Raw genomic sequence first — 230,126 nt, forward strand, 5'->3', positions numbered from 1 at the left:
TAGCGTGTTCCAGAGGAACGGCCTACAATGCCGATACCATATTGCCATGTTCCATCCGTGGTGATCGGGCCGGTGGAATAAAGACCGCTCTGAACCCTTCCATCGGTCCCGACTTCAAGCCTTGCCTCGTTCGACGGCACGCTCGATGGCTTGCGGCTGACCTGATTGACGAGCCCGCCGGGGCTCACCTGGCCATAAAGAAGTGCTGCCGGCCCCTTCAGGACGTCGATGCGCTCAAGGAGAAACGGATCAATGGAGGGTGTTGCAAAGGCCTGACCGCGTTGAAGTTTCAAGCCATCCAGATAATTCACATAGTTGGTCGCCGTTCCAAATGCGCCGAAGCCCCGCAGAAATACGGAATCGTATCGCGAATTGGAGTCTCTGTCCGACAACACACCCGCTGTGTAGCGCAGCGCCTCACCGACCGTTTGCGGGTTCTGGTCGTCGATCTGCTTGCGCGTTATGACCGTAACGGATTGCGGCGTTTCGGCTACAGGTGTTGCGGTCTTGGTTGCCGACCGAGTAGTCTTGCCGGTGATAGTCGGGGATGTTTCGGCCGCGCTACTATTGCCCTTTATGACAATTGTATCCAATTGTGTGGCCTGCTCTTGAGCAAAGGAATGGGTCGCAGCCAGAAAGGTTGTGGCCGTCAGAATGGTTCTAATTGAATGACCTTGCTTCACGAATTCGCCCCCATGGTCGAAGCTTGGGAAATCTGCTAGAGTGAATAAATCAAACGGGACCGTCCTGTCCAGTTAATATGAAAACGTTGGTCAACTTTTATGTTGGCAAACCTGTTCGGCGTCTTCAAACAGGCCGGGCACGGGCAAGTGCGGAGGAAATCTGGTGTCGGAAAGAACAAATGGCGTAGCGCGGGTCGGTCGTCCCTTGAAGGCGGAACAGAACGCCGCAGCCGAACGCATAATCGCTGCTGCGACTACGCTCTTTGCCACGCGCGGCTATGCCGGCACCTCAATGGAGCAGGTCGCTTCGCAGTGCGGGGCAGGCAAGGATACTGTCTATCGCCGCTTTCCCTCAAAAGTTGCCCTGTTTGAAGCCGTGGTAGAACACGCACACGCCCGAGCGGTGGCGCGGTTGAGAGACTTACCGATGCCACAGGGCAACGCTCTTGAGCGTCTGCGTGCCCTGATGCTCGAAATGCTGCATATCAACATGGAGCCGGACCTCATTGCATTGAAGCGCATCAGCTTCAGTGAAGCTGTCGTGTTCGAAAAGAATAGGCCGATCCCGCCGCAGCCCGATCCGATCATGAGCCGGCTCGTCGATGCCGTACAGACAGCGCAGGATGCGGGCATGGTTGCGACCGGGGATGTGAGCCTGATCGCCAACCATCTCATCCACTGTCTTGTCGCAATGCCAACCTCATCCGCGATGATGGGCAGCGCCGAATTTGATACGAGGCAGTCGGTCGATCTGCATTTCAACAGGACCTGGAACTGGCTCTACAGAGGAATATCGGCCGACAGCTAACGGCAGGGGAGACCATTTTTGTGAAGGATTCTGTAGTTTGAAATCAAGCGCGCTGTCGCAACCGAAGCTTGCAACCAGTGGTGCCTATGCCACTTTGTGATGTCACGAACCAGCTGCGAATGACTTGGAGGTTCCGAGCTGCCTCGTCTAGAATTGTCGATAAATGAACGCTGTCCCAGTTTGTACATTGGAACGGGTCATTTGGTCCCAGCCCCAAATCAGTCGTGCGGTGAGGCCAAGATCTTGGTTAGCATATGAATCTCTTACTGAGGGAATTTCGTATTAACGGGTCGAAGGTTCATATCCCTTCAAGGCGCGAAACGAAGAGGTCGGCTCGGACGGAGACTGTCATCACTATCCGAGCCGAATTTCTCATTCGATTTTACGCAGCTTCCCAAACTTGGTTGAGGATTTTGGCAGCCAGGGCCGCCTTGTCTTGCGGCAAGAAGCGACCGTAGTGCTGCTGCACGACATCTGGCGTATCTTGAATGGCATAGCTTGCCTGATCGTAGGATCCGGTCTGTTTCAGAATATGCGTCGCAAGAATGTCCCGCAGGTTATGCGGTCCATGCGGCAGCAGGCCCTTGATCGCACCCCGCCCGGTATAGGGATTATAGATGCCGTAACGTTGGATGACAGTCCGCCAAGCCTCGTAAAATGTGGTCGAATTGTAAGCAGCATTAATGCTGGTCGTTTTCACCGTCTTGACGAATAGCGTTTGGGGATCTTTCGCACCGCCGAGCAGAACTCCACGATGCCTGTCGATATACGCGTCGAGGTATTTGTAGAGATCAAGAAGGTCGGGCAAAATCAACCGGAATGGCTTTTGTCCGAAGAAGGAGAAGCCCGAGTTTTTGAAGGCGACCGATGGGATGAGAACCTCCCACCCATTGTCGCGGTCGCTCCAGCGCAACTCTCCGCATTTCATGTCTTCTAGTCGGCGTTCTGAGGTCGGATAATGTCCGCGTGGGCAGACGCGCAATTGGCGAAGGTTCTTTTGCCGCAGCCCAAGGTGCAGGCCAAGCCGAAGCAGCAGGAATGATCTGACGGCTTCGGCCGCCGGCCGGGGATATCTGTTCTCATCCGGCATGCGTTCAAGAATCTCATCGGTTATCTTGCGATATTCCGCCAATGGACTCTCTGCCTCCAGGACGCACATGATCGGCTCGAATGGATCGCGATGGACGCGCATGGCACGCTGAATTTCCTTCGACCGGTTGGCCGCGTGCCGATGAAATGCGTCGCACGCACCATGCCAGTTACGGGCCGCGAATTCAATTTCTTCCCGCTCAATCAAGCCTGTAATCGCTCTGACGTTTTGAAGTAGCTCCGGGTGCTGCCGTATCCAGCCGACGTCCGCGCGAGTAAGAGCCTGGGCGACCATCAGCATGTCTTCTTCCCATTTTGTATAGAAACCGCGCCGCTGTTCCCGCCACTGCAGATACCAGTCCCAAACACCGGGGAAGACGAGAAGGCCAAAGCTCAACTGGCTAAGCGGTACGCCGAAACCTCTTACTGCGCCATTCGGTGAGGAAGCTAGTGCGCCGAACATCAACCCGAGGTGCTCGATCTTCTGAAAGGCCGTTTCCTCCCCCCAGACGCCATTCCGTTGAAAGCCAATGGCAGTCAGGGTCGAGGTTTTGATCACGCTGTCGGCTCCGATAGGGCCTGAGCTGCTGCCGCGCCTTCATCACGCCTGTGGCGATCGGATGCGTATGTTCAGGCGCGATGGTACAGAAATGCACCCATCGCTCCCTGCCATTGAGACCAGCATCCCGGCAGGCGCTGAGGAAGCCTTCGATCCGTCGCCGCACGGACCCGGTTCTACTTGGGCGGCGAGACGATCAGCGCGTCGACGCGTTTTGCCACCAAGGTTCGGTTCGACGCCTTGGCAGATTCGGCCCAAGACACCGCTTTCTCGCGCGTAATGTGTCGGACATAGGCGGAAGCCGTATGAAGCTGTGCCTGCGCGGATTTTCCGATGGAGCTATGTGCGAACTATAGATCACCACGTCGGTCCCCCAGAAGCAGGTCTGCAAGGTAAACCCATAAAGTACGCGCTAACGACGAGATCCCGGCCGCCAACTACTGCATGGCAGCCCATACTGCTTAGGAGATCGTCATAGGCGGATAGGCGCGCGACATCTGCCCGCCTTAGGGTAACGGTATGCTGCTTCAAGTCTTTCGGTCACTTCTCTCCCTCAGATCGAAGCCCAATTCCTTAAACGTGTCGAAAATAACTGGCCCTTGTTTCGAGGGGATATGGCGGGCGCCTTGCCTGATGGCTGCGCGCCACCCATCGCCACGCCCAACTGCTTCCTCGATCGCAGCCCTTAACCCATCACCACGGCCGGTCTCAAGAAGCGCTTCAAACAGGATCATTGCCTGACGCAAATCCTTGTCGCGCTTGAGCGTGCTCATCGTTTCTGTCGGCCGGCGACCTGCGACAATGATCTTGTGAACTGCAAAGCGAGCGGGATCGGGCACGATAACCGACACACCGCTTCTGTGGAGCAGCACTGTCCTCACGGGCTCATAGATAAGGAAATCCAGAAACCTCAGGGGATCGGCGGAGGCGCCACCCAATGCCGGCATGTCCGCCGGCTTATCCAGATATTCGTCGGACCCGCGGTTGCCCGTTAGGAACTCAACCTTGTACCCGGTGTTGTTCCGGAAAGAGGTCGAGCGGGGAAAGCCGGAACGATGAGGCAGCGCCCGGAATGTCGGATCGATAGACTGCAGAATGTCTATGATGGGGGGAAGGCTGTCCCGCACCTCTGCGGAGATCGCAAAGTCTTGAGCGATATCCGCATCACCTGTAAGAACGGAAGCCGACGGTAGCCGGATCCCCAGATGAGCCGAATACGTCTGGAAGGCGACCGTGCCGACAAGGCAGGCCCGCAATCTGAAAAGTCCTGCGTCGGCCAATGCTTCAACGACGTTACCCGTGAATGTTTCGGGTGCGATCAGGCCTGCTTCGCGGACTAAGGTGGACACCAATTTCCGGCGCGCCTTAACGTCATCCTTGATGAACTGGAAGTTCTCCACGCGTCGGTTAATTTCGGGGTCCTCGGCGGGGCCGACATATCGTCGATTCTTTCCTCCATCATCCCCAGGCGTGTCGAAGTACCAGTACTTGCGGTCCTTGACCGTGACCGGTACAAACCGTCCTTGGACCGGAAACTCAGCTGTGAAAGTGGCGTCGAGCAATCGCTGCCCGAGTTCGGCAACCATGGTGCGGAAGATCAAATCTATTTGTTTCATCGTCTGGCCCGTTATACCATTTTTGTTAAAATGGTATAATTGCCCATCGAAAGCAAGGGGATTGTCAGGAGGAGCCCTGACTCCTCCCATCCGCAAGGTTTTTCTATACGCAGGTAGGCGTGGATAATCGGGTATGAGGCGGTGCTGAACTTGGCTCAGCAAGCAGCATGTCGAGCCCCCGTCTCACGGGCCTGAGTTCCAAAGAGTGCGGTTTCGGCATTGAAGCTGGAAGAGGAGCGAAGCGAAGCCCGCCTTCTGTAGGGCTTTGTGTGTTACCTCGCCTCAGCTAGGCGTTGCGTCTGGTAAATTGGGTAGTTTGTTGCTTTTCCGCTTGCATAGATTCGCAACAATGACGACGATGTTGCTGTCCATAACAACTGCCGTTGTTGCTTACCCTTAGCCAAGATTGTGATGTCACCTAAGCTGCAAATATGACACTTCATTTCCCTGAACTTGCCGAGATCCGATCCCTTGAAGAGGCGCTCCACCGTCCAGAGGTAAGAGGATCGCGAGATGCTCTGGAGGGATTGCTCGCAGTCGGCTTTGTCGAATTCGCAGCCTCAGGCACGGCATACAATCGAGACACGATTATCGATTTGCTACTCCAAGAAGATGGCGGCGGCAATGATGGTCTCACGACCGCCAACTATGCCCTGACAACGATTTCCGATGACGCAGTGCTGTTGACTTACGATAGTGAGCGTACTCAGCCCGATGGGACAAAGCGGCACGTTCTGCGAAGCTCGATCTGGAAGCGCAATGAACATCGGTGGCAGATGCTTTTCCATCAAGGCACGATTAAACGGAGGTAATTTCCGGGTTAAAATCGAGATATTGGTCGCGCAGCAACCTCGCTGGCACTGCCTCGATTATTTCGTTGGTGACGTCGTTGTCACCGAGTTTCATAATTCAGACTATGCAGTATGTTATAACGTTACATAGCGCGGCTATGCTACGGTTAGTCGACCCCTCACTCCGCCCTAAGACCGCGGTCCGTTCCTTCACGCTCCTGCATCCCCAAACCTTTACTTTTCGGACTGCGTCCAATATATCTTCTCTACAAGGAGAATGATTATGGGTACTGCTCATCGAGAATACACGCCGGCAGAAGCGGCCGCAGTCAGTGGGATTGCCGTAAAGACGGTGCATAACGCCATCGACAAGCGCATCATCTCGACAGCGCAGTCGAGAACCGGCGGGCGCGCGCTTACCGATGACGATCTCCTGCATCTGAAGCTGTGGTACGGCGTTGGCTCGATCCTTTCAGCCGAGCGCAGAAAGCGTCTCTTCGACGCGATCGCGAACAATCCCGCCGCTGAGACGGTGCGGGCCGACGACTACCTTATCGTCGATGTGGCCCGCGCACGCGAGCAGCTTGCTGCTCGAGCGGACGCGCTGAGGGAGGCGGAGGCGGTCATTCACAGCGTCAAGGGTGTCGCCGGTGGAGAAGCGGTCTTCAAAGGCACCCGCGTCTCTGCCCGTGCGATCGCCAGCATGAGGGCGCAGGGCGCCACCGTGGAGGAATTGCTCGAAGGCTACCCCTCTCTGACCGCGCGCATGATCGAGTTCGCGGAAATCTGGACCGCTGCGCATCCTGCGCGTGGCCGTCCTAAAACGCTTTCCCAACAGGGCCTGCGCGTGAAATCGTCGAAAAGGGTTCCGCTGAAATCGGGTTCAGAGCCTTCACCGGCAGGCTCGCGTTCGTGAAATTCCTCATTGATGAATGCCTTCACACCTCGCTCGTGGCGGTGGCTCAGAATCGCGGCCACGAGTGTTCTCACGTCAGCTGGCTAGGATTGAGCGGAGAAACCGACTGGGATCTCATGCCGCGCATTGTCGATGGCAACTTCACCTTCGTCACGAACAATGCCCGCGACTTCCGGAAGCTCTATGCCAGGGAAGAGCTGCATGCCGGTCTCGTCATCATCGTTACGCAGGTTCTTCCGGCACGCCAGCGCGAGATGTTCGAGGCCGTGCTTGACGAGCTTGTGAATCTGGATGAACTCCTCAACTAAGTCATCGAGATTTCAGTCGACGAGGAGGCGCTGGAAATCACGCGTTATGTGCTTCCGGAGATCGAATAGCCACGGCGTTTCCTCTACGCGCGCCGGCGCTGGGTGTGCCGGTCGCCGTGTTGATCACTGCCTCACCCCCTTAATGGGTCAATCCCGTTATTGCGGTTTGGCTACCGGTTTGCAGATGAGCGGCCGAAGCTCCTGCACGATCACACCCGCCTTCGGCGACAACATCGTGCCAATCCAGTTGTCGGAAAACCAGTTCGCCGACATCCCGAAGAACCGCAACGGGCCAACCGCCCGGTTCCGGGGCCATCCGTTCGACCGGGCATGCTGGCGGCACGGCATCGAGCATCGGCTGACCAAACCCAAGCATCCCTGGACAAATGGCCAGGTCGAGCGGATGAACCGGACGATCAAGGAGGCAACCGTCAAACGTTATCACTACGACAGCCACGACCAGCTCCGCAGACATATCGGTGATTTCGTCTCGGCATACAATTTCGCCCGCCGGCTCAAGACCCTTAGAGGCCTCACGCCGTATGAATACATCTGCAGCATCTGGACAAAAGAGCCCAAAAAATTCAGGATCGATCCAATCCATCAAATGCCGGGACTAAACACCTAGACCTCTGGACGAACCCTACGCCTTGGAGTTTGTCGGGATGACAACCATCCCAGTCACAATCGATGAGCTCGCGAGGACAAGAGACCGGCTTATCGCGGATAAACGACCCCAGGCGAATGTTTGCCAGCAGCTTTTCGACCTCTCGATCGGTGAGGCGTGCCCCGTCGATACGGGTCGAGGAACCGACGCTTTCGATCGTGGCGACACGCCGGAGGCCGGAGGCCGGACAGCCGCTCAGGCGCAATCCGGCCGATCGCACGCCAAGCATCCTTGAAATTGTCGACTTCGGCGATCAGCGACAGGATTTCAGGCGTGATCCGGACGGTCGCCGTATTTAGAAATTCCATTTGCGCATCCATTCCCATCCAATTTCTGAGGCGCTGTCATGGCACTATTTATCCATCCATTTCCATCCAATTTTCACGCGAGAGTTCGTCAGACCTGTCAGTCGTGACCTGAATTACTGGCCATTCCTCAATTGAGCGGATCCAGACTTTGCAGCGAGACGAAAAACGATGTACGAGGACGACAGCTGTAAGCAACTCGAGACGCCCCTCCTATGTCATTGGCAAGGCACTGGCGACCGAGGACGAGGATTTCTAAGTCTCTGACGTCTCTAGCAGTTAGGATGAGTTCGACGCGGAACAACCGCGGGGCCGTAGGTTTGACTCCGCTCAAGACCTGCCGCACGGCAACCAATAGTTTGACAAACTTTGCCATTGGCGGATATCGTTACGCATCAAGGAGACTCAAATGGCGACGATGAACGTATCCCTTCCCGACCCCATGAAAGATTGGGTTGAAGCCCAAACTAAGACCGGTCGGTATTCGAATGCGAGCGATTACGTCAGAGACTTGATCCGCAGAGATCAGGCCCGTACCGACAAGATCGCCGAGATGCAGCGGTTTGTCGATGACGGAATTAGAAGCGGTGTTGGGAGCCGTTCAGCGGACGATCTGTTTACTGCAGCCACTACACGAGCCGAGATCAGCCGCGGACGCGCTTGATGCCATTCATCCTATCGGTCCAAGCGGAAGAGGATGTAATTTCAATTGCGGAAGAAGGCATTCGTATCTTCGGAGCATTGGTTGCTAAACGATATCATGATGAGCTCTTCGATTTGCTCGAGCTAATTGCCAGCAATCCACGAATGGCGCGTGAGCGCCATGAAATTTCTCCGCCTGTTAGGATCCATCCCTTCAAGGCACACCTTGTAGTTTATCGCATCAAAGAGGACGGAAGCGTCTTTGTGATCCGTATCAGGCATAGCCACGAGGATTGGGCAACAGATTCGCTCTAGTCAATTGTTTTGTCGAGTTCATGACTTGCTGGTCATAAGTTAGAACCTCATCAAGAGCATTGGATTAAAGCTCAGCATTGTGATCAGCGTAAACACAAATTGTCTTGCTCATCATTCTTGACCATCCTCTCGGCACGTTTCAGCTAAATCAGTTCGGGTAATTAATTAGCGAGAGGCGGTGCCTGCTTACCTCTCGCCTGCCTCGTGCCACCGAGTTCGGACGTCAATTTTCAATCAGCCGCCAAATGAATTTCAAATGGTCAAACATTGACTTTCAATTAGTCAATACGGCGCCATTTCATGGCGGGGACCTCCTCCCTGGCCTTCCGACCTCATCGGAAAGCTGAAAACGCCCTTTGCGGGCACCTGACGCGGAAAAACTTCCCGGCGGCCCTGCTCTCCTTAATCGACGGCGACAAGGTCGGCATGAAGCCGGCCAGCAAACGCGACATCGCTTTCGTCTTCCAGATGTTTGCGCTCTACCCGCATATGAACGTGCGCAAGAACATCTCCTATCCCCTGATCAGTCAAGGCATGACGCGTGAGGAGGTGAGCAAGCGTATGGCCGAGGTCGCTCGTATCCGTCGGATCGAGCACATTATCGACAAGCCTGTCGGCGGCTTGTCCGGTGGCGACCGGCAGCGTGTGGCGCTTGGCCGTGCGATCGTGCGCCAGCCGAAGGCCTTCTTCATGGACGAACCGCTGGGTGAGCTCGACGTCGAGTTCCGTGAGCACATGGCCGAGGAACTGCGCGCACTGCACGATCGCATGGGCGCCACCACCGTCTATGTCACGCACGACCAGCTCGGGGCCATGCAGATGGGCGACAAGATCGTCGTGATGCATCATGGCGTCGTGGAGCAGTTCGGCAAGCCTCAACAGATCTACGACTGGCCGGCGACGAAATTCGTCGTGCAGTTCATTGGCTCGTCATCGATGAATTTTCTCGACTTTGAGGGCATGATCGGCATTGGCGGCGATGGCGTGGATCTCGCCGGCGTGCGGCTGGCGGTGCCGTCCGTGCGGGAAGGGCGCGCCGGCCGCCTGACGCTGGGCGTCCGCCCGGAGCATGTGAAGTTCCGTGACGATGCCGCCTACCGCGGGCGCGTCACAGCTGTCGAATATCTTGGCACGACGCAGATTTTGACACTTTCGACTGGGCATGGCGACCTGAAGGCGCGCATCTCCTCCGGCTATAAGGTGCGGGAAGAAGAGCTGGTCGGGCTCGATTTTGATGCGCGCACGCTGACGCTTTTCGATGCGGATAACGGTAAGGCGCTAGTCTCCGAGGCCAATGAGGGAGTGCTGGGCAATGGCTGAGGTCATTCTCGAAAACGTGACGAAGCAGTTCGGCGGCACGGTGGCGCTAGACAATTTCTCGCTGCGGGTGCCGGATGGCTCCTTCGTCGTGCTGCTCGGCCCGATGGGCGCGGGCAAGACGACGACGCTGCGCATGGTCTCCGGCCTCGATGCGCCCGATAGTGCTGAGATCTACATCGGCGGTCGGACTATGTCGGGCATTTCGCCGGCAGAGCGCAATGTCGCGATGGTCTTCCAGCAACATTCGCTTTATCCCCATCCGACGGTTCGCCAGAATCTCGAGTTTCCCTTAAAGTCGCCGCTCCTGAAGACGCCGCAGGCGGCGATCGACAGGAAGGTGAAGGAGGTTGCCGAGGTCTTGCAGATCGCTCACAAGCTGGACAACAAGGCGACTGCGCTTTCCGGGGGCGAGATGCAGCGCGTCTCCATCGGCCGTGCACTGGTGCGCAATCCGCTTGTCTTCTTGATGGACGAACCGCTGAGTTCGCTCGACGCCAAACTGCGGGCGGACCTGCGCATCGAACTGAAGCGCATCCAGGCAAAATCAGGCGCGACGCTCATTTATGTCACCCACGACCAGATCGAGGCGATGACCATGGCGACCCATGTTGGCGTGCTGCACAAGGGGCGGCCGGTGCAATTCGGCTCGCAGCGCGAGATCTATGAGCAGCCCGTCAGCGTCTATGCCGCCACGCGCCTCGGCCAGCCCCGCATCAATGTGCTACCGGCCGAACTCTTTGCCCGTGCTCCGGCGGACGCAAGGGACATCGGTCTTCGGCCTGAACATATCGTGCAGGGTGAAGGGGAGGAGGCGCTGGTCAAGCGGGTCGAGCATCTCGGCGACCAGACCCGTCTGCACCTTTCCTTCAAGAGGCACGATCTCATCACCGTTACAGACGCCCACACGCCGCTCCGGGGCGGCGAGACCATCCGAATCCGACCATCGCAGCCGCTCAATTTCGACGCGGCAGGCATGCGTCTAGCTTAAGGAGATTTCCATGGCACAATTCATCAACAAGCGCGAAGACGTCGTTACAGAGGCGATCGATGGCGTGCTGGCCCTTTCGGGCGGTGCACTTACCCGCCTCGACGGCTATCCACATATCCGCGTCGTCAAGCGGAGTGACTGGGACAAGTCGAAGGTCGCGATCGTCTCGGGCGGCGGCTCCGGCCACGAGCCAGCCCATGTCGGCTTTGTCGGCAAGGGCATGCTGACGGCGGCCGTCTGCGGCGATGTCTTTGTCTCGCCCAGCGTCGACGCCGTGCTGGCCGGTATTCTCGCCGTGACGGGATCGGCCGGGTGCCTGCTTATCGTCAAGAACTATACCGGTGACAGGCTCAATTTCGGCCTCGCCGCCGAGAGGGCGCGTGCCTACGGCCTGAACGTCTCGATGGTCATCGTCGGCGACGACATCGCGCTTCCCGACCTGCCACAGGCCCGCGGTGTCGCCGGCACGCTTTTCGTGCATAAGATCGCCGGCGCGCTCGCCGAGCAGGGCGCCGATCTCGACACGGTCACGGCTGCCGCAAAGCGCGTCATTGCCGGCACGCGTTCCATCGGCATGTCGCTGGACACTTGCCGCGTGCCCGGCTCGCTGAAGGAGGCTCGTATTCCGGACGGCAAGGCCGAACTCGGTCTCGGCATTCATGGTGAGGCAGGCGTCGAGCAGATCGATTTTGCCGGCGCACGCGCCTCGGTCGCGACCATGGTCGAGCGGTTGGCCGCCGTCATGGGCGACGGGCCGCATGTCGCGTTGATCAACAATCTCGGCGGTACGTCGGTCTTGGAAATGTCCGTGCTTGCGCATGACCTTTTCGGCTCCTCCGTCGGCTCAAGGATACACCATGTCATCGGCCCCGCGCCGTTGATGACCTCGCTCGACATGCAGGGGTTCTCCATCTCGATCTTTCCGGCCGACGCCGCCGAGCTGAGGCTGCTGAAAGCCGCCGTACCGATCCCCGCCTGGCCGGGTGTTTCGGACGTCCGGCCGATTGTCGTCGCCGCCCTGCCGGACGGCCTGACGCCCATCATGCCGATGCCCTCCAGCCATGCGGCGACGCGCGCCTTTCTCGTCGATTGCTGCGACGTGCTGGTTGCCGCAGAGCAGGACCTCAATGCGCTCGACGCCAAGTCCGGTGACGGGGATACCGGCTCGACGCTTGCGGGCGCGGCTCGCGCGCTGATCAACGCCATCGATCGCTTGCCGCTGTCGGACCATACGCGGCTCCTGCGCGCCATCGGCCAGGAACTCAGCCAGACGATGGGCGGCTCCTCCGGGGTGCTGCTCGCTATCTTCTTCGCCGCCGCTGGCGACGGCGCGTCGAGCGGCCTGCCGATGCGCGAGGCGCTGCGCGCCGGTCTTGCCCGTATGCAGGAAATTGGCGGCGCCCAGATCGGCGACCGCACGATGGTCGATGCGCTGGCCCCCGCGCTCGATGCGCTCGGTCAGGGGATCGCTGCCGCGGCAGCCGCCGCGCGGGAAGGCGCGAACGTCACCGCGAGCCTCACCCGCGCAAAGGTCGGCCGCGCCGCCTATATCAATGCCAAGCAGCTCGAAGGCCATGTCGACCCCGGCGCGGAGGCGGTGGCGCGGCTTTTCGAGCATCTGGCGACCTGATTGCGCATCCGGTCGAAAGGTTTACTCGTGCCGCGTTACAGACGATCGAATGCGTTCAAGGATTGACCAAGCTGGCAAATTGCTTGGCAGTACCCGCGCGGATCTCATGTTGGAGGCGTCTGAACGCTGAGCTGAGGAAGTGCTGCTCGATCGTACGATTTAACGGAGAGTTCCGAAGACTATGCCGAGTAAGGCCGAGGTTTTGGTCGCGCGCTGGTCCTCGATATGGTGGGCCTGCGCTTGCTCAATGGCGCGGAAATACGTGCATCCGTGGCGTGCTTGCGCTAGCAATTTCAGATAATGCACGGGCCTTATATGAGGCTGCTGGCTTCCAGTCTCCCATGCAGGCCCGATGACTTTGATGATTCGACTGGGAGACCTCGATAGCGCGCTTGAGGCCTAGTATGGAACCAGTTATTCCGAACAGGATATTTCAGAATCCCCTAAAATGACGGATGGCTTTGAAACATCTGAGACACATGGACGTAGCGTAGGTTCGGCTCGTTTCAGGAGCGAGGCTATGACCGCTTCACGCCCCGAAAGCGGTCATTAGCGTGGGTGATGCCATACTACAACGCATCAGGTTGTGACCTGAGTGTCGCTCCAGTCGAGGGATCGGCCATCTGCCGAGCGGACCGAAAGTCGCTCGACTGGGTCGCCTCTTTCTCGATCTACGAGTAAGGAGTGAGTTTCGCCGAGACCGAACAGGAACTCTTCACCCCACTGGCGGAGCGCGACAATAACCGGGAACAGGCCTTGCCCTTTCGCGGTCAGGACATACTCGCGGTAGGCAGTCCCATCCGACGCCGGTGCTGTTTCGAAAATCCCTCGTGTCACGAGGTCGCGCAATCGAGTTGCCAATACGCCCCTGCTAATGCCTAAGCCTTGCTGGAACTCGCCAAAGCGGCGTTTGCCATCAAAAGCATCGCGGATGATTAGAAGCGACCACCAGTCGCCGATGGCATCCAGAGAACGCGCCACCGGGCAACCGGAATCCCAAAGGCTTACACGTTTAACCATCTATCTCTATCCCCACCTCACAATCTGGTTCTATCTTAGAACTGGAAATGCTTTGCGCCAAGTGCTGTCAGAATGGAGATGAGAAGAGCGCGAGGGGTTGCAGGATGGACGAGAAAACGACGAGTGGTCACACAGGAACGCAGACGCATGGATTGTCGAGAGCGCAGACGCTGGTGCTTGCAGCCGCCGCAGGTGTGAGCGTGGCAAATATCTATTACGCCCAGCCCTTGCTCGACCTGATCGCGGACGACCTTGAAATTTCACCGGCCGTTATCGGTCTCATCGTGATGCTGACGCAGGTCGGGTACGGACTGGGTCTGATCTTCATCGTGCCGATTGGCGATCTCTACGACCGACGCAAGCTCATAATCGTTCAAGGATTGCTGTTGACGACGGCTCTCGTGATGGTCGCGACAGCGTGTGGGAAGACGGTGCTCCTGGCTGGCATGGCCTCGGTTGGGCTGCTGGCGGTGCTCGTTCAGGTGCTGGTTGCTCAGGGGGCGGCCGTGGCCACGCCGGCTCAGCGCGGTAAGGTGGTCGGTACGGTTACCAGCGGTATCGTGGTGGGCATCCTATTAGCCCGAACCTTCGCAGGGACGGTTGCCGATCTCGGCGGCTGGCGGGCGGTGTATCTAACGTCAGCGCTTGTGACGCTCGCCATGGCCGTCATTCTGATGTCGGTGTTGCCGCGTCAATCCTTGGAACGGAATTCAGAAACATATCTCAATTCTGTCCTGTATATCCCAGGCATGTTTTGCGGGAGCCGGCCTTGCTGTTTAGAGGCGTTCTGGCTCTTCTAATCTTCGCATCCTTCAGCACCTTCTGGACAGCGCTTGTTCTGCCGCTATATATGCCGCCGTTTTCCTATTCCCATACCCAGATAGGCCTGTTCGGGCTGGTCGGACTGGCGGGAGCAATTGGTGCAACATTTGCAGGACGACTGGCAGATCGGGGATACAGTACGTGGACAACCGGAACGTCTCTGGCCGTCCTGCTCGCGTCCTGGGGCTTGATCGCTTTACTCCCATTCTCCATGCTTTCGCTATTGATCGGGGTGTTCCTGCTGGACTTGGCGGTCCAGGCTGTCCATGTCAGCAATCTGAGCGTCGTGGTGGCACTGAACCCCCAAAAAAGCGGCAGCCTGATTGGTGGATACATGGTCTTTTATTCGGTCGGCAGCGCTATCGGGGCGATAGCCACTACGGCAACCTACGCGCGGTGGGGTTGGGCGGGGGTTTCTGTCCTGGGAGCAGCATTCAGTGGGATTGCGGTTGCCGTGTGGATCGCAGGTCTTTTGTCTGCCCGTCTCAGTCGGCCAGTCATTATTGTCGAATGTTCTCGCGAATGACAGCTTCGGGGCGAGAGGCGTCTTCCGCTTACCGCCAACTGCGGACGTTGCCGCCTACCCTCCCAAGGTAAGCGCGCCGAGATGCCGGCGGACCCATCTCGCCTCTTCCGAAGCGGTGCGGCTGAAGTGCCGTTTAAAGTCGCGACTGAACTGAGCGGGGCTGACATAGCCAACCGAGAGAGCGACTTCCCCAATCGCCATGTCCTGCCGCGCAATCATCAATCTGGCCTCGTGAAGCCGCATGGCCTTGACGTATTGCATCGGGCTGCTGCCGATCAAAGCTTTGAAATGGGCGTGATAGGACGGAACGCTCATCCCCGCCTCGCTTGCTAGCATTGCGACGGAGACGTCTGAACGGAAAGTCTCGCGCAGCCGGACAAGGCTTCGCACGATTTTGCCCGATGCACCTCTCTGCCGCAGCGCCGATATCATCGCCGCACCCTGAGGGCCGACGAGAACCCGATAGTGTAGTTCGCGTAAGATGCCCTTGCCCAGCACCGCAGTCTCGACTGAATTGTTCAGGGCTTTCAAGAGGCGCAGCAACGAATCCAGGATGTCGGGTTCCATCTTGCTGGATACAAGACTTTTCGCCGGTGCCGCGGACATGCCGGAGGACCGCTTTTCGATTTCCGAGGCAATCTCGGCGGCTAGCTGCATGTCGAATTCCACATAAATCGCCAGCAGCGGCCGATCCGCGCTGGCGACAGACTCCATGCGGAACGGAACGGGCACCGAGACCGCGAGATAGTGCTCTTCGTCATAGAGATACACGTCGCCTTCCAGCACGGCCTGCTTTCGTCCCTGCAACACGAAGACGGCTCCGGGCTTGTAGAGCGCAGGGACGTCATGAAGCATCGTCTCCGTTCTTAGAATGCGTAGGCCTGGAAGCTCGGTCGGATTGTAACCCTCATCTGGGGCGAGCAGTCCGGCCAACTCCAGTAGCCGCTCACGCACAGCCTGCCGACTGTCCAGGTTCATAGGATTTGGCAATGAAGTCATAGGAAGTGTTCTCATCAAATCCAAGTCAGAAGAGTATCAGTCAAGGACGACAATCAAGCAAGAAGTGGAGGTAGTTATGTCTAGGAAGATCTTTTTCATTACGGGTGCCAATTCGGGCTTCGGTCTTGCCATCGCCACGGCAGCCAGCGAACAGGGCCACATGGTCGTCGGCACCATCCGCTCCGAAGCATCGCGGGCAAGTCTTGCAAAAAGCTTGCCTGCCGTCTGTCCCGTTCTATGTGATGTCACCGAGTTTGACCGCATACCCGACGTCGTCGAACAGGCTGAGGCAGATCATGGGCCGGTGGACGTCCTAATCAACAACGCCGGCTACGGCCATGAGGGTATTCTCGAAGAGTCGTCGCTCGAAGAGATGCGGCGCCAGTTCGAAGTAAACGTATTCGGTGCGGTTGCTGTGGCGAAGGCCTTCCTGCCGCGTTTCCGCGAAAGGCGTCGAGGTTTCATCGTGAACGTCACCTCAATGGGCGGCATGATCACCATGCCCGGCATTGGTTACTACTGCGGCAGTAAGTTTGCCCTCCAGGGCATTTCCGAGGTCATGCGCGCCGAAATGGCACCATTCGGGGTTCGCGTTGCCACGCTCTGCCCAGGCTCTTTTCGAACTGACTGGGCCGGACGTTCGATGATCCGGACGCAAAGATCTATTGCGGATTACGACGCGTTGTTTAATCCGATCAGAGAGGGACGTCAGGCAAAGAGCGGTAAGCAGCTCGGCGATCCTGCGAAACTTGCAGAGGCAGTCCTAGGTCTGATCGCGTCCGACAATCCACCTCCGCAACTCTTGCTCGGTAGCGACGCGCTCAACCTCGTCATGAACAGGATTGAGCGCCTGCAGCAGGAGATCGAAACCTGGAAAGCCGTCACTGTCTCCACTGACGGCTAACAGAAGCCGACGACTGCAGCGGACCGCGCCACCATCTGTGCGGCGCAGGGGAACGATGTAAAGGGTAAGGTTGTCATCGCCGTATCGGATAACTCGGTCATCTAGCATATCGGCGACAGTCGAGCGCCGCGTAGCAACGGAAGCTTAATTGCCCATCTTGTAGAGCTTATCGTCTGATGGAGGGCTCATTATGCCGACGCACTGTGATGGCTGCCGCGATGGTGCCGCTTTCGACCTTCCTTTCTCCATGGCGTTTCAGCCAATCGTCAATATCAGGACGGGTGGCGTTTTTGCTCACGAGGCCTTGGTGCGTGGTCCGAATGGCGAGGGGGCTGGTTCAGTTCTCAGCCAGATCAAGGAAAGCAATCGGTATGCTTTTGACCAGCAATGTCGGGTCAAGGCGATCGAGCTGGCATCGGATCTTTACGATCCGGCCGATGACGTAAAGCTCTCGATCAATTTCATGCCGAACGCAGTCTATGAGCCGCGGGCTTGTATTCGGCTCACTCTTGCGACCGCTGTGCAGACGGGCTTTCCTCTCGACCGCATCATCTTCGAATTCACCGAGAACGAGCAACTAGATACCAAGCATGTCCTCCATATCCTTCGTACATACAGAGATATGGGGTTCAAAACGGCGATCGATGATTTCGGGGCAGGTCATTCTGGTCTCGGCCTCCTCACCCATTTTCAGCCTGACATCGTGAAATTGGATATGGACCTGATCCGAGGGATCGACGTTGATCCTGTGAGACGCAAAATTGTGAAACACACGCTTCATATGCTTGAGGACCTGGCAATTGTCCCGCTGTGCGAAGGGGTCGAAACGGCCGACGAGTTGGCAACGCTAAACGATCTCGGAGTCTTTCTCATTCAGGGCTATGTGCTGGCAAAACCGAGCTTTGAATCTCTCGCATCTCTAGCACCGTTTAGCGTGGACCCATAGGCCGCTCCGCAGCTTGGGTCCTTGGTTGCCGCTCGCAACGATTTCGTAGTCCCCGACTTGTTGATTTGCGCTGAGAGCTGATGGAGTGGATGCCATGTCGGACACACTAGTTGTGCTGATCGTTGGCCCTCGACAATCCGGAAGGACGACGCTGGCGAAGAAGATCGCCAACGAAGTGCCCCCCCCCACATTTCCGGCTTCATCTGATCCTTGGAACTGGCTAACTCCCAGTTTATTCCGAACTGACGGGCGTGCCGGAATATCTGGGAAAGCGACTGGCACGGCTCATTACATTGCAGCCACCGCGGCACCAAACGGCGTCGCGATCGCAACCCGCGGCAAAAGCCATGTATTCGGAAATTACAACAACCCATGCTTGGTGGATATGCCCCCTTACAGCGATGCTCCTACGCAGAAAAATAGTACTTATGACACATAAACAGATCAAACTCTCATTAATGATCTGTATCCATATCTTTTGTATTGACCGGTCTTGAATGTTTCAGATAGGTTGGCGTCGTCCACGCACAATCGCTGATAGGTAGGATGGCGCAATCTCAGTCAGAAGCCCTGCAGGAAATCGGACAGTTGCTGAAGGCTACGCGAAAAGGCCGGCAACTGACGCAGGAGCAGGTTGCCGACATGGCGGGAATATCGCGTCCGCGTTATCGCGAGATAGAAGCCGGAAGCAGTGCTGCGCGCACGACGACCCTGATCAACATCGGCCGCGCGCTCGGGCTTGAGCTAATGCTTATACCCCAAACCATGGTTCCGGCTGTCGACGCACTGCTGCGGCCGTATGACGATATCGATGATGTTCCGGCATTCATGGCTCATCCCGACGGGGATGAGAATGCCTGAAGCTTCCTATGACCTGAAATCCATTTCATCGCTCGACGTGCTGCTGAACGATGTGAGGGTCGGCACGGTTATCCGGACGCCTGGGGACTTTAACGCCTTCAGCTTCGAGGAGAGCTATCGCGCGACGGGCGGCTTTCCGGTGCTGAGCCTGTCTTTTCGTGCAGCTATGGGAGCCCTTCGCAAGGACCCCAAACCCGTTGCCAGAGCGTTGCCGGCATTCTTCGCCAATCTGCTCCCCGAAGACAAGCTGCGCGAGGCGATGGAAAAACACCACGCAGGGAGCGTTCGCGCGGGAAACGATTTCGATCTGCTCGTCGCATTGGGCTCGGATCTGCCAGGCGCCGTCCGCGTTGTGCCGAGCGATGGGACGGTTACCCCCCTCGACAACCCACCTACGTCCAAACCGAAAGCCCGATTTTCGCTGGCCGGCGTCCAGATGAAGCTTTCAGTCATCAAGAACACGGGCAAGGGTGGTGGACTGACCTTGCCGCTCGGCGACGACCAAGGATCCTACATAGCGAAGTTTCCATCGACCTCGTTTCGCGACGTTTCGGAAAACGAGTATGCCAATCTTGCGTTGGCGGAAGCTATAGGCATGGAAGTGCCGGAGCGGGAGCTTGTCGAGCAATCGGAGTTTGAGGGCATACCGAAGGAGTTCGAGACTCTGTCCGATGGAAAAGTCTTGCTCGTCAAACGTTTCGATCGTGGCGCAAACGGAGAGCGGATCCATATCGAGGACTTCGCGCAGGTGTTTGGTGTCTATCCGTCCCGCAAATACGAGGGAGCCGCCTATCATGACATCGCTGCGGCGCTGAACGTTGCCGTTTCGTCCGACGCTGCGCTCGAGTTCGTCCGCCGGCTGGCTCTCGCTGCAATTACCGGCAATGGCGACATGCATCTGAAAAACTGGTCGCTGATCTATCGCGGAGCGGGCGACAAACCGGCGTTCTCGCCTGTCTACGACGTGCTTTCGACAGTACCTTACATCCCTTCGGACGCCATGGCGCTGTCGCTTGCCGGCGAGCGCCCCTTCAAAGCGTTGAACGCACAACGATGGAAAGCCTTCGCCAATCGTGCGCGCTTGCCGGAACCGGCCGTACTCAAGGCGGTGACCGACACGGTTGAGCGCGTGAACGAAGTTTGGTGGTCGTTGCCGGAACGAACAGTCGTTCCCGCCAGAGTTCTCGAGCGCATCGACACGCATGTGCGGCTGATGACCACGATCCTTGGCACCTGTGCCGATTGAGGCCATCCGTCGAAGCGGTGACGAAACCCCGTCCTGGCCGCGCGCCAGTTCTTTCCCGTTGCGGAAAGGACCAAGCTCAGCTTCAAAGTAGGCAGAAGCGCAATTGCACTGTCTTTCACCCTCTGGGAGACGAACAATTCACACCAGAGAATCACGGCGCCTCTCCCCTCGTTGGAAATTCTGACGTCTTCAGCGGTGCCAAAGGGTCGAAGAAGCGCCATACGTGAACCGTGGATCTGGCGCGGGAACTCCAGCCTGCCCTACCGGAACTCCCCTGTAGCGTAGCAATGTTACGATTGCCTAACCCAGGAGCCGGCGCGCCAATCTGGGCTGTTCACTTCTTCTTTAACGCGTTGGTCGACCTGTTCTAGCCGTTGGCTGTCGGACGATTGAAATGTGATGTTCACCGCGCCCAACGCAATGTCCGCGACAGGATTTACCCTTGCGGTAACGATGGTTTTCGGTCGCCGATGGGGGCGGGACGACCACCCCGCTTATTTTAAACTTGGCTTGCATTGTTTCCTGCGACGAGTATGTCCCCGTTCGGGAACGGTCGCAGTGGTCGTCATTTCCAGTCGTTTCCCCTAAGGGCGTTTTGTGGAATCCTGCTCCTTAATTCCCCGTGCTTCCTCAGTCATGTAGCACCGGCTGTCAGGCAAATGTTCGAGGTTGGCTTGACGAACTTGCTTGCCATTAACGGCCCTTTTTTGCCTCATCATTTTCGATACCTTCCGCGAAACCTCCTCGAGCGTCGCCATAACCCGGTTTAACTGCGAGAGCGTGCTCGTCAGCTTAGGATCATACCGCACGACGACATATTCGGTCGCTGAAGAGAGCGTTTGCAAATGTGCAAGGGTACGGTTCCGAAGTACTAGCCCTGTGCTGACTGCTATTCTCGCCCGCTCACCCAAGTCATGTCGAAAGGTGCCAATTGGTTGTTCCTCAATACCTTTTGCCCGAAGAACGGCATCGAGATAGAGCTCTATGGCATGAAGAGCCAAAAGCCGTTGTGGAAGTTGAGTGGGATCAGGTGGCGCACCTTCGAGTTTGAAGGCGGCGGCGCGATATTGTGACGCCAGACTCAGTAAATCCTGCACTTTTACAGTGTTCGTGCCCTTCATTTTGGCAAATCCCCCATCAGAGCGAAACCTTGGAGTTTAATCCAATCGACTCGTCTGTCGGTCGCAAAAAATGCTCTTGGTTTTCGCGTCCAGCGATACGGATAAGGTCCTTCAGGATGGTGCGTAACTGTGGCCAAGGGGCGTCTTGAAGCTTAAGGCCAGGATCGTGCGTAACGATCAGGCAATGCAGCTTCGCGGCAACTTCCACCGCCGATGAGACTGGTGCAATCAACATCACCCGCCCCGTGACCAAAGATTGTTCTGCGAGCTCTTCTTCTAGAGCGGCGATTTCACAATAGGCAGTGCACTTATCAGCCCGTTTCCGTGTTTTCTGACGTTCGCCCAGATCGACCCCTTTAGGAGCGGTATACAAGTGCGCGACGCGCTCGGGAGCGGCCAGCGATCGATCGGCGGCGCCGTCATTAACACTTTTCGGCTGAGCACTCGGTGAATTGCCCGATGATTGCATCATGTCGGAAGCAAGCCGTTTTTTTCGAAGAGCGTATCGGACGCGGCTTTGGTAATATGTGTACCAGACGGGCCATAGTTCCCTAACCGGCGTCGGACCGCTTTCCCTTCTTCCGCCAATTCTCGAAACGCCCGTGCTCAACACTTGCGCGGCGATCCGCAGAAGGTTGCGACGATCGATATGGTATGGAAGATTTTTGCCGCAGCTTTCGTCGGCACCTTTTTTTCTAAGCTTAATTGCCGGCAAAGTTCTGCTATTCTCAGAATCAGCCATGATCCAAGCTCCTGTAAGCTAGATTGTGGTTAGGCTGGTCCCGCGTGGTACGAACACGTGGGGCTAGCCGATTGCAAATCAGGAGGGTACCGGTGCCAAGCCAAATGAGCAAGCAAAATCACAACAGTGTTGTGAAATGAATGGTGTCCAATGCAAACTTGCTCGTGTCGCCTTGGGATGGGGTGTGCGCGACCTAGCTGCCGCGGCAAACGTATCGACGCAGACGATAAGCCGCCTGGAAAGAGGTGAACTGCTGAGGGACGCCACATTGGACGCGATAACGCAGGTGTTTGAGGTCGCTGGCATAACATTCATAGATGATAGTAGCGACGGCTTCGGCATAATTGTTAGGAAGCCGCAACCGACGTTGGCGGATCGCTAGGTAATCGAATCCCGTATCCGCAATTGGCATTGGCCATCTCGGGCGCCCGCTGTTCGAGCGCACAGCTAACCGTATCAATCTGACCGCTAAGGGCCGCGATTTCCTGCGAACGGTCCAGGTGGCGTCGGCGCGATCGAGAGCAAGGCGGAGACGCTCGCCGCAAGGCAACGCATCGAGCGTGTCACGCTACTCGCAAGTCAGCTAATGGCGATGAGCTGGTTGCCGCGCGTGCTGGCGGCATTCGAGACGGCCAACGCTACGATCCGCGTTGACCTCGTGATGGCGGGCACGCAGCGCAAGACGGATCCAGACCTGACGATCCGCTTCGGCGAGGAGCCGCATCTTGTGCGCCACCCCACGTGGCTTATGGATATGTCACATGTCGTCATGTGCCGGCGAGAGGATCTTACGCGCATCGACAGCCTGGACGACTTGTTGTCTTTTCGTCTCTAGACGTGTCGTCCCACGCCGTCGGATGGAGGGCGCTTCTCAACCATAATTTCGGCCATCAACCGGAACGGCAGCTAAAAATCGAAACGGTCGACACGACGCCGTTATCATTGATGATGGTGAGTCAGGGCCTTGGTCTGGCGATCGGCCATCTTCCTGTATGCGATCCAATGGCTAAATCCCTTGGGCTCGTTGTTTGCCCTTTCGTTCCCAAAACGCCCGGTCCTGGGAATTATTTTCTCGAGCTGTCCCATGACCGCCCACAACAGGCCTCTGTCGGCCGGTTGGTGCAAGCACTTCAGGACGCGGCGCATTTATCGATGCGCACGACCTAGGCTGCAGTCCTAGACCGCAATTATCTCTTCTGCCATGCTGGTAATCGCGTGTGGCGCCTAAGCGTAGAGTTAAGCTGGTATTCGTCTGTCTATCTGAAAACTAACGGAGCTTTCCGGCCGTCCAATTTCGCCTCCGTCACCAGATGATAAGTGGTCAGATCGCATAAGTCTGTCGCGCGCTACTCGTAGAAACAGGCGTGAACAGCGGTAAGGGCGGAAACTGCTTGGGTCTCATGCGCCACTCACGCCCGGTCGTGACGGTATAGACCAACGCGTTTACGATCTCGCTGAGACTGGTGCTGCCAACCTGCCCAGCCGCCTCCGTCCAGACAGAGAAGGGCGAGACCAAACCCATTCGCCAGTTCGTCAGGTTGCGTGTATGCCGCATTGCTCGTCAGGAATATTGGCGATGAGCGAAATCAGTCCAACTCATCGTCGCCCATTCGTCCTAGCAAACTAGCAACTGAGTGATCTGGTTCTACCCATTTTCGATGACGCTCTTCGTGAAACTGTCACTATAGGGTGTGACTCTCGGGTGCCATCCTCCACTCCGTTGACACCCATTTATTTCTGATCGCGCTGAAGTAATGCGAGTGCAGAACCCAGACATATAAAAGCACAGCCAGCGGCAAGGCCCGCGGTTAATGAGCTGTAGGAGTCAATAATGCGGCCGATGACCAGCGGGCCGAGTGTCTGGCCCGTGCCGAACGCCACGGTGAAGGTGCCGATGGCGGCGGTTGTGTTGGAGATTCCCACATTGCGCCGAATAAAATCCGTCGTTGCCGCAACGACGGCGAAGAAGACCGCGCCAAACACCACGGCCGAGGCAATTGCTGCCGGAAACGATGCGGAAATGAGGGGGATTATTGCCCCTGCGGCGCTAATGCCGACGAGGATGGCGAAGGCACGCGCATGGCGCAGGCGCGCAAACAGCCGCGACCACAGCCATGGGGCGGTCATGGAGGAGAGGCCGATGCTCACCCAGAACGCGCTGATGTGCCAGGGCGGCTGGCCGCTTGAAGTTAGGAATGCGACAATGAAGGTCATGTAGGCGATGGAGCCCGCTCCGAAAGCGATGTAACCTCCAAGGATCCATTTGTGTCTGAACGGCCGGTAGACCGTTCTTGCTGAGGAGCGTTCCGCCCGGGTCCAATCCGGCGGTGTCGCAGTATAGCCGGCGACCGCAAACAGCGCGCCGAGAACACCAAGCAGCACCCAGACATCCCGCCAGCTCGAGGGGCCAAAATGTTCGAGCCATTGTGGAACGACAAGGCCGGTGAGGGCAACGCCGAAGCCGGCCCCTGCATAAAAGACGCCTATCAGAACGCCACTCTTGCCGGGATACTCGGCTGCGGCCTCGGCCGCTATCACGCCGCCTGCTACGAAGATCCATGCGCCTGAAACGCCAGAAAGCAGACGAAACAGGCTCAGCGCCTCGAAGCCTTGGACGACGCCGAGCGTAAGTACGGTGAGGACCGTGAAGACCGCACCGAGATTGTATGTTCTGGCTGTGCCGAGACGCCGAGCCACGAGAGCCGCCGTCAGGGCGCCAAGGATATAGCCGACGGCGTTGATGGTGTTGAGCCAGCCCGCCTGCGCATAGGATATGCCGAGGTCCATCTTCATAGGTGGAAGCAGCAGGCCATAGGCAAAGCGTGCTATCCCGAGCCCGAGAGCAGGACCGAGAGCGAGAAGGCTGATCTTGGCGAAGGGGTTCATCAGCGGCGGCCGTCCGCCAGCCTGACGGCTGCTGGCGAGCGGCGAAGGGCCATCATCGCCCATGCGCCGATGAAAGGACCGGGCGCGAGGATAACGAAGGACCATTGCCAGCTGCCGAGCCACGCGGCGATATACGGCATCAGCCAGATGACGAAGACGGTAAGCGCGAAGCCGAGCCCCATCTGCAGCGACAGCGCCGTGCCGACGAAATCGCGGTCAGCCAGTTCCGTCACGGCTGCGGAAAACAGCGGGGAATCTCCGACGATCGCGATACCCCAGATGATGGAAATCAGGACGATCAGCCAGATTGGCCCTGAAAAGGCAAAGCCGATGAGCAAAGCGCAGAGGCCGGATACGATCATCAGGGCCGCGGTCGTGGCGGTGCGCCCGAACCGGTCGGACAGGAGGCCACCGGCCACGCAGCCAATGAGGCCGGCGGCAATGGCGACGAAGGTGATCAGCGAAGCCACATTCGGCGGGAGTACGCCGTCGGCGGCGGTGCGAACGAAGATAAGAAGCCACGCCCACATCGCATAGAGTTCCCACATGTGACCAAAATAGCCAACATTGACCAGGAAGAGATTGCGGTCGCGTAAAACCTTGCCGATCTGCCGGGGATTGAAGACGGCCTTGCCGAACGGATATGGTCCTTCTCGCGCAAACAGCAGAAAGGCGAGGCCGGCAATCAGCGATGCGGTGCTCGATAGCCCGATAACCAGCCGCCAGTCGATATGCTCGGCGATGGTGCGGAAAAGGTGCGGCATCGACGAGCCGAGTGTCAGCGCGCCGACCACGGCGCCGAGCGCAAGCCCCCGATTGCGCACGAACCATGTGGAAACGAGCTTCATTGCCGGGGGGTAGACGGCGGCAAGCGTCATGCCGGTCGCAAAGCGGCAGGCGACGGCACCCAGCGGCCCTGGCTCTAGAAGCAAGAGTACATTCGTGCCCGCCGCCAGGAAGGAGGCGGCCGCCATCAGGCGGTTGAGACGCACGATGTCGGGAAGGTTGACGAGGCTAGCCAGCAATGCTCCGGTCACAAAACCGATCTGCACGCCGTTTGTCAGCCAAGCGACGACGCTATCCGAAAGCTGCCAGGCGGTCTTGAGCTCCGGCGTTACAGCGGTGGCGGAAAACCATGTCGTCATGGACAAGACGACAGAGATGCACAAAAGAATGAGGACCGGCCAGGGATTGGCATCCGCTGGCCGCTTGACGGCAGATAGGTCGCCGCTTTCGGTGCTTGGCACGGATCAGGCCCTTGCCAGCGCAACCGTGTAGACGGTCGCGGTGCCGCTGAGGCAGACTTCGCCAGCTTCGTTGCGAACGCTGGTGAGAATCTTACAGATGGGCTTGTCGTCGCGGACGTCAGTGATCTCTACACGCGCCGTGATCAACTCGTCCACGCCGACGGCTTTCACGAATTTCCATTCCACGCTGAGGAAGACGGTGCCTGGACCGGGCAGGTCTTCGGCCACCACGGCGTTGAGCATACCGGACGTGACGCCGCCTTGCACGATGAGTTTCCCGAAGATGGAGGCTTCCGCAAGGGCACGGTCGTAATGCAAGGGGTTACGGTCCCCGGTCATTTCGGAGAAAGACTCGATGTCCTTCATCGTCGTGCGGCGTGACCGCTCGGCCGCGTCGCCGACCTTTGGCTTACCCTTGATGATGCCGGCCCAGCCGTCCTGTTTCACGTCGCTCATATCATGCCCTTTCCTTGCGATTGCGTCTGGCGGAAGGCGGGCAGGGTGCGCCCGCCAATCCGCGTGGGGATCATTTCGACTGCGCTGCCGATCACGAGCTCTTCTTGGTTGTCTCGCAAGATGAAACTCAGCATCGTCGGCCCTTCTTCGAGTTCGATCAGGCCGACCGCGTAGGGTGCGACCGGTATCCAGCCAGGGTGGCCTGGCTTTTGGACGATCGTGAAGGATTTGAGGTGGCCTCGCCCAGACCCGTCTTTCCAGACGAGGCGCTGGCTCCAGCAATGCGGGCAGATTGGCCGTGGATAGAAGATCGCGCTCTCGCAGTCCTCGCAGTGCTGGATGGAAAGCCGGCCTTCCTCCGCGGCCGCCCAGAAGGGCGCCGTCAGTGCGGTGATGGTTGGGCCGGGGGTTTTCAGAAGATCAAGGTCCATCAGTCCACTCCAAGTACGAGTGCCGTCGCTTCGCTTACGGTGGCACCATTGCCCGTCACGAGTGCGAGTTGCGGATTGGCGATCTGTCGGCCGGTGGCGGAGCCGCGCAACTGCCGCACCGCCTCCACGATATGCGTCATGCCGCCCGCAAGGTCCGGTTGGCCGAAGCCGATCTGCCCGCCGTGGGTATTGAGCGGCGTGTCGCCGGCGAATGAGAGGTCGCGCCCCCTCAGCCAGTGACCGAATTCGCCGGGACCGCAAAGCCCGGCATCCTCGATCGTCAGCGCGACCATGATTGTGTAGCAGTCATAGAGAGACAGCAGGCTCATATCGCGCGCGGACGTACCAGATTGCGCAAATGCACTTGCCATAGCCTGCCTCAGCGGACCGGTCGTCAGGTCTGACGCTTGGGAGGCCGCGCGGTGGGTGATCTTCTCGCCCGCGCCCAGCAGATGGACCATCAGCTGGCCACGTTCGCGCGCCCGCTTTGCCGAGGTGACGATGACCGCCTCGGCGCCCGCGACGGGCATAACGATCTCGAACAGATGCAGCGGGGAGGCGACGATTGGCGAGGCCAGGACATCGGCCACGCTGGCCGGCTTTCCATGGAAGATGGCGTCCGGGTTCGACTGCGCGTTTTGACGGGCCCAGTGTGCGATCGTCGCGAAATCCTCGGCTGTCGTACCGAAGCGAGCCATATGCGCCTGCATGAAAAAAGCATAGGAAATGTTGGCGCCGGACGCGCCAAAGGGCACGTCGAATTCGCGGATCGGATTGCGGTTCGGCGAACGCGGCGGATTGTCGTCGCGCGCATTGCCGAGAACGCAGAGCACGGTCTCGCACATGCCGGCCTGAATGGCGGCGGCTGCGCGCCAGACCATGCCGGCGCCGGATGCGCCGCCGAGATCCACGACATTGCCCATAGTCGGCTTCAGACCGAGATATTCGGCGATCGTCGCCGGCACATGCTGCGGCGTCTCACCGACCTGCGGGCCGACCAGCAGGCCGTCGATCTCGTAAGGCTCGATACAGGCATCCGCCACGGCCGCGGCGGAAACCTTCGCCAGCATTTCCAGAGTTGTGACGCCTTCGGTTCTGCGCTGCGGCTTGAGTTCGCCGATGCCGATGATCGCACCCTTCGATCGCGTCGCGCTCATGCCGCGGCACTCCTGTCGAGGTCACGGTACTCGTCAAGGCATTCTGGATTGGCAAGCGATCCCATGTTCTTGACCACGCCGCCCTCCAGAACGGTGCGGGCGGCGCCTTCGACGCGCTTTCCATTGAGCGTGTAGGGTATGGCACTCACAGCATGGATGCGGTGGGGAACATGGCGCGGCGAGGCCATGTCGCGGATTTTCTGCCGGACCTCCTTGGCAAAGCTATCGGAGAGGCCCGCCTCGTCCTTCAACTTTACGCAGAGCACGATTTCCTCGTCGCCGGGCACGGCTGCGCCGAAGACAAGGCAGTCCTCGATTTGCGGAAAGAGTTCACAGGCTGCGTAGATTTCGGCTGTGCCGATGCGCACGCCGCCGGGCTTCAGTGTCGTGTCGGAACGGCCATAGATGACCGCCGAGCCATACGGCGTCATCTCGGCGACGTCGCCGTGCGTCCAGATTTCCCGGCGCTGCGAGAAATAGGTGTCGTGATAACGCTGCATGCCACGTTCACCCCAAAAGGTGAGCGGCATGGAAGGGAAGGCCTCCGTGCAGACAAGATCCCCCTGCCGGCCAAGGATCGGTGCGTTGCGATCGTCCATGACATTGACGGCAAGGCCGAGCCCCTTGACGGTAAGATGGCCACGGCGCACCGGGTGAGTCGGCGAGCCCAGCATGAAACAACCGATGATTTCCGTGCCGCCCGAGATCGAGGCGAAGACCATGTCCTGCTTGATATGGTCATAGACCCAGTCGAACTGATGCGGTGAGACCGGCGCGCCTGCCGAGAGGACCGACTTCAATGCCGATAAGTCGTGATGCCGTCCCGGTGCGTATCCCTCGTCCGCGAGGGTGGCGAGATATTTCGGGCTCGTGCCGAAGTGGGTGACGCCGGTGCGCTCAGCCGCCTTCCACAGCGGCGTTACATCTAGCCCCGCCGGTGTCTTCAGGATTGGAGCGCCGTCGTAGAGTAGGATTGCCGCGTCACAAGCCAGCGCCGAGATCAGCCAGTGATACATCATCCAGGCCGTGTTGGTGTACCAGCTAACGACATCGCCGGCGCGCACGTCGCCATGCAGCGCATGCTCCTTCAGGTGCTGGACTAGCACGCCGCCCGTGGAATGAACGATGGCCTTTGGCGCGCCCGTTGTTCCGGAGGTGTAGAGGACATAGACCGGATGACAAAACGGCACGCGCTCAAAGACCAGCGGCGCCTCGTGTCCGAAGGCCGGATATTCGTGACGGGTGAAGAGCTCGCCGCCAGTCGCCGCAGGAAGGCTGCCGTTGGTCACCACGACATGCTCGACGCTTTCCATGCCCTTGGCAATGTCGACAATGCGCTGGGCGATATCGTGATCCTTGCCGCCGTAACGATAGCACGCGGCCGCAAAGAGAACCTTCGGCCTGATCTGGCCGAGGCGATCGAGAATAGCCGTGACGCCGAAATCCGGAGAGCAGGACGACCATGTCGCACCGACAGTGGCCGTTGCCAGCAGGGCGACAAGCGCTTCGGTGCGGTTCGGCAGGATGCCGGCCACGCAATCGTCTCGGCTGACGCCCGCACGACGCAGGCCGTCCGCCGTGCGGGCGACCATGGTGCGCAATTCACCACGCGTGACGGTTCGCCGAGCGCCCGTTTCGTCGGCTTCGTGAATGGCGATGGCGTCGTCGTCGCCCCGCAGCAGGTTCTCCGCTAGGTTGACCCGGGCGTCGGGGAAGAAGACGGCACCCGTCATCGGGTTCTCCGCGCCGTCGATGAAAGCTCGCTCTCCTGCCTCTCCGATCACGCCGGTGAAATCCCAGACCGCCCGCCAGAACGCCCCCTTGTCGGCAATCGACCAGCGGTGAAGCGTGTCATAGTCACGGGCATCGAAACCGTTTTCGCGCGCAAATCTCGCGAGATTGCTTGTCTCGAAAGACGCCTTATCGGGCTGCCAGACGATATCGGATTGCATTTTTTTCTCCTCCAGGATCAGCAGCTTTCTTGTTGCGTAAGTACCGACCGATCGGTACAATGCGAGTTGAGAGTTGCGCTGTCAATGCGAAATCGTGTCATGTATCGACGTCGGAATGCGCATCGCATCCGGTGCCTGCATTCACCTGGAGGACCCAATGGACGAGATTCTGAGCACGCCGCGACCGGACGAACTTTCCGAAAGCAAGCGGATGATCATGGAAGTTGCTGCGAAGCTTTTTGCAGACAAAGGCTATGGAAGCGTGGGCATTAGCGAGGTCGGCGATGCCGCCGGCTTCGGCAAGGGCGCGCTCTACTACCACATCAAGTCCAAGGAAGAGCTGCTCTTCGACATCATGACCGTCTACATGGTGGAATTGATCAATGCGGCGCGCACCATTGAGATCAGCGGCGCAAGCGTACCGGAGCGCATCCGCGCGCTGAGCCACAGCTTCATGGAGATCATGTTCGCGAGCCGGCCGGAAATGACGGTCTGTTTCCGCGAAGTGCACGCGCTCAACGATGTCAAGCGTAAGGGCGTGCTGGGCCTACATGCCGATTACCAGGATATCTGGATGCGCGTCTTTCAGGATGGTGCTCGTCAGGGTGTGCTGCGCGCCTTGTCGAAGATCGAGGTCAAGGCGATCCTGGGCATGTATTTCTACAGCTTCCTTTGGATCAAGGGCGATGGCGCGATGACGATCGATGCCATTGCCGAGGATTTCACCGGCATTACGCTGCGGGCAGCGGGCAAGGGGTAGATCATGGAACAGGATATCGTCATCACTGGCGCACGGCGCACCCCCATTGGCAAGCTGAACGGTGGCCTGGCTTCGCAATCGGCCGCCGCGCTCGGCGCGTCTGTCATGGCAGCGCTGCTTGAGGATGCGGGGCTTGAGGGTGGCGATATCGACGAAATCATCATGGGACAGGTACTGACCGGCGGCGCCGGGCAGAACCCGGCACGACAGGCTGCACGCGCTGCCGGTATTCCCGTCAACGTGCCAGCAATGACGGTCAACAAAGTCTGCGGTGCAGGCCAGAAATCCATTCATCTGGCGGCCCAAGCCATCCGTTGCGGCGATGCGCAGATCGTGATTGCAGGCGGCCAGGACAGTATGAGCCAGGCGCCGCATCTTCTTTATGGAACGCGCGACGGTGTGCGCATGGGCAATACGCTCGTCAAGGATTCCATGATTGTCGATGGTCTCTGGGATGCTTTTCACGATGTCCATATGGGCGTAACGGCGGAACATCTGGCAAATCGCTTTCAGGTGCGCCGAGACGAGCAGGATCGCTTTGCCTTTGCATCGCAGGAAAAGGCATCCTCCGCGGTCGAAGCCGGACGGTTTGCTGCTGAAATCGTGCCTGTTACTTACGGCACGCGCCGTGGCGACGTCACGATCTCCGCTGACGAGCATCCCAATCCCGCAACGGATCTGGAAAAACTGGGTCGTTTGCGGCCAGTGTTCGATCCAGCTGGCACGGTGACCGCTGGCAATTCGTCCGGTTTGAACGACGGGGCGTCGGCGGTGCTCGTCATGTCGGGGAAACAGGCTGCGGCGCTCGGGCTGGAGCCGCTTGCGCGCATTGCATCCTACGCCTCCGCGGGCGTCGAGCCGATGGATATGGGGCTCGGCCCGGTCGCGGCATCGCGCGCGGCGCTAGCAAAGGCCGGTTGGAGTGCGGACGATCTGGACCTTATGGAGGTCAACGAGGCGTTTGCCGCGCAGGCCATTGCGGTCAATCGCGAAATGGGCTGGGACCTGAACCGTATAAATGTCAACGGCGGTGCGATAGCACTCGGTCATCCACTCGCAGGCTCAGGCTGCCGTATCGTAGTGACATTGCTGCACGAAATGAACAAACGGAACGCCCGGCGCGGACTTGCATCCCTGTGCATCGGCGGCGGTCTCGGTGTGGCGATCTGCCTGGAACGGTGATAGCTCAGACATTCTGACGGGCTGCGGCCAACAGCTTCTCTGAGCGGTTGGTTCCATTTGTGCGCCCGCAAGCTTTCATGGACCGAATGAGCCTGCGCAAACCCTGATTTTGCTGAATTTTTTTGCGCTTTATCCTTGACTCATCTGAAGACCGACATCAGATTGTACCGAACGGTCGGTACTAAGTTTGATCGTTGTCGTCATCATCCCGACATGCAGCAGCCAAGAAACCGGGGAGGAAGCACCTGTGTCTACGGGTGTGGCCGGATCGCGGCGTCATGCGGGGCAAATTCTGTGGGAGGAGGACCTATGACTTACAGTGCAACAGCGGCCGCGCCGGCCAAAGGACTGTCCAAGGAGCATTGCAAGGTTGCGGCCGCGAGCTTCATCGGGACCGCAATCGAGTGGTACGACTATTATCTCTATGGAACATGCGCGGCGCTCGTCTTTCCTTATGTTTTCTTTCCCTCCTATGATCCCTATGTCGGCACGCTCGTAGCGTTCGCCACTTATGCGGTCGGATTCGTGGCGCGCCCGATCGGTGGTGTCGTTGCCGGTCATTACGGCGACAGGGTCGGACGCAAGGCCATGCTCATGCTGAGCCTTCTGATCATGGGCGTCAGCACGGTTCTGATCGGCTTGATCCCTAGCTATGACCAGATCGGCATTTGGGCTGCGGTCATCCTGTGCTTCCTGCGCATCGCACAAGGCTTTGCCGTTGGCGGGGAATGGGGTGCTGCGGTGGTCATGGCCGTCGAACATGCGCCGCCTGGAAAGCGGGGTCTCTACGGCAGCTTCCCGCAACTCGGCGTTCCGGCGGGCCTGCTTTTGTCAACCGTCGCTGTTGCCATAGCGTCCGGCTCGATGGACAACGAGGCCTTCCTCTCCTGGGGGTGGCGCGTGCCGTTCCTGTTGAGTGCCGCGCTCATCATAGTCGGCGTCTATATTCGCTCGAGTGTCAGTGAATCGCCGGCCTTCGAGGCGGTGAAGCAGAGCAACCAACAGGCCGAACGGCCGGTGGTCGAAGTACTGCGCGGCCAGTGGCGGATCCTGCTGCTGACGATCGGTATGAAGTTCCTGCAGAATGCAGTCTTCTATCTCTACAGCGTATTCATGCTGTCCTACATCGTGAATTCTCTCGGCTTCGATCGCCAGGTGGGGCTGAATGCCGTCGTAATCTCGTCGATTGTCGGGTTCGCCACCCTGCCGCTGTGGTCCTGGTTGACGGACAAGGTTGGTCGCAAGCCGGTCTATCTCTTCGGTTGCATCGCCTCGACGCTGTTCATCGTACCCTTCTTCTCGATGGCGCAGAGCGGGTCAATCTTTATGCTGACAGTGGCAATCGTCATCGGCCTCAACGTGCTGCACGACTCGCTGTACGGTCCGCAGGCGGTTTACTTCTCTGAGCTGTACGGCACGAAGGTCCGTCTCAGTGGCGCATCGATCGGCTATCAGATTGGTGCCGTCCTGTCCGGCGGCCTCGCGCCGCTCATTGCGACGGCGCTTCTTGCGGCCTTCGGTGGCGAGCCGACCGGCGTGATCATCTATGTCTTTATATTAGGGGTCGTCAGTACGGGCTGCACCATCCTTGCCCGGGAAACCTACAAGGACAAATGGGAAGGCGATCAAGCGCACGATTGACCGCGATCATTTTGTGCGAAGGGCCGCGGCGACGCGGCCCTTCCTCTTTCTGGCGACCTGGTCAGGCTGGTTGCAACTTGACGAATGGGACAAAGCGCAGGAATGTGAAATTCTAGATGTAATCAGAAATGTACCTGCATGGAAAACTTAAAGCCCCGTATGCGTGGACGCCCGCGCTATGACGATGTCGACAACAGTGCTACCGACGCCTTTCAGTCCATCGCCCTCAATACCTTGGACCGTGGCGAGACCGCTCCGCTCTGGGTACAGCTGAAAAACCGTATTCAGGACGCGATCGCTTCCGAGACGCTTCGGCCTAATTCTCGCATGCCCTCCGAGACCGCGCTATGCGAGATCTTCGACGTGTCGAAGCCCGTCGTGCGGGCCGCGCTCGGGGCGCTAGCTGCCGAAGGCCACGTCATCAAGATGCCGCGAAAGGGCATGTTCGTCGCCCGGCCACGCCAGGACGTAGACTTCATGACGTCCAATCTCAGCGTCTTTGGCGACCTCACGGCCAAGGGACACGTGGTCACAACAAAGACATTCGAATTTTATCGTGACAAGGCGAACGAGAACGAGCAGAAGGTTTTCGGCATTCCGCCTGAGGGAGATGTGGTGCGTATCGTCCGCGTCTATTATTGCGACGGGCGACCCATCACGCATACCCATATCTCTCTACCGGCGCATAAGGTGCCGGGCATGGAAAAACTCGATATCGACAACCGTTCGATCTTTCAAACTATTCGGGAAAGATATGGACTGACCGTTCAGCGCGCGGAACGGTGGTTTACCGCCGAAATGCCAGATATTGTTACCTGTCAGCGTATGGACGTTCCCACTGATGCGCCGCTTATCGCCATAGAATCAATCGCTTATGACTACGATGGCGGTGTATTGGAATATTACCGGGCTTTCTACAATTCGGCCGTGGCACGCATTCATCTCCGAATTGAGTCCTGATCCGTAGACCGTTCGGTACAAAATTTCTCATTTCTGGTGATAACCAGATTGACACGCACCACGGCGCGACCTATCCTGCTTTCAACGGCGTGAGGAGCGCCTGCGAGAAAAATCACATCGCTGATCAGTGTCATGACGCGGGAACGGTGCGTTCCTGCGACCGCCTGACCCGTGACCGTGGACATGCGGGAGGATGCAATGGATTACCGAAACCAGCTCGATTTTTCGGGCCAAGTGGTTGCCATCACGGGCGGAGCCAGCGGCATAGGTCTCGAAACCGCGAAGGCTTTTGCCTCATGCGGGGCGGGCATTGCGCTGTTGGATCTCGGTGACGATGCCCTTTCGGCAGCTGCAGAGGCGCTTGCGGTCTTTGGCGTCCAGATTTCCACCCATGTGGTGAATGTGACGGACCCCGCTGCCGTCGATGCCGCCGCCGACGCGGTGGTTGCCGCGCATGGCAAGGTCACCGTTCTCATCAACAGTGCTGGCATCGCTCGGCTTCATTCTGCACTCGACGTGACCGACGAAGAGTGGCGCCTCGTCATGGATGTCAATGTTAACGGCACCTTCTGGGCGTCGCGGGCATTCGGTCGGCACATGGTTGCGCAGCGTCAGGGCAGCATCGTCAATCTCGGCTCGATGTCAGGCCAAATCATCAATCGACCGCAGTCGGCGTCGTCGTACATGGCAAGCAAGGGTGCCGTGCACATGCTGACAAAGGCGCTGGCGGTCGAGTGGGTCGACAGCGGCGTGCGTGTCAACGCGGTCGCACCCGGTTATGTCGGCACGGAGATGACCCTCAAGATGCGCGAGCGGCCCGAGCTGTTCGACGTCTGGATGGACATGACGCCGATGAAGCGTTGCGGCGAACCGTCCGAAATCGCGTCGACGATCCTTTTTCTCGCCTCTCCCGCTGCCAGCTACGTGACCGGATCCATCCTGTCGGTGGACGGCGGCTACACCGCATTGTGAGCATATCCATGGACCAGACGACCTTTAGTGCAGCAGAGTTTGAAAAGCGGCAGTCTATCATCGAGGCGTGCCTCGAGATGAACCGGCTCGGAATTAATCAGGGTACCTCCGGCAATATCAGCGTCCGCCACGAGGACTATATCCTGATCACGCCGACCAGCACGCCCTATGAGAAGCTTACGGCGGAAACGATCGTGAGGCTGGAGATGGATGGCACCGCGAGGGGGCCGCTTCAGGCCTCCAGCGAGTGGCGTTTCCACCGAGATATCATGGCTGCACGGCCGGACGTCAATGCGGTCGTGCACGCCCATCCGCCCTATTCCACGACTGTCGCGATCATGGGACTCGATATCCCGGCCATCCACTACATGATCGCCGTTGCCGGCGGCGACGACATTCGTTGCGCGCCCTATGCGACCTTCGGCAGCCAGGAGCTTTCCGAACATGCGGTCGAGGCGCTCAAGGGACGTAAGGCCTGCCTTCTTGCCCATCACGGCATCATCGCCGTCGGAAACACGCTTTCTAAGGCACTCTGGTTGTCCCTCGAGGTGGAAACGCTTGCGCGCCAGTTTCACGGCGCCCTGCAGCTCGGGACGCCGCCCTTGCTGTCCAAGGAGGAGATCGCGCACGTGCTGGAGAAAATGGGAAGCTACGGACACAAGGACTGATTTCGGCGCCTAGAGCGCCTCACATTGCCCTCAGGGCAGAAGGCCGGTCACCGGCGAAACTCGGACAACACTCGGGAGGAGAAACGTCCATGTCACTCAGAAAGAACAAGAGCCGCCGCAACTTTTTCAAGGCGACAGCCGCCATGCTGACGGTCGCGGTCGGTTCGGTTGTTTGGAGCAATGCATCCCAGGCGCAGGACTCCGGCTCGGAAAAGCTTTCGCTTGCCGGCAAGCGTATAGGCATCTCGGCGGTCGGTACAGACCACCACTGGGACCTCATGGCCTATCAGGGCATCATCGATGAAGTGAAGGCACTGGGCGGCGAACCGATCGCGCTCGATGCAAAGCGCAACGACCAGACCCATGTTTCACAGCTCCAGACGCTGATCGCGCAAAAGCCCGATGCCATTATCGAAATGCTCGGTAACCTGGATGTTCTCAATCCGTGGCTGAAGCGCATCCGCGATGCGGATATCCCACTCTTCACTGTCGATACCGCGACGCCGCATTCGCTCAACAACAGCACGTCGAACAACTATTCGCTCGCTTCCGAAGTGGCGTTGCAGATGGTTGCCGACATGGGCGGCAAGGGCAACGTGCTCGTCTTCAACGGCTTCTATGGCGTACCGGTCTGCAAAATCCGGTATGACCAGCTGAAATATGTTCTCCAAAGCTATCCGGAAGTGAAGATCATCGAGCCGGAACTGCGCGATGTCATTCCAAACACGGTACAGAGCGCTTACTCCAACGTCACGGATATGCTGACCAAGTATCCGAACGACGGCGATATTTCCGCGGTCTGGGCATGCTGGGACATTCCGCAGATCGGTGCGACGCAGGCGATCGAGGCTGCGGGCCGCAAGGGCATTAAGACCTACGCGATTGATGGCAGCCCCGAAGTCGTCGAAATGGTTGCCAACGCCGATTCCGCGGCAGGTGCCGTCGGCGCGCAGCAGCCTTACGAGATCGGCCGTTCGGCCGCCCGCAACGCAGCGCGTTATCTCGCAGGCGAGCATGTTCCGCCCTTCACCTTCGTGCCGGCAGTCCTGATTACCAAGGACAACGCCAAGGACACGGCCGGTCCTTTCCTCCCCAAGAAGGAAGGCACGGCTAACTGAGCCGCGCTCTCGCCGTGCCGCCGACCGCGGCGACACGGCAATCTCTTGAAATTCGCGGGAGGACACCATGGAATCTCAGGAAAACCTCGCCATCGACATGCGCGGCATATCCAAGAGCTTCGGCGTCGTGAAGGCGCTCATTGAGGCCGATCTTCAGGTCTCGCGCGGCTCGATACATGGGCTGGTCGGACAGAATGGCGCGGGCAAGTCGACCATCATCAAGGTTCTGGCCGGCATTCTGAAGCCGGACGCGGGTACGATCCGTATCAATGGCGAGACGGTATCGAAGCTCACGCCGGCAAGCGTCGAGCGACTGGGTGTGCATTTTATTCATCAGGATCGCCTGTTGGTGCCCACCGCCACGATCGCCGAGGCGATCTTTCTTAACCACGAACCGAAGATCGGTCCATTCGTCAACCATCGGGAAATGGCCCGGCGCGCATCTGCGCTGCTCAAGCAGTATTTTGACCTCGATCTTCCACCGGGCATGCTGGTGCAGGATCTGACGACGGCCCAGCAGAAGATTGTCCAGATCACGCGGGCGCTTGCGCAGAAGGCATCGGTTCTCGTGCTCGACGAACCGACCGCCGCCCTCGTGAAAAAGGAAGTGGACAGCCTGTTTCGCGTGCTGCGTCGTCTCAAGGACGACGGCATCGCCGTCATCTTCATCTCGCACTACATGAAGGAGATCGAGGATCTGTGCGACGCCGTGACGGTAATGCGCAACGGCACGGATGTCGGTGTCGTCGATCCGCGCTCGACCGCAATCGATGACATCGTCGCCATGATGATCAACCGGGATGTCGGCGAGATGTTTCCGCGCCAGCGCAGCACAGTCGGCGCGCCGGTTCTGCAGGTCTCGGGTCTCGGCATGGCGCCCTATTTCAGCGATGTTTCCTTCGATGTGAAGGCGCGCGAGGTCGTCGGCCTGACGGGTCTTCTCGGCTCCGGGGTCAAGGAACTCATTCAGTGTCTGTTCGGTCTCGATCGCCCTGACCGGGGCTCCGTTACGATCGATGGAACGGCGGCAAACTTCCCTTCCCCCGTTTCGGCTGTATCCAACGAAGTGGCGCTCGTCCCGGAAGACCGGCGCGCGCACGGCGTGGCCGTCGGCCTGTCGGTCCGCGAAAACATCTCGCTGGCCAGCCTCTCGCGCTACAGCAAGGGCGGCTTCGTCTCGCGTTCTGCTGAGAACGCGTCGATCGATGGTCTCATCAAGGAGCTTTCGATCAAGACGCCGCACCGCGACGCTCTGGTCAAGACATTGTCGGGCGGCAACCAGCAAAAGGTGGCGCTCGCGAAATGGCTGAGCTGCCAATCGAAGGTTTACATTCTCGACGAGCCGACGGTGGCTGTGGATGTGGGCGCCAAGGTGGAGATCTATACGCTTCTGAACCGGCTGGCCGCCGAAGGCGCCGCGATCCTCTTCATGTCGTCCGATCTTCTGGAGCTAGCGGGCTTTTGCGACCGTGTTTTGGTCATCTATCGCGGTGAGCTCGTCAACGAATATGCGGCCGGTGAACTCGACAGCGACGTGCTGCTTTCCGCAGCCTCCGGCGCAAGAACCACGGCGCGGAGGGCATCGGCATGACCATGACCCAAACAAGCGGAGAAATGGTGATGAGCGGAGTGGAAAGCCCGGCTGCAGCTGGCGTAGCGCGGCGTAAGGCGCTCGGCACAATGCTCGTGCGGCTGGGCGCGATAGGTACCTTCGCTGTCATTCTCATCTATTTTGCGCTTATGGCTCCGGGCTTCCTCAATTTCTACAATATCCTCAACGTCGTCGAGCAGTCCGCCGTGCTGGGTGTGCTTGCCTTTGGCATGTCAGTCGTCGTGATCGGTGGAGGAAGCGACGTTCAGACTGGCGGCATCGACCTGTCGCTAGCGGCCAACACCGGCTTTTGCGCAGCCGTTCTCGCGGTCTCCACGGCAGCTGGTTTCTCCCTGCCGGTGACGCTCGCGATGACGGTCGGAACCGGCATTCTTGTCGGGTTTCTGAACGCTGTGGCTGTCGTGTGGCTGAACATTCTGCCGTTGCTCGCGACCCTTGCTGTCATGAACATCGTTGCCGGCGCCGAACTGATCCTGACGCAGAACACCGTCGTGTCAATGGCGTCCGATTTCACCATGAACATCGCGGTCGGCTCCTTCCTCGGGGTTTCGACACTCGCCTGGTGCCTTATTCTTTTCACGCTTTTGATGGTGGCGCTGCTGCATTTCACAGGTACCGGGCTCAGGCTTTATGCCGTCGGCGGGCATCCCGAGGCGGCGCGCGCGGCGGGCATCAATGTCGGCGGCTACGTTGGCGGCACCTATCTCTTCGCCGGTGCTTGCGCCGGGCTCGGCAGTATCCTCCTCGTCTCGCGCCTCAGTGCCAGCACGCCAGGCACGGGTGAACTCCTTCTTTCGATCATCGCGGCCGCGCTGCTTGGAACGGTTTTTTCCCGCCGCTTCGTCCCCACGGCCGGCGGCACCATCCTCAGCACTCTGTTCATCGGCTTCCTCGCGAACGGCTTTCAACTGCTCAACGTGTCCAGCTACTGGGTGACCGGTGTGCAGGGAACGCTGATCCTGCTGGTCGTTGCCGCCACGTCCTTTGCAAAACCCTCGGAGCGTTGATCATGAGCACCCAGGCAAAATCACGAGCCGAAAATCTGTTCACCGCGGAGAAGGTCTCTCGCTACGCCGTCGTCCTGGCCTTTATCGGTCTTCTGGTGGCGTTCTCACTGGTAAGCCCAACCTTCTTCACCGGTGCCAATCTCTACAATGTCCTCCTGAACAACGTCGTGATGCTGGCGATCGTCGCGCTTGGCATGACCATCGTCATTACGGCCGGTGGCATCGACCTGTCCGTCGGCGTTTCAGTGGACATGGCGAGCATGGTGTTCATCATGCTGCTTGCTGCTGGCTATGGGGCCGTGTTCGGCGTCGCGGTCGGACTATGTGCAGCAGCCGCTGTCGGTGTTCTAAACGCCATTCTCATCACGCGGCTGAAGATCAGTCCATTCCTCGCCACGCTTGGTGTGCTCTTCATCGGACAGAGCGTCCAGCAGATTGCGACGGGTGGCGGGCAACCGATCTATCTGGTCACGGGCGATTTCGCTTCGGTGTTCAACGCCATCGTGCGCACGCGCATCCTTGGTCTTCCCATGCCGCTCATCGTGCTCGCCGTCGGCGTTGGCGCCGTTTATGCAGCCTTGCATCACTCCGTGTTCGGACGCTATGTCCGAACTTTCGGCGCGCAGCCTGGCGTGGCCTGGTACTCGGGCATCCGAGTTCTGTTCAACATGTCAATGGTCTATGTCGCCTGCGCAATCCTGTGCGGCGTTGCCGGTATCCTGCTGTCCTCGACGGTCCGCTCCTATGTGCCACTTTCCGGCAATGCGTTCCTGCTCGATGCGATTGGCGCCACCTTTATCGGTACCACGATCAGTGCTGAACGGCGACCATCCGTGATCGGTACGCTGCTCGGCGTGGCACTGCTTGCCATCGTCAAGAACGGCCTGCTTCTGGTGGGCTGGAACTTCTACTGGCAGCAGGTCGGCGTTGGCGTGCTCGTCTTCCTTATCCTCGCGCTCAGCTTCGGCCTGCGCGGCCGCAGCCACTGACATTTCGGAGACTTTGACCATGGCACGTTTTGATGTGAGTTCGATCGGCTTCTACGTTCTGGATATTCTGGGACGTCCGGTCACCCGGATACCGGAGGGTGGCCGTGCGGACTATATCGAGGAAATCCGCATGACCGTGGCGGGCACTGCCGGCGCCACAGCCGTCGATTGCGCCATACTCGGCCTCTCGACTCAGGCCGTCACCACCGTCGGCGACGATGAGATGGGGGATTTTCTGCATGCCAAGATGGTCAAGTTCGGGGTTGATTGCAGGCTCGTAAAGCGCGACGGAACCACCCAGACCTCGGCAACCATTTTGCCGGTGCGGCCGAATGGCGAACGCCCGGCCCTCCATGTGCCGGGAAGTGCGGCCGTCTTCACGGTTGCTGATGCGGATATCGATGCTGCGCTCGACGCCCGCGTCGTACATGTCGGAGGCACCGGACTTCTGAAGGCATTCGACGGCGAGCCGACGGTGAATCTGTTGAAAAAGGCAAAGGCGCTCGGCCGCATCACCACCTTCGATCTTATCCAGGCCAACCCCGAGACATTCGCGCTTGTCGAGCCGTGCTTGCCTTATATCGATTACTTCGTGCCGAGCATCGAGGAGGCCGGCGAAATGGCGGGCACGCACGACGCCCGCGAAGTCGCCCGTTTCTACAAGGCGCGCGGCGTGAAGAACGCCGTCCTGACCATGGGCGCCGACGGCGTCTACGTGTCGCCGCAAACGGGTGATGACTTCGCCCTTCCGGCCTTCGATATTCCGGTTTCCGACACGACCGGCTGCGGCGACAGTTTCACCGCCGGCATCATCGTCGGCATCATCAAGGGCTGGGAGCTTCGCGATGCAGCGCGTTTTGCATCCGCCGTTGCGGCAAAGGTCGCCATGGGGCTCGGCTCGGACGGCAGGCTCGTCTCGTTCGACGATACTTTCGAGGCCATGAACAGCCTACCCCCGCGTCGCAAGAACGCCGCTTGACCCTTATCTTTCAGGAGTGAATACCATGCAGATCAAGCCAACGGGTAGCGTTGCCGTCGTGACCGGAGCAAGCAGAGGGATTGGCCGCGCCATCGCCGTCGGCCTCGCCGAATTCGGCTACGACGTCGCCATCCTCGATCTTGGCGCACAGCGAAAGGCACTCGACGAGACAGGGGCGGAAATCCGCGCTGCCGGCAGAAAGGCCTTCATTTATGAACTCGACGTGACCTCCAAGCCGGAAATCGAAACGACGGTCGCGGCGATCCTTTCGGAGGCCGGTGGCATTGATGTGCTGGTCAACAATGCCGGCATCCTCAAACCGTCGACGCTGGAAGACCTCAGCGAGAAGGACTGGGATGCGCATTTCGACGTCAATGCTAAGGGCGTTCTTCTGATGTGCCAGGCTGTGTTGCCCCACATGCGCTCCAAGAAAAGCGGCCGCATCATTAACATCGCTTCGATAGCCGGCCGCCAGGGCGTCGCGACCCAGGGACACTACGCCGCGACGAAGTCCACCGTCATCACCTTGACGCGTGTCCTCGCGCAGGAAGTCGGCATGGACGGCATTACCGTCAACGCCATTTGCCCGGGCATCATCCTGACCGAGATGGGTAAGAACAATCTCGGAAGCGATGAAGCCGTCCGCCATTGGGAGACCGTCGCCTCGCTTAAGCGCCTGGGCTATCCGGAGGACATTATCGGCCCGGTGCGTTTCTTCGCCTCGAACCAGTCTGACTTCGTGACCGGTCAGTCGCTGAATGTCTGCGGCGGCATCTACTTCCACTGACAAAGCGGCCCGCGGCATCACCGCGCCCTCTCGCAAATTCCATCGAGGATTGTCATGCACGCGAATATTCTGAAGTTCTTGATCGACGGTGCCTGGGTAGATCCGGCCGGGACCGGCCGTCATACCCTGATCAACCCCGCCACCGAGGAGCCGATCTGCGAGATCGCAATGGGCGATGCGGTGGATGTCGATCGTGCCGTCGCGGCTGCTAAGGCAGCATTTCCATCCTATTCGATGACGAAGCCCGCTGAGCGCCGGCGCCTGCTGCAACGTCTTCTCGAACTGTATAACGAGAACTACGATGAGATTGCTGCCATGATGACCGAGGAAATGGGCACGACAGCCAGCTTCTCGCGGGCCGCCCAGGCGTGGGTTGGACGCGCCCATCTCGAAACCATCATCGACGTTTTGGGCACCTACCAGTTCGAGGAGCTGAGAGGCGATGTTCTGATCTCGCGCGAAGCTGTCGGCGTCTGCGGTTTGATCACGCCCTGGAACTGGCCGATGAACCAGCTCGTCGTGAAGGTCGTGCCGGCGCTGGCCGCAGGGTGTACCATGGTCGTGAAGCCCAGCGAGTATTCGCCGCTCAGCTCTATCCGTTTCAGTGAACTGGTGAACGAGGCGGGCTTCCCGCCGGGTGTTTACAACTATATCAACGGCGAGGGCCATGTCGTGGGCGAGGCTATGTCGCGCCATCCTGATATTGACATGATGTCCATTACCGGCTCGACCCGAGCTGGCGTCGCCGTCGCAAAAGCCTCCGCCGACACGATTAAACGTGTGCATCAGGAACTTGGCGGTAAGTCGTCCAATATCATCCTGCCGGATGCCGATTTTGAGGAGGCCGTCGCTCGCGGCGTACACGGCTGCTACACGAATTGCGGTCAGGCCTGTAAGGCACCCACCCGTATGCTTGTCCCCCATGAAAGGATGGACGAAGCCGCCGATATCGCCGCTCGCACGGCCGACATGATCCGCGTCGGCATGCCCACCGATCCCGCCTCCGAACAGGGCCCTGTGGTCAACCGTCAGCAATATGAGCGTATTCAGCGGCTTATCGAAAGCGGTATCACCGAAGGCGCCCGCCTTGTCGCGGGTGGTCCCGGCCGTCCGCAGGGCCTTAACCGCGGCTACTATGTGCGCCCGACCGTCTTTGCCCATGTGACGCCCGATATGACGATCGCGCGCGAGGAGATTTTCGGCCCCGTCCTGTCGATCCTTGGCTATTCGGACGAGAGCGATGCCGTGCGCATTGCCAACGACACGATCTATGGTCTCGCCGGCTACATCCAGACCAAGGACAGTGCCGCGGCGCAGCGGATTGCAAGGCAGCTGCGAGTTGGCATGGTCTATATCAACGAGGCCGACTGGGACGCCGCATCGCCATTCGGCGGCTTCAAGCAGTCCGGCAATGGCCGCGAACACGGCGAGTACGGTCTTGCAGATTTTCTTGAGATCAAGGCCATCGGAGGATATGATGCGCTTGCCAAAGCATCCTAGCGGCGCGGTCGAACCGGACTCTTCGATAATGCCAGCTTCTTCTGAGCGCTAACGCAAACGTGCGCAGTATGATGATCGGTAGAAAAGCTGAAGACATGATCGAGCATGGCGTGGTCAAGATTTTGGTCACAAGAATCCATGCAGCCCAGACATTCGCACATGAAGGATGTGTGAGCAGTCTCCTTTGCTGAGCTCGAGAAGCTGATAGTCCGTGGACTGCACCATACCCGCCGTTGCAGGTGGATTAATAAACTTGTCGACCAGCGGAGCCACAGCCAGCTACAAACCTATTGTTCGAACGAAGTTGATTAAACGAATTTTGCGCCTCACTCGGCGAGTAAAGTCGTAAAGGCGCTTCCATGCGGTTGAATCAACGGCAGGCAACACCTGAGAAGCTGTGTCTGGCATTGCTACGAAGATCATCGCGACTCCATCATAGTCGGATCCGCCGACGGACCTCATGGACGAGCGTCAACGTGTTGAGCCGCCTTAGAACCCGATCCGAAAAGGTTGATCCCAAAAGTCCAGGGGCAATCTTTGGCCAAGTTTCCAAGGCTTGTTGAACGGCACGCTCGACTTCGCGCGTAATGAGCTTTGGATCCAGCCTTATAAAGCTCGCCACCCGTTCGAAGCGATGCATGTTGACTGCATCGAAGTTATGCGTCCTCACGAAGCGCAATGCCATCTCATCTTGCGGGAGATACAGGACGGTCGGCACAATATCATAAGCGGGCGATAGCCTAACCTGGCCGGCCTGAGGGAAATAGAAGGACCAATTCTTTAGATGATTGTCGCCATTTCCTAGAAGCACATCGGCAACGACGCGCCTGACGGCTTCCAGAACGTCGTCACGGTGATCAGTACTGAAACGGCGAACCATGTTGATGACTGTCTCGGTCGTACCCATCGTATATTTTCGGTCACCTACAGCGCCGAGTATTTGGCCCGCGTCTTCAACGTGGATGCGGCCATTAGAGGACCTATCGAACCTCTCCACAACAAGCACGTTTTCTCCGTGCTGCAGGAATTCGGCTGGTATGTCACGGATTGCGTCGCGAGAGACGAGTCGGCACGGCGCGGTTCTAACGCCTATGGCGCTTGCCATCTGCATAGCGGCAAACTCTGCTTCGGGAAGATTGGGAAATCGTTCGCTGCCCAGCTTGATGATGCAGCGACCGGTCTTTCCCCGGGCTGGGGCTGTCAGACGGTCGCCATCCGCGTTGCCGGTAAATTTCAGTTGGACGCCTGCCAGCGAGAACTTCACCGCGCCTGCAGGAAGCGGTGCCTTGAAGCCGTAAACCTCTCCGAAATCCAGTGGTCCTGCCGACACCGGTATGTCGGTCTCAGGGACAATGAAGATCGCACCGGGCAAGTCCGCTCCGAGGCGGGTCAGTACGTCGAATTCGTCGTGATCACCCGGACCCATTTCCGTCATCACTAGGTCGCGCAGGGCTCCTTCCGGCAGAAGCCCGGAAAACCAGGGCGGCAACCTCCCGTGTAGTCCGATTTTGTCTCCACGCGAGGCGAGCCTTTCGCGTGTCCCTTGGTCGGAATCGGGATCATACCAGCCAAGACTGAGGATTGGCCTAGTCGCATTCCGCAGAAAGCCTTCCGCAACAACGAACGACACCGCACCATCGGCGTCGCGCGTCAGGGTCCCGGTCCTAACGGACGCTCCTTCTTCATCGAGCATGAAGACGCCAAGAACCGCAGCTGCTTTCGCCATTACTGGTCCTTTGACTCATCGTCGTCGAGGTCGATGAAGAGCTCGTCGAACGCTCTTGGAACATCGGTCGAATGTCTTGGAGCGGGGATGTCATCGACCAGCTGCCGCATGCTTTCCATGCGCGATCTCGGGATCAGCACGGGGACAAGATCAAGCGTATCGCACAGTTCGGCAAACAGAGTTAAACGGTCCCTGCCTAAGCGATTGTTGGCCAAGTCTCGTTCCAGCTCCGATATACGTGCACGATTCCTCCCGAGTCTCTCGGCGAGCGCCGGCTGGCTCAGGCCACGCTTTTTACGAGCTGCGAGCAATTGTTCGCCCAATAACTGGAAAACGCCGATACTCATGCGGAATGTCGCTCTTTTATGAAAATAGTGCGGAATTCCGCGTATGGTCCTTTTACACATGCGAGCGGAATTCCGCAATATATTTTACAACTGTACGGAATTCCGCTCACGTTCTCCGCGGCTGAACGCCCATAGAACGATCGCCGTCTTTGGGCGCTTGGTGTCCAAGCTGGCGCCGGCCCGGGTCGTGCCACTGATTGGCGCGGTACGCCTCCCCGCGGCATCAATGATCTCCGGGTAAATCTGGTCGATTTTCCCCTAAAACATAGCTGATATCGGCGCCGATTGTTTTATCCCGGCTCCGCCTTGGGACCCGCGGTTGCGCGTGTTTGTTTAGCGTGGGGGCATAGAGAGAGCTTTTGCAAATTCTCATCCATAACTCGCGCCCAAGGGCCTCCAATTGTGATTGGCGGGGCATTGTCAGGCCATGATTCGCAACAGTCCAGCGTTCATCCAAGGATGGTGGAGACACTGTTAAGCTTGCCGCCTTGCTCGGCCGTGCCGGACGCGCAAGCGGTGATGTAAAGCCCGAAGACCTGCGGGTGTGGGGGTAGAAAGGTCTGCCGTCGGCACCAGGCGGTAAAGTGCTTCCAGTCTGCCGCATAGGCGCGATGTGTGCTTGCCAAGCTCGCCGCTTCGACATAGCCGCGGGCACGATCGATCAGGTCCTTCAGATGGAGCGGTAGCGGGCGTTGGCTTCGGCGAGAGGGGAGGTCGGCCGGCGTCGTGACCGCAGAAACATCAAAGGAAATCGTCGTGCTGTCAGGTGGCACTGAGCGGTCCGGCGCGTGATTTTCACTGTTTTCGTCGATGACTCGGCCCGTTCTCTATGTAGAAACAAAAACAAACGATAATGCACTTCGACACTGGGGACGTGTTGCATCCTGCCGAGTGCCAAACACAAGCTCGCTGCTGCTGTCGTTCGTAGATTTCCCACGTGAGGGTAACACTCGCCGGCAAACGTTATGCATAGGAAACACGTCATGTTGGGAATGGACCTGTCTCACATTCTTTAACATGCGGGGCGCGTTCGATAGCTGGGACAGCGGTATTTGAGTTTTTTCGATCAGGACCATCATCCTCTGGAAGAGGCTTTGAGCGCCCAGTCCCCTTTCTGGTCCGAATTCCGTGTGGAATGCGGGGGCATGGAGGAGAGTTGGACGACGGCGCGTGCGTTTTTTGACGATGCCGCTGCCATCGACGCCTTCATGAATTATGAACGCTCGCATCACAGCCATATGGACGACAAGACATGTGCCGCCTTGGTGATGATCGATTACTGCTATGTCTTCATGTTGGCGACGATCCCGCTTGTCGCCGCGTCGGGTATCGTGCCGGATCTGACGCCTGAACGCATTGCGTTGCGGATGTTCGACGACCGGCATGATCACGACGGCGAGGTTCATGACGTTCGTCGCGCCGATATCCGCTACCTTTCCCATCGTTTTTCGACGGATAGACTGTCTCTTGGTCATCATCCGGATGCGACGCTTCTTTCTGGCCGAGAAGAGCTTTGCGATGCCTTCCGGATCGCCATCGAAAATCATTTTTCAGCGTTGATCGAGGTCCTGGTGAAAAGGTCCGGTCTAGGCCGCCCTGCTCTGTGGCGGCTGGTCGCCGACGCTGTCGCCGGACGATGGCTGGAGGTCGGCCGACAGCTCAACTGCCGCGGTCAAGCGCGGCAAGACGCCATGCGCGTGGTCAAACACACGGGTTCGCCGCTTTATAACAAGCAATTACATTTCTTCGATCTGACCTTGCACGATGATAACTGCAAGCCGATCGGCTCCTGGACGTTTCGGGCAAGGGGTGGCTGCTGTCGGTACTACACTGTCGCGGAGGGCGCGCTATGCTCGACCTGCGTTCTGAAAAAGCCGGAAATACGCGACGCCGAGCTGCTCGATACCATGCGCAGACACGTCGCCTTGCTGACGGCTGGACAGCCAACATGAAGATGATGTTTCAGGGCAACAGCGTGTCGGAAAGCTGACGGCATCCGACTTTAAAGATGATTTTTATATTCCACTTTTCGCTGTTATGTGCATGCTTGACGCGTGAATTTGTAGCATGGGCGTTGCATGGCCGACATAGTGACAAGCAGATCCGACGAAATCGAGAGGCTTTACCAGACCGAGCGCCGCCGGCTCGAGCGTATGGTCACGCGTAAGGTCGGCCCGTCACAGGCGTCCGATGTGGTGCAGGAGGTCTTCGCGCGGATCTGGGAGAAGGCCAAGGAACATGTCGTGCTGACGCCCTCCTATCTGAGCCGCTGCGCAAGCAACTCGGCGATCGATCAGCTGCGCGTCGAGAAGCGTCACAAGGCCCTGGCGGATAAGATCACTGCTGACCAATATGCCGCGCCAGTCGCAACGCCGCTCCAGATCGTCGAGGCCAGGGACGGCATCCGTCATCTCGACGACACCATCCGGCGCCTGCCGGAGCGTACCCGCCACGTCTTCCTGCTGAACCGCGTTCATGGCTGCACCTACCAGGAAATTGCCGCCACGATGGGCCTCAGCTACATCATGGTGGAGCGCGAGATGGCAAAAGCCCTGCTTGCCTGCCGGGAAAGCTTCAAATAACGCTTCCAGCATGAGGGGCGGTCGCTTTTCGCTCCGTTATCATCTTGAACGGGAAGATCGATCAGGCGCTTGCCTCCGCTATCTAGGGTAATAAAGGCCATGGCAGATAACGAAAAGGCGGCCGGAAACCTGTCGGGTGTCGAAGCCGAAGCCGTTGCCTGGTTCACCCGGATGAACGGCAAGCCTTCGCGGGCCGATCGTGACCACTTCGCGGCGTGGCTGAACGCCGATCCGGCACACGGACGCGCCTATGACGACCTTCAGATCCTGTGGTCCTCGGCTGCCGGGCCGGGCGCAGACGTGGCACGTGAGGAGGAACACACACTCTCACGTCATCTGGATAATGTCCGGCGCATGCGTGAGAAGAAGACATCAGGCAAGGCCGGAGCGATCATCGGCCTCTGTCTGATGTCCTGTCTGGCGGGGGCGTGGATCTGGCTTGAGAGACCGAACGTGTTTCAGGATATTCAGGCCGACTATGTCACGGCCCGCGGCGAGCGACGCACGGTCGAATTGAAGGATGGTTCGACGATCCTCCTGGATGCGGACACGGCCATCGATGTCGATATGGGGACGTCGGAAAGACGTGTCCAACTCCTGCGCGGAACCGCATTCTTCACGGTCAAACGATCCGATATCCCCTTCATCGTGAAGGCCGGGGACGGAGAGGCGAGGGTTCTTGGCACGACCTTCGATGTGGCGGTGCAGGATGACGGCGTGTCGGTGACGCTCGAAAGCGGCAGTTTGCAGGTCACCGGCACTGCGACATCACAGCGTGTGGTCCTTGCGTCTGGAGAAAGTGTCGCCTACAGCGCCTCCGGGATCGGCAGGTCGCAGAAGGTAGATCTTGGGGAGCGCACAGCCTGGCATGATGGGCGGTTCGTGTTCAACGATGCCCGCCTCGGGGACGTCCTCAGGCAGATCGAGCGCTACCGTCCGGGCCGAATCGTGCTTCTTTCCGATACGCTCGCGGAAAGAAGGGTAAGCGGAAGTTTCTCGGTCGATGACCCGGATGCGGCACTTGCGTCCGTTCAGTCACTGGTCGGATTTACGATGAATGATGTTGCGGGCCGCCTCGTCATCGTCAGGCCCTGAACGGCTCTTTTGCCTATGGTGCAAAAAAGTTTGAATTTTTCGCTTTTCTGATGAGGGTGGCCCCCGGCGAGCTTCGTTACCTCAACAGGATGACGGCAGACCGATAGAAGGGGATCTGTCGCCATTCCCGAATGATCTGAGGGAATAGGGGCATTTGATGAAGACCGGAAGATTGGGGCGCAACGTGGCTATCCTGCTCGCGACGACAGTGCTTGGCGCAGTAGATGTTGGTCCACTCGCCGTTGGGAGCGCGATGGCGCAGACCGCGACACAGCAGGTCTACAGTTTCGATATTCCGGCAAAACCCATTCGCCAGGCCATGAACGATATCGGGCGGATCTCAGGCCTCGCCGTCATATTTGACGAAACGTCTGCGGCGTCGCTGAATGGGCGCCCGGTCCGTGGTTCCATGACCGCGTCCGAGGCCGTTTCCATACTATTGTCGGGTACGGATCTCCAGTACCGCTTCACAAACGGCAATACCGTTACCATCGCCAGCACGTCCGCGGCCACCACTGGTGATACTGAAGCCCTGTCGGGCGACACGGTTCTGGCGCCGATCATGATCTATGGTTCGCGCAACGCGACAACCCTCAATGACACGTCGGCGAGTGTCGGTATCCTGACCGCCGACGAGATTGCCAACAGCCAGGTCCGCAGTATCCGCGACGGCTTCCAGCGCATGGCCAATGTCATGGACGGCGACTGGACCGATGCGGGTTTCGTCATCCGCGGCGTCAACTCGGAGGGGCTTGTTCCGGGCGGGGCGCCGCTTGCGACACTCTATGTCGATGGTGTCCAGCAAACGGTGCGTGGCGCCCGGCGTGGTGCCCGCGGGCTGTTCGACGTCGAACAGGTCGAAGTCTATCGTGGCCCGCAGTCGACGCTGTCCGGTCGCGCCTCCATGGCGGGCGCCATTTACGTCAAAACAAAGGATCCCGTATTCGAGCGCGAGGGAGAACTTTCCGGAACGGTCGGCACGGGCAATCTCCATGGCACGGCGTTCATGGTCAACACGCCGCTGGTGGAGGACGTGCTCGCCCTGCGTATCGCCGGGGAGTTCGAGCGCAGCAAGAACGATATCAATTACCCGACATTCGAAAATTACGACCGCTACAGCGATTTCACGCATGACACCTATTACCAGATCCGCGGCAAGGTGCTCTTCCAGCCGGCGGAGATGCCTGAAACGCGCGCTCTGTTGAGCTATTCCTTCTCGCACGATGATCCCTATGTCCGCGACATTGGCGGTCCGGCCGGCTCCCTGGGCTTCAGCTTCGATGACGAGCGCGGCGATTACCAGATTCCGGCCTATATCGAATACAGGCCAACCCGCGTACACAATGTGGGCCTGGACGTGACCCACAACTTCACCGACGAATTGAAGCTGACATCACTTACGGCCTTCACCTACTCCGACACCGATCGCTTTTCGCCGAACTACGGCACGGCAGGGGAGGTCAACACCTATCACGGCTATTACAAGGAATGGATCGCATCGCAGGAAGTGCGCCTAAACTACTCGGGTGAAAAGTGGAACTGGGTCGGCGGGGTCTACTTCGCCTATGAAGACGAGAAGAACTTCTACGATCGCACAATCCCGCTGACGCCGACGATCGGTCGCAACCAAGTCCAGCACAACACCCAGAAATCTTTCAACGCCGCCATCTTCGGCGAGGCGACCTACGAGTTCGTTCCGACATGGAAGGTCACCCTGGGCGGCCGTCTCGACTACACCGATCAGGACATCACCCAACATCTCGTCCGCACCCAACCAGTGGGGGGCACGACGACCGTACTCACCGACTATGGCGCGTCGTTCGATGAGATCAATTTCGTGCCCAAAATCGGCCTTTCAAAAGACCTCACCGACACCCAGACGATAGGCATCACCTACTCACAAGGCTTTCGAACTGGTGGCGCCAGCTACAACGTGGCCAGCGCGACAGCCTATACCTATGAGCCGGAAACAGCTTCGACCTACGAGATCTTCTACAAGGGGAGCTTCCTGGACGAGCGGCTGAAACTGAACTCGAACGTCTTCTTCACCAAATACAGCGACCAGCAGGTCCAGATGCAGCTCGACCCGACCGACGCGACAACGCGCCGCATCCTCAATGCCGCCTCGTCGGAAGCCTGGGGTTTCGAGATCGAGCCCTCGTTCGAGGTGAACGACAATCTCGAGACCTTCGTCTCGCTCGGCTATGTCCACACCGAGTTCAAGGACTTCAACGATCTGACCTACGGTGACCTTACCGGGCTGCCGTTCCCCGAAGCACCGGAATGGACCGTCGGGCTGGGCGCGCGCTACACGTTCGACAACGGCGTCTTCGTCGGCACAGACGCAAAATACACCTCGCGCTATCTGGCACGCCTCGGCAGCCTGCCGCACGACTATCTGGACAACCGCTGGATCGTGAACATGCAGGCCGGCTACAAGACGGAGCGCTGGGAGATCAACGCTTTCGTGCAGAACCTGCTGGACGAGAAGTATTTCGTCTACAACGACAACAATATCGCTGCCACGCTGGGTGAACGCCGTCGCGTCGGCATGAACCTCAAGGTCAAGTTCTGAGCATGCGGGCTGGAGCGATCCTTCGTTATCGCTCCAGCCGCGACGTATGGGATTTCACGGCATGAAAACGGCGTTGTGCCTTATCATTTCCGCGCTGGCGATGTTGCTTTCGCTCACGCCAGCGGCTGCGCAATGTCATGGACGGGAGATATCGGAACACGTCCTCGGCGCGCCGGTTTGCGTGCCCACGGCGCCATCCCGCATTGTCGTGCTCGATCCGTTCTATAATCTCGGCATGGGGCTCGAGCTCGGTTTGCCAATTGTCGGGGCGCCGCTGATGACGGCGCAGGATCCAGACCTGCGTAGGGCAGCGGAAAAGGCATCGGTCACGGATATCGGTGACGCAAGGCAACCAAGCCTCGAGCGTATCGTTGCCTTGAAGCCCGATCTGATCATCGGTGACGCCACGTTGCACGCCCAGGTCCGCGGTATGTTCGAAAAGGTCGCACCGACCGTGCTGATCGATGTCCGGAACTGGAAGGATCATCTGCAGGTCCTGGCGGATATGACCGGCCGCAGGGACACCGCAGCAGAGTTGCTCGCGGGTTATGAAGTTCGGGTCGCGGCCATACGCGCGCGTGTCCCCCATTTTCCGGTCTCCATCCTGCGCATCACGCCGTCGGGGTTCCATGTCTATGTCTCCGGCCCGGCTTCCTATGCGCCCTATGCCGTGCTGCGCGAAGCGGGCGTTCAGCGCACGGCTTACGAAACGGTCACCGATAATACCGCGTTCAAACGTCCAGGCTGGGAGGAGATCGGTCTTCTCGATGGAAAGACACTGTTCTACGTCGTCGTGAGCGGATACGATCAGGCGCCCGACGATGCCCTTGAGGCCGCGACCACCAAAAATCCATTCTGGCAGATGCTGCCGGCCGTACAGGCCGGCCGGGCCTACCGCGTCGATCGCGCCACTTGGATGGGTTTTCACGGGGTCGCCTCCGCCCATCGCGTTCTCGATGACGTCGAACGCTACATCGTGAATGCGCCGTGACAGAGAAGCACGCAGACCCTCTGCGGGCGCTCGGGCTCGCGATCCTGCTTTGCGTATGCATTCTGGTTGCGGCGCTGGCAATCGGCGCGGGCACGTCGCGGCTTTCGCTGATGACGGTCGGCGAGGCAGTCTTTGCCTTCGACGGGTCCCGTGATCACCTCGTCGTCACCATGTTCAGGCTTCCGCGTGTGCTGGCCGGTGCCATGGCGGGCGCTGCACTCGCCGTTGCCGGGGCGGTGATGCAGGCGGCGACCCGCAATCCCCTGGCCTCGCCCGGCCTGCTCGGCATCAACGCTGGCGGCGCCTTCGCCGTGGTTGCCGCCATGGCGCTTCAGATGACGGGCTCGATGAGCGACGGCAATGGCCTCATCTGGTACGCCTTCGGTGGTGCGGCCATCGCCGGGTTTGCGGTCCATGCGCTCGGATCACTCGGGCCGGGCGGACCGACGTCGCTGAAACTCGTTCTGGCAGGAGCAGTGATCGGCACCTTCCTCACCTCGCTGACCGCGGCCATCCTGATCTTCGATCAGGCGACGCTCGATGCCGTAAGGCTCTGGACCGTCGGGTCGCTGTCGGGGCGAACCATGGGGCAGGTCATGGCTGTCGCCCCCTACATCGCCACGGGTCTTGCGGCCGCGCTTTTGCTGCGGCGGCAGTTCACGACACTCAGCCTTGGCTCCGACATCTCTGGCGCGCTGGGGCAGAGCGCGCTGTTGTGGCGCACGATGTCAGTGGTCATCGTGGTGCTGCTCGCCGGGAGCGCGGTGGCGCTTGCGGGGCCTGTCGGTTTCGTCGGTCTTGTCATGCCGCACATCGCGCGCCTTACGGTCGGGGCCGATTATCGCTGGATCGTGCCTTACAGCGCCATCGGGGGGGCATTGCTGCTCGTCACCGCGGATATGATCGGACGCGGCCTGTTCGCCAATCAGGACTTTCCCGTCGGCGTGACGATGGCGCTGATCGGCGCGCCGTTCTTTCTGTGGCTCGCCCGTTACCGGCTGCGCAGCTCATGACGTCCCGGCACGTGGTCCTGGCTGCCGCGCTCCTGAGCGTTCCAGCCCTTTTGCTCGCCAGTCTGTCTCTCGGCGACCAGACGGTTTCGCGCGCCGATCTTGAAAGCCTTGTCGACGGCAGTGCGACAAAGCAGATCCGCATGATCGTGCTCGATCTGCGTCTGCCGCGCGCGCTGATGGCGCTCACCGCTGGTATGGCGCTGGGCATTGCAGGAGCGATCGCCCAGGCGGTGATGCGCAACCCTCTCGCCGAGCCCGGTATTCTCGGCATCAACGCGGGCGCGGCTTTGGCGGGCGGACTGGTCATCGTCGGCGTGAAGGGGGCGGGGGCAACGCTTTTACCCGTGGCCGGCTTCGCCGGGGCGACATTGATGGCTGCCGCGGTCTTTGCGCTCTCCTGGCGAAATGGCACCTCGTCGCTGCGCATCGTGCTGATCGGCATCGCGCTCGGTTCGCTTGCCGGCGCCGGAAGCAGTTTCCTCATCGCTTTTTCCGACGTGGCGGATGTGCAGCGATTGATGATCTGGCTTTCCGGCAGTGTCTACGCCGCAAGCTGGGAAACATTGCGCCTTCTGGCCGCATGGCTTGTCGTGCCTGTGGCGTTGGCCTGTCTCGCCTTCCGCCAGCTCGATCTCATGCGTTTCGGCGACGATATCGCGGCAAGCCTCGGTCAGCGTGTCAATCTTGGTCGCGCCTTCCTGATCCTGCTGTGCACGGCCATATCGGGTGCGACAGTCGCAGCTTGCGGTCTGATCGGCTTCATCGGCCTGATCGCGCCGCATGTCGCCCGCAAGATGGTGGGCGCCGGCCATGCGCGCATGATCCCGGCATCTGCGTTGGTGGGTGGGCTGCTCCTCATGGCGGCCGACCTTATTGGACGGACCGTCATTGCCCCGGCGCAGTTGCCGGCCGGCATCGTCACGGCGCTGATCGGCGCCCCATTCCTTGGCTATATTCTCTGGGGACGCCGCCATGCCGCTCAGTGACAATGAAGCAGGATCTGGCCTGCGCCTCGACAAGCTGTCGCTCGGCTACGGAAGCAGGATGATCGTCGAAGAGCTGGACCTCAAAATCCCGCCGCAGGCGTTCACCGTCCTGCTCGGCCGCAACGGGTCGGGCAAATCGACGGTGTTGAGAGCCTGTGCCGGCCTGCTCAAACCCAAGGCAGGCACTGTCCTGCTCGATGGCAAGCCGCTCGCCAGGTTCACGGCGCGCGAAGGCGCAAGACGCATCGCTATCCTGCCGCAAGGTCCTGTTGCGCCGGAGGGGCTTGCGGTATCCGATCTTGTACGCCAGGGGCGATACCCGCATCGAAGTCTGTTTTCGCGTTGGTCGCGGGCGGACGAGGAAGCGGTCAACGAAGCACTCGAACTTACAGGCATGGCGGATCTGCGGGAACAGCCGCTTGAAAACCTCTCCGGCGGCCAGAGACAGCGTGCATGGATTGCGATGTCACTCGCGCAACAAACGGAGATCCTTCTCCTCGACGAACCGACCACGTTTCTCGACCTTGCGCATCAGGCCGAAGTCATGAGCCTCATAACCACGCTGGTGAAATCCCGTCGGAAAACCGTCGTCGCCGTGCTCCATGACGTCAATCAGGCGGCCCGGCACGCCGATCATATCGTTATGTTCAAGGCGGGAAAACTTGTGCAGCAGGGGCCGCCGAACATCATCATGACGAGAGAGCATGTCCGGCGCGTCTTCGATATCGATCCTGACATCATTCATGACCCGAAGACGAATGCCAAGTTTATCCTGAGTTGACAGGCCAAAGGGACGCAGCCCCGCACCCAAGGGGCCGGCTGCGCTACAGCCCGGCCGCCTTGGTGAGATTGACGCGGAAGCGGTCGGGGCGGCGCTGATACTTACGGGGCATCTCGGCAGACGTATGGCCGAGCTGCTTCTGCGCATGGCGTTCGTCCACCTCGGCGGAAGAGGGCAGGCCGGCACGCAACGAATGGCCTGCAAACTTACCGCCCCGCTCTACATCCGGCAGATCGCCGCGCACGCCGGCGGCCAGCGCAGTCTTCTTGACAAGGCGGGCCACCTCCTGGTCGTTCAGCCGGTCCGGCCCGACATCCTTGCCGCGGCCCGTTACGCGTCGGAAGAGCGGTCCTCTGTCAGCGTGTCTAAGAAGGCGCGCACGGCTGGGTTGGTCCTGCGGCTTTCTGGCCAAAGGGCAGTTACGTTGTGTCGTTCGACTGCGAAATCGGCAAGAACAGAGACCAGGGCGCCACGTTTGACCCATGGCGCCGCCATGAAGCTGGTTGCCATTCCGATGCCGGCGCCTGCCGCGACGGTCGCGAGCACCGCTTCGCTCGCATCGACGATGATTGAAGAGGGCGGCACAATCTCGATGTCGCGGTCTCCGACGCGAAACGGCCAGCGGAACAATTGGCCGCTGCTTTGATAGCGTAGGTTCACCGTTTCGTGCGCCTGTAGGTCATCGGGATGAAAAGGCATGTCTCTTGTCGCCAGATAATCCGGCGAGGCATAACAGCTGAGACGGTAAGGCGCGAGTTTCCGGGACAAAAGGCGCGAGTCGGAAAGGTCACCGATGCGCACGGCAATATCAATCCCCTCTTCGATGAGATCCACCGTGTGATCGCTCAGCCTGAGGTCGATCGATACTTTCCGATGCCGTGCGCGAAAGCCCGGCAGCAAGGGCGTGATGACATGGAGACCTATCGGGAATGAGGCGGCAATGCGTAAGGTTCCGGCGGGCTCCGACCTGGCGGTCTTGGCAGCCTGTTCGATCTCCTCGGCGTCCCGCAGCAGTTTCAGCGCCCGCTCGTGCAGATCGCGACCTTCATTGGTGAGCGTGAGCGAGCGCGTTGTACGTGTAAAGAGCGCCACCCCAAGCTGACGTTCCAGACGCTGGATGCTTTTGCTGATCGCCGAGGGCGAGATGGAAAGAGAGCGGGCAGCAGCCGAATAGCTGCCCAGGGAGCCGGCGCGGGCAAAAGCAATGAGGCCGGTCAGCCGGTCAATTCCGATTTGTTCCTTCATGGCACTATTAAAGCGAAGTGGAACGTCATTATCAATCCACAGGTCCAGTCTTACATCTGGGTACATGGAACCGCTGTGGAAGGAAATTCCCATGACCGAGATGATGAACGCCGTCCGTTTGCATGAATTTGGTGGCCCCGAGCTCCTCCGTTACGAGGGGGCTGCGCGGCCGGTGGCCGAAGCAGGAGAGGTGCTCGTCCGCGTGCATGCGGCAAGCATCAATCCTCCCGATTTGTACCTGCGTGATGGCTACCGGGCGCTTCCACCCGAGTGGCGGCCCAGCCCTCACTTTCCGCTGATCCTCGGCACAGACATTTCCGGCGTCGTGGCAGCCGTCGGAGAAAACGTCTCGGGTTTCAGTGTTGGCAACGAGGTCTTTTCGATGGTGCGATTTCCAAATGATCTCATGACCGGCAGCAACGCCTATGCCGACTATGTCAAGGTCCCGGCCCATGACCTTGCGATGAAGCCTGCCGGCATAGACCACGTCCGGGCCGCAGCCGCTCCGATGTCCCTGCTCACGGCGTGGCAGTTCCTTGTCGAGCTCGGTCACGACGTCCCCAATCCGTTCCAGGACTTCGCCCATGCGCCGATAGCGCTCGAAGGAAAGACCGTGCTGGTCAATGGCGCCGGCGGTGGCGTCGGCCATCTGGCGGTTCAGGTGGCCAAATGGAAGGGCGCCCGCGTCATCGCCGTCGCCTCGGGAAAACACGAAACAGCGCTGCGCGATCTCGGCGCCGATGCCTTCATCGACTACACCAGGCATTCTGCTGAGACAGTCGCCCAGGATCTGGATCTGGTCATCGACGCTGTCGGTGGCTCCGACATGGAACGCTTCCTGACCGTCATCAAAAAGGGCGGTGCGCTTTACCTGGTCAATCCCCTCGCATTTTCCGGCCACGCGGAGGCGGTGGAACGCGGGATTACCGTTTCAACCACGCAAGTTCGCTCCAACGGCGCGCAGTTGGCGAAGGCGGGTCGCCTGCTGGACAGCGGAACAATTCGGGTCTTGATCGACAGTGTCTTTCCGCTTTCAGAGACCTCGGCCGCACATGAGCGGGCATCCAAGGGCGGTATTCAGGGCAAGATTGTCCTTACTGCGATCTGACCCCCTTTCAGCGGAACATCTATTTCCCGACTGCGATCCGGTCGGGGAGGATTTGGAGCAGAGGAAATCAGGAATGTTGATTGTCATGGGATACATGCATGTCGGCCCCGCCGATTTAGCGGAGTTTTATGCTGACCTGAAACAACTTGCTATAACCGCACGCCAACGTCAGGGCAACATCTCCTACGATGCGGCTTTGGATGACACTGAATCCGGCCGTGTGCTCATCGCGGAACGATGGGCGGACCAAGTCGCGCTTACGTCACACCTTTTGGCAGAAGACACTTTGGCCTTCATTGAACGCTGGCAAAGCCGAATGCGGGGCGACATTCGCAAATACGACGCCTCGAATGAGAGAGAGCTTGGCGGCGAGTGACCTGTAGAGAGGTCCGGATCGCGATCGCGCAGCACCTGCTGCGCGGCCGCTTGACTTATCGCTTGGTTGTGTCACCAGCGCCGCACATCCTGCCCGCCAAACAGCTGAGTGATCGGCAGCTGGAAAATGAAATAGGGGTTGATCGGTGGCATCGCGGTCGCCTGCTCCAGCCGGGTCAGATGCTCAGCTGTCAGCGCCACATCGAGCGCTGCAATGTTCTGCTCCAGCTGCTCCACCCGGCTCGCGCCGATCAGCACCGAGGAAACGCCGGGGCGTTCCACGACCCATTTCAGGGCGACTTCCGCAGGCGTGCGACCGATTTCCGACGCGATCTCCTTGACCGCGTCCACCACATCGAAATTTCGTTCGGTAAACAGCATGCCACCGAATGGATTGTCGCCGTTCAATCGGCCACTGCTACCGTCCTCGCCCACCTCCGCTGCGCGGTCCGGCATGGACGCCGCGCGCGAGGCGTCGGCAATCTTGTCGCGACCGTATTTTCCAGTAAGCATGCCGGCGGCAAGCGGGCTCCACGGCACAAGACCGAGGCCCAGTTCCTGGCCCGCCGGAAGAAGATCGAGTTCAACGCCGCGATCGATCAGCGAGTAGGCGTATTGCAGCCCGATCGGCTTCGGAAGGCCATGTGCCTCAGCGAGCGTTGCGATCTTCGCAACATACCAGGCAGGGGTGTTTGAAAAGCCGTAATGCAGGATTTTTCCGGAGCGCACGGCCTCCGTCAGCGTCTGCAAAACCTCTTCTGCCGGCGTCGTGCGATCCCAGACATGCATCCAATACAGGTCGATGTAGTCGGTCTGCAGCCGCTTCAACGAGCTTTCGATCGCCAAACGGATGTTCTTTGCACCATTGCCGCCCCAGAGGGGTGTGCCTTGGCCGCGGGAAAAGCCGGACTTCGTGGCGACCACAAGGCTGTCGCGTCGCCCGCTGTGGCTCAGGAAACGGCCGAGCATGGTCTCGCTCTCGCCGCCGGAATAGATGTCAGCCGTATCGATGAAGTTTCCGCCAGCATCCATGTAGGCGTCAAACAGAGCACGGGAGGTTGTCTCGTTAGCGCCCCAGCGACCCGCGCCGAAGGTCATGGTGCCAAGCGCGAAAGGGCTGACGATCAGCCCGGATTTTCCAAGGGTTCGGTAGCTCGTGAGGTTCATATGCATTCTCCAAGTTTGTCACCACTCGATCTAGGCGCTTCCATCCGAGGCGATTAGCCCTTGCCGACTGCATGAACCTGTGAGCACCATGCAGCAATGGAGCGTAGGGAACTCAACGATCTTCTGGCCTTCGAAGCCGTCGCCCGCGAGCGTAGCTTTACGCGCGCGGCAGCGCTGCTCGGCATGTCGCCATCTGCCCTAAGCCATGCCATGCGGGGTCTGGAGGACAGGCTCGGTGTACGGTTACTTGCCCGCACCACCCGCAGCGTCGCGCCGACGGAGGCGGGCGAACGACTGTTGCAATCCCTGCGCCCGGCTTTTTCGGGAATAGAAGAAGGGCTGGAGGCGCTGCGCGAATGGCGCGATAACCCGTCGGGTACCGTACGCATCACGACTTTCGCCTATGCGGCCCGTATGGTGCTGCTCCCAAAACTTCCGATCTTCCTTCTCGCTCACCCGGAGATCCGCGTTGAGGTCAGCATCGACGACGGATTGACGGACATCGTTGCTGCAGGTTTCGATGCGGGCATTCGGTTGGGGGAGGCGGTGGCGAAAGACATGATTGCCGTCAGACTCGGGCCGGACCTACGCACCGTCGTCGTCGGAACGCCAGAGTACTTTAAGCGGTATCCTCCGCCACTGACACCCAACGATCTCGACCGCCATGCCTGCATCGGCTACCGGCTGGCGACCTCGGGTGGCCTGCTCCCCTGGGAGTTCGAGAGGGGTGGCAAGGAGATCAAAATCTACACCAGCGGGCCGCTCGTCGCCAATGACAGTGACCTGCCCGCCGCTGCCGTTCGCGCTGGCGCCGGCCTCGGATACATGATGGAGCATGAAGTGGCGGACGAGATCGCGTCCGGAAAGCTCATCCAGGTTCTTGCGGATTGGTGCCCGGCTTTTCCGGGTTTCCACCTCTACCACCCAAGCCGGCGTCAATCACCGCCAGCACTGCGGGCTCTGATCGCAGCGCTCAAGTCCAAGTGATCGTCGTGTTCAGACGGAGATAAAGCCCGAATTTAAGCGTTGCCACAGGCTAGAGAATGAGGGCGAAAGTGGTTGTCCACTTACACTTGAGAATGCGTCCGTTCCGGCCGACTTCGGCGCTTAACTTGAGATTTTTCGATGCAATGCTCTCCGTCTATCGCTAGACGGCTGCTTGACAGGCGGCACACTCACTTGTGCGGCGCCATTTGCGTTTTCCCACCATCCGCCTAGGGCGTCGAGAAGCGGCACGAGCTGGAGGCCCGCCGGCGTGAGATCGTATTCAACCCGCAACGGGTATCCCTCGAATTCCGCGCGGCTGACGATACCGGCGTTTTCCAACTTCCGCAGTTCCAAGGTCAGCATCTTGTGCGAGATCGTGGGATTGTCGCGACGCAGGTCGCTGAAGCGTTTCGTACCGTCCTTCAGATAATAGACCAGCAAAGTGGGCCATCGGCCACTGAGGATCTGCATCACTTCCTCGATGGGGCACTGTGAGATCAACTGTTTCATGGGCAGCTCTTGGTTACAAAAAGGTGCGTAATTTACTTGCGGCGAGGATCGCTTAGGTTCCAGTTCCGCTGCGCAGCGTGGTCATCAGAAATCACGGAGAACAATCAAATGGAACCGATCCTCATCTATGGCTTCCCGCTAGGAAGTTCCATGGGGCTTGTTGCAGCCCTTGAATGGCTGGGCGAACCTTATCGGCTTTGCCGGGTGGACATGCTGGGCGAGATGCGTGAACCATCCTACGCCCGGATCAATCCCCGGCACGAGACACCGGTATTCGTCGACGACCAGGGCAGGATCCTGACGGAGACGGTGTCCCTTGCCTCCTGGCTTGAGGCAAGGGACACCCACCGGCGCGTTAGTTTCGACCCGTTGTCCCGCGAGGCGGATCGCATGCACCAGATCATGGCCTTTGTGAATACAGGCTTCACGGCGGCATTCACGCCTCATTGGGCCGCGCTCGAAATGGATCCGCCGAACCCCGCTCTGCAGGCTATGCTTCGGGACTGGGGCAGGGAGAGGATCCTCGAGCGTCACGACAAGCTGGAGGAAATGATCTCAGACACGCCCTTCCTGGTTGGCGATAAGCCGACACTGGCGGACGCCGTGTTCATAGGTGTGGCGCGCTGGCTCGACTTCCATGCCATTGCGCACAAGTCACGTTGGCCAAAGATGGCTGCATTGCGCGAACGGCTCGAGGCGGATCCAGCCGTCACGTATGCGACTGCCCTTGAGAGCGGCGACAACCCGACGAGGACGGGTAGCTGCGTGGGACATGTCCCGCTCGCAGAGGTAATCGGTCAGTTCGGCCAATAGGAGCAACGAGGTCCGGCACCTTCGTGCCGGGCCATCGTTTACGAATGCATGCGATGACTTTGCATGACAAGAATATGTTATTGGTTTGTCACCTTCACAAAGCTCTCGAGGTCTCGTCGCCTGAAAACGGCCAGAATAGTGAAAGCGAGTAGACCCAGTCCCACGCTTGCAGGAACGGCACTAGTTGAAATGCGATCCAGAAGGAAACCCGTACCAGTCGATCCCATTGCGCTCCCGACGGAATAGGAAAGCGAGAAGCTCGCTGTTCCCGCGATAAGCATTCCGCCTTTGAAGCGCTCTCCGAGGATTGTCAGGGCGCAAGTGTTCAGCGCGAATGTCGCGATCCCAATCAGCGCAAATATTAACAGGAGGGCGGTTTGTGACTGAAGGAATGGAATGATCAGGAATGCAAGCGCTCCGGAGAGCCCACAGCCGATCGTGACTCCGGCGCGCGAGAACTTATCGAGTAGCCATCCAACCACTGGCTGGGCAAAAGCGGTGGGAAGTGAAAGCACCGTGATAGCATAGGCTGCGAACGCTTCTGAATGGCCTACGCGGACGAAGTAGACGGCCATGCCGGATATCGCGGCAATGTCGGCAAAGCCGAAGACTAACTCCATGAGTACCAGGATGGGTGCGGCAATAATAAAGGCCGTTAACCCACCAGAGGGTGCGGCCTCAGGCACTGTTCGAGTGTTAGCGTTGAAAACTGCGCAGGCAAGACCGATCAAAGCGACATAACCGGACGCCCACGCAAAACCAGAACCATTGGCAGTACCAAAAATAGGTATGGCCAATGGGCCGGCTGCGAAGCCCGCGCACATACCAGCTCCATAAAGGCCAGAAATCCGTCCACGTAAGCAGTCTGGGGTAGCGATGTTCAGCCATGCCCCGCTCAGGATCGAAATTAGGCTGGCACAGAAGCCAACTGTCAAGCGGGCGACGAACCAGACTGGCAGCCAGGTTATTGTCGCGAATGCCAAGAGACTGAGTGCACTACCAAAAAGGGCCGCCACGACCAGGTGGTTTCCTCGAAACCTAGTGGTGAGTCGGTGTATCGTCAGGACGCACAATACCGCTCCTGCGGCATAGGCAGCAGCATTCAGGCCGATCAAACTCCCGCCTATTTCCCTGGCTTCGAGCGTAAGAGAAATAAGCGGAAAGGTCAGTCCTTGCGCGACCGCGAACGCCGTTACGCTCAAGATGACAATCACGATTGCGGCCCAGTCGGGCTTGTCGTGTTGCGGTGTCCCCGTTTCGAGCATGTCTATTCTCCGCCTCCGATGTCGAACGCACGGCCAATATACGGAACGGTGACTTGTCATTCTGTCGACAGCTGATCTATTTGTATCTAGTTTTCGTCAACGTGAATTGTTGCTCATTGCTATGATGGCACCTGTAGGACGGCCACGGTACAAGCGCGACGTCGAGAGCCAAGAGGCGGGCCGCGGCCTCGGATGGCATACGCATGATTTCGGCCAGTTCTTCTCCGCCATTCATGGATCGCTGTATGTTGGTATGCCCGATCGCGTTCTCCTTCTCAGTCCGGCCATGGCTGTATGGATACCGCCGGATGTCGATCACTGCCTCCGCTATACATCGAGCAACGAAATCATCTATATCGACGTGAACCGCCTAGAGTCAGAAAGGCTTGGGGCAAAACCGCGCGTCGTTAAGATGACGCCGCTCCTCCAATCTTTGATGAGTGCAGTTCCCGACAGTGAAGCGTCCAGCTTCACTCCGCCTCATGAAGCCGCATTGTTCGACCTGCTCTTTCACGAAATCCGGACGGCCAAAGACGTTCCGCTTTCCATAGCAATGCCGCAGGACAAACGTATTCGCGAACTGGCCCAGGCTGCACTCGAGCACCCAGCTTTGATCACGTCCATTCATGAATGGCTGAACGGCGCCTCGGCCAGCCGAAAGACTATCCAGCGGCTTTTCATAGCGGAGACAGGTATGTCACCTTCCCGTTGGTTGAGGCAAATCCGCGTTCTTCACGCCGTCGCCGAACTCGCTGGTGGTAAGAAAGTCAGCTCTGTTGCGCTCGATCTGGGGTACGAGTCGCCCAGCGCGTTTACATACATGTTCCGTAACCTCATGGGATCAAGTCCAAGCGATTTTAGCCAAGGTGCGAAGAGTGCAGGGACGCACGTTGCGTCGGGACTGCCGCTGGGAGCCCGCCGTGGTAGGTAGCGCGTCTGTTTGGGAGCCTGTGTCCACCAAATCAGAGGCTCCGGGCGATTGCCGGGGTGGCAATCAACAGTGCTTTGTGTGTCTCGTGGTACCTTGCAAGCCGACCAGGCTTAGGTGGTGAGCGGTCCCTTCGGAGCCTTGGTAACGAAGGCCAGTATGATGAGGCCCCCCACGGCGCAGAAGAAGGTCAGCCAGAAGGCATTGATATAGGCAAGCACTGTCGCCTGTGCCTGAACGTTTTGCGACAGAAGTGATGTCGCCCGGCTGTGCGCCAACGCCTCGCCTGCGCCGGAAACCTTGTGCGACAGGGCCGCGAGCGAGGTCGTGGAGGCGTGCGATCCCCGCTCGACATTGAGGCCTATCAGATAGGACTGTACTTGCTCGCCCTTGCGGATATAGGTTGTCATCACAGACTGGACCACTTGAACGGCAAGAAGCCGCATCACCTGGATATATGCGCCGGTCGCGATCGCATTCTTCGGATTGCCGTTGGCGACAGCCAGCACGATGATCGGCATGAAGGTCAGTATATGACCTGCTGCCTGAAGCACGAGTATGGTACGGAAATTGTTGCCGTTCCATTGCGAGGTCAAACCCGTTCCGAGATAGGATGCGACGCCGAAGCAGACGAGCCCGGTCGCAATGATCAACCTGCCGTCGGTGCGGTGCATCGCCCAGACGGCGACCGGCGTTAGCAGAACGAGCGGAATGCAGACCCACTGGATGAGGACTGTGCCGATCTGCTCCGGCCGCAGATGCGCGACCGCTGACAGATAGTTCGGAACGAGCGCGGTGTTGGAGGCGGCCGCCATCGTGTAGAGAAGCGAGACCGAGAGAATGAGAAGGACGTTGCGCGCGCTGATGGCACGGACATGGGCCCAGGGTGTTTCGACCACCATCTCGTTGATGAAGAAAGCGAGTATCAGCGTCAGGCCACCGATCAACATGGTTATGACGAGGCCGCTCTGAAACCAGTCCAGACGATTGCCCTGGTCTACGGCGATGAACAGCAGGGTCAGGCCGGCCCCGAAAAGCATCATTCCGCCCCAGTCCGCGCGTTCCAGCATGTCGCGATTGACTTTCTCCGCCGGTGCTCCGAACCATGCCAGAAGTGCCAGAAGCGGCGCCAGAAAGACATCCTGCCAATAGAGAAACTGCCAGCCAAGATGCTGGACATAGATATCGACGAGGGCCGTGCCTGCATTGGCGGTGAATGCGGTACGGAAAGAATAAAGCGCTATCCCGGTGATCCACCATTTTATCGGCAGGTTGCGCAGGATGATCATCAAGGTGGCGGGCACGAAGATGCCGAGCAGCAAGCCATGGACGACATGCAGCAGGACAAGGGCGGTAAAGCCGGAGGTCGTCGGAATGAGGGCGGAGGTCAGGGTGTAGAGGAGGGCTGCCGGAACGAGGATCCGGCGTATGCCGAATGTCGCAACGAGCCAGCCAACGGCCGGGGCGATGAGAAGCTGCGGCGCGTTGGCAAAGGTGTTGAGCCAGGCGCCCTCATCGAAGCTCAGGCCGAAAGAAGCCCTGAGGTCGGTCATGCCCAGCCCGAACAGGCGGCTGTGGAAGGACACCATATAAGGACCGACCAGAACAGCGGCCACTGCCAAAATAGGGTGATGCGTTTGCCGCCCGATGAAGCGCAATGGCAGTCGCAGGATCTCGGCCATGGTTTAGCGTCCCGCCGGCGCAACCGATACGGAGACGACCGCCGACATGCCAGCGCGCAGGTGGGCGGAAGCCTCTGACGGGTTGAAGTCGATGCGAACGGGAACGCGCTGGACGACCTTTGTGAAGTTGCCGGTCGCATTATCAGCCGGAAGAAGCGCAAACTGCGATCCGGATGCAGGAGAAAGGCGCGATACCTTGCCGTGGAAGGTCTCGCCCGGCAGTGAATCGACCGTGATGGTAACGGCCTGGCCCTCACGCATGCGCGACAGCTGCGTCTCCTTGAAATTCGCCGTCAAATAGACATTTGGAAGCGGAACGATCGAGATCGCGTTCGTGCCCGTGGTGACGTAGTCGCCGACATGCACTTGCCTCTCGCTGACGACGCCATCGAAGGGCGCGATGATCGTCGTATAAGAAAGCGCAAGCTCTGCAGACTTTAGGCCGGCTTTGGCAGACTGGACATTGGCGGAAAGCTGAGCGCGCTGGCCGTCAGTATATTGCAGCTGTGCCTTTGCCGAGAGAACCGCTGCCTCCGCTGCTCCGAGGCTTGCGACCGTCGTCTGCACCTTGGCTTCGGCCTCGTCCTTGTTCTGCTGGATACCCGCGCCACGATCGATCAGCAATCTCTGGCGGGCGGCCTCGGTCTTTGCCAGATCGGCATTGGCTCTGGCGACCGTGGCCTGTGCCTCCGCCTGCTGGATGGCGGCCTTTTCCAGATTTTCCTGGTTCGTCAGGTTGTCAAGCTGGGCAAGGGCTGAATCGAGCGACGCCTTGGCCTGATCGCGCTTGGCTTCATAATCGGAAGGATCGATCTGGAGGATAACGTCGCCCCTCTTCACACGATCGAAGTCGTGGACCTTGATCGACACGACATTGCCCGCGGCGCGCGCGCTCAGGTGGCTGAGATCCGCGCGGATATAGGCATTGTCGGTCGTCTGCACATCCGCGCCCGCCATCCATTGGTCGAAGCTCTGCGTACTGATGCCGACGAGAACGCAGACGGCGCCGATCACGACCAGCGGCACGACGAACTTGGCATATTCGCGCGGCGGGCGAGGCGGTGCTGCCGCCTCAGGCGCGGGAGCGACGGCAAGTGCATTGGCGGCGATAGGTTGAGGCGACGTCTTCTGGAGCATGTTCTTTCCTTTTAGACGCGACTTTAAGCACGATAGTCGATATCACTTCCAATAGGTTTGAAATTCACATTGATCACTGTTGGTGATTACCCGAGGTTGGGTTCAGTGCAGCAGACGTCTCGAAATGCCCGCAGGAAAATCGAATTGAGGCATCTCCGCTATTTCGTTGCGGTGGCTGAGGAACTGCATTTCGGTCGCGCGGCTGCCCGGCTCAACATTGTCCAGCCGGCGCTGACGGCGCAGATCAAGGCGCTGGAAGCCATTCTGGGCGTTGAACTGCTCGCCCGATCGAAGCGGCATGTCGAACTGACCGAAGCGGGCAGGGAGTTCTTGAAGGAGAGCCATTCCGCCATCGCGCAGGTGGAGGCTGCTGTCGATACGGCGGTCGATATCGGGCGCGGCGCTGCCGGGTCGATCCGTATCGGCTACGGCGCCAATGCGGCGATCACCGGCATGATCTCCACGTCGATCCGCCGCTTCAGGGCGGAGTGGCCGGGGGTAAGCCTCAGCCTTAAGGAAATGCCGAGCAACAGCGTGCAGGACGCACTGATCGCAGGCGAGGTGGATATCGGCTATGCGGTCGCAACCGATGTTCGCATCACGGGGGCCAATTCCAAGCGGATCGGCCAGTGGCATTGGATGTTGGCGCTGGCTGATGACCATCCTCTCTCCGGCCAGGGCGCCATCAGTGTCGCGCAGGTCCTGACGGAGAGTTTTGCGGTCTACGCGGAGGCTGACGGGCGCTCCACCACGGTCGGGGTCATGAGTTCGATACCGGATATGGCGCCGGGCCATATTCACCGGACAAGCCATGTAACCGGGCTCATGGCCTACGTCGCTTCGGGCCTCGGCATCTCCTTCGTCCCGGCTTCGATGAGCGTCATGAACTTTCCAGGCGTGGTCTTCAGGCCACTGACGGAAGCGCTGCCGCCGATGGAGATGTACATATTCTGGCGCAGCGATGCCAGCCCGGCGGCACGCAACTATGTGGGCTTGCTGGAGGCCACCTGAGTATCACGGCGGGGCTTGCTGCTGCTGACGAGTCTTGAGCGCGATCATCCCGGTCGATGCCGGCGCTACGGCGCGCAGCGTCGGCATGCCGTTTCCGAAGCGGCGGGCCTGGCCGGCCAGCTCCGATACGATCACCGATCTACTTGAGTATGCCCGACGTGGTCATGGTCAGGATATCGATGAATAGCGGCTCGAACTGCTTGCCGACCTCGGCATCGCCGGCTTCCTTCGATACCAGCGCCCGGCTGCTGATCAGCAGGTGATCGCGCATGGCGTTGGCTGCGGCATCCGGATCCTTCTGGGCGATGGCGTCGAAAATGCGCACATGGTCGTCGATGATCTCTTCCATGCCGCGGGTAAAGCCGCCCGAGGTGCCGTCGGCAATCATTTGCTGGTCGAACAGATTGTCGAGGATGGCGCCGAGCCTGCGGCTGCCGGCCATCGCCGCGATCTGCTTGTGGAAACGCGCGTCCGGCTCGAGATGGGCGCGCGCATTGCTGCGTTCGAGCCGATAGGCTTCGGTCAATTCGTTCAGGTGCGTCTGCAGCTTCTTGATGGCCGCGGCTTCAGGCCGCCGGGCCGCGCGATGCGCTGCCGGGATCTCCAGGATGAAACGCAGCGAAAACAGTTCTTCCAGATCATGAACCGTGGTTTCGAGGATGCGGGCGCCGCGGTTGCGTTCGAAGCTCACCATGCCCTGTTCCTCGAGCTTCAACAGCGCTTCGCGCACCGGCGTGCGTGACACGTTCAGCCGTTCGGAAATGTCGTTGACCGAATGCAGGCTGCCGGGCGTCAACTCGCCGACGACGATGGCGTTGCGGACGACCTCATAGACGTGGGTCGCGAGGCTTTTACGACCGATATTGCCAAGTTCCATGATGTTCCTTCCCAGGGGCGGATAGCCCCGTCTGTAGAAGACAAACTTGCCTCTCAAAATCAAGGTGCCGGTGCTTGATGCCCTCCACGCGTAAAATTTGAAAGAACAGGCGTTGACTGCGTGGTGGAGTGTGACATGTTACATGCTACTAAGAATGGGGACGAAAGAAAAGTGCGTATTGCAGCGATCCAATGTGCGGTAAGCGAAGGCCAGACGGCGGCGAATGTGGCAGCGGCGGCCGATTGGATTGCCAAGGCTGCCGATCAAGACTGCCAGCTTGCGGTTCTGCCGGAATGCTCGCTGACGGGCTACGGCTTCGACAGCCGTGCGGCACTTGAACGGGTTGCCATTCGGCTCGATGGCCCCGAAGTGCAGGCGATCCTTGCCATATGCGCGGCCCGGCAGATCCATGCGATTGTCGGCTTCTTCGAGGCAAGGGACGGCAAGATCTTCAATTCGGCCGCGTTGATCGGCCCGAAGGGTATCGCCGGCGTGCATCGCAAGGCGCATCTGCCCTATCTCGGCGGTGACCGCTATGCCGATCGCCCTGAGGAGGTGTCGGCTTCCGCCTTCGCTACCGAGATCGGCGTCATCGGCATCTCGATCTGCTACGAGATCCGCTTTCCCGAGGCGATGCGGACCTTGGTGCTGAACGGGGCCGAAATCATCGCCCTGCCCACCAACTGGCCGGTGCAGTCGTCGATCCTGGCCGATCACTTCACCAGGGTGCGCGCGGCAGAAAATATGGTCTACTTCGTCGCCGCCAACCGCAATGACAGCGCCGCCGGAACGGATTATCTCGGCCATTCGCAGATCGTCGATCCGAAGGGTGTCGTGATGGCGCATCTCACGGGCGAGACCGGCCTCATTGCCGCCGATGTCGACCTCGAGATCGCCCGCAGCAAGAAGATCGTCTTCGAGGAGGGAAGGTTCGAGCTAAACCTCTTCGCCGACCGCCGCCCCGAAGCCTATCGGCTCTGAGCGGACGAGAGGGGCGCAATGTACGATTATTGTGTCATCGGAGCGGGCATTGTCGGACTGGCAACGGCGCCGGAAATCTCCCGCCTGAAGCCCGATGCCAAGATTGTCGTGCTCGACAAGGAGGCCGGCCCGGCGACGCATCAGACCGGCCACAACAGCGGCGTCATCCATAGCGGCCTTTACTACAAGCCGGGCAGCCTGAAGGCCAGGCTATGCCGCGAGGGTGCGATGGCGATGAAGGCCTTTTGTATCGAAAACGCTGTGCCCTATCGGGAGATCGGCAAGCTGATCGTGGCGACCAGTCCGGTCGAGGTCGAGCGGATGCAGGCGCTGCGCCGCAATGCTGCCGAAAACGGCATCGCAGCGCAGGAAATCGGCGCTGGCGAATTGCGCGAACTGGAGCCGAATATCGAAGGCCTGGCGGCGCTCCGGATCGGCGAAAGCGCCATCGTCAGCTACCGCCGCGTCTGCGAGGTGATGGTCGGTAAGCTGGCTACCGCTGGCGTCAGGATCGAATTTGGTTCCGCCGTGCGCGCCATCGTTGAGAGCGGTCGTGATGTCGCGATCGAAACCGGTAAGGGCAGAGTGACCTGCCGTTGGCTGATTGCCTGCGCGGGCCTACAGGCCGACCGGATCGCGGCCATAGCCGGAGTGGCGCTCGAGCATAGGATCGTACCGTTCCGCGGCGAGTATTTCGACGTTGTACGGCCGTACACCGCGACGCTGGTCAGTCACATGATTTATCCGGTGCCGGATCCGGCACTGCCCTTTCTTGGCATACACCTGACACCCATGATCGACGGCCGGCTGACGGTCGGCCCGAATGCGGTCTTGTCACTGGCGCGCGAATCCTATGCCGGCAACTGGCCAAGCCTGCACGACATGGCCGCCTACGCCTCCTTTCCCGGTTTCTGGAAGATGCTGCGCGCCAATTTGTCGTCGGGCATCCGGGAGGCGAGAAGCTCGCTGTTTCGCGGCCGCTACCTGCAGGAATGCCGCAAATATTGTCCGTCGCTGCAACTCGGCGACCTTAAACCCTATCCGCCGGGTATCCGGGCGCAGGCCGTGTCGCGCGACGGCGCGCTGGTGCATGATTTTCTATTCAAGCGGACATCGCGCAGCCTGCATGTCCTCAACGCCCCGTCGCCGGCGGCGACCTCGTCGATCCCGATCGGGCGCATGATCGCCGAAACGCTCGGCATTGCCGTCTCGAACCGTCATTGGAGTACCGGCATGAGCCTGCCATCGACCCCGCGACCTCACGTGCTCGTCACCGGCGCTAGCGGGCTGGTCGGTGGCGCCGTGGTCCGGCAATTGCGCGACCGGGGCCAGGCCCTGACCGCGATCGACAAGTTTGCCGGTGCAATCGCCGGTGTGCCGGTGATCGATTGCGACCTGCGCGACATTCATCGCCTGCATGCGATCGCCGGCGGCGCCCGTACAAACGCCATCGTCCATTGCGGCGGCTATTCCGGCCCGATGGTCGGCCGCGAGAATCCTTATGACATGATCGCCGTCAACGTTACCGGCACAGCCAACCTGCTGGAACTGGCGCGGGTCGGCGCTTACGGCCGCTTCGTCTATTGCTCGTCGATGAGCGTCTATGGATCGACTACGGCAGGACCGGTTGGCGAAATGTCGCCGCTGTCGCCCTCGACGGTCTATGGCGCCACCAAGCTCGCCGCCGAGCAGCTGGTGCTGGCCTATGCCCGCGAACACGGCGTCGATGCCGCGGCCCTCAGGCTGTCCTGGATCTATGGTCCCGATCGCAGCACCGCTTGTATTCTCAGGCGGATGATCGACGACTCGTTCGAGGCCAGACCGACGCGCCAGGATTGGGGTGCAGATTTTCCAAGACAATATATTCATGCCGACGATGCCGCCCGCGCCGTGCTGGCGGCGCTGGACACGCCGGCGCTCGAAAGCCGCCTCTACAACATCACCGGCGAGAGCCTCGTCACGCTCGGCGATGTTGCCGCGCTGGTGAGGGAGTTCCTGCCGGCCGCCGATATCGCCTTGGCGCCGGGCGCGGCGCCCGACGACGATTATCACCACCAGTTCGACACTACCGCCGCCCGCCGCGATCTGGGGTTCGTGCCGGAAATTCCGCTGCGCCGCGGCGTCGAGACCATGGTCGCCGAATTGCGCCGCCGCCGTGCCGAAAAGAATGTTCGCCCATGCTGACGCTATCCAAAGTCACCAAGACCTATAATGGCGAGCCTGCCCTTGACGGGATCGATCTCTCCTTGCCCGAGGACAGCTATGTCTCTCTGCTCGGCCCCTCGGGTTCGGGCAAGACGACGCTTCTGCGGGTGATCGCCGGCTTCGAGACGCCTGACGCCGGCACGATCCGTTTCGGCGGCAAGGTGATCAACGCCGTGTCGCCGCATGGGCGCGGCATCGGCTTCGTCTTCCAGAATTTCGCGCTGTTTCCGCATCTGTCGGTCGAGGAGAACATCGCCTTCGGCCTGCTCAATCGCAAGCACGAGGCGGTCACCGATCGCAAGGTGGTCGATGCCAGGGTCCGCGACATGATCGCGCTGGTCGGCCTGACCGGGCTCGAAGGCCGGGCGACGACGCAGATTTCCGGCGGCCAAAAGCAGCGCGTGGCTTTGGCTCGCACGCTGGTCACCGAGCCGAAGATGGTGTTGCTCGACGAGCCGCTCGGCGCGCTCGACGCCAATCTGCGTTCGCGCATGCGCTCCGAGCTTCGCGCCATCCGCGAGCGGTGCGGCGTCACCTTCCTGCATGTGACAGGCTCGGAAGCCGAGGCGCTGGCCATGGGCGACACCGTGCTGGTGCTCGACGCCAAGAAGATTGCCCAGCAGGGCTATGCCGACACGATCTACAATCGCCCAAATTCGCCGGCCGTGGCCCGCTTCCTCAATTGCTACAATCTGTTCGGCGGCAGGCTGAGCGACGGCGTGTTTTCCAGCGCCGCCGGCCCGCTGCCGGTCGGCAAGTTCTCCCTGCCCTCGGCGCAATCTGCCTATGCCATCCGCTACGACCGCATCGCCATCCGCCCGCGCGAGGCGGTGGCCGGCGCCGACGAGGTCCGCATCGAGGGCACGTTCGTCGCCTCGGAATATACGGGTGCGGCGGTCAATTCCTTCTTCCAGCTCGACGACGGCAAGGTGTTCGAGGTGGAGCAGCATCTGAGCCATTCCGCACCCGAAGCGTATCAGCCGCAGAGCCGCTACAGCCTGGCCTGGAAAAAGGAGGATGCGCTTGTTTACGGTTGATGAGCGTCATGAACGACTCCGCCCCAGCCCCCTGCCCACAAGGGAGAAGGGCGTAACGTACGGCATTCTCCATGCCTCCATTGAGCCGGGGAGCCGGCCGCGGGTTCTCTCTCCCTTGTGGGGGAACTGGCCGGGAGGCCAGAGGGGAGTTTTCCCTGGTCGCGCACCGCCACCCTTCCCATCGCCACCCGTCCTCCCAAGACGAAAGAGTTGAACTGATGGCCGCAATCACCGAAACTTCGAGCGAAACCTTGGTCACCCCGCGCGCCTCGCGCCGCGATCTCTGGCTGCTGGCGCCTGGTGCGCTGTGGATGTTGCTCTTCCTGGTCGCGCCCATCCTGATGATGGTCTATGTTTCCTTCTGGACCCAGACCACGTTCAAGATCGAGCCGACGCTGACGCTGAAGAGCTGGGTCACCTTCTTCACGTCGGATACCTATCTCGGCGCGTTGTGGACCACGGTGCGCATCTGGCTCATCGTGCTCGTTTCCACGTTGCTCGTCGGCTATCCGGCGGCACTCTTCGTCGGGCTGTTCGTCAAGAACAAGACGCTGTCGACCGCACTGCTCGTGCTCTGCGTCATTCCGTTCTGGACCTCCTTCCTCATCCGCGTGCTGGCCTGGCGGCCTATGCTCGGCAAGGAAGGCGCGATCAACATGATCCTCATGAAGATCGGCGTGATCACCCAGCCGATCGAGGTGCTGCTGTTCTCCGAACTCTCCGTCATCATCGGCATGACGCAGATCTACTGCGTCTTCATGGTCGGTCCCATCGCCTTCATGCTGGGCCGCATCGATCCCTCGGTCATCGAGGCCGCGCAGGATCTCGGCGCCGGCTTCTGGCGCATCTTCCGCACCATCATCCTGCCGCTCTCCATGCCGGGCGTGGTGGTGGGCGCGATCTTCGTCTCCGTCATGGTGCTCGGCGAGTTCGCGACATCCGCCGCGCTGTCCGGCCGCAAGGTGAACCTGCTCGGCAACATCATCGTCACCCAGGTCGGGTCGCTGAAATGGGCCTTCGCCGCCGTCGCCGGCGTGGTGCTGACGATCCTGATGGGCGCCGTCGTCGCCGCCCTGCTGCGCGTCGTCGATCTCAGGAAGGAGCTCTGACCATGAACGCTTCCGGCATCAAGTTCGGCCTCGGCGTCTATACCGCGCTGTTCATCGTGTTCCTGTACGGCCCGCTCGCGGTGCTTGCCATCCTGTCGTTCCAGACGGGACCGGAGGGCGGCCCGCAGTTCCCGATCATCGAATGGTCGACCTACTGGTACAAGCACCTCTTCGGCCTGGCCCCGCCCTCGCGCATCGCCCCGCTGCCTATCGATCAGGCGCTGTTCCGTTCGCTGGCGCTCGCCGTCATGACCATGATCGTCTCCACCGTGCTCGGCGTCACCGCCGCCCAGGCGTTCCGCAGGAAGTTCCGCGGCTCGGGTGTGATCTTCTATCTCATCGTGCTCGGCATGATGGTTCCGGGCGTGCTCGTCGGCCTCGGCATGGCGCTGGTCGCCAACACGCTCGGCATCGACCGCCACTGGTGGGGCACGGCCTTCGTGCTGCATGTGGTCTACACGTTCCCCTTCGCCTTCCTCGTCATGCTGGCGATCTTCAACCGCTTCGATCCGAGTGTGGAAGAGGCTGCGTGGTCGCTCGGCGTTCCTCCGGCCCGGACCTTCCGCAAGATCACCTTCCCGCTGATCTTTCCCGGCGTGCTGTCGGCCATGCTGTTTGCCTTCACGCTGTCCTATGACGAGTTCTCGCGCACCCTGTTCGCCTCGGGCCGCGACCTGACGCTGCCGCTCGCCATCTACGGCACCTTCTCCGTGGAAGTGCATCCGAACGTCTTCGCCTTCGGTGTGCTGACCACGCTGTTCTCCTTCGCGCTGCTCGGCACCTATGCCGTGCTGATGGGCATGTCCGTGCGCCGCGCCAAGCGCATGGCCATCCAGGAGGAGGCATAACCGAAACAACCGGATATCACCGAAGGGGTGATGCAAGAGGCCCGGCTCGTGGCCTTCAGAACCGGTGGGGAACCGCCATCGACGAGCGATAATGGAGCAACAATGCTCCGGGGAACCTGAAAACTGGAGAACTTGAGATGAAAGACACATCTGATGTCACGCGGCGTTCGCTGCTGAAAACCTCCGCCGGCGCCATGGCGCTCGCCCTGGGCGGCGGCACGCCCTTCCTGTCGTCGCGCGCTGCCTGGGCACAGGGCGCTGACCTCGCCAACCAGCAGCTGCGCACCATCGGCCTGTCGGTGACGGTGCAGGAGCGCATCATCGAGGATTTCAAGAAAGCCTCAGGCGTCGGCATCGCCACCGGCACCGCCTCGACCCATCCCGATGCCCAGACAAAGATTTTGTCGGGCTCGACCGACTACGATTGCTGGGAGACCAATGGCGAGCGTCTGCCGGCCGTGGTCATGACCAACAATGTCGCGCCGATCCCGACCTCGGCGCTTAAGAACTGGTCGTCCATCCGCGACACCTTCACCAGGCTCGACCCCAACCTGCCGCGCGAATCCCAGATCGTCGGCCAGATTTGGGCCGATGAAGCCCAGACGCAGCTGAACATGGTGCCAGCCGTCTATAACTACGACTCGATCGGCTACAATCCCGACATCGTCTCCGACGAGGAAGCCAACAGCTGGACGGCGCTGTTCGACCCGAAATGGAAGGGCAAGTCCGGCCTCAACACCGATCCGCTCACCGCTTTCGGCCAGGCCATCATGGCCATGAACACGCTTGGTCTCTCGGATGTGAAAAAGCCGGCCAACCCTACGCCGGCCGAAATCGACGAGGCGGTCAAGTTCCTGATCTCCAAGAAGAAAGAGGGTCAGTTTCGCGCGCTGTGGGGCGACTTCGGCGAACTGGTCAACATGCTGGCCTCGGGCGAGATGGTGGTCTGCGACGCTTGGCAGCCAGCCGTAATGGCCGTCAAGGCGCAAGGGCGCCGCTGCAAATATGCCGTACCGAAGGAAGGTTATCGCGGCTGGGCCATCGGCCCGGTTCTGCTCGCCAATAGCCCCAACAAGGAAGCGGTCTATGCCTACGCCGATTACTGGCTGTCCGGCCCTCCCGGCATCGCCGTTTCCGAACAAGGCTACTATTCGCCCTCGACCAAGATCAAGGATGTGATGTCACCAGAGAAATATGCCTTCTGGTATGAGGGTAAGCCCTGGGTCGGCGCCGAAGAACGCGGCATCAAGGAAGGCGACCTGCGCGATGGCGGTTCGCTGGAAGAGCGCGCCAAGAACGTCGCCTACTGGCACCAGTGGCCGGATGAATACGACCATCTGGTCCAGAAGTGGGATGAATTCCTGAACGCATAACATTTTGGGTTCCCCCTCGTACAGACGTTCGGGCCTTCTTCTCCCCGCAGGGCAGAAGAAGGCCGCCAAGCGCTGCGGAGACAGGGCGAAGGGGGCCCACTCTAACGCCAATACTGGAGCAAACCACGATGACCCCGGACCTCGAACTGGTCGATGTCGGCAAGGTCTATGACAACGGCACCATGGCCGTCGACGCCTTCAACCTGACCGTCACCAAGGGCGAGTTCATCGCGTTTCTTGGCCCCTCGGGCTGCGGCAAGACCACCACTCTCAGGATGATCGCCGGTTTCGAGGACATTTCCTCCGGCGACATGATGATCAAGGGCGTGCGCATGAACGATGTGCCGCCGCAACGCCGGCCGACCTCGATGATCTTCCAGAGTTACGCGCTGTTCCCGCATATGACCGTGCGCGGCAATATCGGCTACGGCCTGGAGGTCAAGGGCCTCACAAAGCCCGAACGCGACGCCAAGGTCGATCGCATCCTCGCCACGCTCGGACTCGAGGATATCGCCAACCGCAATACCGACAAGCTCTCCGGCGGCCAGCGTCAGCGCATCGCGCTGGCCCGTGGCCTGGTGGTCGAACCCGATATCCTTCTGCTGGACGAGCCGCTCGGGGCGCTCGACGCTAATCTGCGCAAGGCGATCCAGAACGAGCTCAAGCTCTTGCAGAAGACGCTGGGCGTGACCTTCGTCTTCGTCACCCACGCGCAATCCGAGGCGCTGGCGCTGTCGGACAGGATCGTCGTGATGAACCAGGGTCGGGTCGAACAGATCAGCCCGCCGCACCAGCTTTATACCCGCCCCAACACGCCTTTCGTGGCCCATTTCATCGGCCGCAACACGATTTTCCAGGGCGAGGTTAAGGGCACGGACGGCAAGACGGCTACGATCACGACGCCGGCCGGTATCCTGTCGGGCAGGGCGAATGCGCCGATGGCAGAAAAGAGCAATGTCAATCTGGTCATTCCCGCCGAGGCGATCGAACTGCATGCGGCCCAGACTGCCCAGCGTGAGCGGATTTCCGCCGATTTCGGCGGCAACCTCATCGACGCCAAAATCACGCGCTTCGATATCGTCGGCCATGTCTCGCAGATCAGCGCAGCCCTGCCGGACGGCCGCAGCGTGGCGCTGGAGGCTCATATCGACAAATACCGTCCCGATGCCTTCCCGCCCGGCACCGGCATCATCCTGTCCTGGAAACCGGCGGAAGCAACGGTCATTCCCGCGCATTGACCGGCGGCGCCCGAAACGACAAGCTCAAGAGCAACCAAGGAGAACAGCCATGTGCAACGCCTGTTACGTCGATGAAGCGACCAAGAACAAGATCATCGCCTACAATGCCGAATTCCACAAATGCACCAAGAGCCCCTATGGCAAGGATGACGAGATCGGCATGTTGCATATGATCGATGCCCAGTCGCGCTCGTCGATCATCAGTTGCACCGATGCCAGCAAGGTGTTCGATCTCTCCGTCGATCATTTCATCGGCATGCCGGGCTGGTTCGGCGCTGGCGACCAGCCCTATCAGATCTGGATGACGCATACGCCGCAGGGCGAGATCGTCGCCAACACCATGAATGCGTCGCCGGAGGCCAACCAACTGGTCGCCTATTCCGGCGATGCGATCTCGATGTATACCCATTGCGGCACCCACATCGATACGTTCAACCACTTTGGCTACGATGGCGAGATCTTCAACGGTTTTACCGCCAAGGACCATCTCGGCAGCCGCGTCTGGCAGAAATGCGGCCCGGAAAAGCATCCGCCGATCCTTGCCCGCGGCGTGCTGCTCGACGTCGCCGCCATGCATGGCGTCGACACGCTGCCGGCCAGCCATGCGATCGGTAAGGCCGATATCGAGGCCTGCCTGAAGAAGCAGGGCACAGTGCTGAAACCCGGCGACGTCGTGCTGCTGCGCACCGGCCAGATGCTGCTGTGGCCGGATATGTCTTTCACCAAGAACACGCCGGGCCTGAACCGCGAGGGCGCGGAATATCTTGCCAAGCATGGCGCGATCATGATCGGCGCCGACAATCTGACGCTGGAACAGACGCCGTCGGCGCACGACCTCAATTTCTTCCCTGTCCATACCTATCTGCTGGCCGAAGCCGGCGTGCCGATCCTGGAAATGGCGCAGCTGGAAGAAATCGCCGCGGAAAAGCTTTATGAGTTCGCCTTTTTCGGCGCCTGCATCAAGCTGCGCGGCGCCACTGGCGCGCCGATGCGCCCCGTCGTGATGCCGTTGAATTGACCCCTCATTCGCCCACCTGCCTGCCGCGCTCCCGTGAGCGCGGCAGCGTCGGATGCCGCGCCATGAACATGATCGGCACCCAAGCTTCCGACCCGTCGCCGCAACTCGATCTGGCGCGGCTGATGCGACGTCTGGCCGAAAGAGGTTTTTGCGGCAACATCGATGCCGACCGGGCGTCCCGCGACGCCCCATCGACTGACAACAGCGGCTATCAGATCACCCCGGATGTCATCATCGCGCCGCGGGATGCCGAGGATCTGCGCTGCGTCACGCGGGTGCTCGACGACGCAGGCCTTAACGTATCTCGAGTTTTGAGTTTGCGCCTATGCTGTCGCGGCGGATGAACCGACTTGGGATTACGACGCGCAATTCCCGTTTGTCATCCGCGTTCTCCATTCGCGCAATCAGGTATTCCGTGGCGGTCTCGCCAAGCGCCTCTATCGGCTGCTCGATCGTCGAGAGGGAGGGCGCGCAATATTCGCAGACAGGCGAACCGTCGAACGACACCAAGGCGGTCGGAGCGGGGCATATCCATGTGCTCAGTTCCACGAGAACCAGGTGGTAAAGATCACCGCTCTCACAGAACGCCAACTGTACATTTATAAAGAGGGGAACTATGCAATCAGCCATTACAGTAGAAGACGGTATCCGGGCCGCCGGTGTCGGCCGTTTTCAAAAACGTCTATTCGTCATTTTCGGCCTCGTCTGGGCGGCCGATGCCATGCAGGTTCTGGCGATCGGCTTCAGCGCGCCATCGATTGCCAAAAGTTTCGGCGTCGCGGTCCCGGAGGCCTTGCAGACCGGCACGTTATTCTTCTTCGGAATGCTGATCGGCGCGTTTGTTTTCGGCCGCCTGGCGGACCGGATCGGCCGCCGGCCCGTCCTGTTCATCGCGATCATTCTCGACGCGATCTGCGGCGTGGCATCCGCCTTCGCGCCGGACTTCCAATGGCTTCTTGTCGCGCGCTTTCTGACCGGCCTTGGCGTCGGCGGAACGCTTCCGGTCGATTATGCCATGATGGCGGAATTCCTTCCCTCCGACCGGCGCGGCCGCTGGCTCGTGCTGCTTGAAGGCTTTTGGGCCGTCGGTACGGTGGCGCTCGCCCTTCTCGCCCTCCTGGCAGGCACGCAGGGTGGCGAAGCTTGGAGGACGATCTTCTTCGTGACCGGACTTCCTGCCCTGATCGGCGTCGTCTTGCGCTTTTACGTTCCGGAATCGCCGCTCTACCTCAATCAGCAGGGGCGTTCCGATCAGGCGCGTCAGGTCTTGCAGGAAGTTGCCAAGGCAAACGGCAATAATGTGGAAATTCCGCCGCTGAAGCCGCAGACACCCCAAAAGAAGAGTATCGGTGCGCTTTTCTCAACCGATCTACGTCGCCGCACCGTCTTCCTGATGCTGGCCTGGATGCTGATTTCGGTCTCCTATTACGGCGTCTTCGTCTATCTGCCCGTCAAGCTCGCGGCCGACGGCTTCGGCTTCGTCCGCGGTCAGGTCTTCCTGGTCATTCTGGCTATCGCCCAGCTACCCGGTTACGCGCTTGCCGCCTATGGTGTAGAGAAATGGGGCCGCAAGCCCACGCTGATCGGGTTCCTTCTGCTCAGTGCAGTCGGCACTCTCGCCTATGGCCTGGGGCAGACGGCGGAGATCATCGTCGCGGCAACCCTGCTGCTCAGCTTTGCACTTCTCGGAACCTGGGGCGCGATCTATGCCTTCACGCCGGAGATCTACCCGACCACGCTTCGCGCCAGCGGCATGGGCATGGCCGGATCGGTTGCCCGGTTTGGCGGCCTGCTGGCCCCTTCGATCGTGGCCCCTCTGATGACCTCGAATTTCGGCCTTGCGCTTGGGGTGATTTCAGGATTGCTGGTTGTGGCCGCCGTCAGCGTTTGGCTCATCAATGCGGAATCGAAAGATCAGGTGCTCGAATAGGCCCATGATCTATCGCCACGGAGTTTGACGCTGCGTGGCGAATTCCGACGTTGCGCGCGAAGCGCCCAACATGAACGAAATTCGCGCATAGATGGTGTTGCGATTTGCGGCGTTTTGCACGAAGACGAATGAGATATCAATATGGGTGCCACCATGGCTGATGACAAAGACGAGCACGAGCAGGCGGCGGGCTTTACCAGGTTAGTGAGCAGGTCGGGCACCTGCTGCGCAAGGCTTATCAGCGGCACCTTTCCATCTTCCAGAGCAACGCAAGCGATCCTGACCTGACATCGGTCCAGTTCGTAACCCTGTGTGCCCTGCATGATCTCGGTCCCAGTTCGCAGTTGAACTCGTCAAGGCCACCTCCGTCGATCAGGCCATCATCCGGGGTATCGTCGAGCGCCTGAAGGCCCGCGGCCTCGTTGACCTCTCCAGAGACGAGGTCGATGGGCGAAAAGTGATTATCTCACTGTTGCCGAAGGGGGGAAGTTATCCTCCAACAGATGTACCCGCGAGGACATATCATTAGTGAACAGACTATAGGCGACTGAACCCCGCAGAATGGGTCGCGCTCCTGTTCCTTTTGCGGAAAATCGCTGAGGACGACGATCCAAAAGTCTGACCGGCGAATTTATGTCCAAAAGAAAAATGGACGCAGTCGGATTCCGCCGTCTACGGGAAGCCTTTCGTCAAACGACACAAGAATGATGCGGCTGACGCGGAGGCGATCGTCGAGGCAGCGGCCCGACGTCGATGCGCTTCGTCGTTCCGACGACTGGATCCCACGAGACATGATCCATGGATGGTGTCGGCGGCCAAAGGCGTGGATTTCATCATTATCCCGTTCTTCGTGGACTATCGCAATCAAGGGATCACGAACTGCGCGCCAGATCCACTTCTCAGTGAAAATGAAAAAACCTCGTTCATTCGGCGCGCATCATCGCCACTGGACAATATAGTAGATAATGTCCACTATTGTTCTCGGCGCATGACGCGTCGGCCAACGCGAACAAAGTTACAAAAAAACAAGGGGAACTTATGTCGCATCCAACCACGTCAGCCGACGTGGTGCTGTCCGTTCGCAATCTCACGGTGGATCTTCCGCCGGGAATGGAACGCACCCACGCGGTCAAAGATATCTCGTTCGACCTCCATGCAGGTGAAATCCTGTGCATCATCGGTGAATCCGGATCCGGCAAATCCGTCACCGCCAGCACGATCATGGGGCTGTTGTCACCGGTGATAAAAGTCAGCTCCGGCGAAATCCATTTCAAGGGAATGGATATACTCGCAGCCAGGGAAGACAAAATCCGGCTTCTGCGGGGCCAGGCGGTCTCGATCATTTTCCAGGACCCGCTTTCAGCCCTCAATCCGTTGATGACAATTGGCGACCAGATCGCCGAAGTACTGCAAGCGCATGGCTATGGCACGCGGGAAACCCGCAAAACCAAGGTGCTGGAACTGCTTGAGGAAGTGGGTCTTCCCGATCCGCCGCTGATGCGGCTGCAATATCCCTTCCGTCTGTCTGGCGGGCAACGCCAGCGCGTCATGATCGCCATGGCATTGGCGCTCGATCCCGACGTCCTCATCGCCGACGAGCCGACGACGGCCCTCGACGTGACCACGCAGGCGCAGATCCTTGACCTCATCCGCAAGATACAGAAGCGGAAGAACATGAGCGTCATGTTTATCACCCACGATTTTGGCGTGGTTGCGGAGATTGCGGATCGCGTCGTGGTGATGGAAAAGGGAAATCTCGTGGAGCAGGGAAGGGTGGATCAGGTGCTGGTCAATCCAACTCATCCTTATACCCAGCGGCTGGTTGCCGCGGTTCCGCGAATGCGCAGTGCAGAACGTCCGGTCAGTGAGGAATCCCCCATCGTTCTCGAGGTTGAAAATCTCGAAAAGGAATATCGCAGTTCCGGCTCGTTTTTCCGCAAAGCGCGCATCGTCAAAGCCGTTAACGGCGTAAGCTTCAAGCTCCGCAAGGGCCAGACACTCGGCATCGTCGGTGAAAGTGGGTCGGGCAAGTCCTCGCTCGGACGTGTCCTGCTCAAATTGCTGAACGCTGATGGCGGCTCCATACACTTCGACGGCCGCGATATCGCCGTGATGGACGAAACCATGTTTCGATCGTTGCGACCCTATATTCAGATGGTCTTTCAGGATCCGTTCGCTTCGCTCAATCCGCGCCACACTATCGGCAGGATCTTAACGGTAGGCCCCGTTGCTCACGGAATAGCCCTACATGAGGCGAGAACCAAGGCGCTCGGAATTCTTAAACTCGTGGGGCTGGATGAGCAGGCCTATGACCGTTTCCCGCATGAATTTTCCGGCGGCCAGCGTCAGCGCGTGGGCATTGCGCGTGCCCTGATGTTCGATCCGGTCGTGCTTGTTGCCGACGAAGCGGTGTCTGCTCTCGACGTTTCCATACAGGCTCAGGTGCTGGAGCTTCTGGCGCGCGTTCAACAGGAAATGAAGGTGGCGATGATCTTCATTACCCATGACCTGCGCGTCGCAAGCCAGATTTGCGACGATGTGCTGGTCATGCACAAGGGAACGGTTGTCGAGCATGGGCCGCCGACGAAAATCTTCCGGTCGCCGGCCCACCCCTACACGCGCAAACTCGTCGCGGCGATCCCGGGCGCGGACTGGGAGCCTGCGGCAACTGCCGTCGGCACTTAAGATCACAGTCTGACGAGCCGGATCGGTTTGTCAGACTCTCGCATAACGCGACATCAAAAACCGATTGTATCGCCGGATGATCCCAGACATTCGGCGGCGTAACTTTTTTGCATTTAAGTATCTGATATGAATAATAAAAACGAGATTCTGGAGGTAAAAACTAGTTGCGTTTGTCCACTAATTACTCTTTCATTCAGTCACGAAACTGACATACGACATGGCCGAAAACCTGCATTGCGGCACGCCGGAAACGCGTGTGCGCCAACGCTGATCCTTGACCATGCGAACGGGAACTCCATGTCCAAACCAACTGAAAATCCGCCGACATCGCCGACTGATATCAATCTCGATGTGCTTGAAGACACGCTGAGCTTTTACATCCGCACGATCAACCTAGCGGTCTCGCGTGATCTCGATGCCCGGCTGGACGGGCTGGATGTGGCGAAGGGAACGGGAAAGATCACGACCCTGCTGCTCGTTGATGACTATCCGGGCATCCGTCCGTCGGTGATAGCCCATCTGACGATGCGGGACCGCTCGGCAATGGGCAGGATTATCGACCAGATGGTGTCGCATGATCTGATCCGCCGGGAGGTGTCGCCGGACGACAGCCGCGCCCAGGAGCTTTACATCACAGAAGCCGGCTCGGCACTTGCAACGAAAGTTCGCGAGATCGTGCCGCAGCAATCGCGCGATTTCTTCAGCTTCATTCCAGAAGATGAGCAGAAACAGGTCATCGACATCCTGCGTCGCGCCTATCGGCATATTGTGGGGCTTGCATGATGGCGCAGACGACAGGACGCGTGGCACTCATATCAGGGGCAAACAGGGGTATAGGCGATCATGTCGCCGCTACGCTTCTTGGCGAAGGATGGTCGGTATCGCTCGGCATGCGCAGCCCATCGCTGCCGCAATGGGCCATCGGCCATGAAGCACAGGTCCATCTTGCCCACTATGACGCTTTTGACGCGACTGCCGAAAAGCGTTGGGCGGACGACGCCTTGCAGCGTTTCGATCGTATCGATGCCGTCGTCGCCAATGCCGGCATCATGATCCCGAAGACGGTAATCGAAGCGGATGACGATGACATTGACGCCATGCTTGCGGTCAACGTCAAGGCGCCGAGACGGCTGGTGAAGGCCGCCTGGGAAGCGTTGCGCGAAAGTGGCCGTGGCCGGGTCATCATCCTCGCTTCTCTATCCGGCAAGCGGGTGAAGTCCGCATCGGCCGGCAGCTATTCTCTCTCCAAATTCGCGGCGGTTGCGCTTGCGCATGCCATCCGGCAGGCGGGCTTCGAAAGCGGCGTGCGTGCCACCGCGGTATGCCCCGGTTTCGTCGCCACGGATATGGCGATGGCCCTGTCCGAACGACCGGCAGATCAAATGACCCAGCCTGCCGATCTCGCCCGCATCATTGCCATGCTGCTCTCCCTACCGAACGAGGCTTCTGTCGCCGAATTCGCCGTCAATTGCCAGCTCGAGGAGTTTTTCTGACATGCCCGGTCCTTATGTCGTTCCCGTCCATGGCGATGCGGAATTGCCGAAAGAAGTCGATGTCGTTGTAATTGGCGGTGGCATTATCGGCACCTCGACCGCGCTCGAACTTGCCGATCAGGGGCTGCGTGTCGCGCTGTGCGAAAAGGGCGGTATCGGTCACGAACAATCCAGCCGAAACTGGGGCTGGGTGCGTATTTCCCGTCGTGACCCGCGCGAAGTGCCTTTGATGGCGGAATCGCTGCGCATCTGGGCGGATCTCAATCGCCGCACGGGGCGAGAAACCGGGTTCAAGCGTTCCGGCATCGTCTTCACCTGTGCAAACGAACAGGAATTTTCCGAGCACGAACGCTGGAACCGCAACCTGGAAGGTTACCAGATTGAGAGCCGCATGCTGAGTGCTGCGGAATTCAAGGCGAAATATCCTGACTCTAACATGGATGTTGCCGGTGCGCTCTATACCGCCGGCGATTGCCGGGCCGAGCCCCAGCGCGCCGCCCCTGCCATCGCCGAAGCTGCGCGCGACCGTGGCGCCTTCATCCTGACCGAATGTGCGGTGCGCGGCCTCCAGCTTTCCGGTGGCAAGGTCTCGGGTGTCGTGACGGAGCGCGGCGAAATCGCCTGCAAAGCGGCGGTAATGGCGGGTGGGGCCTGGTCCAGCCTCTTCCTCGGTAATAACGGCCTCGACCTGCCGCAGCTCAAGGTCATGAATTCCGTGCTGCGCACCAAACCGCTGGAGGGTGGCCCGGATGAGGCAATCTGGTCAAACGGTTTTGCCGTCCGCAAACGTCAGGACGGTGGTTATACAATCGCGAACGGCTTCCAGAACGTCGTCGATATCGTGCCGGCATCCTTCCGTTACGCGCTGAAGTTCCTGCCGGCCCTGCGACATGAATGGCGCTCGCTTAACTTGCGCCTAACAGGCCGCTTTTATGATGAATGGCGCATCCCGCGCCGCTGGGCGCTCGATGAGGCTTCACCCTTCGAATATAACCGCGTGCTCGACCCCGTTCCGGTCATGGACATGACGGATGGAGCCTTTGCCAAGTTGAAGAAAGCCTTCCCGGTCTTCGAAAAGGCTGAAATTTCCCAGCGCTGGGCGGGCATGATTGATGTAACGCCAGACGCCATTCCGGTGATCGACAATATCGACGCCATCCCGGGCTTCCATGTCGCAACCGGCTTTTCCGGACATGGCTTTGGCATCGGTCCGGCGGCGGGAAAACTCATGGCGGATATCGTCACCGGCCGCGATCCGATTGTCGATCGTAGCGATTTCCGTTTCGGCCGCTTCAGCGACGGTTCGAAGATCGAGCTGGTCAGCGGCTTCTGACATGGCAAGTCCGGCGGCCTCGTGCCGCCGATCCTTTTGACGCATGAGGCAGTCAACTGCTGACGGGAGTAGTACCGCCCAAAGAGGTGGAAGCAAAAATAATCGTCGTGTTCAACCATCGGAACAAGGGGAACTAAAAATGTCCGACCAGAACAAGCCGCTTATCAATACGACTCGCCGCCAGGCACTCGGCCTTTTGGCGCTCGGCGCCTCCGGCGTCGTGCTTTCCGGCCTTCCTGGCTTTTCCCGCGCCATGGCGCAGGACAAGGACGCCAAGGGCCAACTGACGGTCGGCTTCTCGCAGGAGCCAACCGTCTTCAACCCGCATATGCCACATATCGAAGTGGATGAAGGTATCCATTTCAGCATCTTCGACCCGCTGTTTTATGTCGATGAGAAGGGCGCCTTCGTCGCGGCTCTTGCCGCTGAAGTGCCGACGGTCGAAAACGGCGGCATTTCCGCCGATGGCCTCAATTGGAAGGTCAAGCTGCGCGACGGCGTGAAGTGGCACGATGGCAAGCCGTTCACCGCCGAAGACGTGAAATTCACGCTGGAACTCCTGGTCGATCCCAACTTCCGTTCATGGCGCAAGACCGGACATGAGTTCGTGCGTGATCTGACGGTGGTTTCGCCGACGGAAATCACCTGGAGAATGGAAAAACCCTTCGCGCCTTATCCGTCGATCCTCGCCTCCACCTTCATCACGCCGAAGCATCTTCTCGGCGCGGAAGCCGACCGCAATACCGCCGCCTATAACAACGCACCGATTGGAACAGGCCCGTTCAAGTGGAAGGAGCGGGTTGCAGGCGACTACATCCTTCTCGACGCCAACACGGAGTACTTCGGTGATGGTCCGCACATCGAGCGCCTGGTCTACAAGTATGTGCCCGACCTCAACGTCATGTACACCCAGTTCAAGACCGGCGACATTGACGTCGTGGGTCTGCAATGGATCACGCCCGACCATTACGACGAGGCGAAGGACCTTGCCGGCAAGGTGGTCAATGTTGTGCCGGGCTCGACGATCGAATCGCTCTCGTTCAACATGGAGCGCCCGCAGTTCAAGGATGCGGCCGTAAGAGAGGCGCTCTATGCAGCGATCGACAAACAGTCGATCATCGAGGCGCTCTATTACGGGCTGCCGACACCCACCGAAAGCTACGTTCCGCAGCAATCTTTCTATTATAATCCCGATCTTCCCAAGCATGAATATTCCATCGAGAAAGCGAACAAGCTGCTCGATGATGCGGGCTGGGTTCCCGGCGCGGATGGTGTGCGCGCCAAAGATGGCGTGAAACTCGCCTTCACCTGCTCAACGACGGCTGGCAATCATATCCGCGAGCAGGTTCAGCAATACATGCAGCAATCCTTCAAGGATATCGGCGTGGAGATGACCATTTCCAACCTGCCGCCCGCTGTGATGTGGGGTGACTACTGGATGCTGTCGAAGTTCGATTCGGTTATCGTCGGGCTCGACTTCCTGACCGGCCCTGACCCCGATACTTCGGACTTCTTCCGCTCCACCTCAAGTGGTGCAAAAGGCGGCTCGGGCCAGAATACGTGGCAATTCGTCAACAAGGATGTCGATGATCTTCTGGCCAAGGGCGGCAGCCTCTTTGTGCCGGAGGAGCGCAAGGCCGTTTACCTGAAGATCCAGGAGATCATGCGTAAGGAGCTGCCGCTTTTGCCGTTGTTCCAATATGCAACGGTGCGTGGTCACAAGCAGGGCGTCGAAAACGTGACGCCAAACGTCAACACCCGCATCGATACGTGGAACGTCGCCACCTGGCGCGTGGCATAAAGCCCGCGGCGAAGGCCCCTCCTCCCAATCGACGCGACAGTGCCGGCTTTGAAACAGCCGGCACTCTGACGGCTATTCGTGGATGGTTGCCAGCCAGTTCCACGATGCGACATGGAGCCTCATCATGCTGACCTTTCTTCTCCATCGGATATGGCAGAGCCTCGTGCTTCTGCTGCTCGTCTCGATCATCGGTTTCGCGATCCTTAATCTCGCGCCCGGCGGGCCATTGTCGCAATTTGCCCTGACGCCCGGCATGACGCGGGAGGCGCTCGACCGTATTGCCCACCAGATGGGCCTCGATCGGCCCCTGCCGGTCCAATATCTCGAATGGGCCTGGCGTCTGCTACAAGGCGACTGGGGGAAATCTTACCGCGACCAGCGACCGGTTCTCGACATCATCTCAGGTCATTTGTTCGCGACGCTTCTGCTGATGGTCTCATCAACGGTCATATCCATCCTCGTCGGCACCTGGCTCGGCATCAAGGGGGCTACCAGACGCTATACGCTGTTCGATTACACCGCCACGATCGGGGCGATGGTGGCCCTGTCCATTCCCACCTTCTGGTTCGGGCTGGTGGCCATCTATGTTTTCGCGCTCAGGCTGAAATGGCTGCCAGCGGGCAACATGTACACGATCGGTGATCAGTCTTTTTATGATTATGCAATTCACCTGATCATGCCGAGCCTCGTGCTCGCCTCGTCAACATCGCCGTCTGGAGCCGCTATATGCGGACCGCGACGCTTGATGTCATCAATCAGGATTTCGTGCGCACCGCCCGCGCCAAGGGGCTGACGCCGCGTCGGGTTCTGATGAAACACGTCGTCGGCAATGCGCTTTTGCCGATGATCACCCTTGCCGGTCTCCAGCTTCCGACGATCCTCGGCGGCGCGCTCGTCACGGAGACCGTCTTTACCTGGCCCGGCATGGGCCGCCTGTTCCTCGATAGCCTCGGTTATCACGACTATCCCGTTGTGATGGGACTGCTGATGTTTTCCGCCATCCTCGTGCTCCTCGGAAGCTTGCTCGCCGACCTCCTGGTCGCTCTCGTCGATCCCCGTATCCGGCTGGGGTAGGGCCAGGTCGACGAAATGCCGCACCCAATCGAAGGAAAGACCATGTCCGCTGCAACACTCCATCCCTCATCGACTACACCGCGGTTCCACTGGTGGCAGAACCGCACGCTGCGCCGTTTCGCCCGCCACAAGCTGGCCGTGCTCGGCCTCATCATGATCACCGTCATGATTTTCGCCTGCACGATCGGGCCCTATATTCTGCCCTATGATGAACTGTTCATCGATCTGCGCGCCCGCTTTGCTCCGCCAATGACCGGCGCCCATATTTTCGGCACCGATCCGCTCGGACGCGATATAGCTGCACGCCTGTTCAATGCCGGTCGCATCTCGCTGCTTGTCGGCTTCTTCGCCATGGTTCTCTCGACGTTGATCGGCACCATCATCGGCGTTGTTGCCGGTTATTACGGCGGCCGCATCGGCGCCGTATTGATGCGCTTCGTCGATGCGTTTCTGTCGTTTCCCAGCATCTTCCTGCTTCTGGCGCTCGCTGCTTTCGTCAAACCGAGCCCGTTCATGATTACGGTGATCATCGCCGTCACCAGTTGGATGGAGATTGCCCGGCTTGTTGAAGCGGAAGTGCGGTCCTTGCGTGAGCGTGATTTCGTCATGGCAGCCCGCATGCTCGGCCTGCCCAATGGCTGGATCATGTTCCGGGAACTGCTGCCAAACGCCGTTGGCCCCATCATCGTCGCCGCCACGCTCACGGTTGCGCGCGCCATCCTTCTGGAAGCTTATATCAGCTTCCTCGGTTATGGCATCCAGCCGCCTCTGCCAAGCTGGGGCAACATGCTGAACGGAGCACAGCAATATCTCGACAAGGCTCCCTGGCTCGCCATCGTGCCGGGCGTCGCCATCACCCTTGCCGTCACCAGCTTCAATTTCATCGGCGACGGGCTTCGTGATGCGCTCGATGCGCGCAGCGATCTCAGCTGAAGGCGTTGGCGGATGGTCTCGTTCTCACCCTTTGACGTGACGCTGTGGTATGCGACCGCCGCTTCAGCGCCGCATACCGAGCCTCTTTCCGGCCGCGTCCAGGCGGATGTCTGCATCGTCGGCGCAGGCTATACAGGCCTGACAACCGCTTTGGAGCTGGCGAAAGCCGGCGTGAATGTCGTGCTGCTGGAGCGGCAGGAAATCGGCTTCGGCGGGTCCGGTCGCAATGCGGGGCATTGCACGCCCACCTTTACTCATTACAGCCTGCACGAGTTGCGCAGGATGCTGGGTGAACCCTTCGCGGAGCGGCTTATAGAACGGCAAACGCGGGCGAATGAGCGCGTCTCGCGCATGATCCGCGACTACCAGATCGACTGCGAATGGGTGCAGAACGGCTATGTGATGGGCGCGCCGCATGAGGGCGCGATGGATGAGATCAGGCGCAAGGTCGAGACCTATAATGCGGTGGGCGCAAAAACCCGGCTGCTCTGCCGTGACGAGGTGGCGGCGGTCACAGGCAGTCCGCGTTTTCACGGCGGCTGGCTGCATGAAGAGGCCGGCCATCTCAATCCACTCGGCTACGCCCGCGGTCTCGGCCGTGCCGTCATTCAGGAGCGCGGGAAGATATTCACCGGCACGACAGTCACAGGTTGCGAGCGCGACATTGGTAGCGGTTGGAAGGTGACGACGGATCGCGGAGAAGTGGTCGCATCGAAAGTGATCTTTACCACCGGTGCCTATACGGTGGGCGGCTGGCCCAAGCTCGACCGCACCTTCAAGATTCAGCGCGTATTCGTTGCTGCCACGCAAATCCTGTCCGAAGAGACGCGCCGGACCGTCCTGCCGCATAACACGACCATTCATGATGGTCGCGGTGACATCTATGTCTACAAATACAATGCCGAAGGCCGGATCGTCGCGTCGATGTCTCCCATGGGACGCCGCGGCCGCGACATGGCCTATACGCGGCAGGTCATGAGCGACAGGCTCAAATGGCTGCATCCCGAGCTTCGGGAGGAGATCCGCTGGGACTATTTCTGGTTCGGTGAACTCGACATGCAATATCGCACCGTTCCGCGATTTTACGATCTCGCCCCGGGCGTCGTTGCTTTGACCGGCCTTTCGGGCCGCGGTGTGCCGACCGGCTCCATGCTCGGTTCAATTCTCTCGGAATGGGCGCTCGGCAAGCCGGAAAACGAACTTGCCCTTAAGCTGGAGCCACTGAAAGCAGCGCCCTTCTATATGGGTTTCGCACCGAAAATGATGCTGCGCTACTACCGGCTGCGCGACAACATCTCCACAAAACTGGCTGGAGCGGAACTGCCACCCCATGCCTGAACCAGCGCGGCCCTCCTGATTTTTACGATCTTCCCTGTGTCATGGTGACCGGCTTACATCCAGGTTGAATGCCTCGGGGGACATGGATGGCTGAGACCGGCCTTGCCCGGAACAGTATCAATAGCTGACCTCGGTCAGTCGATAATGACGTTCTTGCCTTCTTGCATTAACCGCGCGATACCATTTTTCATCTCCCGGATCTGTTCCGCCGAATGGCCCTGCCAGTTCACGACCTCTCCGATAATCCGCAACGGGTCCCGTGATCGGTATGAAAGCGTCGGATTGCCCGCAAATCTCTTGTCCGTCACATTCGGATCGTCGAACCACGCAGCCGTGGGCTCGACCACATAGATACGTTCGCGCCCTTCACCCGCGGCCAACTCGGCGCCCCATATCGCTGCATCCATGGTGCCTGCGAAATATACCCACGACAACGGCGTGCCGGCGAAATTGGATTGGTAACCGACGGTGATCATGTCGCCGGGCCGGAGATCTGCACGGGTCCCGTGAAAGAATGATTGTGAAAACACAGTCACAGCTGCCGACATTGCTTTGTTCCCTTCGCGCGCGGTTCTAATAAATGGACCGACGTAACCCATGTGAGAGGAAATCTCGCTCAAGCTGTTATCCGGAGCTGGTACTAAGCCGACCAGAGGGGATCGTGCACCGTATCGGGATGATAATGGCCGGTTTATTGAAAACGGCGTGTGCGGGTCTCATTATGACCAGGTTGCAGCAGCAGTCCACTCGCGAGAGGCCGGATACAGTTATGCAACTGGAATCGCCATTGCAATGTCGCGTATCCTTTGCATGGACGAAGCGGATCACACATTCTTTCCCGGAGGTCTTTCAAAGCCGTATTGTCGAGCATAACGTTCACCAGGAGCCGCATCAGCTCGTCTTCAGCCGCTTGGCTTCGGATACATCATGCCGCGGAACTTGGCCGTCATACTCTTGGTCCCGGTTGGCGTCCGGGGAGCGCTGGTTAATGCACGCCAGTTCGGACAGCTGAATAATGTTGATTCCCAAGTGGGGCTGCTGACCTCGTTGCGGTGCGTGTAAGTAGGTATGACGGCGAGGAGAACTGCCGTTATGATAACATCATCTTCCAGCGACGTTCGGATCCGGCCGGCGATGCGACGGGATGCCTTGAGAGCGCGAGGAGTGCTGCATGAACGAGATGATGATGGACCTTGATCCACTGGTGACCGCGGAAACCTGGAGGAAGAGCGGCCGCGCGGTCGCGATCGCTACCGTCATCGAGACATGGGGTTCGGCGCCGCGGCCAGCAGGGAGCCATCTGGTGATCGATAGCGACGCCAATTTTGAAGGTTCCGTTTCGGGAGGTTGCGTCGAAGGCGCGGTTATCTCCGAAGCACTCGATGTCATAAGTACCGGTGAGGCGAAGATGCTGGAATTCGGCGTTGCCGATGAGACGGCCTGGCGCGTCGGCCTGTCCTGCGGTGGACGCATTCGCGTCTATGTAGAAAGGCTTGGCTGATGGAGCTTGCGACGCTAGAGCGGCTGAACGCCTGCAGGCGGGCGCGGGTTGCGGCTGCATTGATCACCGATATCGGCAGCGGCGATGCGAGCGTCATTGCAGAAGGTGATGAGCTTGATGGTGTCCGCGGCGAGGCGGTGGCTTCTGCGTTCCGCTCCGGGCGTTCAAGCGTTGTCGAGCTTGACGGTGCTCGCTATTTCCTGAACGTTTATCTGCCGCCACCCGATATCGTTGTTATCGGAGCCGTTCATATCAGTCAGGTCCTGGCAAAGATGGCGGCACTCGCCGGCTTTGGTGTCCGTATCATTGACCCGCGGACGGCATTTGCAACGCCTGAGCGTTTTGCCGGGATCAACCTGGTGACGGACTGGCCGGCGGATGCATTGAAGGACAAGCCGCTCGACACTTACACTGCGCTGGTTGCCGTGACGCATGATCCGAAAATAGATGATTTCCCGATTGCGGAGGCCCTGCGTCGCGGTTGCTTCTATGTCGGGGCTCTCGGAAGCAGAAGAACGCATGCATCGCGTCTGGATCGCCTGAGGGCCGAGGGCTTTGCCGACGAGGCGCTCGCCCGCATCAACGGGCCGGTCGGGTTGCCTATCGGAGCTGCCAGTCCGGCCGAGATCGCGGTCGCCATCCTCGCACAGATTATCGAGGCGTTGCGAACGCGTGATATCATATTGCGGAAGGGCGACGTTCAATGACATTCGGCGAATTTCCGGTTGCCAGTGCGGAAGGGTTAATATTGGCGCACGCGGTTCGATTGCCGGAGCGGACGTTGGGCAAAGGGCACCGTGTTTCTTCAGCGGATGTCGAGGCACTCAAGCAGGCCGGTATCGCCAGCGTCACCGCAGCGCGGATGGAGGACGGCGACCTCGACGAAAACGAGGCGGCCCGCCGGCTTGCTGCGGCTATCGCGCCGGACCACCTGCGTTTCTCCGAAGCTGCGACCGGGCGCGTGAACGTTTATGCCGCAACTGACGGGCTCTTCGTCGCAGATCGTGATGTCGTCAATCGCGTCAATCGGATCGATCCGGCGATTACACTGGCCTGTCTCGCCGATCATGTGCGTGTCCGGGCTGGGGACATGGTGGCAACGTTCAAGATCATTCCGCTTGCTCTGCCGGGCAACAAGGTCGAGACCGCTTGCGACGCCTTGAGAATGGCCGCGGCCTTCGAGGTCAAACCGTTCAGAGAACACGCGGTATCGCTTGTCGCCACGCAACTGCCGTCGCTGAAGCCCGCGGTCATGGACAAGACGGCGCGTATCCTGGAGCGCCGGCTTGCGGCATATGGCAACCGGCTGGAACGCGAGCAGCGGGTGGCTCACAGACATGATGCCGTTGCCACCGCCATCGGCCAGGCAATGGCCACCTCTGAACGCTCTCCGAAGCTTGTCATTGTCTTTGGGGCTTCGGCGGTAATCGATGAGGATGATGTCATACCCGCAGCTATCCGCCAGGCAGGAGGCGAGGTTCTGAGCGTCGGCATGCCAGTCGATCCCGGTAACTTGATTGTTCTTGGACGGATTGGCGAGACCTATGTCGTGGGGGCGCCTGGATGCGCCCGGAGCCCTAAAGAGAACGGCTTCGATTGGGTTCTGGACCGCATTCTCGCGGGTGAGAAGCCGGATGCCCGGGATCTGGCGGGCATGGGTGTCGGAGGGCTGCTGATGGAGATCGAGACCAGGCCGCGGCCGCGGGAAAGCTTCGAGGAAAATCGCCGGGCCGCGACTGTCGCAGCGGTCATTCTCGCCGCCGGTAAGGCGAGCCGAATGGGCGAGGGCGGTGCTCACAAGCTGTTGGCCGAGTTCGATGGCGAGCCGCTTGTGCGCCGTACGGCGAAGACTGCCCTTGCTGCCGACGCGTCATCCGTCATCGTCGTGACAGGCCACCGGCGAAGCGAGATTATGGTCGCGTTGTCCGGACTGGAGGTGACGGCTGTGGAGAACCCTGACTATGCATCCGGTATGGCAAGCTCGCTGATTTCAGGGTTTTCAGCTCCAGCAGCGCGCGATGCGGATGGTGTTCTCGTCATGCTCGCCGATATGCCCGGCGTGAAGTCAGACGATCTCAATCTCCTGATCGCAGCCTTCCGCTCTGCTTCCGGGCGCGCGATCGTCCGCGCAGTCTCACGCGGAAAGCGTGGCAATCCGGTCATTCTTCCCAAATCGCTTGGCGACGCTGTAATGCGGCTCGAGGGCGATATCGGAGCGCGACATATCATCGAAACTTCGGGACTACCGATTATCGACACGGATATCGGCGATGCGGCGCATCTGGACGTGGATACCCCCGAGGCCGTTCGGGCGGCCGGTGGGGTTTTGACAACATGAAGTCTTCCGTCTAATCGCCGACCGTCCTACGTCGCTGCCGATCCAGTGCGGATGTCAGCCTTGGGAGAGGCGGTGCCGCAGCCGGTCAGCATCATGAGGATCCGACGCAATAAGCACTCCGGAATTTCAAAGGCTGTAGGACAGGATGCCGCTTTTTCGGTCGCGGGACTGTGCACGGGAAAGGGCATGCTTGGCCCTTTCTCCATCTTTCATGCCTTGCCGTTGAGGCACGGCTGTCAGAGCAAGTCTTCGATGCGTATTGGCAGATGCCGGATCCGTCTGCCCGTTGCGTTGTGGACAGCATTGACGACGGCTGCGGCCGCTCCGACCATTGCGACTTCGCCGAGACCTTTGACGCCGGACATGTTGAGCTTGAAGTCCGGTTCACCGATGAAATCGACATCGATGGTGCCGATGTCGGCGTTGACCGGCACGACATATTCGGCAAGATCGTTGTTAAGCACGCCGCCGAAGCGAGGGTCTGTTTCACCCGCCTCACGAAGCGCCGCACCAATTCCCCAGACGACACCGCCCCGGACCTGGCTTTCCGCCGTTCGCCGGTTCATGACCCGGCCGCAGTCGACAACGCTGACGACGCGTTTAACGCGCACACGCCCGGTTGACGTCTCCACGTGAACTTCGGCGAAATGGGCGATCCAGCTGAAGGCCATGAACTCGGGATACTCCGGGCCGGTCGTGGATGGGATGCCTCTGCGCAATTGCTCGATCACTTGCCCGTCCTTGCCGAGAGGGATCGTGTTGTCAGTGACTTCCAAGGAGAGGCGACGGGTTCGGGCAAGCTGGACATGAACCGGTTCTTCCGACAATGGAGCACCGGTGAGAGCGCTAAGCTCTTCCCGCATTTTCATCGCGGCGCTTCGCGCTGCCGGCGCAACGCTGCCCGTTCCCCATGAGCCGGCGGTTATATGCTGCGGCGCATGTCCGGTGTCGCCGATGCGAATATCGAGCTTCGCCGGGTCCACACCAAGAATTTCGATAAGCTCGGCAGCGATGACGCTGCGGATGCCTTGCCCCATCTCGTGACCGGAGGTCGCGATTTCACATCGTCCGCTTGCAAAAAGACGAAGCGTCGTTACGGCGGCGGTCATCGATCCCTTGTAACTCCCGCATGCGACGCCGAGGCCTATGAGGTCGCCATTGTCCGCGACCAACGCGCCCGGCTCGCGCCGCCGTCGCTTCCAGTCGAACATTTCGGCTCCGCGCGTCAAACAGCCCGCGAGATGACGGGATGAGAAAGGTTTGCCTGTGATCGGATCATTTTGGGTGTCGTTGGCGAGGCGGAACTCAACCGGGTCCATTCCGACAGCCTCTGCGAGTTCATCCAACGCGCATTCCGTAGCGTAGCTCGAGGGGTGCTCATGGGGCGCGCGCTGATGTCCGGGAGTCTGCGTATCGACTCTGACGATCCGGTCACTTCCCTGCCAGGTACGGTAGCCGTACATACGTGGGGGATTGGCCCCGTGGTCACACGCAAATCCATCGTACCGGCTATTCTGCTGGACCGTTTCATAAAGCCCGGCCAGCAGACGCCCCTGTTCATCCGCCCCCAGCCGAATGCGGTGGCGGCTCCGTGGGCGATAGGACGCGGTATGAAACAGCTGACCGCGTGGCATCACGAGTTTTATCGGCCGGCGCAGCAAGGCGGCGGCACTTGCGACGAGCACACTCTGCTCTTGGATACCGTTCTTCTGCCCAAAGCCTCCGCCGGTATAAGGGCTCACGCCGCGCAGTCGCGTCGGGTCCATTCCCATCATGCCTGCAAGGCCGCCGGCGAAGGCGGACGCCGCCTGCGTTCCCTCATAAATCCTAAGCTCGCCATCCTCGAATGCGGCGGTCGTCGAGATCAACTCGATCGGATTATGATGCTGCTGTGGATGCAGATACTCCACATCAATGCGATGATTGGCTGCAGCGAACGCTGCTTGCGCATCACCGGAAGACAGCTGGCGGTCGGGCTCGGCCTCGGGGCTGGCAAGCTCGTCTTCCATGCGAGCGCTGAACGGCTCCGAGGCATAGCGGACCTTGACAGCCTCGGCGGCCTCGATAGCGGCTTCCAACGTCTCGGCAACAACCAGGGCAACCGCTTCGCCTCGGTGGCGCACGACAGGGCTCGTCATCGGCTGATGGCCCTTGCCGGGTTGACCATAGGCACCGCGAGCAGCAGGTGTCGTCTCGATCTGAGAGAAATCCTCATATGTGAAAACGCGCACGACCCCCGGCACCTTCTGTGCGACGGTCGCGTCGATCGCTTCGATACGTCCCTTTGCGATTGTTGCCGGAACCGTCATCGCATGAAGCAGGCCGGTGATCGGCTGGTCTGCCGCATACAGCGCGCGACCAAGCACTTTTTCATAGGCATCGACCCGAGGGCGGTCAGCAGTCCGTTCCTGTGTCATTGAATCTTCCCTCCAGCGATCATGATGGCGTCTGCAAGGGTACGAGCGCCAAGTTCAATCTTGAATGTGTTGTGCTCTCCTGCCCGCGCGTCGGCGAATGCCGCTCTGCCGGCCGCCAATGCAATCTCCCTGTCAATCGTTTGAGCGTTCAAAAGCGCCTCCGCCTCGCGCGCGCGCCAGGGGCGGGTTGCGACGCCGCCAAGAGCGATATGCGCCTGTCGCACATGATTGCCGTCCATCCGAAGCGCTACGGCTGCCGACGCCAGCGCAAAGGCATAGGACTCCCGGTCGCGCACTTTGAGGTAGGTTGAGTTTCTGCCGGCTGCTGTTTTCGGCACGGATATCCCTGTCACGAGCTCGCCGGCTTCGATCGCGAATTCGAGATGCGGTGTATTGCCAGGCAACCGGTAAAAGTCGGAAATCGGGACCGACCGAGTTCCGGCGGGGCCGCTGATCTCTATCGTCGCGTCCATCGCCGTCAACGCTACGGGCCAGTCACCCGGCGAAACGGCGTTACAAGCGTCGCTGGCGCCGAGAACGGCTTGCCCGCGATCAACGCCACCGATACCGGCGCATCCGGAGCCAGGCTCCCGCTTGTTGCACGGGTAAGCACCGATCGCACCGTTTCTGAAATAGGGACAGCGGGTTCGCTGCAGCAGGTTGCCGCCGACGGTTGCCATGTTGCGGAGTTGCTGGGACGCCGCTTTTGAAAGGCTCTCGGCGAAAACCGGATAGTCATGGCGTATGACATTATCTTCGGCAACGTCCGCCATCAGCGCTCCAGCACCGAAAAACAGAACGTCGCCACGTGTATCAATCCGATCGGCCCCTTCGAGGGAGGCGATGTCGATCAGGTGAGCGGGGCGTTCGACGCCAAGCTTCATCAGATCGTATAGCGTCGTGCCGCCGGCAATGTAACGTGCGCCTTCGCCAGCCGCAGCAAATGCCTCGATTGCTTCGCGAACGTTGCCGGCTCGGACATAGGATAATGACCTCATGGCTCAGCCCCGCTCGATCTGGGGAGCTGCCTGCTGGATCGCAGCGACAATGCCGACATAGGCTCCGCATCGACAGATATTGCCGCTCATATATTCCCTGATGTCTTCGGGCGTGGACGCATGGCCTTCCTTCACGCAAGCAATTGCCGCCATGATCTGACCGGGCGTACAGTACCCGCACTGCAACGCATCGTGGTCGATGAACGCCTGCTGCATGGGATGTAGAGCGTCCGCGCTGCCGATGCCTTCGATCGTCGTGACGGTGCGGCCATCGACTTTGGCGGCGAGTGTCAGGCAGGAAGCGACCCGACGCCCGTCGATGTGGACAGTGCAGGCACCGCACTGACCGTGGTCGCATCCCTTCTTGGCGCCGGCAAGACCCAGTCGCTCACGCAGCATATCCAGCAAGGATGCTCGGGCATCAATCTCCATGGCACCCGGCTGGCCGTTGATTTGAAAGCTGACCCTGACCGTCGCGCCGTTCTCCGGCGTGGGTTGTGAGACCGAACCTTGTGCCTGTGCGGCCGCCGGGAGCATTCCAGACATTGAAACAATCGTTCCAACCTCCAACACCTGGCGTCGGGTAACTTCGAAAATCTTGCTATCGTGCGCGTCTGACATCTGGATTTCGTCTCCTGTTGAAGTGCAACAATCGTGGGGCGTCATCCGTTTCGGCTCGCAGTCCGAAATCTCATTCCGTACCAAAATAAATCGGGCAAGTCGGAATGATTAGTTGGGAAATTCCACGCGGACTGATTAGCCATGCTTTGCAATCGAAAAGCCGACATTCGGGTCTCTGCTCAAAAAATGGCAGGGGTGGATTTGGCCTGCCAGACAAGGCGAGAACGGCGTTCGCAACAGCAGGCGCAATCGGGCTACCCCTGAACAGCCGAGCGGTGGGCCAAAGAGATCAAGAGTTCTTCGCTTTACCGACCTCTTTGAAATGCTCGATGAGTGCACGGAACGCGGGCGAGGTTCTCCGTCTGCTCGGGTAGTAAAGACTAAAGCCCGGCAGGTCGGTCAGCCATTCTGCAAGGACCTGCTTGAGCTTGCCGGCATCGAGTTCATCGGCAACTTGAGATCGAAGCAGGAAGCCCAATCCCATCCCGTCCATGACGGCCGATCGAATTGCCGCGCCGTCGTCGAAGATCAAGGCTGCGTCAGCTTTGTACTCGAACTTGTGGCGTCCCTTTTGCAACGGCCACCGAAAGAGCCGCGATGAACTCTTGTAGCGGTATGTCACGATGCGATGAACAGCCAGATCTTCTGGGACGCCAGGGATCGGGTGCTTCTCAAAGTAGGATGCAGACCCTGCGATCACGACGGGAGTCGACTTGGTCAATGGGAGCGCGATCATATCTTTGTCGATGAGCGTCCCGAAGCGGATGCCGCCATCGAAGCCTTCCGCCACAATATCATTGAAGCCTTCATTCGTCGAAATGTCGAGCTTGACGTCAGGATACCGCTGACAAAAATTTGACAGCGTCGGCCTGACGACACTTTCGAATGCGGCCGGGATCATTGTCAGCCGGACGGTGCCTGCAACCGTCTCGCTTGCTTCCTGCAGTCTCTCCAGTTCCTCCCTGAGGTCGCGCATCGCCGGGCCGAGGATTTCCAGGAGACGTCGCCCCGGATCGGTTGCCGCCACGCTTCGGGTCGTTCTTGCAAGGAGAGGAACGCCAAGTTTCCTTTCGAGCTGGCCAATCGTGTAGCTGAGAGTGGATTGCTTGACACCAAGTTCGGATGCCGCCGCCGTGAAGCTCCCTCGGCGTGCAACGGCTTCGAAAACCGCCAAATCGCGAAGGATCAGCCTGTCCATTTGTCGATCTCCTCTATAGGCCCGCTTGAAACGCAGCAACTTATCAACATGTACCCTGCCGTCTATCCTCTGATGACCGTTGCGTTCGAAACACGCTCCACGGCAAGCATCTCGGCGGCCGGAGAGCCGCCGTTCGGCCCGGGGAGCGCCTAGAGCGACAGCGGCACTGTGTTACGGACCAGGCAGGGGAAGAGAAATGAAGGCGGCCGTTTACGATCACCCGGGACCTCCTGATGTGCTGAACTATAAAGAGGTCCCCGACCCGAAAGTGGGGCCGGGTGATGTCCTTATCGCTATAGATGCGATTTCCATCGAAGGCGGGGACTTGATCAACAGGAGGTCCACGCCGCCTTCCAGCAGCTCGTGGATTGTAGGGTATGCGGCCTCCGGGCGGGTCGTGGCAGTCGGTGCAAACGTCGCGGACCGGAAGATCGGAGACAGAGTGACGGCTTTTGACATGCAGGGCTCGCATGCCGAACTATGGGCCGTGCCTGCGACCCGAACGTGGCTCCTGCCGTCAGGCGTGGATGCAGCGTCAGCGGCAGCATTGCCGATATCTTTCGGAACAGCCCATCATTGCCTTTTTGCCAGGGGTGGTCTCCTTCGTCATGAGACGGTCCTCATTCAGGGCGCTGCCGGCGGAGTTGGCCTCGCAGCGGTGCAACTCGCAGCGCAAGCGGGAGCAACGGTAATTGCCATCTCAAGCGGGGAAATGCGGCTGGAAAAAATATCGTCGCTTGGCGCCGATCACGTTATCGATCGGTCCTCTCAAGACCTTGTTGAAGCCGTGCAAGACATCACGAAAGGCAACGGTGTCGATCTCGTTATCGATCCCGTTGGCGCGACCTTGCCTTCTTCGCTCGCTGTCCTTTCGCCCGAGAGCCGTCTCGTGTTTGTGGGGAACGCGGGCGGTGGAGAGCTTTCGGTGGATCTGTGGCCAGCGATGCAGTCAAACCAGACTTTGCACGGGGTCTTCATGGGCCCGCTTTTCGAAAGGCCCCGGATACGCTCGACGGTCGACGCGTTACTGGTCGCGCTGGAGAGCCGGGAGATCGAGGTTAGGATCGAAAGAGCTTTTCCCCTTTCTGAAGCCAGGGCCGCCCATGATTTTGCGGAGAGAGCGAAACCACTTGGCCGGGTCATCATGGAGCCGTAATGGCCCGCGGCAGGCATTGGGACCGCGCGAGAGTGATGGAGCTGATAGATGCGCATGATCAAAATCCGGTCCCGAAAGGCGCTGGATCGTCATAAGGAGCGGAGGGCTCTCAGTCGGCTGCTCCACCCACACCTTCGGCTGCTGGTGGCTCGACAGACCACGCCGCCAGCAGCCGGGATCAGATCAGCTTGTCGAGTGTGAGAGGCAGGTCGCGCAAGCGTTTGCCTGTTGCATTGAAGACCGCGTTGGCAATGGCCGCCGCCACGCCGGTCGTTCCAATTTCGCCGATCCCGCGCGCCCCCAGCGGTGCGCGCGGATCGGGGATGTCGGTCCACAAGACATCGATGTCAGGCACGTCGAGATGCACCGGCACATGATAGTCGGCCAGAGACGTGCTCATGATACGGCCGGTCCGTTCGTCGAGCAGGGTCTCCTCGGTCAAGGCCATGCCGAGGCCCATGATCATGCCGCCCTTGAACTGGCTTGCCGCCGTCTTGGCGTTCAGGATGCGACCGCAATCGAAGGCTCCGACCAGACGGTCCACGCGGATTTCGCCCGTGACGTCGCTGACACGCAGTTCGCAGAAGATCGCGGAAGTGCTGTGCATCGAGAATTTGAGGATCTCAAGAGGCGCACCGCTTTCCCCGACCACGCTCAGTTCGCTTCGACCGGCGCGGCGCAGGATGGAGGCGAAGCTTTCGTGGCGGGCCGGATCGTCGACGCTGCGCAAGCCGCCGTCGGCGAACTCGACCTCGCTCGGCTTGAGGCCCGCCAGCGGCGTGTCGTTGCCAGCCAGCCGCATGAGTTGAACCGCAAGCTTCCCGCTCGCCGCGCTGATGGCTGCCGCCAGCGAGGCGGTCTGCGACGACCCGCCGGCCAAGCCTGCGAAAGGCAGGCTTGAATCACCGATCGTCACCGCGACGCGATCGAGCGGGAGGCCCAGGCGATCGGCGGCGTGCTGTCGTTGGACCGTCGCGGTGCCCATACCCATTTCATGCGCCGCACTGGCCACATGGGCGTCGCCGTTGCCGTCGATAGTGATCCGGACGGATGTGCCCGGCATCCGCGTGAACGGAAAGGTGCCGCTCGCGCAGCCCATGCCGATCCGCCACTCGCCTTCGCGCCGGCTACCGGGCTCAGCCACGCGCCGGCTCCAGCCGATGCGCGCCGCCCCGAGGTCATACGCCTCCATCATCGCGTTCTGCGAATGCGGTGCCCCGCTCACAGGGTCGCGGGTCGCGGCATTGCGTCGGCGCAGTTCGATGGGGTCCATGCCGAGCGCGTGGGCCAGTTCGTCCATCGCACACTCGATCGCGAAGGTGCCTGGCGTCTCACCTGGCCCCCTCATGAAGCTGTTCGCCAGCAGGTCGAGATCGACATAATGCTGGACGACATCGAAGCTCTCGCTGGCGTAGAGCGACCGACCGGTGAGGCTGAACCCTTCGTCGCAGACGCTGTGGCGCGGCTTGACGCCATAGCCGTGGTGCAGCAGCGCCTTGAGCCTGCCTTCTGTATCCGCGCCCAGCGCTACCCGCTGCTCGGTCCGCATGCGCCCGCCCACCAGCCGGTGCATGCTGGCGCGTGAGAGGGTGACACGCACCGGGCGACCCGCGAGCTTTGCGGCGGCCGCGCCGAGGATCTGGTGATCCCACATGGCCTTCGCGCCGAAGCCGCCACCGACATAGGGCGAGCTCACATGTACCTCGTCCGCCTTCAGCCCGAAGACCTTCGCGAGCGAACCGGCGGTGGCGTTTATCATCTGGGTCGCGTCGTGAACGATCAGCTTGCCATCCCGCCAGACAATCGTCGCGGCATGAGGCTCGATCGGATTATGGTTCTCCCAGGGCGTCTTATAGACGGCGTCAACCTTGAAGGCCGCCTCGGCGAGCTTCCTGCGTGCATCGCCCTTGTCCAGGCGGTTGCGCTCGACAAGGATCGACTCCGGCGTATAGGCGCTGTTCTTGCCCTCCTCGAACCGGGTACGGGCCGGTGCGGAGTCATAGCGCACGCGGACCAAGGTCGCCGCGTGATCGGCCTGCTCGCGCGTCTCGGCGAGGACCACCGCAACAACCTGACCGTTCCAGCGGATCTCGGGGTCCTGCATGATCGGCAGTGTGTGGTTGCCGGCAGCCTTGAGGTTGGTCAGTCCCACGGTCGGCGGAACACCCAATTTGGGCGCATTGCGGTAGGTCATGACCAGCGCGACGCCGGGCGCCGCTTCGGCTGCGGACACGTCCAGGTCGGCGATGTTGCCGCGGGCGATCGTGGAATGGACGAAGGCGGCGTAGAGGAGATCTTCCATCGGAACTTCTGCGGCGAACTGCGCCGCCCCGCGGACCTTATCAGGCCCGTCGACACGCGACTGCTGCCTCCCGAGCGCGACGCGCTTGTCGATCAGCGGATCTGGGGTGCCGCCCGGCAACCAGCTCGCCGGTACATGGCCGAGGACAGCGCGCACGCCGCCGACGATGGCATTCTGTAGCTTGGTCATTGGTGTGCTCCTGCGAGCGCGGCCAGCAGAGCGACCACCGTTCGTTCGACGAGGACAATCTTGAAAGCGTTGCCCGACAGCGGCTGCGCGCCGGCCAATTCTTCGCGGATTGCGGCCAGGAAAGCCTCTTCGGTCGGCGCAACGCCGATCAGCGCCGCTTCCGCCCGCGCCGCCCGCCATGGCTTGGCGGCCACACCGCCGAGCGCAACCCGGGCTTCGGTAACGCGTCCATCCGTCAGCGCCAGGCCGCCTGCGACGGAGATCAGTGCGAAAGCGTAGCTGGAGCGATCGCGGACCTTGCGATATTCGGAATGCGTGACAGCGTCCGAAGGCGGCGGCAGTTCAACCCCGGTGATCAACTCTCCGGGTTTCAGCACGGTCTCGATTTGTGGGGAGGCGTTCGGCAAAACGTGAAAATCCGTCAGCCGGATCGATCGCTCGCCATCGGGGCCGGAGAGATGGATCAAGGCATCTAGCATGGCAAGCGCGACGCACATGTCGGAAGGATGCGTTGCAACGCACTGGTCTGACGCGCCCAGGATCGCATGATAGCGATTGAACCCATCAAGTGCGTCGCAGCCGGTGCCCGGCTGCCGCTTATTGCAGCGTGCGCCCTCGACATCGTAAAAATACATGCAGCGCGTACGCTGGAGGATATTGCCCCCGACCGTCGCCATGTTGCGGATCTGCGCGGAGGCACCGGCGAGCAGCGCGCGTGAAAGCACGGGATAGCGGCCGCGTACGAGCGGGTGTGCGGCAAGGGCGGCGTTGCGAACCGACGCGTCGATCAGCAGCCCGCCACCGTCGCTTTCGCGGATGGCGCCATCCAGCCGGCTGACATCCACGAGTTCGCTTGCCTGTTCGACATTCTGGCGCAGCAGATCGACGATGTTGGTTCCACCGCCTAGAAACCTGGCGCCGCTTCCGGCGCGCGCGACAGCATCGGCTCGATCCGCCGCGCGGATATATTCGAACGTCCTCATGCCGTGGTCTCCCTCAGCATGTGCTCGATCGCTTCAACAATGCCGTTATGCGCGCCGCAGCGACAGAGATTGCCGCTCATGCGCTCGCGGATCTCCGCGCGCGTCACCGGAGCCGGACTTGCGGCAATATCGCGGGTCACGTAGCTGGGGTCGCCCCGCCGTAGCTCGTCCGCCATGGCGATCGCCGAGCAGATCTGCCCCGGGGTGCAATAGCCGCATTGGAGGCCGTCATGTTCAACGAAGGCTTGCTGCAGCATATGCAGATCGTCGCCCTCACCGGCGAGGCCCTCAATCGTCCGCACGTCGCTCCCCTCCGCCTGCGCGGCGAGTGTGAGACAGGATAAAACGCGGTTGCCATCGAGCAGAACCGTACAGGCGCCGCAGGCGCCCTGGTCGCATCCCTTCTTAGTGCCGGTGAGGTGGAGATGCTCGCGCAACAGGTCGAGCAGCGATACCCGCGCATCATCGGGCGGTGAAACTTCCGTGCCGTTTACCCGTATCGTCATGACTTCGCTCCATCTGCCGTGCCATGCCGATCGTGCGGCACATTTAACAAGATATGACGAAGTTCGGACTATTCAACCATCGTTGTAGACGATTTTCGTAATCATAGCGATGAATTGATCTCGTTCATCGGGCGAAAGGCGAGAAAGCATCAGCATATGCATCTGTCGATAGGCCTCGACCTGGGCCTGCGCATATATCGCGCCGGATTCGCTCAGGGTAAGGGCCACGGCCCGGCGGTCGGCTTCAATACGCTCGCGCTTCAGAAAACCGCGTTTTACGAGGCGGTCCGTGGCCGACGAAAGCGTCGTGGTGGGAACGGCGAGGAAACGCGCAACATCGGTCGGGCCACAGCCAGCATGCTCTGCAACGTAGAGCAGCACCGCCTTGTCGAGCTCGGCAAGCGGCCGCTCGGACCGCAACGCGTCGGCAAGCTTGTGTCGGCGTGCAAAGGTCTCGAACGCAGTGCCGAGCGCGGCGAGTTGGTCTTCTGTCGGGTCACTCATGCTCCCCACATATCGCATCTCGACCTCAATTGGATAGTAGTGACTGCGCAAGAGCAATCCGCCGAATAGCGGACTTACGCGGACCGGCGACGACGCTGAAATGGGCTGACCAGCTCTCGTTCAGGCAAAAAAAAGCGTTTGGCAAACACGTGAACTTGCCGTTCACTTCACCGCCGGGGCGGATCCAGAGGCAGACTTCAGAACGAGATTTAGCCTGTAACCGAGCGCGCCAGCGACCTTTGCAATCGTTCCAAGCTCTGGGTTGCCATGTCCACTTAATGCCCGGTACAAAGCAGGTCGCGTAAGGCCAGTCTTCCGAGACAGATCTGACATCCCACGAGCACGTGCAACAACACCAAGCGCCCGAGCTATATGGTTCGCATCTCCATCTGCACTGGCCGCCAAAAGATATTCAGCAATCGCTTCCTCACTCCCAAGGAATTCAGCGGAGTCGTACTCGAATGTCTCAAGTGGCATGCTACTACTCCCTCAATTGCTGTGCGAGTTTTTTTGCCAATCGAATGTCTTTGTCTTGGGTACTTTTGTCCCCACCACAGAGAAGAAGATAAACGATCGAGCCATCCCGGACAAAATAAACCCGATACCCAGGCCCATAATTAATTCGAAGCTCGCTTACGCCTTCGCCGATTGGCTTTGCATCTCCCGAATTTCCTGCTGCGAGCCGGTCGATGCGGTCGGCAATTCGCGCTTGTGCACGAAAGTCCTTTAGCGCTTTGATCCAGTCCGCAAAAATACGGGTCCGCCTGATTGTGAACATGAAATGTGTAACCTATAGGGGACGAAACGTCAAGTCGGTCCTGCTGCGTTGGAGGGCTGTCGCTCCTATTTCTACTTTCTACCTTGGCAATCTCGAGATTGAGATTGCCGTATCATGTCCCCTAGCTTCGTTACGACATCACCAATCGGTGTTCGAAGCAGTTTGGGCGGAAGCGTCACCCGACTGCGGCGTCGCAAGCCCGGCGCGCGGTCTGACGATCTTCAACGCAGCATCATCCATGAACGGAAGCTTGGGTCGATACGGTTCCGGACTAACACTGATCATACGTTTTAAATCACTCAGAACTAAACGCAGGACTTTCGCAGGGATCTCTTGCAGGAAAACATCTGGTCCTGTCATTTCGATAACGCAGTCGATTTTAGCGACAACGCCCAAAAGAGAACCGGCGGAAATACTCCATAGCGTTTCCGCCAGCTCCCATTCCATCCTGTCGGCCTTTACCTCCTCTTCACAGGCCTGATTGTATCCGAGCTCCCACCCTTTCATGTCCCATACCGCCTGCTGGGACCTTAATTCCTCTACTGCTTTACTCCTCATATCCGCCAAATCCGCGCGAGAGAGTAATCGCTCGACCTCTTGCGAAGAATGCGCAAAAACAGCTTGTTCGCGTCCTGGAATGTGCAAAGCCACCTTGGGAATCCCCGGACTTTGGCAAAGCTTAGCTTCAAGGTTCTATTGGAGAACCGTCAACTCGCAGCGGCGCTGGTGGACGGTGTTCCATTCACGCCAGAGCGCCAGGAGGGATGTGTCGACCTCTGTTTGAATTTGGTTCTGGGGTTCGACATTGATTGATGCCTCCGAACTAAGGACGGCTGCGCTAGTGAAAAGTACTTTTCTACGGGTCATTTCGGGCGCAGTTCTGCTATTCATGGAATCATCCATGATCCAAGTTCCCTCGCTTGAGTTATGGTCGATTCTCTCATCGGGCCTGCTTGTGGCCCGGCGCTTAATTCGTAACAGGGATACGATATCCGCCTATGACGAAAAAATCAACACATAATCGTATCAGGGCCACGAAATGAATGCCATTCAGTGTAAGATGGCACGTGCTGCCCTTAGCTGGGGGACTCGCGACCTGGCGAGAAATGCCGGCGTGTCGCCGGATACGATTGCTAGGTTGGAACGAGGTGAGCGACTGCGGACCGCAACCGTAAATGTCATTAGGGCTGCTTTCGAAAAAGCTGGGCTGGAGTTCATCCCCGAGAACGGCGGTGGTCTCGGCGTACGCTTCGCGGGCCCTTCGGCTACGAAAGTCGACTGAGATTTCAAGCAGGGTTACTCGGCTTTAGTACAGAAGGTTCAAATTTGGAATGATGTAAACACGGCCGTGAATCTCGGAGGGACCGCGGGCGATTGAAAGCCGCCGGTGCAAGATGACGATCGATCGAGCTGGAGTAACGGCATTAGCTGCCTGCTCTGGGTCCAGTGGTCACCTCGCTGAGGCTGCGAGCATGTGAGTGTTCGGCCTCGTGCTCTGCCATCTGAGCCGGGAGTGCAACGCTAGTCGTGAGGTACGGTTCGATTCTCGTCTCGGTGCTTCATTTTGGCGGTCAGACGATAATTCTTCTACCAGTAGGCTGTTCGTGGCGCTAAACTCACCGCTGCTGTTGGTAAAGATCACTATCGCACGCACCTCGGTGTCGCTGGCATCCAGCCCTCGCGGACGCCGAGAGGAGCGCCCCCGGCAACTGCGAAAGCCGCCTCAGGTTTCGTGTGGGAGCAATGGGTCGAACGGGCGAACAAGGTCTCTAGCGAGATCGGCGAGTTGCGCTAATTGAGCTGAAATCTGAAGTAGCTGATCGCTCGCAATCGTCTTCTCTTGGCGCTTGATGTCTGGCAAGACTGCGTCAGGTTCGTTCGGCTGGTGAGGTCGTTCCAGCATGTTCTCTCCGAATCGGTGCGCACGAGAAATAACCCATTAGATTCAACATGGGCAAGACCACTATCCGGGTACGCCTTCGATAGCGCAGGCCGGGACGGCCATCACGGACGCCAGCGGTCGCTCTAAGAAAATGCTCCGCACCACGGCGGGGCAAATGCGAAAACCCTGGGTGTCGGGGAGAGGGCCAGTCGGCTTATCGTAAGCTAACAGGTTAAGCAGCGGGCTGGGATTCTCTGTTTGGCGATTTCTTTTCGCCACTTCGCTCGCCACTTCCACGAGAAATCAAAACGGCCGCGCTATATAACGCGAGAACGAGGGCGCGCGTCTTCCTGAGCGGCGGCGTAGCGTCGGTTGCTATACGAAGCGACTCCAGCGCATTCCCAGATTGAACGAGCACTGATCAACGTCGGTCTTGTCGTTCGAAGACCGCTACAGCTCTCAGCTACTGGTCCTTGTCCACTTGCTTGAAGGTGATGGGGAGCGTCTGGGAGCTCCAGTCAGGTAGGAAGAGCAGCACACTGTCCGCATTTTTTATGCACCGAAGGCGTCATCGTCGCAGAGGTGGCGGCTCTATGGAGCGTCAATGCCGTAAAGTGGATATGTTCATCTGCGATTTCAATCGTTCCGCCGTCAGTTACAGACGCACGGAGACGATCTCATCAGTTTAGACGGATGCTGTGGCAGAAACGTAATAAGAACGGCTGAAAGGACGTGTAGTGCCTTCGTCACCCGACCTCCAATGAATGCGATGCCTTAAGTCTAGGAGTTGAGTTAAACCAGGTCTGGCTCAGGTTTCGGGTCTGGACCTTGTCGACACCTCAAGCGACCGACGTAGGGACCATTAGCAGGGCAGGCCTGAGGTGTGCTTTGCCTTTGACCTCCGGAACTATCAGTCTCAATTTCCGTTAATGCTAAATAAGCTATCCTCACGACTGTGGGGCTAAGGAGATCTAGAGACATGGATAGCGGAATCAGCAACGGCGCAAGCGGCGCCGGCCTTCGTGCTGCATTAATGGCGGCGATTGCTTACGATGAGGTCTGTTGCGCCTGTCAGCTTCAGATCACCTTTACGCCTCAGGCCATAATCATCAACGGGCGTGCCATGCCTGCGGCTGCGAATCGAGCCAGGGAGATTATCCTAGAAATCATCGGCTCGGCACCCGTTTGGGATCGTACGATCTCCACATGACGTACCCAGCCGGTGAGGGCGTTCACCAAGCCGCCTTTCCGCGCGGTGTGCGATTGTCACAAGATCGTAAGTTCCGTCTATGTCAAGCCGCATCTTGACGCCAACCTTTTACAACAGGTCATGGCCTGACAAACACGCCTGCCCCTTCCGCGTGAGGAAGGCATCTCGCAACGTCGAAGCCAATTTGTCCTGAAGGGGCTTTAAGGTAAACGGCTTTTTCGCAGATCTATTCTATGCCGCCGCAGACCGCCAAGCTCTGTCCAGAACGCGAGATGCTTCCTCTATGCTCAATAATGTCTTGTATTCGTGAGCCGGTAAGTACCTTGTCGTGGCAGCAGCCACCTAATCAGAGAAATCTAACATTGATAGGACCAGGTTGCCAAAGGAAGAAGCTGAGAACCCAGCTTCACGATGGCGGAGAGGATGAATCCGAGCGGCGATACCCTTGGGCGTGCCGCCATCGATGAACTTAATCCGATCCTTGGCTTGGAGGTCACCGCGACACCGAAGAGCGTCGGGGCCAAGTCGGCCGCGTTCAAGAACGTCGTCTATCGCTACGATTTGCCCGAGGCGATGAAGGAAGGCTACATCAAGGAGCCGGCGGTCGGCACCCGCGCCAACTTCGACCCGAAGTCGGTCGATGAGGACACGCTGGAGCGCATCAAGCTCGAAGACGGGATCCATTACCACGAGCATGTGAAGGTCCAGCTTGCGACCTACGCCAAGCAAAATGAGAAGCCGCTGGTGCACCCGTTCATGTTGGTGGTGACGCAGGACATCGACCATGCACGCCGCGTGCGCGAGTTCGTCGAATCCGATGGCTTCTTCGAAGGTCGCTACAAGGGCCGTGTAGCGGAAATCCATTCCAAGCTCACCGGCGAGGAGAGCGACGAGAACGCCCACCGGCTGCTCAACATTGAGAAGAGCGGCGACACGGACATCGTGGTCCACGTCAACAAGCTGAAGGAGGGTTGGGACGTCTCCAACCTCTTCACCATAGTCCCGCTGCGCGCCTCGGCGTCGGACATCCTGACCGAACAGACCCTCGGCCGGGGCCTACGTCTGCCCTACCCAACAGCGAGCTATCGCTCCATCGCGCTGATTAGCTCATTCTCATTTCCCGCATCTACCACCTTGATATCGTTCGCACGGAATAAATCCACCGCCTCCAAGAAAGCTTGCTTACGCTTTAGGGAGTCTTTTGGCCCCTCAACTGCAACAACAACGTCGGGTGGGAGCTTGTCCTTCAAGCGGTTGATGGTGAACAGCCATTTGTTACCATGATCGAGAATACGTGTCGGTTCATCCTGCCCGAGATAGATCGGCTTCAAGACTTTGAGGGGTTTGTCCTGGAAAATTTCCACGAACGGGAATTTTGCCGAGTATAGTCCGTCCGAAAAAGCCATTGGCTTAAAATTGCGGCCAATATCGCGCAGCTTTAGAATTCCACGGACCTGCTTTTCGAGTAACCCTTCACGATAAACCGAGCTAGCGAAATTCCGTCTGACATAATAGTCAAAGAGTTCATCTAACTTGCTCTTGGGGTTATCCGTCATAGCAAAGCGGACTTCGCTGAAGCGGATGATCCCTTCGCGGTCCTTAGTCAAAGCATGAAAAAGATGTTCTGCGTTGTCGCTCAGCTCAAACTCGAACCGACGCTGCCCATTGCCCGTATGGCCTGCTAGATCTCTGATCCGCTTCAGTTCTGTGTAGTAGCTTTTGAGGACGCCACGAATAGTCGCCCCCTCGACACTGTCGAAGAAGCTCGTCAGCCTCCCCAGACGCCTTGTCTCAAGCCTGAAGTCCAAATAGCTCGCGCGCGGGGCAACGAGCACGATACCGATGTTGGCGAATTCTTCCGTTTCGACATGTGGCTGGAAACGGATTATCGCATAGCTCACAGCATTCTTTTTCATGTTCGTTCCCAAAACGCCGGCACTCTATGTCGCCTCAGTGTGTTTTTGACACGATCGAGCGACAGGTTGATATCGACCGTGCGGGCGTCGTCTACATAGTGCCACCGTTCTGGGATGTCACCAAGGATCTGGGGTAAGTCCCTCAAGGCCTTCTCAAACCTTGTATTATAATGACCCTGCAGAGTTGGTTGGTCGCAAATCTCAGACAGGGAACTACGGAAAATATGGCTTTCAAGCTGTGAATGAAGAGTTACCCCTTCGTCGAAGGCCAGATTATGGTCGATGACAACCAGCCGGCGAGCCGTTTCCGACCAGAGGAGATTGGGATTTCCTCCAGCGTCAGTTAGCGTCCGGTCGCCGTTTTGGATCCACCAATCGAATGCAGCGATATCACGCTTAAGCTCTTCCGGAGCTCGCTGAACGTTAACGAACGATACTTCATTGGCGTTCTCAACATTTTCTGAGCCGAACAGAAGTCCGTATCCCAGGTCTCGCAACACCCCATCTCGGCCTGCCTCATATAATTCTCGCGGCACCGCAACGACGCAGAAACGCGGAATGGGCAAACCCAGTTGTCGTGCTAGCTGACCGGCCACCCACTCTTTCACGAGCGAATCGTAACCAGCTCCCCTGCCTTTAACAAAGTAGAGTTTGCCGTCCGAGCCTCGACAAATATAGGGCTCCGTAACCCCCTGCTCGGAGCGTCTCAGCACTTCGTCGATTTCGATCGGCATCGGTCCTCACGCACGCGATATAATAGCCTGCTTTTAGAGCACACCGTAAATCGAAGTCCAAGAGCGAGGTCGTGCCGAGAGTGTGGCCCTACTTAGCAGGTCTGTCAGATACCGCAGTTATGCGGTCAAACGCCGGTAATCCAAGTCCATGATGGCGGAGAGGATGAATTCGAGCGGCGGATACCTACGAACAGGCTGGCGTTATGAACCGGACAGCAGCCAAACCTTAGCCATGACCAACGGGCTTAAATCAGCCCAACGGGTTTCATTATGTTGCCGCCCCGCAAGAGAGCGGCAACAACGCGTCAGATGGCGTTTGCCAACTTCTTTTCGATGTAGAGCCGGCGCATCTTCAGGGTCAGCGGACCGGGCTTGCCGTCGCCAACATTCTGGCCGTCGATCGCAACCACCGGCAGGACGAAATTGGTGGCCGAGGTGATGAAGGCTTCCGCTGCATCCTTGGCTTCATCCGGCGTAAAGGCGCGCTCTTCGTAGTCGATACCGGCCTCTTTGGCGATGTCGAGAACGCTTGCGCGGGTAATGCCGTGCAGAATCGCATGTGAGAGCGGACGGGTGATCAGCTTGCCGTCCTTGGAGATGATATGGGCGGTGGCCGCGCTTGCCTCGGTGATGAAACCGTCTTCTACCAGCCATGCGTCGTCTGCGCCCTTGGCGGCTGCTTCCATTTTCGCCATCGACGGATAGAGGAGCTGCACCGTCTTGATGTCGCGGCGCGCCCAGCGCTGGTCCGGCAGGAGGGCAACGGAGATTCCGGTCTTTGCTTTCGGATTGTCGAGAACCGCTTTTGCCTGGGTGAACAGGGTCAGCGTCGGCTTCGGATCCACCGGATAGGCGAAATCGCGGTCGGCGGTGCCGCGTGAGATCTGCAGGTAAATCAGGCCTTCGTTGAGATCGTTGCGACGGACGATTTCGCGATGAACTTCCAGCAGTGCTTCCGGCGAAAGCGGGCAGGTGATGCCGAGTTCCCTGGTCGAGCGCTGGAGGCGAGCGGAATGGCCCTCATATTCCAGCAGCTTGCCGCCGACAACGCCGGTGACTTCGTAGATCGCATCGGCAAACAGGAAGCCGCGGTCGAAAATCGAGACCTTGGCATCTTCTTCCGGCAGCCACTCGCCGTTCAGGTAGACAGTACGGGACAAGGAAAAAGGCCCTTTCACATCTTGGGTTTGGTAAATGGTGCGATGGTAACGCCGGCTTCGGACAGCCTGTCACGCAATGCGCGTGCGGTGACGGGCGCGCCGGGCGTGTCGCCATGGATGCAGACGGTCGCCGCATTGACCGACAGATGCGATCCGCTGATCGTCGGGATCCTGTTGTCGCAAACCATGGAGAGAACCTGGTCGACGCTTGCCGACAGATCATGGATCACCGACCCTTCCATCTGGCGCGGCGCAAGCATGCCGTTTTCCAGATAGCGGCGATCGGCATAGACTTCGCAGGCAACCGTAAGGCCGGTGGCCTCTGCAGCAAGCATCGTCTCCGAATAGGGGAGCGTGATGAAAACAAGGCTCGGGTCGACCGCCTTGATGGCCTTGACGCAGACGCTTGCCAGCGTCTCGTCTTCGGCTGCGATATTGCCGAGCGAGCCATGCGTCTTCACATGGGTGATCGGCCAGCCGAGCGTGGTTGCCATGCCCTGGATCGCAGCGATCTGATAGATGATCTGCGCCTCGACATCCTCCGGGCGCTCGCCATAGATTCGGCGCCGGCCAAAGCCGTAGAGGTCCATGAACGAAGGGTGAGCGCCGATCGCTACACCGTTCTCGCGGGCGGAAACGATCGTGTCGCGCATCACGCTCGGGTCGCCGGCATGGAAACCGCAAGCGATGTTTGCGGTGGTGATGATATCCATCATCGCTGCGTCGTCGCCGATCTTGTAGGCGCCGAAGCTTTCACCCATGTCGCAATTGAGGTCGATCGTAGGCATGCGGATCATCCTGTCTCTGTGGTTTATCGATGAGGCATGGTCGCGTGATATTGCCGGCCATAATCGTAAAGCAGCCTTGACATACAGTTGGTGTACTGAAATGACAAGGAGGTTGTTTGATATGCGAATCCGCATCGGCAACCTGTGGGAACACAATGGATAAAGCGGATACGCTGCGCCCTCGTTGATTGCAGAGTGGCAAAGGGTGCAAGCGGAATTTGGAACAATGAATGACCGTGCCCGATCACGCGCACCTCACCTATCCGCGAATTGCCGCAAGCGGCGATCGCGCCATCGTCGTCGAACTCTCGGACCGGATTTCCGAGGAGACGAACATGCGCGTCGTGGCGCTGGCGGATGATCTCGAAAGCAACCCGATTGCCGGGATCGTCGAGACGGTGCCGACCTATCGCTCGCTGCTCGTTTCCTACGATCCCCTGGTCGTGCGCGGTCGCGATCTTTCGGCGCTTCTGCTTGAGCGGCTTTCCGGCATCGCTATCGACGGCCGCCGCGGGCGCCGACTGGTCGTGCCGGTGATTTACGGCGGTGACGTCGGCCTCGACCTTACCGAGATGGCGGAGATGAAGGAGATGAGCGTCGCGGAACTCATAGCCGCGCATGGTTCGGCGGACTACCGCGTCTATATGATCGGCTTTGCGCCGGGCTTTGCCTATCTCGGCGGCCTGCCGGAGAAGCTTCATACGCCACGGCTTGCCGTGCCGCGCCAGAGGATCGAGGCAAGCGCCATCGGCATCGGCGGCAAGCAGGCCAGCATCAATTCCGTGCCCGGCCCGAGCGGCTGGCGCTTCATCGGCCGTACGCCGATCAAGGTTTTCGATCCCACCCGCAGCGATGCCTTTCTCCTGAAGGCCGGCGATCATGTCCGCTTCCGCGCCATCGAAAAGGATGAGGCTGCGGCGCTGGATGCAGCGGTTGCCTCCGGCGCTCCGCATATCGAGTGGGAGGACGCATGACCACGCTCATCGTCAAACAGGCAGGCCCGATGATGTCCGTGCAGGATCTCGGCCGCACCGGTTTCGTACGGATGGGGGTCTCGGCCTCCGGTCCGATGGATGGTGTTGCGATGCGGATCGCCAACCGCCTCGTCGGCAATCGTGACAACGATGCGCTGATCGAGTTCTCCAATGTCGGCGGCCAGTTCGAAGTGGATGAGCCCGTGCTCTTTGCCGTCACCGGCGGCGCCGTCTCGGTTACGATCGATGGGGACCGCGTTGATTGCTGGGCAAGTCACACGCTGGCACCTGGCCAGGTTCTGCGCATCGGCGCGCTCACCAGTGCGGTCTGGGGTTATATCGCGTTTTCCGGCGGCATCGAGACTGAACCCGTGCTCGGCGCACGTTCCACCCATCTTCGTTCCGCCATCGGCGGGCTCGACGGCAGGCGTCTGGCGCCCGGTGATGTGCTGCCGCTTGGTGCCACACCCGAGACGGTGCTCGCCGGCCCGCAAAAAGTTCTTCGCACGCCGCTTCATCGCTTCGCCGGCCCGATCAGGGTCATCAAGGGGCCGCAGGCAGGGCATTTCGATAAGGCTGCATGGCAGCAGTTCCTGCGCGGGCCCTTTACCGTATCGGCCAGCCGTGATCGCATGGCGCAGGTGCTGGAGGGCCAGGAGATCGTCGCGGCCGGCGGGCATGACATCGTGTCGGATGGCACGGTGATGGGCTCGATCCAGGTGCCCGCCTCCGGCCGCCCGATCATCCTGATGGCCGAGCGGCAGACGGCCGGCGGTTATCCGAAAATCGCAACCGTCGCCTCCGTGGATCTGCCGCGGCTGGCGCAGGCGCTGACCGGCAGCCAGATTCGCTTCAAGCTCGTGACGCAGGAACAGGCGGAAGATCTCTGGATCGCCCATACCCTTGCACTCGACGAAGTTCTTGCGGGCCTGGATCAGGCGCCGGATGCGGCAATGTTTGAAGGAGGCAGGTCTTGAACAAACCGCTCGCAAAGCAGGCCTATGGCAAGATTATCGAGATGATCCTCGCCGGCGTCTTGAAGCCGGGCGACCTTCTGCAGGAAGCCAAGCTCGGGGACGAGTTTGCCATGTCGCGTACGCCGGTGCGCGAGGCGATCAAGCGCATCGAGGCGGAAGGTCTTGCCATTCAGGAAGGCCGGTTCCTCAAGGTGCGCACGCTGACGATCCCGGAGGTTGAGGAAATCTTCTTCATCCGCCAGCAGCTGGAAAGCTATTGCGCGCGGCATGCGACCGGTATTCCGACCGCTATTCTCGATGATCTGGAAAGCCGCGTCCTGACATTGCAGAGGCAGGGGCCCGGCGAGGAGGACGAGCAGCGCAGCATCGATGACGACCTGCACTATTCGCTGGCGCGTGCTGCCGGCAACCAGATGATGGTGAGCGCGATCGGCGATCTGCGGCGTCGCACCTGCATGTTCGACCATACCCAGGTTCCGGCGCGTTTCATCGTCAGCTGCCAGGAGCATCTCGATATTCTTCAGGCGCTCCGCGCCGGCAACGGTGAGCGTGCCGGCGTGCTGATGGGCGAACACATCGCCCATGCCCGCGACGCCGTCCTTCAGCGTCTGAGTACGCCTTCCCCGAGATCGCCGCGATGAAATGCCTGATCGTCCAACCCATCCATGCCGCAGGCATCGCCCGTCTGAAGGAGGGGGGCGTCGAACCTGTCCTCTGCCCTGACACCGATATTCAGACCGTAATACGGCTGATCCGCGAGTGTCAGGCCGTGATTACCCGCGACGCAGGACTCTCCGCAGACGCGATTGCCGTGGCCGACACGTTGAAAGTGATCGTCTCGCATGGCGCGGGCCACGATTCGATCGATAAGATCGCGGCCGGAAGGCGCGGCATCCTCGTCTGTAATACGCCGGGCGCCAATGCCCGTTCGGTCAGCGAACTGGCTCTGGGCTTGGCCATATCCGCCGCACGCCTGATCCCGGCTGCCGATCGGTCCGTGCGTACCGGATCACGCGGTTTCCGCGAGGCCTCGACCTTCCATGAGCTCTTCGGCAAGACGGTTCTCTTGGTCGGCTGGGGCGCAATCGCGCAGGGGCTCGGGCGCATGCTCGATATCGCCTTCGGCATGCGCGTCCTCGTCTATTCGCCGCGCAGCACGGGCGAACTGCCTTACGAGCGTGTCGCGACGCTCGCAGAGGGATTGGCTTGCGCCGATCTCGTCTCCATTCACACGCCGCTGCGCGAGGAAACCCGCAACCTGTTCGACGCCAAGGCCTTCGGCGCCATCAAGCGTGGCGCGATCCTCGTCAATACGGCGCGGGCAGGGCTTGTCGATGAGGTGGCGCTTGCCGCAGCGATCGAAGATGGCTCGATCGCGGGAGCGGCACTCGACGTCTATTCGCCGGGTGCGGCGCAAGGGCCGCTCGGCGCCACCAACCGGGTAATCTTTACGCCGCATCTCGGCGGTACGACCGGTGAAGCGCTGGAACGTGTTGCGCTTGCGGCTGCTGGCCACGTGCTGACGGCGCTTTCCGGCGGTCGTCCGGCAACGACAGTCGAAATGCAAAGGTTGGACGCATGAATTCTGTCATCAGGGATACGATCGACAGGCTGATCGACCGAGTGAACGCGATTTCGGATGTCGGTCCGGGCTTCACCCGCCCGTCCTATAGCCGGCTGGAAAGCCAGGCGCATGCCGTCGTTGCCGAGGAGGCTGGGGCGCTGGGCCTTGAGGTAACGCGCGATGCCGGCCTCAATCTCTTTGCCCGCCTGCCGGGCCGCGACCGTTCGGCACCGGCAATCTATGTCGGTTCGCATCTCGATACCGTCTCGATGGGCGGCGCCTATGATGGCCAGGCTGGTGTTTCGGGTGCCATGGCGCTGGTGGCTGCCTTCGTGAAAAGCGGCGAACAGCCGCCCGTCGATATCGTCGTCACGGTGACGCGCGCCGAGGAAAGCGTCTGGTTTCCGGTTTCCTACGCGGGCTCGCGTGCGGCGCTTGGCCGGCTGACGGCACAGGAACTGCAGGCAAAGCGCTCGGATACCGGCCGCACGCTTTACGATCATATCGAGGAAGAGGGTGGCCGTCCGGAGGAGATTTTGGCCGGACCCGGCCTTGCACCCGCCCGCTTCATCGAACTGCATATCGAACAGGGCGCTGTCCTCGACAATGCAAAGGAGCCTTTCGGCATCGTCTCCGGCGTGCGCGGCGGCCTGCGTTATCGTGAGGCGCGGATCGACGGCACCTGGGCGCATTCCGGTGGCCCGGCACGTTGCGAGCGCGCCGATGCCGTCTTTGCACTGGCGGACCTGATCGTCGGCATGGACAGGCGCTGGGAAGAGACGCTTGCGCGGTCGCAGGATCTAACCGTCACCTTCGGCCGTGTCGATGCGGCGTCGTCGGAACATGCCTTCGCCAAGGTGCCCGGCCGGGTGGATTTCTGCGTCGATCTGCGCAGCGATACCGTTTCCGTTCTTGATGAGCTGGATAGTCTCTTCAGGGCACAGATCGACAAGATCGAGAAGGCCCGCGGCGTCTGCTTCGATCTCGGTGCCCAGTCGCGCAGTCAGCCGACGAAACTCTCGGCGGCGCTCGGTGACCGGATCGCCCGCGGCGCCTCGCGGCTTGGATATAGCCCACGCAGGATGCTTTCCGGCGGTGGGCACGATGCGGCAGCCTTTGCGCAGGCCGGCTGGGACAGCGTGATGGTGTTTCTGCGGAACTGGAACGGCAGCCATAACCCCGACGAGGGCATGGATCCGGCGGATCTGGCCGCAGCCGTCGAGGTTGTCCACGCAGCGATCCGCGATGATGGCAAGGGAGGTGATTATTGAGCGACAAGGAAACTCTCGCGCAACAGGTCTATCGTGACCTGAAGCAGCGCATCCTCGAAGGGCAGTTTTCCTCCGACGAAATGCTGACGGAACGGACCCTGGCGCTGGAATCGGGGATTTCGCGCACACCGCTGCGCGCGGCTATTTCGCGCCTTGAGAAGGAGAACGTCATCTCGCGTCTGCCGAACGGCGCGTTGATGGTGCGGCCGGTCACCGTCGAGCAATTGCTGGAGATCGTGCAGGTCCGCCGGCTTCTCGAAGGCTCGGCCGCTGAAAGGGCCGCAAGTCTGCCGTTTACGGAGGAACTGTCGCAATCGCGCGAGCGGATGCGTTACTTCACCAGCGGCGGCGATATCGAGTTCGGCCTCTTCTGGATCGATGACGACGCCTTTCACAATGCGGTCGCCCATGCCGCCGGTCTGCCGCTCCTCGCCTCGATGCTGACCGAGATGCGCAGTATCGCGCGCCGCTGCACCATCACCCGGACCCACGACCACTTCGACCAGCAGGCGCTGGAACATATCGCCGTTATCGACGCCATCGAGGCACGTGACGGCGCTGCCGCCCGTGCGGCGATGGAAGTGCATTTCGATAGTGTCAGAACCCGTTTTCTCGGCTGGCTGGCGCGCAATTGAGATTTTGGCCGCATGACCTTGCATCCGACCTTTGACACGCAGGCCCAGATCCAGGGCATCGAAGCGGCCTTTCCCGCAGCGGAATTTGCCGAACGGCAGGCCCGCGCCCGTGCCGCCGTTGTCGCCGGCGGCCATGAGGCGCTGATCGTCACCGGGCCGGAAACCATTTACTGGCTGACGGGGCGCCAGACGGCGGGATATTTCTCCTTTCAGGCGCTGATCCTGCCGGCGGATGGCGAGCCCGTACTTCTTGTGCGCCAGCTCGAACTCTTCGGAACGCTCGCCAATACCTATCTGCCCGATATCGTCGCCTATCAGGATGGCGACAACCAGGCCGAAGTGCTTGTGGACCTCCTGCGCCAGCGCGGTATCGTCAATCCGGCAATCGAGCTTGCCGGCTGGTTCCTGTCGCCAAAGCTTGCGGCCGAGATTTCCGAGCGACTTGGCGTCGCCTCTCTCGTCGACGGCTCGCAGATCCTTCCCTCGCTCAGGATGATCAAGTCGGTGGCCGAGCTCGAGGCGATCCGTCATGCGGCCCGCTATGCCGAAGCGGGCATGATCGCCGGCATTGCCGCCTGCGCTATCGGCGCCGATGAAAATGCCGTTGCTGCCGACATGCTGCATGCGGCGACGCGTGCCGGTTCGGAAGTCATGGCCATGGAGCCGCTCGTCTCCTCCGGGCCCCGTAGCGGCCTTCCGCATATGACATGGCGCCGCCGCGTGCTCGAGGCCGGCGATCCGCTCTTTCTCGAACTGGCCGGCAGCCACGCGCGCTACCATGCCGCCCTGATGCGAACGGTCTGGATGGGGGCGGCCCCGGACGAGGCGCAGCGGATGATGGATTGTGCGCTGCGGGCGCTCGATGCGGCGCTTTTCGAGATCCGGCCCGGTGCGACCTGCGCCCATGTGCATGACACGGCACAGGCGATCATCGATGGCGCCGGCTACACGGCAGCCTTCCGCAAGCGTATCGGCTATTCGATGGGCGTCGCCTTCGCGCCGGATTGGGGTGAGGGGGCAATCCTGAGCCTCTTCTCCAACGTCACCCGTACTATCGAGCCGGGCATGGTCTTCCATCTGCCTGCGACATTGCGAAGTTACGGGCAATGGACCGTCGGCGCCTCGGAAACGGTGATCGTCACCGAAACCGGCGCCGAACCGCTCTCCACCCTGCCGCGCCAACTCACCATCCGCTGATCTCAACCCAGCCAGACAAAACGGAGCACTCCATGCGTTCACTTTTCCATCTTGCCTACCACGTGACCGATCTCGACGCGTCGCGTCGCTTCTACGGCGATATCCTCGGCTGTGAGGAAGGCCGTTCGACCGATACCTGGGTCGATTTCGACTTCTTCGGCCACCAGATTTCCCTGCATCTCGGCAAGCCTTTCGAGGTTGCCCGTACCGGCAAGGTCGGCGACCACATGGTAATGATGCCGCATCTCGGCGTCATCCTGCGTCTTGAAGACTGGTTCGCGCTGGCCGAGCGTCTCGAAAAGGGCGGTATCGCCTTTGACATCCCGCCGGTCGTTCGCTTCGAAGGCGAGCCGGGCGAGCAGCGCACGATGTTCTTCTTCGATCCGAGCGGCAACCCGATCGAGGTCAAGGGCTTCAAGGATTTCGAGGGCGTTTTCGCGCACTGACACGAAAGGCCCGGCAGATGATTGATCTGCCGGGCTTTTTCGATTCTGGTCTGGAGACGCCTTAAAACATGCTGGGCGAATTGGTGATCAGCTCATTGGCGTTTTCGCCGATGATGACGATGTCCTCGTAGAAGGCAGCACCGACGCCATCGAGCGACAGGAAGGCTTCGACGCCGAAGACCATGTTGGCCTCGACCACATCCTCCGGCATGGACATGGTGGTGGAGATACGCGGCAGTTCGAAGCCAAGCCCGATTCCGTGGCCGTAGAACGGGAAATTCTTCATGATCGGCGAGATCGAGCCACCGAAGGCTGCCGTCATCCGGTCGCCTTCCGCCGCCACGTCCAGCAGTTTCACGCCCGGCCGCAGCATATCCGACAGGCGATGTACGATGCCGCTTGCCGCCTCGATCAGGCGAAGCTGCTCGGCATTGGCTTTCCCACGCACGGCCGTGCGGCCGGGATCGAGGTAATAGCCCTGATAGAGCGCGCCATGCAGCGTACCGGTGACGATGTCGCCGACAGCCGGCACGTCCTCGCTATAGCCGGTCAGCGGAAAGCGCTGGTCGAAGCCGAGCGTCTCGCCGTGATTGGTGCCGATCATCTGGATGCGGCCGCCGCGGGCGATGACGGCGCGGGCTGCCTCGCCGGCTGCCTCGCGCTCTGAAAGTCCGCCGACCAGCCCTTCCATCAGCGCGTTGACGCCAAGGGTCGCCGTCTCTCCGGCATAGCGATAACAGTCGAGCTCGCGGTGGCTCTTGATGCGGCGCACGGAGCGCACGAGGTCGTCGACCGGCACCCATTCGATATCGGGTGCGACTGCTTCCAGCTGCCGGTAATACTTGATCGGGATGAAATGCGTGCCGACCAGCGCCACGCGCCCCTTGACACCGCGCTCGACCAGCGACTTCGCAACGCTTTCGAACGGATGGTTGCTGCTCAACACGTCCTCAATGGATACAAGATCGCGGCGCACTTCCGGCTCGTCGATGTGCAGCTGCGGCGCACTGCCGGGCTGCAGGATGACGCCGGCAAAGGAACGGGCGGTCCAGATGAGCGAATCCATGCCGCCGCTGATCGCATAATGGTTGGAGAGATAGAGAACGTCGCCGCAATTGTCGGTCGTGCCGCCGCCGCGGCCGAAGATAACGGCGGTCTCGAAGCCGCGGCGGGTGATCTCGTCATGGACGCGTGCCCAACGGGTTTCATATTCGTCGATGGGGAAATAGCGATGCATGCGGTCACTCCTGAGGCGGATATTGCTTGCGTGCGCAGGGGTCGACCTCCGGCCTTCAGAGGTGGGGAGAGGCGCTTCCTGATTTCGGTACACCGCTTGTATCCGTTCGTCAATGTGACCTCGCGCCCTCATGTCCACGCTGGCACCTGGCCCGGCACCAGAAAGTATGATCGCCCAATACATGGGCTGGCGATGATTAAAAAATGCGCGTTACGCTAACGAATTGATCGCTAATTTATTGAAAACCCTACTTGAACTCCACTGGTATACTGAATAGGCTTGGTGTACCGAAACTGAGGGCCGGGCTTCAGAAGGTGTCGACCGCCGTCGACGGAAGCCTGTGGCACCGAGAAGACGAGTGGATATGGATCCCAATAACCAGACTGTCGCTGCAAGCCACGGGCGTGCGTTTCAGATGAAGGCCGGTCAATTCGCCCGCATCGTCAACACGTACGGCAATCAGGTTGTCGATGCCTGGGCGGTCGCGGCCGATGATCCCGGCGAGACCTCATCGATGGACCATACCCGTTCCGTCAACAGCAACATCTTCTTCACGCAAGGCATGAGCATCATCTCCTCGCGCCGGCGGGCGATGCTCAAGATGGTGGCCGATAGCGCCGATGTGCGTCATGACACGCTGCTCTGCCCCTGCAGCATCGAGCTCTACCAGCAGCTGGGCTGCACCGAACCGCACCGCAGCTGTACCGACAATTTTCATGAGAGTCTGGCTGAAGCGGGCCTTGCCGTTTCTTTCACGCCCGCATCCCTCAATCTCTTCATGAACGTTCCTGTCAAGCCCGATGGAACAGTGGATCGCGTTCCACCGGCAACGGCTGCTGGTGACTATGTCGTGCTGCGCGCCGAGATCGACCTGACGCTCGTTCTTTCCGCCTGCCCGCAGGATATGACCCCGATCAATGGCGACGCCCGCACCCCCAAGGATGTCGCCGTTGCAATTACAGACAGCTTCCCCGAGGAGGATGCCCCATGAGTGCACCGCTTCTGAGCCTCAAGGAAATCCGCAAGAGTTTTGGCGAGAACGAGGTCCTGAAAGGCGTCTCGCTCGACGTGAAGGCCGGCGAGGTGGTTTCGATCATCGGCGCCAGCGGCTCGGGCAAGAGCACCTTCCTGCGCTCCATCAACGCGCTGGAAATGCCGCAATCGGGCTTCATGGAATTTGAGGACATGTCCTTTGATTTCCGCCAGGAATCGCGCTTTTTCCCCAGTCAGGCACAATTGCAGACGCTGCGCGCCCGCGTCGGCATGGTGTTCCAGAGCTATAATCTCTGGCCGCATATGACCGTGCTTGAAAACGTCATCCACGCGCCGATAAAGCTTCTGAAAATGCCGCGCAGGCAGGCGATCGAGGAGGCTGAGGCGCTTCTGTCGCGCATCGGCCTGCTCGAAAAGCGCGACAGCTATCCGTCGCGGCTTTCGGGCGGCCAGCAGCAGCGCGTCGCGATCGTGCGCGCGCTTGCCATGAAACCGCGGCTGATGCTGTTCGATGAAGTCACCTCGGCTCTCGATCCCGAACTCGTGCATGAAGTTTTGGTGCTGATGGCCTCGCTTGCCTCCGAAGGCATGACGATGCTGCTCGTCACACACGAGATCGCCTTCGCCCGTGACGTATCCTCGCGCGTCCTGTTCTTCGACAAAGGCGTGATCAGCGAGGCGGGCTCGCCTGATATCCTGCGCCATCCGGAAAGCGAGCGCCTGAAACAGTTCCTGCACCGCATCCTCCACGACCAGGTCGGTCATTCCATTTCCAACGATAGCGACCGGGGAGTACAGGCGTGACGGGCAATTTCTGGAACGAAGTCCTTCTTTATGGTCCGGGCTTTCTCGAAGCCTCCTATACGGTTTTCGGCATCACCATTCTCACAATTGCCGTCTCCTGGGGCCTCGGCCTCGTGGGGGCGTTGGCGCAGCGCTCGAAGTTCAGGGCCGTCCGCATGGCGGCTGCCTTCTACATCTGGTTCGTCCGTGGAACGCCGACGCTGATCCAGGTCTTCATCATCTATTTCGGCCTTCCCCAGATCGGCATCAGGCTGTCGCCATTTGCAGCAGGGGTGATCGCGCTTGGCGTCAATAGTGGTGCCTATGTCGCCGAAATCATTCGCGGTGGACTCAGTGCCATCCCGCGGGGACAGACGGAATCGGCTCTCGCGCTCGGCTTCAGCCCGGCTGAGACGATGCGGGGCATCGTCCTGCCGCAGGTCTTCCGCATCATCCTGCCGTCGATCACCAATGAGGCGATCTCGACGCTGAAGAACACGTCGCTGCTCTCGACCATCACGGTGGTGGAACTTACCCTCTATGCGCAGACGCTGATCGCCTCAACCTTCCGGCCGTTCGAATTCTACATCGCGGTTGCGGTCATCTATCTGGTCCTGACCACCATCCTCACCACGCTGGCGTCCTGGCTCGAGCGCCGCTACGCCAACCTGGGATGATGACGCATATCCGCGCCGACCTGGAAGAAATCACGGGCATCCACGATGTCCTTGAACAGAGAATGCACAAACAACAAGGGAACTGGAACATGAAATTCAAAGCTCTGATCGTAGCCGCCGCCGTCTTCGCCGGTCTGGCTGTCACCCCGAATGTCAACGCCGCCGATCTGGAACTCCTGCAACCGGGTAAGCTGCTGGCCGCCACCGAAGGCACATTCTCGCCTTTCAGCATGCGCGCCCCGGATGGCAAGCTGGACGGACTTGAAATCCGCGTCATGACGGAGATCGCCAAGCGTTTGAACCTCGAATATACCCCGGTCCTGATCAAGTGGGATTCGCTTCTGGTCGGACTTGAGGCCAATCAGTTCGACGTGATTAGCGCGTCGATGGACATCACCGCAGCCCGCCAGGAAAAAGTTACGTTCGCAGACGGTTGGCTCGAATCCGGTGGCCGCATCGTCGTGCCGAAGGACTCCAGCATCAAGAGTGCAGCCGACCTCAAGGGCAAGACCGTCGGAGCGCTCGTCTCCTCGACATTCGCCAAGATCGCGGAAGAGCACGGCGCTGTCGTCAAGGGCTATAAGGCTGAGTCCGACGCCATGCAGGATATGGCCAACGGCAACATCGATGCCACCATCACGGATGCCATTGCCGGGAGCTGGGCAATCAAGAACTCTGGCCTGCCGTTCGCAATGACCGATGATTATGTTAGCCATATCCAGAAGGGCTTCGCCATTAAGAAGGGCAAGCCGCATCTCGTAGCAGCGATCAACAAGGCCCTCGCGGAAATGGTGGCTGACGGCACCTACGCCAAGCTGACGGCCGACCTCATCGGCTTTAATCCAGCGCCCAAGGACCCGATCAAGACCATTCAATGATGATCGCAACGGGCCGGGCATAGAACGTGCTCGGCCTTCGTTTCTGCCGAATCGCCTCGTACTTGCTGATAGCCCATCGTGACGGCCGTCGGCGCCATCTATCTGCTTCGCATCCCTTTGTTCGACGCAGCCGTGGCGTCGAGCTGACGGAAAAGGGCGCTTTCCTGTTCCTTTCAATCCGTCGTGGCTTCGAGGGGATATCGGAGGCGGTGACCCAGATCCGCGATCGAAACGAGACGGTCGACGTGACGATCCGCACGACCACGGCGATAAGCTCCTTGTGGCTCATGCCCAAAATCTCGGCGTTCTGGAAAATCTATCCATCCGTGAGTGTCTCACAGGTTACGAGTGATGTTCCTAGCAACAGCGGGCATTGCGATCTCAGCATCCACTATGGCGATCCCGACGAGAGCGGCGTGGAACACCGCTTTCTTTTTCAGGACCGCATAGTCGCGCTGGGGAGCGCTGCGTTTGCCGCCCAGCACCGTGTTTCGGGCATTGCGGGCCTGGGCAAAGTGCCTCTCATTCATATGAGCAACGAGGAAAACGGCTGGACAACCTGGACCGACTGGTTCGAGGCGCTGGGACATGCGGCGCCGAAAGGACGAGGTTTCTTCGTGAACAACTATATGATCGCGCTGCAAGCAGCCCAGGACGATGTCGGCGCAGTGCTGGGCTGGGACGGGCTGTTGAGCAGTGTGATGGCAGCGGGGCGGCTCGTTCCGCTGGTGCCGCAATCGGTTTCCTCACCCGTGCCGTTCCATTTGAAAATCCATGCCAAGGCAAGCGGCAAATCGCGCCTGTTTGCGGATTGGCTGGCCAAGGCGATCTGATCCGCATGCTTCATGTATGCGAATCCCGTAGAGACGCCGCGGTTGGAGGTTCGTATCCCATCAGGAACCGAGGGCGGGAGGTGTGTTTCTCAGGAAGTCGAGAAACGCGCGCATTCCCGTTCCGATATGGCGGTGTCGCGGGTAGTACAGGCGAAGCCCCGGGTAAGGCGGCGTCCACTCCGCCAGCACCTGCCGGAGTCTCCCGTCGGCGATTGCGTCCGCCGCCATCCACCGCGTGACGTAGGCGAGGCCGCAGCCATCCAGAGCGGCGGACAGGAGAAGCCGGGATTGATCCACCACCAGGTTGCCGCTCGTCGCCAGGACCAGATGCTTGCCGCGCCGCTCGAACTCCCAACGATAGATCGATCCGCCGGCCATACGAAGTTGAACACAATGGTGAAGCGTAAGATCCGACGGTTTCTCGACTGACGGCGCGCCTTCGAGATAGGCGGGTGACGCCACGACGATGTGTTGCTGGTCGGGTCCGATGGGAATCGCGACCATGTTGTCGGGCACCAACTCGGCCGCGCGGACACCGCAGTCGAACCCTTCTTCAGCGATGTCGACCAGTCTTCCTTCCGACCGGATCTCGAAACGTATGCCTGGCTGGAGCTTCATGAAGCGTGTCAGCAACGGCATTAGTACCTGTTCGGCGGCGTTGGCGTCACAATTGATCCGTACCAGCCCTGACGGCGAGGCGGCGTGTTCGTGAAGCTCCTCGACTGCCAGCCCGATCTCACCGATGGCGGGCATCAGACGTTCCGCAAGCCGTCGGCCCGGCTCCGTCAGCGAGACGTTGCGGGTCGATCGGTGGAAGAGCTTCACGTTGAGACGTCTTTCCAGCCCGGCGACAGCGTGACTCAACGCCGAGGCCGTCTGGCCTAACGTCCTCGACGCGGCACGAAAACCTCCGTGCTCGGCGACAGCAAGAAACGCAGCCAGCTCGCCGGGCGGCAACGAACTGACTGTACGAATTATCTCATCATTGCGTGTAGCTTTGGTCATCTAGTTCACGAATGCCACGCGCTTATCTTCGGGACAAGTCGAATGTCTGAAGGAGTAAGGCCATGACTTCACCTATCCCGTTTGGGTTCTCGTCTACCGCCGCCGAAGTCCTGAAGGGCGTTGATCTTACTGGACGGAACGTCATCGTAACCGGAGGAGCGGGCGGCATCGGGTTGGAGACGAGCCGTGTTCTGGCCGCGGCAGGCGCGGCTGTAACGATCGCGGTCCGCCGTCCGGACGAAGCCGAGAGGGCCGTCGCCGCGTTGGCGCGCGCGATGCCTGAAGCTCGCCTGCGCGTTCGCCGCCTCGACCTTGCCGACCTTTCCTCGGTGCAAGGGTTCGCGCAAGGCTGGAACGAGCCTCTGCACGTCCTCGTCAACAATGCGGGCGTCATGGCCATTCCGGAACTGCAGCGGACGGCGGAAGGCCGGGAAATGCAGTTCGCCACGAATTACCTCGGACATTTCGCGCTGGCGCTGGGTCTACGTCGGCATCTTGCGAAGGCCAACGGCGCGCGCGTCGTCTCTGTCGCATCGACAGGAAGCCTGTTCGCGCCGGTGTTCTGGGACGATCCGGACTTCCGTTTCATTCCCTATGATCCGCTGCTCGCCTACGCCCAGTCGAAGACCGCCTGCATCCTCATGTCGGTCGGTATTGCGCAGGAGTGGGCGAGCGACGGGATCACGTCGAATGCCCTCAATCCCGGAGCGATCGCGACCGGACTTCAGAAACACACCGGAGGCCTGCGAACGCCCGAGCATCTCCGCAAGTCGATAGAGCAGGGCGCGTCGACAACAGCGCTGCTAGCGGGCTCGCTGCTGGTGGACGGGATTTCCGGCAGGTACTTCGACGACTGTCAGGAGGCGCCGGTGGTCGAGGAGCGCGGCCTGGGACCATTCAAAGGCGTGGCAAGATACGCTGTCGATCCGGAGAACGCCTTCCGTCTCTGGAAGATGGCCACGCGGATGCAGGCAACGCTGCTTTAACCCAAAAGGCACCGTTGGCACTGAACGGCCGGGCACGGTTTCGCATGCGCGGTGGGCTGGCGCGGATCAGGCCTTTGCCGCGGCTGGACGTCGGAACGGAGACGCCCGCGCTTGCAAACCCGAGATCGGCAACGGATGCGGGCCGACGTCGCCATGGTTCGCAAAGCACCAGATCCAAGGGACCTCTCAATCCCTTGTCCCGAACTTTCGCAGCATGCCCGCCACTGCTGAAAACACTACGATCAGGGCGCCGTAGCCGAGGGTTGTTGGCGTGAGGCCGAAGGCGCCGACGCATAGGCCGGCCAATAGGGTGGGCAGTCCGAAAGCGAGATAGCTCAACGTGAACAGGGCGGCGAAGAGTTCTCCGCGCTCATCCGGGCGAACGACCGGGACGATCGACCGCAGCACGCCGTAAAAGCAGGTGCCAAAACCTGTTCCGGCGATTGCAAGCGCGGCAAGGTAGGCCGGCAGCGATGACCAGGCAATTGCCGCAAGCGTCAGGGCGGTGCCGATGGCCAGCGCGGATGTCCCGTAAAGCGTGACCTGCCGCGAGGAGCTGCTGCGCGCGACATAACAAGCGATCGCGCCGGCGGCGCAGAGGAGCACGATCACGCCGGCTTGCGTTACATGATCCTTCGCGCCGAAGACATGCCGGACGATCGGGGCTCCAAGAGAGAGATAGAGGCCACCCGTCGCCCACCCGGCGATAACCGCCGGTGCGCTGCGCCAGAAAGCTTTAGCAGCGGTCTTCGGCACGCCGATGCGCGGACGAAGCGACGCCCAGACGCCTTCATGTCGCGGCGCTGTTTCGGTAATGAGCCAGATAACGGCGGCAAACAGCGCGTAGGCAGCCACCAACGCGCCGAACACATCCGCTTCCGCATGATCCGTCACATCCATCAAGATGCCCGCCAGCAGTGCGCCGACGGCGAGCCCGCCCAGTGGGATGACAGAGTTCCATATGGAGGCACTTCCCGGCTTGTCTTCCGGTTCAAGATCCACCACGGTGGCTGACAGAGCCGAGAGGAGCAATCCGGCTGCGATGCCCTGCAGCCCACGTGCGACGATCAATCCCGCGACGTCTCCCGCCTGCCAAAAGAGCAGCAGGCTCAGTGCCATCAGGACAAAACCTCCCGAAATCACCGGTCGCCGACCGATGTGGTCCGAGAGCGACCCGGTGACGAGCAGCGATATCAGCAACGCGACGGTATAGACGGCAAAGATTCCGGTCAGCGTCGCGGCTGAAAAGCCCATCTCCTGCTGAAGCGCGGGATAAAATGGCGAGGGCGCACTGGCGCCGGCCATCATCACGGCCATGCCGGCAAGCGTGATGCGGAAGCCGGCCGAACTGCGGAGCGGTAAGGCGAACGTCATATCGGTTACGGTATACCTGATTGGTTCGAATAAATTCGAACCAATCGCTACTATCATTTCCGCAAAGGTTCAACTAAAATCGAACCATGGCCTCTGATGTCACCGATCTCCCACATCCTGCTCGGTCTGATATGCAACTGACCGACGTGCTTTTTGCGTTGAGTGACCCCGAGCGCCTGGCGATCGTTCGCCAGCTCGCTGGGGGCCCCCTAGATATGGCACAATGCCATCTCTCCGACCCTGCGATACCCAAGTCGACGAAATCGCACCTGATGAAGGTGCTGCGTGAGGCGGGTGTCATTCGCAACGAGCCACTGGGGCGTGGTCGTCGGCTTAGCCTCCGACATGACGATCTGGAGGCGCGATTTCCTGGATTGCTCGGCGCGGTGTTGTCTGCCAGCGCCAGGGTCTAAGACGTTTTCGTCGGCATATGGTCAACGGTAGCTGGGCTGACGGGATTGCCGCAGGTGGGCGCAGACCATCCGGCTTGCGACGAATATCAGTTTTTGCCGTCCGGAGCCTTTACACCCACCATCCACGCAATGGTGTTCATCGGTGACTTAACAGCTGCCGATGTGTCCGAGAGAGGAGAAGGTCACACGCAGTTTTGAAGGAGGCAGTTGGGACACCGGATCGGCAGTCAGGGGAATTTTCATGACGCGCGTCGGGCGGTCGATGATTGCTTAGCACTGCTCGAAGTGCTCGGGCAGATCGCGCCTGCACCTTCAACCGTTGCGAATAAGGCGCGGTCGTCGAACCGGTTGGATGGAAGCCGAAATCACGCCTCCGCGCCCAAGCGACTTAGCCTGATAAAGAGCCGTATCGGCAGATCGCAAAGCTGCATCGCAGTCTACTCCTGCAGAGTTAACCTCGCTCACCCCAAACGACGCTCCAATAGTCGCCTGGCAGTCGAGCAGCCGCATTGGTCTTGAGAGGGAAAGCGACAATCTTTGGCATGCGAGGTTGGCGTCCCGGAGTGAGAGGCCCGGCATGAAGATGGCGAATTCGTCGCCACCCAGCCGGAAGAGCCGGTCGCATGGGCGAACGCCCGACCGGAGGCGAGCAGCGACGGTTTTTAGCACCTCGTCGCCTGCAGCGTGGCCATGCAGGTCGTTGACGGCTTTGAAGCCGTCGAGATCAAGGCAGGCAACGACGAGTGAACCCTCTCGGGAAAGCGCATCGAACTCACCTTGAAGCACCGAGCGGTTGGGAAGGCCCGTCAGGAAATCATGCGTGGCGGCATGGCGCATCTGCTGCTCTTGCCCGACAAGATTGCGAACGGCCGCTTGAGATATGCGCACAAAAGCCGCAGCTCCTGCCAAAAGAACGCCCACGACCGTGACGATGAGCGGAAGCGACTGATGAACGACGTTTGCAGCGGGTGTCGGCGGCCGCCATGACAGCGCCTCGACTTCTCCCTCTGGACTGACTGCAATTACAGCGCGGGCCCTGTCGGCGGCGACAGCGGCGAGCGGCGTGATCGTCGGATCGTCCAAAAGAAAGCGCTTGCCGAAGAACTCTTGAAGCGTGTCTCCGATCGGCATCGCGGTCACTAGGATAGGAGCGCGCGAGACCAGTGGTCGTGCCATTCCAAAGTCCGGTTGGAAGAGGCTTGCCGTTATGAGAACAGCTTCGTCACCGATTGCCTCTATATGGCTGACGGCAATGGGCGTCGGGATCCCGCCCTTCTTCGGACCATGTTGCTCCTGGTCGCGGACTTGGGCCACCAGCTTGCTGGCGTCCCGCATGAATGCATCGGTCCCCCTCGCAAAGAACCGAAGATTTTTTACGGTATCGTCCGTGCGCGCATAGATGACCGCATTATCCCGATCGAGGACCATCATTGAACGCGTACGGGAAGTCCCAATCAGCGACGCGCCGATGTTCCGGTCGGCCCACGCGCGATCGAAGCTGTTGTCTAGTTTGGCAATGGCTTCATCCCATATTGTCCAAGCGGTGAGCGAAAACTCCACGTCGCCAATCCACATTGCAACATTGCGCTCGACCAGGATCTCTTGTTGCCGACGAGCGTCGGCGTCAACGGTATCCACGGCATAATAAGGGATCGCTGCAAGCCCGGCGATAAGCATCGTCAGTCCCGCGAGAACGGGGGCGACGAGCTTCAGTTGGATGAATCGCACCGCCAAGCAGTCGTCCCTTCGGATGTTGGAATAGATCGTCCGGAGGCAGAGATACACGCGAGTGATTACGATCGCATTATTGACGCCGGCCGGGCCGCCCTGAACTTGCGATAAATAATCTGCACGAGCATTTTATAGTTTCCAGTTTATTGCCGGGTCCATTTTGCACCCGGGCAGGTTGAGTATCTCCTGTCAAGACATCAACACAACTTAAGATAGCATAAATAGCGGCGCTCGCGTGTGGCTCTTAAGGTGAGAGATGTGTCCGATGAACGCAGTTTGCGGTGCCAAGGCCTACCTACCAGAGTGAAGCCTTCCGGACAGCGCGCCACTTTTCGCCAGCACCTGCTTGTCGTTCGCCTCAGCGAGGGGGAATCGACTCCGTCTGCTGCTTTGCGATTATGACGTCCGAGTACACCCCAGTGCCGCGGCGGGCGCATTCTTCAGCGGCCTATACTGTTCTCCATGGTTGGAGGAACTGCAAATGGCCTATGAAGGCACCGCCTGGAAGCCTGACGGGTCTACTAATTAATGATAGCGGGAACTGGATCTGGAAATACGTTGCACCGACGCTGTCCCATCAGCGATGCCGTCGCGTTACAGCAAACTATGCACAGTGATGCGCATTTGCAGGGCTACGCTCCCGTTGCGGGTACGTGAGCACCTTGGTCTGCCCCAATTACGCCGGGCTTTAAGGGACGTCTCTGGCGAAAATCAACCCTGACCACGTTTCCAGGCAATGTGCTTTGGTCTACATGTTTCCCACTTTCTTCAACCGGCGCGATCTCGTTCGCGGTCGTTCTGGCAGCGGGCGTTGAACTGTCCAACGCGTCCATCGAGCGCAACTTTTGAAACATATGCGCTACCAGTTTTTGGTAGTAGGCGATAATCTTCTGGTGCTCGACGCGCGCAATGTAGAGTTCATTGAATCGTTGTGTCATGACGATTGCCTCCTGTTGAATTGACAATCCTGTGGCAGGTACAAGAGTTCCTGATGGGCATTTGTCATGGCTAACATTGTCTAACCAAGGCTAAGAGGCGATCTGCATGGAAGGGCCCTTTGGCCGCCAGATTCTCGATCACAATACAGCATTTTTCAGGCTACAACGGCTACGAGGTGCCGACGGCCGATGGTGCGATCTTCCAGATCATATAGGTTGCCGTCGACACAGGCATTGCGCAGGCGCCGATCGTCGAGACCGTTGATCTCGTGCGCACCAAGAGCCGCGCCTAGGCGGATAGCGGTCTTGAGCGCGACACGGATGATCCCTATACGATCCAGGCCATCGGCGACCTGGAGTTACGGCTTCATGCGGCACAGGCGCTGCTCGAAAAGGCAGGCCGCGCCATCGACCGTGCGATTGAAGACCCGAATGCGGAAACGGTCGCGGACGCCCAGATCGTCACTGCCGAGGCGAAGATCCTCTCGACGGAAATCGCCATCGCCGCAACCAACAAGCTTTTCGAGCTTGCCGGCACGTGCTCGACGCTCGCCTAGCACCACCGCGATCGCCATTCGCGCAACGCCCGCACGCATACGCTGCACGATCCGATGCGCTGGAAATACGCCAATCTTGGCAAATACTTCCTCAATGGCGAGAAGCCACCGCTCCACACCTGGAGCTGATCTGGTAGCTGGCGGTGCACCAAAAGGAGGCTCCGTCTCAGCCTCAGGGCCGGGTCGAACCCGAGCCGTTTCGCGACCAGCCGGTACAAGTCCGGCCGCGGCCATGCGCTCGCCGTGGATGACATGCCAGCAGAAGAACGCTCACCGTTTAGGTGCCGACCGGCCCGATTGTCCAAGGCTCGCCTCGCCAGTTATGCGTCCATGCTGATGGAGCACCAGCGCCACGGCCCCCATGACGGTATCGTCATTACCGAGGAACTTTCCGACGACGAAGCGTGGTCGCGGCATATCGGAGACCTGATCCGGCGGGGGTAGGGAGTGGCGTGCAAAGCTCTTCTCCAAGGGTTCTGTGAATGCCGTGCCGATCGTTGCCAGCTTGCCGACGATGACGAACAGCGGCGGGTTGAGGATGCTGGCGGTGATACCCATGCCCCAGCCGGCCTTTTCCGCGGCATCCTCGATAAGCCGGCTGTAGCCGAGGCGGCCTTCTCGAGCACGTTCGATGAACTGGTCGATGGTGACCGGCTGACCACCGAAAGCCTCGGCATGGCGCATCAGGTGATAGCCGCCGACGAAGGTTTGCAGGCAGCCGCGATTGCCGCAGCGGCAGAGGTCGCCATGGGTGTCAAGAACGATATGGCCGAATTCGGCAGCGCTGCCGTTGAAGCCGCGTTGGACGATGCCGTCGCGCACGATCGCGCCACCGACGCCAAGGTCGAACTTATAGAGCACAAAATCCTTCTCGCCGATCGCCGCGCCCCAGGTCATTTCGGCAAGGGCGCCGCAATGACTTTCGTTTTCGGCGTGTAGCGGGCAGTCCAGATGCCTGGAAAAAATTGCGGCAAGATCGACGCCGCCCCATGTCGGCAACACGTCGCCGTTCAGCACGCGCCCATCGTAGCTCAGTGGTGCCGAGATCGCGAGGCCGACGCCCAGGAGATCCTTGATGGTAAGACCGAGTGAGGCACATTCCCGCGTCAGGTTGGCCTCGACCTGTTCGGCCGCGTCTTCCGGAGTGTAGTCGCGGCGCATCTCGAACCAGACGTCGGAGAGCACGGTATGGGCGAGATCGCAGACGACGATGCGGATTTCGCCGAGGCCAAGCAGCACGCCGGCGCACCGCCCGGTGCCCGGATTGAGCGAGAGAAGTTGCGACGGCCGGCCGAAGCCGTTGCTCTTCGTATCCAGGTCGAGAACGATGCCGCCATCTTTCAGTTCCGAAAGAAGTGTCGAGACTGTGGAGCGCGCGAGGCCGGTGGATTTTACCAATTGCGTCGCCGTGGCGGCGCCGATAGCGGCAATGGCACGGACAATGCGTCCGGCCGGCGCTTCCTGATCCCTGAAAAGCTCTTTTACATCCTGCATATGCGAATCCCCCTCCCACGCGATTCTAGTTCAGACTCGCGATCGCAGCGCAATATTTTTCGCAGCAGAATTATGTTGCGCTGCAGTACGTCCTTTAAAGCCTATTTCCGCCATAAATATAGGGCGAAAGTGCCATATTTGCACTTGTTTATTTCGTTAACGAAAAAAGTAGTTGACAAAAGGGGGCGTGGTCGCGATTTTCGGAAGGCGGAGAGGACCGCTCTTAGGGAGGTTTTTATGAGGACGAAGAATGCTCTTATTGCCACGCTTTCTGTGCTGGCGATGACCGCAGGGCTTGGTGCGACTTCGGCCGCTGCTGAAGAATTGAAGATCTGGACCCTGACTTTCGACAATGACTCCGCCAACGTTGCATGGCAGAAGATCATCAAGGAATTCCAGGCCGCCAACCCGGACATCACCATTTCGCTCGAAAACCGCTCCGTCGACGAACATAAGTCGGCGTTACGCGTAGCGGCGCAGTCGAGCCAAGGGCCGGATATCTATTTCATGTGGGCGGGCCTAGGCCTCGGCGGTGAATTCGTTAATGCCGGCCTGTCGCAGCCGCTCGACAAATATTACGACCAGTACGGCTGGGATAAGCGTCTGGTCGGAACCGCTGGCGGCTTCTCGAAGATCTATGAAGGCGGCCGCCATGGCGTGCCCTACACCTTCCACGGCGAAGCGCTCTATTACAATAAGGCGCTGTTCGAAAAGGCCGGCATCACCCAATTGCCGACGACCTATGACGAGCTGAACGCCGATGCGGCCAAGCTGAAGGAAGCCGGCATTCCGGCCATGACTTTCGGCGGTACGGTCAACTGGCACCTGATGCGCCTCATGGACGTTATTCTGGAAGCCAAGTGCGGTGCGGAGAAGCATGATGCGCTGATGGCGATGAAGGTCGATTGGTCGACAGAGGCCTGCACCACCGCGGGCTTCCAGGAACTGAACGACTGGTCGCAGAACTATATCCTGTCACCCTTCATGGGGATCGACAATTCTCAGAGCTTCAACTTGTTCCTGGCTGGCCGCGCCGCCATGATGCTTGAGGGTGATTGGCTGGTGAGCCAACTGCGCAACGAAAACCGTCTTGCGGATTTCGATCTCTTCCCGATCCCGACCGGAACCGATCGTCTCTATGGCTTTGCCGAATATCTCTACGTCTCGTCGAAGAGCAGCAAGACGGATGCGGCGGCGAAATTCCTCGACTATATGCTCTCCGACAAGGTGCAGCAGGACAATCTCGGCGCCTTCGGCTCGATCTCGATCAATGCGAACGTGAAGTACGACAAGATCGATCCGCTCGACCAGAAGTGGATGGATATCTTCGCCAAGTACGACAAGATCTACATGAACGGGGATCAGGCTTTCCCGCTTGATGTGACCACGGAATATTTCCGCGTCATCAACGAGGTGGCGTCCGGCAACATCAAGCCCGAAGATGCGGGCAAGGCCATGCAGGCCTTCATCGCCAACCGAGGCTAGCCTCCTCCCAAGGCGAGACCCCGTGCGCTTGCTCGGCGGCCTCGCGTGACCCGGTGATCCTATGTCCAGAGCGCGCGTATCGTTGCGGCCGAGCATGCAGGGCTACGTCCTGCTCGCTCCCGCCCTGATCGTCTATCTTCTCTTTGCCGTCTATCCGATGATCGACGTCATCAGGATGTCGTTCTCCTCGTGGAACGGCTTGAGCCCGCAGGCGAAGTTCGTCGGGCTTGCCAATTACCGGGCAGTCATGACGCAGGACCCGGTGTTCTGGGGCGCGCTCTGGAACACGCTGATCTGGACGACGACCGCCGTCATCGTTCCAAACCTGATTGCCTTCGGCGTCGCACTCGCGCTCAACCAGAATATTCCAGGCCGCTCCGGGCTTCGCATCGTCTTCTACCTGCCGGTCATCATCGCGTCCATCGCCGTCGCGACCATCTGGAAGTGGATGTACGACCCATTCTTCGGCCTGTTCAACGGGTTGCTGACGAGCTGGGGCCTGACCGGCTGGATCATGGACTGGCTGGGGGACAAGAAGATCGCGCTGTGGTCCGTATTCGTTGCGCATGTCTGGCAGTCCGTCGGCTTTTCCATGGTGCTGTTCCTGGCCGGTCTGCAAAGCGTTTCCACGACGCTGATCGAAGCCGCCCGCATCGATGGGGCCGGGCGCTGGGGCGTGTTCCGCTACGTGACGCTGCCGGCATTGGTGCCGACCATAACGGTCGTCTTCGTGCTGTCGCTGATCAATTCGCTGAAGGCCTTCGACATCGTCTACGGCATGACCGGCGGTGGGCCTGCGCAATCGACGCAGATGCTGGCGATGTGGGCCTATACCCAATCCATGCAGCTCGGGGTTTTCGGGCGGGGTGCCGCCGTTTCCGTGGTGCTGCTCCTGATCACGCTGGTTGTCGTGATCCCTTACATGCGCTGGATGTTCAAGCGCGAGGATATGGGACGATGAAGATGTTTTCCCAGGCGTTCCGCCCTGTCGGCTCCAACAAGGTCGATCCTGTGCTCGTCGCTCTCTGGATCGCCTTAATCCTGCTTGCGATCATCTGGATCACGCCGTTCGTGTTCATCGTCTTCACGTCGCTGAAATCGAACTCGACGGTGATGGGATCGAGTGCCTTCAGTCCGCCGACCGAGCTTGCCTTCGCCAATTTCGTCTCGGCCTGGAACCGCGGCAATTTTTCGACGACCGCCTTCAACGGCATCGTCATCACCTTCATCAAGGTGCCGCTCGGCCTGTTCGTTTCCGCCATGGCCGCCTATGCGCTCGCCAAGGTGCCTATGCGCATGAACAAGGCGCTGTTCGCGCTCTTCGTGTTCGGCACCATGCTGCCTTTCCAGGTCATGCTCGCGCCGATCTTCCGGCAGGTGAATGCCTTCGGCCTGATCAATACCTATCCGGGTATCATCCTGCCATATCTCGCCTTCGGCATTCCCTATCAGGTCTTCATTCTCTACGGCTTCTTCTCTGCCGTGCCGAAGGAACTGTCGGAAGCGGCCCGCATCGACGGAGCCTCGCATTTCACGATCTTCCGGCGGATTTTCCTGCCGGTGTCGCTACCGGTGCTTTCGGCGCTGCTGATCCTGGACTTTGTCGCGACCTGGAATGAATTCGCCATGGCCTTGGTGATCCTGCAGGACCCGCGCATGTGGACCCTTCCGCTCGGGCTCATGAATTTCCAGAGCCAGTTTCAGAGCGATTACGGCCAGCTCAATGCGGCCATCATCATGACGGTGCTTCCCGCAGCGCTCGTCTATCTCATGTTCCAACGGTATTTCGTCTCCGGCCTGACTTCCGGGGCGGTCAAGGAATGATCATGACCCATCTGTACGATATTTTCGAAGCCCGCTTCAAAGGCCCGGCCGACGGCAATCCCTATCTCGACGTGACGTTTCATGCCCATTTCAGCCAGGGCAACCGCAAGGTCCGCGTCACGGGTTTTCATGATGGCGGCGAGGATTACGTCATCCGCTTCATGCCCGACACGATGGGCGACTGGACCTTTACGACCACGTCTTCTCTTGCTGAGCTTGACGGCAAGTCCGGTTCGCTGACGGTCACGGCAGCGCACGAAGGCGTGCATGGCGCCGTGCGCGTGCGCAACAAGTTTCATTTCGCCTATGACGACGGCACGCCCTACTATCCCTTCGGCACCACCTGCTATGCCTGGACGCATCAGCCACTGGAGATGCAGGAGCGTACGCTTGCGAGCCTCGAGATGAGCGGTTTCAACAAGATTCGCATGGCGGTTTTTCCGAAGGATTACCCCTTCAACACGAACGAGCCGCTGCAGCCAATCTTCATGGAAAAGGCGGATGGCAGCATCGATTTCGATCGCCCGAACCCGGCCGCCTTCGCCCATCTGGAGAAACAGATCGCTCGTCTTGGCGAACTGGGCATCGAAGCCGACCTGATCCTCTTCCATCCTTACGACCGTTGGGGCTATGCCAACATGACGGAGGCGCAGAACCTGCGCTATGTGGAATATGCGGCCGCCCGACTTTCCGCTTTCCGCAACATCTGGTGGGCGCTCGCCAACGAATACGACTTCCTGCTCGACACCATCCCAGTCCAGACCTGGGATCGCTTCTGCCATATCCTGGAAGAAAACGACCCCGTCCAGCATCTCCGGTCGATCCACAACGGCGACCAGCACATGAATTTCGACCATCGCAAGCCGTGGATTACTCATGTCTGCATACAGAACTGGGATGTGAAGCGCACGCCGGAATGGCGCGTTGCCTATGGCAAGCCTGTCGTCAATGACGAGCCGGAATATGAAGGCAACATCTGGCCGAGCTGGGGCAACATCACGGCGCAGGAGCTCGTCCATCGTTTCTGGACGACAGTCTTGCGCGGCGGCTATGCCGGTCACGGCGAAACCTATGCCGATCCGGATGATCTGATCTGGTGGGCCAAGGGCGGGACGCTGCATGGCGAAAGCTGGAAGCGCATCAAGTTCCTCCTTGGACTCCTGCAGGAGGATCAGCTCGAAGGGCTGGAGCCGATGGGCATGAACGACCAGTGGCCCTGGAGCCGCATTTCCGGTGCACGGGATCTCGGCGGCACGGTGGATTTCATCTATTTCGGAGAGCACCAGCCGAACCAGTGGACGACCGGCCTTCCGACCGAAGACGGCAATTACGAGATCGACCTGATCGACACCTGGAACATGACGGTGACGCCGGCAAAGCGCATCACCGCCCACATCCCCCATCCGCAGCGTCACGGCAACATTGTTCGCGGCGGCAAGGCGGAAGCGGCATTCGGCATCGAACTGCCAGGCCGCCCGAACCTTGCGCTGCGCATCCGCAAATTCGACTGAGGTAATCCCGATGGCAACCGTCGAAATCTCCAATCTGAAGAAGGCCTATGGCGCCGTGGCAGTCATGCATGGCGTGGATGTCCCGATCAAGGATGGTGAATTCGTCATCCTTGTCGGGCCCTCCGGTTGTGGCAAATCCACGCTTCTGCGGATGATCGCCGGGCTGGAAAGCGTCACTGCGGGCGAGATCAGCATCGATGGCCGGCGCGTCAATGAGCTGGAGCCGAAGGACCGCGACATTGCCATGGTCTTCCAGAACTATGCGCTCTATCCGCAGATGACGGTGGCCCAGAACATGGGGTTTGCCCTGGAGCTTGCCGGTCGATCGAAGGCTGACATCAAGGCGGAAGTCGATAGGGCGGCGGATATCCTGTCGCTGACGCATCTGCTCGATCGCAAGCCGGCCCAGCTTTCCGGCGGCCAGCGCCAGCGCGTCGCCATGGGCCGCGCCATCGTGCGCCATCCCAAGGTCTTCCTTTTCGACGAGCCCTTGTCGAACCTGGATGCCAAGTTGCGCGTGAAGATGCGGGCCGAGATCAAGGCGCTGCACCAGCGCCTGAAATCGACGATCATCTATGTCACCCATGACCAGATCGAGGCCATGACCATGGCCGACAAGATCGTCGTCATGAATGGCGGCCGCGTCGAGCAGATCGGCTCGCCGCTGGAGCTCTACGACCGCCCGGAAAACCTGTTCGTCGCCACCTTCATGGGAAGCCCGGCGATGAACATCCTGCCGGCGCAGGTCAACGAGGCCGGCATCGCGGTCGCCGGCGTTGTGGCGCTGCCGGGCAAGCTGGATGTTGCGGTTGGAACCGAGATTTCCTACGGCATCCGTCCTGATGATATAGTCATCGGCGGCGAGGGGGCAGTTCCGGTGGAGGTTCAGGTCGTCGAGCCGACCGGCGCCGAAACTCATGTCACGGCAAAGCTTGCCGGTGTGGACATCACGATCGTCTCGAAGGAGCGGCTGACGTTCAAGCCGGGCGAGATGTTGGGGGTGAGCCTGGCTTCGCCGCGCTCGCATGTTTTCGAAACGGCAAGCGGCAAGCGGATCAGATTGCAAAGAGACGCGGAATAGATCCGGTTATGGTTTCGGCTAGGCTCAGGACCCATTGATTTGAAATAGTTTTGATTCAGACCGGTGTATTTGGCTTGCAGACGAGCAAATGCGCCCAATGACCTTCCTCTTCGCCGCCGCTCTCGCTGCAACGTTATCGTCTGGCTCTGGTCAGCGAGTCCCGAGCCTAGAAAGAGGCTGCCGCAGCCATGCCCGGATGTTGCCCTCCGTCTTGTTCCAGATAGACGCGCCGGCGTCTTGGCGGAGCGAGGTCGAGGAGAGAGGTGAGAGACGAGCGGAGCCGTTCAGATGCCGTCGTTTCGGCGGGCACCGGGGGGTCCATTTCGAGAAATGACTCATCGCGCACGAAGTGTTCACCGGTCAGCGCGAAATAGAGCACCAGACCGAGGCTGTAGAGGTCGCTGTCCGGGGTGACGGTGCCGCCATGGACCATTTCCGGACTGGCCCAACTCATTTTGCCCAGGAACAGATTTTCCTCATCCGGAAGCGTAGCGCCACCGTTATTGCGCGAGAGGCCGAAGTCGATCAGCTGGATGCGGGTAAAGCCCGCATCGGCGTACATGATGTTGTCAGGCGCGATGTCCAGGTGGACGATACCGGAGTGCCGGAGACAGGCGAGTACATCGAGCATCTCCCCGAGCAGCTTGCAGCATTCGTCCACGGGAAGGGGGCCATTTTCGCGTATGCGCTGTGACAGCGTGCCACCGGAAAGATAAGGCAGCAGCAACGCCTGGCGGCCGTCTTCCGCCGTAATGAGGCGTTCACACGAAAGAATGTTGGAATGGCTGACCATCGACTGGATCTCGGCTTCACGCCGCATCAGCTCGAAGTAGAACGGCATGGCGGAGAAACCGGGCTGCAAGGTCTTCAACGCGAAGGCCTGCCCGGACTGTTCGTCCCGAACCCGGTGGACGAAGCAAAGCCCGCCAATGCCAATCTCCTCTTCGATCCAGTAGCGTTCGGCGACACGGGCACCGGGATAGACCATGCGCGGCAGCATGGTGTCGTCCGTGAAGAACGGGCTTGCCGTCGTGTCGGGTGCGCAGGAGGCGCGTGTGCTTCCATCGCTCCGTTCCGTCAGCCGCGCAAGCTTGACGGCGGTTGCGCGGGCCAGGTCCATGGCATTGGAAAAGCGCGTGTTCCGCATCACGTCACCGTCTCCCAGTCGCGCCTGGCCTCTTCAGGCTTGGGTAGAGCTTCGGCGGTATCGATGACGACGGCGGTAATGTTGTCGGTCGCGCCCGCGATCAGGGCGGATTCCAGCAAGGCGCGCAGAACATGTTCAGGTGATCCTTCCTGCACAAGCGTGCAGATTTCGTCGATTGGCAACATCTTGCTAATGCCGTCTGTGACGAGCAGGAAGCGGTCGCCATGGCGGATCGAGCCGAGCCGCACGTCCGGCTCCAGCCATTCGCCCCAACCCACTGCTTTGGTGAGGTAACCCTGTGCATCGCTGTGGTCGGCGGTGATGCAGGTCAACGTTTCATCACGCAGGTGATAAATGCGGCTGTCGCCCGCCCAGACCAGGGCATAACGGTCCCCGTCCAATAGAAGGACAGCAAGCGTGGAGGCGACGAGCATATCGGGTCCGAGCGTGCTGGCGCGTCGAAGGCACCGATCATGCGCCGACTGGACGGCGCGCAACACGGCCTTGAGCTTGTCCTGAAACCCGAGATGGGCCGGGACCGATGCGATTGCCTCGATGACGGCACGGCTTGCGAAATCACCCTCCGCATGCCCGCCCGCACCATCCGCCACGCAATAGACTTGCCTCAAATCATCGGAAAGCCAGGCATCCTGGTTCTGCTCGCGGGTGGTGCCGACATGGCTGCGGCCCTCGCCACGCCCCTGGATCGCTTCAGGCACGCGCTTCTCCAGCGCGTCTGGTGGTGAAAGCGCCTCGGCGGCGATCGGCTTGGCGATGCGCCAGCTCCATTTGTTCCAGCGTCCATCGAGCAGCGCGCAGAACTTCACCGGCTCGGGGATGCCGGGCGAAAACAGGAGGCTTGCCTCCACCCGGTCCGAGCCGCTGGTCCACCACAGTGAAAAGTCGGCGTGCTCGCCGGAAAACAGCTTGTCGAGGATGACCGTGTAGGCACGGTCGATGCCGGCGCCGGGCGTGATCGCCATGCTCGTCGGCGTTGCCATTTGCTCTTCCTGTCGTTCGTACTCCGGAATGCCGTGTGCGGTGACGGCCGCCTCGAAGGCCTCAAGATCCACGCCGTCCTCCAATGTGGACAAGGCCAGCCTTTCGAGCCCCTGGAACCACCGGTTTGCCGAGCGAAACAGCCGCGATGGCGCATGGCAGGCAGGCAGGGGAGTGACCAGAGCAAGTGGATAATAACGCCCGACCTTGTCGACGCTCGGCATCAGAACGCCTGCCACCGGATCGTCTCCGCAAAGGCCGCGCGCCATGATGAAGCGCCACAGCGGCGCCGTCAGATAGAGATCCAGCCACTCGTCACCGAGGTTTTTCCGGCTTTCGGAGAGCGACCGGTCCAGCCATTCTTCAAACGTGGCGCGCAGCCCCGCGTCGAGATTCCGGCTCACGAAGTCGCCGCGCGACGCAATCTTGCCGAAGAAGCCAAGCTGAGGGCTTTGCGCCATCATGTCACAACAACTCCGGGCAGGCGAAGGACCGTATGGCCTCAAGCGTAAAGGGGCTTCTCACAGTGCCGGTCTCGACCATGTACGTGGCCCGGCGTCCGCCGGCGCCAACAGCAAGCTGGAAGCTGCTCTTGTCGACCGGCGTCACTTCGCCCGCGTCGATCATGCGGAAGAGCGCCCAGGGGCCCGTCTTCGTCAGCGCCGTGCCGGGGCGTGGTGGCTGAAACGCGATGCGGACACGACGATCCCCTTCCTCGCCCGGCCAGCTTGCGGAATAACTCCGGCGTGGCCCGTGCGAATAGGTGATGTCGGTACCCGCGACATCGAAGACGACGGAGGTGGAGCGGCCATCCAGGTCGGTCGGCGTCACGTCGATCGTGATGTTCGGCGTCTGGGAGCCGAGGCCGAAGAACGTGTCGCGGATTTCGGCCGCGCGTTCGAACTGTGCGAGCGCATCCGATGCGATCGGTTTGCCGCCGGAGGCGCTGCGCCAGCTCCACGGCGTCGTCGTGGTGTCGACCAGGCTGGCAAGATTCTCCTTGAAGAAGCCGTCGAAGACACCATCGGGCGCGAAAAGCTGGATGAAGTCGTTGAGCGCAACGTCCGTCTGGGATTGCCGATCGAACGGATAGCGCGATGCTATGGCATTGACACACACCGGAAGCCCGCGGTTTTTCCAGAGCGCGGAAACGTTTTCCCGCGCACCGTCCGCCGAGATCAACGAAATGCCTGCGCCGAGATTGGCCATCCAGCCACCGACCGGCGCCGGCATGCGCCGGGATTCGGCAAGCAGGTTCTGGACCGATTCATTGAGGCTGCCGTCGATGGCGAAGATTTCCTTTGCTTCCGCCGATGCGGATGCGGCGCGGCTGACCTGCGTATACACTTGGCCGACAAGCGCATTGACGTCGCCATAGGGAGAACGACCATCCTTGTCCTTCGCAACGAACGGGCGAAGATCCGCATAGGGTGAGGGGAGCCGCTGCTGCTCGTGCGCTTGCGCGTCGACCGCCACGGCAGGCAATGTGGCGGGCGTTCCCGCTTTTGCGGAGGCGACGGCGATGTTGCGTTCGCTTTCCGGCCGGAGATCCGTTGCCTCTGCAATCGCCGTGGCGAGCGTGCGCAGCGGGTTGTCGGCTTCAGCCAGGATGGACAGGGCGCTGGCGGCGTCCGAGAGATCACGGAAATCACGAATCTGCAAATCGCCGATATAGGTGCGCCATGTCGCCTCGAATTCCTGACGATAGAGCTGCATGACCTGCTCTGAGAGATCGGCCGGCACCTCCGGTCCCTGGCCGCCATAGACCCATGCATTCTCCTCGTAGCGACGGTTCAGCGTTTCAAGTGCCGGCAGCACGACGTCGCGATATCCGTCGCGGGTGTACACGCCCGGTATGCCGTTGCTCAAGGGCTCGCCGCTTGCCCGTTTCAGGACCGCCTGGCCGGCGGCGCTGACATGGTCGGAAAAGCGCCAGGCGGGTAGCGACCGGGCGGCGATATCCTGCGTCACGCTGTGCAGGACCTGTTCGACGACAGGCTGCTTGCGCAGCACCTCGCGACCCTCATCAATCACCACGTCGTTCAGGGTCAGCGGCTCGATCGTGCCCGAAACGAGGTTCGCGAAATGCCGGTTGAGATCCTCACGCAGGGCAGCCTGTGCCTCGCCGGGGAAGCCGGCCGCGAACTCGGCAGCCATCCACTGTTCTGCGAAGGTCGCATCCATCGGGCCAAGGGAGCCAAGCATGGAATAGACCTTCAGCGTCGGGAAGAGTTGTGCAGGGTCGGCCTTGCGCTCCTCGATGCGGTCCTGAAGATAGACGGCAACACGCGGCAGAAGATAGCGGTTGAGCGCCTTGCGATAGAGCACGGTCGACTGGCTGCGGATTTTGGGTTCCTGGTTGAGACCGAGGCTTGCCACTTCATAAGGCTGGTGTTCGGCAAATCCGTCCGGCGCGGTCTCAAGCCGGTTGAGTGCTGGCACGACCGAGCGGAAATCCGCATCCGCAACGTTTTGCGTTGCGACGCTTCGGCCCAGCTCATCATATTCGGCGAGCCGCCGTTCGGTTTCGGCCATGGCTTTCGTGTTGGCGAGATAGGCATAGCTCCAGGCGCCAAACACGCCGATGAGAAGCGTTGCAGCCAGCGCGATGCTCGCCTGCTGGAAGCGCCGGCGTCGACGGAAGGCGGCGGGATCCATGTTCACCAGCGCGGCTTCCTTGAACACCACCTCGCGCAGCAAACGTGCGATGAAGTAGCTTTTCGCCTCGTTGTCGTTGTCCGCTTTGGGCTGTACGAGCTGGTTGGAAGCGACACGGTTCCGCACGGCATCAAAATCCGCGCCATCCTGCGTGGCGGAGGCGAAATAGATACCGCGGAAGCGCGGCGGCTTCTGACCCTTGGCCGTCAGGCAGATTTCGCCGACCAGCTCGGCAAGCGCGGCCTTCATGTAGGCCACCTCACTCGGGAAATTGAAGATGGTCCCCCTGCGGTCACGGTCGGGCTCCTGCTGCAGGCGCTCGAGCACGAGACCGTTCAACCGTTCGAGCAGCAGGTCGTATTCCGTCGAGAAGAGGTCGCTCACCGCATTGCCATCCACGAGGGCGTCAAGGGGAAAGGTCATGCCCCAGACCTGCTCGCGGTCGTATTGGTCGTAAACGTCGAAGAAATCTGCAAACCCCGGTACCGTGTCCATCTTCGTGATCATCAGGTAGACCGGCACCTGGAGGTTGAAGGCCTCGTTGAGTTCGTTGATGCGACGGCGGATGGTGCGCGCTTCACGCAGGCGATCACGGGCATTGCCCGCTCGCAGGCACTCCACCGAGACGGTGACGATCGCGCCGTTGATGGGTTGCAGCGGGCGGTGTTTCTTCAGCATCGCGAGGAAGGCCTGCCAGCCTTCGCGGTCGGCGGCGCCATCGCCTTCCTGTGTCGTGTAACGGCCGGCACTGTCGATCAGGATCGCCTCTTCGGCAAACCACCAGTCGCAGTGGCGCGTGCCGCCAACGCCGCGTACAAAGATGTCCTCGGCTTCTTCGCTCATGACCGGAAATTTGAGGCCGGAATTGACAAGCGCCGTGCTTTTGCCGGTTCCCGGTGCGCCGATCACCATGTACCAGGGCATGTCATAGACGTAGGATCGGCCATTGCTTGAAACGCGCCGCATCGTCTTCAGGGCATCGCGCAGACGTCCCTGCAATTCGCGGGCCTCGGCGGCGGCGCCGGGACGTGCGTGCGCCTCGCCCTCTGCCAGAGCGGTGACGTCCTCCGCCATCGCCTTTTCTGCGCGCCGGCGCTTGATGAGGACATAGCCGATATAGCTCAGCCAGCCCGCAGCAACCAAGCCGATCAAGCAGAGACGGGCAAAGGCGGTTTCCAGAGGCCGGAATTCGCCAAAGGCGAGGCTTGGGCCATAGAAACAAGCCACCACGCCAAGTGCTATCGCCCAAACCAGGGACCAGAGGACCGGCCCGCGGACAAAATGCGTGTAGCTCGAGACATAGGACTGGAGCGTATAGAAGTAGCTCAACGGATTGAACATCGCGGCGATCTCCTACTGCTGTGTCTGCTGTTCGGCGGCACCGCCCGGCGTGTCGTCTTCCTGCGCAGGCTTAGCGCTGTCGACGTGCTGCCAGGACACGAAGATTTCCGTGCGCCGGTTGGCGGCCCGGCCCTCCGCCGTGTCGTTGGACTGGAGCGGTTCGGTATCGGCCCGGCCATCGCTCGTGACCCGGTTGCCCGGCAGATGCTGGCGCATGATCTCGGCGACCACGTCGGCCCGGCCCTTCGACAGATCAAAATTGGACGGGAAGCGGATATTGCGGCGGATCGGCACGTTGTCGGTATGACCGGTGACCGCAGCGCTATAACCCCTCTTCGCGCTTTCCGCCGCGATGCGTTCGATCAACGGCTTGAATTCGTCTGATAGCGTCGCAGAGCCGGAATCGAACAGGCTGCCCGTTACGATGCGGATCAGCGCGCCGTTGGGCTTCTCGGTGAGGGTGAGCGTCTTGGCGTCGATTTCGGGCTGGAGGAAGGCGCGGATTTCGGCGGCGCGGTCGATCTGCGGCTCCGCTTTCTCTACCTTTACAACGTCCACCGGCCGCTCGATGAGGGCGAGCGAGGCTGCCGTCTTTGGTCCAAGCATCGCCAGTTTCGCCAGCGTATCGTCGGAGCGGATGTTGAGCGCAAGCGTGAAACCGAAGAAGCCGAGCGCGAGCAGCAGCGCCAGGGCGCCGGCGGTCGCATAGAGCAGCATGGACGGACGCGGCGGGCGGTGTTCGGCGTTGACGCCACGCCAATGCGGCGAGATTTCCCGCTCGAGTTCACCGAAGAGCGCGCGCAGTGTGCGATAGAGGCCTTCGCGAATGCGCTGGAGTTCGAGATGCCCTTGCGGCGAGACGCGCATGCGGCCCTCGAAGCCGAGCGACAGGCAGAGATACATCAGATAGAGCAGGTCGCGGTTGGTGCCGGCATCCTTGTGCAGATAAGCCAGCAGATCGAAGAACCGCTCGCCGCCCGTAACATCCATGTGGAAGGTCGGGACGAGACCGTTGCGCGACCACTCGCTCGAAGCGCCCCAGCTTTTGGAAAGGACGATATCGTCAAGCGTTGCGCAAACCGAATAGTGGGCGATGCGGGCCTGCTCAATCGGCACCTGGGAGCTCGCCAGGCGGCGCTCGTAGTCGCGCAGGCTGGCGATGGCCTGCTGGCGAAGCGATGCGGGATTGACGGGCCGGGTGCTTATCGCGATGCGGCTTGCGAGGTTGAGCAGCGGCACGGCAGCGCCGACGACGAGCGGAAGGCGCTTGCCGAAAAAGGTCGGCACCCGCAGGTCCGGCGTTTCGAAGCTCGCGACCGTGGGCGTCTGGACGTGTGTCTCGTCGGCAGCCCTCGCGCTCGCCGCGCCGTCCTCGGCAAACAGCGGCGTGTTCGCGCGGCTGCCGCCGGGCCGTGGCCGGATCAGGGTGGGTTCGTCGGAAACGTTGCGCCGAGCGGTCTGAACCATCTCGTCTCTCCCTTTCTATCAGCCCTTGATGGCCCAAAGCTCCATCTCGAGGCCGGGGAATTCTCCATTGAGGTGCAGCGCGATCGCGCCCGAGTTTTCGAGGTACTTCCAGTGCTGGCCGGTCGTATCGAGCTGGAAGTAGAGTGTCCCTTGCCGGTAGGGGATCTGGCGGGGAGCGACGGCCAATGGACGCACCTCCACGCCGGGCAATGCAACATTGACCAGTTCGGAAATCTTCTCCACCGCTCCGATCTTCACCTGGTAGGGCAGCGAGCGTTGCAGGCGCTCGACGGGCATGTCGGCGCGCACGGCAAGCACGAAATCCGCCGATTTCAGCAGCGCCTTGTTGGAAATGACGCCAACGCGCACGCCATGACGGCGTTCTTCCAGCGTGATGGCCACCGCCGACTGTTCGAGCACGGCCGACAGGGCTGCCCGCAGTTCGGTGAAGACGGCAGAAAAGCTCTGTTGCAGGTCATCATGACGATAAACCGGAAAGGTCGATGGCCGGCGCGATTGCCGGGTGAAGATTGCCAGCTCGCCCGCAAAGGTCAGGCAGATGCGGTAGAATTCTTCCGGATGAATGACGCCCGCCTGGCTTTCGATGTGGCGCAACAGGGGCTCGTTGCGGTTCAGGCATTCGAGAAGCAGGAAATCCGCGATCTCCGCCGTCCCGCGCACCGAGGGGTCGCTGATCCGCTGGGCGACGGCATCCGCCCGATGCGCGATAAGCCCGACAAGTTCGGTGACATAGGCGAGGATGGGGCTCTGCACGCGGCAGTTCATCGAGGGGGCTACATATCCCTCATCGAGGATAACGGCGAGGTCGGAACGGACCTCGGAAATGCGCACCAGCCCGACGCGTTCGAGGCCAGCAAGCGGATCGCTTGCCCGGCGCAATTTCAACAGCGGCCGGGCGACCTCGATGTCGGCGGCGATGAAGCTGTCATCGTTGGTATCCTGCGGATTGTAGAGGGCGCGTGTATAGCGTAGGTCCCGGCCCTGGCCGTTGCCGCGATTGTGCGTGTTGGAGATTTCCTTTTCGCCGGCCTTCCGGCTGGGCAGTGCCAGATAGATGATGTCGCCATTGTGCTCCGGCGTGACGTCGATCGCATCGGGAAGGTCGGCGTCACCTGGTGCGTCGATAGCCGTGCCGTCCGGCAGGATGGCGCGCACGGACGACAGCTCGATCCGCCCCGTCGAGAGTGCTTCATGGTTAAGCCGGAAGTCGATCAGGCCCCAGGGAAATGGCCTGAGGTCGCGCGTGGCGCTCTGCACCAGCCGTTCCGTCCACCGGTCGGCCTGCTGAAAATGCTGGGTCCTGAGGAACATGCCCTCCGCCCAGACGACGCGATTGTTCTGATACATGCGAGCCCCTTTTCCTTGTCAGGCCTTGCGGGCGGAAATCGACGAGCGGGCGACGGAGACATTCACGGTGTCGTCGTGTCCGACCTGCGTCGTCGCCCGCCAGCTGGCCTGGTCGATGTTCTGGAATCCGGCGATCACGCCGACATAGGACTGTTCCGCGGCGGTCGAGAGCGTGACCTCCTTCGTTTCGCCGGGGCGAAGGAAGACACGGTCGCTGCCCACGAGGTTGGCGCCAAGCGCCGTCGTTGCATTTTCGGCGAGCTGGAAGTAGTCGGCCTGCTGGAAAGCGCCGATGCCCGACAGCACGAAGACCGAGACTGCGATGGGCGAGGCGCGGCCCGCCTCGTTCGGATTGACGTTGCCCGCGGCGCTGACACGCACACGAACCGTGCCCGGCCCCTTTTCTTCCCCGGGTTTGCTGCTCGTCGTCGAGCAGGCGCTCAGGACGAGACCAACGGTACCGAGGCCCGTAAGCCGCAACAGATTGCGGCGATCAAGCAGGCGGTCATTGAAAGGCGATGCAGTGTTCAAGGTCTATCCTCCAACGGGGCAATGAAAGTCAGCCTGCTTTCCGGGCGAGCGGAAGAGCGTCGTCTTCCGCCGGTTCGTGCGGACCAAACGAGAGCGCCGAGACGCTGAGAAGGGTGGTGAAGAGCGCGGCATCGAGCGTGCGCATGTGCTTGACGGTGTCATCGAGTATCGAGCCGTTGGCGCCTAGGGCTGGCACGGCTGACAGCAGGTCGCGAACGATCGGCGCCGGCCTGTCGCCGGCGGGAATGCGTTCGATGGCGGCTTGCACGTGCTCGATCGCTTTCGCCGGCATCGTGTATTCCAGCGACTGGATTTTCGAACGGCAGGTCGACAGGCGTTCCTCGATCGTTACCGCGCACTGTCTGAACAGTCCCCCGGCATGCGCGAAAAAGTCGTCAGCCGTCATTCGCCCCGCTTCTATCTCCGCCGTCAGGCGAAGCACCTCCGGTTCGGGAAGGTTGGCTGCCCGCGCGAATGTGCGCACGAGGTCGATTGCGGCGCCGGATGTCTGCTCCACGGCCAAGTCCTGGTGGCTTTCGGGTTCGAGGGCGTTCCAATCGGACGGCAGGACGGAGGCGGCGGCGGACAGTTGCACGACCGTGTTCAAGCCTGGCGTGTCTTCCCGCTGCGGGAGCGAGGCGGAGAGGAGGGCCTTTTCGAGGGCGATTTCGGCGGCGGCCTCGATGTCGCGGCCGGCTTCGGAGACCGGCCGGATGGCTGGCGGTTCATCCCAACCGATCCTGTTGACCTTGCGCTGCTGGTCATCCGCGCCGCCACGTGGCAGGCTGGTGTCGTTGCTGCCGGGAAGAATGCCGCTCGCGGTGCCGCCATGGGCGGCGATGTCGTCGAGAAGCGATTTCAGGCCCGAGCCTGTAACCTCGGTCTTTCCGGTACCGGAGAACGGGATTGCCGGCGTGGTAATGTCCATGGTTCCGGTCGTGGCGGTCCTGTCTTCTGCCAAGGGACCATCGCCCTCGATCTCGATACGGAAGGCAAACGGGCCGATCTCGATGCAGTCTCCGTCCGCCAGACTGCGGCAATTGTCGCGGCCGACGATCACGCCATTGAGAAAAACACCGTTCGTGCTGGTATCGCGCAGCACGTATGCGCCGCCGCTATCCTCTATTACGCAATGGCGTTTCGAGACGACGCAATCCTCATCATCGAGAATCCAGTCGTTGTCCGGCCCGCGTCCGATCAGGAAGGCTTCGCCCGCGAGCGCTTTCTTCCCGACGAAACTTTCCTGGCCGGTGCGGTGGATGGCGTTGAAAGTCAGTGTCATTGGTCTTCCTTTCTGCTGCCGATTCTTGCGTTTGACTGTCTGAGGGACGCGGTCAGCACCGCATGCTCGTGCACGGCCTCGTCCGGATCGCGATCGAGCGGAAGGTTCGCAGGCCACGTGTTCCAGCCGAGCGTCACCGGTTCCTCGCCGCCGAGCCGGCAAGCGGGCACGTCCTCGCGCCGCAGGATCACCTGTAGATCGAAAGTCTTGTCGAGCCCGACGAACAGCGTCACGAGTTCGCCGACCTGGCGCAGGCGCCTCGAACCGGCGGAAAAGCTTTCGAAGTCGGCACGACCGCAGGGGCCGACGACGATGCGGAAATGCGACTGGCATTCGGAGACCCGGCTGCCGCTGATCGCCGTCTTGCCGAGCATGGCCAGCGGAGATGCTGGTCCCTTCAGGGACGTTTGCTCCTGCGCGGGCACATCGAGCCAACGGGTGCGAAACGGGAGGATATTGACGGGGAGGCCAAGGAAATCGGCGAGCAGGTTCCTGAGGTTGACCCACGATGGCGGACGCTGCGTCAGCAACCCGGCATAGTAGATGACCACGTCGTCCGGCAGGGAAAGGCGACCGCGCAGATCCGGTGCCCCGAAGCCGCAAAGCGCATAAATGAAGTCGACCATGGCCGGCTCTTGTTTCGCCTGCCCGCCGGTATGCGCACGGCTGAGCTGGCCGGCCAGGTGGTACTTTTCGCTGGCGCGCCCGAACAGGCGGATGATCTGGTCGCTGAAAATGTCGAGGAACACGCCGAAGGCACGGTTGCGCCGCCGCTTCTCGACGATCGCCTGGTCGAGATAAGGCGTGGGCATCGTGCCCTTCGGACCGATCAGGCCGATGAGATCAACGGTGGCGGTCTTGTCCTCGGCGCTCTGGGTGATCGCCCCGATGGGATGGCCTATATGGCTTTTGCGAATGCTGTTTGCAAAGCGCACGCGGGGCAGAAATGCCTCGATGAGACGAAGAGCTTGGAACGGCTCGAAACGATGGGGTTTTTGGGCAAGCCGGCCAAGCAGGCTTCGAGGATCACGCGGTGCGGCCCAATCACCGGCGATCGGCTCTCCCGAAATCGGGTTGCTGTGAAACGCGCGCTCGTTCAAGCCAGCCACCTTTCTCCAGCGATCGGCTCGCCGTTGAGCAAAGGCTCCTGCTGGTCGTCCATCCTGACCGTCAGACGGATGAAACTGTTGATGGAGGCGTAAAGACCGAAGAAGCGCTCCAGGACGCGCGCCATGAAATACGCATTTGCCTCGTCGATCTGGCGATGATCGAGGATAATCAGAACGGCGAGGCCGCGGGCGACGGTGCCGCTGCCGAGCCGGGCGGTCGCGGGTTCGCTCGACACGGCCATGATGCAATCGATCATCGCACGGCTCTCGGGTGCCTGGCGTACATCGTACAGCCGAAGGATCGTGCGCAGCGACTGCGCAGTCTCGGCCGCACTCGCGCCATCGCCGCCGGCAAGCGAGAGATGGTTCAGGCTGAGATGCGACAGGACGCGCCAGTGGCCGGAATCGCGGACGATCGGCCGAAGCACGCGCTGCGGCGCCGTGAGGCAGCGCACCGCCATGCCCGCTGCCGGGCCGGACGATATCTGAAGGTGCGGACGGCCCGAGCCGAAGGTCAGCCGTGCCGGAAGATCACGGTTGAAGCATGTAACGTCGACGCTCGCCACGTGATCGGGCACGCTCGTCGGCTTGAGGCCAGCGTCGAAGATCGACAGCATCGCGTGATCGCGGACTCTGTCGTCATCATGTGCCGTGCGGCGGAATTGCCAGAAGATGGAGGAGGACGTTTGCCCGGCCTTGCCTGTATGAGACGCGTCGCGACCGTAAGGCGTGCCAAAGAATGCAGGCGCCTCGACGGTCTGGCCGTCGCGCCCGGTCAGCGCCACGCGATCGATGGCATAGACTTCCTGATGCCGGTGGCGCCGCGCGTCCGGCACGACGGCATATTCCGTTCGCGTGCCATCGAGACGGATCGGTTCGGCCCGGCGTGAAAAGAGATTGACGGCGGGCGTGCATCCGAGCGCGAAGCTCTGGGCCGATACATGCGGGGCAAGATCGGGAAGCCATCGGTCGAAATAGAAGAAGAGGTCGAGTGTCGCATTGCTCGCGCCAGCAAGTGTTTTCGATCCCAACCCTGAAATATCGAAGAACAGGAACTTCTCCGGAAAGCCGAAGAATTCAGTCAGGATCTGATAGCCCTTGAAACCGCGCGTCGAGCGCGGAAGCAGCGCCTCGTCGTCTTCCATGCCGGTGAGGGAAAGCGCTGCCGGCGGAGCAAAGATTGCCTTGGCATCCTCGGCGTGATCGGCAAATGCGACGGCAAGTGTCGACCGGTGCAGGAGCTGGTAGAGCGCCAGCGACTGCGACCATGGCGCGCGCAGTGAAAAGCGCAAACGGTCCGGGGCCAGGTCGCTGATCGAAAGGCCGGGTTTCGTGGTTTTTAGCGAGAGCCGAAGGACGGATTGGGCAGGCAGGTCGGGTCGCGGCGGGGCGACCAGCGGCGTGCCGGTCAATTCCGCGGCGGTGATCTCGATCGGCCAGACATCCACATCGTGGGCGGTGCGGAAGCGGCATATCTCGCCCTCCACCTGCTCCGTCTCGATCTCGGTGCCGCGCGGCATACGGCGGACATCGTCCTGGTCCGCATCGGGCGCGACCTGCACGATGGTTGTCGAGGGGAACGGGGCGAGATAATTCGGATAAAGCGTTTCGAGAAGCGTATCCGTCAACTCGGGAAAGTGATCATCGATGCGTTGACGCACGCGGGCGGTGGCGAAGGCGACACCTTGCAGCAAGCGCTCGACATGCGGATCATCCACTGTGTTGGGCGACATGCGCAGACGGCCGGCGATCTTGGGATGCCGTTCGGCAAATCGTTGCGCCTTGCCGCGCAACTGGTCCAGTTCGTCATTGTAATATTTGAGGAATGCGGCGTTCATCGACGGTTCTGCTCCGAAACGGAGAAATGGCGGGTGCTCGGGTCCAGCGCTGTTTCGAACGTCAGGGGGCGGGCTCCCTCGCTGAGCGTGACGACAGCGCAAATGCGCATGTGCAACACACGCTCGATGCCATCAGCAGGCTCCAGCACCTCGACATGGACATCGTGAAAGCGTGGCTCCGTCCGTGCGATCGTTTCCTCGATCGCAAGCGCCATGCGCTCGCGCTCACCAGTCGTGATGACGCTTGCGCCGATGAAATCGGACACACCGTAGTTCAGAAGCGAATCGCTCAGCTCACCAAGCGGCTTCGGGGTCGTGTGCACCCAGCGACGCGTGTTGAGAATCGCTTCGAGATCGCGGCGGAAGATTTCCTTCAGCCGGGAAAATCGCTGCGCTGCACTCTCCAGGGGATCGTTCGACAGGTCCGGGGACGGGTCGATCAGCCGGTCGAAAACCGAGGTCTGGAGGTGATCCGGCAGTTCGGGAACATATTCACGCAGCATGGAAGCGCACCTCACCGATATCCTGCATCGGCACCACGTCCTCGCCGATCAGCCAGCAGATCTGGCCCACACCCACTGAGATGCCCTGGATATCCTTCCATCCGGTGGTGTGTCCGAGACGGACGGCAGGCTCCGGTGCTTCTCCAGGCGGCGTCGGGTAAAGCGCCGGCACGGCGCAATCGGCGCCGTCGCCCGTTTTGAGGAGGATGCGTGCGGGCCGGAGCGCGGCGTGGCGCGGGCGGCGCGGGGCAGACGTATCGAAGATGATGCGCTCGATCTTCTCGACATCGATGCGCAAATAGTCACCGCCCGCCGAGACAGCCTCGATGGTGCGGACGATTCGATCGTCTAGACCGAAAAAGGCTTCCGCTGCCGCTCCGTCAAGGCTCGCAAGGACCCGCGCCGGGCTCGCCAGTACGGCCTCGCGTGCCAGGGTGATCGCTTCCGGTTCGCCGTCGGCGGCAGCGACGGCAAGATGCATCGAAAGGCGGTCGCCTTCCGTCGGTTCTCCGGCAAAGGCAGGAAGCGTCGCCCGCTCATAAAAAGACTGTCGGGCGTGAAGGCCGCGCAGGTGCGCGCGGAATACCGACAGGCCGGGCACCCATTCCGGCCGATGCAGACCGGCGGCATGGGCATGCAGGTCGGCTTTCTCCAGCTCGCCGGCCAGGAGGTTCAGCTCGGCGAGCAGCAGTCGGGCATCGGCGCACGATGGCGCGGCCTTCACAGCGGTGCGTGCAAGAGCGAGCGCCGTGTCGAGATCACCATCCGAAAGGGCGGATGCGACGGTGGATGCCGACGGGTTCGGTTGCAGTGCATTGGCAGAAAACGTCATGTCAGCGGGCCTCCTCCATCATCTCCGCAACGAGCTGGAAGCTGGTGGCGGCGACATCGTCGAGCTGGAAATGGGGCTGCAGATGGATGGTGCAGCCGAGCACGCCGGGGCGACCCGGCAGTTCGCGCACATCCGCACGCGCATTGCGCAGCGGGTAGGCGATCTTGAATTCTTCGGAGGCGTCGGAATTGCCGATCGTATAACGGGACAGCCAGGCCTCCAGCTTGTCGCGCATCGCCTCCGGCGATTCAACGCGGCCAATCCGGTCGCGCATGAGCGCCTTCAGGCAATGGGCGAACCGGGATGCGCACATCACGTATTGCAACATGGCGGCAAGCCGCGCGTTCTGGTTTGCCGCAAGCCGGTCGTAACGCTCCGGCTCGTGCAGCGACGGGTTGGTGTTGAAGACGAGATGGCTCGTATAGGGCAGGGCGACGACCGGCACGAAGCCGAGTTCGCTGAGTTCGAGCTCCTGCATGCTGTTGAGCCGCATGTCGACAGGCGGCTGGCGCGAGGCGCCGTGATGTTCGGTGCCGAAGTCATGCGTTGGGAGGAAGGAGACCATGCCAGCCCCGTCTTCATCCTGTACCGCGCCGCGGATATCGGCGAACCATCCGCTTTCCAGAAAGCGGCGGATCATGATCGAGCTAAGGGCGAAGCAGGCCGGCCCCCAGAGCAGGGCATTGCCGTCGCTGTCGATCTCTTCCTCGAACAGGAAGCTGTCCATCCGGCGTCTCGTGTGCGGCTGATAAGCCGGGCGCAACAGGACGCGCGGCAATGTCAGCCCGGCAAAGCGCATGTCCGGCGTGCGGCGCATCTGGCGCCAGCGCAGGTGGTCGGGCGTGTCGAAAATGCCGCGCAGCGAAAAGACCGGCTCCATGTCGGCAAAACTGTCGAGACCGAACATCTCCGGTGCAGCGCCCGCAATGAACGGGCAGAAGGCCGCAGCGGCGATCCCGCCGAGATGTTTGAGCAGGTAGACGTCGTCGGTTTCGTCGGCACGCCCCTTCAGTTCGTAGGCGCCGATCAGCAGGCCGAAGGGCTCGCCGCCCGGCATGCCGAATTCGTTTGTGTAGATCAGTTCGAAGAGATGAGAGCGATCAAAATCGCCCGCCCTCACCGCATCGCGTTCGAGTTCCTTCCAGGAAACGTTGATGGCCTTGATCTTGACGTCACCGCGCCCCGGCGCTGCCTGATCGACGACGAGCTTCAGCCCGCGCCACGCCGCCTCCAGCGCCTTCACCCGCGGGTGATGAAGGATTGCGTTGACCTGGTCGTTCAGCAGGTCGTCGATATCGGCGATCAGCCGGTTGATGCGCGCCGCCTCGTCTTCGAAGCGATGCGCAGTCACTGCGGCGGGGATGGCGCCCGATTCATGGATCGGGACGCCACGGCCTGCCGCCCGGCTTTCGGGCGCGGACTGGAGCATGTCTGCCTCAGCGCTTTTGCGGTATGCGCGCCACCATGCGCAGCGACGTCGTCAGCTCTTCGAGCTGCAGCCAGGGCCGCATATGGGCAATGGCGTGATAGGCGCCGGGCATGCCGGGAATTTCCTTGACCTCGACGCGTGCTTCCCGCAGCGGATAGCGCGCCTTGGTCTCCTCGCCGGCGCCGTCATTGGCGTTGACGTAGTTGGAGATCCAGCGATTTAGCCAAGCTTCGCAATCGTCGACTTCCATGAACGAGCCGATCTTGTCGCGACCGATGACCTTGAGGTAGTGCGCAAAACGCGACGTCGCCATCAGATAGGGCAGGCGTGCGGAAATTGCCGCGTTGGCCGTCGCCTCCGGGCGGTCGTACTTCTTCGGCTTATGTGCCGTCTGCGCACCGAAGAACACCGCGTAGTCGGTGTTCTTGTAGTGCGAGAGCGGCAGGAAACCGAGCTTGGCAAGCTCGGCGTCGCGCCGGTCGGTGATGCCGATTTCGGTCGGGCACTGCAGATCCAGGTCCCCGTCATCGCTCTGAAAGACGTGTACCGGCAGGTCCTCGACCTTGCCGCCGTTCTCCGCGCCGCGAATAGCTGTGCACCAGCCGGATTTGGCGAAAGCGGCGGTCAGCCGGGCGCCCATCACGTAGGACGCGTTCATCCAGCAGTAATCGTTGTGATCGAGCTGCCGGCCGGGCGAATCGATGTTTTCGTCGTAGTCGAAGGCCTCAATGCGCTGCGTATCGGAACCATAGGGCAGACGGGCGAGAACGCTCGGCATGACAAGCGTCACGAAGCGGGAATCGTCGCTTTCACGGAAGGAGCGCCATTTCGTGTATTCGGCGGTCGTAAAGATCTTCTCGAGATCACGCGGGCGCGACAGCTCGCGGAAATCGTCGAAGCCAAAGAGGCCGGCTCCGGCGGCGGAAACAAATGGCGTGAAGCCCGCAGCCGCCACGCCGGATATGCCTTGCAGCGCCTGGATGTCTTCCGGATGGTTGGTCCACTGGTAATCGCCGACAAGGGCGCCGTAGGGCTCGCCGCCCGGTGTGCCGAATTCGCTTTCGTAGACCGCACGGAAGAGGTGGCTCTGGTCGAACTCCACCGACTTGGCGAGGTCCTTCATGATCTCGCGCTTGCCGGCGTTCAGCACACGGATCTTCAAGTTGGCGCTCGTCTCGGTGTTTTTGACGAGATAATGCAGGCCGCGCCAGCTGCCCTCGAGCTTGAGGAATTTCTCGTCGTGCATGATCTCGGCGAGTTGGCGTGACAGCAGAGCGTCGATGCGTGCGATGGCCCCATTGATCGTGATCGTGAGGTTGCGGTCGTAGGTGACGGTGCCGGTGAGGGCCTCCTGCACGAGGGTGCGCAGAAGCGCACGGGTGCGGTCCGGCTGGGTCTGCTTGGTGGCGGAAATCGCCATGTCCAGCAAGGTTGCCGGATCAAGGATTTCCTGTTGCGGCTCTAGGGCCTGCGCTGCTCCGTGTGCCTGTGCCATCAGTTTTTATCTCCCTCGCTGGTGTCACGGTCCTTCGCATCCTGTTTTTCGAGTTCCTCGGCAAAACGTGCGAGACCCTCGTGATTCTGCAGCACCTCCTCCAGGAGGCCCTCCAGTCGTTCCGAGCGATCGGCCTTGGTCAACAGATCGCGCAGCTCGTTTCGGGCATTCAGGAGCGACTTGAGGGCCGGGACCTGTTCGACGATGCCCTCCGGTTCGAAATCTTCCATGCGCTCGAAGGAAAGCTGGACGGCAATGTCGTTGGCGCCGTCGGAAAGGTGATTCTTCACGCGGATGTTGAGGCCCGGCTTGAAGCGGCTCATCACCTCGTTGAAGTTGTCACGATCGACCTGGACGAACTTTCGCTCGTTGAAGGGGCGAAGGGCCTCCCGCTGGTCGCCGGAGAAATCCCCGAGCACACCCACGACGAAGGGCAGTTCCTTCTCCACGACTGCGCCCTCGGTCTCCACCTCGTATTTGATGTGGACCCGCGGCTTGCGCACCCGCTCCAACTTGTTGTGAATACTTTCTGCCATGGTTCAAGCCTCCAGCTATGGCGTTTCAAACACCTGTGTTTTCGGGATTCTGTATGCCTGCGGTCGTCAGGATCCGGCCCCTGAGATCGGGGTCCGGAACAAGTTCGGCCAGAAGATCGGGCAGCGCCATGCGCCCCCTCCGGACCATGGTTTCGATCGAGTATGAAATCGGCGAATGTGGCTCGGTCCGGCGGAAGAAGCTCGCGATCTTGAGCAGTTCGGCGAACGCTTCCTCGCGGGTCTGGACGTCACGAGGCCGCGCATCGACGGCCACAGGTGCGGCTGCACTGGAAGCAACCGTTGGCGATAAGGGGATCACGCTGTCGAAAACGGGTTCGCGCCGCGCCTGCCGCTCGCCGTCCTTCCCGGCGGCGGCATCCATTGCGAAATCCGTGCCCGTCGCTTGCAGATAGATCCTCCGGCCTGCCTGCTCGGCCTCCTCCAGCACCGCAAGTGTAAAGGAACTGCTGGGGGCGGCAGGACCGCAGAGTTCTTCGAAAGCGCTGGTCATTTCGGAAAATGCCGTGCGGCAATCCACGATGTGCGCGATGTGCCTGTGAAGATCCTCCGCAGACACGGCCGAGATCGCCTCGTTGAAACTTGCCGCATCCACACCGTTCGCGTCCCGCTCCGCACGCTGCCATTGCCACAGATTCATGGTGCCGTAGGGATAGCCGGGAAGGAGCGGCGACAGCCGAATCGGCTGGATGAGGCTGCCCTCGTTGCCGATGCCGTTGAGCCCGGAAAACGGCTCCATCAGCATGCCGGGATCGGTGGCGTCCGCAGAAAACACATCGGGCCATTTCGGTTGTATCAGTTGTACCGAAAGGCGGCACGCTTCGGCCATGCCGGCGAAGCCGGAAAGGCGTATTTCAGCCTCCATCAGCCACGCCAGGACCTCCACATCGGGGACATCCGATGCGGCCAAAGCGCGCGCATCCCGACGCACGCCATCCCAGTTCCGGACGGTCGTCGTGAGGCTTTCACCGGCATTCAGGGCGCCTCTTTCAACGCTGCGCGCATGTGCCCTTTCATCTCGAATGTCAGTGTATTTTTTCGCGTGTTCACCGGACCTTGCCATGTCTTAAGTATAGCCCCAGCAGCCATGTTAATAGGTACGTTCATTACGAATTCCTAATAATAAATGGTAGTTCAGATTTAGGCAGAATTGAGATCGAGACCAAATAATAGAACGCTAAGCCGCTATATTGCGTAAGCATACTGATCGATAGATTGTCGCTATTCTGTCATAATACGGTGACGCCACATTTTAGACGCATTCAACCACAACCTTTTCTGCGTGAGGTTGAAGGGATGGGAGCTTCCATGACCGGTGTCGACGTTCGATCGCTGATCCTGAAATTGGATCGCGATGCAACTCAAGGCGTTGAAAAAGCGATCGCTTTAGCGGTCGCGTCGACGCATCACACAGTAGGCCTTTTGCATTTCGTGTCAGCGTTGCTTGACGGCTCCGAATCGGTCCTCACGTTTGATCTGAGCGGCGCGAACAGACGGGATGTGCAATCTGAAATTGCGTCTGCTCTTTCCCGAAAGCCGAGAGGAAATGCCTCTGTACCGGCCTTCGACGATGATTTTGTCGAACTACTTTCCAAGGCGTGGATGGATGCTTCGCTCCAAGGGGCGGCACGTCTCGATATTGTCTCGATTCTTGCCGCCGTGCGGTCTGAGCCCGGTGTTTTCCTCGCGCTTTCCAAGTCATGCCCGATTGTGGCGGAATGGATCTCAAGCCTTGACGCGAAAAGCACGGAGACCTCTTCTTCGGCCGCAGGCACATCGGCAGAAACCGCGGGAAAATTTCTTGCCGAATACGCGACAGATCTGACGGACCTCGCAGAAAAAGGTTTGCTCGATCCCGTCATCGGGCGCGAGCGCGAACTCGCACAGGTCGTCGATGTGCTGCTGCGCCGGCGCCAGAACAATCCGATCCTTCTTGGAGAAGCCGGGGTCGGCAAGACAGCGATCGCCGAAGCTTTTGCCATGGCGGTGGTTGCCGGCGATGTTCCCGAGCGCCTCAAGGACGTTCGAGTGCAGGTCTTGGACCTGGCGCTTCTCCAGGCGGGCGCGAGCGTCAAGGGCGAGTTCGAGCGGCGTCTGAAGGGGGTTATCGATGAGGTGAAGACGGCGCGCCAGCCGATCATCCTGTTCATCGATGAAGCCCACACGCTCATCGGCGCGGGCAACCAGGCCGGCCAGAACGACGCCGCAAACCTCCTGAAACCGGCGCTGGCCCGGGGCGAACTGCGCACAATCGCGGCAACGACCTGGAGTGAATACAAGCGGTACATCGAGAAGGACCCGGCGCTCACCCGCCGCTTCGAACCGGTGCGCGTCGACGAACCGGATATCCGCACGGCGGTGCGGATCCTGCGGGCAGTCGCGCCGCTTCTGGAAAAACACCATGGCGTGACGATTACGGAAGACGGGCTTGAGGCTGCGGTGACGCTGTCGGCACGCTATATTCCGTCCCGTCAGCTGCCCGACAAGGCTGTGAGCCTTCTCGATACGGCCGCAGCGGCTGTGGCGGTTAGCCATGGCTCCCAGCCTTTCGAGCTCAGGGCGTTGATTGCCGAGCGCGATCTCCTGGCGACGGAGCTTGCATTATCGCGTAAGGACAGGCTGTCGCTGAAAGCGGCGCGCCGCCGGCCCGCGCTGGAAGCAGCGCTCGAAAGGACATGTCAGGACATCGCCGATGTCGAGCGGCGTCTTGCGCTGGAAGATGCCAAGCTCTCCGAACTCGACGCGGCAAGGACGATGCCGTCGGACGACGGCGATGTGCAGCACACGCTCGATGCCTTGCGTACGTTGCAGGGAGATGCGCCCCTGCGCCACCACAGCGTGGACCAGGAGCTCGTTGCGTCGCTGATCGCGCGCGCGACCGGAATTCCTGCTGGAAAGTTGCTGGCCGACCAGATCGAGGTGGCGCGATCGCTTGAAGACCGCCTGTCCGCACGCGTGAAGGGGCAGGATCAGGCGATCGGCCAAATTGCCCGCATGCTGAAGATCGCCAAGGTGGGCCTGTCTGATGCATCCAAGCCGCCCGCCGTTTTCCTCTTTCTCGGGATGTCCGGCGTTGGCAAGACGGAGACCGCGCATGCGATTGCGGACGCGCTCTATGGCGGGCCGCAATATCTGACAGTGCTAAACATGTCCGAGTACAAGGAAGAGCACCGCGCTTCGCAGCTTCTCGGTGCGCCTGCCGGCTATGTCGGTTTCGGCGAGGGCGGCGTGCTGACCGAGGCGGTGCGCCGGCGCCCCTATGGCGTTCTGCTGCTTGACGAGATGGAAAAGGCGCATCCCTCGATTCAGGAGATGTTCTACCAGGTCTTTGACAAGGGCACACTGCGCGATGGCGAGGGGCGGGATGTTGATTTCCGCAACACCACCATCATCATGACGGCCAATACGGCAAGTTCCGAGATCGCGGCTCTTGCCGGCGATCCAGAGACGTTCCCGGACACGGCGGACGCACTGCTCCAGGCCATCCGCCCGGCCTTGCTGCAGGATTTCAAGCCGGCGTTCGTCGGGCGTTTGTCGCCCGTGGTCTTCAGGCCGCTCGGCGATGCAGCGCTTGCCGGTATCGTGGCGATGCAGCTGGAGAAGGTGCGCGACCGCATCAAGGCCGTCTATGACAGTGACCTTGTCATCGATCCTTCCGTCGAGCGGCACATGATTTTGCGAAGCCGGGCAGGCGATACCGGTGCGCGCGCCATCCAGGCGACCATCGCGCTCGATGTGCTGCCCGCCCTTTCGGACTTTCTTCTAGACGCGCTTTCCCGCAAGAGCGTCCCCCCTTCCATTCAACTGATGTGCGACGATGACGGCAGGTTGCAGGTAGCAGCCGCCGACAGCGTGGTCATCGCACCCACGCTCTACGAGGAGCAGGGTGTGCTCCAGCCTGGTTCAGGCGCCTGATGGCGCTTGGACGGCATGAACTGCGGAATGCAACTGAACCTGACATCAAGACGGAGAGATTTATGCCGATATATCTGCAGCTCGAAGGTATCGACGGGGACGCGACCCATGAGAGCCACAAGAACTGGATGGACATTTCCGCCATCAACTGGCGGGTGAACCGCAACATGAGCACGCAGGCCGGTTCGGCCGCGAACCGTGAAGCGTCGGAGCCTGCGATCAGCGAAGTCGTCCTGACCAAGGTTAGCGATTCGTCCTCGACCAAGCTCTTCCAGGAGGCCTGCACCGGCCGTGTCGGCAAGCGCGCCGTCATTCATCTCGTTTCGACGGGCAGCCCAGGTCAGACTTACATCGAATATACCCTGCACAACACGCTGATCGCCGCCTACAATGTGGGCTCGTCCGGTGATCGACCGACAGAAACGATCACGCTGAACTTCACCAAGATGGAAGTGAAGTACACGCCTTACGACGACGCGAACAACCCGCGCTCGCCGATGATCGCGTCCTACGATCTTGCGACCACCCGCGCGGCATAACGTTCCGCCCCATGGTAGCCCGCCGTTCTTGCGGGCACGCGACCGCGCGCCATGCGCGCGGTCCATCTGTCCGTGACGTCTAGAAAGGGCGATGTACATGTCGGAACGTCTCATTAGATATCTGGGAGAAATCGACAACAAGGCGCGGCACTGGAACCGCAATGTCGGCCGCCCCTATGTCCGTGCTTACGACGCAGCATTTTCCAGCTACAACAATGCCTGGGACCAGCAGAAGGAAGACGACAAGACGAAGGCGGAACTCTTCGTCCTGGCGGCGTCCATTGCCACCGGAAGCGTGCTCACGGCCGTGCTTGCGACGAGCTCGCTGCGCGTCGTTGCCGGCCGGGTGCTGCTCGATACGGTCTGCAAATACAATCTCAACCGAACCTTCGAGGTCATCCATTTCACGGCCACCAACAAGGCGGCGATGTTTGCCATCGGCAAGGTGCTCGATGAGAGCCGGAGCCGCATCGGCAAGGAAATCCAGCAGGCGGCGCTCAAGGCCATGACGTCGTCCGCGGTCGTGCCGTCGGCCAGTGCGATCAACTATTTCACGCGCGTGGAGGATTTCGTCGATACGAATGCGATATGCGCACACGAGACGGCCGTCGCCATTCGCGACAGCGACGCCAGCACTGCGGAGAAAGACCGCCTCGTCCAGCAACTCGAACAGGCGAGCTTCTACAATCCGCCGCCACTCGGCTGCATCAACGAGCAGACGCTCGCCAACAAGATGGAACTGTCGTTCTTCATGGCGGACATCCTCAACTCGGACTTCGTCGTCGAGCGGGTGACCGAGACGCCGTCCAATCCAATGCTCGCCGCGAAGGTAGGCGCGGTACCGGTCTCCACGAAACGCACGCCCATCGAGGTCATGCCGCGTGACGGCCAGCACTATCCGCAGCAGTACAGGTCACGCGCCAATTTTCCGCGGCAGGGCCAGAACACATCCTACAGCGTGGAGATCAACGGGCCCGGCAGCAAGGTTCGCGATCGGATCGATGTCCTGCACAAGAGCCTTTACAACAACCGCCCATTCTTCCGCGACCAGGGCTTCTTCGATCTCACGCCGGCCACGCGAAACGTGGAGTTGCAGAGCGCGCAGCGCATTCTAGAGCAGATCGGCGACGTGATGCGCCCGAGGAACCCGCTGGCAACGGCGTTTCACTGAGGTGGCCATGCGGACCGTTTGCATCGGTATGGTTCTGGCCGGGGCGCTATCGTTTGCGTCGGTCCCTGCGGCAACGTGGGCACAAACGCCCGTCGCCTTGTCCAATCCCGGTGAAACCAGCAACAAGGTCCGAACGCTCCTTCGTTTCGAGGAAGCGCCGCTGATGCTCGAAAGCATGAAGGCCGCGCCCGACTCCATGGCGGCCGAGTTCGATTTCCAGTTCAGGGACAGGATGGGGCCGGAGCTCGATCGTTTTCGCACGGTCCTGGATGAAGGGCTCAGGGCGCCGGAACGCAATGCGGAGATCGAGGCGCAGGTTAAAGCCTTTGCGCCGCAGGATGTCGCCCTCATCTCACAGGCGGAGACGCTAATCTCCGGTCAGCGTGAGATGTGGCAGGCGGCGGAACGCGCGGGCAGAAGCGAAGCCTTCCTGAGGGAGCTCGGTCCGGTCTACGACGCGAGACCGGACAAAGCCGAACTGGAGCGCCTTGCCGACCTGAGGGTGTCCGTCGCCCTGGCCGAGCAAAACGCGAGGGCGCTTGGCGTTTTTACGCATATCGTTCGGTCGGTGCTTCTCGACGGGCCTCAATCGCTGAACCGGGTGCCGGACGACCAGTGGAAGGACGGCATCCAGCAAGCCTATGCCACGGTCGGCAAGGGTGATGCCTATCCGAAGACGCAAATGGCTCGTGACGTCGAACGCGATCGCCAGCGCATCCTGCTGATGGGGCTCGATGCGGAGCAGGTTCGCGGTCTGCTGGCGTTCTACGAAAGCGCTGCCGGGCGGAAATGGTCCGAGGAACTTTCGAAGGCCTATGGCGAGCGCCTCCGCGCGCTGACCTCGGAAGTCACCATCGCCTATGTCGAAGCGGTGAAGCATCGGGACAAATAGCCCCGTGGCGTGGCTGAAGGAACTGAAGCAATGAACGTAATGGCCAGCTACATCCAGTCCCCGCGCATGATGAAGATCATGACGCCGCTTGGAGATGACGCGCTTCTGCTTGAGCGACTCTCCGGTGTTGAGCGGGTAAACGAGCTTTTTCACTTCGAGATCACCGTGCGTGCGAAGCGCACGGACATCAAGGCGGATGAACTGATCGGCGAATTGATCGATGTGACGATGAACCGGCATGGCAATGCAGCCGAACGCGGCTGGAATGGCCTTGTGGTCGGCCTCGAGGAGGAATCGAAGGTCAGCCGGGAGTTTCGCCACTACACGCTCACCATGCGTCCCCACGCCTGGCTGCTGTCACAACGCACCAACTGCCGCATCTGGCTGGACAAGACGTCGCTTGACGTCGTCAGTACGCTGCTGTCCGAGCATGGCATTCGCGCTGCGGACATTGGAGGCGTCGTCGACCAGCCGCCGCAACGCCACTATTCCGTTCAGTGGAACGAGACGGACCTCGACTACCTGCTCCGGCGCCTCCAGGAGGACGGGCTTTTCTACTGGTTCCGTCATGAGAGCGGTGCACACCAGATGGTTATCGCATCGCATGCCAGCGGTTGGGACAAGGGCATCAACGAAGGTGGCGGGCAGGGCGGCGGCGAGGGGCCGGTCCGGCTGGCGCGCGGATCGAGCGATCGCGATCAGATCTCCGAATGGAAACGGCGCTTCACTTTCAAGCCCGGCAAACGGGCAGGGCGCGACTGGAACTTCGAAACTCCGACGATCGTGCCGGGCAATGCCACACCCTCGCTCGTTCCGCTGTCAAAGAACACGAGCCAGGAACTCTATGAGTTTCCCGCGCGTGCGATGTCGAACGAGACCGCCGAAAAGGCGATGAAATTGCGCAACCAGGCGATCGAGGCGGATCATCAACGCATCTTCGGTGCCTCGACGGTCCGGTGGCTGTCGCCGGGGCGCAAGTTCACGCCTTACGAAGTCGGTGCCGGCGCCGAAACCTATGAGACGGCCGTTATCGTTGCTATCGAGCACTTTGCGGAAGATACGAGCTATGAGACGGGATCCGGCACTCCGAGCTACTCCAATCGTTTCGAGGCCTTGCCGGCCGATCTGCCGGCCACGCCGCACAGGACCGTGGCGCAGCCGCGCGTGGAGGGCAGCCAGATCGCCATCATTGCGGGGCCGGCGGGTGAGGAAATCCACTGCGACGAATATGGCCGGGTGAAGGTCTGGTTTCCCTGGGACCGAGACGCCAAAAAGGATGGATCGGACACGTGCTGGATGCGCGTGGTGCAGAACTGGGCAGGGGCCGGCTGGGGCGGGCAGATCGTGCCGCGCATTGGAATGGAAGCCCTCGTCTTCTGCGAGAACGGCGATCCAGACCGGCCGATCGTCGCTGGGCTTTCGGCCAATCCGCAGCAGAAGGTTCCTTATCTGCTTCCCGGCAACAAGACGAAGAGCACTTTCCGCACCAACACCCACAAGGGCCAAGGCTTCAATGAACTTTCCTTCGAGGATGAGAAGGGCATGGAAAACGTGTTTCTTCATGCCCAGAAGGATCAGACGATCAAGGTCCTGAACAATCGATCCAAGCGCGTGGAAGCCCATGAAATCGAAAGTGTGGGCAAGAACAAGAATATCGACGTAGGCGGCAATCACCAGGAGCGGATTGCCGGAAACCGCACCCTTTCCGTCGGCGGCAAGGGGGCAGGATTACTGAGCATGCTCAGTACGGTGGTCTCCGCCGGGGGCCAGTTCATGCAGAAAAATTCCGGTCAGGTCGGAAGCCAGGACCTGACATCCTTCGCCGGCGCCGTCGCGAAGGTGGGGCAGGTCGCCGAGCAATTGGCGATGACAGCGAACTCCGCGTTCAATGGCGCCGGCAACCATCGTTCCGTCGGAGGTGCCGATCTTGCCGGAAAAGGCAATGCCATAGGAAACTTGTTGTCCAAGCTCCTGCCGGGCTCCGGCACGCTCAGCGTCATTGTGGAAAAATTCCGGTCCGATACGGTGGGCGTGGCAAGGACAGAGCAGATCGGTCTCTACAAGAATTCCGTTGTCGGGCACACCTACTCCGTTTCGGTGGGCAAGAAGAAAAAGGAATTGATCGGCGAAGACCTGGATATTGAGGCGAAGAAGAGCATCTTTTCGCGCACGAAGAAGCATACGGTGCTCGCAAAGGAGAAAGTCGTGGTGGCGGGGCCGGGTGGCAGCATTACGATCGATGCGAGCGGCATCACCCTGCGCGCGAAACAGATACGCTTCAAATCGCCGAGCATTATCTTCGAGAAGGGCTCGCCGGATCAGGTGGACGCCTTGTCATCCGACAAGCCTTTTGTCGAAGAATGCAAGAATAAGGGTTGAGACTGTCATGTCAGAGGAGACGGAAGCGTTCAGCGCCACGGTTCGCAGGATTGCCGAGGAAAGTCCCGACGCGACCCTGTATGCCGTTGTCGATGCCGCTCAGGTCGAGTTTGCCCCGGTCGTTCTGGATGGCTACGGCGCGCGTTTCTCGTCGCTGTTCTCCGGCGATAGTGCTGACGACTTGCGCGACGTTGCGCCTTATCTTGTTGAGATCGATCCGCTTTCGGACGCCTTCGAATGGATATCATCCGACGTCGCGCCCATGGGAGCCTGCATCTTCTTCACGTCGTCCCATGGTTTTGAGGCGGTGCGCCTGCACCTGAAGAAGTTTCTCCGCATCGAAGGGCCGGAGGAGACGATGTGGTTCTTCCGCTTTTACACCGCGAAAGTCTTTGCCGCGCATTACGAGGCGTTAAACGACGACCAGCGCGCCCAGTTTTTCTTAAAGCTCGACACCCTGTTCGCCTGGCATGGCGGCTGGGATCACATAAAGGCGTTCGGCCGGCAAGGCGCCGAGAACCGGATCCTGGAGGCGCTGCATGCTGAAGTTTGACCAAACCCAGTTCGATGCCGCAATCATCAACGACCCGGACAGGCTCGCTTCTATTGCCGCTGACGAATTGTTCGCCAAGAACGCGCTTTACGCCGATATGCCCTACGAAGTTCGGCTGCTTCTCGCGGAGGCCGCCCTCGACGAGGCGCGCCGTTGGGGCATGAACACCGTTCCATCCCTGCTGCGGTTCGTAGAGCTCATGGTGGAGATGACGCCACGCTTCTTCGAATTCAGTCCGTTCGACACGCTGTTGTCGCGGACCGACCTGTCGCCCGATGAAAAGACGCAGATCTTGATGTCGGATGAAAGCCTGCCGCATTGGCGCAGGGTCCTGAAGGATGTTGACGATAGAAACGACTGGCACGTGGATTACTGGGATGAAAAAGTCGACTGGTCGCGCGTGCAGCATATCAACCTGACGGTGAACTGATGGGTAACTCGCTCTCGCAGCAGGGCTACGGCAGTGCCCGCTCCGAATTGAACGACATCGGCGTCCAGCGTGCGGGCATGGACCGCGAGGCGGCGCTGGATGCCACGCAGACCGGGCTCGGCGTCGCGGGCATCGTCGATCCGACCGGGATCGCAGATGGCGCGAACGCTGCGATAAGCTGGACGCGCGGCGATTATTTCGGTTTTGTGCTCGATGGTGCATCCGCCGTCCCCTATGCGGGCGACGCTGTGGCAAAGCCCATTCGCGGCATCCAGATGGGTATCCGCTCCTGGCTGCGCGGGAGTAAGATCGCCGGCTTGGCGCAGCGCGGCGCCAAGCTCGTGGAAAGCATGCGCGGTATGCGACAGCGAGCCGCCGATGCCGTGAAACAGGCGCGGCGACAAAACTGCAAGCGCTGCAACAACAAGTACGGCAGCATGACGCCGAAGCGAGGCCAGTGGGAGAACCCCGCCGATCCCGGCAACGGCAAATACACCGTGGACGGCAATACCTACCAATTCAAGGATGGCTATCCCGATTTCGAACATCCCGACATGCAGAAGTATCTCGCGGACGGGAAAAGTAGTGCGTCGATCGAGATGACCGGGAACCGTGCCACGGATGATCGTCTGGCCAATGCGGCGACCGGCAGGGCGGACACGCCCGATGGTTATACCTGGCACCACGGGGATGACGGCACCACAATGTATCTTGTGGACTCCACCCACCACGACGCCATCGTTCCGCACGATGGCGGACATAGTATCGCGGCAGATCCCGTCTTCTGATGAAAGAGAGGAAATTCCATGGTGATCAAGGTAGTGGAAGGCGCAGCGGGGCCGATCGAGTTTCGACCCTTCGATGGGGAATCCGCAGTCGAGCTGCCAAGTGAAGAGGCAATTGCCGCCTTCGAACAGGAGCTTGGCGTTTCGTTGCCGGAGGCCTATCGGCAGTTTTTGCTGCGCATGAACGGGGGCAAGGTGTCGCCACGGGGTTTCCGCTATGAGTATTCCCCGGAGGCGCGCGTCATTCTGGAGCGTTTCCTCGATCCGAATGATGAAATCCTGTCGGAGAACGAGACGCTCTTTCGCTACTTCCTTGCGCTCGGGCATACGAAGCAGGCTCTCGACCTCAAGGCCGTGCAGGTCAACGTCCGCCGGTGGGGGCGCGAGGATACGGTCGGCATCGGCAAGACGATCTCCGGGGACATCCTCGTGCTTGATCTCCAGCCGGGGCCGGAGCATGGCTCGGTGAAATACATGACGATCCACGGCGTCGGCGCAATGGAGGATGATGAAACGGTGCCTTTGGCCTTCGTGGCTGCCGATTTCGATAGTTTCTGCCGCTCCTTCTTTGACTATGACGAGGAAATCGATCGTCGTGCGGCCGCGGTCATGCAGGGCGGGAAGCACTGACGGATGAGCGCTGTCCATGAAACATTCATGGAGTTCTGGCCCGTGGAAATCCGGAATGTTTCGCTGCCGCATGCCGAGGTCGCTGTTACGGAGCGCGAATATGCAGCGCTCGCCTGCTGCCATCGGCACGGCCCGTCGAGCCAGTCAGCGCGGTCGCTTGAAGATTTGAGCGACCGGATCGTGGTGGCGGCAGCGCCCTATTCCAATGAGTGTTTCCTGAGGCTGGGCTACGGCTCGTGGGCAGCGTCGCAGTTGCGCGCGTTCGGTACGTTGCGTGTGGGCGCGCCCGTCGCGGTGCTGGATGTTCTCCAACTGGCGGACAAGCGCCTTTCGACGATTGCACGACGTTTCGTCGACGGTTTCCTGCCGTCGGTCTTCGTGCGCCCCTTTCTTGCGTTCGATCGTCGACGGGAGATGCGCGTGCCCGTCCACTCCGATGGAGTTAACGCCCCCGTTTGGCGGGATCCGGCATTTCGCCACCTGCCCGTCGCGGCGGAGGAGGCCGACGAAGCCATTGCGTTCGTGGAGGGCTTTCGCCAAGCCCTTCCGGGCATTCCAACCCATGTCGACATCATGAAATTCGAAGATGGACACCGGGTGGTGGACATCAATCCGCACCATTAGAGATGTTGGAGTGACCATGTCCGCTCAGCCTGTTTCCCTCAAAGGACATATGCACGTCTGCCCTGCCTGCGACCCCGGGCCGCGTCCTCACATCGGCGGCCCTGTCGTTTCCACCCGGCAGGCCTTTGTGACGGTGAACGGCATTCCGATCGCAACCGTGGGAGACACATGCCTCTGCACCGGCGTGCCGACAACCGACACGATTACCGGTGGCTCCTCGATCGCGACGATCAATGGGCGGAAGATTGCCAGGGTAGGCGACCCATGCGGGCATGGCGGCAGGCTCGTGCAGGGCGAAGCCTGGCTTCGCTTCGAATGACCACTGCATATTAAACTGGATGTGCTCAAAGGAGCTCGAGCAGCTCGACTTCCTTGCGTTGACCTTCGAAGACGTAACCAGCCGATAGAGGTTATCGTGAACACAGTGAAAGCCGCCGTCTTCTCGGACCTCCATCTGTCGTATAACGGCATGCGGCCGTACCAGTTCGATCTGCTCGCATGGAGAAACCCGGTAAAATACGGATCGCTTGAGGACTCCAACGTCGATACCAATTCATTGACCGTCGAGCGTCTCCCAAAGTTGCCGCAGGGACAGCCCCAGCTCGGCCCCGATGATGCTGTAGCGCCGCTCTCCATTGCGGCTGCAAAGCATGGACGTTCAGCCCTTTACGGCGTCGCAGAGGAAGCAATCGAAATCTTCATTCGAGGATGACGCTCTTTCTAGGGCGGGGGCTTGTGCTACCCGGAGGCCTAACCTTAGATTGCCGCCTGAAACGAAAAAAGACGCTCCTAGGAGCGCCTTTTTCCATTCTGGGAAGTCGAGGATTCGTAATGCCCGAGGGCAAACTGCCAATCTGATCTCGACTTTTCGAGGCTGAATATAGGTACTTATCACGAGGGCGTCAATGCCGATTGAGGATGCGGATCTCGCGGAGATCACAAAACTCCTGTCTCCCGAGAGGCTGGGCAAGCTGCACGAGCTCACTGGCAATTCCCGGGCAGCGATAGAGTTTCACCAAAAGACGCTGCGCCTCGGCGCTGACCTGATGGCTATCATAGCAGTCATCGAAATCGCATTGCGGAACTCGATCTGCGACAATCTCGGTGCCCATTTTGCCCAAGCTGGATGGCTTCTTACCCCTCCCGCACCATTCCAGTGGAAGGACAGCGAGCGCAACAAGATCACGCAGGCACTCGATAGCGCGCGACGCGCGGAGTATTCCAAACTATCTCAGCCTGACAAGCACGCGCTCGATGCCCTTGCTTTCCCGAACGGCCGCCCTGCGAACCTGCCGCATACGCTGCGGTCAAAACGTCGCCGCGAGCATCTTCAGGTGACGGATGGCAAGATCATTGCCGAGCTGACCTTCTACATCTGGAAGCGTCTGTGCGGCCCGGATTACGAACACACGCTTTGGCGGCCGACCCTTAAGAAGGTGTTTCCGAACAAGAAAGTGAAGCGCTCCGACGTGGCCGACAATCTCGAAATGGTCTACCAGGCCCGGAATCGGCTCGCCCACCACGAACCCGTCCTCTACAGCCGGTTCGAGGAAACCATCAAAGCGATCACCTATATCGCGCAGCACCTTGAGGCTCGTGCCCCCAGCGATGAGACCCCGCTTTATCGGCTAATCGCTGATGACATCGTTGCGGTGGAAGCCAACGCCGAGACATTACACGCCGAGCTTGACGCATACAGGACGTAGGGGAGGGCTCTCATGTGGTGGAAGCGTGAGCAGAGGACGGAGTTTCTGCCGTGGTATCGCGTTCCCGGCTTCAAAGGCAAAGTGTCAGAGGCCGAGAAGCGCCAGCTCGACGCGTTCCGAATGCAGGAGCGACACCCGGCCGCCTCCTATCAGGACCTACCCGAAGAGGTCCAGTCATAAATCTTCCGTCTTGAGGTCGAAAACTACGATTTCAAGCAGGAGAGGGCAGTGAGCGGGCCGATGGTCGCAAGCCTGATCGGTGAAGCGATCATCGGGGCCAGCTACTTCGGAGTTCATATTCAGCCGACCGCATCGATATGGCCGTATGTAATTTCCCCTCGACAGTTTATCAGGGGTAAATCAAACTAGCCGACCTCTCCGGTGAAACGGGGGCACTCCACATACCCGCGACTCGCTGTCGTTGAAAAAATAATCCGCTGGCAGTCAATAGACTCCACCAAAGGCGCTATCTGGCTGGACGGATGTTCTATTCCTCTCGAGAGCAAGCTCTCCATCCATAAGCGAAGGTGGGAACAATCAGGCTGACTGCCGTAGCATGAGCTCCGACTTGAGGAAAACTCTATCCGACCGTCGTTTGGGATTTTCATTATCGGTAAGTTTACCGAGTAATAGTTCGATCGCAAGCCTACCGATTTCATTGTAGTTCTGTGCAACCGTCGTAATCGGTGGGCAAGCATAGCGTGACAACGGATGATCGTCGTGGCCGGCGACGCGCAGGTCGTACTCGCTTCCGTGGCCGACTTTTATTCCTCGTTGCCATGCTGCAGCGATAACACCAAACGCCAGTCGGTCGTTCGCGCACAGGATCGTGCGCGTTGGGAGTTGTTCAAGTCGCTCGAAAAGCCGGTTTGCCTCCTGAAACGCAAAGTCTTCGAAATCCCACGTCGAGTGATCGGAAACCGTAATAACGCGTGGCTCTATGTTCAGACGCTTCATCGACTCTCTGTAGGCGGAAACGCGCTTCTCAGCATTGGTGTTCACATGAGGCATTCCGAAATAACATGGCGGCTCACCGGAACGGCATAGATAGTCAACGATAAGCCCGAAACTCTGGTGGTTATCTGTCCCAACGAAAGCCGAGGATTCGTCAATAGGTGAATCAACGTAAACAAGAGGGATCGCTTCACCCAATTGCTCAAGTGTAACCTGGCGGGAGCGAACGCCGAGAGGAGCAATTATTGCGCCGGCCACGTTCATCGACTTGAGCGTTTTGATCGCATTATCTTCCATTGACGAGCGGCCGTCAGAGGAAAGCACAAACGCAAGAAAGCCGGCTTCGTTAGCAATAAGCTCGATGCGGCGGGTCAGCGCCATATAGAAGGGATCCAGCGAGTTTGGAATCACGACGCCAATGATGTTGGAGCGGCGGCGATTGAGATTGACGGCAAAAAGATTTGGCCTGAAGCCCGATTTTTTGAGTGCTTCCTCGATGGTATTGCGCGTCTTTTTGCGCACCGAGGAAGGGTCGTTGAAGTACTTCGATACCGTGGGCCGCGACAGGCCGACGAACTCGGAAAAATCCTCCATGGTTCTGATCGACTTGGCCAAGCGGCTGCTCCCTACGGTTCTGGTGTTCGCTTTCATAACCGGCCTCATTTCGCGCGGAAAGCCGAAATTGAGGCCGGCCAAGCGGTTCTGCGATCAGTCGGAGACGAACTGCACCTTCATCGTCGCGGGGTTCGTCGGCTTCCTTGTGAAGAACGGCAGGACTTCGTCGAGCGTCAGTTGGTGCGAGACGAGCTGCGCCATGGAGCCGTCGTCCTTTTCCAGGATGGCCAGCGCGTCGGGAATGTTGCGGTTCAGCGAATGAGACCCGACCAACCTCAATTGTCGGCGAAAGATCTCGAACGGGGCGATCGAGATGCGGGCGTCCGGCGCGCAGACACCGAAGAGAAGTGCTGTCCCACCATCTGCAACGAGATTGATCAAGCCCTCAACGACACTGGCAATGCCGGTGGCATCTGCCACAAAGTGAAACGAACGCCGTCTGGCGGTAAGTTCGGCGGAGCCGGAGACAACGCCGCCGAGGCCGAGATCGGCGGCAAAGGCGAGCCGAGTCTCGTTGATATCGGCGACGGTGACGCTCTTGACGCCCTCCGCCTTCAGCGACAGCGCCAAAAGCAGGCCGATCGGGCCTGCGCCGATGACTAGCGCCTCCTCTGGAACAGGTGCTCCGCCGCGCAGGCCCGCGCTGTTGAGGCCGTTCACCACGCAGGCCAGCGGTTCCGCAAGGGCCGCGACGGTAAAGGGCATGGAGCCGATCCTGTGCAACTGGTCGGCGCGCACGAGGCTGTATTCGGCAAAGCCGCCATTGTGCGAGACCCCATAGGCCTTTAGGTCGCGGCAGAGATTGCTCAGCCCCTTGCGGCACGACGGGCAGGTGCCGCAGGGCAGGTTCGGATCGACTGCGACGCGGGTGCCAATTTCAAGTCCGGCAACATCCGCGGCAACGGCGTCCACCACGCCGGCATATTCATGGCCCGGCACTAGCGGAAAGGCGCCGTCGCCATAGCGCGCGTGCAGCACGTCGATATCTGTGTGACAAAGACCCGATGCCTTCACCTTGACCAAGGCGTGACCTGCGGGAATGTCGTCAATCGTCAGATTGGCAAGCCTTGCTTGTCCCTTGGCGATGAACTGGATCGCTCGCATCGCTCAGCTCATCCAGTTTCCGCCGTCGACATTGTATGTCTGGGCGAGAATGTAATCGCTGTCGCTGGAGGCGAGGAACAGGGCCAGGCCCTTGATGTCATCAGGCGTGGCAAACCGGCCGATCGGGACGGACTTCGCCACAGCCGCTTTCTTTTCACCCGGCTTCAGGCCCTCCCATTCGGCGAATTTGGCGTCGACGATGTCCCAGTGCTCACCGTCCACGACGCCGGGAGCGATCGCGTTGACATTGATGCCGTATTTGACGAGCGCCAGTGCTGCCGATTGCGTGGCCGAGATGATCGCAGCCTTGGAGGCGCAGTAGAGTGTCACCAGGGCTTCGCCGCGCCGGCCGGCCTGGCTTGCCATGTTGATGATCTTACCGCCGCGACCGCGGGCGATCATCACATTCGCCACCGCCTTCATGGTGAAGAGCGGCCCCTTGAGGTTGACGTCGAAGACGCGCTGGTAGCTTTCCTCGGTGATCGCCTGGATCGGCGCCATGTCGAAGATAGCGGCATTGTTTACAAGGATGTCTATGCCCCCGAAATCGGCGTCGATCTTGCTGACGACGGCGTCGATATCCTCAAGCCTGGTCACGTCGACTTTCATCGCCATCGCGGCCGCGCCGATTGTGGCTGCCGCTGCTTCGGCGCGCGCGAGATTGATGTCCGCGATAACGACCTTCGCACCCTCGGCGGCGAAGATTTCGGCAAAGCCGAGACCGATGCCGCGGGCGCCGCCAGTGATGAGCGCTACCTTGTCCTTGAGTTTCATGTCTCTTCTCCATGCGTCACAGGACAAGGCCGGCGCCGCGAAATTCATTTGTTGATTGATCCGGTTTTGCGAAAACCCGGCGCCGAAGCGCCGGGTCCTCCTGGGAGGGCCTGCGGGTTGATCCGCAGGCGGGAGCCTCACTTGATGTAGCCGGCACGCGTCATGTCGCGTTCGACCTGGGCCTGTGCGGCCTCGAGCGCAGCGTCCACGGTCTGCTGGCCGGCCAGCGCGGCGCTGACCTGCTGGCCGACGAACGTACCTATCGCCTGGAATTCCGGGATCGCGACGAATTGCACGCCGGTATAAGGCACCGGATCCTTGGTCGGTTTCGAAGGATCGGCCGACATGATCGCCTCGAGCACCGTCGCGGCAAAGGGCGCGGCCTTCTGGTATTCCGGCAGGGCATAGGTAGACTTGCGCGTGCCGGGCGGTACTGCGACCCAGCCCTCGCTTTCACCAACCATCTTCACATAGTCCTTGGAGGTCGCCCATTTCAGGAAGGACTTGGCAACTTCGGCCTTCTGCGACGTGGCCGGAATGGCGAGGTTCCACGACCACGACCAGCTGGAGCCGTTGGACGTTTCGGCGATCGGTGAGCGCGTGAAGGCGATCTTGTCGGCGACTTCGCTCTGCTTGGGATCATAAACGCGGCCGGCGGCCGACGTCGCATCGATCCACATTGCGCAATGACCCGTCGCAAAAAGCGTCTGGTTCTCGTTGAAACCATTGGCGGTGGCACCCTGCGGGCCATATTCGGTGAGCAGTGCGACATAGTCGGTGATCGCCTTCTTCCAGGCGTCCGAGTTAAGCTGCGGCTTCCAGTCCATGTCGAACCAGCGGCCGCCATAGGCGTTCACCATGGTTCCGACGAAGGCCATGTTCTCGCCCCAGCCCGGCTTGCCGCGCAGGCAGATGCCGTACTGCTGCTTGTTCTTGTCGGTCAGTTTGGCGGCGAATTCCTTGATCTGCTCATAGGTCGGCTGTTCCGGCATCGTGAGGCCGGCGGCTTCGAAGAGATCCTTTCGGTAAAGCGTGAACGAGCTTTCCGTGTAGAAGGGCACGGCATAGAGCTTGCCGTCGACCGTCAGGCCGGCCGTGATCGGCTCCAGAAGGTCGGCGTAGTCGTAGTCGTCGCCGAGATCGTCAACCGGTGCGAGCCAGCCCTGTTTGCCCCAGATCGGTGCCTCATAGCCGCCGATCGTCATGATATCGAATTGGCCGCCCTTGGTGGCGATGTCGGTCGTCACGCGCTCGCGCAGCACGTTTTCTTCCAGCACGACCCAGTTGATTTTGTTGCCGGTCTGCTTCTCCCAGGCCGCCGACAGTTTCTGCATGATGATCATGTCACCATTGTTGACGGTGGCGATGCTGATTTCTTCGGCCTGCGCCAGGCCGGCAAAGAGCCCAAGGCCAACGGCGGTTGCCGACAGAATGCGGATCATGTTCCTCATAGGTCCGTTCCTCCTTTACGGATGTTTACGCATAAAATTACATGCGTAAAGTTTTATCGTGCATGGCTTGGGGTCTTGTCAAGGCGCCTGCTGGCGTAATGCGACGCGGAAAAGCGGATATCCAGACATATAGCGCTAATAGATACGTAGAGAACTGTACTTTATGCCGATTTTCGATTTGATCGTCCGCACCTCACATGGCGAAAAAGCGTCGAAAATAATTTACGCGCGTAAATATCGAGTTGACATGATGTAAGTTGCTGCCGTATCGAGTTGGCCGCTTCGGGCGATAACCGGCCCATTGCGGCGGAGGCAGCATTGATGATAGCAAGCGAATTGGCGCCTGAAAATCTGGGCCTGACGATCACCGTTGGTGAGATTTTAGTGGAGATCATGGCGACGACAGTCGGTGCGGGGTTCCTGTCGCCACAGTCGTTCGTTGGCCCGTTTCCGAGTGGTGCGCCAGCAATCTTCATCGACCAAGTTGCGCGGTTCGGAGGTGCGGCGGGTATCGTTGCCGCGGTGGGCGCGGATGATTTCGGGACGATCAACGTGGAGCGGCTTCGAGCCGATGGTGTCGATGTCTCGGCGATTGCGACCATCCAAGGCAAGCCGACCGGCAGTGCCTTCGTGCGCTACCGGCCGGATGGTGCACGCGACTTCGTCTTTAACATCACCCATTCTGCTGCCGGCGAGGCACGCATGACCGAGGCTGCCCGCGCGCTCGTGGCCAAGTCCGGCCATGTTCACGTCATGGGTTCGGCATTCGCTATTCCGGGCATCGCCGCCGCGCTCGTCGAGGCGGTCGCGACTGTCAAGGCGCGCGGCGGGTCGGTTTCCTTCGATCCGAATATCCGCAAAGAACTGGCCCAGGCCGACGAGGGCCGCAAGCTGGTCGATGATGTACTGGCCGTCACCGATCTCCTGCTTCCCTCTGGTGATGAACTGCTTGTCGCGGCTGATGCGGCGACTGAAGAAGCCGCTGTGGAGCGCCTGCTTAATCTGGGCATCGGCGAGATCGCGCTGAAGCGCGGCAGTGCCGGATCCAGCCATTTCAGCCGGCAATTCGGCCGTGTCGATTGCCCGGCCTTCTCTGTGGAGGAAATCGATCCGACGGGCGCGGGGGACTGTTTCGGTGCCGCCTATCTGACGAGCCGACGCGCCGGCCTCGCCCCGGCCCGCGCGCTGCTTTATGCCAATGCCGCCGGAGCGCGCACGGTCACGAGGCAGGGGCCGATGGAGGGCGTGTCCAGCCGGGAGGAGCTCGACGAGTTCATCGCGGCAGCGGGCCGGGAGGACGGGATATGAGCCGTTTTCTCACAGGCCTTGCAGATGCCCGCCGCGCTCGTCGCCCCTATGGCATCGTTTCCGTCTGCTCTGCCCATCCAATCGTGCTGCGTGCAGCATTGCGCCGTGCCGCGAAAGGAAAAGGTCCGGTGTTGATCGAGGCGACCTGCAACCAGGTCAACCAGTTCGGCGGCTATACGGGTATGACGCCGGCCGATTTCATCGCCTTTGTCGAGGCGATCGCGCGGGAGGAGGGCGTCACGCGCGACAAGATTATCTTCGGCGGGGACCATCTGGGACCGAACCCCTGGCGCAAGGAGCCGGCAGCCGTGGCGCTCGAAAAGGCGGCAGGGATGGTAGAGGCCTATGTCGCGGCCGGTTTCACAAAAATCCATCTCGATGCCTCTATGGGCTGTGCCAGCGAGCCGGTCGCGCTGGATGATCGCACCGTCGCTGCGCGCGCCGCCGCCCTCTGCGCCGTTGGCGAGCAAACGGCCCGGCGCGAAAATCTGCCGATGCCGGTCTATGTCCTTGGCACGGAAGTGCCGATACCAGGCGGTGCCGATCATGCATTAGACGGCGTCGAGCCTACCGCGCCGGGCGCTGCGCGCGAAACGATTGCCGTGCACCGCGACGCCTTTGCCAAGGCAGGATTATCCGATGCCTTCAAGCGGGTCATCGCCTTCGTCGTTCAGCCCGGCGTGGAATTTGGCAGCGATAATGTCGTCGCCTATGATCCGCCGCGCGCCGCAGCCTTGAGTGCCCTTCTCGATAGGGAGCCGGCGCTGGTCTTCGAGGCCCATTCCACCGACTACCAGACGCAGGAGGCACTGGCGGCCCTCGTCGCAGACGGCTTTCCGATCCTGAAGGTCGGGCCAGGACTGACCTTCGCCTATCGCGAGGCGCTCTATGCTCTCGATCTGATCGCCTCCGACATCGTACCCGGTTATGGTGATCGTCCGCTCCTGCGGGCGATGGAAGCGCTGATGCTAGCCGCACCCGGGAACTGGAGTGGCTATTACCACGGCGACGAGACGGCGCTCAGGATCCAGCGCCATTTCAGCTACAGCGATCGCATCCGCTACTACTGGACCCGACCTGAGGCAGAACGTGCCGTTTCGGCCTTGCTGGCGGTGCTGGACGGCGTTCGCATCCCCGAAACGGTGCTACATCAGTATCTGCCGATGATCGTGCCGACAGCGGCGGACCGCCCGAAGGATGTCCTGATTGCCGCAGTGGATCAGGTGCTGGCGATCTACAATAGCGCGGCTGCCGAGCGGTCGTAGCGGAGCGGGCGCGGCGAACGAAGCCGACACCTGAAAAAATTGGGAGGTCACGATCATGGCGACGGAGAATACGCGCGGTTTGGCGCGTCTTATGTTGGCACCCTCTGTGGGCTTGCTTCTGATCTGGATGATCGTGCCGCTGGCGATGACATTGTGGTTCTCGTTCCAGAACTACAATCTCCTGAACCCGGCGAATGTCAGCTGGACAGGTCTCTTCAATTACAAGTTCTTCTATACGGACCCGGCCTTCTTCCAGTCGATCTGGAACACGCTGCTGATCGTCGGCGGCGTGCTCTTGATCACCGTGATCGGCGGCATCGGCATCGCGCTCCTGCTCGACCAGCCGATGTGGGGGCAGGGGATCGTGCGGATCATGATCATCTCGCCCTTCTTCGTCATGCCCCCGGTGGCAGCGCTGGTGTGGAAGAACATGATCATGCATCCCGGCTACGGGGTGCTCGCGGACATCAACCGTGCCTTCGGTTTCCAGCCGGTCGACTGGTTCGCCCAGTTCCCGCTGTTTTCGATCATCATCATCGTCGCCTGGCAATGGCTGCCCTTCGCTACCCTCATTCTGCTCACGGCGCTGCAATCGCTCGATGGCGAGCAGAAGGAAGCGGCGGAGATGGATGGCGCGGGCTTCGTGAGCCGCTTCGTCTACCTGACCCTGCCGCATCTGTCGCGCGCCATCACGGTCGTCATCCTCATCCAGACCATCTTCCTGCTCGGCGTCTATGCGGAAATCCTCGTCACGACCAATGGCGGGCCGGGCTATGCCTCCACCAACCTCGCCTTCCTGATCTATCGCACCGCGCTTCTGGGCTATGACGTGGGCGGCGCATCGGCGGGCGGCATCATCGCGGTCGTGCTTGCCAATATCATCGCCATCTTCCTGATGCGCGCCGTCGGCAAGAACCTGGACAAGTAGGGAGAAACGTCATGGCACGAGCAGTCTCGACCCGCCGCATGGCCGTGGCCACCGCCGCCGCCTGGATCATCGCCCTCATCATCTTCTTCCCGATCCTCTACACCGTCATCACCTCGCTGAAGACGGAGACGGAAGCGATCAAGGGCTTCAACCTCATCCCGTCCTTCACGCTGGAAAGCTATGTGTCGGTTCAGACGCAGAGCGGTTATCTGAAGCCGTTCATGAACTCGGTGATCATCGCGGTCGGCTCCACGATCCTCGCGCTCTTCGTCGCCATACCGGCCGCATGGTCCATGGCGTTTTCGCCGACGAAGCGCACCAAGGACATCCTGATGTGGATGCTCTCCACCAAGATGATGCCGGCGGTCGCCGTGCTGGTGCCGATCTACCTCATCTTCCGCGATTTTGGCCTGCTCGACACGCGTACCGGCCTGACGGTGATGCTGACGCTGATCAACCTGCCGATCGTCGTGTGGATGCTCTACACCTATTTCCGCGAAATCCCGGGTGAAATCCTGGAAGCGGCCCGCATGGACGGCGCCTCGCTGTTCGACGAGATCGTGCATGTGCTCACACCCATGGCGGTGCCGGGCATTGCCTCGACGCTGCTGCTCAACATCATCCTTGCCTGGAACGAATCGTTCTGGACGATCCGCCTGACGACGACGAACGCCGCGCCGCTGACGGCCTTCATCGCCTCGTTCTCGAGCCCGCAGGGTCTCTTCTGGGCGAAACTATCGGCGGCTTCGACGCTCGCCATCGCCCCCATCCTGATCATGGGATGGTTCTCGCAGAAACAGCTCGTCCGCGGCCTGACCTTCGGCGCCGTGAAGTAAGGGGAGGGAACACATGGGCAAGATCATCCTGAAAAAGGTCAACAAGTCCTTTGGCGCCACGCAGGTCATTCCGGGCATCGACCTCACCATCGAGGACGGCGAGTTCGTCGTCTTCGTCGGCCCGTCCGGCTGCGGCAAGTCCACGCTGCTGCGCCTCATCGCGGGCCTGGAGGACACCACGTCCGGCACCATCGAGATCGACGGCAAGGACGTGACGTCGGCGGCACCCGCCAAGCGCGGTCTCGCCATGGTGTTCCAGTCCTATGCGCTCTATCCGCATATGACGGTGCGCAAGAACATCGCCTTCCCGCTCAAGATGGCGAAGGCAAGCCCGGAGGTGATCGAGAAGAAGGTGACGGAAGCCGCCCGCGTGCTGAACCTCACCAACTATCTCGAACGCCGCCCGGGCCAGCTTTCCGGCGGTCAGCGCCAGCGTGTGGCCATCGGCCGCGCGATCGTGCGCGAACCGTCGGCTTTTCTGTTCGACGAGCCGCTGTCCAACCTCGATGCGGCGCTGCGCGGCACCATGCGGCTGGAGATCAGCGAGCTGCATCACCAGCTGAAGACCACGATGATCTATGTCACCCACGACCAGGTCGAGGCCATGACCATGGCCGACAAGATCGTGGTGCTGAATGCCGGCAATATCGAACAGGTCGGCTCGCCGCTCGATCTCTACAACAAGCCCGACAACCTCTTCGTCGCCGGCTTCATCGGCTCGCCGCGCATGAACTTCGTCAAGGGCGAGTCCGCAAGGCCGTGGAACGCGCCGACCGTCGGCATCCGCCCCGAGCATATCAAGCTCTCCAAGGATGCCGGCACCTGGAAGGGCGTCGTCGGCGTGGCCGAGCACCTCGGCTCCGACACGTTCCTGCATGTCAATGTCGAGGGCGTGGGCATGCTCACCGTCCGCGCCGACGGGGATTTCCCCGTCAACCACGGCGACATCGTCCATCTCACCCCCGACGTCAGCCGCATCCACCGCTTCGACGAAAGCGACAAGGCGATCCGATGAGACGGCTCGTTACGATCCTAAGGGCTATGTATTCTAGCAACGCGGATCAGTGCGCCTACGTGTAGCATAATGCATATTAATGCGGTGCAATTTGGGAAAAGCAGGAGCCAAATAAACCAACAGTGACGCCAACGGTTCAAACCCGTTCAACAGCTTACAACGCTCTAAGAGGGGATACCCTTTACAAAATACGCGCCAAGCGGCGCGTATTTGTGCTGGACATCACGTCCTTCGAAGCGAGGATCACGACATGATCAGACCACCATCGACGTTGATGGTCTGGCCCGTGATATAGGCAGCGTCGGCGGAGGCTAGGAAAGCGACGAGCGCGCCGACTTCGGCAGGCGTACCGGCACGGCCCATCGGAATGCCCTCGACCCATTCGGCCATCAGTTCACCTGGACCGTATTCGCCGAGCATCTGGCCCCAGACGCGGTCGTTATAGTCCCACATCTCGGTGTGAATGATGCCGGGGCAGATGGCGTTGACGGTGATGCCTTCGCGCGCGAGCTCTTTGGCAAGGCTCTGCGTCAGGCCGACGACGCCGAATTTCGAGGCGGCGTAGTGCGGCGTGTAGATGAAGCCCTGGCGGGCCTGCCCGGAGGCGGTGTTGATGAGGCGACCCCTGGTGCCGCTGGCGCGGAAGCGGCGGACCGCCTCCTGGCAGCACAGGAAGACGCCCTTGGTGTTGACGTCGAGATTGAGGTCCCATTCGCGCTCGGTCAGGTTTTCGACCTTAGCGATGGTGATGACCCCGGCATTCTGCACGGAGACGGAGATCGCGCCGAGCTTGGCTTCGGCCTCGCCATAGGCTTCCTGCACGGCCTTGGCGTCCGTCACGTCGAGTGTCAGGCCGAGAATTTCAGCGCCGGTCTCGTTGGCGAGTGCGTCTGCCGCGTCTGCCATGTCCTGTTCGATCGCGGCGATCGCGACTTTCGCGCCCTCTTCGGCAAAGCGCTTGGCAATGCCGCGGCCGATGCCCTTGTTGCCGCCGGTCACGAATACCGTCTGGCCTGCAAAACGTGTCATGGTGTTTTCTCCATAATGCGCAGCAGGCCGATGTCGGATCCCGAATGGATCAGGCTGTGAGCCGTGCCGCCGTGAACTTGTCGGTGACGAGCACATCGATGACGCCCAGTTTCAGGGCGCCGGCGATGGCCTGGGTTTTCGATTCTCCGCCCGCAAGCGCCATGACGCGGGCGGTCTTGCGCAGTTCCTCCAGCGATAGGCCAATGACGCGGTCGTTGAGCGGTGTTTCGACCGGTTTGCCGTCCCGATCATAGAAGCGATAGGAAATCTCGCCGACCGCACCGGCCTCATGCAGCATTGCCATCTCTTGGGGGGAGAAGGTGTTGCCGGATCGGGCGAGAAGTTCCGACGGTTCCACGGCACCGATGCCGACGATGGCGAGGCTGAGGCGGCCGAAGAGATCCATCGTCTCGCGCACCACCGGGTCCGCGAGCATGACGAGCTTGGCTTCACGCGAGGAGGTGATGCCCTGTACGAGAAGCAGCCGCGGCTCGCCGCCGGTCAGCCGCGCGAGGCGGGCGGTCAGTTGCGTCGCGTGGGTCTGCACCGAAGCGTCGCCCATGCCGCCTAGGATTTGAACGATATACTTGGCCTTGGCGTTCTTCAGCGGGTGGATGTTGTCCACCATGCGCAGGATCGTCTGGCTCCAGCTCGAAACGCCGATGATCTCATCCTGTTGCAGCGTGACTTCGAGGAAGTGGGCCGCCGCTTCGCCGATGCGTGCCATGATTGCGCCATCACGATCTTCCGAACAGTCGATGACAATGGCTTCTGTCAGGCTGTAGCGCTCCCGCAGCGCCGTTTCGAGATCGGCGAAGGTGCCGGCGGGAGGAATGACCGTCGTGCGTACGATGTCTTCCTGCTCGGCTCGCTTAAGCATGCGGGATACAGTGGCCTGCGACATGTGCATGAGTTCGGCGATCTCAGCCTGTCGCTTGCCCTCGATGTGATACATCTGGGCAATACGGGCGATCAGTCGCAACTCGTTGAGCCGTCCCATGGAACCTCCGGAGGTGAATTTTTATTCACTCATAGAGGAAGGGGCCGGTACGGTCGAGCGGTAGATTGCGTCCTGCCAGACGAGCAGGCGATCCGCGGCATCGGACGTCCGGGGAGGAAGGATGTTGACCGTGCGGGGTAAGGCGGCAATGGCCGCGAGATCCCGCCAGACGCCGAGCGTCAGGCCCGCCATATAGGCCGCACCCAACGCTGAAGCCTCTGGCGCGTCGCACTGGATGATCGTGTGATCCAACGTATCGGCGACGCATTGCATGAGGAACGTGTTCTTGCTCGGGCCGCCGTCGGCATAGAGACGACCAAGCCGCGTGGGCGATTGGGACGACATAGCCTTGAAGACATCATGAACTTGAAAGGCGATGCTATCCGTCACGGCACGGGCCATCTGGGCGCGGCTCGTGTTGAAGGTGATGCCGGAAAACAGCGCGCGAGCATCCGAATGCCAGTAGGGTGCGCCGAGGCCGACAAAGGCCGGAACGAAACCGGGTCCGCCGGGAGGAGCGGTGGCCGCGAGTTCGGTAAGCGCCTGCACATCCGGCAAGCCGAGCATGTCGGCCATCCAGGGCAGTGAGGCAGCGGAAACAAGGATGTTGCCCTCGAAGGCATAGGTCGGCTGTCCGTCGATCGACCAGGCGATGGTCGTGGTGATCCCGCGCTCGGGCGCAATGAAACGGGGCAGGGTCGTCATGACCGACGAGCCGGTGCCAAACGTCACCTTGCCATCACCGGGATTGAAGGCGCCGTGGCCGAACAATGCCGCGTGGCTGTCACCGATGGCGGAGGCAATCGGAATGCCGTCCGGCAGGCCCGGTACATTCTTCGTGACGCCGAAGTACGATGCACTGTCGCGCACCTCCGGCAAGGCGGTTTTGGACACGCCGAAGAGGGCGCAGAGTTCATCGCTCCAGACCTGTGCGTTGAGATCGTAAAGCTGGCTGCGGGCAGCATTGGCAGCGTCGCAAGCATGGACCGCGCCATCGGTGAAGCAATGGATGAGCCAGGCGTCGATCGTTCCGAGCCGAACCTTGCTGCCTGAAGGCACGCGGTCGAGCAGCCACTTCATCTTCGGGCCGGGGAACATCGGGTCGATCGGCAGGCCGGTGAGCGCCTGGACCTGCGGCGCATGCCCGGCGGCGATCAACTCGGCGCAGGCCGGCGCGCTGCGGCGGCATTGCCAGCTGACCACGGGGCCGAGCGGTTTTCCGGTTACCGCGTCCCATACGGTGACGGATTCGCGCTGGTTGGAAATCGCGATGCCGAGGACTTCAACGGCGGGTGCGGCTGCACGGCAGGTGGCGATGGCTTCGAGCACCGATTCCCAGAGACGCTGCGGGCTCTGTTCAACCCAACCTGGCTTAGGATGTTCAATGCCGACGGGGGACGAGCCGCGCGCCAGGATTTCGCCACTCGTGGAGACGAGCACGGCCTTCGAGTTCGTGGTGCCCTGGTCAATCGCAAGAATGGCGGTCGTCATCTCGGCTCCGGTCGGCGGAAAGAAGGAAAGGGCGCGGCATGAGGGAGGTCTTGCCGCACCCTGCACGAAATCTTGTCGCACACGATTACGTGCGGGAAGATTTTCGCGCGATCAAGTCCACGGCTGCTTGCGCGATGCCGGCGGGCGCCATCCCGAATTCGTCAAGCAGGAACTCCGCGGAGCCGGTGGGCGGGAAAATGCCGGGCACGCCAAGGATTTTCATCGGCACGGGGGCTTCCGCCACGACCACTTCGGCGATGGCCGAGCCAAGGCCGCCGAAGGTGGAGTGCTCCTCTGCCGTGAGAATCGCCCCGGTGTCGCGGGCCGCGGACACGACGGCCGCAATGTCGATGGGGCGCACGGTTGCCATGTTGAGAACGCGCGCCTGGATACCCTGCTCGGCAAGAATGGCGGCGGCCTTCATCATACGGTGGGTGACGGTGCCATTCGCGATGAGCGTGATGGCATCGCCGTCGCGCAGCAGGTTGGCCTTGCCCAATTCGAATTTATGGCCTTCCGGCAGCAGATCCGGCACGCCAACGCGCGAAAGGCGCAGGAAGACCGGGCCGTCATAGGAGGCTGCCCATTCGACGGCAGCGGCCGTCTCGATGGAATCGCAAGGGGCGACGACCGGCAGATTCGGCAACACGCGCGTCCAGGCAAAGTCTTCGATGGAATGGTGCGTCGGGCCGAGTTCACCATAGGCCATGCCGGAGGAGATGCCGATGAGCTTCACATTGGCATTGGAATAGGCGATGTCGGCCTTGATCTGCTCCAGCGAACGGCCGGTCAGGAAGCAGGCCGCGCCACAGACGAAGGGTAGGAGGCCGCCATTGGCGAGGCCGGCGCCGACACCAACGAGCGCCTGCTCAGCGATACCGACATTGACGAGCCGTTCGGGCCACTTGGCCTTGAAGCCGCCGAGCTTGGAGGAGCCGACGGAGTCGTTGCAGACGGCGACGATCTTGGGATTGTCGGCGCCCAGGCGCTCCAGTACGGCGACGAAGGCGTCACGGCAATCGTGCAGCTTGGGAGAGGGGGTGATGGCGTTCATGACAGGGCCTCCGAAAGCTCAGCGACGGCAATCTTGTATTGTTCGGCATTGGGCACCTTGTGGTGCCAGTCGACCTTGTCCTGCATGAAGGAAATGCCGTGGCCCTTGTTGGTGTGGGCAACGATGCATTGCGGGCGGCTGCCGCGCTTCTCGAGCGCGGGGACTATCTCGTCCATGGCATTTCCGTTGATCTCGGTGACATCCCATCCGAAGGCTTCGAGTTTGGCCGGGAAGGGCGCGAGATTGTTGGTGTCCTTCAGGGACGCACCCTGCTGGAAGCGGTTGTGATCGATGATGAGCGTCAGGTTGTCGAGGCCGAACTGGGCGGCCGAAGCGATGGCTTCCCAGTTGGAGCCCTCCTGCATCTCCCCGTCGCCCGTCAGGACATAGGTGCGGTAAGCCGCATCGGTCAGCTTGGCGGCCTTTGCCATGCCGACGGCCACCGGCAGGCCATGGCCCAGCGGGCCGGTGTTGGTTTCGACGCCGGGAACCTTGTTACAGTTCGGATGGCCGTTGAGGCGCGAGTGGGGCTTCAGGAAGGTTGCGACCTCTTCTTCCGGAATGAAGCCGCGCTTGGCGAGCGTCACATAGAGGGCGAGCGCCACATGGCCCTTCGAGAGCACAAAACGGTCGCGATCGGGGTGCTTCGGCTGGTCCGGCCAGATGCGCAGGACGCGGAAATAAAGCGCCGTCAGGATGTCGATGGCGGACATTTCGCCGCCGATATGGCCTGCGCCAGCTTCAAAAACCGCTTGCAGATCGCGGAGACGGATCTGTTGAGCGATGCGGTCGAGATCGTTCGGCTGCATGAAAACCTCATGGTGAATAAATATACAGTTGCAGATATACTTGCACGGATAATTGTGAAGTCAAGCGAAAATGGGCTGAGAGCGCGGAATGAAATTTACGGCAATCGTCTTGACACCCGCAGATATGTTGCGTTACGAATTTACACACAGTAATGAATATTTATGCGATAAGCCGAGCGCGAAGCCGCAAATGACCGGGAGGAGCGTCCATGGTGGCGGATGTGAAGGAACGACAGGGGTTCGCGGGCATCATGTTGCCTTCGTTGCGCGGAGCCACGGGTCCGCTCATCGGCCTTATCGTGCTGTGCCTCTTCCTCACCTTTGCCACGGACAAGTTCCTGTCGGTGCGCAACTTCCTCAACGTGCTCGACCAGATCACGGTGCTCGGTGTGATGGCCGTCGGCATGACGCTCGTCATTCTCATCGGCGGCATCGACCTCGCGGTCGGTTCGGTCATGGCGTTGGCCATGATGGTGCTGGGTTACCTGAACGTGGTTGCCGGTGTGCCGATGGGGATCGCCATCCCGCTTGCCCTGCTCGTCGCGTCGCTGAACGGGCTGATTGCCGGGATCTTGATCACGCGCTTCAACGTGCCGGCCTTTATCGCGACGCTTGCGATGATGTCGATCACGCGCGGTCTTGCCAACATGATCACCGACGGCCAGCAGATCATCGGCTTTCCTGCCTGGTTCAACATGATGGCCATCGTGCGTTTTGGCGGCTTCCTGACATTGACGGTCGCCGTGATGGTCGTCGTCTTCATCATTGGCCTACTCTACCAGCGCTACCGCCACGGTGGTCGCGTTCTCTACGCAATCGGTGGCAATGCCGAGGTGGCGCGCCTCGCCGGTATTAATGTTCAGCGCGCAACCGTGCTCGTCTACGTCGTGTGCAGCTTTCTCGCCGGCCTCTCGGGCATGGTGCTTGCCGCCCGCCTCGACTCCGTGCAGCCGTCCTCGGGCGTGTCCTATGAACTCGATGCGATTGCGGCGGTGGTCATTGGCGGTACGTCGCTGTCGGGCGGCACCGGAGGTATCGGCGGCACGATCATCGGCGTCCTGATCATCGGCGTGCTGCGCAACGGTCTCAACCTGCTCAGCGTTTCGCCCTTCATGCAGCAGGTCATCATCGGTGCGGTCATCGTGCTCGCCGTCACGGCCGAAACCTATCGCAAGCGCAAATAACGACGTTTACCCCATCGCGATCGCGATGGGGCGGAAAAACGGTCGGCAATCGTGCAGGCCGGCAAAGGGAAGGCGGTTTTCTGCGAGGCAGGCACCGCCGGGTAACGTGGAGGAGAAATCATGAAACTGTCCAAACTGCTGCTGGCGGCAACCGCCGTGTCCGTGCTCGCACTTCCGGCTTCCGCCGCCGAAGTCAAGAAGATCGGCCTTGCCGTGCCGAACCTGCAGGCTGACTTCTTCAACCAGATCAAGCTCGGCGTTGAAAAGCATGCCAAGGAGAAGGGCATCGAAGTTGTCGTCGTCGATGCCAAGAACGACACCAATACCCAGGTCAGCCAGGTTCAGGACCTGATGACGCAGGACATCAACGCCTTCATCTACATCCCGGCCGGCGCCGCCGCCGCGGCCGTTCCGACCCGTCTCGCCCGTGAAGCCGGCATTCCCGTAATCAATGTCGACCGCACGCCCGAAGGCGCGCCAGGCGATACGTTCATCGCCGGCGAAAGCGTCCAGTCCGCCTACGAAGTCTGCAAGTACATCATCGGCAAGGCCGGTGGTTCGGGCAAGATGGCGATCATCCACGGTCAGAAGGGTACGACGCCTGAAGTCGATCGCTTCACGGGCTGCAAAAAGGCAATCGACGAGAACAAGGGCGTCGAGCTTGTCGACCAGCAGTGGAGCAACATGTGGTCGGCCGACGAAGGCTTCACGATTGCGCAGAACATGCTCCAGGCGAACCCGGACATCACGATCATCTTCGGTCAGGCCGATGGTCTCGCGATGGGGGCCGCAAAGGCTGTCGACGTTGCAAACCTCTCGGACAAGGTGATCATTGGCGGTTATGACGGCGACGTCTCTGCGCTTGACTACCTCGCGAAGTGCAAGGGTCCGTTCATCGCGACCGCGACGCAGAGCACGCAGAAGATGGGCGTTCTGGCCGTCGAATCCGCGCTCGCCGTCGCAGCCGGCCAGAAGGTGGAAGCGCGCCAGACGCCGAACGCCGTCCTGACGACTTGCGAAAACGCACCGGAATTCGTCAAGAGCCATCCGTAATCCGGGACAGTAGCAAAAGGCAGCAGCGCCATGACGAACCGCTCTCCCCTCCTGTCGCTCCGTGGAATCCAGAAATCCTACGGTCCGATCAAGGTGCTCCACGGTGTCGATCTCGACATCCATCCGGGAGAGGTCGTGGCGCTGCTCGGCGAAAACGGTGCTGGAAAATCGACCCTGTCGAACATCATTTCCGGCACCGTGCAGCCCTCCGACGGCGAAATGACCTGGCTCGGCAAGCCCTATGCCCCCGCCAATCCCCGCGCCGCGATGGACGAGGGCGTGGGCATGATCCATCAGGAATTGAAGCTTCTGCCGAAACTCTCCATCGCCGAGAACGTCTTCGTCGGTCGCTACCCCATGAAGTCCGGCCGTCTCGACCGCCGTGCGATGGAAGAACGTGCCCGCGCCGGCCTGCAGCGTCTCGGTCTCGACGTGTCGCCCGACCGTCTTGTCGAGGGGCTCTCGACCGGTCGGCAGCAGCTGATCGAGATCGCGAAGGCGCTAACGCTGAATGCGCGCCTGCTTATTCTGGACGAGCCGACGGCAGCACTCGGTGGCGAGGAAACGCAACTCCTCTTCCACCAGATCGAGCGCCTGAAGGCCGAAGGCGTAGGCATCATCTATATCTCGCACCGCCTCGAGGAAATCCGCCAAATCACCGATCGCATCGTCGTGATGCGCGATGGCGCCAAGGTGCAGGAATTCGACCGTGGCGACGTACCGATCCGCACCATCGTCGAGGCCATGGTCGGGCGCTCGCTGGAGCGTATGTTCCCGACATTGCCCACACCGACCGATGAGGTGACGCTTGAAGTGCGTGGCCTGTCGGCGCCATCGAAGGCATTTCGCGACATCAATTTCTCCGTTCGTAAAGGCGAGGTCTTCGGCATCGCCGGCCTGATGGGCGCTGGTCGTACCGAGCTCGTGCGCGCGATCACCGGCGCCGACCCGATCGCCAGCGGCGAAGTGCTGTTGCACGGCAAACCGGTGACGCCGCGTTCGCCGATCGATGCGATCCGCAACGGCATCGTGCTCGTGCCGGAGGATCGCAAGCTGCAGGGCGTCGTGCTCGACCATTCGATCGCCGAAAATATCGGCTACGCCAATCTCGGCGAGATTTCCCGCAACGGCTGGATTTCGTCGCGCCGCATCCGTGAATTCGCGGAAGACTACATCAAGCGTTTCGGCGTGAAGGGGCGTGGCGGGCAGAATGCCGGCGAGCTTTCCGGCGGTAACCAGCAGAAGGTGGTGCTGGCCAAGTGGCTGGCGCGCAAGCCGCAGGTGGTGGTGCTGGACGAACCGACGCGCGGCATCGACGTCGGCGCGCGCTCGTCGATCTACGATCTCATCGTGGGCCTGGCGCGCGAAGGCGTCACAGTCATCGTGGTCAGCTCCGACCTCGAGGAGGTGTTGGGCGTCTCCAGTCGCATCATGGTCATGGCACAGGGCAAACAGGCCGGTATCCTGAACCGGGAGGACGCCAACGACGTCTCGGTGATGGAACTGGCGACACTTTGAACAGGAATAGACAGCATGTCGGAAATCAAACTCAACGCACCGAAATTGTTCGATCTCTCGGGCAACGTTGCCCTCGTCACGGGTGCCGGTAGCGGTATCGGCCAGCGCATTGCGATGGGCCTTGCCCAGTGTGGCGCGGACGTCGCCCTGCTTGACCGTCGCACGGATGATGGCCTCGCGCAAACGGCTGATTTCATCGCGCGTGCTGGGCGTCGCAGCGTCCAGATCGCCGCTGACGTTACAAGCGGCGCAGCGCTGACCGACGCGGTTGCGCGCACCGAAGCAGAGCTCGGCTCTCTTACGCTCGCCGTCAACGCCGCCGGTATCGCCAATGCCAATCCGGCGGAGGAGATGGAGGAGAGCCAGTTCCAGACGATGATGGACATCAACCTGAAGGGCGTGTTCCTCTCCTGCCAGGCCGAAGCGCGCGCCATGCTTAAGACCGGCCGCGGCGCCATCGTCAATATAGCCTCCATGTCCGGCGTCATCGTCAATCGCGGCCTGAGCCAGTGCCATTACAATGCGTCCAAGGCCGGTGTCATCCACATGACGAAGTCCATGGCCATGGAATGGGTCGGCCGCGGCATCCGCGTCAACACGATCAGCCCCGGCTATACCGCAACGCCGATGAACACCCGGCCTGAAATGGTGCATCAGACGAAGCTGTTCGAAGAGCAGACGCCGATGCAGCGCATGGCCAATGTCGACGAAATGGTTGGCCCGGCCGTCTTCCTTCTTTCGGATGCGGCAAGCTTCGTGACGGGTGTCGACCTGCTCGTCGATGGTGGCTTCTGCTGCTGGTAATCGCCAAGCGGCATCGCTTTGAGTAAATATCTTGCGCGTTTTTAACGTCCATGGCGCATCGACCAGTCTAGAGGTGATCTCACGGTGGGGCATTCCCCATCGGCGCGACCGTTCGGGCCCAACTGATCGCGATACATCACCCCGATGTCACCGTGGCTGCCATGGCAGGAGCAGCTCTCCAATCGGCAAGACACCGAGCCAATCTACTCCACAGCTCGCTTCGACATGACTTCCCGCGCCGATTTGAGAAACTCCTCCACTTTTGTAACTTTAGCCGTTCCTCTGTGAACGAGGTAATAAACTGATACCGGTGGCCCGGACCACTGCGGCAACACCGGCTGTAGCAAGCCGCGCCTGATGCTCTCGGCGGCGAGGTCGTGGCTCAAAAAGGCAATGCCTGCTCCGCTGATTGCAACTCTTTCCGCGATCGCGGGATCGTCGACAATCATGGTGGGCACGCGCTTCAACGAGGTTCGGTCGCGACCATTCGACAGCGACAGATCCAAAACCTCTCGGTTCATTCGCGCACGATGAGCAATGAACCTGGCGTTATACAAATCGTCGGGTGACGAAAACTCTCGCGATTTGCAATAGGCCGGCGCTGCGAAAAGCCCCTGCTTGATTTGACCGATCTTCCGATAGGTCATGTTGCTATCAACCGGTTCACCCATCCGGATTGCGATATCCATAGTTTCGCTGATCAGGTTGACGTTCTGATGGGTGGTTGCAACATCCACCCTCACGTCAGGACATCGCTCTCCGTACCGAAAGAGGATTTCAGGCAGGAAGGTCATTGCGAAACTTACCGAGGTCGCAACACGCAACGTACCTCGGGCGGCTCGATCAAACGTCAGGAAGCTGTTGATACCCTGATCGAGCGCTTCGACGGACTTTCCCGTCATCTCGAGAAGCTGGCTTCCAGGTTCCGTCAAAGAGACACGGCGCGTCGTACGCAACAGCAGGATCGTGCCAAGATGCGCCTCCAATTCAGAAATGTTGCGGCTGACCCTGCTCGCAGGAATGCCGAGCCGGTCTGCCGCTTTCGAGAAACTTCCGGTTCGCGCAACCTCTAGGAAAACCCTCAGCTTGTTTAGATCCGTCATCCGAAATTACTTCTATTTATAGAATAATGAAATTCGAAAAATAGAGGTAATCTGCAAGGCCGGCAATGGCTATCTCCATTCCATCATTTGAAGGAGACCAACAATGCCGACCCGTCGTCAAGCCTTAACCCTTATGGCAGCATTCGCTATGTGGCCTTTGGCTCCCCGCCTCGCATTTCCGGCCGCCGCTTTTTCCAAAATCGAGAACTCGGGATTCTATCGCTTCAAGCTGGGCGATCTGGAAATCACAACGCTTTCTGATGGGACCCTGCCGTTGCCGCTGGCAAAAATTTACCGCAACAAGGCCGAAAGCGAACTGCAAAAGCAACTCGACGCCAATTTTCTTGGGACCGAACCCCATGTATCGATCAACGCGTTCCTGATTAACGACGGCCAGCGTCTCGTCCTTGTCGATGCGGGAACAGGCACTCTATTCGGACCGATCGCAGGTAAGCTGATTTCTCATCTGTCCAACGCCGGATATCAACCCTCGCAGATCGATGCCGTTGTGCTAACGCACATTCATGCCGATCACACCGGGGGGTTGACGATTGAAGGAAAGTGGCAATATCCGAACGCCGACGTCCATATTGCCGAACGAGAATATGATTTTTGGATCAATCGCTTGACAAACGTTGGACACACCCCGGAATTAGAGAAGGATTTCGCCAGCGCGAAGGCAGCGCTCGCCCCCTACATAAGTGCGGATCGCGTCCGGCTTTTTAAGGATAATGCCCCGCCCATTCCCGGCGTCGGCTCCATACTCAGACCTGGACATACGCCCGGCCATAGTTCCATTGTTGTTTCCTCGAAGGGAGAACGCCTTGTCATATGGGGCGATATCATCCACGGAGACTACATCCAGTTCGATGATCCGGACGTCTACGTTACGTTTGACGTCGACGGCCGTGAAGCTGTCAAGACGCGGGCTGTCGCTCTGGAAGAGGCGGCTCAGCAAAAGTATCTTGTTGCTGGTGCGCATATCCCGTTTCCAGGGATCGGTCATGTGGTGCGGGACGAGACGATGTTTGGCTTTATCCCGCTGAACTATTCCGAGTGATCGTAGCATGCGGACCTCGGTGAAGGCTACGGAAGCTGCCATAGTTGGATGCCTGGCCGAAGTCGCCCCCATGGCTCGTCCTGATTCTACAACAATTGGGACTTAAACGTCCTCGGCACAATTTGCCGAAAGCAGATCGGTGAGGATATCTCCGCGGGCTGTGCGAATGGATCGTCGGGGATGGGTTAGTTATCGTTTTCTTCCGCTAGCTCGGTGATCCGCACTTTGCCGATGGTCCGCTTTTCCAAAGACTGTACCTCAAACACCAACCCACCCGCTTCGACAACGTCCCCCTCACGCGGTAGATGTCCGATTTGCGTGAGGATGTATCCTGCTAATGTCGAGTAGCGGTTCGCGTCGTCCACGAGGTTATGTCCGATCGCGCTGCTGAGTTGACGGATATCGACAAATCCATCGGCAATCCAGGTGCCATCATCCTGGCGTTCGAGGACAGCAGCCTCTTCACCGATGTCTGGAAACTCTCCGGCAATGGCTTCGAGCACATCGGTTGGGGTCGCTATGCCCTCAAGCGAACCGTGCTCGTCGACAATCATAGCCATCTGCACGGGAGAACGACGCAGTTGCTCCATTACTTTCAGGACATCTGTCGACTCATGCACGATTGCGGGCTGTCTTGCGACCTTTGTCCAGTCGATCGGTTTATCGTCGATAAGCGCGTTGAGCAGCTCCTTCGTAATAGCAACTCCGACGAAGTCGTCCACACTATCGCGAGCAAGAATGACGCGGCTGTGCGTTACCTTCCGGATTGCCTCTTGCAAATCTTCAGGGCTTTCATCGAGATCGAGCCATTCAAGTTCGTTGCCGGGTGTCATGATTGAACTAACCGGCCGCCCGCTGAGGTCAAGCACCCCGCGGATCATATCTTTCTCTTCTGGCTTGAAGATATCGCCTTGCGAGGCCTGTTCGGCAATGACATCGACGGTCTCGCCAAGCGGCTGCTCGCCGACGCGACCACCAAGAAGGCGAAGGACGGCTTCCGACGTGCGTTCGCGGAGGTCACCCGTCGTAATACGCTTCTCGCGGTTGTGCCGACCGATCTGATTGGCGGCCTCGATCAAGACTGAAAACCCGATCGCCGCATAGAGGTATCCCTTCGGAATGTGGAAGCCGAAACCCTCTACCACCAAGCTGAAGCCAATCATAAGCAGGAAACCGAGGCAAAGGATCACAACGGTCGGGTGCTTTGAAACAAAGGCCATTAACGGTCTTGACGCTGCCATCATCACCGCCATGGCAACGCAGACGGCAGTGATCATAACCCAGAGATTGCTGACCATGCCCACGGCGGTGATGACGCTATCTAGGGAGAACACCGCATCGAGCACTACGATCTGGACGATCACCTGCCAGAATACTGCATGGACGACCTTGCCCTCTTTGGGTTTATGGGCGCCCTCTAGCCGCTCGTGGAGTTCCATCGTACCCTTTGCCAGTAGGAAAACGCCGCCAAGGATGAGGATTATGTCTCGGCCCGAAAAAACAAAGTCGGCCACCGAGAAGATCGGTTGCGTCAGTGTCACTATCCAGGAGATCGAGAACAACAGGACGATACGCATCGCAAGCGCAAGGGACAAGCCGATGAGGCGCGCTCGGTTGCGTTGGTGTGGTGGGAGCTTATCCGCCAGAATCGCGATGAAGACGAGGTTGTCGATGCCTAGCACGACCTCAAGAACGATGAGGGTGACGAGGCCGATCCAGAGGTTCGGATCTGCAAGGAACTCCATGATTGAGCCTTCAGGAAAATTGTGCGCAGACGCAAAAAGCCCCGGATGAAGCATCCGAAGCGAGCACTAGCACACTAGTTTGGAAAGTGATTGTACGAGGCTGGCCTCCACTTCTGGAGACCAGCCTCGTTCGGTATCGGCTATCGCCTGTACTGTCGCCTTCGTCCGGCATTATCGTGCGTGATTTTCCAATTGAAGGGCAGCGGAATTTTCTCAGCCAATACCATACGTATGAGGAAGTGGGAAGACGTGAGAACAAAACTAGGGTCGTATTGAGCGCACGCCCTGGCCTTTACCAAGCTTCGGTTTCGTTCCCACTCCCTGGCGATGCGATCAGCCGCTCGATGAAGCAGGCGGGTGAGACGTCCGTCGACTGATTGGCAGACCGCAAGCACCCGGACATTGCAATGGAGGGCCGGCGGGATGAAGAGGCCGAGTGCAGCGTCCTCCCGGTTCTACAAGAGCCCCGATTTATCGGCCCCTGTGCCGAACAGTCTCCGACGGGTCGCTATTCATCGGCGCAGCGTGCCTCTGCCAAGTCTAGGCGTTACATCTGTTCTATCGCATTTGCCAGGGCGGCCTCATCGTACGGCTTTCCAAGGACGACCGCATCGGCGATCAATTCGTGCCCGTCCACACGCGGAATCCCGGATGCACCTGAAGCAAAGATGATGCCGAGTCCCGGCTTCTGCCGCCGGCATTCAACCGCAAGCTCCGCTCCGGACATGCCCGGAAGCCCGATATCAGTCAGCAGAAGGTCGATCGCCTCTCGTGCCAAGACCTTGAGTGCCTCTTCGGCGCTGACGGCCTCAAACACCACATGCCCCATCGCCTCCAACATATCCGCCGTACTCATCAGGATCAGTGGTTCATCTTCGACGACCAGAACACGCAAGGATGATCTCTCGTCGCGGGCAGGTGTCGCCGATATCGCGGGTTGCGGGGCTTGCGCGCGAGAAATGGAAAGGGATTGCCTGTTGGCGAGGACGTTGCGAATCTTCCTAGCCATGGCCTCGCGGGTATAGGGTTTGCTCAGGAGCTCGATACCGTCATCCAACCGTCCGCCGTGGACGATCGCGTTTTCGGTGTAACCAGAGGTGAACAAAACGGCGATGTCCGGCAGTCGCTCGCGCGCCTTCCGGGCGAGCTCATCGCTACGCAGCGGCCCGGGCATCACGACGTCGGTGAACAGAAGATCGATCGGAACGCCGCTCTCGATTACCGCGAGCCCGGTCTGTGCATCGACGGCCCGCAAGACCATGTAACCGAGGTCCGTCAGCATTTCGATAACTGTCGTGCGAACCGCCTCGTCATCCTCGACTACAAGAACGGTTTCCGTGCCGCCGACAACCGGACCGTTGTCGATCTCGACTGCCAGGTCCTCGACTTGCTTGGAGCGCGGCAGGTAGATGCGAATGGTCGTGCCTTCTGCCAGCTCACTATAGATCTTGATGTGGCCTCCCGATTGCTTGACAAGGCCCCAGACCATGCTGAGACCGAGGCCCGTCCCCTTGCCCGTAGGCTTGGTTGTGAAGAATGGCTCGAAGGCCTGTTCCATGACCTCGGGACTCATGCCTGATCCGGTGTCGGTAACTGCTAGCATGACATATTGTCCTGGCGAGACGTCGGCATGGCGCGCGGCGTACGCATCGTCCAGCGAGGCGTTGCCAGCCTCAATGGTCAGTTTGCCGTGTCCTCCCATTGCGTCACGCGCGTTGATGGCCAGGTTGAGGAGAGCATTCTCGGCCTGCGCTGGATCGATCAGCGTGTTCCAGAGACCGCCGGAAACGATCGTCTCGATTTCGATGCCTTCACCAAGAGCCCTGCGCAACATATCGTCAAGGCCACGGATCAAGCGTCCTAGATTGACAACCTTCGGCTCCAGGGCTTGCCGCCGCCCGAAGGCCAGAAGCTGCGAGGCCAGTTTCGATCCTCGTGTCACGCCCGCCAGCGCATTTTCCAGACGCCGCTGGGCTTTGTCGTGGCCGATCATGTCCTTGGAGAGCAACTGCAGGTTTCCGCCGATCACCTGCAGGAGGTTGTTGAAGTCATGAGCAACACCTCCGGTCAGCTTGCCGACCGCCTCAAGCTTCTGCGATTGGCGAAGTTGCTCTTCGGCGTTACGGAGCGTCTCCGCCTGCTGCTTGGCCATGGTCACATCGCGGGCGACACAATAAAGCAGATCGCCCTCCGGCACGGCAGTCCAGGACAGCCACCTATATGTACCATCCTTGCAGCGTAGTCGATTCTCGAAAAATGGCGTGACGCCGCCAGAGGCGGGATGCGCTACCTCGTCACGGGTTTTCTCCCGATCGTCCGGATGCTCGAGCCATTCGGTGCTGCGGCCGACAATCTCCTCTTGCTCCCAGCCGAGCGTCGTCGTCCATGCAGGGTTGATGCTGAGCCACACGCCGTTGCGATCGGCGACGCCCAGGAGATCGTGGCTGAGATTCCACACCCTGTCACGCTCCTGGGTGCGCTCGGCGACCGTCGCTTCCAGGTTCTCGTTAAGATGTGAAAGCCGCGCCTCGCTTCTTCGCAACGCCTCTTCGGTTTTGCTTCGTTCGGAAATTTCGCGTTGTGCGGCCTGGTAAAGCCGCGCATTATCGATGGCGATGGCTGCTTGGGCAGCGATGCCCGCCACCAGCCATTCGGCACGATCTGTGAACATCCCAGGCTGCGAATGGCCGAAGAACAGGCCTCCCAGCACCTCACCGGATCGGGAGATCACCGGCGCCGCAAGATAGCTGCACACCGGCAGATGGCCTTTCGGCATCCCGTGGTGGGGCGCGCTTTTGCCGTAGCGAGGATCTTTGGTGATGTCATCGGACCGCACAATGCCTTCACCGCCGAAGGTCGGACTGAACACCGCAGTGTTGCGCGGCATGGGGAAGGATGAAAACGCCTCGCGCGGCACGCCCGATAGCGTGTAGAGCATGTAGCTTTCGCCCTTTTCGTCGAGCACGTTGTAGAAAAACGAGCCGAATTCAGCGCCGGTCAGTTCGGTCGCAGCGTCCGTAACCGCCTGGACCGCCCGATCGAGATCAAGCTCTCCAGCGATGACGCTGCCAACACGGTTCAGGGTTTCAAGCGAATGGGCCTCTTCGCGCAGACGTTCTCCCATTTCTCGCCGCACCCGGGCCATCGCAAGCGTGGCGGCCACACGCGCCGCCAGTTCTCGCGCCGAGAACGGTTTGACCAAATAGTCGTCAGCGCCGGCGTTCAGGCCCTCGACGCTTGCCTCTTCGCCGGCGCGAGCTGAAAGGATAATGACGGGCAGCTCAGCCAGATCGGGATCCTGCCGGATAGCCTGGACCAGTCCGAAACCGTCGAGGCGCGGCATCATCACATCCGACAAGACGAGGTCCGGCTGCCGGGTTCGGATCGCTTCCAATGCGGCAACGCCATCGTTCACCGTTTCCACGTCATACTCCGCGCTCAACAGGCGGCTGACATATCCGCGCATGTCAGCGTTGTCGTCCGCAAGGACGATGCGTGGCCGACCTGTCGTATTCGGCGCCAGGAGCGGGGGCGGCTCAAAGTGGGCGGTTTGCTGCTCAGGCTGGTCGGGAAGCCAGCGCATGGCTTCATCGACGAATGCGCCGGCCTGGATGGCTGTAGACGCAACTTCGCGGGCCGCCTGTATCCGATCCTGTGGCAGATGCTCCGTACCTCTCGGGATCCTGACCCTGAACGCAGTGCCGCGCCCCTCCTCGCTTTCAACCTCAATGGTGCCGCCATGCAGCTTGACCAGTTCCTGCACCAGGGCCAGACCAATGCCGCTGCCTTCGAAGCTCCGGCCTTTCGCACCCTCGACGCGATGGAAGCGCTCGAACAGACGCGGCAGTTCCTCGGCTGGTATACCGGTGCCGGTGTCCTCAACCGACAGCAATGCGGCGCCAGCGTCATATGTCATGGTAACGCGGATCTCGCCCTCGAACGTGAACTTGAATGCGTTGGAAAGGAGGTTGAGGACAATCTTCTCCCACTTTTCGTGATCGACGAACACCCGCTCCAGCGACGGCGGGCAATCGATGACAAGGTTCAAACCGGCCCTTTCCGTCAGCGACCGGAAATTGCTCGCGAGTTCGGCCGTCAAGGTGCCGAGATCGGTCGGCTCGAAGCTGGCCTGTGTCCGACCGGCCTCGATCCGTGCAAAGTCCAAAAGCGAATTGACGAGCTTCAGGAGGCGCATCCCGTTGCGATGCACGATTTCGAGCCTCGCCTGTGCCTCCGGCTCGCGCTGGCGAGCGCCCGCCATCTCTTCTTCAAGAGGTCCGAGCATCAAGGTAAGCGGTGTGCGGAACTCATGGCTGATATTGGAGAAGAACGTCGTCTTCGCCCTGTCGAGTTCCGCCAACACTTCCGCCCGTCGCCGTTCTTCTTCGTAAGCCTGTGCATTGGCGATCGACCCGGCGATCTGCCCCGCCACAAGCTGCAAGAAGCTCCGGTAGTCGTCATTAAAAAGGCGATAAGGATTCAAACCAACGACCAAGGCACCCGATCGCCCGGTTTCGCCCGTCGGCATAACGGGAACAACCGCTGCGGATTTGGGCGGGATGCGCCATTCTCCGGTCGGGAGATCACGTGCGGTGATCGCGGCGAGATCTTCGATAAGAACCGGCCGCTGACCATGAAGCGCCTCCGCTATCGGAAGGATCGATGCTTCACGAAGACGGATCGCCGTCGGGAGGCCGGAAGCCGCCATATCGATGCCACAGGTTGCGACCAGTTCGGCAACCTGTGCGTCCTCGTCGGTCATGTAGAGGAGGGCGAAGGGCACATCATAGGCATTGGCAGACAGTGCCGCCGCTCCGCGTTCGCATGCGATGCGCCAGTTACGGGCGTCCGACGCGGTCGTCGCCAATTCCCGAAGCAGGGCGAGCTGGCGTTCGCTGACGACGCGCTGGGTATCGTCGGTGTTGGCGCAGATGATGCCGCCCGGTGTACCGTCGTCGTCAGGAATGGGCGTATAGGAGAACGTGTAATATGTCTCTTCAGGATAGCCGTTGCGTTCCATGATCAGCAACTGCTCTTCCACATATGTTCCTTCATGGCCCCCCATCGCCGTCGCCAGCATCGGGCCGATATCATCCCAGATCTCGCGCCAGACGTCGGCCGTCGGTTTTCCGAGTGCCCAAGGATGTTTTCCGCCTATGATAGAATTGTAGGAATCGTTGTAGAAGTAAATCAGGTCACCGCCCCAGCCGATCCAGATCGGTTGCCGGGAAAGGAGCATGATGCGGATCGCGGTCTTGAGGCTTTGCGGCCAGTGCTGTGCGGGACCGAGCGGGGTCGACGCCCAGTCGTGGGAGCGCAGCAGTGCGCCCATCTCACCACCGCCTGACAGGAAATCGAGTTCGGGCACCACGTGAGGCTCGGTCGCATAGTCAGGAAACTCGTTCAACTCAGGCTCCTTCCCGGCCCTCGCCCGGTACGCGCGGGAAACTCGTTGGTTAGAAGTAGCCCTCTCGATCGTCTAGAAAAGAGGCGTGGATAAGAAACCTTGCGTTTGCCGAACGAGGCCCGTGCAGTTGCTGAAAAAGCTGCGCCTCGATCGCCTGTCCAACCGACGGTGTAGTTGCCCGGAATTCGAATTCGCCATCTGGTCGGTCGAGGCGCAGGACGTCCCGCCCTGGGGGTGAGCGATTCATGCTTGAAACGGAGGGTGCCGCGGTCCCAGTATCAACCACGAGAGCCGTCTTCGATCCGGCTCAAAATCTTAAGCGACACTGCTCAGGTGTGCGAGGAAACCCCGCAAGCGGTAGTTCGTATAAATCTCCCCAGGACGGCGCAGTTGCATTGAGGCGGCGGTGGTGAGGCCCATGCGAGCCTCGTCCTGCGACGGTTAGAATTTGACCGTGGCACCGTGTCTGCCGAAGATCGCCTCTGTATGTACTGTCTGGGCGTCGAGATCATCTTCAACCCTTTTAAAAAAGGCGCCTTTACCGACAGACCTTCCGTTTCTTCACAACCTGCCGGCCGAAACGATCCTTTGCTTTCGTGACTACCGTCTTGCATTGTTGCTTAGGCTTCTTCAAAAGGGTTCTATGAGTTTCTTTTTGGTGATGACGCGGCGGTTCTTGGGCACTCACGGTCGAAATCGAAAATATGGTCGCTACAGCAAGCGTGAGGGCCAGGGTGTGCATTTTCATATCATTTGTCCTTTTTCGAGCTCCGGCGGAGTGTATGCTTGTCGTCGTGGCTGCCGGGGGCCACGGTTCTTTGTAATCGGCAAGGGGTTCTTGTCCGAATGACGCTGATGAACGCACTGGTCATTGCGCCCCACAGATAAGGGTGCCAGCGGGTTCAATCTCAAAATCGTTATCTCATCGCCAAGCGTGGTCCGACCACGCTGTCTAAAACTGCAGGTCTCTCGACATTGATTGTCCCAGTCCATCCACCGCCGAGCGCTTTGTGAAGCGAAATGTAATAGCTGGCGATCGAGGCTTGGCTCTGGATAAGGTTCGACTCTGCCGTATACAGCGCCCGCTCCGCTTCCAGGACGTCGAGGCGATTGGTTGCCCCAGCGACGTTCAGCTCCTGTGATATCTGAGCCGCCTTGCGATATGCGGCGACCGATACGGCAAGCTTAGCGCGTCGTTGCTGTGACTGTGTCAGCCCGACGATGGCGTTCTCCACGTCTTCAATTGCCGACAGGACGGCGGACTGATAGGCGACATAATATTGATCACGCTGCGCCTGAGCAATTTCGACGGCCGCCTTCAACTGTCCACCGTGAAACATGGGGATGGAGACGCTCGGCCCGAAGGACCAACTGATGGTCGACTTCCTGCCCAGATCGGCCAAATTGTTCGCCGTCGACGCGATGTTACCTGTCAGGCTGATCGAAGGGTATCGGTCGGCCTCTGCCTGTCCGATCTTTGCGGTGTATTGAGCGAGGCGTCGTTCCGCGGCTCTGACGTCTGGACGGTGGGTGAGGACGTCTGCGGGAATGCCCAGTCCAGCGACCATTTTCGGTGATGGAATCTTGCCGCGTTTTTCCATAAGGCCTTGAAGATCCGCGGGCGATTTCCCGAGAAGCACGGCGAGGCGATTGACGGATTGAAGATACGAGATCCGGTAAGATGGGATGTCGGCCTCCGTCGATGCGGCCTGGCCGTCCGCCGTTGCGCTGTCCGCACCGGTCGCGGTTCCAGCCTGCAATTGGTCACGCGTCAGCGCGGCGGTCTGCCTTTGTGATCGCGCGGTTCGTTCGGCCAGTGCAGCCAATTCCTGATATTGTCTGGCCTCGACGTAATAGGACGTTACGTCGCCGATAAGCGTCACCAACGTGTCGGCGAGGTCATCGTTGGCCGCCTCTGCTGCAAAGCCTGCGGCTTCGGCTGCCCGCTTCCTGCCTCCGAAGAGATCGACTTCCCAGCTCGCGTCAAAGCCTGCTTTGTACTGGTTATAGACGCTTGGCTCGGCGTCGGCGACGCTGCGGTTCCTTGTTGCTGAGCCCGAGCCGTCGGCCGTTGGAAGTAACGCCCCGGTTTGCTGGCGGAAAGTCGCGCGTGCCTCGCGGATTTTTGCCTTGGCGGTTGCGACATCGAGATTGTCATCAACCGCCTGAACAACGAGCCTGTCAAGCAGCGGGTCGTTGAACTGCCGCCACCAAGCCGTCAAGTCCGGTTTCTTAACCGCACTCGACTTCCCATGATCCCCCGCCCACTTGGCTGGTGTGATCACGGCCGGCCGCTCATAGTCGGGGCCCACGACGCATCCGGCGAGTACGATCGCGATGACGGATGCCCCGGAGGCCTTAACGCAGGCTGCCAGACCGCGCATTTTCAACATGTATATCAAGGAAGCGTTCCTTACGCGGGTTACTCTGTCGGGGCGACGGTTGCTGCGGCGGTGTTCCTTGACCTTGACCTGAAAATCCGGCGTACGGTGACGAACAGCAGCGGAATGAAGAAAACACCAAGTACGGTGGCTGAAATCATGCCACCCATGACACCGATACCGATCGAGTTTTGAGCGCCTGAGCCCGCACCATCCGCGACGGCAAGCGGCAACACGCCAAGGATGAACGCGAAAGACGTCATCAGGATCGGACGCAGCCGCTGGCGGGATGCTTCAAGTGTGGCTTCAATCAAGCTCTTGCCGTGGGCCTGTTGCTCAATTGCAAACTCGACGATCAAGATCGCATTCTTGGCCGCAAGGCCGATTGTCGTGAGAAGTCCAACCTTGAAATAGACATCATTCGTCTGGCCGAACAGCGTTGCGGCCACAACAGCGCCGAATATGCCGATTGGGACTGAAAGAAGGACTGCGAAGGGGATAGTCAGGCTTTCGTAAAGCGCCGCAAGCGCCAGGAAAACGACGAGTACCGAGATGGCGTAGAGTTGAAGGGCCTGATTGCCCGACAGGCGCTCCTGAGCGGACAAACCCGTCCATTCATGCTGATAGCCTGCGGGCAGCTCCTGCATCAAGTCGTCGATTGCGGTCATCGCCGTGCCTGAACTGACGCCCGGCGCAGCCGATCCCTGGATTTCAACGGCTGAGACGCCATTGAAGCGTTCGAGGCGCGGGGAACCGTAGGTCCATTTGCCCGTTGCGAAGGACGAGAAAGGCACCATCGTGTCACTCGAATTCTTTGCGTACCAACGGCCAAGGTCTTCGGGCTGCATACGGAAGTCCGTCGCGCTCTGCACGTAGACAGGTTTGACGCGCCCGCGATCGATGAAGTCGTTGACGTAGGAGCCGCCCCACGCGGTCGACAGCGTGTTGTTGATGTCCGAAATCTGCAGGCCAAGCGCGCTGGCTTTCCGGTCATCGATCTGGATTGAGTACTGTGGCGTATCCTCTTGACCATTCGGTCTGGTGCCGACAAGTTGCGTGTCCTTGCCCGCCGCGGCCAACAACTGATTGCGCACATCAATCAAGGCAGCATGTCCGGCACTGTTGCTGTCCATCAGATAGAACGAAAATCCACCAGATGTGCCAAAGCCGGGAATGGCAGGCGGCTGAAGGGCGAAGGCGCTGCCATCGCTGAACTTCGAAAATGCTCCCATCGCGCGGCCAGCGATTGCCCCGGCCTTGGCGTTTTCGTCTGTGCGGCCCTCGAAGTCTTTGAGGCTGATGAAAGCGATGCCGACGTTCTGACCTGCGCCACCGAAGCTGAAGCCGACCGACGACATGACGCCCTCGACATATTCCTTCTCGTCATTCAGGAAGTAGTTCGTGACATCGTCAAGCATCTTGCGTGTACGATCTTCGGTGGCGCCGGGCGGAAGCTGGACGCTGGCGATCAATACGCCCTGGTCCTCATCAGGAATGAAGGAGGACTCCATCCTGGTAAACGTGTAGGCAGCCACTGCGACCATAGCGACGAATATAACCAGGAACACCGGGCTGCGGCGCACGATGCCGCCGATGCTTTTCTGGTAGGCGCTGCTTGTCCTCTCGAAGCCACGGTTAAACCAGCCGAATAGCCCTTTGTTTTTCGCCTCATGTTTGGGCGGGCAAAGCAGGGTGGCGCAGAGCGCGGGCGTAAAAATCAAAGCCACTCCGACGGAAAGAACCATCGCCGAAACGATCGTCACCGAGAACTGGCGGTATATGATACCGACCGATCCGGAGAAGAATGCCATTGGTATGAAAACGGCTGACAGAACGGTTGCGATGCCGATCAAAGCGCTCGAAATCTCCTTCATGGACTTGATCGTGGCGGCTTTGGGATCAAGGCCTTCTTCTTCCATGACGCGCTCGACATTTTCGACCACGACGATAGCGTCATCCACAAGCAGGCCGATGGCCAGCACCATGGCGAACATCGTCAATGTGTTGATCGAATATCCGAACAGGGACAGGATGCCGAACGTGCCGAGAAGAACGACCGGCACGGCTAGAGTGGGGATGATCGTCGCACGGAAGCTCTGGAGAAAGATGAACATGACGACGAAGACGAGAACGATGGCTTCGCCGAGCGTCTTGATGACATCCTGGATCGATAGCTCAACGAATGGCGTCGTGTCGTAGGGATAAACGACGTCAACGTTCTGCGGCATGGTGGGCTTCATCGCCTCGATGGCAGACTTGACACCGTTTGCGGTGTCGATGGCGTTGGCGCCCGTAGCCAGGTTAACACCGATGCCGCTAGCGGGCTTCCCGTTGTATTTCGTTGTTGTGGTGTAGCTTTCCGCACCCAGTTCAACGGTCGCCACATCGCTCATTTGGACCAGTGACCCGTCCGTCTGGCTCTTGAGGATGATGTTCTCAAATTCCTCGGGCGTCTGTAGGCGACTTTTCGCGGTCACGGTCGCGTTCAGCTGCTGACCCTTACGCTGTGGTGCAGCTCCCAACTGGCCGGCAGACACCTGTGTGTTCTGGGCCTCGATTGCACTGGTCACGTCTGAAACCGTAAGGGAATACTTCGACAATTTGTCGGGATCCAGCCAGATACGCATGGCATATCCCGAACCGAACAGCCGGGTATCGCCGACGCCTTCGACGCGGGCGATGCGGTCCTTGAGCGTGCTGTTGATATAATCAGAGATATCTGTTGCGCTCAGCTTACCGTCATTTGAGACGAATGCCGCGATGAGAAGGAAGCTGGACGAGGATTTGGTGACCGTCACCCCGGCCGTCTGCACCGCCGTCGGCAAACTCGATTCGACCTGCTGCAGCTTGTTTTGCACCTGCATCTGAGCGACGTCCGGGTCTGCCTGGTTGGTGAATGTCAGTTCAACCGAGGCTTCACCGGTCGAGGTCGATGTGGACGTCATGTGATCGAGATTGTCTATCCCGGTCATACCCTGTTCAATGACCTTGGTGACGGAGTTTTCGACCGTCTGCGCATCTGCGCCGGAGTAGGTCGCACTCACTGTGACCGACGTGGGCGCGATCTGAGGATATTGAGATATGGAGAGTGAGCTGATCGATAATATACCTGCCAGCATCACGCAAACCGCGATGACCCACGCGAAAATGGGACGGTTGATGAAAAACAGAGACATCAGTTCTGTGCCTCCGCGACATTGACGATCATGCTCGAGCCGCCAATAGAGGCGGACTTGAGCTCGCCGGTCGCATTGTCGATCGTCACTTCTTTCGCATCAGCTTCTTGACCGATCTGCGTGCGCTGCGATCCTTCTACGATTATCCGGTCACCTCCGTTCACGCCGGCTGTCACGAGCCAGTTGTTGCCGATGCTTCGATCCACCGACAGAACCCGCTCCTCGACCTTGTTGTCCTTGGTCACGAACCGCGCGGTGGGCTCGCGCTTGGTGTTGCGTGACACGCCACGCTGCGGCACCAGATAGCTGTTCGGCGCAATACCTTCCTGGATGACGGCGCGGACATACATGCCAGGCAGCACTACGCGGTCGGGATTGGGAAATTGTGCCCTTAGCTTGACCGTCCCGGCGGACTGATCGACCGTCGCTTCGGCAAACTCCACGGTCCCGGTTCTGTCGTAGGCCTTGCCATTGTCGAGCTTCAGCTTGACCGAGACATTGGTTCCGGAAAACCGGAGCCTGCCGGAATCCACCGCTTCGCGCAGGTTGAGCAGGTTGGAACTCGACTGTGTAACATCAACGTTGATTGGATCGAGGCTTCTAATGGTGGTAAGCGCGGTTGTCTGTTCGGCGGTCACAAGCGCGCCGACGGTTATCGTGGACGCGTCCACCCGCCCGGAAATCGGTGCACGAATTTTGGTGTATTCCAGATTGATGCGAGCCGTTTCGACACTGGCCTTTGCGGAAGCAACGTCTGCCTTGGCCTGGGCAAGTGTCGACTTCGCATCCTCGAGGTCCTGTTCGCTAACGGCATTGTTCGATGTAAGGCGGCCATAGCGATTCACCTTGGCCTGCGCACTCGGTAAAGCGCCTTCAGCCTTCTGCAGCGAAGCGACGGCGCTGTCGTAGCTGGCCTGGTAAGTTGCGGGGTCGAGTTCGTAGAGAACGTCCCCTTCCTTTACCTCGCTGCCTTCCTTGAAGTTCCTTTTGCGGACAATGCCCCCGACTTGCGGGCGAACCTCGGCCTCAAGGGAAGCAGCTGTTCTACCCGGAAGCTCGGCTGTTATAGCGACGTCCTGCGGTTGAAGCACGACGACGCTGACACTTGGTTTCGAGGCAGCTGATGGAGGCGCGGGCTCTTCCTTGCTGCAGCTGACAAGGCATAGGCCGATGAGTGCGATCACACCCGCGAATGTGGTTTTAGAACGAGGTGACACGTCGCTTACCCTTTAATGTAACAACGGGTACAGATAATAAATTGCCTGCCGTGTCAATGGGTGCTAAGCGAGCCTGGATGAAAAAGGTAACGAACGACATGGGGAAGACGACAGCCGAACGAGGCCGCGGTCGCCCCAAAATCTACAGTGATGCGCAGCGCCGCAAGACGATTATCGATGAAGCGCGCCGCGCATTCATCGAGGAAGGCTTCCGCGCCACGACAATTGCCAAGGTGGCGGCGCGGTGCAGGATTTCGAAGCAGACGATTTACGAATCATTCGATAGCAAAACTGAACTGTTCAAAGCCGTCGTGGGAGACCATAGACGGATGATGCTGGATTTGCCGCGTCCCGAAAATGAGGATGATGATCCAGATGTTATCCTTGAGCGCATCTTCCTGATCGATGTTGACGAGGAGACTGAGAAGGAAAGGAATAGCTTCCTTGCCTTTGCATTTGAGGAGGCAAGGGATGTCCCCGAACTCGCCGAATTTATCCGAAGGGAGGGTGCCGACCCGTCAAGAAGCGATTTGGCTGATTGGCTTGAAGGTCAGGTGGCGAGGGGGCGTTTGAAGATCGACAACACTTCAAGCGCGGCACGAATGCTGATGGATATGTTGTTAGGGCCGACAGGACCTGGACGACATGACTGGTCGGCACGAGAAGACCGCCGGCGACACCTGCGTTGGTGCATCGACTTTTTCCTCGCCGGAACAGCAGTGAGATAATCGCTCTGCGTGCGGCAAGCCCCTAGTTGCAACTGGCCGGGTGGGCCTTTTCAGCATAGGGGCATCGGTTCAATCTTCCCAAGAGCTTTAAGAAATGTTGCTTCTGCCCGATGATGTACGAAGCGGATTGATCATTTCGATACCATAAAAGTCCTTCTCATTGTCGGTTACGACAACGCAACCGTTTGCCTGGGCGGTGGACGCTATAATCATATCAAGGCCGTTGCGCGGGCGTCCGGTTGCTCTTCCCTCCGCCATCAAGTGCGCCCATATGAGCGCCGCTTTTTCGTCAAAGGGTAAGACACGGTTGGAAAAAAGGCGCTGTGGGCCGTCTTCACCGACAAACCAACTCTCCAGAGAAGTCAGCCGCTTGCCAGCAGGTTCTCCAGGATCCCCTTTGGATCTCAGCAACAGTCAGAGAAGCGATAAAAAGATCTTCATCGGTCCGATCGGCAATCCATGTCATCAGCGTCGCGGATGGCTCTTTCTTGGTTACGTTACTCAGGATATTTGTCGAGAAGATAGCCCATTAAAGCTCGATCTCACGCCCTTCTTCATGATGACGGGTGAACTCAATGTCAGCCCCAACCAGGGGCGAGCGGCGAAGCGCTGCGAGAATTCCCCCCTTTTTGGCTGGCTTACCATTGATGGTATCACTGACCGCCGCGCGTATTCTGGCTGACTCAGGGCTGTTTTCCGCTAAGCGGCGTGCTAGCAGCCTGATAAGCTCACGATCGGCATCGCGACCAAGTACCTCGAAACGAGCTAGCCCGCGTTCACTCAATCGGGCTCTGTAGTTTTGAATTGCGCGGGTCTGGGAGCCAGACATTTTCGCCTCCTTGCCATTCCGGGTAATATAGTCAGGAATAGTCCGTCCTAAAAGGCCGGCACCTCGTCTGGCAAGTTGCGGCAGATGCCCCGCTCGACGGTTCAATGCCGTTCAATGTCATTCAGACCGTCTATTAGCAAACGAATTCGCGGCCGGCAGACATGCAAGGGCCTCCTTTTTTACCCACGCTGCAAATACCGAGACCGAACAAGAAGAACTTGTCTAAGCACATCAATTTCTTCGTTTAAGCGGGTGGTTTCCGCGGGCATGCTCCACCGTGCCTCATGGGGATTGTGTAATGACAAAAGCACTTGTCACGGAGGCGACGCGGGCCGCCGGACGCCCGATCGCCACGATGCTTGCAGAAGAGAGTTGGGACGTGCACGCGCCGTGCCGTGACCGCATCGCGCTGGACAAGATGCGCGGTGAAAACAAAATCGTGCCGCTGGCTATGGATCTGACGGATCGCGCGTATGTCCGCGCCGTCGCGGCAGGGCTGGCTATCGACTCCGGTTTTCAACCCCTCATCATCGAGCGACAGGAAGATGGATATGGAACGTAATGGAGGGCAGTTGCTCGTCGAGTGCCTCTTGGCGCTGGGGGCGACGAAGAGCTTCGGCGTGCCGGGGGAAAGCTATCTTGCGGTGCTCGATGCGCTGCATGATAAAGGCGGACGCCTCGATTATGTCCTGTGCCGCAATGAAGGTGGTGCGGCGTTCATGGCCGCGGCCTATGGGAAGCTTACCCGCCAGCCGGGCATCTGCTTCGTGACCCGTGGTCCCGGCGCCGCCAATGCCTCGATCGGCGTGCACACAGCCATGCAGGATTCTGCACCGATGATCCTCTTCGTCGGACAGGTTGGAACCGACATGAAGGGTCGCGAGGCTTTCCAGGAAGTCGATTACAAGGCCGTTTTCGGTACCATGGCCAAGTGGGCCGTCGAAATCGATCAGGTCGAACGCGTCCCCGAAATCCTCTCTCGCGCCTGGACGCTCGCGATTTCGGGCCGTCCCGGCCCCGTCGTGATCGCGCTGCCGGAAGACATGCTGACCGCGCTTACAGGGGCCGCGCCCCTGTCAGGCCCTGTCGAGATCGCTGAGCCCGCGCCGTCGGCTCCTGCCATGCAGCGGCTGCGCGGGATGCTGGAAGGCGCAGAGCGTCCCGTCATTCTCTATGGCGGCTGCAACTGGGCCGATGGTGCAATGGACGCGGTCCGGAATTTTGCCGAGGCGTCCGACATTCCGGTGGTGTCCGTCTTCCGTTATCAGGACCAGTACGACAATGCCTCGCCGACCTTCTGCGGCGAAGCCGGTGTGGGCATGGTCGCCTCCGTCAAGGAATTGTTGCGCGAAGCCGACGTCATCCTCGCGGTCAACAACCGCTTCGGCGAGAACTCGACAGACGGCTACACGCTGTTCGATGTTCCGCAGCCACGCCAGCAGATCATCCATGTCCATGGTTCGGATCTGGAGATCGGCAAGGTCTACAGGCCCGCGTTCGGTATTCACGCCGGCCCGAACGCCTTCGCGGAAGCTCTGAGCGCGCTTGAGCCCGTCAAGGGCGGATGGGCGCAATGGCGGGCCAAGGGGCGTGCCGCGTACGAGAAGAGCTTCGACCTTCCGGATCTGCCCTCGCCGGTAGACATGGGCAAGGTGACCGCGCTCCTGAACGAAATTCTGCCTGACGACGTTATCCTGACCAACGGCGCGGGAAACTTCACCGTCTGGCCCAACAAGTTCTTCAGGTTCGGGCCGAAAGCGCGGCTCCTGGCTCCGCAGTCGGGCGCGATGGGCTATGGCGTTCCGGCTGCCATCGCCGCCAAGGTCGCCCGTCCCGACCGCACCGTCGTCTGCTTTGCCGGCGACGGCGATTTCCAGATGAACTGCCAGGAACTGGCGACGGCCCTTCAGCATGGGGCGCAGCCGATCATCCTTCTTCTCAACAATGGCATCTACGGCACCATCCGCGCCCATCAGGAGCGGCATTACCCGGAGCGCGTCTCCGGCACGACGATGGTCAATCCGGATTTCGTGGCGCTTGCGAAGTCCTACGGTTTCCACGCCGAGCGTATAGGGGCGACTTCGGACTTCGCGGCCGCCTTCGAAAGGGCGCGGGCGTCCAAGACCGGCGCGCTTCTCGACCTCGACATTTCACCCGAAGCGTTGACCCCGCGCCAGACGCTGAGCCAAATGCGCGAGGCCGCTCTTTCTGCAAAGGAAACCGCATGACACAGCGTCACGACATCCGCCTCGGCGCCGATATCGGCGGTACCTTTACCGATATCGCACTCGATGTGCGCGGCAAGCTCTTCTCGACAAAGGTGCTGACCGATTATTCGGCGCCGGAACAAGCGATTCTGGACGGCATCGAAATCGTCATCCTGGATGCGGGCATTTCGGCTGACGATATCGACATCGTCATCCACGGCACGACGCTTGCCACCAATGCACTCATCGAGCGCCGCGGCGCGAGGACGGCCCTCGTCACCACCGAAGGGTTCCGTGACGTCATCGAGATGCGCACGGAAAACCGGTTCGAACAATACGACCTCAGCCTCGTGCTGCCAAAGCCGCTGATCCCGCGTGAGGATCGCTTTCCGATCAAGGGACGCATCGACGCGCAGGGCAAGGAGCTGCAAGCGCTTGACGAAGCCGCACTGGAAGCTCTTGCGGACGTTATCGCCGAGGGTGACTTCGGGTCCGTTGCCATCGGCTTCATCCATTCGTACATGAACCCGGCGCATGAGCAACGCGCTCGCGAAATCCTGTCCCGGAAGCTGTCGATCCCGATCTCGATCTCGTCGGAGGTCTCGCCGCAAATGCGCGAGTTCGAGCGGTTCAATACGGTCTGTGCCAATGCCTATGTCCGCCCGCAGATGGCCGACTATTTGTCGCGGTTGCAGGTGCGGCTGAGGGAGATGGGAGCGGAGTGCCCGGTCTTCATGATCCATTCGGGCGGCGGGCTGATCTCGGTCGAGACGGCGTCCGAGTTTCCGGTTCGGCTCGTGGAATCCGGCCCTGCGGGCGGCGCGATCTTTGCTGCCGACATTGCTCGCCGCTTCAGCCTGAACCGTGTCGTTTCCTATGACATGGGCGGCACGACGGCGAAAATTTGCCTTATCGAGGATTACCAGCCGCACACGGCGCGCACTTTCGAAGTCGCCCGCACCTACCGTTTCTGCAAGGGTTCGGGCATGCCGATCTCCATTCCTGTCATCGAGATGATCGAGATCGGTGCGGGCGGCGGCTCCATTGCCTGGGTCGATGCCATGGGCCGCATCCAGGCCGGCCCAGAATCGGCGGCCTCCGAACCTGGCCCGGCCTGCTACCAGCGCGGCGGCGATCGGCCCGCGATCACCGACGCAGATCTCGTGCTCGGCAAGCTCGATCCGGATAACTTTGCCGGCGGCAAGATCAAGTTATCGGTCGACAACGCCAGTGCCGCGATCGCACGCGACGTCGGTGCCCGCCTGAAGCTCGCCACCGAAGCGGCCGCCTTCGGCATCGTCGAGGTGGTGGACGAGAACATGGCCAATGCGGCGCGTGTGCACGCCGTCGAGAACGGCAAGAATATTTCCGAGAACATCATGATTGCCTTCGGCGGGGCGGCACCCCTACATGCCGCTCGCCTTTGCGAAAAACTCGGCGTGGACCAGTGCCTCATCCCGAAAGGGGCGGGCGTCGGCTCGGCAATCGGCTTCCTGAAGGCGCCGTTCGGCTATGAAGCGCTTTCATCCAACATCATGCGCCTTTCGAAGTTTGACGCAGGCGCTGTCAACGCCATGCTCGGCGGGTTGAAAGAGACCGCCGAAGGCTTTGTACGTGCCGGTACGCAGGGAAAGATCGTGCGCGAGGTCACAGCCTTCATGCGCTATGCCGGCCAGGGCTGGGAAATCCCCGTGGCGCTGCCCGACCGTGCCTTCACGGCGGCGGACGCGGGCATGATCGAGGCGGCCTTCAAAGACCGCTACGCCCAGTTCTTCGGCCGTGCGGTGGAAGGCCCGGAGATCGAGTTCGTCACCTGGTCCGTCAAGGCGCAGGACGTGCGTCCCGAGGGCGAGCGATTCACGCTTGAAACGGAGGGGAGCGCGGTTTGCGCATCCACCACGAGAGCCGTCTTCGATCCGGCCTCCGGCGAGACCCTGGAAACCGCCATCGTGCCGCGCGAGACGCTGTCACCAGGTGCGCGCGTGGCCGGCCCTGCGGTCATCGTCGAGCGGGAGACCTCGACCGTCGTCACGTCGCCGTTCGATGCCGTCATCCAGATCGACGGCACCATTCTTCTCGTGCGCAAGGGGCACTGAACATGAGCGATATCAATGAAATCCGCATGCAGGTCATGTGGAACCGCCTGATCTCGGTCGTTGAAGAACAGGCATTGACGCTGCTGCGCACGGCGTTCTCCACCTCCGTCCGCGAGGCGGGCGATCTCTCGGCGGGCGTCTACAACGCCAAGGGCGAGATGCTTGCCCAGGCCGTCACCGGCACGCCGGGCCACGTCAATACAATGGCGGAAGCCGTGCTGCACTTCATCGCCGAAATCCCGCGCGAGGATATGTATCCGGGCGATACCTATGTCACCAACGATCCGTGGAAGGGCACCGGCCACCTGCACGACATCACCATGGTCTCGCCATCGTTCAAGGGGGAGGAACTGATTGGCTTCTTCGCCTGCACGGCGCATGTCGTCGATGTCGGCGGGCGCGGCTTCGGGGCGGATGGCAAGTCGGTCTATGAGGAAGGCATTCAGATTCCGATCATGAAGTTCGCCGAGCGTGGCGTGGTGAACAAGGACCTGCTGAAGATCCTGCGCCTCAACGTGCGCGAGCCGAACCAGGTGATCGGCGACTTCTATTCGCTCGCCGCCTGCAACGACGTCGGCCACAAGCGGCTGATCGAGATGCTGGGTGAGGTCGGTTACCACAACCTCGACACGTTGGGCGACTTCATCCTGTCGCGCACGCACCGGGCGACGATGGAACGCATCGCCGGCCTGCCGAAGGGAGCCTGGACGAACGACATGCTAACGGACGGCTACGACGTGCCGATCAGGCTCGCCGCGGAGGTCTCGATCACCGACAGCGGGATCAATGTCGATTTCTCCGGCACGGATGGCGTGAGCCGCTGGGGCATCAACGTGCCGCTGATCTACACCAAGGCCTACGCCTGCTACGCGCTGAAATGCGTGGTGGCACCTGACATTCCCAATAATTCCGCCTCACTTGCCGTCTTCAACGTCTCTTCGCCGGTCAATATCCTCAATGCCGAGCGGCCGGCCCCGGTTTCGGTGCGCCATGTCATAGGCCACATGGTCCCGGACCTCGTTCTCGGTGCGCTGGCCAAGGCGCTGCCCGGCCAGATCCTTGCCGAAGGCGCGGCCGCCCTGTGGAACATCCATATATCGGCCCGCCCGGTTGCCGGCGCTGCCGGCCGCCGTGCCGAGGTGCTGATGTTCAACTCGGGCGGCATGGGCGCACGTCCCGGCATCGATGGCCTGTCCTCGACAGCATTTCCGTCCGGCGTCCATACCATGCCGATCGAGGCGACCGAACATACCGGCCCAATCGTCGTCTGGCGCAAGGAACTGCGTCCGGATTCCGGCGGGGCGGGCAAATATCGCGGTGGTCTTGGCCAGATCATCGAAATCGCGCCGGCGGAAGGCCACGAATTCGACTTTTCGGCAATGTTCGACCGCATCGCGACGCCAGCGCGCGGGCGGGACGGCGGTGAAGACGGGGCGCCTGGCTCTGCGAAGCTCGATGACGGCACGAAACTGCGGCCGAAAGGCTGGCAGCATGTATCCGCCGGCCGCCGGCTGATGTTGGAACTGCCGGGTGGCGGCGGCTTCGGAAACCCGTTAGAGCGCACCGCCGAAGCCAGAGCCGAAGACCTGTCCAAAGGCTATGTGACGGAGAAGAAATGATGAGCCATATCGCCAGCAGGCTTTCCGCCGTCAAACCCTCAGCTTCCATGGCCGTTTCGCAGGCCGCCAAGGACCTTGCGGCGACGGGGGTCGACGTGATCGACCTCGGTCTCGGCGAGCCGGATTTCCCGGCTCCCGCCCACATCACCGAAGCCGCCTTCGCGGCGGCGCGCAAGGAGCGCATGCTCTACACCGCCTCGCTCGGCACACCAGACCTGCGTAAGGCCATCGTCGCCAAGTTTCGCAATGAAAACGGCCTCGACTACGCCATAGACGAAATCGCCGTCGCCAATGGCGCCAAGCAGATCATCTTTAACGCGCTGATGGCCACTGTGGAGGAGGGCGACGAAGCGATCCTGCCGGCGCCCTATTTCGTCTCCTATCCTGAGATGATCAAACTTTTCGGCGGCGTTCCGGTCACGCCGGCCTGCCCGGCGGAGAACGGTTTTCGCCTGACGCCCCAGGTTCTGGAAGCGGCGCTGACGAAAAAGACCCGCTGGCTGTTCCTCAACATGCCGGGCAACCCGTCGGGCGCGGTCTATACCGAGGCCCAGTTGAAAGCACTTGGTGCGGTTCTCGCAAACTATCCCGATGTCATGATCCTGTCGGATGAGATCTACGAGCACATCATTTTCGACGGGCGCAAGTTCGTTTCCTTCGGCGCGGCCTGCCCGAAACTTCGCGATCGCTCGCTGATCGTCAACGGCATGTCCAAGGCCTATGCCATGACCGGCTGGCGCGTCGGCTATGCCGCCGGCCCAAACGATCTGATCAAGGCGATGGCGACGATCCAGAGCCAATCCTGCACCTCCGTTTCCGCCCCGGCGCAGATCGCGGCCAGGGCGGCGCTCGAGGGACCGCAGGATTGCGTTGCCGAATTCCGTGCCGCGTTCGAACGGCGCCGCGATCTCGTGGTCGAAGGCATCGCCAAGATCGATGCGCTGAGCCTCGACCCGCCGGAAGGCGCCTTTTACGCCTATATCGGCTGCACGGCGCTGATCGGCGCGAAAACCCCGTCGGGCCAGACGCTCGAAGACGACGTCGCGTTTGCGAAATATCTCCTCGACGAGGGGCATGTGGCAGCGGTTCCGGGCACCGCCTACGGCCTGTCCCCCTTCTTTCGCATTTCCACGGCAACCTCCGAGGCGGTTCTGGAGGAGGCGGTGAAGCGTATTGCGGCGGTCGTCGCCAAACTCGAATTCTGATTGGAACCAAGAATGTCCAAATCCTACAAGACCATTCTCATCACGGGGGCCGCCGGCCGCTTGGGTACGGAGCTGCGACGGGGCCTTTCGCCGCTCGCCGACACGCTGCGGCTGGCGGATATCGACGAGATCAAGGATCTGCAGCCGAACGAAGAGGCGATGACCTTCAATCTCGCCGACGAGGCCGCTGTCATGAAGGCGGTCGAAGGTGTCGATGCCATCGTGCATTTCGGCGGGGTTCCATTGGAGCGTCCCTGGGAGGATATCCTCGACGCCAATATCCGCGGCAGCTATCATATCTACGAGGCTGCCCGGAAGCACGGCGTCAGGCGCGTCGTCTATGCGTCCTCCGTTCATGCGATCGGCTATCATCCGCTCGAAGCCCACATCGATACGGACGCGCCGGTACGTCCCGACAGCCTCTACGGCGTTTCCAAATGCTTCGTCGAGGCGCTGAGCCGCTTCTACTGGGACAAGTTCGGGCTGGAGAGCGTTTGCTTGCGCATCTTCTCCTCGTTCCCGGAGCCGGCAGACCGTCGCATGCTCTGGTCGTGGCTCTCGTTTGAGGACTGCATCCGCCTGGTGACGGCGAGCCTGACGGCGCCGCGCGTCGGCCACACCATCAGCTTTGGCCTCTCCGACAATGCCGTCAAGCCGGTCGACAATGGCAAAGCCGGTCATCTCGGCTATGTACCGCAGGACAATACCGAGCGCTTCCGCGCCAGGGTCGAGGCGGAAAAGCCGCCGGTCGATCCGAAGGCTCCCTCCACTCTTTATCTCGGCGGATGGTTCGTCGATATCGGCCATCCCAACGACGAGGCCTCGAAATGAAAGACCAGTATGACGTCGTCGTTATCGGCGGCGCGGTGATCGGCTCCGCCGTCGCGTATTATCTTGCGGCCAATCCCGATTTCGATGGGTCGGTGCTCGTCGTGGAACGCGACCCAACCTATCTGAAGGCGGCAACTTCGCTGTCTTCTTCTTCGATCCGCACCCAGTTCTCCAACCCGATCAATGTGAAGATCAGCCAGTACGGCTCCGAAGTCATCCGTAATTTCGGCGAGATGATGCAGGTCGGTGACGACAGGCCGGATCTCGGTTTCCATTCCGGCGGCTACCTGTTCCTGGCCAGTACGCCCGAGCAGGTGCAGATCCTCAAGGAGAACCACGAAGCGCAGATCTCCTGTGGCGCCGATGTCGTGCTCTGGGACAGCGCCGCGTTGGTGAACGCCTTTCCGCACCTGAACGTCGCGGACATCGAGCTCGCCTCCTATGGCCGCTCCGGCGAAGGCTGGTTCAACAATACCGGGCTCATGTATGGTTTCAAGAATAAGGCCCGCTCGCTTGGCGTCGACTACGTCACGGATGAGGCCGTGGCCGTCGGCCGCGATGGCGATACTGTGACGTCGGTCACCTTGAAGTCCGGCGCGGTCGTCAAGGCCGGCACGATCGTCAATGCCTCCGGTCCGCGCGCCGCGCTAACGGCCCGCATGGCGGGACTCGATATTCCAGTCGAGCCGCGCAAGCGTACCCTGTTCGTCTTCGATTGCGCTCATACGCCGGAGGGAACGGCTGCTGTCAACCAGGGTCGGCTCCCGCTGATGATCGATCCCTCCGGCGTGTTCTGCCGGCCCGAAGGCCGATTCTTCCTGACGGGCTGCCCGCCGGTTGATGACCCGGCGGTTGACTGGGATGATTTCGAGCCGCGCTACGAGGAGTTCGAGGAGATCATCTGGCCGGCGCTGGCCGAGCGGTCGCCCCAGTTCGAAGCGATCAAGGTCGTGAACCAGTGGGCGGGGCACTATGACTTCAATACGCTTGATCACAATCTGGTTGTCGGCCGTCATCCTGTCGTGCGCAATTTCCTGTTCGCAAACGGTTTTTCCGGCCATGGGCTGCAGCAGGGACCCGCAACGGGAAGGGGCGTATCCGAGTTGATCACCTACGGTGAATACCGCACCCTGGACCTGACGGAAGTCGGCTACGAGAGGATCGTGGAGAACCGCCCCTTCCTCGAAAAAGCTGTGATATAACGGCTGCCGGCTCCACCTATGGCTATGGGCGGAGCCGGTCGTCATTGAATATCACCTGCGGAGGGTGACTTGGCTGGACAACACACGCGGCTTCCCCCTCTCAATGCGCTGCGCGCATTCTGGGCGGTCATGCGTCAGGGCACATTTCGCGGTGCGGCCGACGAGCTTCTCGTCACGCCACAGGCGATCAGCCAGCAGATCAAGCTGCTGGAAGATACCTTGCATGTGCCCTTGTTCGAGCGGAAGGCGCGGGTCATCGAACCCACAGAACATGCGATCATCCTGTCGCATTTCGTCCAGGCGGGCTTCGATGAATTCAGTGAAGGCATTCGCCGGGTTACAAACTCGACCTACCGCAATCGCATCAACATCAACGTCAGCCCGTATTTCGCCACACGCTATCTGATGGAGCGGCTGGAGCGCTTTCGCCAGCGCATGCCCGGTGCCGACATCCGTTTGACGACCATGGTCAACGTGCGCGACTTCGCCGCCGACGAGGTCGACGTTTCCATCCAGTGGGGCTTCGGCAACTGGAAGGAATACGATGTTAAACTGCTGATGCATGATCCGAAGATCATTTGCTGTTCGCCGGAACTGGCAAAACAAATCTCTTCAACCGCCGACCTTGGCCGCATGACGCTACTTCATCCGGTCATGGCCCGCGATCTCTGGCGCAAGGTGCTGGCGCATCTCGGCCTGCCGTCGATGGAGATGGCCGGCGAAATCGAATTCCAGGATGCGGCGACCATGCGCAGGGGCAGCATTTCCGGCATCGGCGTCGGGCTCGTCTCGAAGCTCGATGCGCTTGCCGATATCAAGGCCGGCACACTCGTCGCGCCGCTCGGCCTTGATATCCTTGATACGATGGATAAGAAGGACGTACCCGGCTTCTATCTCGTCGTTCCGAGGGCGCACAAGCGCGTCAAGATCATCTCCGCCTTTTGCGACTGGATTACCGCAGAGCAATGGTGAGGGATCGCTAGGAAGAGGCGCGCCTTGTCAATTGCGTCTCGCGCCAGATCGTGAAGAGGCCGGCTCCGACGACGATGATGGCCCCGACGACCATGTTGAATGTGACGATCTCACCGAACAGCCACATAGCGAGGATGACGTTGAGAACGAGCTGGAAATAGGTGACCGGCTGAACTTCGGCCGCCGGCAGCAGGCCATATGCGCGGATCAGGAAATAGTGGCTAAGAGTACCGCAGACGCAGAGCGCGGCGAGGGCTAGCCAGTCGCCGGACCTGACCTCCGTCCAGTAGAACGGACCGATCAGCGAAATCGCCACCGCCCCCGCGATACCGGCATAGAAGAGACTGGTCACGGCCGAGTCTTCGCGGCTCACCGCACGCGTGGCGATGCTGTAGAGCGCAAAGAGCACGGACGCTCCGAGGGGCAGAAGCAACGACGGGTCAAAATGGACATCCACGGGATTGATGATCACCAGAACGCCGAGAAGGCCCACCAGCACGGCGGTCCCGCGGCGCCATCCGACAGCCTCGCCGAGCAGCGGGATCGAGAGGATCGTGATGATCAGCGGCGTTGCCTGGAAGATCGATTGGCTCATCGCAAGACCGGCATGCACATAGGAATAGACGATAAGGATGATTTCGGCCACGAGCAGAAGCCCTCTGGCGATCTGCAGTCCGGGGCGGCGCGTCTGGACCGCTTGCCGGATGCCGCCCTTCGATGAGGCGGCGAAAGCAAAGACGAAAAGCGCGAAGGCCCAGAACCGGATCATGGTTATGAACAGTGCCGGATAGCGATCGCCTAGATATTTCGTGATCGCATCCTGGCCGGCAAAAATGCAGACCGCAAGGAATGCAAACAGATAACCGCGGGTTTTCGGGCTCATGACGCCTACAAAATCAAAATCGTTTGAACCCGCTCATAGCACAGGGATGGCCGGATGCGACGCGCGAGTTCAAGATAATTGTGGCGGGCGCAACAGCGCCCCCTCGGATCATCCGTCTACAGTGCCTTTTCGAGCTGAGGCAGGACTCCGAAAAGGTCACCGACGAGGTCGTAGTCTGCGACCTGGAAGATGCAGGGCCATCCTCGTCCTTATTGATGGCGACGATGACCTTGCTATTTTTCACGCCGACAAGGTGCTGGACGGAGCCGGAGATGCCGCGGGCGATGTAGCGCTGCGGTGCCACCACCTTACCCGTCTGGCCGATCTGCCAGTCGTTGGGGGCGTAAGCATCATCCACCACAGCGCGCGCCGCACCGACGGCCGCACCGAGCTTGTCGGCGACGGGTAGGATCTCCTCCTAGAACGTCTTCGACGAGCCGAGCGCACGCCCACCCGAGATGATGATCTTCGCCGAGGTCAGCTCCGGGCTCTCTGAGCCAGTTGCCGAACCGGTCAGCTTTCCCCCGGCCGAGGAGCCGTATTCGACTTCTTTCTGGGAAGCCCATCGGCGATATGAACAAACGGCAACTGTGACCCCGCATAACCGTGCATGGTCGGTGGATACTGCTCCGGATGATCCATCGCCCCAATCATGAAGAAAACCTGCTCATTTATGCGTGCATCGCGGTAAGCAATGGGCGCCCCGCAAGTTGGGCAGAAACTGCGCTGGATGGGATGCTCGCCGTAGGTCGATCCTTCGAAATCGACAAAGGTCACGTCAGCGGAAAGGAATCCGACGAACGCGGCAACGGGCGCCCCGCTGGCCCGCCGGCAATCCGAGCAATGACAATAAGCGGCGTAGAATGGCTTAGAGGTCGCTTCGAACCTAATGGCTCCGCAACGGCAACCGCCTGTATGTCGCTCCAAGATATCGCTCCCTTAACTTGTGCCGGAGTTCTCGACAATCCGGCTTGCCTACGTCGTCCTCCATGGGACCGTTCATATGCAGTCCTTTTGACCATCAGGAGAGTCTTCATGCAAGCTGGGACATGGCATATCGCCGGCTAGGGGTAGTCTGAGGTTTTAATGGATCAGTTCCGGCCTTGCGGTTCTCGAGCATGAATTGATAGCCGAGCAGGCCAGTGCCCTCGGCCATTCCAACCGGGCGGCGGACGCCGCCTTGGTGAAGCTGACCGAACGTGAGGGCCAGGGCACGGAAGCCGAGATCGAAATGCTCGTTGATGACGCGGCCGAGTGCGAGTGGGCGCTGTTCATCCAGCGGGAGGCTTGCGGGATGTCGAATGGCCGGGATGTCATCAAACAATATTACGTACCCGGTAAAATTCTTGCGCCTGGGGGCCGCCCCGCGTCTTGGTGAAGGCCCGCTCAAGTTGAGATGAGGGCGCTCCGAAAATCGTTACTAAGTAACGGTCCTCGGCCGTGCGTTATCCGAGGTGCACCGTCGTGCGGGTCTGCATCCGCGCTCTGGGTTCGAGACAATCAGGCTCTTGTGGCCTCAGATCTGCCCACCGTCTCATTCGCTATGATTCTGCAAGACATCAGGCAACAACCTGATCCAGTTCCGACAGGGCTTCTGGGGGGAGCTCTATTGTTGCCGCTGCAAGGTTCTCTCGCAGATGTACCCGTGACGACGTACCAGGAATCAGAAGAATGTTCGACGATCGCTGGAGAAGCCAGGCGAGCGCCACCTGCATCGGCGTGGCGTCGAGCCGCGCAGCAACGTTGGACAGAGTGGATGATTGCAGCGCAGAGAAGCCGCCCAGAGGGAAGAACGGCACATAGGCGATCCCTCTGGAGGCGAGCATGTCGATCAACGGATCGTCATGACGGTGCGCAAGATTGTACTGGTTCTGCACGCAAACGATGTCTGTGATTTTTCCGGCGTTCTCGATCTGCTTCGCCGTGACATTGGAAAGGCCAATATGCCTGATCAAGCCCTGTTGCTTCAAACCCTCGAGAACTTCAAGGGGCTCGTCCAGTGAGCCTTCCGCGGGGCCGTGCACGTCGAACATGGCGCGCAGGTTGACGACATCAAGCACATTGAGTCGGAGATTGCGGAGGTTGTCATGAACGGCTTCAGTCAACTGCGCGCGTGAAAATGCCGGCTTCCATGAGGCGTCCGTGCTCTGCTCGCGCCAACCTTTGTGACGATAACAAGGTCGTTGCCGTAAGGATGCAAGGCCTCTCGGATAATCTCGTTTGTGACATGGGGGCCATAGAAATCGCTGGTATCGATGTGGTTGACGCCATCCTCCACGGCTTCTCGCAGCACGGCGATTGCCTCCGCACGATCGCGCGGAGGTCCGAAAACACCCTTTCCCGCTAGCTGCATTGCGCCATAGCCCAGGCGGCGCACCGTACGGTTGCCAAGCATGAAAGTTCCTGAAGTTGCAACAGAGCTCATGGTCTATCTCCTTTGTTTTCCAGAAACTAGGCATGTGGCATATTGGGGACAAGAAGGTATAATCAGAACAGCTTGTCCGTCTAGCCGGACAAAGGTCGCGGATGCCAGGAGAACAATATGCCGGACTTGACCGATCTGAATGCATTCTTACTGGTGGCTCGATCCCAAGGTTTTCGGCAGGCCGCGCGCGAAAGCGGCATCAGCTCCTCGGCGTTGAGCGATGCGGTGAAACGGCTGGAAGACGACCTTGGGGTGCGACTGTTCAATCGCACGACCCGAAGCGTGCTGATGACGGATGCAGGACGCCTTCTACTGGAGCGCACCGCACCTGCATTTGCAGAGGTGGCATCGGCGCTGAACGAGGTCAAAAGCAGCCGCGGCCGCACTTCAGGTGAGCTTAGGCTCAATGTCCCGATGAGTGCGGCAAGGTTGGTCCTGCCTGCTATTGTGCCACCGTTTCTTACGTCCTATCCGGAAATCAGGCTGGAAATCATAACCGATGAGAATTTCGTCGACATCATCAAGAGCGGCTGCGACGCAGGCATCCGTTATGACGAAAGGCTGGAGCAGGATATGGTCGCCTTGCCGATCGGTCCACGCCAGCAGCGTTACGCGCTTGCCGCGTCGCCGGATTACCTTGAAAGAAGAGGCACACCGCAACATCCACAAGAGCTGCTTTCACATCATTGCATTCTGGGCCGGTTTTCGGGACGCGCCATTCCCTCTTGGGAATTCGAATGCGAGGGAGAAGGTGTCGTCATAAATCCAAAAGGAAATCTCGTTGTTCAGTTTGGCGGCGGCACCGACCTTGGAATCGACGCAGCCGTTGCCGGTACTGGCTTGATTTACCTCTTCGAGGACTGGCTAAGGCCCCACTTTGATCGAGGCGATCTAGTTCCGGTTATGGAGGAATGGTGGATCCGGTTTCCCGGCCCATTCCTCTATTATTCTGGACGGCGGCTCGTGCCCGCACCTCTGCGCGCGTTTATCGATTTCGTGAAGCAAACGAACAAAGCGGCAGCGAATTGTTGACCGCCTGCCAATGATTATCGGATCGCCACGTCGGCGCCCTCCTTTGGCAGTGTCGCCGGTTTTCGATACGCTGTTGAGGTGCCGCAATCGTACAGCTGTTTTCGGTCAGGTCTTCTTCCTGTGCAGCAATTGTCGGGTTTCGCCCCGCCTGCTGTCTCAATGGAACATATGAGTTGGGAAACGGTTGGTGGCCCGTCATCCAAACTAGGAGAGCACGATGGTCACCATGGTCGGAAACGAAGAAACAATCGACAAGCTCGTCACCAACCTCATCTATCTTGAACGCGACGCCATCGCCGCCTACGAATCCGTGATCGAGCGTCTCGACGATAAGCAGCTAAGCGTACAGGTCGCAGCCTTTCGTGACGACCACCTCCAGCATCTTCAGGTTCTTAACGAAATTGCGCGCGAAATCGGCACTGAAGCGCCGACCGACGGTGACATGAAGCAGATGCTGACCACGGGCAAGATCGCGCTGGCGGACCTGTTCGGGGACTCTGCAATCCTGAAGGCGATGAAGACAAACGAAGACGACACTGTCACAGCTTACGAGCGGGCTTCCCGTCACGAGGACACCATCCCGCAGTCCAAAGCCTTCTTCCTGAAGGCACTCCATGACGAGCAGCGCCATCGGGAATGGTTCGAGACAACGGCGAAAGCTCTGTGATCTTGAATTCGAGCCATCTAGTTCTCACCTATGGCTCACACCCCGATTGCTTGCACGAAACCGTCGAGCGTTCACGGCTGTCCGGGTCCGAAGGGCGCTCCCTTTGAGCAGGTCGAGCGCCCTTCGGATGTCGAGCCGGATAATAGAAACCGCCGCCAACCACGGCGTCTTTCAGGGATTTAAAGTTGAAGTCGAGCCTACCGAATTTCCTAAAATCCGCTACCGCACTGTTTATGGCGATGACTTCGATGTCTCATCCCATCAAGGCGATGGCGTCGGAACGCACTGACGTTGCCGCTGATCGCCGTGTTCAGAGAAGTGATGTTGACGTGAATGGCGCGGCGGCGGAGCCCCGGCAATCCCGACGTCTGGTAATATTCTTCCACGGCATACGAGGGCGCGGCTCCGTCATGGCTGCGATTGGGGAGTCATGGAAAGCAACGCTACGTGAGACGGAATTCGTTTCTCCGGATGCTCCATTCGCCCATCGCTCCGGCGGAAGGCAATGGTTTGCCGTCGATGACCACGTCCTGCGCCCGGACCGCATCGCTGCGGCGCGTCATGCCTTCGACGAGTTGGTGAACGAGATCATTCAGCGCGAAGGATTCCAGAATAACCTGCAGGACGTTGCGTTCGTCGGCGTCTCGCAGGGCGCGATCATGGCGCTTGATGCTGTCTCTTCGGGACGATGGAAGGTTGGCGCACTCGTGAGCTTCGCAGGCCTCATGCCGCTACGCCCAACATCATCGTCATCCGACACGCCAATCTTCCTGATACATGGTGGAGCTGACGAAACGATACTGTCGACGGCGTCGGCGGCCGCAAGCGGGCAGCTGAAAGCCGCTGGTTATGATGTCATGCTCAAAATCTATCCGGATGTCGGTCACACGATCTCGTCAGAGCAAGCGAGGGACGCCGTTGCCTACCTAAAAGGGCGGCTTGGCGGGTAACGGATTGCGGATCATCCTCTTGCGGGCAACTGTCAGGCGATCCTCTCACGAATCGACGCGACCTCACACATCCGATCATACTCCTTTCTCCGTAGGAACTTTCCGGCAGGCAACAGGTTCATCGTAAGAGGTCGCGGCGTGTCAAGCCGACGCGACGGGGATGGTGAACACGGTGGTTTTTCGGCTTTCTCATCGTGGCCAACGAATAGGCAGGCGAGCACCCCACCCATCCGCCGCGGTCTCAACAATAAGTTTAAGGAGGAACGATCATGTCGAAACGCGAGCTAATAGATACCGGAAACGATAAGCGCTATGTACGTCGCGACGAAGATGGCAAGTTCAAGGAGTCGGTGGATGTCGGTCGCTCACTTTCAGCCGATAAACGGCATAAGGCGGAGCACGACGCAAAGCCCGGCGAGGGTGACAAGGGCGATCGTAACTCCGAGTGAATATGGCCACCTACAACGTTGATGGTGTCAATGGCCGTCTGGAAGTCCTACGCTCGGCGGAGCTTTACGAACTCGAAGTGCCGGTCACGCGTGCGCGCGACTAAAAAGTCATGCCAACTGAACTGTACGTTTGCGAGGCGGAGCGATGCGAGGACGGAGCGCAGTTTCGCATCGAGGTCAGCGAAGCTTTTCGTGATCCCGTAGACCAAGGTTGGATGGATGCGGTCCGATACCTCAATACAGGCGAGCGCGCCTAAACGCTCTGAGATCCAGGAAGGCCTATGCCGGAAAAGGTGGCCTGCGAACAAACGACTTCCTTTTAAGTCGGCACTCCCGCGCCCATTTTTCAAAAGCTGGCGTCGATAAACATAGTCGCGGATGGAAACACACGAGCGACCACGCTCCAGTCTGGATAGAGATCTCAGAGAACCCAACAAACCGGAGAAAAGACAATGACTGATCAATGGAAGGCGACACTTGCAGACGGCCTGGCGCAATTGGTGGACAAGGCGGTGACCGAGGGTGCGAAACAAGAGGACGCCTATGCGACAATTGCCGAAGAGATGGATCGCTTGAAGGTGACCGATGACCGTGACCCTGATCCTGCCGACACCGTCTCGGAGCAGGTTGTCGAAGAGCCCGCAAACGATTGGCCTGCAGCCTAGATGTAGCGGTGAACATGCGGAGGGGTTTTTCAGGGCTGTCTATCAACTGTCACCCAGATGTCTGGGCTTGCGGTAACACGATTTGCCAGTGCTAATCAGCCTTACTTGATTTCAGCTTATCGGGAACGCATTCCTGAACGTATCCATCGTATTCACAACGTGGGCTGGCGAAGCACAGTTCTTTGTCCTTCCAACTCCCCTGTCGGCGTGAAAGCCTTCATTTATCCTGGAGGCGCTTTTGCGAGACTATCACCGAAGGCGAGGACCGGTAATGCTTCAGGTGTGGTTACCGATCGGGAAGTCCTAGGTTGAGATGCCGCTTACGACGCCCATTGCCTCGCGGATGATCGCCACGCCGATCTTCGACCGCACGGACGGCAAAACGCGAAGCTACGCCGGCGAAGAAATTGAAGATCTGGCCGACGCGGGTGGCTTCACAGATAGCCTCGGGCTGCGTCTTGCTCTCTTCGCGGGAAAGCAGACGGCCAAGCCCTTCCTTGCGGGCGAGAATCTTCTCGCCGGTCTTCTTCAGGATGGCATGGTGCTCGAGGATCCCGGAGCGTGACCAGGCCGGGAACACGGCCTTGGCGGCGCCTATGCGGCTTTTGTGTCTTTGCTGGTTGCGCGGGCATAGTCGCCGACCGTGCCGTCGGTCAAGTCGATGTTCGCCGAGACATTGCCCGAGACCAATTCGCCGCCAATAAGGTTAGTGCAGGCCGAGATAGGCCTTGCGGACGTCTTCATTGTCGAGCAGTGCAGCGCTTTCGCCCGAGAGATGGATGCGACCGTTGACCATGACATAGGCGCGCCTTGACAGCTTCAGCGCGTGGTTGGCGTTCTGTTCGACGAGGAAGATGGTCTTCCCCATGGCGGCGATCTCCCGCAGCACCTCGAAGACACGTTTGACGACTAGCGGTGCAAGCCCGAGCGAAGGTTCGTCGAAGAGGATCAGCTCCGGCCGTGCCATCATGGCGCGCGCGATGGCGAGCATCTGCTGCTCGCCGCCCGACATGGTGCCCGCGGTCTGGTTGCGACGTTCCTTCAGCCGCGGAAAGAGGTCGAACATCGTCGCCCGGTCTTCCTCGAAGTATGCGATGCCGATGGGCGTGGTGCCCATCATCATGTTCTCCTCGACGCT

202 protein-coding genes and 15 pseudogenes (2 of these 217 only partly in view) are annotated in these 230,126 nt (G+C 60.2%); 130 read left to right on the forward strand and 87 right to left on the reverse strand.

What is annotated here, in order from left to right:
* Positions 1-683, reverse strand: partial view of a TonB-dependent siderophore receptor gene (locus K6301_RS22835; RefSeq protein ID WP_247221129.1) — the beginning only. Its footprint begins 1,465 nt before the window's first position; 683 of the gene's 2,148 nt are visible here — the first part of the coding sequence; the start codon lies at positions 681-683; its stop codon lies beyond the left edge, outside the window.
* Positions 684-846: 163 nt separating this feature from the next.
* Here K6301_RS22835 and K6301_RS22840 point away from each other — a divergent pair, with 163 nt between their 5' ends.
* Positions 847-1,491, forward strand: a complete 645-nt coding sequence (locus tag K6301_RS22840; protein ID WP_247221130.1) for a TetR/AcrR family transcriptional regulator — start codon at positions 847-849, stop codon at positions 1,489-1,491.
* Between the two features lie 382 nt (positions 1,492-1,873).
* Here K6301_RS22840 and K6301_RS22845 read toward each other — a convergent pair.
* Together K6301_RS22845 and K6301_RS22850 are read right to left on the reverse strand one after the other, a co-directional pair.
* A pseudogene (locus tag K6301_RS22845) lies at positions 1,874-3,133 on the reverse strand (hypothetical protein); the annotation flags it as partial.
* Between the two features lie 533 nt (positions 3,134-3,666).
* The gene (locus K6301_RS22850) at positions 3,667-4,755 is read right to left on the reverse strand and encodes a nucleotidyltransferase family protein (RefSeq protein WP_247221131.1); all 1,089 of its coding nucleotides are present in this window, start codon (positions 4,753-4,755) and stop codon (positions 3,667-3,669) included.
* Between the two features lie 431 nt (positions 4,756-5,186).
* On the opposite strand from K6301_RS22850, the gene K6301_RS22855 reads away from it, so the two are divergent.
* The 4 genes and pseudogenes from K6301_RS22855 to K6301_RS22870 all read left to right on the forward strand — a co-directional run.
* The gene (locus tag K6301_RS22855) at positions 5,187-5,567 is read left to right on the forward strand and encodes a nuclear transport factor 2 family protein (RefSeq protein ID WP_247221132.1); all 381 of its coding nucleotides are present in this window, start codon (positions 5,187-5,189) and stop codon (positions 5,565-5,567) included.
* A 262-nt stretch (positions 5,568-5,829) separates the two neighbouring features.
* Positions 5,830-6,462, forward strand: coding sequence for a DUF433 domain-containing protein (locus K6301_RS22860; RefSeq protein ID WP_247221133.1), 633 nt, complete (start codon positions 5,830-5,832; stop codon positions 6,460-6,462).
* A pseudogene (locus K6301_RS22865) lies at positions 6,459-6,839 on the forward strand (DUF5615 family PIN-like protein). Before K6301_RS22860 ends, K6301_RS22865 begins: the two are co-directional and overlap by 4 nt.
* A gap of 244 nt (positions 6,840-7,083) precedes the next feature.
* Positions 7,084-7,398 (forward strand): annotated as a pseudogene (locus K6301_RS22870) (integrase core domain-containing protein); the annotation flags it as partial.
* Positions 7,399-7,498: 100 nt separating this feature from the next.
* On the opposite strand, the pseudogene K6301_RS22875 reads toward K6301_RS22870, so the two are convergent.
* Positions 7,499-7,763, reverse strand: a pseudogene (locus tag K6301_RS22875) (Fic family protein); the annotation flags it as partial.
* A 388-nt stretch (positions 7,764-8,151) separates the two neighbouring features.
* On the opposite strand from K6301_RS22875, the gene K6301_RS22880 reads away from it, so the two are divergent.
* The 5 genes from K6301_RS22880 to K6301_RS22900 all read left to right on the forward strand — a co-directional run bounded on the left by K6301_RS22880 (position 8,152) and on the right by K6301_RS22900 (position 12,637).
* Positions 8,152-8,406, forward strand: coding sequence for a type II toxin-antitoxin system ParD family antitoxin (locus K6301_RS22880; RefSeq protein ID WP_247221134.1), 255 nt, complete (start codon positions 8,152-8,154; stop codon positions 8,404-8,406).
* Positions 8,406-8,699, forward strand: a complete 294-nt coding sequence (locus K6301_RS22885; protein WP_247221135.1) for a type II toxin-antitoxin system RelE/ParE family toxin — start codon at positions 8,406-8,408, stop codon at positions 8,697-8,699. Before K6301_RS22880 ends, K6301_RS22885 begins: the two co-directional genes overlap by 1 nt.
* 300 nt (positions 8,700-8,999) lie before the next feature.
* A complete protein-coding gene (locus K6301_RS22890) occupies positions 9,000-10,019 on the forward strand; it encodes an ABC transporter ATP-binding protein (protein ID WP_247221136.1) in 1,020 nt (339 codons plus the stop codon).
* Positions 10,012-11,007 carry an ABC transporter ATP-binding protein gene (locus tag K6301_RS22895; protein WP_247221137.1) on the forward strand — a complete coding sequence of 332 codons (996 nt, stop codon included), beginning with the start codon at positions 10,012-10,014 and terminating at the stop codon, positions 11,005-11,007. The genes K6301_RS22890 and K6301_RS22895 overlap by 8 nt, the downstream gene beginning before the upstream one ends.
* Before the next feature lie 10 nt (positions 11,008-11,017).
* Entirely contained in the window at positions 11,018-12,637 is a 1,620-nt protein-coding gene (locus K6301_RS22900) for a dihydroxyacetone kinase subunit DhaK (protein ID WP_247221138.1), read from the forward strand.
* Positions 12,638-13,216: 579 nt separating this feature from the next.
* On the opposite strand, the gene K6301_RS22905 is transcribed toward K6301_RS22900, so the two are convergent.
* On the reverse strand, positions 13,217-13,657 hold the full coding sequence (locus K6301_RS22905; protein ID WP_247221139.1) for a winged helix-turn-helix transcriptional regulator: 441 nt from the start codon (positions 13,655-13,657) through the stop codon (positions 13,217-13,219).
* A 104-nt stretch (positions 13,658-13,761) separates the two neighbouring features.
* On the opposite strand from K6301_RS22905, the pseudogene K6301_RS25130 reads away from it, so the two are divergent.
* Positions 13,762-15,005 (forward strand): annotated as a pseudogene (locus K6301_RS25130) (MFS transporter).
* Positions 15,006-15,059: 54 nt separating this feature from the next.
* Here the strand turns inward: K6301_RS25130 and K6301_RS22915 are convergent.
* Entirely contained in the window at positions 15,060-16,004 is a 945-nt protein-coding gene (locus K6301_RS22915) for an AraC family transcriptional regulator (RefSeq protein WP_247221140.1), read from the reverse strand.
* A gap of 76 nt (positions 16,005-16,080) precedes the next feature.
* On the opposite strand from K6301_RS22915, the gene K6301_RS22920 reads away from it, so the two are divergent.
* The 4 genes from K6301_RS22920 to K6301_RS22935 all read left to right on the forward strand — a co-directional run bounded on the left by K6301_RS22920 (position 16,081) and on the right by K6301_RS22935 (position 19,961).
* Positions 16,081-16,908, forward strand: coding sequence for an oxidoreductase (locus tag K6301_RS22920; protein WP_247221141.1), 828 nt, complete (start codon positions 16,081-16,083; stop codon positions 16,906-16,908).
* A 190-nt stretch (positions 16,909-17,098) separates the two neighbouring features.
* Positions 17,099-17,854 (forward strand): EAL domain-containing protein, encoded by a 756-nt coding sequence (locus K6301_RS22925; RefSeq protein ID WP_247221142.1) that lies wholly within the window; start codon positions 17,099-17,101, stop codon positions 17,852-17,854.
* 546 nt (positions 17,855-18,400) lie between these two features.
* Positions 18,401-18,715: a helix-turn-helix domain-containing protein gene (locus K6301_RS22930; RefSeq protein WP_247221143.1), complete on the forward strand. Its 315-nt coding sequence runs from the start codon at positions 18,401-18,403 to the stop codon at positions 18,713-18,715.
* Positions 18,708-19,961 (forward strand): type II toxin-antitoxin system HipA family toxin, encoded by a 1,254-nt coding sequence (locus K6301_RS22935; protein ID WP_247221144.1) that lies wholly within the window; start codon positions 18,708-18,710, stop codon positions 19,959-19,961. Before K6301_RS22930 ends, K6301_RS22935 begins: the two co-directional genes overlap by 8 nt.
* A 584-nt stretch (positions 19,962-20,545) precedes the next feature.
* Here the strand turns inward: K6301_RS22935 and K6301_RS22940 are convergent.
* Together K6301_RS22940 and K6301_RS22945 are read right to left on the reverse strand one after the other, a co-directional pair.
* Positions 20,546-21,082 carry a hypothetical protein gene (locus K6301_RS22940; protein WP_247221145.1) on the reverse strand — a complete coding sequence of 179 codons (537 nt, stop codon included), beginning with the start codon at positions 21,080-21,082 and terminating at the stop codon, positions 20,546-20,548.
* Positions 21,083-21,098: 16 nt separating this feature from the next.
* Positions 21,099-21,824, reverse strand: coding sequence for a hypothetical protein (locus tag K6301_RS22945; protein ID WP_247221146.1), 726 nt, complete (start codon positions 21,822-21,824; stop codon positions 21,099-21,101).
* A gap of 136 nt (positions 21,825-21,960) precedes the next feature.
* On the opposite strand from K6301_RS22945, the gene K6301_RS22950 reads away from it, so the two are divergent.
* Together K6301_RS22950 and K6301_RS22955 are read left to right on the forward strand one after the other, a co-directional pair.
* Positions 21,961-22,206: a helix-turn-helix domain-containing protein gene (locus tag K6301_RS22950; RefSeq protein WP_247221147.1), complete on the forward strand. Its 246-nt coding sequence runs from the start codon at positions 21,961-21,963 to the stop codon at positions 22,204-22,206.
* A gap of 204 nt (positions 22,207-22,410) precedes the next feature.
* Positions 22,411-22,659, forward strand: a complete 249-nt coding sequence (locus K6301_RS22955) for a hypothetical protein (RefSeq protein ID WP_247221148.1) — start codon at positions 22,411-22,413, stop codon at positions 22,657-22,659.
* Positions 22,660-23,555: 896 nt separating this feature from the next.
* Here K6301_RS22955 and K6301_RS22960 read toward each other — a convergent pair.
* The 6 genes from K6301_RS22960 to K6301_RS22985 are packed head-to-tail and all read right to left on the reverse strand — an operon-like array spanning position 23,556 to position 29,953.
* Complete coding sequence (locus tag K6301_RS22960) at positions 23,556-24,710, reverse strand: YbfB/YjiJ family MFS transporter (RefSeq protein WP_247221149.1); 1,155 nt, start codon at positions 24,708-24,710, stop codon at positions 23,556-23,558.
* Complete coding sequence (locus K6301_RS22965) at positions 24,710-25,957, reverse strand: MFS transporter (RefSeq protein WP_425475416.1); 1,248 nt, start codon at positions 25,955-25,957, stop codon at positions 24,710-24,712. Before K6301_RS22965 ends, K6301_RS22960 begins: the two co-directional genes overlap by 1 nt.
* A gap of 3 nt (positions 25,958-25,960) precedes the next feature.
* Positions 25,961-26,413 carry a MaoC family dehydratase gene (locus K6301_RS22970; RefSeq protein WP_247221150.1) on the reverse strand — a complete coding sequence of 151 codons (453 nt, stop codon included), beginning with the start codon at positions 26,411-26,413 and terminating at the stop codon, positions 25,961-25,963.
* Positions 26,410-26,844: a Zn-ribbon domain-containing OB-fold protein gene (locus K6301_RS22975; protein ID WP_247221151.1), complete on the reverse strand. Its 435-nt coding sequence runs from the start codon at positions 26,842-26,844 to the stop codon at positions 26,410-26,412. Before K6301_RS22975 ends, K6301_RS22970 begins: the two co-directional genes overlap by 4 nt.
* Entirely contained in the window at positions 26,844-28,001 is a 1,158-nt protein-coding gene (locus K6301_RS22980; RefSeq protein WP_247221152.1) for a thiolase family protein, read from the reverse strand. The genes K6301_RS22975 and K6301_RS22980 overlap by 1 nt, the downstream gene beginning before the upstream one ends.
* Complete coding sequence (locus K6301_RS22985; protein WP_247221153.1) at positions 27,998-29,953, reverse strand: acetoacetate--CoA ligase; 1,956 nt, start codon at positions 29,951-29,953, stop codon at positions 27,998-28,000. The genes K6301_RS22980 and K6301_RS22985 overlap by 4 nt, the downstream gene beginning before the upstream one ends.
* A 157-nt stretch (positions 29,954-30,110) precedes the next feature.
* Here K6301_RS22985 and K6301_RS22990 point away from each other — a divergent pair, with 157 nt between their 5' ends.
* From K6301_RS22990 to K6301_RS23050, 13 genes are all read left to right on the forward strand, one after another.
* Positions 30,111-30,713, forward strand: coding sequence for a TetR/AcrR family transcriptional regulator (locus K6301_RS22990; RefSeq protein WP_247221154.1), 603 nt, complete (start codon positions 30,111-30,113; stop codon positions 30,711-30,713).
* A gap of 3 nt (positions 30,714-30,716) precedes the next feature.
* Positions 30,717-31,895: an acetyl-CoA C-acetyltransferase gene (locus tag K6301_RS22995; RefSeq protein WP_247221155.1), complete on the forward strand. Its 1,179-nt coding sequence runs from the start codon at positions 30,717-30,719 to the stop codon at positions 31,893-31,895.
* Positions 31,896-32,189: 294 nt separating this feature from the next.
* Complete coding sequence (locus K6301_RS23000) at positions 32,190-33,536, forward strand: MFS transporter (RefSeq protein ID WP_247221156.1); 1,347 nt, start codon at positions 32,190-32,192, stop codon at positions 33,534-33,536.
* Positions 33,537-33,674: 138 nt separating this feature from the next.
* Positions 33,675-34,496, forward strand: coding sequence for a GntR family transcriptional regulator (locus K6301_RS23005; protein ID WP_247221157.1), 822 nt, complete (start codon positions 33,675-33,677; stop codon positions 34,494-34,496).
* 198 nt (positions 34,497-34,694) lie between these two features.
* The gene (locus tag K6301_RS23010; RefSeq protein ID WP_247221158.1) at positions 34,695-35,468 is read left to right on the forward strand and encodes an SDR family NAD(P)-dependent oxidoreductase; all 774 of its coding nucleotides are present in this window, start codon (positions 34,695-34,697) and stop codon (positions 35,466-35,468) included.
* Between the two features lie 8 nt (positions 35,469-35,476).
* On the forward strand, positions 35,477-36,136 hold the full coding sequence (locus tag K6301_RS23015) for an L-fuculose-phosphate aldolase (protein WP_247221159.1): 660 nt from the start codon (positions 35,477-35,479) through the stop codon (positions 36,134-36,136).
* An 89-nt stretch (positions 36,137-36,225) separates the two neighbouring features.
* Positions 36,226-37,254: a sugar ABC transporter substrate-binding protein gene (locus K6301_RS23020; protein WP_247221160.1), complete on the forward strand. Its 1,029-nt coding sequence runs from the start codon at positions 36,226-36,228 to the stop codon at positions 37,252-37,254.
* Between the two features lie 67 nt (positions 37,255-37,321).
* Positions 37,322-38,845 carry a sugar ABC transporter ATP-binding protein gene (locus tag K6301_RS23025; RefSeq protein ID WP_247221161.1) on the forward strand — a complete coding sequence of 508 codons (1,524 nt, stop codon included), beginning with the start codon at positions 37,322-37,324 and terminating at the stop codon, positions 38,843-38,845.
* Complete coding sequence (locus tag K6301_RS23030; protein WP_247221162.1) at positions 38,842-39,873, forward strand: ABC transporter permease; 1,032 nt, start codon at positions 38,842-38,844, stop codon at positions 39,871-39,873. Before K6301_RS23025 ends, K6301_RS23030 begins: the two co-directional genes overlap by 4 nt.
* 2 nt (positions 39,874-39,875) lie before the next feature.
* Positions 39,876-40,862 carry an ABC transporter permease gene (locus K6301_RS23035; RefSeq protein ID WP_247221163.1) on the forward strand — a complete coding sequence of 329 codons (987 nt, stop codon included), beginning with the start codon at positions 39,876-39,878 and terminating at the stop codon, positions 40,860-40,862.
* Between the two features lie 19 nt (positions 40,863-40,881).
* On the forward strand, positions 40,882-41,841 hold the full coding sequence (locus K6301_RS23040) for a carbohydrate kinase family protein (protein ID WP_247221164.1): 960 nt from the start codon (positions 40,882-40,884) through the stop codon (positions 41,839-41,841).
* 25 nt (positions 41,842-41,866) lie between these two features.
* Positions 41,867-42,628, forward strand: coding sequence for an SDR family NAD(P)-dependent oxidoreductase (locus K6301_RS23045; protein WP_247221165.1), 762 nt, complete (start codon positions 41,867-41,869; stop codon positions 42,626-42,628).
* A gap of 54 nt (positions 42,629-42,682) precedes the next feature.
* A complete protein-coding gene (locus K6301_RS23050) occupies positions 42,683-44,128 on the forward strand; it encodes an aldehyde dehydrogenase family protein (protein WP_247221166.1) in 1,446 nt (481 codons plus the stop codon).
* 433 nt (positions 44,129-44,561) lie between these two features.
* Here the strand turns inward: K6301_RS23050 and K6301_RS23055 are convergent, their stop codons facing one another.
* The 3 genes from K6301_RS23055 to K6301_RS23065 all read right to left on the reverse strand — a co-directional run bounded on the left by K6301_RS23055 (position 44,562) and on the right by K6301_RS23065 (position 46,974).
* Positions 44,562-45,854 carry a type II toxin-antitoxin system HipA family toxin gene (locus tag K6301_RS23055; protein WP_247221167.1) on the reverse strand — a complete coding sequence of 431 codons (1,293 nt, stop codon included), beginning with the start codon at positions 45,852-45,854 and terminating at the stop codon, positions 44,562-44,564.
* Positions 45,854-46,201, reverse strand: a complete 348-nt coding sequence (locus K6301_RS23060; RefSeq protein WP_247221168.1) for a helix-turn-helix domain-containing protein — start codon at positions 46,199-46,201, stop codon at positions 45,854-45,856. The genes K6301_RS23055 and K6301_RS23060 overlap by 1 nt, the downstream gene beginning before the upstream one ends.
* Before the next feature lie 449 nt (positions 46,202-46,650).
* Complete coding sequence (locus K6301_RS23065; protein ID WP_425475417.1) at positions 46,651-46,974, reverse strand: hypothetical protein; 324 nt, start codon at positions 46,972-46,974, stop codon at positions 46,651-46,653.
* A gap of 279 nt (positions 46,975-47,253) precedes the next feature.
* Here K6301_RS23065 and K6301_RS23070 point away from each other — a divergent pair, with 279 nt between their 5' ends.
* The 8 genes from K6301_RS23070 (at position 47,254) to K6301_RS23105 (ending at position 56,224) form a co-directional block, all read left to right on the forward strand.
* Entirely contained in the window at positions 47,254-48,153 is a 900-nt protein-coding gene (locus tag K6301_RS23070; RefSeq protein ID WP_247221169.1) for a ferric iron reductase, read from the forward strand.
* 138 nt (positions 48,154-48,291) lie between these two features.
* Positions 48,292-48,783 carry an RNA polymerase sigma factor gene (locus tag K6301_RS23075; protein ID WP_160871907.1) on the forward strand — a complete coding sequence of 164 codons (492 nt, stop codon included), beginning with the start codon at positions 48,292-48,294 and terminating at the stop codon, positions 48,781-48,783.
* Between the two features lie 69 nt (positions 48,784-48,852).
* A complete protein-coding gene (locus K6301_RS23080; protein WP_247221170.1) occupies positions 48,853-49,878 on the forward strand; it encodes a FecR family protein in 1,026 nt (341 codons plus the stop codon).
* A 157-nt stretch (positions 49,879-50,035) separates the two neighbouring features.
* Positions 50,036-52,453: a TonB-dependent receptor gene (locus K6301_RS23085; protein WP_247221171.1), complete on the forward strand. Its 2,418-nt coding sequence runs from the start codon at positions 50,036-50,038 to the stop codon at positions 52,451-52,453.
* 61 nt (positions 52,454-52,514) lie between these two features.
* Positions 52,515-53,444, forward strand: a complete 930-nt coding sequence (locus K6301_RS23090; RefSeq protein ID WP_247221172.1) for an iron-siderophore ABC transporter substrate-binding protein — start codon at positions 52,515-52,517, stop codon at positions 53,442-53,444.
* The gene (locus K6301_RS23095) at positions 53,441-54,457 is read left to right on the forward strand and encodes a FecCD family ABC transporter permease (RefSeq protein ID WP_247221173.1); all 1,017 of its coding nucleotides are present in this window, start codon (positions 53,441-53,443) and stop codon (positions 54,455-54,457) included. The genes K6301_RS23090 and K6301_RS23095 overlap by 4 nt, the downstream gene beginning before the upstream one ends.
* The gene (locus K6301_RS23100; protein ID WP_247221174.1) at positions 54,454-55,443 is read left to right on the forward strand and encodes a FecCD family ABC transporter permease; all 990 of its coding nucleotides are present in this window, start codon (positions 54,454-54,456) and stop codon (positions 55,441-55,443) included. The genes K6301_RS23095 and K6301_RS23100 overlap by 4 nt, the downstream gene beginning before the upstream one ends.
* Positions 55,430-56,224, forward strand: a complete 795-nt coding sequence (locus tag K6301_RS23105) for an ABC transporter ATP-binding protein (RefSeq protein WP_247221175.1) — start codon at positions 55,430-55,432, stop codon at positions 56,222-56,224. The genes K6301_RS23100 and K6301_RS23105 overlap by 14 nt, the downstream gene beginning before the upstream one ends.
* A 43-nt stretch (positions 56,225-56,267) precedes the next feature.
* Here K6301_RS23105 and K6301_RS23110 read toward each other — a convergent pair.
* Positions 56,268-56,579, reverse strand: a pseudogene (locus tag K6301_RS23110) (site-specific integrase); the annotation flags it as partial.
* Entirely contained in the window at positions 56,555-57,469 is a 915-nt protein-coding gene (locus K6301_RS23115) for a LysR family transcriptional regulator (RefSeq protein WP_247222497.1), read from the reverse strand. The pseudogene K6301_RS23110 and the gene K6301_RS23115, both read right to left, overlap by 25 nt.
* Positions 57,470-57,560: 91 nt before the next feature.
* Here K6301_RS23115 and K6301_RS23120 point away from each other — a divergent pair, with 91 nt between their 5' ends.
* Together K6301_RS23120 and K6301_RS23125 are read left to right on the forward strand one after the other, a co-directional pair.
* On the forward strand, positions 57,561-58,577 hold the full coding sequence (locus K6301_RS23120; protein WP_247221176.1) for an NADP-dependent oxidoreductase: 1,017 nt from the start codon (positions 57,561-57,563) through the stop codon (positions 58,575-58,577).
* Between the two features lie 73 nt (positions 58,578-58,650).
* A complete protein-coding gene (locus K6301_RS23125) occupies positions 58,651-58,953 on the forward strand; it encodes a putative quinol monooxygenase (protein WP_247221177.1) in 303 nt (100 codons plus the stop codon).
* A 71-nt stretch (positions 58,954-59,024) separates the two neighbouring features.
* Here K6301_RS23125 and K6301_RS23130 read toward each other — a convergent pair whose 3' ends face one another.
* A complete protein-coding gene (locus K6301_RS23130) occupies positions 59,025-60,119 on the reverse strand; it encodes an aldo/keto reductase (protein WP_247221178.1) in 1,095 nt (364 codons plus the stop codon).
* Positions 60,120-60,215: 96 nt separating this feature from the next.
* Between K6301_RS23130 and K6301_RS23135 the strand changes: the two genes are divergently transcribed.
* On the forward strand, positions 60,216-61,106 hold the full coding sequence (locus K6301_RS23135; RefSeq protein WP_247221179.1) for a LysR family transcriptional regulator: 891 nt from the start codon (positions 60,216-60,218) through the stop codon (positions 61,104-61,106).
* Between the two features lie 120 nt (positions 61,107-61,226).
* Here K6301_RS23135 and K6301_RS23140 read toward each other — a convergent pair whose 3' ends face one another.
* The gene (locus K6301_RS23140) at positions 61,227-61,616 is read right to left on the reverse strand and encodes a winged helix-turn-helix transcriptional regulator (protein WP_247221180.1); all 390 of its coding nucleotides are present in this window, start codon (positions 61,614-61,616) and stop codon (positions 61,227-61,229) included.
* Positions 61,617-61,724: 108 nt separating this feature from the next.
* Here K6301_RS23140 and K6301_RS23145 point away from each other — a divergent pair, with 108 nt between their 5' ends.
* Positions 61,725-62,429: a glutathione S-transferase family protein gene (locus K6301_RS23145; RefSeq protein WP_247221181.1), complete on the forward strand. Its 705-nt coding sequence runs from the start codon at positions 61,725-61,727 to the stop codon at positions 62,427-62,429.
* Between the two features lie 77 nt (positions 62,430-62,506).
* On the opposite strand, the gene K6301_RS23150 is transcribed toward K6301_RS23145, so the two are convergent.
* Positions 62,507-63,694, reverse strand: coding sequence for an MFS transporter (locus K6301_RS23150; protein ID WP_247221182.1), 1,188 nt, complete (start codon positions 63,692-63,694; stop codon positions 62,507-62,509).
* Positions 63,695-63,803: 109 nt separating this feature from the next.
* Here K6301_RS23150 and K6301_RS23155 point away from each other — a divergent pair, with 109 nt between their 5' ends.
* Positions 63,804-64,625, forward strand: a complete 822-nt coding sequence (locus K6301_RS23155) for an AraC family transcriptional regulator (protein ID WP_247221183.1) — start codon at positions 63,804-63,806, stop codon at positions 64,623-64,625.
* Between the two features lie 110 nt (positions 64,626-64,735).
* Here K6301_RS23155 and K6301_RS23160 read toward each other — a convergent pair whose 3' ends face one another.
* Together K6301_RS23160 and K6301_RS23165 are read right to left on the reverse strand one after the other, a co-directional pair.
* Complete coding sequence (locus K6301_RS23160; protein ID WP_247221184.1) at positions 64,736-66,304, reverse strand: MFS transporter; 1,569 nt, start codon at positions 66,302-66,304, stop codon at positions 64,736-64,738.
* Positions 66,305-66,307: 3 nt separating this feature from the next.
* Entirely contained in the window at positions 66,308-67,441 is a 1,134-nt protein-coding gene (locus tag K6301_RS23165; protein ID WP_247221185.1) for an HlyD family secretion protein, read from the reverse strand.
* 144 nt (positions 67,442-67,585) lie between these two features.
* On the opposite strand from K6301_RS23165, the gene K6301_RS23170 reads away from it, so the two are divergent.
* On the forward strand, positions 67,586-68,452 hold the full coding sequence (locus K6301_RS23170; protein ID WP_247221186.1) for a LysR substrate-binding domain-containing protein: 867 nt from the start codon (positions 67,586-67,588) through the stop codon (positions 68,450-68,452).
* A gap of 139 nt (positions 68,453-68,591) precedes the next feature.
* Here K6301_RS23170 and K6301_RS23175 read toward each other — a convergent pair whose 3' ends face one another.
* Positions 68,592-69,329: a GntR family transcriptional regulator gene (locus K6301_RS23175; protein ID WP_247221187.1), complete on the reverse strand. Its 738-nt coding sequence runs from the start codon at positions 69,327-69,329 to the stop codon at positions 68,592-68,594.
* Between the two features lie 171 nt (positions 69,330-69,500).
* Here K6301_RS23175 and K6301_RS23180 point away from each other — a divergent pair, with 171 nt between their 5' ends.
* The 9 genes from K6301_RS23180 to K6301_RS23225 all read left to right on the forward strand — a co-directional run bounded on the left by K6301_RS23180 (position 69,501) and on the right by K6301_RS23225 (position 79,482).
* Entirely contained in the window at positions 69,501-70,310 is an 810-nt protein-coding gene (locus K6301_RS23180; protein ID WP_247221188.1) for a carbon-nitrogen hydrolase family protein, read from the forward strand.
* Between the two features lie 18 nt (positions 70,311-70,328).
* Entirely contained in the window at positions 70,329-72,494 is a 2,166-nt protein-coding gene (lhgO, locus tag K6301_RS25080; protein WP_343298952.1) for an L-2-hydroxyglutarate oxidase, read from the forward strand.
* Positions 72,488-73,552 carry an ABC transporter ATP-binding protein gene (locus K6301_RS23195; protein ID WP_247221189.1) on the forward strand — a complete coding sequence of 355 codons (1,065 nt, stop codon included), beginning with the start codon at positions 72,488-72,490 and terminating at the stop codon, positions 73,550-73,552. Before lhgO ends, K6301_RS23195 begins: the two co-directional genes overlap by 7 nt.
* A gap of 218 nt (positions 73,553-73,770) precedes the next feature.
* Complete coding sequence (locus K6301_RS23200) at positions 73,771-74,661, forward strand: ABC transporter permease (RefSeq protein ID WP_247221190.1); 891 nt, start codon at positions 73,771-73,773, stop codon at positions 74,659-74,661.
* Between the two features lie 2 nt (positions 74,662-74,663).
* The gene (locus K6301_RS23205; protein ID WP_247220941.1) at positions 74,664-75,509 is read left to right on the forward strand and encodes an ABC transporter permease; all 846 of its coding nucleotides are present in this window, start codon (positions 74,664-74,666) and stop codon (positions 75,507-75,509) included.
* A 137-nt stretch (positions 75,510-75,646) separates the two neighbouring features.
* Positions 75,647-76,882 carry an ABC transporter substrate-binding protein gene (locus tag K6301_RS23210; protein ID WP_247221191.1) on the forward strand — a complete coding sequence of 412 codons (1,236 nt, stop codon included), beginning with the start codon at positions 75,647-75,649 and terminating at the stop codon, positions 76,880-76,882.
* A 128-nt stretch (positions 76,883-77,010) separates the two neighbouring features.
* Positions 77,011-78,120, forward strand: coding sequence for an ABC transporter ATP-binding protein (locus tag K6301_RS23215; RefSeq protein ID WP_247221192.1), 1,110 nt, complete (start codon positions 77,011-77,013; stop codon positions 78,118-78,120).
* Positions 78,121-78,169: 49 nt separating this feature from the next.
* On the forward strand, positions 78,170-79,138 hold the full coding sequence (locus K6301_RS23220; protein ID WP_247221193.1) for a cyclase family protein: 969 nt from the start codon (positions 78,170-78,172) through the stop codon (positions 79,136-79,138).
* Positions 79,139-79,200: 62 nt separating this feature from the next.
* On the forward strand, positions 79,201-79,482 hold the full coding sequence (locus K6301_RS23225; protein WP_247221194.1) for a hypothetical protein: 282 nt from the start codon (positions 79,201-79,203) through the stop codon (positions 79,480-79,482).
* Here the strand turns inward: K6301_RS23225 and K6301_RS23230 are convergent.
* Positions 79,433-79,768 carry a substrate-binding domain-containing protein gene (locus tag K6301_RS23230; protein ID WP_247221195.1) on the reverse strand — a complete coding sequence of 112 codons (336 nt, stop codon included), beginning with the start codon at positions 79,766-79,768 and terminating at the stop codon, positions 79,433-79,435. The two genes, K6301_RS23225 and K6301_RS23230, sit on opposite strands and share 50 nt — an antisense overlap.
* Between K6301_RS23230 and K6301_RS23235 the strand changes: the two genes are divergently transcribed.
* The 10 genes and pseudogenes from K6301_RS23235 to K6301_RS23280 all read left to right on the forward strand — a co-directional run bounded on the left by K6301_RS23235 (position 79,755) and on the right by K6301_RS23280 (position 91,725).
* A complete protein-coding gene (locus tag K6301_RS23235) occupies positions 79,755-81,068 on the forward strand; it encodes an MFS transporter (protein WP_247221196.1) in 1,314 nt (437 codons plus the stop codon). The two genes, K6301_RS23230 and K6301_RS23235, sit on opposite strands and share 14 nt — an antisense overlap.
* A gap of 221 nt (positions 81,069-81,289) precedes the next feature.
* A pseudogene (locus K6301_RS23240) lies at positions 81,290-81,690 on the forward strand (MarR family winged helix-turn-helix transcriptional regulator).
* Between the two features lie 416 nt (positions 81,691-82,106).
* Complete coding sequence (locus tag K6301_RS23245) at positions 82,107-83,753, forward strand: ABC transporter ATP-binding protein (protein WP_247221197.1); 1,647 nt, start codon at positions 82,107-82,109, stop codon at positions 83,751-83,753.
* Positions 83,754-84,050: 297 nt separating this feature from the next.
* On the forward strand, positions 84,051-84,536 hold the full coding sequence (locus tag K6301_RS23250; protein ID WP_134650214.1) for a MarR family winged helix-turn-helix transcriptional regulator: 486 nt from the start codon (positions 84,051-84,053) through the stop codon (positions 84,534-84,536).
* Positions 84,536-85,246, forward strand: a complete 711-nt coding sequence (locus K6301_RS23255) for an SDR family NAD(P)-dependent oxidoreductase (RefSeq protein ID WP_247221198.1) — start codon at positions 84,536-84,538, stop codon at positions 85,244-85,246. The genes K6301_RS23250 and K6301_RS23255 overlap by 1 nt, the downstream gene beginning before the upstream one ends.
* 1 nt (position 85,247) lies before the next feature.
* Positions 85,248-86,579, forward strand: a complete 1,332-nt coding sequence (locus K6301_RS23260; RefSeq protein WP_247221199.1) for an NAD(P)/FAD-dependent oxidoreductase — start codon at positions 85,248-85,250, stop codon at positions 86,577-86,579.
* A 139-nt stretch (positions 86,580-86,718) separates the two neighbouring features.
* The gene (locus K6301_RS23265; RefSeq protein WP_247221200.1) at positions 86,719-88,380 is read left to right on the forward strand and encodes a peptide ABC transporter substrate-binding protein; all 1,662 of its coding nucleotides are present in this window, start codon (positions 86,719-86,721) and stop codon (positions 88,378-88,380) included.
* Positions 88,381-88,504: 124 nt separating this feature from the next.
* Positions 88,505-89,454, forward strand: a pseudogene (locus K6301_RS23270) (ABC transporter permease).
* Between the two features lie 42 nt (positions 89,455-89,496).
* On the forward strand, positions 89,497-90,387 hold the full coding sequence (locus tag K6301_RS23275; RefSeq protein ID WP_247221201.1) for an ABC transporter permease: 891 nt from the start codon (positions 89,497-89,499) through the stop codon (positions 90,385-90,387).
* Between the two features lie 12 nt (positions 90,388-90,399).
* Positions 90,400-91,725: an NAD(P)/FAD-dependent oxidoreductase gene (locus K6301_RS23280; RefSeq protein WP_247221202.1), complete on the forward strand. Its 1,326-nt coding sequence runs from the start codon at positions 90,400-90,402 to the stop codon at positions 91,723-91,725.
* A 134-nt stretch (positions 91,726-91,859) separates the two neighbouring features.
* On the opposite strand, the gene arr is transcribed toward K6301_RS23280, so the two are convergent.
* Positions 91,860-92,273: an NAD(+)--rifampin ADP-ribosyltransferase gene (gene arr / locus K6301_RS23285; protein WP_247222499.1), complete on the reverse strand. Its 414-nt coding sequence runs from the start codon at positions 92,271-92,273 to the stop codon at positions 91,860-91,862.
* 623 nt (positions 92,274-92,896) lie between these two features.
* Between arr and K6301_RS23290 the strand changes: the two genes are divergently transcribed.
* From K6301_RS23290 to K6301_RS23300, 3 genes are read left to right on the forward strand one after another with little or no spacing between them, the layout of a single operon-like run.
* A complete protein-coding gene (locus K6301_RS23290) occupies positions 92,897-93,226 on the forward strand; it encodes an XdhC family protein (protein WP_247221203.1) in 330 nt (109 codons plus the stop codon).
* On the forward strand, positions 93,226-93,933 hold the full coding sequence (locus K6301_RS23295) for an XdhC family protein (RefSeq protein ID WP_247221204.1): 708 nt from the start codon (positions 93,226-93,228) through the stop codon (positions 93,931-93,933). Before K6301_RS23290 ends, K6301_RS23295 begins: the two co-directional genes overlap by 1 nt.
* Entirely contained in the window at positions 93,930-95,564 is a 1,635-nt protein-coding gene (locus K6301_RS23300) for an NTP transferase domain-containing protein (protein WP_247221205.1), read from the forward strand. Before K6301_RS23295 ends, K6301_RS23300 begins: the two co-directional genes overlap by 4 nt.
* A gap of 236 nt (positions 95,565-95,800) precedes the next feature.
* Here K6301_RS23300 and K6301_RS23305 read toward each other — a convergent pair whose 3' ends face one another.
* The 4 genes from K6301_RS23305 to K6301_RS23320 all read right to left on the reverse strand — a co-directional run bounded on the left by K6301_RS23305 (position 95,801) and on the right by K6301_RS23320 (position 100,798).
* Positions 95,801-97,981 carry a xanthine dehydrogenase family protein molybdopterin-binding subunit gene (locus K6301_RS23305; RefSeq protein ID WP_247221206.1) on the reverse strand — a complete coding sequence of 727 codons (2,181 nt, stop codon included), beginning with the start codon at positions 97,979-97,981 and terminating at the stop codon, positions 95,801-95,803.
* Positions 97,978-98,979 carry an FAD binding domain-containing protein gene (locus K6301_RS23310; RefSeq protein ID WP_247221207.1) on the reverse strand — a complete coding sequence of 334 codons (1,002 nt, stop codon included), beginning with the start codon at positions 98,977-98,979 and terminating at the stop codon, positions 97,978-97,980. The genes K6301_RS23305 and K6301_RS23310 overlap by 4 nt, the downstream gene beginning before the upstream one ends.
* 3 nt (positions 98,980-98,982) lie before the next feature.
* Positions 98,983-99,600 (reverse strand): (2Fe-2S)-binding protein, encoded by a 618-nt coding sequence (locus K6301_RS23315; RefSeq protein WP_134650222.1) that lies wholly within the window; start codon positions 99,598-99,600, stop codon positions 98,983-98,985.
* Positions 99,601-99,889: 289 nt separating this feature from the next.
* Positions 99,890-100,798: a LysR family transcriptional regulator gene (locus tag K6301_RS23320; RefSeq protein ID WP_247221208.1), complete on the reverse strand. Its 909-nt coding sequence runs from the start codon at positions 100,796-100,798 to the stop codon at positions 99,890-99,892.
* 196 nt (positions 100,799-100,994) lie between these two features.
* Here K6301_RS23320 and K6301_RS23325 point away from each other — a divergent pair, with 196 nt between their 5' ends.
* Positions 100,995-101,954: a quinone oxidoreductase family protein gene (locus K6301_RS23325; protein WP_247221209.1), complete on the forward strand. Its 960-nt coding sequence runs from the start codon at positions 100,995-100,997 to the stop codon at positions 101,952-101,954.
* A gap of 178 nt (positions 101,955-102,132) precedes the next feature.
* Here the strand turns inward: K6301_RS23325 and K6301_RS23330 are convergent, their stop codons facing one another.
* The 7 genes from K6301_RS23330 to K6301_RS23360 all read right to left on the reverse strand — a co-directional run bounded on the left by K6301_RS23330 (position 102,133) and on the right by K6301_RS23360 (position 107,867).
* Complete coding sequence (locus K6301_RS23330; RefSeq protein WP_247221210.1) at positions 102,133-104,445, reverse strand: xanthine dehydrogenase family protein molybdopterin-binding subunit; 2,313 nt, start codon at positions 104,443-104,445, stop codon at positions 102,133-102,135.
* Positions 104,442-105,428: an FAD binding domain-containing protein gene (locus K6301_RS23335; RefSeq protein ID WP_247221211.1), complete on the reverse strand. Its 987-nt coding sequence runs from the start codon at positions 105,426-105,428 to the stop codon at positions 104,442-104,444. The genes K6301_RS23330 and K6301_RS23335 overlap by 4 nt, the downstream gene beginning before the upstream one ends.
* A complete protein-coding gene (locus K6301_RS23340; protein ID WP_247221212.1) occupies positions 105,425-105,934 on the reverse strand; it encodes a (2Fe-2S)-binding protein in 510 nt (169 codons plus the stop codon). The genes K6301_RS23335 and K6301_RS23340 overlap by 4 nt, the downstream gene beginning before the upstream one ends.
* Before the next feature lie 72 nt (positions 105,935-106,006).
* Entirely contained in the window at positions 106,007-106,438 is a 432-nt protein-coding gene (locus tag K6301_RS23345) for a MarR family winged helix-turn-helix transcriptional regulator (RefSeq protein WP_247221213.1), read from the reverse strand.
* 162 nt (positions 106,439-106,600) lie between these two features.
* Entirely contained in the window at positions 106,601-106,915 is a 315-nt protein-coding gene (locus K6301_RS23350) for an addiction module antidote protein (protein WP_247221214.1), read from the reverse strand.
* Between the two features lie 4 nt (positions 106,916-106,919).
* Complete coding sequence (locus tag K6301_RS23355; protein ID WP_247221215.1) at positions 106,920-107,216, reverse strand: type II toxin-antitoxin system RelE/ParE family toxin; 297 nt, start codon at positions 107,214-107,216, stop codon at positions 106,920-106,922.
* A 138-nt stretch (positions 107,217-107,354) separates the two neighbouring features.
* Positions 107,355-107,867, reverse strand: coding sequence for a hypothetical protein (locus tag K6301_RS23360; RefSeq protein ID WP_247221216.1), 513 nt, complete (start codon positions 107,865-107,867; stop codon positions 107,355-107,357).
* Positions 107,868-108,276: 409 nt separating this feature from the next.
* On the opposite strand from K6301_RS23360, the gene K6301_RS23365 reads away from it, so the two are divergent.
* A complete protein-coding gene (locus K6301_RS23365; RefSeq protein WP_247222500.1) occupies positions 108,277-108,498 on the forward strand; it encodes a helix-turn-helix domain-containing protein in 222 nt (73 codons plus the stop codon).
* A 441-nt stretch (positions 108,499-108,939) separates the two neighbouring features.
* Here the strand turns inward: K6301_RS23365 and K6301_RS23370 are convergent, their stop codons facing one another.
* Entirely contained in the window at positions 108,940-109,119 is a 180-nt protein-coding gene (locus K6301_RS23370; protein ID WP_247221217.1) for a hypothetical protein, read from the reverse strand.
* Positions 109,120-110,077: 958 nt separating this feature from the next.
* On the opposite strand from K6301_RS23370, the gene K6301_RS23375 reads away from it, so the two are divergent.
* Positions 110,078-110,308, forward strand: coding sequence for a hypothetical protein (locus K6301_RS23375; RefSeq protein WP_247221218.1), 231 nt, complete (start codon positions 110,078-110,080; stop codon positions 110,306-110,308).
* A 447-nt stretch (positions 110,309-110,755) separates the two neighbouring features.
* Positions 110,756-111,379, forward strand: a pseudogene (locus K6301_RS23380) (DEAD/DEAH box helicase); the annotation flags it as partial.
* Positions 111,380-111,390: 11 nt separating this feature from the next.
* On the opposite strand, the gene K6301_RS23385 reads toward K6301_RS23380, so the two are convergent.
* The 4 genes from K6301_RS23385 to K6301_RS23400 all read right to left on the reverse strand — a co-directional run bounded on the left by K6301_RS23385 (position 111,391) and on the right by K6301_RS23400 (position 114,906).
* The gene (locus K6301_RS23385; RefSeq protein WP_247221219.1) at positions 111,391-112,224 is read right to left on the reverse strand and encodes a DUF3037 domain-containing protein; all 834 of its coding nucleotides are present in this window, start codon (positions 112,222-112,224) and stop codon (positions 111,391-111,393) included.
* Positions 112,221-112,958: a HipA family kinase gene (locus K6301_RS23390; RefSeq protein WP_247221220.1), complete on the reverse strand. Its 738-nt coding sequence runs from the start codon at positions 112,956-112,958 to the stop codon at positions 112,221-112,223. Before K6301_RS23390 ends, K6301_RS23385 begins: the two co-directional genes overlap by 4 nt.
* A gap of 305 nt (positions 112,959-113,263) precedes the next feature.
* On the reverse strand, positions 113,264-114,118 hold the full coding sequence (locus K6301_RS23395; protein WP_247221221.1) for a D-amino-acid transaminase: 855 nt from the start codon (positions 114,116-114,118) through the stop codon (positions 113,264-113,266).
* Between the two features lie 14 nt (positions 114,119-114,132).
* Positions 114,133-114,906, reverse strand: coding sequence for a LamB/YcsF family protein (locus K6301_RS23400; protein WP_247221222.1), 774 nt, complete (start codon positions 114,904-114,906; stop codon positions 114,133-114,135).
* Between the two features lie 230 nt (positions 114,907-115,136).
* Here K6301_RS23400 and pxpB point away from each other — a divergent pair, with 230 nt between their 5' ends.
* From pxpB to K6301_RS23440, 8 genes are read left to right on the forward strand one after another with little or no spacing between them, the layout of a single operon-like run.
* On the forward strand, positions 115,137-115,880 hold the full coding sequence (gene pxpB / locus K6301_RS23405; RefSeq protein ID WP_247221223.1) for a 5-oxoprolinase subunit PxpB: 744 nt from the start codon (positions 115,137-115,139) through the stop codon (positions 115,878-115,880).
* Complete coding sequence (locus K6301_RS23410; protein WP_247221224.1) at positions 115,877-116,857, forward strand: 5-oxoprolinase subunit C family protein; 981 nt, start codon at positions 115,877-115,879, stop codon at positions 116,855-116,857. Before pxpB ends, K6301_RS23410 begins: the two co-directional genes overlap by 4 nt.
* On the forward strand, positions 116,854-117,498 hold the full coding sequence (locus K6301_RS23415; protein ID WP_247221225.1) for a GntR family transcriptional regulator: 645 nt from the start codon (positions 116,854-116,856) through the stop codon (positions 117,496-117,498). Before K6301_RS23410 ends, K6301_RS23415 begins: the two co-directional genes overlap by 4 nt.
* The gene (locus K6301_RS23420) at positions 117,495-118,439 is read left to right on the forward strand and encodes a hydroxyacid dehydrogenase (RefSeq protein WP_247221226.1); all 945 of its coding nucleotides are present in this window, start codon (positions 117,495-117,497) and stop codon (positions 118,437-118,439) included. Before K6301_RS23415 ends, K6301_RS23420 begins: the two co-directional genes overlap by 4 nt.
* Positions 118,436-119,692 carry a hydantoinase/carbamoylase family amidase gene (locus K6301_RS23425; protein WP_247221227.1) on the forward strand — a complete coding sequence of 419 codons (1,257 nt, stop codon included), beginning with the start codon at positions 118,436-118,438 and terminating at the stop codon, positions 119,690-119,692. The genes K6301_RS23420 and K6301_RS23425 overlap by 4 nt, the downstream gene beginning before the upstream one ends.
* Positions 119,689-120,327, forward strand: a complete 639-nt coding sequence (locus K6301_RS23430) for a GntR family transcriptional regulator (protein ID WP_247221228.1) — start codon at positions 119,689-119,691, stop codon at positions 120,325-120,327. The genes K6301_RS23425 and K6301_RS23430 overlap by 4 nt, the downstream gene beginning before the upstream one ends.
* Positions 120,328-120,339: 12 nt before the next feature.
* Positions 120,340-121,524, forward strand: a complete 1,185-nt coding sequence (locus K6301_RS23435) for a M24 family metallopeptidase (RefSeq protein WP_247221230.1) — start codon at positions 120,340-120,342, stop codon at positions 121,522-121,524.
* 32 nt (positions 121,525-121,556) lie between these two features.
* The gene (locus tag K6301_RS23440; RefSeq protein WP_247221231.1) at positions 121,557-121,970 is read left to right on the forward strand and encodes a VOC family protein; all 414 of its coding nucleotides are present in this window, start codon (positions 121,557-121,559) and stop codon (positions 121,968-121,970) included.
* 61 nt (positions 121,971-122,031) lie between these two features.
* Here K6301_RS23440 and K6301_RS23445 read toward each other — a convergent pair whose 3' ends face one another.
* The gene (locus tag K6301_RS23445) at positions 122,032-123,207 is read right to left on the reverse strand and encodes a M24 family metallopeptidase (protein ID WP_247221232.1); all 1,176 of its coding nucleotides are present in this window, start codon (positions 123,205-123,207) and stop codon (positions 122,032-122,034) included.
* Positions 123,208-123,571: 364 nt separating this feature from the next.
* On the opposite strand from K6301_RS23445, the gene K6301_RS23450 reads away from it, so the two are divergent.
* The 5 genes from K6301_RS23450 to K6301_RS23470 all read left to right on the forward strand — a co-directional run bounded on the left by K6301_RS23450 (position 123,572) and on the right by K6301_RS23470 (position 127,371).
* The gene (locus K6301_RS23450) at positions 123,572-124,198 is read left to right on the forward strand and encodes a DUF1989 domain-containing protein (protein WP_247221233.1); all 627 of its coding nucleotides are present in this window, start codon (positions 123,572-123,574) and stop codon (positions 124,196-124,198) included.
* Entirely contained in the window at positions 124,195-125,004 is an 810-nt protein-coding gene (locus K6301_RS23455; RefSeq protein WP_134650252.1) for an amino acid ABC transporter ATP-binding protein, read from the forward strand. The genes K6301_RS23450 and K6301_RS23455 overlap by 4 nt, the downstream gene beginning before the upstream one ends.
* Entirely contained in the window at positions 125,001-125,660 is a 660-nt protein-coding gene (locus tag K6301_RS23460) for an amino acid ABC transporter permease (protein ID WP_247221234.1), read from the forward strand. The genes K6301_RS23455 and K6301_RS23460 overlap by 4 nt, the downstream gene beginning before the upstream one ends.
* A gap of 89 nt (positions 125,661-125,749) precedes the next feature.
* Positions 125,750-126,538, forward strand: coding sequence for a transporter substrate-binding domain-containing protein (locus K6301_RS23465; protein ID WP_247222501.1), 789 nt, complete (start codon positions 125,750-125,752; stop codon positions 126,536-126,538).
* A gap of 62 nt (positions 126,539-126,600) precedes the next feature.
* Positions 126,601-127,371, forward strand: coding sequence for a LysR substrate-binding domain-containing protein (locus tag K6301_RS23470; protein ID WP_247222502.1), 771 nt, complete (start codon positions 126,601-126,603; stop codon positions 127,369-127,371).
* A 60-nt stretch (positions 127,372-127,431) separates the two neighbouring features.
* Here K6301_RS23470 and K6301_RS23475 read toward each other — a convergent pair whose 3' ends face one another.
* Complete coding sequence (locus K6301_RS23475; RefSeq protein WP_247221235.1) at positions 127,432-128,376, reverse strand: LysR family transcriptional regulator; 945 nt, start codon at positions 128,374-128,376, stop codon at positions 127,432-127,434.
* A gap of 62 nt (positions 128,377-128,438) precedes the next feature.
* Here K6301_RS23475 and K6301_RS23480 point away from each other — a divergent pair, with 62 nt between their 5' ends.
* Complete coding sequence (locus tag K6301_RS23480) at positions 128,439-129,362, forward strand: SDR family NAD(P)-dependent oxidoreductase (RefSeq protein ID WP_247221236.1); 924 nt, start codon at positions 128,439-128,441, stop codon at positions 129,360-129,362.
* Between the two features lie 186 nt (positions 129,363-129,548).
* Here the strand turns inward: K6301_RS23480 and K6301_RS23485 are convergent, their stop codons facing one another.
* A complete protein-coding gene (locus K6301_RS23485; protein ID WP_247221237.1) occupies positions 129,549-130,736 on the reverse strand; it encodes an MFS transporter in 1,188 nt (395 codons plus the stop codon).
* 86 nt (positions 130,737-130,822) lie between these two features.
* Here K6301_RS23485 and K6301_RS23490 point away from each other — a divergent pair, with 86 nt between their 5' ends.
* Complete coding sequence (locus K6301_RS23490) at positions 130,823-131,149, forward strand: ArsR/SmtB family transcription factor (protein ID WP_134650286.1); 327 nt, start codon at positions 130,823-130,825, stop codon at positions 131,147-131,149.
* A 204-nt stretch (positions 131,150-131,353) separates the two neighbouring features.
* Positions 131,354-131,446, forward strand: a pseudogene (locus K6301_RS23495) (3'-5' exonuclease); the annotation flags it as partial.
* 15 nt (positions 131,447-131,461) lie between these two features.
* Here the strand turns inward: K6301_RS23495 and K6301_RS23500 are convergent.
* Both K6301_RS23500 and K6301_RS23505 read right to left on the reverse strand, forming a co-directional pair.
* Positions 131,462-132,826 carry a diguanylate cyclase domain-containing protein gene (locus K6301_RS23500; RefSeq protein ID WP_247221239.1) on the reverse strand — a complete coding sequence of 455 codons (1,365 nt, stop codon included), beginning with the start codon at positions 132,824-132,826 and terminating at the stop codon, positions 131,462-131,464.
* A gap of 686 nt (positions 132,827-133,512) precedes the next feature.
* Complete coding sequence (locus K6301_RS23505; RefSeq protein ID WP_247221240.1) at positions 133,513-133,818, reverse strand: hypothetical protein; 306 nt, start codon at positions 133,816-133,818, stop codon at positions 133,513-133,515.
* 158 nt (positions 133,819-133,976) lie between these two features.
* Here K6301_RS23505 and K6301_RS23510 point away from each other — a divergent pair.
* Positions 133,977-134,504 (forward strand): annotated as a pseudogene (locus tag K6301_RS23510) (acyl-CoA dehydrogenase family protein); the annotation flags it as partial.
* Between the two features lie 141 nt (positions 134,505-134,645).
* Here K6301_RS23510 and K6301_RS23515 read toward each other — a convergent pair.
* Positions 134,646-135,869 (reverse strand): ROK family protein, encoded by a 1,224-nt coding sequence (locus K6301_RS23515; protein ID WP_247221241.1) that lies wholly within the window; start codon positions 135,867-135,869, stop codon positions 134,646-134,648.
* Positions 135,870-136,106: 237 nt separating this feature from the next.
* Here K6301_RS23515 and K6301_RS23520 point away from each other — a divergent pair, with 237 nt between their 5' ends.
* The 5 genes from K6301_RS23520 (at position 136,107) to K6301_RS23540 (ending at position 141,770) form a co-directional block, all read left to right on the forward strand.
* Positions 136,107-137,354, forward strand: coding sequence for an ABC transporter substrate-binding protein (locus K6301_RS23520; protein WP_247221242.1), 1,248 nt, complete (start codon positions 136,107-136,109; stop codon positions 137,352-137,354).
* A gap of 61 nt (positions 137,355-137,415) precedes the next feature.
* A complete protein-coding gene (locus K6301_RS23525; RefSeq protein WP_247221243.1) occupies positions 137,416-138,315 on the forward strand; it encodes a carbohydrate ABC transporter permease in 900 nt (299 codons plus the stop codon).
* Positions 138,312-139,178, forward strand: coding sequence for a carbohydrate ABC transporter permease (locus K6301_RS23530; protein ID WP_247221244.1), 867 nt, complete (start codon positions 138,312-138,314; stop codon positions 139,176-139,178). The genes K6301_RS23525 and K6301_RS23530 overlap by 4 nt, the downstream gene beginning before the upstream one ends.
* A 2-nt stretch (positions 139,179-139,180) precedes the next feature.
* Positions 139,181-140,689, forward strand: coding sequence for an apiosidase-like domain-containing protein (locus K6301_RS23535; protein ID WP_247221245.1), 1,509 nt, complete (start codon positions 139,181-139,183; stop codon positions 140,687-140,689).
* A 10-nt stretch (positions 140,690-140,699) separates the two neighbouring features.
* On the forward strand, positions 140,700-141,770 hold the full coding sequence (locus K6301_RS23540) for an ABC transporter ATP-binding protein (RefSeq protein ID WP_247221247.1): 1,071 nt from the start codon (positions 140,700-140,702) through the stop codon (positions 141,768-141,770).
* Between the two features lie 166 nt (positions 141,771-141,936).
* Here the strand turns inward: K6301_RS23540 and K6301_RS23545 are convergent, their stop codons facing one another.
* The 15 genes from K6301_RS23545 to K6301_RS23615 are packed head-to-tail and all read right to left on the reverse strand — an operon-like array spanning position 141,937 to position 161,386.
* Entirely contained in the window at positions 141,937-142,917 is a 981-nt protein-coding gene (locus K6301_RS23545) for a serine/threonine protein kinase (RefSeq protein WP_247221248.1), read from the reverse strand.
* A complete protein-coding gene (gene tagF / locus K6301_RS23550; protein WP_247221249.1) occupies positions 142,917-144,380 on the reverse strand; it encodes a type VI secretion system-associated protein TagF in 1,464 nt (487 codons plus the stop codon). The genes K6301_RS23545 and tagF overlap by 1 nt, the downstream gene beginning before the upstream one ends.
* Before the next feature lies 1 nt (position 144,381).
* Entirely contained in the window at positions 144,382-147,915 is a 3,534-nt protein-coding gene (gene tssM / locus K6301_RS23555; protein ID WP_247221250.1) for a type VI secretion system membrane subunit TssM, read from the reverse strand.
* Positions 147,916-147,927: 12 nt separating this feature from the next.
* A complete protein-coding gene (gene tssL, locus K6301_RS23560) occupies positions 147,928-149,382 on the reverse strand; it encodes a type VI secretion system protein TssL, long form (RefSeq protein ID WP_247221251.1) in 1,455 nt (484 codons plus the stop codon).
* A gap of 18 nt (positions 149,383-149,400) precedes the next feature.
* Complete coding sequence (gene tssK, locus K6301_RS23565) at positions 149,401-150,750, reverse strand: type VI secretion system baseplate subunit TssK (RefSeq protein WP_247221252.1); 1,350 nt, start codon at positions 150,748-150,750, stop codon at positions 149,401-149,403.
* Between the two features lie 18 nt (positions 150,751-150,768).
* The gene (gene tssJ / locus K6301_RS23570) at positions 150,769-151,281 is read right to left on the reverse strand and encodes a type VI secretion system lipoprotein TssJ (RefSeq protein WP_247221253.1); all 513 of its coding nucleotides are present in this window, start codon (positions 151,279-151,281) and stop codon (positions 150,769-150,771) included.
* 28 nt (positions 151,282-151,309) lie between these two features.
* On the reverse strand, positions 151,310-152,563 hold the full coding sequence (locus K6301_RS23575) for an FHA domain-containing protein (protein WP_247221254.1): 1,254 nt from the start codon (positions 152,561-152,563) through the stop codon (positions 151,310-151,312).
* The gene (gene tssG, locus K6301_RS23580; RefSeq protein WP_247221255.1) at positions 152,560-153,663 is read right to left on the reverse strand and encodes a type VI secretion system baseplate subunit TssG; all 1,104 of its coding nucleotides are present in this window, start codon (positions 153,661-153,663) and stop codon (positions 152,560-152,562) included. Before tssG ends, K6301_RS23575 begins: the two co-directional genes overlap by 4 nt.
* Positions 153,660-155,510 (reverse strand): type VI secretion system baseplate subunit TssF, encoded by a 1,851-nt coding sequence (gene tssF, locus K6301_RS23585; protein WP_247221256.1) that lies wholly within the window; start codon positions 155,508-155,510, stop codon positions 153,660-153,662. Before tssF ends, tssG begins: the two co-directional genes overlap by 4 nt.
* Positions 155,507-156,013, reverse strand: coding sequence for a type VI secretion system baseplate subunit TssE (tssE, locus tag K6301_RS23590; RefSeq protein ID WP_247221257.1), 507 nt, complete (start codon positions 156,011-156,013; stop codon positions 155,507-155,509). The genes tssF and tssE overlap by 4 nt, the downstream gene beginning before the upstream one ends.
* Positions 156,003-156,845, reverse strand: coding sequence for a type VI secretion system accessory protein TagJ (locus tag K6301_RS23595; protein WP_247221258.1), 843 nt, complete (start codon positions 156,843-156,845; stop codon positions 156,003-156,005). The genes tssE and K6301_RS23595 overlap by 11 nt, the downstream gene beginning before the upstream one ends.
* Before the next feature lies 1 nt (position 156,846).
* Positions 156,847-158,274, reverse strand: coding sequence for a type VI secretion system contractile sheath large subunit (gene tssC, locus K6301_RS23600; protein WP_247221259.1), 1,428 nt, complete (start codon positions 158,272-158,274; stop codon positions 156,847-156,849).
* Between the two features lie 7 nt (positions 158,275-158,281).
* Positions 158,282-159,769 carry a type VI secretion system contractile sheath large subunit gene (tssC, locus tag K6301_RS23605; RefSeq protein ID WP_425475418.1) on the reverse strand — a complete coding sequence of 496 codons (1,488 nt, stop codon included), beginning with the start codon at positions 159,767-159,769 and terminating at the stop codon, positions 158,282-158,284.
* Positions 159,769-160,305, reverse strand: coding sequence for a type VI secretion system contractile sheath small subunit (gene tssB, locus K6301_RS23610; protein WP_247221260.1), 537 nt, complete (start codon positions 160,303-160,305; stop codon positions 159,769-159,771). Before tssB ends, tssC (K6301_RS23605) begins: the two co-directional genes overlap by 1 nt.
* Positions 160,306-160,330: 25 nt before the next feature.
* Positions 160,331-161,386, reverse strand: coding sequence for a type VI secretion system protein TssA (locus K6301_RS23615; protein ID WP_247221261.1), 1,056 nt, complete (start codon positions 161,384-161,386; stop codon positions 160,331-160,333).
* A gap of 245 nt (positions 161,387-161,631) precedes the next feature.
* Here K6301_RS23615 and tssH point away from each other — a divergent pair, with 245 nt between their 5' ends.
* From tssH to K6301_RS23680, 13 genes are all read left to right on the forward strand, one after another.
* Positions 161,632-164,238: a type VI secretion system ATPase TssH gene (gene tssH, locus K6301_RS23620; protein WP_425475439.1), complete on the forward strand. Its 2,607-nt coding sequence runs from the start codon at positions 161,632-161,634 to the stop codon at positions 164,236-164,238.
* 62 nt (positions 164,239-164,300) lie between these two features.
* Complete coding sequence (locus K6301_RS23625; RefSeq protein ID WP_247221263.1) at positions 164,301-164,777, forward strand: Hcp family type VI secretion system effector; 477 nt, start codon at positions 164,301-164,303, stop codon at positions 164,775-164,777.
* A gap of 97 nt (positions 164,778-164,874) precedes the next feature.
* Positions 164,875-165,948, forward strand: a complete 1,074-nt coding sequence (locus K6301_RS23630) for a hypothetical protein (RefSeq protein ID WP_247221264.1) — start codon at positions 164,875-164,877, stop codon at positions 165,946-165,948.
* Positions 165,949-166,111: 163 nt separating this feature from the next.
* Positions 166,112-166,840: a hypothetical protein gene (locus K6301_RS23635; protein ID WP_247221266.1), complete on the forward strand. Its 729-nt coding sequence runs from the start codon at positions 166,112-166,114 to the stop codon at positions 166,838-166,840.
* A gap of 30 nt (positions 166,841-166,870) precedes the next feature.
* A complete protein-coding gene (locus K6301_RS23640; RefSeq protein WP_247221267.1) occupies positions 166,871-169,219 on the forward strand; it encodes a type VI secretion system Vgr family protein in 2,349 nt (782 codons plus the stop codon).
* Between the two features lie 7 nt (positions 169,220-169,226).
* On the forward strand, positions 169,227-169,772 hold the full coding sequence (locus K6301_RS23645; RefSeq protein WP_247221268.1) for a DUF4123 domain-containing protein: 546 nt from the start codon (positions 169,227-169,229) through the stop codon (positions 169,770-169,772).
* Positions 169,759-170,202, forward strand: a complete 444-nt coding sequence (locus tag K6301_RS23650) for a hypothetical protein (protein ID WP_247221269.1) — start codon at positions 169,759-169,761, stop codon at positions 170,200-170,202. Before K6301_RS23645 ends, K6301_RS23650 begins: the two co-directional genes overlap by 14 nt.
* Positions 170,202-170,990, forward strand: a complete 789-nt coding sequence (locus tag K6301_RS23655) for an HNH endonuclease (protein WP_247221270.1) — start codon at positions 170,202-170,204, stop codon at positions 170,988-170,990. Before K6301_RS23650 ends, K6301_RS23655 begins: the two co-directional genes overlap by 1 nt.
* An 18-nt stretch (positions 170,991-171,008) precedes the next feature.
* Positions 171,009-171,617: an SMI1/KNR4 family protein gene (locus K6301_RS23660; RefSeq protein WP_247221271.1), complete on the forward strand. Its 609-nt coding sequence runs from the start codon at positions 171,009-171,011 to the stop codon at positions 171,615-171,617.
* 27 nt (positions 171,618-171,644) lie between these two features.
* On the forward strand, positions 171,645-172,241 hold the full coding sequence (locus K6301_RS23665) for a hypothetical protein (RefSeq protein WP_247221272.1): 597 nt from the start codon (positions 171,645-171,647) through the stop codon (positions 172,239-172,241).
* A gap of 16 nt (positions 172,242-172,257) precedes the next feature.
* Positions 172,258-172,560 carry a PAAR domain-containing protein gene (locus K6301_RS23670; protein WP_247221273.1) on the forward strand — a complete coding sequence of 101 codons (303 nt, stop codon included), beginning with the start codon at positions 172,258-172,260 and terminating at the stop codon, positions 172,558-172,560.
* Positions 172,561-172,656: 96 nt separating this feature from the next.
* Positions 172,657-172,953, forward strand: coding sequence for a hypothetical protein (locus K6301_RS23675; protein WP_247221274.1), 297 nt, complete (start codon positions 172,657-172,659; stop codon positions 172,951-172,953).
* A 193-nt stretch (positions 172,954-173,146) separates the two neighbouring features.
* A complete protein-coding gene (locus tag K6301_RS23680; protein WP_247221276.1) occupies positions 173,147-173,947 on the forward strand; it encodes a hypothetical protein in 801 nt (266 codons plus the stop codon).
* A 537-nt stretch (positions 173,948-174,484) separates the two neighbouring features.
* On the opposite strand, the gene K6301_RS23685 is transcribed toward K6301_RS23680, so the two are convergent.
* The 4 genes from K6301_RS23685 to K6301_RS23700 all read right to left on the reverse strand — a co-directional run bounded on the left by K6301_RS23685 (position 174,485) and on the right by K6301_RS23700 (position 178,845).
* Complete coding sequence (locus K6301_RS23685; protein WP_247222504.1) at positions 174,485-175,495, reverse strand: LacI family DNA-binding transcriptional regulator; 1,011 nt, start codon at positions 175,493-175,495, stop codon at positions 174,485-174,487.
* Positions 175,496-175,609: 114 nt separating this feature from the next.
* A complete protein-coding gene (locus K6301_RS23690) occupies positions 175,610-176,620 on the reverse strand; it encodes an alcohol dehydrogenase catalytic domain-containing protein (protein WP_247221277.1) in 1,011 nt (336 codons plus the stop codon).
* Positions 176,621-176,623: 3 nt separating this feature from the next.
* Positions 176,624-177,394 (reverse strand): L-iditol 2-dehydrogenase, encoded by a 771-nt coding sequence (locus K6301_RS23695; RefSeq protein WP_247221279.1) that lies wholly within the window; start codon positions 177,392-177,394, stop codon positions 176,624-176,626.
* 137 nt (positions 177,395-177,531) lie between these two features.
* Positions 177,532-178,845, reverse strand: a complete 1,314-nt coding sequence (locus tag K6301_RS23700) for an ABC transporter substrate-binding protein (RefSeq protein ID WP_247221280.1) — start codon at positions 178,843-178,845, stop codon at positions 177,532-177,534.
* A 321-nt stretch (positions 178,846-179,166) separates the two neighbouring features.
* Between K6301_RS23700 and K6301_RS23705 the strand changes: the two genes are divergently transcribed.
* Genes K6301_RS23705 through K6301_RS23725 form a run of 5 tightly spaced genes read left to right on the forward strand, consistent with a single transcriptional unit; the run spans position 179,167 to position 184,197 of the window.
* Positions 179,167-180,153 (forward strand): tagatose kinase, encoded by a 987-nt coding sequence (locus tag K6301_RS23705; RefSeq protein WP_247222505.1) that lies wholly within the window; start codon positions 179,167-179,169, stop codon positions 180,151-180,153.
* A complete protein-coding gene (locus K6301_RS23710; protein WP_247221281.1) occupies positions 180,150-181,418 on the forward strand; it encodes a D-tagatose-bisphosphate aldolase, class II, non-catalytic subunit in 1,269 nt (422 codons plus the stop codon). The genes K6301_RS23705 and K6301_RS23710 overlap by 4 nt, the downstream gene beginning before the upstream one ends.
* Positions 181,419-181,473: 55 nt before the next feature.
* Positions 181,474-182,346 carry a carbohydrate ABC transporter permease gene (locus K6301_RS23715; protein WP_247221282.1) on the forward strand — a complete coding sequence of 291 codons (873 nt, stop codon included), beginning with the start codon at positions 181,474-181,476 and terminating at the stop codon, positions 182,344-182,346.
* An 11-nt stretch (positions 182,347-182,357) separates the two neighbouring features.
* On the forward strand, positions 182,358-183,182 hold the full coding sequence (locus tag K6301_RS23720) for a carbohydrate ABC transporter permease (RefSeq protein ID WP_247221283.1): 825 nt from the start codon (positions 182,358-182,360) through the stop codon (positions 183,180-183,182).
* 13 nt (positions 183,183-183,195) lie between these two features.
* Complete coding sequence (locus tag K6301_RS23725) at positions 183,196-184,197, forward strand: ABC transporter ATP-binding protein (protein ID WP_247221284.1); 1,002 nt, start codon at positions 183,196-183,198, stop codon at positions 184,195-184,197.
* A 243-nt stretch (positions 184,198-184,440) separates the two neighbouring features.
* Here K6301_RS23725 and K6301_RS23730 read toward each other — a convergent pair whose 3' ends face one another.
* The 5 genes from K6301_RS23730 to K6301_RS23750 all read right to left on the reverse strand — a co-directional run bounded on the left by K6301_RS23730 (position 184,441) and on the right by K6301_RS23750 (position 189,580).
* On the reverse strand, positions 184,441-185,226 hold the full coding sequence (locus tag K6301_RS23730) for an SDR family oxidoreductase (RefSeq protein ID WP_247221285.1): 786 nt from the start codon (positions 185,224-185,226) through the stop codon (positions 184,441-184,443).
* Positions 185,227-185,275: 49 nt separating this feature from the next.
* Positions 185,276-186,226, reverse strand: a complete 951-nt coding sequence (locus K6301_RS23735) for a sugar-binding transcriptional regulator (RefSeq protein WP_247221287.1) — start codon at positions 186,224-186,226, stop codon at positions 185,276-185,278.
* A 21-nt stretch (positions 186,227-186,247) separates the two neighbouring features.
* The gene (locus tag K6301_RS23740) at positions 186,248-187,717 is read right to left on the reverse strand and encodes an FGGY family carbohydrate kinase (protein ID WP_247221288.1); all 1,470 of its coding nucleotides are present in this window, start codon (positions 187,715-187,717) and stop codon (positions 186,248-186,250) included.
* A gap of 85 nt (positions 187,718-187,802) precedes the next feature.
* Entirely contained in the window at positions 187,803-188,771 is a 969-nt protein-coding gene (locus tag K6301_RS23745; RefSeq protein WP_247221289.1) for a transketolase family protein, read from the reverse strand.
* On the reverse strand, positions 188,768-189,580 hold the full coding sequence (locus K6301_RS23750) for a transketolase (protein ID WP_247221290.1): 813 nt from the start codon (positions 189,578-189,580) through the stop codon (positions 188,768-188,770). The genes K6301_RS23745 and K6301_RS23750 overlap by 4 nt, the downstream gene beginning before the upstream one ends.
* Before the next feature lie 209 nt (positions 189,581-189,789).
* Here K6301_RS23750 and K6301_RS23755 point away from each other — a divergent pair, with 209 nt between their 5' ends.
* The 4 genes from K6301_RS23755 (at position 189,790) to K6301_RS23770 (ending at position 194,139) form a co-directional block, all read left to right on the forward strand.
* Entirely contained in the window at positions 189,790-190,764 is a 975-nt protein-coding gene (locus tag K6301_RS23755; protein WP_247221291.1) for an ABC transporter permease, read from the forward strand.
* 120 nt (positions 190,765-190,884) lie between these two features.
* Entirely contained in the window at positions 190,885-191,817 is a 933-nt protein-coding gene (locus K6301_RS23760; RefSeq protein ID WP_247221292.1) for a substrate-binding domain-containing protein, read from the forward strand.
* Positions 191,818-191,847: 30 nt separating this feature from the next.
* Positions 191,848-193,335, forward strand: a complete 1,488-nt coding sequence (locus K6301_RS23765) for a sugar ABC transporter ATP-binding protein (protein ID WP_247221293.1) — start codon at positions 191,848-191,850, stop codon at positions 193,333-193,335.
* A gap of 15 nt (positions 193,336-193,350) precedes the next feature.
* A complete protein-coding gene (locus tag K6301_RS23770) occupies positions 193,351-194,139 on the forward strand; it encodes an SDR family oxidoreductase (RefSeq protein ID WP_134652047.1) in 789 nt (262 codons plus the stop codon).
* Between the two features lie 203 nt (positions 194,140-194,342).
* On the opposite strand, the gene K6301_RS23775 is transcribed toward K6301_RS23770, so the two are convergent.
* A complete protein-coding gene (locus K6301_RS23775; protein ID WP_247221294.1) occupies positions 194,343-195,242 on the reverse strand; it encodes a LysR family transcriptional regulator in 900 nt (299 codons plus the stop codon).
* 103 nt (positions 195,243-195,345) lie between these two features.
* On the opposite strand from K6301_RS23775, the gene K6301_RS23780 reads away from it, so the two are divergent.
* On the forward strand, positions 195,346-196,302 hold the full coding sequence (locus K6301_RS23780; protein WP_247221295.1) for an MBL fold metallo-hydrolase: 957 nt from the start codon (positions 195,346-195,348) through the stop codon (positions 196,300-196,302).
* Between the two features lie 185 nt (positions 196,303-196,487).
* Here K6301_RS23780 and K6301_RS23785 read toward each other — a convergent pair whose 3' ends face one another.
* The 5 genes from K6301_RS23785 to K6301_RS23805 all read right to left on the reverse strand — a co-directional run bounded on the left by K6301_RS23785 (position 196,488) and on the right by K6301_RS23805 (position 210,228).
* A complete protein-coding gene (locus K6301_RS23785) occupies positions 196,488-198,047 on the reverse strand; it encodes a TerC family protein (protein WP_247221296.1) in 1,560 nt (519 codons plus the stop codon).
* A 547-nt stretch (positions 198,048-198,594) separates the two neighbouring features.
* Complete coding sequence (locus K6301_RS23790) at positions 198,595-203,454, reverse strand: response regulator (RefSeq protein WP_247221297.1); 4,860 nt, start codon at positions 203,452-203,454, stop codon at positions 198,595-198,597.
* Positions 203,455-204,371: 917 nt separating this feature from the next.
* Positions 204,372-205,847 (reverse strand): efflux transporter outer membrane subunit, encoded by a 1,476-nt coding sequence (locus K6301_RS23795; protein WP_247222506.1) that lies wholly within the window; start codon positions 205,845-205,847, stop codon positions 204,372-204,374.
* A gap of 29 nt (positions 205,848-205,876) precedes the next feature.
* On the reverse strand, positions 205,877-209,011 hold the full coding sequence (locus tag K6301_RS23800; RefSeq protein WP_247221298.1) for an efflux RND transporter permease subunit: 3,135 nt from the start codon (positions 209,009-209,011) through the stop codon (positions 205,877-205,879).
* Complete coding sequence (locus tag K6301_RS23805; RefSeq protein WP_425475419.1) at positions 209,011-210,228, reverse strand: efflux RND transporter periplasmic adaptor subunit; 1,218 nt, start codon at positions 210,226-210,228, stop codon at positions 209,011-209,013. The genes K6301_RS23800 and K6301_RS23805 overlap by 1 nt, the downstream gene beginning before the upstream one ends.
* 77 nt (positions 210,229-210,305) lie before the next feature.
* Here K6301_RS23805 and K6301_RS23810 point away from each other — a divergent pair, with 77 nt between their 5' ends.
* Positions 210,306-210,956 (forward strand): TetR/AcrR family transcriptional regulator, encoded by a 651-nt coding sequence (locus K6301_RS23810; protein ID WP_247221300.1) that lies wholly within the window; start codon positions 210,306-210,308, stop codon positions 210,954-210,956.
* A gap of 87 nt (positions 210,957-211,043) precedes the next feature.
* On the opposite strand, the pseudogene K6301_RS23815 reads toward K6301_RS23810, so the two are convergent.
* Both K6301_RS23815 and K6301_RS23820 read right to left on the reverse strand, forming a co-directional pair.
* Positions 211,044-211,479: pseudogene (locus K6301_RS23815) on the reverse strand (PIN domain-containing protein).
* A gap of 6 nt (positions 211,480-211,485) precedes the next feature.
* Positions 211,486-211,785, reverse strand: a complete 300-nt coding sequence (locus tag K6301_RS23820; RefSeq protein WP_247221301.1) for a hypothetical protein — start codon at positions 211,783-211,785, stop codon at positions 211,486-211,488.
* A gap of 298 nt (positions 211,786-212,083) precedes the next feature.
* On the opposite strand from K6301_RS23820, the gene K6301_RS23825 reads away from it, so the two are divergent.
* The 8 genes from K6301_RS23825 to K6301_RS23860 all read left to right on the forward strand — a co-directional run bounded on the left by K6301_RS23825 (position 212,084) and on the right by K6301_RS23860 (position 221,917).
* Entirely contained in the window at positions 212,084-212,347 is a 264-nt protein-coding gene (locus tag K6301_RS23825; protein WP_247221302.1) for a Rossmann-fold NAD(P)-binding domain-containing protein, read from the forward strand.
* Positions 212,337-214,013: a thiamine pyrophosphate-dependent enzyme gene (locus K6301_RS23830; RefSeq protein WP_247221303.1), complete on the forward strand. Its 1,677-nt coding sequence runs from the start codon at positions 212,337-212,339 to the stop codon at positions 214,011-214,013. Before K6301_RS23825 ends, K6301_RS23830 begins: the two co-directional genes overlap by 11 nt.
* Positions 214,010-216,088 (forward strand): hydantoinase/oxoprolinase family protein, encoded by a 2,079-nt coding sequence (locus tag K6301_RS23835; protein WP_247221304.1) that lies wholly within the window; start codon positions 214,010-214,012, stop codon positions 216,086-216,088. The genes K6301_RS23830 and K6301_RS23835 overlap by 4 nt, the downstream gene beginning before the upstream one ends.
* Positions 216,089-216,090: 2 nt before the next feature.
* Positions 216,091-217,707: a hydantoinase B/oxoprolinase family protein gene (locus K6301_RS23840; protein WP_247221305.1), complete on the forward strand. Its 1,617-nt coding sequence runs from the start codon at positions 216,091-216,093 to the stop codon at positions 217,705-217,707.
* Positions 217,707-218,912 (forward strand): pyridoxal phosphate-dependent aminotransferase, encoded by a 1,206-nt coding sequence (locus K6301_RS23845; RefSeq protein WP_247221306.1) that lies wholly within the window; start codon positions 217,707-217,709, stop codon positions 218,910-218,912. The genes K6301_RS23840 and K6301_RS23845 overlap by 1 nt, the downstream gene beginning before the upstream one ends.
* Before the next feature lie 12 nt (positions 218,913-218,924).
* Complete coding sequence (locus K6301_RS23850; protein ID WP_247221308.1) at positions 218,925-219,743, forward strand: NAD-dependent epimerase/dehydratase family protein; 819 nt, start codon at positions 218,925-218,927, stop codon at positions 219,741-219,743.
* Positions 219,740-220,945, forward strand: coding sequence for an NAD(P)/FAD-dependent oxidoreductase (locus tag K6301_RS23855; protein WP_247221309.1), 1,206 nt, complete (start codon positions 219,740-219,742; stop codon positions 220,943-220,945). Before K6301_RS23850 ends, K6301_RS23855 begins: the two co-directional genes overlap by 4 nt.
* 69 nt (positions 220,946-221,014) lie before the next feature.
* Complete coding sequence (locus tag K6301_RS23860; protein WP_247221310.1) at positions 221,015-221,917, forward strand: LysR substrate-binding domain-containing protein; 903 nt, start codon at positions 221,015-221,017, stop codon at positions 221,915-221,917.
* A gap of 7 nt (positions 221,918-221,924) precedes the next feature.
* Here the strand turns inward: K6301_RS23860 and K6301_RS23865 are convergent, their stop codons facing one another.
* From K6301_RS23865 to K6301_RS23875, 3 genes and pseudogenes are all read right to left on the reverse strand, one after another.
* Positions 221,925-222,800 (reverse strand): DMT family transporter, encoded by an 876-nt coding sequence (locus tag K6301_RS23865; protein ID WP_247221311.1) that lies wholly within the window; start codon positions 222,798-222,800, stop codon positions 221,925-221,927.
* A 116-nt stretch (positions 222,801-222,916) separates the two neighbouring features.
* Positions 222,917-223,302, reverse strand: a pseudogene (locus K6301_RS23870) (FAD-binding protein); the annotation flags it as partial.
* A gap of 11 nt (positions 223,303-223,313) precedes the next feature.
* Positions 223,314-223,727 (reverse strand): GFA family protein, encoded by a 414-nt coding sequence (locus K6301_RS23875; RefSeq protein ID WP_247221312.1) that lies wholly within the window; start codon positions 223,725-223,727, stop codon positions 223,314-223,316.
* Between the two features lie 163 nt (positions 223,728-223,890).
* On the opposite strand from K6301_RS23875, the gene K6301_RS23880 reads away from it, so the two are divergent.
* Positions 223,891-224,178 carry a DUF6665 family protein gene (locus K6301_RS23880; RefSeq protein WP_343298967.1) on the forward strand — a complete coding sequence of 96 codons (288 nt, stop codon included), beginning with the start codon at positions 223,891-223,893 and terminating at the stop codon, positions 224,176-224,178.
* A 181-nt stretch (positions 224,179-224,359) separates the two neighbouring features.
* Here K6301_RS23880 and K6301_RS23885 read toward each other — a convergent pair.
* A pseudogene (locus K6301_RS23885) lies at positions 224,360-225,225 on the reverse strand (aldo/keto reductase family oxidoreductase).
* Between the two features lie 117 nt (positions 225,226-225,342).
* On the opposite strand from K6301_RS23885, the gene K6301_RS23890 reads away from it, so the two are divergent.
* From K6301_RS23890 to K6301_RS23910, 5 genes are all read left to right on the forward strand, one after another.
* Positions 225,343-226,257, forward strand: a complete 915-nt coding sequence (locus K6301_RS23890; RefSeq protein WP_247221314.1) for a LysR family transcriptional regulator — start codon at positions 225,343-225,345, stop codon at positions 226,255-226,257.
* Positions 226,258-226,474: 217 nt separating this feature from the next.
* Positions 226,475-226,924: a DUF2383 domain-containing protein gene (locus tag K6301_RS23895; protein WP_247221316.1), complete on the forward strand. Its 450-nt coding sequence runs from the start codon at positions 226,475-226,477 to the stop codon at positions 226,922-226,924.
* 185 nt (positions 226,925-227,109) lie between these two features.
* Entirely contained in the window at positions 227,110-227,874 is a 765-nt protein-coding gene (locus K6301_RS23900) for an alpha/beta hydrolase (protein WP_247221318.1), read from the forward strand.
* A 269-nt stretch (positions 227,875-228,143) separates the two neighbouring features.
* Entirely contained in the window at positions 228,144-228,323 is a 180-nt protein-coding gene (locus tag K6301_RS23905) for a hypothetical protein (RefSeq protein ID WP_247221320.1), read from the forward strand.
* A gap of 452 nt (positions 228,324-228,775) precedes the next feature.
* Complete coding sequence (locus tag K6301_RS23910; protein WP_247221321.1) at positions 228,776-228,988, forward strand: hypothetical protein; 213 nt, start codon at positions 228,776-228,778, stop codon at positions 228,986-228,988.
* Between the two features lie 309 nt (positions 228,989-229,297).
* Here the strand turns inward: K6301_RS23910 and K6301_RS25135 are convergent.
* Positions 229,298-229,732, reverse strand: a pseudogene (locus K6301_RS25135) (aldehyde dehydrogenase family protein); the annotation flags it as partial.
* Positions 229,695-230,126: the 3' portion of an ABC transporter ATP-binding protein gene (locus tag K6301_RS23920; protein ID WP_247221323.1), read on the reverse strand. 288 nt of this gene lie beyond the right edge of the window; 432 of the gene's 720 nt are visible here — the last part of the coding sequence; its start codon lies off the right edge, out of view; its stop codon occupies positions 229,695-229,697. The pseudogene K6301_RS25135 and the gene K6301_RS23920, both read right to left, overlap by 38 nt.

Origin of the sequence: Shinella oryzae, from assembly GCF_023038235.1 — a bacterium.
Lineage (GTDB): Bacteria > Pseudomonadota > Alphaproteobacteria > Rhizobiales > Rhizobiaceae > Shinella > Shinella sumterensis.

Excerpts from the sequence above, each read along its gene's own strand:
- K6301_RS22850 (WP_247221131.1), bottom strand. The coding sequence starts at position 4,755 with ATGAAACAAATAGATTTGATCTTCCGCACCATGGTTGCCGAACTCGGG.
- K6301_RS22855 (WP_247221132.1), top strand. The coding sequence starts at position 5,187 with ATGACACTTCATTTCCCTGAACTTGCCGAGATCCGATCCCTTGAAGAG.
- K6301_RS22860 (WP_247221133.1), top strand. The coding sequence starts at position 5,830 with ATGGGTACTGCTCATCGAGAATACACGCCGGCAGAAGCGGCCGCAGTC.
- K6301_RS22880 (WP_247221134.1), top strand. The coding sequence starts at position 8,152 with ATGGCGACGATGAACGTATCCCTTCCCGACCCCATGAAAGATTGGGTT.
- K6301_RS22885 (WP_247221135.1), top strand. The coding sequence starts at position 8,406 with ATGCCATTCATCCTATCGGTCCAAGCGGAAGAGGATGTAATTTCAATT.
- K6301_RS22890 (WP_247221136.1), top strand. The coding sequence starts at position 9,000 with ATGGCGGGGACCTCCTCCCTGGCCTTCCGACCTCATCGGAAAGCTGAA.
- K6301_RS22895 (WP_247221137.1), top strand. The coding sequence starts at position 10,012 with ATGGCTGAGGTCATTCTCGAAAACGTGACGAAGCAGTTCGGCGGCACG.
- K6301_RS22900 (WP_247221138.1), top strand. The coding sequence starts at position 11,018 with ATGGCACAATTCATCAACAAGCGCGAAGACGTCGTTACAGAGGCGATC.
- K6301_RS22905 (WP_247221139.1), bottom strand. The coding sequence starts at position 13,657 with ATGGTTAAACGTGTAAGCCTTTGGGATTCCGGTTGCCCGGTGGCGCGT.
- K6301_RS22915 (WP_247221140.1), bottom strand. The coding sequence starts at position 16,004 with ATGACTTCATTGCCAAATCCTATGAACCTGGACAGTCGGCAGGCTGTG.
- K6301_RS22920 (WP_247221141.1), top strand. The coding sequence starts at position 16,081 with ATGTCTAGGAAGATCTTTTTCATTACGGGTGCCAATTCGGGCTTCGGT.
- K6301_RS22925 (WP_247221142.1), top strand. The coding sequence starts at position 17,099 with ATGCCGACGCACTGTGATGGCTGCCGCGATGGTGCCGCTTTCGACCTT.
- K6301_RS22930 (WP_247221143.1), top strand. The coding sequence starts at position 18,401 with ATGGCGCAATCTCAGTCAGAAGCCCTGCAGGAAATCGGACAGTTGCTG.
- K6301_RS22935 (WP_247221144.1), top strand. The coding sequence starts at position 18,708 with ATGCCTGAAGCTTCCTATGACCTGAAATCCATTTCATCGCTCGACGTG.
- K6301_RS22940 (WP_247221145.1), bottom strand. The coding sequence starts at position 21,082 with ATGAAGGGCACGAACACTGTAAAAGTGCAGGATTTACTGAGTCTGGCG.
- K6301_RS22945 (WP_247221146.1), bottom strand. The coding sequence starts at position 21,824 with ATGGCTGATTCTGAGAATAGCAGAACTTTGCCGGCAATTAAGCTTAGA.
- K6301_RS22950 (WP_247221147.1), top strand. The coding sequence starts at position 21,961 with ATGAATGGTGTCCAATGCAAACTTGCTCGTGTCGCCTTGGGATGGGGT.
- K6301_RS22955 (WP_247221148.1), top strand. The coding sequence starts at position 22,411 with ATGGCGATGAGCTGGTTGCCGCGCGTGCTGGCGGCATTCGAGACGGCC.
- K6301_RS22960 (WP_247221149.1), bottom strand. The coding sequence starts at position 24,710 with ATGAACCCCTTCGCCAAGATCAGCCTTCTCGCTCTCGGTCCTGCTCTC.
- K6301_RS22970 (WP_247221150.1), bottom strand. The coding sequence starts at position 26,413 with ATGAGCGACGTGAAACAGGACGGCTGGGCCGGCATCATCAAGGGTAAG.
- K6301_RS22975 (WP_247221151.1), bottom strand. The coding sequence starts at position 26,844 with ATGGACCTTGATCTTCTGAAAACCCCCGGCCCAACCATCACCGCACTG.
- K6301_RS22980 (WP_247221152.1), bottom strand. The coding sequence starts at position 28,001 with ATGAGCGCGACGCGATCGAAGGGTGCGATCATCGGCATCGGCGAACTC.
- K6301_RS22985 (WP_247221153.1), bottom strand. The coding sequence starts at position 29,953 with ATGCAATCCGATATCGTCTGGCAGCCCGATAAGGCGTCTTTCGAGACA.
- K6301_RS22990 (WP_247221154.1), top strand. The coding sequence starts at position 30,111 with ATGGACGAGATTCTGAGCACGCCGCGACCGGACGAACTTTCCGAAAGC.
- K6301_RS22995 (WP_247221155.1), top strand. The coding sequence starts at position 30,717 with ATGGAACAGGATATCGTCATCACTGGCGCACGGCGCACCCCCATTGGC.
- K6301_RS23005 (WP_247221157.1), top strand. The coding sequence starts at position 33,675 with ATGGAAAACTTAAAGCCCCGTATGCGTGGACGCCCGCGCTATGACGAT.
- K6301_RS23010 (WP_247221158.1), top strand. The coding sequence starts at position 34,695 with ATGGATTACCGAAACCAGCTCGATTTTTCGGGCCAAGTGGTTGCCATC.
- K6301_RS23015 (WP_247221159.1), top strand. The coding sequence starts at position 35,477 with ATGGACCAGACGACCTTTAGTGCAGCAGAGTTTGAAAAGCGGCAGTCT.
- K6301_RS23020 (WP_247221160.1), top strand. The coding sequence starts at position 36,226 with ATGTCACTCAGAAAGAACAAGAGCCGCCGCAACTTTTTCAAGGCGACA.
- K6301_RS23025 (WP_247221161.1), top strand. The coding sequence starts at position 37,322 with ATGGAATCTCAGGAAAACCTCGCCATCGACATGCGCGGCATATCCAAG.
- K6301_RS23030 (WP_247221162.1), top strand. The coding sequence starts at position 38,842 with ATGACCATGACCCAAACAAGCGGAGAAATGGTGATGAGCGGAGTGGAA.
- K6301_RS23035 (WP_247221163.1), top strand. The coding sequence starts at position 39,876 with ATGAGCACCCAGGCAAAATCACGAGCCGAAAATCTGTTCACCGCGGAG.
- K6301_RS23040 (WP_247221164.1), top strand. The coding sequence starts at position 40,882 with ATGGCACGTTTTGATGTGAGTTCGATCGGCTTCTACGTTCTGGATATT.
- K6301_RS23045 (WP_247221165.1), top strand. The coding sequence starts at position 41,867 with ATGCAGATCAAGCCAACGGGTAGCGTTGCCGTCGTGACCGGAGCAAGC.
- K6301_RS23050 (WP_247221166.1), top strand. The coding sequence starts at position 42,683 with ATGCACGCGAATATTCTGAAGTTCTTGATCGACGGTGCCTGGGTAGAT.
- K6301_RS23055 (WP_247221167.1), bottom strand. The coding sequence starts at position 45,854 with ATGGCGAAAGCAGCTGCGGTTCTTGGCGTCTTCATGCTCGATGAAGAA.
- K6301_RS23060 (WP_247221168.1), bottom strand. The coding sequence starts at position 46,201 with ATGAGTATCGGCGTTTTCCAGTTATTGGGCGAACAATTGCTCGCAGCT.
- K6301_RS23085 (WP_247221171.1), top strand. The coding sequence starts at position 50,036 with ATGAAGACCGGAAGATTGGGGCGCAACGTGGCTATCCTGCTCGCGACG.
- K6301_RS23090 (WP_247221172.1), top strand. The coding sequence starts at position 52,515 with ATGAAAACGGCGTTGTGCCTTATCATTTCCGCGCTGGCGATGTTGCTT.
- K6301_RS23100 (WP_247221174.1), top strand. The coding sequence starts at position 54,454 with ATGACGTCCCGGCACGTGGTCCTGGCTGCCGCGCTCCTGAGCGTTCCA.
- K6301_RS23105 (WP_247221175.1), top strand. The coding sequence starts at position 55,430 with ATGCCGCTCAGTGACAATGAAGCAGGATCTGGCCTGCGCCTCGACAAG.
- K6301_RS23115 (WP_247222497.1), bottom strand. The coding sequence starts at position 57,469 with ATGAAGGAACAAATCGGAATTGACCGGCTGACCGGCCTCATTGCTTTT.
- K6301_RS23120 (WP_247221176.1), top strand. The coding sequence starts at position 57,561 with ATGACCGAGATGATGAACGCCGTCCGTTTGCATGAATTTGGTGGCCCC.
- K6301_RS23125 (WP_247221177.1), top strand. The coding sequence starts at position 58,651 with ATGTTGATTGTCATGGGATACATGCATGTCGGCCCCGCCGATTTAGCG.
- K6301_RS23130 (WP_247221178.1), bottom strand. The coding sequence starts at position 60,119 with ATGAACCTCACGAGCTACCGAACCCTTGGAAAATCCGGGCTGATCGTC.
- K6301_RS23135 (WP_247221179.1), top strand. The coding sequence starts at position 60,216 with ATGGAGCGTAGGGAACTCAACGATCTTCTGGCCTTCGAAGCCGTCGCC.
- K6301_RS23140 (WP_247221180.1), bottom strand. The coding sequence starts at position 61,616 with ATGAAACAGTTGATCTCACAGTGCCCCATCGAGGAAGTGATGCAGATC.
- K6301_RS23145 (WP_247221181.1), top strand. The coding sequence starts at position 61,725 with ATGGAACCGATCCTCATCTATGGCTTCCCGCTAGGAAGTTCCATGGGG.
- K6301_RS23150 (WP_247221182.1), bottom strand. The coding sequence starts at position 63,694 with ATGCTCGAAACGGGGACACCGCAACACGACAAGCCCGACTGGGCCGCA.
- K6301_RS23160 (WP_247221184.1), bottom strand. The coding sequence starts at position 66,304 with ATGGCCGAGATCCTGCGACTGCCATTGCGCTTCATCGGGCGGCAAACG.
- K6301_RS23165 (WP_247221185.1), bottom strand. The coding sequence starts at position 67,441 with ATGCTCCAGAAGACGTCGCCTCAACCTATCGCCGCCAATGCACTTGCC.
- K6301_RS23175 (WP_247221187.1), bottom strand. The coding sequence starts at position 69,329 with ATGGAACTTGGCAATATCGGTCGTAAAAGCCTCGCGACCCACGTCTAT.
- lhgO (WP_343298952.1), top strand. The coding sequence starts at position 70,329 with ATGTACGATTATTGTGTCATCGGAGCGGGCATTGTCGGACTGGCAACG.
- K6301_RS23195 (WP_247221189.1), top strand. The coding sequence starts at position 72,488 with ATGCTGACGCTATCCAAAGTCACCAAGACCTATAATGGCGAGCCTGCC.
- K6301_RS23200 (WP_247221190.1), top strand. The coding sequence starts at position 73,771 with ATGGCCGCAATCACCGAAACTTCGAGCGAAACCTTGGTCACCCCGCGC.
- K6301_RS23205 (WP_247220941.1), top strand. The coding sequence starts at position 74,664 with ATGAACGCTTCCGGCATCAAGTTCGGCCTCGGCGTCTATACCGCGCTG.
- K6301_RS23210 (WP_247221191.1), top strand. The coding sequence starts at position 75,647 with ATGAAAGACACATCTGATGTCACGCGGCGTTCGCTGCTGAAAACCTCC.
- K6301_RS23215 (WP_247221192.1), top strand. The coding sequence starts at position 77,011 with ATGACCCCGGACCTCGAACTGGTCGATGTCGGCAAGGTCTATGACAAC.
- K6301_RS23220 (WP_247221193.1), top strand. The coding sequence starts at position 78,170 with ATGTGCAACGCCTGTTACGTCGATGAAGCGACCAAGAACAAGATCATC.
- K6301_RS23225 (WP_247221194.1), top strand. The coding sequence starts at position 79,201 with ATGAACATGATCGGCACCCAAGCTTCCGACCCGTCGCCGCAACTCGAT.
- K6301_RS23235 (WP_247221196.1), top strand. The coding sequence starts at position 79,755 with ATGCAATCAGCCATTACAGTAGAAGACGGTATCCGGGCCGCCGGTGTC.
- K6301_RS23230 (WP_247221195.1), bottom strand. The coding sequence starts at position 79,768 with ATGGCTGATTGCATAGTTCCCCTCTTTATAAATGTACAGTTGGCGTTC.
- K6301_RS23245 (WP_247221197.1), top strand. The coding sequence starts at position 82,107 with ATGTCGCATCCAACCACGTCAGCCGACGTGGTGCTGTCCGTTCGCAAT.
- K6301_RS23250 (WP_134650214.1), top strand. The coding sequence starts at position 84,051 with ATGTCCAAACCAACTGAAAATCCGCCGACATCGCCGACTGATATCAAT.
- K6301_RS23255 (WP_247221198.1), top strand. The coding sequence starts at position 84,536 with ATGGCGCAGACGACAGGACGCGTGGCACTCATATCAGGGGCAAACAGG.
- K6301_RS23260 (WP_247221199.1), top strand. The coding sequence starts at position 85,248 with ATGCCCGGTCCTTATGTCGTTCCCGTCCATGGCGATGCGGAATTGCCG.
- K6301_RS23265 (WP_247221200.1), top strand. The coding sequence starts at position 86,719 with ATGTCCGACCAGAACAAGCCGCTTATCAATACGACTCGCCGCCAGGCA.
- K6301_RS23275 (WP_247221201.1), top strand. The coding sequence starts at position 89,497 with ATGTCCGCTGCAACACTCCATCCCTCATCGACTACACCGCGGTTCCAC.
- K6301_RS23280 (WP_247221202.1), top strand. The coding sequence starts at position 90,400 with ATGGTCTCGTTCTCACCCTTTGACGTGACGCTGTGGTATGCGACCGCC.
- arr (WP_247222499.1), bottom strand. The coding sequence starts at position 92,273 with ATGTCGGCAGCTGTGACTGTGTTTTCACAATCATTCTTTCACGGGACC.
- K6301_RS23290 (WP_247221203.1), top strand. The coding sequence starts at position 92,897 with ATGAACGAGATGATGATGGACCTTGATCCACTGGTGACCGCGGAAACC.
- K6301_RS23295 (WP_247221204.1), top strand. The coding sequence starts at position 93,226 with ATGGAGCTTGCGACGCTAGAGCGGCTGAACGCCTGCAGGCGGGCGCGG.
- K6301_RS23300 (WP_247221205.1), top strand. The coding sequence starts at position 93,930 with ATGACATTCGGCGAATTTCCGGTTGCCAGTGCGGAAGGGTTAATATTG.
- K6301_RS23305 (WP_247221206.1), bottom strand. The coding sequence starts at position 97,981 with ATGACACAGGAACGGACTGCTGACCGCCCTCGGGTCGATGCCTATGAA.
- K6301_RS23310 (WP_247221207.1), bottom strand. The coding sequence starts at position 98,979 with ATGAGGTCATTATCCTATGTCCGAGCCGGCAACGTTCGCGAAGCAATC.
- K6301_RS23315 (WP_134650222.1), bottom strand. The coding sequence starts at position 99,600 with ATGTCAGACGCGCACGATAGCAAGATTTTCGAAGTTACCCGACGCCAG.
- K6301_RS23320 (WP_247221208.1), bottom strand. The coding sequence starts at position 100,798 with ATGGACAGGCTGATCCTTCGCGATTTGGCGGTTTTCGAAGCCGTTGCA.
- K6301_RS23325 (WP_247221209.1), top strand. The coding sequence starts at position 100,995 with ATGAAGGCGGCCGTTTACGATCACCCGGGACCTCCTGATGTGCTGAAC.
- K6301_RS23330 (WP_247221210.1), bottom strand. The coding sequence starts at position 104,445 with ATGACCAAGCTACAGAATGCCATCGTCGGCGGCGTGCGCGCTGTCCTC.
- K6301_RS23335 (WP_247221211.1), bottom strand. The coding sequence starts at position 105,428 with ATGAGGACGTTCGAATATATCCGCGCGGCGGATCGAGCCGATGCTGTC.
- K6301_RS23340 (WP_247221212.1), bottom strand. The coding sequence starts at position 105,934 with ATGACGATACGGGTAAACGGCACGGAAGTTTCACCGCCCGATGATGCG.
- K6301_RS23345 (WP_247221213.1), bottom strand. The coding sequence starts at position 106,438 with ATGAGTGACCCGACAGAAGACCAACTCGCCGCGCTCGGCACTGCGTTC.
- K6301_RS23350 (WP_247221214.1), bottom strand. The coding sequence starts at position 106,915 with ATGCCACTTGAGACATTCGAGTACGACTCCGCTGAATTCCTTGGGAGT.
- K6301_RS23355 (WP_247221215.1), bottom strand. The coding sequence starts at position 107,216 with ATGTTCACAATCAGGCGGACCCGTATTTTTGCGGACTGGATCAAAGCG.
- K6301_RS23365 (WP_247222500.1), top strand. The coding sequence starts at position 108,277 with ATGGCACGTGCTGCCCTTAGCTGGGGGACTCGCGACCTGGCGAGAAAT.
- K6301_RS23370 (WP_247221217.1), bottom strand. The coding sequence starts at position 109,119 with ATGCTGGAACGACCTCACCAGCCGAACGAACCTGACGCAGTCTTGCCA.
- K6301_RS23375 (WP_247221218.1), top strand. The coding sequence starts at position 110,078 with ATGGATAGCGGAATCAGCAACGGCGCAAGCGGCGCCGGCCTTCGTGCT.
- K6301_RS23385 (WP_247221219.1), bottom strand. The coding sequence starts at position 112,224 with ATGAAAAAGAATGCTGTGAGCTATGCGATAATCCGTTTCCAGCCACAT.
- K6301_RS23390 (WP_247221220.1), bottom strand. The coding sequence starts at position 112,958 with ATGCCGATCGAAATCGACGAAGTGCTGAGACGCTCCGAGCAGGGGGTT.
- K6301_RS23400 (WP_247221222.1), bottom strand. The coding sequence starts at position 114,906 with ATGCCTACGATCGACCTCAATTGCGACATGGGTGAAAGCTTCGGCGCC.
- pxpB (WP_247221223.1), top strand. The coding sequence starts at position 115,137 with ATGACCGTGCCCGATCACGCGCACCTCACCTATCCGCGAATTGCCGCA.
- K6301_RS23410 (WP_247221224.1), top strand. The coding sequence starts at position 115,877 with ATGACCACGCTCATCGTCAAACAGGCAGGCCCGATGATGTCCGTGCAG.
- K6301_RS23420 (WP_247221226.1), top strand. The coding sequence starts at position 117,495 with ATGAAATGCCTGATCGTCCAACCCATCCATGCCGCAGGCATCGCCCGT.
- K6301_RS23425 (WP_247221227.1), top strand. The coding sequence starts at position 118,436 with ATGAATTCTGTCATCAGGGATACGATCGACAGGCTGATCGACCGAGTG.
- K6301_RS23435 (WP_247221230.1), top strand. The coding sequence starts at position 120,340 with ATGACCTTGCATCCGACCTTTGACACGCAGGCCCAGATCCAGGGCATC.
- K6301_RS23440 (WP_247221231.1), top strand. The coding sequence starts at position 121,557 with ATGCGTTCACTTTTCCATCTTGCCTACCACGTGACCGATCTCGACGCG.
- K6301_RS23445 (WP_247221232.1), bottom strand. The coding sequence starts at position 123,207 with ATGCATCGCTATTTCCCCATCGACGAATATGAAACCCGTTGGGCACGC.
- K6301_RS23450 (WP_247221233.1), top strand. The coding sequence starts at position 123,572 with ATGGATCCCAATAACCAGACTGTCGCTGCAAGCCACGGGCGTGCGTTT.
- K6301_RS23455 (WP_134650252.1), top strand. The coding sequence starts at position 124,195 with ATGAGTGCACCGCTTCTGAGCCTCAAGGAAATCCGCAAGAGTTTTGGC.
- K6301_RS23465 (WP_247222501.1), top strand. The coding sequence starts at position 125,750 with ATGAAATTCAAAGCTCTGATCGTAGCCGCCGCCGTCTTCGCCGGTCTG.
- K6301_RS23475 (WP_247221235.1), bottom strand. The coding sequence starts at position 128,376 with ATGACCAAAGCTACACGCAATGATGAGATAATTCGTACAGTCAGTTCG.
- K6301_RS23480 (WP_247221236.1), top strand. The coding sequence starts at position 128,439 with ATGACTTCACCTATCCCGTTTGGGTTCTCGTCTACCGCCGCCGAAGTC.
- K6301_RS23485 (WP_247221237.1), bottom strand. The coding sequence starts at position 130,736 with ATGACGTTCGCCTTACCGCTCCGCAGTTCGGCCGGCTTCCGCATCACG.
- K6301_RS23490 (WP_134650286.1), top strand. The coding sequence starts at position 130,823 with ATGGCCTCTGATGTCACCGATCTCCCACATCCTGCTCGGTCTGATATG.
- K6301_RS23500 (WP_247221239.1), bottom strand. The coding sequence starts at position 132,826 with ATGCTTATCGCCGGGCTTGCAGCGATCCCTTATTATGCCGTGGATACC.
- K6301_RS23505 (WP_247221240.1), bottom strand. The coding sequence starts at position 133,818 with ATGACACAACGATTCAATGAACTCTACATTGCGCGCGTCGAGCACCAG.
- K6301_RS23515 (WP_247221241.1), bottom strand. The coding sequence starts at position 135,869 with ATGCAGGATGTAAAAGAGCTTTTCAGGGATCAGGAAGCGCCGGCCGGA.
- K6301_RS23520 (WP_247221242.1), top strand. The coding sequence starts at position 136,107 with ATGAGGACGAAGAATGCTCTTATTGCCACGCTTTCTGTGCTGGCGATG.
- K6301_RS23525 (WP_247221243.1), top strand. The coding sequence starts at position 137,416 with ATGTCCAGAGCGCGCGTATCGTTGCGGCCGAGCATGCAGGGCTACGTC.
- K6301_RS23530 (WP_247221244.1), top strand. The coding sequence starts at position 138,312 with ATGAAGATGTTTTCCCAGGCGTTCCGCCCTGTCGGCTCCAACAAGGTC.
- K6301_RS23535 (WP_247221245.1), top strand. The coding sequence starts at position 139,181 with ATGACCCATCTGTACGATATTTTCGAAGCCCGCTTCAAAGGCCCGGCC.
- K6301_RS23540 (WP_247221247.1), top strand. The coding sequence starts at position 140,700 with ATGGCAACCGTCGAAATCTCCAATCTGAAGAAGGCCTATGGCGCCGTG.
- K6301_RS23545 (WP_247221248.1), bottom strand. The coding sequence starts at position 142,917 with ATGCGGAACACGCGCTTTTCCAATGCCATGGACCTGGCCCGCGCAACC.
- tagF (WP_247221249.1), bottom strand. The coding sequence starts at position 144,380 with ATGATGGCGCAAAGCCCTCAGCTTGGCTTCTTCGGCAAGATTGCGTCG.
- tssM (WP_247221250.1), bottom strand. The coding sequence starts at position 147,915 with ATGTTCAATCCGTTGAGCTACTTCTATACGCTCCAGTCCTATGTCTCG.
- tssL (WP_247221251.1), bottom strand. The coding sequence starts at position 149,382 with ATGGTTCAGACCGCTCGGCGCAACGTTTCCGACGAACCCACCCTGATC.
- tssK (WP_247221252.1), bottom strand. The coding sequence starts at position 150,750 with ATGTATCAGAACAATCGCGTCGTCTGGGCGGAGGGCATGTTCCTCAGG.
- K6301_RS23575 (WP_247221254.1), bottom strand. The coding sequence starts at position 152,563 with ATGACACTGACTTTCAACGCCATCCACCGCACCGGCCAGGAAAGTTTC.
- tssF (WP_247221256.1), bottom strand. The coding sequence starts at position 155,510 with ATGAACGCCGCATTCCTCAAATATTACAATGACGAACTGGACCAGTTG.
- tssE (WP_247221257.1), bottom strand. The coding sequence starts at position 156,013 with ATGCTGCGTGAATATGTTCCCGAACTGCCGGATCACCTCCAGACCTCG.
- K6301_RS23595 (WP_247221258.1), bottom strand. The coding sequence starts at position 156,845 with ATGACGTTTTCTGCCAATGCACTGCAACCGAACCCGTCGGCATCCACC.
- tssC (WP_247221259.1), bottom strand. The coding sequence starts at position 158,274 with ATGCTCCAGTCCGCGCCCGAAAGCCGGGCGGCAGGCCGTGGCGTCCCG.
- tssC (WP_425475418.1), bottom strand. The coding sequence starts at position 159,769 with ATGGCACAGGCACACGGAGCAGCGCAGGCCCTAGAGCCGCAACAGGAA.
- tssB (WP_247221260.1), bottom strand. The coding sequence starts at position 160,305 with ATGGCAGAAAGTATTCACAACAAGTTGGAGCGGGTGCGCAAGCCGCGG.
- K6301_RS23615 (WP_247221261.1), bottom strand. The coding sequence starts at position 161,386 with ATGGCAAGGTCCGGTGAACACGCGAAAAAATACACTGACATTCGAGAT.
- tssH (WP_425475439.1), top strand. The coding sequence starts at position 161,632 with ATGACCGGTGTCGACGTTCGATCGCTGATCCTGAAATTGGATCGCGAT.
- K6301_RS23625 (WP_247221263.1), top strand. The coding sequence starts at position 164,301 with ATGCCGATATATCTGCAGCTCGAAGGTATCGACGGGGACGCGACCCAT.
- K6301_RS23630 (WP_247221264.1), top strand. The coding sequence starts at position 164,875 with ATGTCGGAACGTCTCATTAGATATCTGGGAGAAATCGACAACAAGGCG.
- K6301_RS23635 (WP_247221266.1), top strand. The coding sequence starts at position 166,112 with ATGCTCGAAAGCATGAAGGCCGCGCCCGACTCCATGGCGGCCGAGTTC.
- K6301_RS23640 (WP_247221267.1), top strand. The coding sequence starts at position 166,871 with ATGAACGTAATGGCCAGCTACATCCAGTCCCCGCGCATGATGAAGATC.
- K6301_RS23645 (WP_247221268.1), top strand. The coding sequence starts at position 169,227 with ATGTCAGAGGAGACGGAAGCGTTCAGCGCCACGGTTCGCAGGATTGCC.
- K6301_RS23650 (WP_247221269.1), top strand. The coding sequence starts at position 169,759 with ATGCTGAAGTTTGACCAAACCCAGTTCGATGCCGCAATCATCAACGAC.
- K6301_RS23655 (WP_247221270.1), top strand. The coding sequence starts at position 170,202 with ATGGGTAACTCGCTCTCGCAGCAGGGCTACGGCAGTGCCCGCTCCGAA.
- K6301_RS23660 (WP_247221271.1), top strand. The coding sequence starts at position 171,009 with ATGGTGATCAAGGTAGTGGAAGGCGCAGCGGGGCCGATCGAGTTTCGA.
- K6301_RS23665 (WP_247221272.1), top strand. The coding sequence starts at position 171,645 with ATGGAGTTCTGGCCCGTGGAAATCCGGAATGTTTCGCTGCCGCATGCC.
- K6301_RS23670 (WP_247221273.1), top strand. The coding sequence starts at position 172,258 with ATGTCCGCTCAGCCTGTTTCCCTCAAAGGACATATGCACGTCTGCCCT.
- K6301_RS23680 (WP_247221276.1), top strand. The coding sequence starts at position 173,147 with ATGCCGATTGAGGATGCGGATCTCGCGGAGATCACAAAACTCCTGTCT.
- K6301_RS23685 (WP_247222504.1), bottom strand. The coding sequence starts at position 175,495 with ATGGAGGATTTTTCCGAGTTCGTCGGCCTGTCGCGGCCCACGGTATCG.
- K6301_RS23690 (WP_247221277.1), bottom strand. The coding sequence starts at position 176,620 with ATGCGAGCGATCCAGTTCATCGCCAAGGGACAAGCAAGGCTTGCCAAT.
- K6301_RS23695 (WP_247221279.1), bottom strand. The coding sequence starts at position 177,394 with ATGAAACTCAAGGACAAGGTAGCGCTCATCACTGGCGGCGCCCGCGGC.
- K6301_RS23700 (WP_247221280.1), bottom strand. The coding sequence starts at position 178,845 with ATGAGGAACATGATCCGCATTCTGTCGGCAACCGCCGTTGGCCTTGGG.
- K6301_RS23705 (WP_247222505.1), top strand. The coding sequence starts at position 179,167 with ATGATAGCAAGCGAATTGGCGCCTGAAAATCTGGGCCTGACGATCACC.
- K6301_RS23710 (WP_247221281.1), top strand. The coding sequence starts at position 180,150 with ATGAGCCGTTTTCTCACAGGCCTTGCAGATGCCCGCCGCGCTCGTCGC.
- K6301_RS23715 (WP_247221282.1), top strand. The coding sequence starts at position 181,474 with ATGGCGACGGAGAATACGCGCGGTTTGGCGCGTCTTATGTTGGCACCC.
- K6301_RS23720 (WP_247221283.1), top strand. The coding sequence starts at position 182,358 with ATGGCACGAGCAGTCTCGACCCGCCGCATGGCCGTGGCCACCGCCGCC.
- K6301_RS23725 (WP_247221284.1), top strand. The coding sequence starts at position 183,196 with ATGGGCAAGATCATCCTGAAAAAGGTCAACAAGTCCTTTGGCGCCACG.
- K6301_RS23730 (WP_247221285.1), bottom strand. The coding sequence starts at position 185,226 with ATGACACGTTTTGCAGGCCAGACGGTATTCGTGACCGGCGGCAACAAG.
- K6301_RS23735 (WP_247221287.1), bottom strand. The coding sequence starts at position 186,226 with ATGGGACGGCTCAACGAGTTGCGACTGATCGCCCGTATTGCCCAGATG.
- K6301_RS23740 (WP_247221288.1), bottom strand. The coding sequence starts at position 187,717 with ATGACGACCGCCATTCTTGCGATTGACCAGGGCACCACGAACTCGAAG.
- K6301_RS23745 (WP_247221289.1), bottom strand. The coding sequence starts at position 188,771 with ATGAACGCCATCACCCCCTCTCCCAAGCTGCACGATTGCCGTGACGCC.
- K6301_RS23750 (WP_247221290.1), bottom strand. The coding sequence starts at position 189,580 with ATGCAGCCGAACGATCTCGACCGCATCGCTCAACAGATCCGTCTCCGC.
- K6301_RS23755 (WP_247221291.1), top strand. The coding sequence starts at position 189,790 with ATGGTGGCGGATGTGAAGGAACGACAGGGGTTCGCGGGCATCATGTTG.
- K6301_RS23760 (WP_247221292.1), top strand. The coding sequence starts at position 190,885 with ATGAAACTGTCCAAACTGCTGCTGGCGGCAACCGCCGTGTCCGTGCTC.
- K6301_RS23765 (WP_247221293.1), top strand. The coding sequence starts at position 191,848 with ATGACGAACCGCTCTCCCCTCCTGTCGCTCCGTGGAATCCAGAAATCC.
- K6301_RS23770 (WP_134652047.1), top strand. The coding sequence starts at position 193,351 with ATGTCGGAAATCAAACTCAACGCACCGAAATTGTTCGATCTCTCGGGC.
- K6301_RS23775 (WP_247221294.1), bottom strand. The coding sequence starts at position 195,242 with ATGACGGATCTAAACAAGCTGAGGGTTTTCCTAGAGGTTGCGCGAACC.
- K6301_RS23780 (WP_247221295.1), top strand. The coding sequence starts at position 195,346 with ATGCCGACCCGTCGTCAAGCCTTAACCCTTATGGCAGCATTCGCTATG.
- K6301_RS23785 (WP_247221296.1), bottom strand. The coding sequence starts at position 198,047 with ATGGAGTTCCTTGCAGATCCGAACCTCTGGATCGGCCTCGTCACCCTC.
- K6301_RS23795 (WP_247222506.1), bottom strand. The coding sequence starts at position 205,847 with ATGTTGAAAATGCGCGGTCTGGCAGCCTGCGTTAAGGCCTCCGGGGCA.
- K6301_RS23800 (WP_247221298.1), bottom strand. The coding sequence starts at position 209,011 with ATGTCTCTGTTTTTCATCAACCGTCCCATTTTCGCGTGGGTCATCGCG.
- K6301_RS23810 (WP_247221300.1), top strand. The coding sequence starts at position 210,306 with ATGAAAAAGGTAACGAACGACATGGGGAAGACGACAGCCGAACGAGGC.
- K6301_RS23820 (WP_247221301.1), bottom strand. The coding sequence starts at position 211,785 with ATGTCTGGCTCCCAGACCCGCGCAATTCAAAACTACAGAGCCCGATTG.
- K6301_RS23825 (WP_247221302.1), top strand. The coding sequence starts at position 212,084 with ATGACAAAAGCACTTGTCACGGAGGCGACGCGGGCCGCCGGACGCCCG.
- K6301_RS23830 (WP_247221303.1), top strand. The coding sequence starts at position 212,337 with ATGGAACGTAATGGAGGGCAGTTGCTCGTCGAGTGCCTCTTGGCGCTG.
- K6301_RS23835 (WP_247221304.1), top strand. The coding sequence starts at position 214,010 with ATGACACAGCGTCACGACATCCGCCTCGGCGCCGATATCGGCGGTACC.
- K6301_RS23840 (WP_247221305.1), top strand. The coding sequence starts at position 216,091 with ATGAGCGATATCAATGAAATCCGCATGCAGGTCATGTGGAACCGCCTG.
- K6301_RS23845 (WP_247221306.1), top strand. The coding sequence starts at position 217,707 with ATGAGCCATATCGCCAGCAGGCTTTCCGCCGTCAAACCCTCAGCTTCC.
- K6301_RS23850 (WP_247221308.1), top strand. The coding sequence starts at position 218,925 with ATGTCCAAATCCTACAAGACCATTCTCATCACGGGGGCCGCCGGCCGC.
- K6301_RS23855 (WP_247221309.1), top strand. The coding sequence starts at position 219,740 with ATGAAAGACCAGTATGACGTCGTCGTTATCGGCGGCGCGGTGATCGGC.
- K6301_RS23865 (WP_247221311.1), bottom strand. The coding sequence starts at position 222,800 with ATGAGCCCGAAAACCCGCGGTTATCTGTTTGCATTCCTTGCGGTCTGC.
- K6301_RS23890 (WP_247221314.1), top strand. The coding sequence starts at position 225,343 with ATGCCGGACTTGACCGATCTGAATGCATTCTTACTGGTGGCTCGATCC.
- K6301_RS23895 (WP_247221316.1), top strand. The coding sequence starts at position 226,475 with ATGGTCACCATGGTCGGAAACGAAGAAACAATCGACAAGCTCGTCACC.
- K6301_RS23905 (WP_247221320.1), top strand. The coding sequence starts at position 228,144 with ATGTCGAAACGCGAGCTAATAGATACCGGAAACGATAAGCGCTATGTA.
- K6301_RS23910 (WP_247221321.1), top strand. The coding sequence starts at position 228,776 with ATGACTGATCAATGGAAGGCGACACTTGCAGACGGCCTGGCGCAATTG.